Raw genomic sequence first — 182,963 nt, 5'->3', positions numbered from 1 at the left:
AATAATATCATGACCCGAATAGTTCAAAAAATAGCGCGGGGTGGAGCAGCCCGGTAGCTCGTCAGGCTCATAACCTGAAGGCCGCAGGTTCAAATCCTGCCCCCGCAACCACTGATAACGACAAACCCGTAGCATCCGCTGCGGGTTTTGTTGTTTAAGGGCCCTGTACAACCAAAATGCAAGCTCTAAACAGTCAAGATCTGCGCGCAGTTCATCCGGTTTAATTCAGAGATTCAGTCATTTATTCATTGTGCAACGATTTTCGTTTTGACGAACACATCATAGCGCGTGCTTTTGCCTAAGATCTGATGCGATGGTTTGCGTAGGCCCGGCATCGGTTCGGCTCTTAAAGGCCATTTCAGAACGACGCGATTCTCTGCCACTTCCAATGCGATTTGCATCAGCTTTTCTGAATCAGGGTCCGTGCCGACGATCTCCCGGATTTGTCGCATTTCTTTTTTGACCAATGCCGAATTGCCGCGTGGGGGATGCATCGGGTCGACCAGCACCACTTTCGGCTTCAATTCGGGTAAGAGCAGGCAAGAATCGCCATGCAATAATGTCATCCGCGCGATTGTCTGCGCATATCTGCCGCCCTCGGAATACGCACGGGCGAGAGCATCACTCAGCAAATCATACATTTTTTTTGAGCGCTCAATCAGCGTTACAGTCGCGCCAAGGGATGCAAGCAGAAAGGCATCACGGCCAAGGCCAGCTGTCGCGTCCACAATATCGGGCGTGACGCCGCGCGAGAAGCCTACCGCTTTTGCAAGCGCCTGATCGCGTCCTTCGCCGGACCGGAACCTATGGCCGACTGCGCCGCCTACAAAATCAACGATGAGCTCTGATGGTTCCGCCTTTTGCGTCATGCTTGATCTCAGAATGGGCAGGGGATGGAAAATTTTACGTTATGCCCATCCGGATGCCGGAAGGCCAGTTGCTCAGCATGAAGCATTAAACGTGCGGATGCGCTCAATGCGGCGCCCTCAGCATAAAACGCATCGCCAAGGATGACGTGTCCTATCGCCTTCATGTGAACACGCAGCTGGTGCGTTCGACCCGTTAACGGAGACAATTGTAGCCGCGTTGTGTGTTTGCCGCGCTCTAAAACTTGCCAGCGCGTCTGTGCGGGTTTGCCGTTCTCATGGTCTACGCGATGACGCGGCTTGTTCTCATGGTCGATTGCCAGAGGCAAGTCGATCAGGCCGCTATCGCCTTCCACGTGCCCCCATACTTCTGCGATATAAGATTTCTGGGTTGTGCGGGTTTCAAACTGCGCTGCAACAGCTGCATGTGCTTTGCGATTGAGCGACATCAAAACCAGTCCCGACGTATCTTTGTCCAGACGGTTGATCATGAGAGCATTCGGAAATTGCTTTTGCACACGTGTGGCAAGACTGTCCGACAAGGCCGGATGTCGCCCGGCTACGGATAACAGCCCGCTTGGTTTATCAAGCACCAGAATGTCCTCATCACGGTGAATGATGGATATATAAGGCTCTAATGGCGGGTTATAAATAGGATCGTCGGACGATGGAACACGCATAAGACCATCTAGAGCATTTCTGGATGGAGTTGAATCATTAAAATCGCAACAGCCGATGTTTGTTCGGTTCGATGTTCAAATAAATGGTACACTATCCGGTTATTCGATATTTAACCAATTGCTAAAATATCTTATGTCTTTGGGCTTGATCTATATTCTTTGGCTCAAAAAATGGGATGACGGATGTCCTCGAAGACCACTCTGAACGCGAAACACCTTCAGGCGCTTGGTGTGGAGCGTCTGGCTGCACTTCTGATAGAGATCAGCACTGGCAATGCCAATCACAAGCGCCGGCTTCGGATGGAACTGGCGGGTCATTCAAGCGGCGTCGAGCTTGCCCGGGAGGTTCGAAAGCGGCTGGGCAGCATTGCGCGCGCAAAGAGCTGGATAGATTGGAAGAAGGTTAAGCCCTTTTGTGCGGACCTTGAAAATCAACGCAGGACTATCGTTGAAAAAATTGCCCCGCATGATCCTGAAGAGGGGTTTGAACTTATATGGCAGTTCCTTTCGCTCGCAGATTCGATTTTCGAGCGCTCGGGTGATGGCAGCGGCACGCTCATCGAGCGTTTTCATGCTGCAAGCGATGATGCCGGTCATATAGCGATGCTCGCCGGTATTCCTAAGGATCGTCTGGTTGAGAAAGTTTTCAATGCGCTTCAGGATAACGGCTATGGTCAGTTTGATCGGCTGATTGATTCCATGCGTCCTGCGCTTGGTGATATGGGCTTAAGACAGCTGCAGACGGCCGTTGAGGCATGGGCTGCTGAGCCGGAGCCTATACGATCTGTGCACTATAAGCAGATCATTGGATGGAGCAGCACTGGTCCGATTTACGAAGATCGGCTTCATGCGGACGACAAGTCGATGACCGCTCAGTTTGTACTCCAGCAAATTGCAGATGCGCTCGGTGATGTGGATCTTTTTATTGCGCAATATCCTGCGCACACGCATATTGTTCCGCGCATTTCGACTGAAATCGCTCAAAGACTGCTTGCGGCAGGGCGCGCTGAAGAAGCCCTGAGGGCGCTTGATAAGGCGGAGTTCGACGGACGCAGGGACGTCTTGCCAGAGTGGCAGGCGACGCGTGCCGATGTTCTGGAAGCGCTTGGACACAGCGAAGGCGCGCAGCAATTTCGCTGGCAATGCTTTGAACAGACGCTCAACGATGTGCTGTTACGTGAATTTTTGCGACGTCTGCCTGATTTCGATGATATGGAAGCGGAAGACAAGGCGTTTGCTTTTATTGCAGATTACCCTGATGCCAATCGTGCGCTGCTTTTCTTTCTTCAATATCCCGCTTTGAGCGAAGCAGACAGGCTTGTTGTAAAGCGTGCTTCCGAGCTGGATGGCAATAATTATGAACTCTTGTCGCAAGCGGCAGAAAAGCTGGCGGATAGATATCCGCTTGCTGCGACGCTTGTACTTCGTGCAATGATTGATTTTACACTCACATATGCCCGCTCCAGCCGCTACAAACATGCAGCGCGACATGTGATGGAGTGCGGTGCTATGGATCGCAATATTGCGGACTACGGCTCTGTCGTTCAGCATAGTGTTTATCTCGACAATCTCCGCAAGCAACACGGCAAGAAGCAGAGATTCTGGGATTTGATAAGTTGAGCGTTGTTGTTGCTGAAACGGTGGATATTTTAGTGTCAACCAAGGATGAAACCGTGCTGAGCCAGTTGCAAGAAGAGCTGCAGCGCCTGCGGCTTGAATTGGAAATCAAAGATCAGTTCATCAATGCGCAGGCACAGACGCTTGCGCATTTCAAAAAAATTTACGGACAGTCTTCCATTGTCGCTCAGATCGGTATCTGGGAATGCACTTTGCCGGATGAAGAATTGACCTGGTCCGACTATGCCTATGACATTTTCGAGTTGCCTCGCGGTGCAGTGCTTTCACGCGCTGATACGCTGGCGTGTTATACGGAAGCGTCAAGGGCGGAGCTGCAAAAGCGCCGATCCGACGCAATCGCGCAGCGTAGCGGTTTTACATTCGAAGCTGAGATAACCACTTTTCGCGGTAACAAACGCTGGATACGCATCACTGCGTCGATTGAATGCCAGGGAGATGTGCCCGTTCGAATTTTCGGGATGAAACAAGATATCACAGATCAGAAGGCGTTGTTTGATCGGATTATATATCTTGCCGAGTATGATCAAATGTCTGGTCTGGCCAATAAAAGCCAGTTTCATGTAAAGCTGTCTTCGACGCTGGATGCTGCCAGCAATGACAAGATACCCGGTTTTCTTATGTTGATCGACCTTGACGGGTTTAAAAACATAAATGACAGGTTTGGCCATCTTGCAGGCGATGAATGTATAAGAGAAATGGGCAATCGCCTTCGGGATTTGAATGATCCCGGCAGTCGTATTTTCAGGATCGGTGGAGATGAGTTTGCCATTATCACATCGGGTTCTTATGATCAGCAAGCAACAGAGACTTTTGCTCAAGCCATTATTGATCGTCTGTGTGAACCCGTCGATTTCAATGGCCGCTCGTTAGTGCTTGGTGCATCCGTTGGGATTGCGCCGATATCGGGTTATTCTGCATCGGATGTTTTCAGCAATGCAGATGCGGCGCTTTACGCTGCGAAGAATGGCGGAAAGGCGACTTTTCGCAGCTTTCAGTCGCGCATGGATAAGCAGGAAAGCTGAGACGAGTTCCGGATCGGTTTGTTGTTATGTATTGCTCTACGCAAAGATGCTTTGCATTTTTTATCAATGCTCAAGTCAGAATTTCAGGTGATGGTGTTAGCAAAAAGGCCGGGAAATCCCGGCCTCTTTTTTTACTTCTTGTTCTGGCGGTTTTCGATCAGATCGTTCACCACACCCGGATCGGCAAGGGTCGATGTATCCCCCAGTGCACTGAATTCGTCCTCGGCGATTTTGCGCAGAATGCGGCGCATGATCTTGCCTGAACGGGTCTTTGGCAGGCCGGGAGAGAACTGAATCTTGTCCGGCGTGGCAATCGGACCGATTTCCTTGCGCACATGCAGCGTCAGCTCTTTGCGCAGAGCATCGGCATCTTGTGTTTCTGCACCACTCATCAGTGTGACATAGCAATAAATGCCCTGTCCTTTGATTGGATGCGGGTAGCCGACAACGGCAGCTTCCGAAACCGAGTGATGCGAAACGAGGGCCGATTCGATTTCCGCCGTGCCAAGGCGATGGCCGGAAATGTTGAGCACGTCATCGACGCGGCCTGTGATCCAGTAATAGCCGTCATCGTCGCGGCGGCAGCCATCACCCGTGAAATACTTGCCCTTATAAGTGGAGAAGTAAGCCTCGATGAAGCGCTTGTGGTCACCATAAAGCGTGCGCATCTGGCCCGGCCAGCTATCGATGATGCAGAGATTGCCATCGGTTGCGCCTTCAATCACAGCGCCTTCATTGTCCACAAGCTGCGGCTTGACGCCAAAGAATGGACGGGTTGCCGAACCGGGCTTGAGATCGGTTGCCCCAGGAAGAGGGGTGATGAGGATGCCGCCCGTTTCCGTCTGCCACCATGTGTCAACGATTGGTGATTGCTGGTCACCCACGACGTTATAATACCATTCCCAGGCTTCGGGATTGATCGGCTCGCCCACTGAGCCGAGAAGGCGCAGTGTTGAACGTGATGAACGGGTGACGAATTCGTCGCCAGCGCCCATCAGCGCACGGATCGCGGTTGGTGCGGTGTAGAAAATGTTGACGTGATGCTTGTCGATGACTTCCCAGAAACGTCCCTGATCGGGGAAGTTTGGCACACCTTCAAACATCAGCGTGGTTGCGCCATTCGCAAGCGGCCCATAAACGATATAGGAATGGCCTGTGACCCAGCCCACATCCGCTGTGCACCAGTAGATATCGCCATCATGATAGTCGAAGACATATTGATGGGTCATCGAAGCGTAGACGAGATAGCCGCCGGTGGTGTGCAAGACACCCTTTGGCTTGCCGGTGGAGCCGGACGTATAGAGGATGAACAGCGGATCTTCCGCATTCATAGGTTCTGGATCGCAGGTCGGTTCGACGCTTGCGACTTCCTGATGATACCACAGATCGCGGCCTGGTCCCCAGCTGACCTTGCCGCCGGTACGACGCACAGTCAGAACCTTGTTGACCATGACATATTGCTTGGCGGCAATGTCGATGGCGGTGTCGGTGTTTTCCTTGAGTGGAACCGGCTTGCCGCCGCGCACGCCTTCATCTGCCGTGATGATGAACGTGGATTCACAATCGACGATACGTCCGGCGAGCGCCTCCGGTGAGAAACCGGCAAAGACGACGGAATGCACCGCACCAATACGGGCGCAGGCGAGCATCGCATAGGTCGCTTCCGGGATCATCGGCAGATAGATGGTGACACGGTCACCTTTTTTCACGCCATGCTTTTTGAGCACATTGGCGAGACGGCAGACATTTTCGTAGAGTTCAAGATAGGTGATTTTCTTGTCGATATACGGATTGTCACCTTCCCAGATGATCGCAACCTTATCGCCACGGCTTTTGAGGTGGCGGTCTATACAGTTGTAGGAAACGTTGGTGACGCCATCTTCATACCACTTGATCGATACGTCGCCGTTGAAATCCGTATTCTTGACTTTGGTGAAGGGCTTGAACCAGTCAATCCGTCGGCCGTGCTTGGCCCAGAAACCATCCGGGTCGGTCACGCTCTCATTGTACCATTCGAGATATTTCTCGTTGTCGATGAGCGTATTCTTCTTTGCCCCCGGCAGTACAGGGTAAAGCTTTTCCGACATATCTTCCTCCTTGAGCGCCTCCCGTTGATGACAAACTATGGAAGCGCTATATTTTTGCTTTACGCATTTCCGGACGCAAAACCGGTTCCCACTTTTGCTGGAAATGCTTTAACTGTCCAGCGATCCTCCCGCCGAAATCAATAGCCCGCATGAGGGCGAAGCTATTGCCAGACTCATCTACAATCTGTCTGGCTCAACGTAAATTAGACATTGGGATCGACTATGGTCCACAGTGACGCAGCACAAAAAATTGAAAACATGGCAGCACTCACCTTGATGTGTTGCTAACATATTGTTTTTACTATTTAAAAACTATATTTTGCTATTCTAAATATTGCCGGAGCCACGGGATATTTATAATCGGCTCCCTAAAAAAGGGGAAATCGCCATGACGACAACCGCTTTTACTTCAAAGTCTGCCTTTGAATTGCAGCTTGCCGGTTACGGTCTGACGACGGCAAAAATCTTTTATCATATGCCGGATCATCCGCATCTTTTGCAGCTCTATGTCTGGCAAGACTATGATCTGGCGCCAGACTTTCCAGTGCTTCACGGCTTTATTGAATTCTGGAAGGAAAAGATCGACGGACCGTTGCATTCGGTCGTTTACGCGCATAACCGTTTGCTTGGTCCGTCGGATTGGCATCCTTTAAAAGGCGAGATGCTGCTTCATTGAAAAAACAATCAGGCGGTCGGGGAATAGCTGCGTCCGCCAAAGATTGCCGACCCCACACGCACTGAAGTCGCACCGAAGCCGATGGCGGTTTCATAATCGCCTGACATGCCCATGGAGAGCTTTTTGACCTGAGCTTCACGCGCAAGCTTTTCCAAAAGCGCAAAATGCGGCCCCGGATTTTCATCTGCAGGCGGGATACACATCAGGCCTTCGATTGAAAGGCCATGTTCCTTGCGGCAGCGTTCAACAAAAGCGACAGCCTCTTTTGGCGGGATACCAGCCTTCTGCTCTTCAAGGCCGGTATTGACCTGCACGTAAAGCTTTGGACTCTTGCCTTGTTTTTTAATCTCACTGGCAAGGGCTGCCGCAATCTTTTCGCGGTCGACGGTTTCAATCACATCGAACAGCTTGACTGCATCGGCTGCTTTGTTGGATTGCAGTGGTCCGATCAGATGCAGCTCAATGCCGGAATAGGCTTCGCGAAGCGCTGGCCATTTGCCTTGCGCTTCCTGAACGCGGTTTTCACCGAAGACCCGCTGACCGAGATCAAGCGCCGGACGTATTTCAGCTGCATCGAATGTTTTCGACACAGCCACGAGCGTCACTGACCCTTTATCACGACGGGCTTCCTCCTCGGCGCGCGCAATGGATGCCTTGACGTTGTTCAGGTTTGCACCAATATCTGACATGAAACTCTCGCTTTCAGGCTTTTCGTCCGCAAAAACTTGACGCTTTCGCCAATACGTGGTGAAGGTCGCCATTAATGACGACTCTCCTTATTGCATCATCTTCGTACGAGTAAATACGCTCATGGCAGCCGAACGTTATAATCCGCGCGTGGCGGAAGCTCATTGGCAGAAAATCTGGGAAGAAAACCAGACTTTCGAAACCGACAATAGCGATCCCCGCGAGAAGTACTACGTGCTCGAAATGTTCCCTTATCCATCGGGGCGCATTCATATGGGCCATGTGCGCAACTATGCGATGGGTGACGTGGTCGCGCGTTATAAGCGCGCCAAGGGGTTCAACGTGCTTCACCCAATGGGCTGGGACGCGTTTGGCATGCCTGCGGAAAATGCGGCGATGCAGAACAAGGTGCATCCGAAGGAATGGACCTATCAGAATATCGCAACCATGAAGCGTCAGCTCAAATCCATGGGACTGTCGCTCGACTGGACCCGTGAATTTGCGACCTGTGATGTCGAATATTACCATCGTCAGCAGATGCTGTTCATCGACCTGTTTGAAAAAGGTTTGGTGACGCGCAAGACGTCCAAGGTCAACTGGGATCCGGTTGACAACACCGTGCTTGCCAATGAGCAGGTTGTGGATGGTCGTGGCTGGCGTTCCGGTGCGCTGGTAGAACAGCGCGAGCTGACGCAGTGGTTCTTCAAGATCACCGATTTCAGCGAAGATCTGCTGGCTGGTCTTGATACGCTTGACCAGTGGCCGGAAAAAGTCCGCGTCATGCAGAAGAACTGGATCGGCAAGTCGGAAGGCCTGCAGGTTCGCTTCGCGCTGGATAGCAAGACTGCGCCGTCCGGTTTCTCGGAAGTGGAAGTTTACACCACCCGCCCGGATACGCTGTTTGGTGCATCCTTTGTGGCGATTGCTGCCGATCATCCGCTGGCCAAAAAGCTCGCGGAAACCAATGCCAATCTGGCTGAGTTTGCAGATGAATGCCGACGCACGGGCACCTCTGTTGCAGCGCTTGAAACCGCTGAAAAGAAGGGCTTCGACACCGGCATCAAGGTTAAGCATCCGTTTGACGAGAATTGGGAACTGCCGGTTTACGTCGCAAACTTCGTGCTGATGGACTATGGAACGGGTGCGATTTTCGGCTGTCCCGGCCATGATCAGCGCGATCTGGATTTCGCCAACAAATATGGTTTGAAGGTGACGCCTGTCGTTCTGCCAAAGGGCGAAGATGCGGCGAGTTTTGTTATCGGCGACACGGCTTATACCGATGATGGCGTGATGGTGAATTCACGCTTCCTCGACGGTATGACGCCGGAAGCAGCGTTTAACGAAGTGGCAAACCGTCTGGAAAAGACCGAGTTCGATGGCCGTCCGCAGGCTGCGCGTAAAGTTCAGTTCCGTCTGCGCGATTGGGGTATTTCGCGCCAGCGTTACTGGGGTTGCCCGATCCCGATGATCCATTGCGAAAGCTGTGGCGTTAATCCGGTGCCGCGTGCTGATCTGCCGGTCAAGCTGCCGGATGATGTCGAGTTCGACCGTCCGGGCAATCCGCTCGACCGTCATGCAACATGGCGTCATGTGAAGTGCCCGAAATGCGGTGGCGAAGCCCGTCGTGAGACCGACACGATGGATACGTTTGTTGATTCGTCCTGGTATTACACGCGCTTTACAGCCCCTTGGGAAAATGAGCCGACCGACCGCGCAATTGCCGATCACTGGTTGCCGGTTGATCAGTATATTGGCGGTGTTGAGCATGCGATTTTGCATCTGCTTTATTCGCGCTTTTTCACCCGCGCCATGAAAGTGGCGGGTCATGTTGGCATTGAAGAGCCATTCAAGGGTCTCTTCACGCAGGGCATGGTTGTGCATGAAACCTACAAGGCCAATGGCCAGTGGGTTGCACCGGCCGATATTCGTATTGAAGAATCAGAGGGTAAACGCACGGCCACCATGCTCGACAGCGGTGCTCCGGTTGAAATCGGTTCGATCGAAAAAATGTCGAAGTCGAAGAAGAATGTGGTCGATCCCGACGACATTATCTCGTCTTATGGTGCCGATACTGCGCGGTGGTTCATGCTGTCCGACAGTCCGCCGGAACGCGACGTTATCTGGACGGAAGCGGGTGCCGAAGGCGCGCATCGTTTTGTGCAGCGCGTCTGGCGTCTGGTTTCGGAAGCCGCTGTCGGTTTGAAGAATGTGGCACCCAAGGCTGGCACGCAGGGTGATGCAATTGCCGTATCCAAGGCTGCTCACAAGGCCGTTCAGGCCGTCGGTGACGACATTGAAAAACTCGCCTTCAACCGCGCTGTTGCCCGTCTTTATGAATTGGTCAATGCGCTTGCAGCACCATTGCAGCAGGTTGCAGCCGGTAAAGCGGACGATGAGCTGAAGGCGGCAGTGCGTGAAGCAACTGAAATGCTGATCATGATGCTCGCCCCAATGATGCCGCATCTGGCCGAACAGTGCGCCATAGAGCTTGGTGGCAAGATTGCTGGTCGGGAAACGCTGGTTGCCCGTGCACCTTGGCCGCAGTTCGATGCCGCTTTGATCGTGGAAAACGAGATCGTTATGCCGGTTCAGATCAACGGTAAGAAGCGTGGGGATTTGACAATCGCGCGCGACGCTGATCAAGCTACAATCCAGCAGGCGGTGCTCGAACTTGATTTTGTCAAGGCCGCGCTCGAAGGGGGCTCGCCGAAGAAGATCATCGTGGTGCCACAAAGGATCGTCAATGTCGTTGCCTGATCGCTTGATTTCCGCTTTTCAGAATCTCCGTGTGGCGATTGTGGCCATCGGAGCCGTAGTTCTTCTTGCTGGCTGTACGGTGCAGCCGCTCTATTCGGGCGGTGGCAGTGCAGGCAGTACGATTGGCGGCAGTGTGACGCCGGATATGCGCGCGAAGCTCGCATCGATTTCGGTCGATCCTGAAAACAGCATTTACGGTGTTCAGGTTCGTAATCGGCTGATCTTCTTGCTTTCCGGCGGTGCTGGTGAGCCTGCCAATCCGAACTACAAGCTGCGTCTGGGCTTAAGCAAATCGGTTACATCTTTCGTGAGTGTCGATGTTGGTGACCGAACGGACCGCACGGGCCGTCCTTCGGCTGGTACGGTCAATGCGACTTCGAATTTCGTTTTGTTCGATAAGGATGGCAAACCGCTGAAATCCGGCACGCGCACGGTCGGCGCCTCGTTTGACCGTCCGCGTCAGGAATTCGCCAATCTGCGTGCTGAACGCGATGCGACCAAGCGTGCGGCGGAAGAACTGGCCGAGCAGATTTATCTGGCGATCGCCATGCAGATGTCGAAGCTCTGAGGTGTTCAGCTTGATCGAGTTTGAAAAGGCGGCGCATTCTGTGCCGCTTTTTTGTTGAGACAAACAAAAACGGCGGATCAATGATCCGCCGTTTTTACATTCTAGTCAGCGTGCTGATTAAGCGATTTTCTGGCCGGTCTTCGCCCAGTCGGCGAGGAAAGCTTCAAGGCCCTTGTCGGTCAGTGGGTGCTTGACGAGTGCCTTGAGCGTTGCCGGAGGCGCGGTAACGACGTCGGCGCCGATAAGGGCTGCTTCCTTGACGTGGTTTACGGTGCGAACCGAAGCAGCGAGAATTTCAGTGCGGAAATCGTAGTTGTCGAAGATGGTACGGATTTCAGCAATCAGTTCCATGCCGTTGATGCCGGTGTCGTCAAGACGACCGATGAATGGCGATACGAAGGTCGCGCCAGCTTTTGCTGCGAGCAGAGCCTGATTGGCCGAGAAGCAGAGCGTTACGTTGGTCTTGTGACCATCGGATGTCAGTGCCTTACAAGCCTTGAGGCCGTCGAGCGTCAATGGCAGCTTGATGCAGATATTGTCTGCAATTTTGGCAATGACGGCAGCTTCCTTCATGATCTGCTCATATTCGGTCGCAGCAACTTCAGCCGAAACCGGACCCTTGACGAAAGAGCAGATTTCCTTGGTGACTTCGATGATGTCGCGGCCGGATTTGAGGATCAGCGAAGGATTGGTGGTCACACCATCAACCAGACCAAGGTCATTGAGTTCGCGGATTTCCTTGACGTCCGCAGTGTCGACGAAAAACTTCATAACAGAATTCCTCCATAATGGGCGCGGGTTAGGGGATTTAAATTGATTTAAATCCAGCAAGGTGGCTTTTCTTTAGCGCAAAGCCGCGCCAAGGTCACGCAATCATGTCGAAAGATTCGCACGATATTTTAAACCTTTTTGCACAGCCCACCCGAAGCGTGGTGCCTGTACTCGTACCTATGCCCGCTGAGCGTCCATATTCTTATATGGTGCCGGAAGGAATGCAGGTCCAGCCCGGCTCCATCGTGCGTGTGCCTTTGGGGCCGCGTGAGGTTGCGGGCATTGTTTGTGATGGCGCGACCGATGCGGTTGATGCCAAAAAGCTGCGTGCAATTTCGGAAGTTTTCGATTGCCCACCCGTGGATGCGCATATGTTGCGCTTCATGCGCTGGGCTGCGGATTATACGCTTTCGCCGCCCGGAATGGTGGCGCGTATGGTGCTTCGTGCGCCCGCAGCCTTTGATCCAGAGCCCAAAGTGCCGGGCCTTCGCTACTGTGGTCATGCGCCGGAACGCATGACGGATGCCCGTGCCCGGGTGATGGAACTGGCACGCGACGGCTTGGCATGGACGCGCTCCGGGCTGGCCCATGCAGCCGGTGTTTCGCTGAGCGTTGTGGACGGTTTGAAAATGCAGGGCGTGTTTGAGGACGTGATGCTTCCGCCGCCTGCGGTCGTTGCGACACCTGATCCTGATTATGCGCGGGCCACTCTGTCAGAGGATCAACAGGCTGCTGCAGAAATGCTGGCGGAATCGGTTGAAGAAAACGCTTTTTCGGTCTCACTGCTCGATGGTGTGACCGGTTCGGGCAAGACGGAAGTCTATTTCGAAGCCGTGGCAAAAGCGTTGGAGATGGGCAGGCAGGTGCTGATTCTGCTGCCGGAAATCGCGCTGACACAGCAGTTTCTCGACCGGTTCCATGATCGGTTTGGTTCAAAGCCTGCCGAATGGCATTCCGATCTGGCACCACGCACACGGGAACGCGTCTGGCGGCAGGTTGCTGAAGGGACGGTGCGTGTGGTTGCGGGTGCGCGCTCGGCTTTGTTTTTGCCGTTCAAAGAGCTTGGGCTGATTGTGGTCGATGAAGAGCACGATCCGGCTTACAAGCAGGAAGATCGCGTTTTCTATAATGCACGCGATATGGCTGTCGTGCGTGGCCATATTGGCGGCTTTCCGGTGATATTGGCATCGGCGACACCTTCTATCGAAAGTCAGGTGAATGCCGATCAGGGGCGCTATAAGCGAATCAAGCTCTATGGCCGCTATGCGGAAGCGGCACTTCCGACACTCAAGACCATTGATATGCGGCGCTCTCCGCCGCCGCCGGGACGGTTTTTGTCGCCAGCCTTGACTGAGGCTGTGGGGAAAACGGTGGAGCGCGGCGAGCAGGCGCTGCTGTTTCTCAACAGGCGCGGCTATGCACCGCTGACGCTTTGCCGGGTGTGCGGTCATCGCTTTCAGTGTCCGCAATGTTCAAGCTGGCTGGTTGAGCACCGCTTTCGCGGCCAGTTGATGTGCCATCAATGCGGCTATCATGAGCCGGTTCCGGAAGCCTGCCCGGAATGCGGCACGCTGGATCATCTGGTGGCCTGTGGTCCGGGCGTTGAACGCATTGCCGAGGAAGTGGCGGCAACCTTCCCGGATGCGCGAATCATTGTTCTTTCGTCGGATATGGCAGGCGGTGTGAAGCGTCTTCGGCTTGAACTGGATGCAATTGCCAAGGGCGAGGCGGATATCGTCATCGGCACGCAGCTTGTGGCCAAGGGGCATAATTTCCCCAATATGACGCTGGTGGGCGTTGTGGATGCCGATCTTGGCCTTGCCAATGGCGATCCGCGCGCAGCCGAACGCACTTTTCAGCTGCTCAATCAGGTGACAGGTCGCGCAGGGCGGACAGGGCGCAAGAGCCTTGGACTGCTCCAGACCTACCAGCCGGATCATCCGGTGATGCGGGCTATTGTGAGCGGTGATTCGGAGGCGTTTTATGCGCGGGAAATCGAAGAGCGCGAACGCAGTGCCCTGCCACCCTTTGGGAGACTTGCGGCGCTGATTATCTCTGCCGATAACCGGCCTGATGCCGAAAATCATGCGCGCGCGCTTCGTCGTGCAGCACCGCATTCTCAAGAGGTTTCGGTGCTTGGACCGGCGGAAGCGCCGCTTGCACTGGTGCGCGGCAGACATCGGTTCCGCATCCTTGTTCACGGGACAAAAAGGGCGGATATTCAAGGGTTTATTCGGGCATTGCTGGCCGCAGCTCCCAAAGAACGCGGGTCTGTCCGCGTGCAGGTGGATATTGATCCGCAAAGCTTTTTGTAAAAACCGGGGCTATGGAAACCCGTTGGGTTTTTCGCTATAGGGCTGGAAACGAAGAGGTTGAAACGCAATGGAATTCTATCTTCCCGCGACAACGGGCGAATGGCTCGCATGGAGTGCTGCGGTCGTCACGGCTTTGGCAGGCATTGTTATGCTGTTTGCGCCGGGCATCACGATGAAGCTGCTCAGGCTTCAGCCGATCAATGCGCGCCCGGAAGCCTATAGCTCCATTCGTGCGGTTCTGGCGGGCCCCTATCTGGGAATAGGGCTTGGTTGTCTTATTTTTGCACAGCCATTTTTATGGGTTGTGCTGGGGGCCGTGTGGGGATTTGCGCTGTTCGGCCGCTTCATTTCGATGATGTCGGATAAAGGCGGCAGTTTCTATAATATCATTGCCGCTGTCATCGAATTTGCGCTGGCTGCTGGGGCCTTGCTCTATGCTTTCGGCCTTGTGAGATGAAGTCGGATTGCTGCGCTAAAGTGCTCTGCGCTGTATGAGCGGGCATGCCTCGTGCTTTTCTGAGCTAAAACTGCGGCAAAACTTACACAAAACTGCGGGATTCGCGTGTTGCGAGTCCGGTTCGTCTATGCTAGACGGCAATCACATTTCGGTGTTGTCGCGCTCGCGCGTCAGGGGTTCCCCGGAAACATTCAATAAAATCATCTGCTTGGGCCAATCGGTCCTGCTGAACTCCCAAAAAGATGGTTTCAACGTAGAGAGCAGGTTGTTCGTGGCAGAAACGTCTTCGCTCATTTCAGGTGTCGCACAGCGCTACGCCGGATCGTTATTTGAGCTCGCGCTTGATGCGAATTCCGTTGCTGCTGTGGAAAAAGATCTTGGCCGTTTCGAGGCGCTTCTGAGCGGAAGCGAAGACCTGAAGCGTCTGATTTCCAGCCCGGTCTTCAATGCTGAAGACCAGCTTCACGCCATCGGCGCGATTGCTGACAAGGCTGGCATCAAGGGTCTGGTCGGCAATTTCCTGCGCGTCGTGGCGTCCAATCGTCGCCTGTTTACGCTGCCGGGCATCATCGCCGCTTTCCGTGAGATTGCAGCCGAACATCGCGGTGAAGTTTCCGCAGATGTTATTTCTGCACATGAGCTGACCACAGCTCAGCAGAACGAATTGAAGGCAACGCTGAAGGGCGTGGCCGGCAAGGACGTGACGATCAATGTCACCGTCGATCCGTCGATCCTCGGCGGTCTTATCGTCAAAATGGGTTCGCGTCAGATCGACACGTCCCTTCGCACTAAACTTTCTTCTCTCAAGCTTGCACTGAAAGAGGTCGGCTGATGGACATCCGCGCCGCGGAAATTTCCGCTATCCTGAAAGAGCAAATCAAGAACTTCGGCAAGGAGGCTGAGGTCTCCGAAGTCGGTCAGGTTCTGTCCGTCGGCGACGGTATCGCCCGCGTTTACGGTCTGGACAATGTTCAGGCTGGCGAAATGGTCGAATTCCCCGGTGGTATTCGCGGCATGGCGCTTAACCTTGAAACCGACAATGTCGGTGTGGTTATTTTCGGTGCCGACCGTGACATCAAGGAAGGCGACGTCGTCAAGCGTACCGGCGCGATCGTTGACGTTCCAGTCGGTCCGGGCCTGCTCGGCCGCGTTGTCGATGCTCTCGGCAATCCAATCGACGGCAAGGGCCCAATTGTTGCTACTGAGCGTCGCCGCGTCGACGTCAAGGCACCGGGCATCATCCCGCGCAAGTCGGTTCATGAGCCAATGTCGACCGGTCTCAAGGCTGTTGATGCTCTGATCCCTGTTGGTCGTGGTCAGCGCGAGCTGGTCATTGGTGACCGTCAGACCGGCAAGACCGCAATCATTCTTGATACCTTCCTGAACCAGAAGCCAATCCACGACAACGGCCCTGACAAAGAAAAGCTTTATTGCGTCTATGTCGCTATCGGCCAGAAGCGTTCGACTGTTGCTCAGTTCGTTAAGGTTCTCGAAGAACGCGGCGCTCTTGAATATTCAGTCGTGATCGCGGCTACCGCTTCCGATCCGGCTCCGATGCAGTACCTTGCACCATTCGCAGGCTGCGCGATCGGTGAATATTTCCGTGACAATGGCCAGCATGCTCTGATCGGCTATGACGATCTGTCCAAGCAGGCCGTTGCTTATCGTCAGATGTCGCTTCTGCTTCGTCGTCCTCCGGGCCGTGAAGCTTACCCAGGCGACGTTTTCTATCTGCATTCGCGTCTTCTTGAACGCGCTGCAAAGCTCAACGACGAAAACGGCGCTGGTTCGCTGACGGCTCTGCCAGTTATCGAAACGCAGGGTAACGACGTTTCCGCGTTCATTCCGACCAATGTGATCTCGATCACTGACGGCCAGATCTTCCTCGAAACCAACCTCTTCTATCAGGGTATCCGTCCGGCTGTTAACGTCGGTCTGTCGGTTTCGCGCGTTGGTTCGTCCGCTCAGATCAAGGCCATGAAGCAGGTTGCCGGTTCGATTAAGGGTGAACTCGCCCAGTATCGTGAAATGGCAGCGTTTGCTCAGTTCGGTTCGGATCTTGATGCTTCGACACAGCGTTTGCTTAACCGCGGTGCACGCCTGACAGAACTTCTCAAGCAGCCACAGTTCTCCCCGCTCAAGACGGAAGAACAGGTTGCCGTGATTTACGCTGGTGTGAATGGCTATCTCGATAAGATTGCCGTTGACCAGGTTGGCAAGTTTGAAGCAGGTCTTCTTTCTTCGCTGCGCACCGAGCACAAAGATGTTCTCGATGCGATCCGCGACGAAAAGGCACTCACCGACAACATCAAAGCAAATCTCAAGGCAGCGGTTGACGCGTTCGCCAAGTCTTTTGCTTGAATTTTGTGACGGGATGAACGGATGCCTTCACTAAAGGATCTGAGAAACCGTATCGCCTCGGTCAAGGCGACGCAGAAAATCACCAAGGCGATGCAGATGGTCGCCGCGGCGAAGCTGCGCCGTGCCCAGGAAGCTGCGGAGGCCGCACGGCCTTACTCGCAGCGCATGGGTGCCGTCCTCGCTAATATCGCGCAGAACGTGAGCGGCGAAGACGCACCGGCACTGATGGCGGGTACGGGTAAGGACGACGTGCATCTGCTCGTCGTCGCGACTGCAGAACGCGGCCTTTGCGGCGGTTTCAACTCGCAGATCGCACGTCTGGCGCGCGATCATGCTCGTAAGCTCCTCGCTGAAGGCAAGACGGTTAAGATCATCACTGTTGGTAAAAAGGGCGCAGATATTCTGCGTCGTGAATTCGCCTCGCTGATCATCGACCATGTCAATTTGCGCGAAGTCAAGCAACTCGCTTTCGTTCACGCCGATCAGATCGGCCAGAAAGTGATCGAGCTGTTTGAAAAGGGCGAGTTTGACGTCTGCACGCTGTTCTATTCCGAGTTCAAGTCGGTGATCGCACAGATTCCGACCGCGCAGCAGATTATTCCGGCTTCGGCTGGAAGTGCTGAGCAGGCGGATACGGCTGGCGGTGCGGTTTATGAGTACGAACCTGATCCTGCGGCGATCCTGAGCACGCTGATCCCACGCAATATTTCGGTCCAGATTTTCCGCGCTCTGCTGGAAAATGTGGCGGGCGAAATGGGCGCGAAGATGAGCGCAATGGATAATGCGACGCGCAATGCCGGTGACATGATCAACAAGTTGTCGATCACGTATAACCGTCAGCGTCAGGCTCAGATCACCAAGGAACTGATCGAAATCATTTCGGGCGCGGAAGCGCTTTAGAGTTAAGGTTCATCGCATGATATTCCCCGAAAAGTCTGCAACTTTTCGGGATCATGCTAACGGAAGGTAAAGGATCGATGGCAAAAGCAGCGACCCCGAAAACTACCGCCGCGGCCGAAGCGAAGCCAGCAGCGGCAAAAGCTCCAGCCAAGAAGGCTCCGGCAAAGACAGCCGCTGCCAAGTCTGAAGCAGCTCCAAAGGCTGCAAAGGCCGGCGCAGTAGGCAAGATCACTCAGGTTATCGGCGCTGTTGTCGACGTACAGTTCGAAGACGGTCAGCTCCCGCTGATTCTTAACGCTCTGGAAACCGACAACCTCGGCAGCCGTCTGGTTCTTGAAGTTGCACAGCATCTGGGCGAAAACACTGTTCGCACCATCGCTATGGACTCGACCGAAGGACTGGTTCGCGGTCATGAAGTGCGCGACACGGGCAACCCGATCATGGTTCCGGTTGGCGAAGAAACGCTCGGCCGCATCATGAACGTTATCGGTGAGCCAGTTGACGAAGCCGGTCCGATCAAGACCACTGCGCGTCGTGCGATCCACCAGGAAGCGCCAGCATATATCGAACAGTCGACCGAAGCTGAAATCCTCGTAACGGGCATCAAGGTTGTTGACCTTCTCGCACCTTACGCAAAGGGTGGTAAGATTGGTCTGTTCGGCGGTGCGGGCGTTGGCAAGACCGTTCTCATCATGGAACTGATCAACAACGTTGCTAAGGCGCACGGCGGTTACTCGGTATTCGCAGGCGTTGGTGAACGTACCCGTGAAGGTAACGACCTTTACCACGAAATGATCGAATCGGGCGTGAACAAGCTCGGTGGCGGTGAAGGCTCCAAGGCCGCACTCGTTTACGGTCAGATGAACGAGCCTCCGGGTGCGCGTGCACGCGTTGCTCTGTCGGGGCTGACGGTTGCTGAAAACTTCCGTGACAAGGGCCAGGACGTTCTGTTCTTCGTGGACAACATCTTCCGCTTCACGCAGGCTGGTTCGGAACTTTCGGCACTTCTGGGCCGTATTCCATCTGCTGTGGGTTATCAGCCAACGCTGGCAACCGACATGGGCCAGATGCAGGAACGCATCACCACGACGACCAAGGGTTCGATTACCTCGGTTCAGGCTATTTATGTTCCTGCCGACGACTTGACCGACCCTGCACCAGCAACCTCGTTCGCCCACTTGGACGCAACCACAACACTGAACCGTTCGATCGCTGAAAAGGGTATTTACCCGGCTGTGGATCCTCTGGAATCAACGTCGCGTATGCTCGATCCAATGATCGTTGGTGAAGAGCATTATGCAGTTGCCCGTCAGGTTCAGGCAATCCTGCAGCGTTACAAGGCTCTTCAGGACATCATTGCCATCCTCGGCATGGACGAACTGTCGGAAGAAGACAAGCTGACCGTTGCGCGCGCTCGTAAGATCGAACGCTTCCTGTCGCAGCCGTTCTTCGTTGCTGAAGTGTTCACTGGTTCGCCAGGTAAGCTCGTTGCGCTCGAAGACACCATCAAGGGCTTTAAGGGTCTTTGCGCCGGTGAATACGACCATCTTCCAGAACCAGCCTTCTACATGGTTGGCTCGATTGAAGAAGCGATCGAAAAGGCAAAGAAGCTGGCTGCTGAAGCCGCTTAATGAATTGAGTTTTCGGCGGGCTTGTTGGTCCGCCGAAAATGCCTGTTCATTTGTTTGAGTGTGATCATTGACCGAAACGGATTTTTTCGGGATCAAGCTCCAGAAATTTAAGTGAGAACCATGGCTCAAGCTTTCCAATTCGAACTCGTGTCGCCAGAACGCCTCCTGCTTTCGGCTGAGGTGACGGAAGTCGTCATTCCGGGCAGCGAAGGCTACCTGACGGCTCTTGCAGGACATTCGCCGCTGATGACGACGATCATGCCGGGTGTCGTTTCGGTGAAGCAGAGCGACGGCAAATCTGATTCTTATGTGGTTTTTGGCGGCTTTGCCGACATTACGCCGCAGGGCTGCACAGTTCTGGCCGAATCGGCAATCCATGTTGATGACATCGATTCTGCTGATATTCAGAAGCGCATTGACCTTGCGCGCAAGCATATCGAAGATGCCGCGACGAACGAACATCGCACGAAGGCAGAAGTTTTTCTGCATCAGCTGATGACGCTTCAGGGGCAGGTGCTTCCGGCCTGAAAAGGTCAGGCTACGGCTTCCCATGAAGACAGAATTTGAAAGAGCGGGTTTTGGCCCGCTTTTTTTTATTTGAAACATACTTTTACCGACCCATACATGGGGCTGGCTGGACCATGTTTTATGTCCATCACGCTTGCGTGAGAATCAAAAGACCGCTTGAAAATATTGAGTTGCCAATTTATCCCATCAATAATTGTTAGCTCGCTAATATAAGGTAGTCGTTATGAACAGAGCGGATCTCAGTGCAGACATGATTGATGCGATGACCAAGGTTAATCGCAGACTTCGTACTGTGTTTGATGCTCGCGTAAAGGAACGCGGCCTTACACTGGCACGCGCACGCACGTTGTTGACGCTGATAGAACAGGAAGGTCTCTATCAGAAGGAACTGGCAGAGGTTCTTGAGATTGAAAACGCAACCATGGTTCGTCTGATTGATGGGCTGGAGCGGCAGGCCTTTGTTGAACGGCGGGCCGTTGATGGTGATCGTCGGGCGAAGCGGATTGTGATGACGGAACAAGGCAAGCGTCTTGCCGAAGAGGTGGTCAAGCTTGCTGGTGACGTGCGCGCCGATTTGCTCGAAGGCGTCAGCGATGAAGAGTTGAGCACAGCGCTCAACGTGATGCGCAAGATGTCGGATTCGATGAACAAGGCGCATTAGAGCACGTGTCGATCTGATTGGACCAGATCAACGCTCTCATGCTTTGCTTTAACCAGCATTTTTGTCCGAAAACCGTTTCACACTTTTCGGGATGCGCGAGCACGATTGCACGACGCTCAAGGCGCAAGTGTGCGCAAATATTCCATCAGTTTGCTGGCCGTATCGCTTGCCCGTTCAGGTTCGCGGGAAATAATCGCTTCGATCAGTTCCGCATGGGCCTTGGCAGAGCCGGTTATCCCGGTTGAAGGCCGCAGTCTGAACCAGAATCTACGGCTATGGGTTTGCAGCGGCGCTGCAACACGCGCAGCATAATGATTGCCGGCGGCGCTGCCCAGCACGATATCAAATGCCTTGTCAGCATCCAGAAACAGCGACACGTCTTCTGATGGTACGGCCTGACGCATCGCATCGGCGGCAGCTTTCAGCCGCTCATAATCGCGTGCGCTGCCAAAGCGTGCAGCATCACGTGCCAGCACCCGCTCGACGCCTTCGCGCGCATCCAGAACTTTACCGAAATCTTTCGGATCAATCTGTGCAATCGCGATGCCGGAGCGTGGCCGAACTTCAACCAGTCCCTCCCATGCCAGCCGCTGGATGGCTTCTCGGATCGGAGTGCGCCCCATATTCGTCATTTCAATCAGCGTGCGCTCGTTAACGATCGAGCCGGGCTCCAGTTCCAGTGTAACGATCAGGCGTTCCAGCACGCGATAAGCCTGTTCAGCAAGGCTTTCGTTACCCCAGCTGTCGATCAGAGCTGTGCTGCTTTTCATGTTTTTCTCGCTGACACTTGCATGTTTCATGCAGATCTAAGCCTTGTACCGATGGGAATTGACACAAATTAATCCTATAGATATATCTCTGATATATCAACAATTGACGCTGTGACATTGCACACTAAGCAGAACGCCACGCTTGCACGATGATCATCGATAGCGAGCTTTTGACATGGAGTCATTCCAAAAAATGGTTAGACGATCCATGTGAGCGCTATGAAAATGCATCACAGGTGTCAGCTTAGATGAATACTGGTTGGGAGCCGTGCATTTATGAACTCTGATTCGAAGCGGCGGTATGATATTGTCATCATCGGTGGCGGCATTGTTGGCGTGGCAACGGCTGCCCTGCTGGCCGAGGCTGGTCGCGATGTTCTGGTGATTGACCGAAGCGGCATTTGCGAGGAAACGAGTTCCGGCAATGCGGCTGCGCTGGCCTTTTCTGATATTCTGCCGATGGCCTCCAAAGGCGTTATGGGCAAGGTTCCGGGTTGGTTGATGGACCCGCTTGGACCATTCACGATCCGCGCGTCTTATTTTCCAAAAATGATCCCATGGCTTTATCGCTTCTGGCGGGCGAGCAGCGCGCAGGCGCTCGAAAAGACGACCGTTGCGCAGGGCAATATGATGCAACTTGCGCAAAGCGAGATGCTGGGATTGATTGATAGGGCAGGCTTGCGGGACCGTTTGCAGGAAGCTGGCAATCTGGAGCTTTATGAAAGCGAAGGCGAGCTTGCTGCGTCCCAGGCGGGCTGGGATGCAAAGGCAAAGGCCGGGATTGCCTATGAGCATGTGCGCGGCGAGCGCTTGAAAGCGTTGCAGCCGGGGCTTGATCCGCGCTTTGTCGCAGGCACCTTTGTGCCGGGCTGGAAGAATGTCAGTGATCCCAAGCTTTTCGGTCAGGCGATCTGGGCCTATGCCGAAACAAAGGGTGCGCGTTTTCTCAAAGCTTCTGTGGCAAGCGCGCAGGCTGAAAATGGGGGCGCGGTTGTGCGCCTCGACAATGCGATGCAGATTGATGCCACGCATCTCGTTCTGATGGCCGGTGCATGGTCGAAAGACCTCGCAAAAGGTTTTGGCGATCTGGTGCCGCTCGATACGGAGCGCGGCTATAATACGACATTGCCGGTTGGTAGCTTCGATGTGAAGCGGCAACTGACCTTCCCTGGACATGGTTTTGTTATCAGCCCGATGGCAACGGGGCTACGGGTCGGTGGGGCCGTCGAGTTCGGTGGCCTTGATCTGCCGCCCAATTACGCGCGCTCTGCCGCCATGCTCAAAAAAGCTGCGATGTTTTTGCCGGGTTTGAAGACCGAAGGCGGGCGGCAATGGATGGGCTATCGTCCGTCCATGCCCGATTCCATGCCGGTTATCGGCCGCGCATCAGCAGGCGGGAATATTTACTATGGCTTTGGCCACGGACATTTGGGACTCACACAATCGGCGGCGACAGGACGTATCATATGTGATTTGATCACCGGCACTGCGCCAGCAATCGATATAGAACCTTTCAAGCCACAACGTTTTCGGAACTGACCATCATGGCAAGACATTCTTTTTTCTGCGTCGACGGACATACATGCGGCAATCCAGTGCGTCTGGTTGCGGGCGGCGGCCCCAACCTCGTTGGTGCCAACATGATGGAAAAGCGCGCACATTTCTTGCGCGAGTATGATTGGATCCGCACGGGCCTCATGTTTGAGCCGCGCGGCCACGACATGATGTCCGGCTCAATCCTTTACCCGCCAACACGCGCCGATTGCGATGTCGCGGTGCTCTTCATTGAAACATCGGGCTGCCTGCCGATGTGTGGTCATGGCACGATCGGCACCGTTACTATGGCGATTGAGCAGGGGCTGGTGACGCCAAAGACGCCGGGTAAGCTCAATCTTGAAACACCGGCAGGTCTGGTTGCAATCGAATATGAGCAAAACGGACAATATGTCGACCGTGTGCGTCTGACCAATGTTCCGGCTTTCCTTTATGCAGAAGGTCTTGAAGTGGAATGCCCGGACCTTGGGCCGATCAAGGTCGATGTTGCCTATGGTGGAAATTTCTATGCGATTGTCGAGGCGCAAGAAAATTATACCGACATGAAAGATTATTCCGCGTTGCAGCTTATTGCGTGGAGCCCGGTGCTGCGTGAACGCCTGAATGAGAAATATAAGTTCCAGCACCCTGAATTGCCCGACATCAATCGTCTGACCCATATTTTGTGGACAGGCAAGCCGACTCAGCCGGAAGCCCATGCCCGCAATGCCGTTTTCTACGGGGAGAAGGCTATTGACCGTTCCCCTTGCGGTACAGGCACTTCCGCGCGCATGGCACAGCTTGCGGCCAAGGGAAAGCTGAAGCCGGGCGACGATTTCGTGCACGAATCCATTATCGGATCGCTGTTTCATGGGCGTGTTGAGCGTGCTGTGGAGGTGGCTGGAAAGCAGGGAATCATCCCTTCAATCGCCGGTTGGGCACGCATGACAGGCTATAATACGATCTTCATTGATGATCGTGATCCCTTCGCACACGGATTCACGGTTGCGTAAAACCGGTACGGCAGGCAAAAATAGGGAGAAACTCCCTATTTTTTGTCTGAGACGTCTCGGGAAAAATGTGGAATACTGGCCTCTTAATAGGAGAAAAATATATATACAGGGTACTTCATAGGGGACATAACTAGTTTGTGGAGGAAGTAAGTCATTAGTCTTTTGTCTGAGACAAAAGGGGCTTGCAATCCTTAATACAGCCGTTAGGTGTAATTATCCGGGAATAAAACGAAGCCGCACGAAATAATGATGCGGCAATAATACCGGGTAGAGTTAAATGGGTGGCTTCTCGATGGAATATTTCTTCCAGCAAGTGATCAACGGGCTTGCGCTCGGATCGATTTATGGCCTGATCGCCATCGGTTACACGATGGTCTACGGCATTATCGGCATGATCAACTTTGCTCACGGCGATGTGTTTATGCTCGGCGCTTTCATGGCGCTGATTGTTTTTCTGATCATCACAACGTTCATAGGTGCGCTGCCAATAGCGCTCATGTTGCTTTTGATGATGGTCGTTGCAATGGTTCTGACAGGGCTCTGGAGCTGGACGATTGAGCGGGCGGCTTACCGGCCTCTGCGTGGGTCGTTTCGACTGGCGCCGCTGATCACAGCGATCGGTATGTCAATTGCATTGTCCAACTTTGTTCAGGTGACACAAGGGCCGCGCAACAAGCCGGTGCCGCAGTTGCTGAACGGCTCATACAGCCTCTTTGGAACCGATGTGACGGTCTCGCTCAAGCAGATCGTGGTTATCGTGGTGACCGCGGTGTTGTTGACGATTTTCTGGTATATCGTCAATCGGACCTCTCTGGGGCGTGCGCAGCGTGCGTGTGAGCAGGACCGCAAGATGGCGGCGTTGCTTGGCATCAATGTTGACCGGGTGATCTCACTGACCTTTGTGATGGGTGCCATGCTGGCGGCTGTTGCGGGTACGCTTTATCTCTCCTTCTACGGCGTTATTTCCTTTGCTGACGGGTTTATCCCCGGCGTCAAGGCTTTCACCGCGGCGGTTCTGGGCGGGATTGGGTCGTTGCCGGGTGCGGTGGTTGGCGGTCTGCTGATCGGTCTCATTGAAGCGCTTTGGTCCGCATATTTCTCGATCGATTACAAGGATGTTGCCGCGTTTTCGATCCTTGCCATCGTGCTCATCTTCATGCCGTCCGGCATTCTTGGCCGACCTGAAGTCGAAAAGGTGTAATCATGGCCGTACAAACAGGTTCACGCCCGGATTCCCTTTTTGTCCGGGCCATTCGTGAAGGGTTCATTGCCGGTATTCTGGCGTTTGGGCTTTTCGTTCTCATTGTCGGTTTCAAAACCGACCAGAACATCAGCAATGAGCTGGTACTGGCGGAGCGCTGGGGCGCACTTGCAACGCTTGTTGCAATCGCGGCTGTGGGACGTTTTGCCTTTATCGCATTCCTGCAGCCCTGGCTTCAGGCACGCAAGTTTGAAAAGGCCAGCCGCGCTTCGGTTGCAGCGGAAGCGGAAGCGCCATCTTTCTTCCGCAGGCACTTTTCGCATTTTGGTGTTGCATTCCTCTTTGCCTATCCGATCCTGATCGTTGCTCTTGTGGGCTGGCAGGGGTCGCTGAAATGGGTCGATAATTTCGGTGTGCAGATCCTCATTTATGTGATGCTTGCGTGGGGGCTTAACATCGTTGTTGGTCTCGCAGGTCTGCTTGATCTCGGCTATGTCGCTTTCTACGCAGTTGGCGCTTACTCATACGCCATTTTGTCTGCCTATTTTGGTTGGTCGTTCTGGGTTCTTCTGCCAATCGCGGGACTGTTGGCTGCGACCTGGGGTGTTATCCTGGGCTTCCCGGTTTTGCGCCTGCGCGGCGATTATCTGGCCATTGTGACGCTGGCATTTGGTGAAATCATCCGACTTGTGCTGATAAACTGGACGGACCTTACCAAAGGGACCTTCGGTATTTCGGGCATTGCCAAGGCGACGTTCTTCGGTCTGCAGTTCAATGCGGGCAAGGACGGCTTTGCCGCCTATTATGGCCTGACCTTCTCGGCAGCTCATTACAAATTCTTCCTTTACTATATCATTCTCATTTTGGCGCTCATCACGGCACTGGTGACGATCCGTCTGCGCCGCATGCCGGTTGGTCGTGCATGGGAAGCGCTGCGTGAGGATGAAATCGCCTGCCGCTCGCTCGGCATCAACACCACCACGACCAAGCTTACCGCCTTTGCGACAGGGGCTATGTTTGGTGGTTTTGCCGGTTCGTTCTTTGCGGCGCGTCAGGGTTTTGTAAGTCCTGAATCCTTTGTGTTCCTCGAATCGGCCGTTATTCTGGCTATCGTGGTTCTGGGGGGCATGGGATCGCTTGTCGGGATTGCCATTGCGGCGATTGCGATGATTGGTGGTACAGAAATCCTGCGCGAAATGGGCTTCCTGAAAGCCATTTTCGGTCCAAACTTCACCCCTGAACTCTATCGTATGCTGATCTTCGGTCTTGCCATGGTGGTTGTCATGGTCTGGAAGCCGCGCGGATTTGTTGGAAGCCGCGAACCAAGTGCATTCCTGAACGAGAAGAAGATGGTGTCGGGTGCCTTTACCAAGGAAGGGCACGGCTGATGGCGGAGACAAAAATTATGGCTGGCAATGGTTCGAAAGATACCATTCTTACAGTTGAGCATCTGTCGATGCGCTTTGGTGGTCTCGTCGCGATCAATGATCTGAGCTTTAATGTAAAGCGCGGCGACATCACGGCGATCATCGGCCCCAATGGTGCTGGCAAGACCACGGTCTTTAACTGCATTACCGGGTTTTACAAGCCGACCGGCGGTATGCTCACAATGAACCGGAATACCGGCGAGAAATTCCTTCTGGAGCGCTTGCCTGATTTCAAGATCACGCAGGATGCGCGTGTCGCGCGTACCTTCCAGAATATTCGTCTGTTTTCGGGCTTGACGGTTCTCGAAAACCTGCTTGTTGCACAGCACAACACGCTGATGCGCTCGTCGGGCTATACGATCCTTGGTCTGCTTGGTTTTCCGACCTACAGGAAGGCTGCGAAGGAAGCGATTGAGAAAGCGCGCTACTGGCTTGAGAAGATCAGCCTCATTGATCGTGCGGATGATCCGGCTGGTGATCTGCCTTATGGCGATCAGCGCCGTCTGGAAATTGCGCGTGCCATGTGCACCGAGCCGGAAATTCTTTGCCTTGATGAGCCTGCGGCTGGTCTTAATCCGCGTGAATCGGCAGAGCTGAACAAGCTGCTGCTTGATATTCGCAAGGAAACGGGCACGTCGATCTTGCTGATTGAGCATGACATGTCGGTGGTGATGGAAATTTCCGACCATGTTATTGTGCTTGAATATGGCACCAAGATCTCTGACGGTTCGCCGGAACACGTCAAGAATGATCCGCGCGTTATTGCCGCCTATCTCGGTGTGGACGATGATGAAATTGCTGATCTGATCGAAGTGGCCGACAAGCCGGGCACTGGCGATCCGGCTGATTTCATTGCAACGCAACTTGCCGAAGAGGCAATTGAGGAAGAAAAGATCGAGGAGGCCGTGCGTTTTGCAGGCGGACTGGCTGCTGCTCGCGATGGTCGGCCCGATAATCTCACGTTCATCAAGGGTATTGGTGAAGTCAATGAGAAGAAACTGAACGAGCACGGTATCTATCATTTTGATCAGATTGCCGCGTGGACTGAAAGTCACATCGTTGAAGTTGAAACCTATCTCGAATTTGATGGGCGCATTGCGCGTGAGGACTGGGTTGGACAGGCGGCCCAGCTTGCCGCAGGCAAAGCAACCGAGTTTTCAAAGCGTGTTGAAGCTGGCGATGTTCCCACAAGTCACAAGAGCGCACCCGTAAAAGCTGCCAAAGCGCCTCAAGCTCCGGCGAAGCCTAAGAAGGGAAGCGAATAATGACGGCTGAAACCATGCAGACCAAACAACCGCTTCTCGCTGTTGAGAAGGTTGAGACCTATTACGGCAATATCTGTGCTCTCAAGGGTATTGATCTGACGGTCAATGAGGGGGAGATCGTTGCACTCATCGGTGCGAATGGTGCTGGCAAGTCCACGCTGATGATGACGATTTTCGGCTCCCCACGGGCGCGGACGGGCCGTATTCTCTTTGGGGGCAAGGACATCACGTCTTTGCCGCCGCATGAGATTGCAAAGCTGCGTATTGCACAGTCGCCGGAAGGTCGTCGCATTTTCCCGCGTATGACGGTTCTTGAAAACCTGCAGATGGGGGCAAGTCTCGATAATCAGCAATATTTCGAAGAAGATGTTGCGCTGATGTTTGATTTGTTCCCGCGTCTCAAGGAACGCATCACGCAGCGTGGCGGCACCCTTTCAGGCGGCGAGCAGCAGATGCTGGCAATTGCGCGTGCGCTGATGGCGCGTCCGAAACTTCTGCTTCTCGATGAGCCTTCCCTTGGCCTTGCACCATTGATCGTCAAGCAGATTTTTGAAGCGATCAAGGAACTCAACCGCACGCAGGGGCTGACGGTCTTTCTCGTCGAGCAGAATGCTTTTGGTGCGCTGAAACTTGCTGATCGCGGTTATGTGATGGTCAATGGATCAATCACCATGAGCGGCGCTGGTCGCGAACTCTTGGCTGACCCGGAAGTGCGTGCAGCCTATCTTGAAGGCGGAAGGCATTAAGGAGGAAAACATGCAGGGAATTCTCTACGAAGAACCGTCGTTCTGGCTGTTTTTTCTCATCACGTGCCTTTTGGGCGGTTGGGCTGCCTGGATGACGGGACGGGCCTGTGCGCAGACGTGGCGGACTTATCCGCATCTTCTGCTCTATCTTATCCCATTGGCGGCAGCGGTTCGCTTCATTCACTATGCCTTGTTTGAGGGCACGCTGCTTTCGCTGCATTATTATCTGGTTGACCTGATCGTGCTGATGATCATTGGGACGATCGGATTCCGGTTTACCCGAACCAAGCAGATGGTGCGCCAATATAACTGGCTCTACGAAAAAGCTTCGCCTTTGAGCTGGAAGGCAAAATAATTCGAAGCTTCGCTGCAAATCTATGTCTTCCAAACGTGGGAACCGATTTTGGGAGACGTGTTTAAAACAAGGCGCTTGCAGCGGAGCTTCCCTAAAAGATCACGTTGAACGGATAGAATTCAGCGTAGATATTGCTGGGTGATCAGCAAGACAATAATGCGATGTAAAAACATCGTTTAGGGGTAACTATAATCGGGAGTTCAAGTAATGAAGAAATCGCTTTTTTCAGGCGTTGCTCTTGCAGCGGTGATGGCTTTTAGTGGCTCGGCTTGGGCAGATGTGCTGTTGGGCATTGGCGCACCGCTGACCGGTCCGAATGCTGTTTATGGCGCGCAGATTCAAAAAGGTGCCGAGGCTGCAATCAAAGAAATCAATGATGCCGGTGGCCTCAATGGCGAAAAGATCACGATCACGCTTGGCGACGATGTGTCGGATCCCAAGCAGGGTATTTCGGTTGCCAACAAGTTTGCTGCTGACGGTGTGAAATATGTCATCGGTCACTTCAACTCGGGCGTTTCGATCCCGGCTTCTGATGTTTATGCTGAAAACGGCATTCTCGAAATTTCGCCAGCTGCAACCAACCCGGTCTATACGGAGCGCGGTCTGTGGAACACGTTCCGTACATGCGGTCGTGATGATCAGCAGGGCATTGTTGCCGGGCAGTATATCTTCGACAACTTCAAGGATGGCAAGATTGCTATCATTCACGACAAGACCCCTTATGGTCAGGGCCTTGCCGATGAAACCAAGAAGAAGCTGAACGAACTGGGCGTCAAAGAAACCGTCTATGAAGGCGTGAATGTGGGTGAGAAAGATTTCTCAGCGCTGATCGCCAAGCTTAAGCAGCAGGGTGTCACCGTTCTTTATTGGGGTGGTCTGCATGCCGAAGCCGGTCTCATCATCCGTCAGCTTGCCGATCAGGGGCTGAAGGTCCAGTTCATTTCGGGCGATGGTATCGTCTCCAACGAGCTCGCTTCGATTGCAGGCGATGCCGTCGCAGGCACGCTGAACACGTTCGGCCCAGATCCGCGCAATGCCCCGGCAAATGCTGAACTCGTTAAGAAGTTCCGCGATGCAGGCTTTGAGCCAGAAGCCTATACCCTCTACTCCTATGCGGCGGTGCAGTCGCTTGCGGGGGCAGCAAAGGCTGCCGGCAGCAATGACCCACAGGAAGTTGCCAAGGCTCTGAAGGAAAAAGGCCCGTTCCCAACAGTGCTTGGTGATCTGTCTTATGACGAGAAGGGTGATCCGAAGCTTCCAGGTTACGTTATGTATAAGTGGGAAAAGGGTGCTGACGGGAAATATACTTACGTTCAGCAGTAAATTTTTACAGTAATATTGCGCAAAGCCAAAGAATGCCCGGCCATGTGTCGGGCATTTTTATTTTATGGAATCTGTAACTGCATTAAGTCATGCGAAAAAAACATCATATTTAGATAATATAATGGGTAGACAAGACTGTCTTAAGTCATTTTACCTAACCTGACGATATTGTTTGGCGTAAAACACGGTGGGCAGTTCGAGCCATGGAGGAGGGGCGATGGGTGTCGCCCCGCTTGAATAATCTCTTCTGGTGGAGTTGGCGTTTCCGCAATTTTGTTCGGAGAACGTTTGAAATGGGAGTAGTTGAAATGAAGAAGTCGTTATTCTGCGGCGTATGCCTTTCTGCACTGATGGCAATGGGGGGCGCATCTTTTGCCGATGTGCTGCTGGGGGTCGGAGCACCGTTAACCGGTGGTCAGGCAGCCTATGGCGATCAGATCAAGCGCGGCGTTGAAGCTGCTGTTGCGGAAGCCAATGCCAAGGGTGGCATGAATGGCGAGCAGATCACGATTGTTTACGGCGATGATGCAGCCGATCCGCGTCAAGGGATTTCGGTCGCCAATAAATTCGTTGGTGACGGTGTGCAGTTTGTGATCGGCCATTTCAATTCCGGCGTCAGCATTCCGACATCGGACATTTATGCCGAAAATGGCGTGCTGATGATCGCGCCAGGAACGACGAACCCAACCTTCACCGAGCGCTACTTGTGGAACACATTCCGCACCTGCCGCCGGGATGATCAGCAGGGCATCGTTGCTGGCAAATACATTGCTGACAATTACAAAGACGGCAAAGTCGCCATTCTGCACGACAAGACGCCTTATGGTCAGGGTCTGGCTGATGAAACCAAGAAGTCGCTCAATGCCAATGGCAAGGAAGAAACGCTTTATGAAGGCGTCAATCAGGGCGACAAGGATTTCTCGGCCCTGATTTCCAAGATGAAAGCTGCTGGAATCACTGCCGTCTATTGGGGTGGTATGCACCCGGAAGCGGCACTCATCATCCGCCAGATGGCTGATCAGGACTTGAAGGCTCAGTTTATTTCGGGTGACGGCATCGTCTCCAACGAATTGGCGTCCATTGCAGGCGATGCGGTTGCGGGTGTTCTGAACACTTTTGGCCCAGATCCGCGTGATGATGCAGCCAATGCCGATCTCATCAAGGCGTTCCGTGACAAGGGCTTTGAGCCTGAGGCTTACACCTTCTACGCTTACGCAGGTGTTCAGTCGCTGGTTGATGCTGCCAATGCCGCTGGAAACAATGATCCGCAGGAAGTGGCTGCCGCATTGAAGGGTAAAGGTCCTTTCAAGACGGTGCTTGGTGATTTGTCTTATGATGACAAGGGTGATCCGAACTTGTCGCCTTATGTCATGTTCGAATGGCGCAAGGGTGATGATGGCAAGTATAATTACTTCCAGAAGTAAGTCTGCCTCATATATTAGCATAAATTGACTGAAATTTCATCACAATGCCCGGCTTTTAGCCGGGCATTTTGTTTTTCTATTCATGTTGCACAGTTTGTTTGCGCTTGCTTACATTGCAGGCTAATCAAAGCCATATCGATCATTGCAGTGTGGGAGTTCTGCCTTGTCCATCCGTAAAATTCTGGTTGCCAACCGTTCAGAAATCGCTATCCGCGTGTTCCGTGCAGCCAATGAGCTTGGCATTCAAACGGTGGCCATATGGGCAGAGGAAGACAAACTCTCGCTGCATCGTTTTAAAGCAGACGAAAGTTATCAGGTCGGTCGCGGACCGCATCTGGCGCGTGATCTTGGACCGATTGAAAGCTATCTTTCGATTGATGAAGTCATTCGTGTGGCCAAGCTTTCGGGTGCCGATGCCATCCATCCGGGCTATGGTCTTTTGTCGGAAAGCCCCGAATTTGCCGATGCTTGTGCGCAGAATGGCATCATCTTCATTGGCCCGAAGCCGGAGACCATGCGCCGTCTTGGCAACAAGGTTGCTGCGCGTAATCTCGCAATCGAGATTGGTGTGCCGGTTGTGCCTGCAACCGATCCGCTGCCGGACGATATTGAAGAAGTCAAGAAGCTTGCAGCCAAGATCGGCTATCCGCTGATGCTCAAAGCGTCATGGGGTGGCGGCGGTCGCGGTATGCGGGCAATCCGTGCTGAGGAAGACCTTGATCGCGAAGTGACGGAAGCCAAGCGCGAAGCCAAGGCTGCATTCGGCAAGGATGAAGTCTATCTCGAAAAACTTGTTGAGCGTGCGCGCCACGTCGAAGTGCAGATTCTGGGTGATACGCATGGCAATGCGGTCCATCTTTATGAGCGCGATTGCTCGATCCAGCGCCGCAATCAGAAAGTGGTTGAGCGGGCACCTGCACCCTACCTCAATGACGCGCAGCGTCAGGAACTGGCGGGTTATGGTCTCAAAATCGCCCATGCCACCGATTATATCGGTGCAGGCACGGTCGAATTCCTGATGGATGCCGATACCGGCGCGTTTTACTTCATCGAAGTGAACCCGCGTATTCAGGTTGAGCACACGGTCACGGAAGAAGTGACGGGTATCGACATCGTCAAGGCACAGATTCATATTCTGGAAGGTTACGCGATCGGAACGCCTCAATCCGGCGTTCCCGAACAGAAGGATATTCGCCTCAACGGTCATGCGCTTCAGTGCCGCATTACCACCGAAGATCCCGAGCACAACTTCGTTCCCGATTATGGACGCATTCAGGCCTATCGCTCGGCATCGGGTTTCGGCATTCGATTGGATGGCGGTACGGCCTATTCGGGCGCGGTGATCACGCGTTATTATGATCCGCTACTGGTTAAGGTGACGGCATCAGGCGCAACCCCGATTGAAGCGATCCGCCGTATGGACCGTGCTTTGCGCGAATTCCGTATTCGTGGTGTTGCAACGAACCTCACCTTCGTTGAAGCGATCATCAATCATCCGAAATTCCAATCGAATGATTATACGACGCGCTTTATTGATACGACGCCGGAACTCTTTACCCATATGAAGCGTCAGGATCGTGCGACCAAGCTTCTGACCTATGTGGCGGATGTGACCGTTAACGGGCATCCGGAAACCAAGGGCCGTGCGGAGCCTCAGCGTGATGCTGCAAAGCCTATAGTGCCATGGTTTGGTGATCGTCCGGTCGCGGATGGCACCAAGCAGTTGCTCGACAAGCTTGGGCCTCAGAAGTTTGCTGAATGGATGCGCAATGAAAAGCGTGTTCTGATGACGGACACGACCATGCGTGATGGCCATCAGTCACTGCTGGCAACGCGCGTGCGTACCTATGATATTGCGCGTGTGGCCAATGCCTATGCGCAGGCGCTACCGAACCTGTTCTCGCTTGAATGCTGGGGCGGTGCGACTTTTGATGTGTCGATGCGCTTCCTCACGGAAGATCCGTGGGAACGTCTGGCAATGGTGCGCGAAGGCGCGCCGAACATTCTGCTGCAAATGTTGCTGCGCGGTGCAAATGGTGTTGGCTACAAGTCCTACCCGGACAATGTGGTGAAGTATTTCGTGCGTGAAGCAGCGCGTGGCGGTATGGATCTGTTCCGCGTGTTCGACAGCCTCAACTGGGTTGAGAACATGCGCGTATCGATGGATGCGGTGCTGGAAGAAAACAAGCTCTGCGAAGCGGCCATCTGCTATACGGGCGATATTCTCAATCCGGAACGCGCCAAATACGACCTTAAATATTATGTCGATCTCGCCAAACAGGTTGAAAAGGCTGGCGCACATATCATTGCTCTCAAGGATATGGCGGGTCTGTTGAAGCCTGCGGCAGCACGCGTGTTGTTCAAGGCGCTGCGTGAGGAAACCGATCTGCCGATCCATTTCCACACACATGATACGTCGGGTATTTCGGCAGCAACGGTACTTGCAGCGGTCGATGCCGGTGTCGATGCGGTGGATGCGGCCATGGATGCCTTCTCCGGCAATACATCGCAGCCATGTCTTGGCTCGATTGTCGAAGCGCTGCATGGTTCGGAACGCGATCCGGGCCTTGATACGGAAACGATCCGCCGCATTTCGTTTTATTGGGAAGCCGTGCGCAATCAGTACGCGGCCTTTGAAAGCGACCTTAAGGGTCCGGCTTCGGAAGTCTATCTTCACGAAATGCCGGGCGGCCAGTTCACCAACCTCAAAGAACAGGCGCGTTCGCTGGGTTTAGAGACCCGCTGGCATGAAGTGGCACAGGCCTATGCCGATGTAAACCGGATGTTTGGTGATATTGTCAAAGTGACGCCATCCTCCAAGGTCGTAGGCGACATGGCGCTGATGATGGTCTCTCAGGACCTGACTGTCGCTGATGTCGAAAACCCGGATAAGGATATTGCCTTCCCGGATTCCGTCGTTTCGATGATGCGTGGCGATCTTGGTCAGCCGCCATCGGGCTGGCCAGAATCACTTCAGAAGAAAGTTCTGAAAGACGAAAAGCCGTTCACTGTGCGTCCGGGTTCTCTGCTTCCAGCCGCTGACCTTGATGCCGAACGCAAGTCGATTGAGGAAACGATTGGTCGCGAGATCACGGATCAGGAATTTGCTTCCTACCTGATGTATCCAAAGGTCTTCACCGACTATGCGGCGGCGCAGGAAAACTATGGTCCGACAAGTGTTCTGCCAACGCCGGTTTATTTCTACGGCTTGAAGCCGGAAGAAGAAGTCTTCGTTGATCTCGAACGGGGTAAGACCCTTGTAATCGTCAATCAGGCCATGTCTGAGACCGACGAGAAGGGCATGGTCACTGTGTTTTTCGAGCTTAACGGCCAACCGCGCCGCGTCAAGGTGCCAAACCGTGCCAAGGGTGCATCGGGTGGTGTGAAGCGCAAGGCGGAACTCGGCAATGACAAGCATGTTGGCGCGCCGATGCCCGGTGTAGTGTCAACGGTTGCGGTCTCTCAGGGCCAGAACGTGAAGGCAGGTGATGTGCTGCTTTCCATTGAAGCCATGAAGATGGAAACGGCTTTGCGCGCTGAGCGCGACGGTTCGATTGCCGAAGTGCTTGTACGCCCCGGCGAGCAGATCGATGCGAAGGATTTGCTGATCGTCTTCGCAGAATAATTCTGCTTCATTTCCGTAAATGTTGAGATGCCGCGCTCTGTAAGGGGTGCGGCATTTTCTTTTGCTTGCGCGGTCATAAAAATCTGTTATGCACGTTTTTACCGATTTATGCATGTTTGTGCGGGGTGATAGGAACAAGCGATGACAGAGCTATTACTCGACGAAAGACAGGCGCAAATTCGCGCACTGCTTGATCAGTCCGGGCGCGTATTGGCGAGTGAGCTTGCGGAGTCTTTTGGGGTTTCGGAAGACACGATCCGCCGTGACCTTCGCGAAATGGCGGCAGCGGGTCTTTGCAAGCGTGTTTATGGTGGTGCGCTGAAGGCGGCGCCGTCTTATGCACCGCTTGCGGAGCGCGATACAGAAAGACCGGAAGCCAAGACGGCCCTTGCTGCCACGCTGGCCGCTCTGATCGAGCCGAACATGACGGTGTTTCTGGATTCCTCGTCAACCAATTTGGCACTTGCGCGTCTGCTCGCTGATCGGGGTGATGTGATTACGGTTGTCACCAACACGCCGTCCATTGCTGCCATCGTCCTCAAGTCAGACAAGATCGACGTGGTGATGATTGGCGGTCCGATTGATCGCCGTGTGAGTGCGGCGGTCGGTGTGCGCGCTTTGCGTGATGCGGAACTGGTGCGGCCTGATCTTTGTGTGCTTGGTGCCTGCGGTATAGCGGCAGAGATCGGTATCACAGCGCTGCATCTGGAAGATGCGGAATTCAAGCGGGTTATTGCCGGACGTAGCCGCAAGGTGGTGCTGGCAATCACCAGTGACAAGCTTGGCACTGTTGCTGCGCACGATGTCATATCCATTGAGGCGGTCAATGTTATGGCTGTCGAACAAGATGCAAATGAAGACGTGCTTGCGCCTTATCGGGCTGCGGGCATGACGGTTATACACGCTGTAGAAGGGCGTGACTGAGGACATCATGGAACAGGCTGCCGGACGAAACGATGCGTTGAATGAGCGTGCGCCAATCGTGACCAGAGAGCGCATCGCAGTGGCGCTGCTCTTTCTGATGAATGGGTATATTTTTGGTGGCTGGGCACCGAAAATTCCCGAATTTGCGGCTCGTCTTGGGCTTGATACCAGTGGCATGGGCCTGATGATCCTTGTCTTTGGCATTGGCTCTCTTTCGATGATGCCGGTGGCTGGCGCATTGTCGGCGCATCGCGGATCGGGCGCTGTGGTGAAGCTGTTTGCGATTGGCGTCATTCCAACACTGCTGATCATCGCGCTTGTGCCCAATGTCGTGACCGCTGTGATTGCCATGCTTTACTTTGGCGGCACAATCGGCGCGATGGATGTTGTGATGAATGCCAATGCGGTCGCGGTTGAGAAGAAAATGCGCCGCGCCATCATGTCGTCCTGCCATGCTTTCTGGAGCCTTGGCGGTTTGATCGGTGCTGCAACCGGCGGCTTTCTTATCGCCCATGTCGGTTCAACGGTCCATGCGCTGATTGCAACCCTTGTGGCGGCGGGATTGCTTGTCTTCGCATGGCCTTCGATTGTTGCGGATAAATTTCATCACCCAAGCGGCGAAAAGCAAAAGCTGGTGCTGCCACGCAATGCGCTGCCATGGCTGGTCGGCATTATCGCTTTGTTCTCGATGATCCCGGAAGGTGCAATTCTGGATTGGGGGGCATATTATCTGCGTGATGAACTGGGGGCGTCAGTCACGGTCGCCGGTTTTGGTTTTGCGGCTTTCTCCATGACCATGGCGATCATGCGTTTTGCAGGCGATATTGTCCGTGACCGTTTCGGTGCGATCAATACGCTGCGTTTCTGCACGTCGATTGCGATTGTCGGCATGGTCATTGTCGGCCTGTCGAGCCACCCTTATGCGGTGATCTTTGGTTTTGCCATTTGCGGTATCGGCATTTCCAACATGGTACCGATTGCCTTCTCCATTGGCGGTAACATACCGGGTGTTAATCCAAGTGTGGGCCTGTCGATTGCCACGACCCTTGGCTATTCCGGTATGCTGGTTGCACCTTCGCTGATCGGCTTTGTCGCCAAGCATAGCGGTTTCAGCGTGGTGTTCCTGTCGCTGCCTGTGCTGTTGCTGGTGGTTCTCGCCTTCTCAGGGCTGGCAAAATATGCGGACAGTTCGCACTGATTTCATTCAGCGGTCCAGCCGCCTTCGACTGGCAGGGCGGCGCCGTTAATCTGTGCTGCGGCGTCCGTTGTAAGGAAGGCCGCAAGCGCGCCGATCTGAGCGGTGGTGACGAACTCCTTCGTCGGCTGTTTATCGAGCATCACTTCGCGGATGACCGTTTCCCGATCCATATTATGGGCTTTCATCTGATCGGGTATCTGCGCTTCGACAAGCGGGGTCAGCACATAGCCGGGGCAGATGGAATTGGCAGTGATCTTGGCAGTCGCAAGTTCAAGTGCCAGCGTTTTTGTGAAGCCGACAATGCCGTGTTTGGCTGCGACATAGGCTGATTTGAATGGCGATGCGACAAGTCCATGCGCCGAAGCGATATTGATGATGCGGCCCCAGCCGAACTTTTTCATATGGGGAATTGCTGCTGCTGATGTGTGGAATGCCGAGGTCAGGTTGATCGCAATGATGCGGTCCCATTGCTCTGTCGGGAACTCTTCGACGGGGGCCACATGCTGGATGCCGGCATTGTTGACGAGGATGTCGGCACTCCCGAAGGCCTCCACGCTCTTTTCAATCAGTGTCCGGCAATCACCCGCCTTTGACATATCGGCGCTCATATAGATCACGTTTACGCCATGTTCTTTGGCGATTGTTGCAGCCAGATCGTGGTCTTCCTGGCGATCTGTGAAGGAATTGATCACAACATTGTGCCCGGCACCTGCCAATGCGTGAGTAATGCCAAGCCCGATGCCGGAATTGGAGCCGGTGATGATAGCGGTTTTGCGGGCATTTTTATTTGGCATGTGTCGTTTCCTCCTGACGCGCGGTGCTATAATTATAAAGGGACAAGGCGTCTGCAAGTGATTATATAACAACAAAGCAAGGTGGTCAGGCGTTGACAATTGCGCCGTGCTACGCCACCTGAAAGCAGGCCCGTACTAAAAAGCAGTCCTTGCAATGGCTGCAGGATAAAAGAACAGAGCACAATGTCTTCCGAGACCGTCAGCTATTTTTCGCATCCATTTCCCCGTCGCCAGTCCGTTGGTGTCAGCGTTGGCGGTGTTATCGTTGGCGGCAGCGAACCTGTTGTCGTGCAGTCGATGACCAATACCGATACGGCGGATATTGATGGCACTGTTGCGCAGGTTGCAGCTTTGCATCGCGCAGGGTCGGAGATTGTGCGCATAACGGTTGATCGTGACGAATCGGCTGCTGCTGTTCCAAAAATTCGTGAGCGCCTTGAACGCCTTGGCATGAATGTGCCGCTGGTCGGTGACTTCCATTATATCGGCCACAAGCTGCTTGCCGATCATCCGGCCTGTGCGGAAGCACTCGCAAAATATCGCATTAATCCGGGCAATGTCGGTTTCAAGGACAAGAAAGACAAGCAGTTCGCCGATATCGTCGAAATGGCGATCCGTTATGACAAGCCAGTGCGTATCGGTGTGAACTGGGGTTCACTCGATCAGGAATTGCTGACCACGCTGATGGACCGCAATCAGGCGGAAGGTGCACCATTGAGCGCGCAGGAAGTTATGCGCGAAGCCATTGTTCAGTCGGCGCTGATTTCGGCAAATCTTGCAGAAGAGATCGGTTTGAGCCGCGACAAGATCATTCTGTCGGCAAAGGTCAGTCAGGTGCAGGATCTGATCGCCGTTTACACGATGCTTGCGCAGCGCTCCGATCATGCACTGCATCTGGGCCTCACTGAAGCTGGCATGGGCACCAAGGGGGTTGTCGCTTCTTCGGCTGCCATGGGTATTCTGCTTCAACAGGGTATTGGCGATACGATCCGCATTTCGCTGACGCCAGAGCCGGGCGGTGACCGCACGCGTGAAGTGCAGGTGGCACAGGAACTCTTGCAGACGATGGGCTTTCGTCAGTTCATTCCGATTGTTGCGGCATGTCCAGGTTGCGGTCGCACGACCTCAACCGTGTTTCAGGAACTGGCACAGAATATTCAGGACGATATTCGTCGTTCGATGCCCGTCTGGCGCGAGAAATATCCGGGTGTGGAAGCACTCTCGGTTGCAGTCATGGGCTGCATCGTCAATGGCCCGGGCGAATCGAAACATGCCGACATTGGCATTTCGCTTCCCGGCACGGGCGAAACGCCGTCCGCACCGGTCTTTGTCGATGGCAAGAAGGTTACGACGTTGCGCGGACCTGAGATTGCTGCTGATTTCCAGAAGATGGTTGCCGACTATATTGAAAACCGCTTCGGGCTGGCCAATAGAAAAGCGAGCTGATCAGCTCTGCCGTTCTGCGATGAAGCGTGCGGCCTGTTTGAGAATGAGGGCATCGTCACCAAATGGTTCAAGCAGGCTTTCCGCCTGAGCAACCAGACCGGAGAGTTGCTTGCGTGTCCAGTCGATGCCATGGAGCGCAACAAGTGTGGCTTTGCCTGCCGCCGCATCTTTGCCGGTTGCCTTGCCCATGGAGGCTGCGTCTGCGGTCACGTCGAGAAGATCGTCTGCAAGCTGGAAGGCGAGGCCGATGGCTGAGCCAAATTCGGCCATGCGTTCACGGTCCTCGCGCGATGCACCTGCAATAATCGCACCGGCTTCACAGGCAAAACGAATGAGCGCGCCGGTTTTCATGGCCTGTAATGTGATAATGCCTGCCTCATCCGGCTTGTTATTTTCTGCCATCAGATCAAGCGCCTGACCACCCGCCATGCCGCCAATGCCTGACGCGCGCGCTAACGCTGCGACCAGTTCGATGCGTATCCCGGCCGGCAGGTTGGTTTCGTCGGAAGCGACGATATCAAAAGCATAGGTCAGCAGGCTGTCACCTGCGAGAATCGCTGCGGCCTCATCAAAAGCCTTGTGCACGGTCGGCTGGCCGCGCCGCATATCGTCATTGTCCATTGCCGGAAGATCGTCGTGGACGAGCGAATAACAATGAATGCACTCTAGCGCGGATGCCACGCGCAGAACCGCATCGCCATGCTGGCCGAACAGGGATGCACTTTCGATAACCAGGAAGGGGCGCAGGCGTTTGCCGCCATTCAGCACGCCATGGCGCATGGCGGCCAACAATCGTTCAGGGCGAGCCACTTCGCCACTGCGCAAACGAAGATCCAGAAGCCCGACCAGCATTGTCTCGACTTCGAGCGCGCGCAGGTTCAGGGATTGAGCAAAATCGACAGACACGTTTTCCATGCCTAAAGGGGATGGACGAAAGCGCTGATTTGGTCAACTGGGCACAGTGATCAGCACAGGCTTTTTCATCAAGCGGTCATCAAAGGGAGGATTAAGAGCCGCAAAACGATTAATCCGACCTTCGAAATGCTGCGATCGATTATGGAATCAGGTTCATTATTGTTAAGGAATAGTTTATGTCGCTTAAATCGGAATGAACGGGCGGTGGAAGTGGCAAAAATCATTCTCAAGAGCAAAGATGGTCGCAATTACTTGGCTGATCCTGTTTGGGGTGGCAGAATTGCCCTTATGCTCAAGATTTTGATTGCGCTTGCGATCCTGCCGCTTTTTCTGATCCTCGTCTATTCGGTTCCTTTCGTGCGGCCTGTTTCCACCTTGATGGTGAAGGATTACATTCTGTTTGAGGACGTGGATCGGCAATGGGTCAGTATCGAAGATGTGGCACCCGTTTTGATAAATTCCGTGATGATGGCCGAAGACGGGCAATTTTGCAGCCATGGTGGCGTGGACTGGCACCAGCTCAGTCTCGTTCTGGATGACGCCACTGATGGCGGGCCAAGCCGTGGCGCATCGACCATCACCATGCAGACTGTGAAGAATTTGTTCCTGTGGAATGGTCGATCTTATATTCGCAAAGGACTAGAGTTTCCCTTGGCGCTGGTCGCAGATAGCGTGCTGTCAAAACGGCGGATTATGGAGATTTATCTCAATATTGCCGAGTGGGGTCCAGGCATCTATGGAATTGAGGCCGCCGCACAGCACTATTTCAAGCGCCCGGCATCACGTTTGACGGCGCAACAATCTGCTTTGCTGGCTGTAACGCTGCCCAATCCTGCTTTGCGCAATCCAGCGAAACCCACGCGCAACATGCAGCGTATTGCACGCATTATTGCCGGGCGCGCATCCAGAGCAGGGCCTTACGTCACTTGCGTACAATAAGTGCGCCGCTTGGAAAAAAGATAAGACTCTGGCTGGTCAAATGCCACAAGAGCGTGTATAGGCACGTGACTTTCCGGAATTTTGTCCGATGTGACAGGCTCCTCGGGGCTGTGCCGGACGTTTATTGATCGATCAGTGGAGCTGAATCCATGGCAGTACCTAAACGCAAAACGTCTCCGTCGAAGCGCGGCATGCGCCGCTCGGCAGACGCACTCAAGGCCCCGACTTACGTCGAGGACAAGAACTCGGGCGAACTTCGTCGTCCACATCATATCGATCTGAAGAGCGGTATGTATCGTGGCCGTCAGGTCCTCGAAGCTAAGGAATAGTCTTTAAGCTGCATTGCAGCTGAAGATGGATTTTAAAAACGCCGTTTCCGGTTGCCGGAAGCGGCGTTTTCTTTTGGGGATTTTCGGACAATTGAGCCGAAGATCACTTACTTTGCTTGAGAGCCGATGAAGGATGGGATCTCAAGCAAGGAACTTAGCCTGCATCCGCCGCAAAACCTGCGCCCGTGATGCCTGCCACGGCAGCAGCTTCATCATTGTCAGATGTGTCGCCTGAAATGCCGACAGCGCCAACAATTTCATTCTGCGCATCTTTGATAAGAACGCCGCCGGGAACGGCTATGATTTTCCCGCCTGACACGCCTGACAGCCCCTCAAGGAAATGTGGGCGGTCTTTCGCCTGATTGTGGAGCCAGCGTGACCCCGCCCCCACCGACAGGGCACCAAAGGCTTTGCCCGAAGCGATTTCGAAGCGGAGAATCGAAGTGCCATCCTGACGCTGAAAGGCCTTGAGATGTCCGCCTGCATCAAGAACGGAGACGACGATGGGCTTTAAATGCAATTCGGCTGCCTTGGCAAAGGCGGCGGCAATGATTGCGTTGGCCTTATCGAGAGTCAGCTGGGACATAGATATCTCCTTTATTTTTTGTGGGTCTAATTTAACGACTGTCGAATGGCGTGTAAGAAAAACTTTCATGTGTTCTGGAGAAACTGCTGATCGTTTTGAGCAAAGATGTGAAACGAACAGAAAGGGTGGAGCTTGCAAAAGAAGCCGTTTTGGTTTTTCTCTGTGGTCAATTTTTAAAGGAGGAAAGAATGACCGCATCGCATAGCCAAAAAGTCGTTATTATTGCCAGTGCCGCCCGTACTGCGGTGGGGGCCTTCAATGGAGCCTTTGCTAACGTGGCCGCACACGAACTGGGTGCGAGCGCGATCAAGGCGGCGCTTGAGCGCGCAGGCGTGGTGGCTGCGGATGTGGATGAGGTCATTCTTGGACAGGTGTTAACGGCAGGCGAGGGGCAGAACCCCGCACGACAGGCGGCGATGGCAGCCGGATGCCCGAAAGAGACAACTGCCTTCTCGATCAACCAGCTTTGTGGTTCGGGTCTGCGTTCGGTTGCGCTTGGTATGCAGCAAATTCTGGCGGGCGATGCGAAGATTATCGTTGCTGGCGGGCAGGAATCCATGTCCATGGCACCCCATTGCGCGCATTTGCGTTCTGGCGTGAAAATGGGCGATTTCAAAATGGTGGACACCATGATGAAAGATGGCCTGACGGATGCCTTCCATGGCTATCCCATGGGAATCACCGCTGAAAACATCGCGAAGCAGTGGCAGCTTAGCCGCGACGATCAGGACCAGTTCGCGCTTTCATCCCAGCATAAGGCCGAAGCTGCGCAGACGGCCGGCCGTTTCGATGATGAGATCGTGCCCTTTGCCGTGAAGAGCCGCAAAGGCGAGACCATTGTGTCGGCGGATGAATATATCCGTCGCGGTACAACGATTGAGGCGCTGAGCAAGCTCAAGCCTGCCTTTGACAAGGAAGGCACTGTCACGGCTGGCAATGCATCGGGCATCAATGACGGCGCGGCGGCACTTGTTCTAATGGATGCGGATGAAGCCGAAAAACGGGGTGTCGAGCCGCTTGCGCGCATCGTTTCCTGGGCAACAGCCGGGGTCGATCCGTCGATCATGGGAACCGGCCCTATACCAGCAACCCGCAAAGCGCTTGAAAAGGCAGGCTGGACGGTTGCCGATCTGGAACTGGTTGAAGCCAATGAAGCGTTTGCTGCGCAATCCTGCGCTGTGGTGCGTGATCTGGGGCTGAACCCGGAGATCGTCAACGTCAATGGCGGGGCGATTGCTATCGGTCATCCCATCGGGGCATCGGGTGCACGAGTGCTGACAACGCTGCTTTACGAGATGAAGCGCCGCGATGCGAAACGTGGTCTTGCAACGCTGTGTATTGGTGGCGGTATGGGCGTCGCCATGTGTGTTGAGCGGCCATAAAAGGCGCAAAAATTAACGTTTACACGCGTTCGGCTTAAGATAGAGCGGCAAAACGGTGCCGCTCTATGGGTATTTTTGCCCGAATCCCCCTATATATGGTGAGAACAAATAGGGAAAGTTTGTGAATCAACGATTCGTCGCCGATTCGTTCCGGCTTTGAGCCGAAGGTTAATGAAAATGGCCTTTTGCGCGGTAAAAATTTAACCAACGATCAGGAATAATTGATAATTCATGAATCTGCGGCTTTTCAGTCTTTCCTTATGGGACGGCTCGAAGGACAAAGGTTAATAAGATTGGCCGTTTGTTCCCACACCGGCGCAAATCTTAATGCCGGTGATTCATCATCTGGGTTCTTTCGATAGATAGTCCACTAGATGTTGTCGTGAACAAAAGGTGAAGGGGCTCCTGTGATCGATTCGTCGCCGATTCGTTCCAGAGTCGTTCTATTTGTTAAAATGAGTATTTATTAACGACTACAGAGCCGAAAACACAGATTGAAACTTAACAGGAGCGCTTTCGGCTCAAGTGATATAGTGCTATCGCATGTCCAACGTATGGCCTTTGTTCCGGGAATTCTATTATTGGCATGAATCAACTCCCTGCCCATGATCTGCCGCTGAGTGTGAGTGGCCGCGATGTCACTGCAGTGCTGGGGCCGACCAATACCGGCAAGACGCATCTGGCGATCGAACGGATGTTGTCGCATGGTCGTGGTATGATTGGTCTTCCGCTGCGATTGCTGGCGCGCGAGGTTTACAATCGCGTGGCTGAGCGCGTGGGCGTTGCCAATGTCTCGCTGATCACCGGCGAGGAAAAAATCACGCCGCCCGGCTCGCGCTATTCCGTGTGCACCGTTGAAGCCATGCCGCGCCGCACGGATATGCCCTTTGTGGCGATTGATGAAGTGCAGCTTGCCGGTGATCTTGAGCGCGGACATATTTTTACGGACCGCATTCTGCATCTGCGTGGGCGGCAGGAAACGCTGCTTTTGGGCGCCGGGACCATGCGCGCCATTCTGGAAAAGCTTCTGCCGGGCATCACTGTTGTGACGCGTCCGCGTTTGTCTCAGCTTTCTTATGCGGGTTCCAAGAAGATTATCCGACTGCCGAACCGCTCAGCAATTGTCGCCTTTTCGGCGGATGAGGTTTACGCCATTGCCGAGCTGATCCGTCGCCAGCGTGGTGGTGCAGCGGTAGTAATGGGCGCGCTGAGCCCACGCACGCGCAACGCACAGGTCGAGCTTTATCAGTCAGGTGATGTGGATTTTCTGGTGGCAACGGATGCCATCGGCATGGGACTCAATCTTGATGTCGATCATGTGGCTTTCGCACAGAACCGTAAATTTGACGGTTATCAGTTTCGTGATCTGACGCCTGCGGAGGTTGGCCAGATCGCCGGTCGTGCGGGTCGCCATTTGCGCGATGGTACATTTGGCGTCACCGGGCAGGTTCAGCCCCTGGACGATGAACTGGTGGAGCGGGTTGAAGCCCATGCATTCGATCCGGTGAAAGTGTTGCAATGGCGAACAAGCCGCTTTGATTTTTCGTCGCTGAACGCTTTACGCCATTCTCTGGAAACGCCAACGCCGATTGAAGGTCTTACCAAGGCACTGCCTGCTGTTGATCAGCAGGCGCTTGAAAATTTGTCGAAAGATGAAGACATTGTGCGGCTTGCAACGATGCCTGCGCGGATCGAACTTTTGTGGGATACCTGTGCGCTTCCCGATTATCGTAAGATTGCGCCGGCACAACATGCCGATATCATAGCAACCATTTATCAGGATCTGGTCCGCCGAGGGAGCGTTGATGAAGATTATATGAGCGAACAGGTGCGCCGCGCCGACAATACAGAGGGGGAAATCGACACTCTGTCTCATCGCGTGGCGCAAATCCGTACCTGGACTTTTGTGTCGCACAGGCCGGGATGGCTTGCCGATCCGACACACTGGCAGGAAAAGACGCGCGAAATTGAGGACAGACTGTCCGATGCGCTGCATGAAAGGTTGACGAAACGCTTTGTAGACCGCAGGACAAGCGTGCTTATGAGGCGCCTGAGAGAGAATGCCATGCTAGAAGCAGAAATCAGCCCGGCCGGTGACGTAATTGTCGAGGGCCACAATGTTGGGCAACTAGAAGGATTCCGGTTCACTGCCGACGTTCAGGCCGAGGGGCCGGACGCGAAGGCTGTGAGAACGGCTGCACAAAAGGCGCTTGCCGCCGAGTTCGAACGCCGTGCCGAGCGGTTTTCCGCAGCGCCGAATGGCGACTTTGCGCTCGGTTCGGATGGCGTGTTGCGCTGGATCGGTGCACCGGTCGCAACGCTGGTTGCAGCCGATCATGTGTTGAAACCGCGCACGATAATTTTTGCCGACGAACAATTGACCGGGCCGGCACGCGACAAGGTTGCGGCCCGTATTGAGCGTTTTGTTGCGCATCACATCGAAACGGTTCTCAAGCCGTTGACCGATCTTAACGCTGCCGATGCCCTGACCGGTATGACACGCGGTCTGGCTTTCCAGATCGTTGAAGGCCTTGGCAGTCTTCAGCGCCGCGATGTTGCTGAGGAAGTCCGCGGACTTGATCAGGATTCGCGTGCAGCACTGCGTCGTCTGGGCGTGCGCTTCGGTGCTTATCATGTTTTCATGCCCATGCTGTTAAAGCCTGCTCCGGCTGGCCTGATCACGCTGCTTTGGGCATTGAAGAATGATGGCCGCGAGCGCGCCGGTTATGGCGATGTGGTCAATGTGCTGGCCGCAGGCCGCACATCGGTGGTTGTCGATCCGGCTTTCGATCCAATGTTCTATCGTCTGGGTGGGTATCGCGTGCTCGGTCGTCGTGCCGTGCGCATTGATATTCTGGAACGCCTTGCCGATCTCATTCGTCCGGCACTGGCCTGGCGTCCGGGTTCGGGCACACGTCCCGATGGCGCTTATGATGGCGGACGCTTCATTGTTACCCCTGCCATGATGTCTATTCTGGGCGCCACGGTTGAGGATATGGAAGAGATCCTGAAAAGCCTTGGTTATCGCCATGAGGCTGTTGATGCGGCTGATGTGAGCGCAAAGCTTGCCGAGCTTGATGCCTTTGCTGCTAAGGCACAGGCACAGGCTGAGGCGGTTGTCGAAGATACTGTCTTTAAGCCAGCCGTACCTGCTGCCACCATAAGCGAAGCCAAGCCTGTTGTTCCGGCAGCCGAGCCGGTTCCTGCCCCAGTTGTCTCTGTTGAGGCCGCAGCGGAGGAAAAGCCCGCAACAGAAGCAACCGACGCGCCAGCAGAAGAGGCCAAGCCTGTTCTGCTCTGGCGTCAGGGGCGCTTTGAAGGACGTAATCGCACGCAGGATCAGAATCGTCAGCGCCAGAACCGCTCGCAGCAGGGTGGTGAAGCTGGTGAAGCCGCGGCTGCGCGTGAAAACCGTGGCGTTGGCAAGCGTTTTGACAAGAACCGTCGTAACAATGATGGTGAAAATCAGGATCGTGGCCAGAACAAACGCGAAAGCTTCAAGGGCAAACCGCGTGATGGTGGCAACCGCGATCAGCGTCAGCCTAAGCGGGACCATGCTACTCATCAGGGCAACAAGCGCGTTGAGCAAGAACGTCCGGTGCGTGTTGATCCTGATTCGCCTTTTGCCAAGCTTCTTGCTCTTAAGGAGCAATTGAAGAAGTAAGATGGCGACTGAGGCGATTGCAAGACAGCGTATTGACAAGTGGCTGTTCTTTGCACGCGTGGTTAAATCAAGATCGCTGGCGGCGAAACTCGCCGTCGGCGGCAAAGTCAGGGTCAATCGTGACAAGATTGATCAGGCAGCCTATCCGGTGAAGATCGGCGATGTTCTGACCATAACCCTTGATCGGCAAATTCTCGTCTATAAGGTGCTTGCACCCGGTCACAGGCGCGGGCCAGCCCCTGAAGCACAACTTCTATATCAGGACATGACGCCCAAACCTGCCCCGCAATCTGACAGCGTTGGAGCAATGCAGCCACATCGTGAGAGCGGTGCCGGGCGTCCAACAAAGAAAGAACGGCGCGAAACGGATCGTCTGCGCGGAAATTAAACCGGACGCGATGCCGCAGGATAGCCATCGGGTGCGACAGAAATTGCGCGTTAAAGCTTTACGTTAAAAGCTCTTTTCGACTTTTGCACCATAATTGGAATGTCATTTCCGATGTTCGTGACATATTGTTATTGCGTCGTTTCGGCCCTTGTCATGGACCGATAAAATCGTTACCTCACGCTTGGCAATCGCAAGCACATGAACTGGCATGCATGCCACACGCCAAAACACCCCGTGGGATAGTCTATGGAGTGAACGGAGCGGAACCATTCAGGTGCCCGATCTGAATGTTCAAACAGCCGGTTCTGAATAGATAAGCTTACTCTTCATCACGGGAGAGGCAACAGGAGTTGGACAATGACTTATGTCGTGACCGATAATTGCATTCGCTGCAAATATACGGACTGCGTCGAGGTTTGTCCGGTCGACTGTTTTTACGAAGGCGAGAATATGCTCGTCATCAATCCCGATGAGTGTATCGATTGCGGCGTTTGCGAGCCGGAATGTCCGGCGGAAGCCATCAGCCCGGATACCGAACCGGGCCTCGACAAATGGCTTGAGCTGAATGCCGAATATGCAGCGAAATGGCCAAACCTGACTGCGAAAAAAGATGAGCTTCCAGAAGCCAAGGAAATGGATGGCGTTTCAGGCAAGCTCGAACAGTTCTTTTCGCCTGAGCCGGGTTCCGGTGATTAGACCGGCTTTGTGTGCTCAATAGGGTGCACGGCGCTCTAAACAGGTTCGAAAGGCTTGACGCTTTTTTCGGATTGGTTGAGCGCAAGAGCAATCCGTCAGATTGGCACTTTTGCTGTCGTAGTTTCGTGTATTGCTGAGTTGTTGAAGCTGATTTTATGCATGTCGAAAATGGCCGGAATCCTCTTTTTTGGCCATTTGTTGATTCTTGCGTAAAATTGTGTTAACCTGTGCCAATAATTTCGGTGACTGGACGTCAAATCGTGGCGCAAATGCGTTAATCTCTGAAAGGGCTATATTTTTTTACTGGGCTTTATGGCACCGGGACGGATTATTGCGGTTTCAGCACACGTTCCCCACCAGAGCTTCCCGGTAAATCAATTTGTGCCTGGGAAGCGCTTTCAGTTCAAGACCGTAATGGCTTCCGCACCTCTCCCAAGGGGGTGTGGTCGAAATCATGTGTTAACCGGCGTGTAGTGCCGGGCACAACAGGGAGTATTAGAGCGTATGACATCCCAGCAGAAAAAAACTCCGGCCCGCCAGGGATTTAAGACCGGCGAGTCCATTGTTTACCCGGCTCATGGTGTTGGTCAGATCGTAGCGATCGAAGACCAGGAAGTTGCCGGCCATAAGCTTGAGCTTTTTGTTATCGACTTTGAAAAAGACAAGATGCGCCTCAAGGTGCCGGTCGCCAAGGCTGTCAGCATTGGTATGCGCAAGCTGTCGGAAACCGATTATGTCGAACGTGCCCTAAAAGTCGTACAGGGTCGTGCACGCGTAAAGCGCACCATGTGGTCGCGCCGCGCGCAGGAATATGATGCAAAGATCAATTCCGGCGATCTGATTATGATTTCTGAAGTTGTTCGTGATCTGCATCGTGCTGACAATCAGCCGGAGCAGTCCTATTCCGAGCGTCAGCTTTACGAAGCAGCGCTGGATCGCATGGCGCGCGAAATCGCTGCCGTGAACAAGCTTTCCGATACGGAAGCAGTTCGCCTTATCGAAGCAAATCTTGCCAAGAGCCCGAAACGCACCAAGGCTGATGCCGAAGGTGAAGTGGACGGTGATGAAGTCGAAGCAGCGTAATAACGCCTGCATTCTTTTCTAAAGAGCCCCGCTGATGTGGGGCTTTTTATTTTTCTGCATAGAGCACCGTGCGCCTCGCGTCTTCCAAAAATAATTCTTATTTTCGGACTGATGAGAGGGGGGTGGATACTTGCCCAAGCGGCTTGTCTCTCTATTTTCATAGAATGTCAGATATTTATAGCACTTCGGATGGAACCGGAGGGTTCTTCTTGCGTTATTATCAAACCAGCTCTGAGCGGGTTTGTTTTGTGGCGTAGCAATCTGGCCTCAGAGCAGGTCTGTAAAAGATGTTTTGAACGAACGAAAAATGTTTGCTTAATCCCTTTTTGGGGCTGGTATCGTTTCCGTTTCGGGTTTCAGACTTCTCTGGAACATCGCAGCCAGAACAGGAGAGCCAGATGAAGCAGTCATCCATGAGCAGTTCCTCCATCGTTCCGCCAACTCGTTTGCCGATTCCGGCGTGCGGTCTTCAAGCGCCTGCTGCGTCCTCGCAGTCGATGATCCGCAATGCGATGTCAGCGCCTTATCTTGAACGAGAAGAAGAACGCGACCTCGCCATCCGCTGGAAAGATAACAAGGATCAGGAAGCACTTCATCGCATCACGGCCTCGCATATGCGACTGGTGATTTCGATGGCCGGACGGTTTCGTAAGTTCAAGCTTCCGATGAGCGATCTGATTCAGGAGGGCTATGTTGGATTGCTCGAAGCGGCTGCGCGCTTTGATCCTGAGCGCGAAGTTCGTTTTTCCACCTATGCATCATGGTGGATAAGGGCGTCCATGCAGGATTATATCCTGCGCAACTGGTCTATCGTGCGCGGTGGGACGAGTTCGGCTCAGAAGTCGCTGTTCTTCAATCTGCGTCGCCTGCGTTCGAAGCTTGCACAGGAAGATGAGACCATGAGCAAGGCAGAAATTTACCGCCAGATCTCGACGCAGCTTGGCGTATCAGCGAGTGATGTCGAAGTCATGGACAGCAGACTTTCAGGGTCTGACAGTTCGCTTTCGGCGTCAATCGGTAATGATGAATCGGGCACCTCCACCCGTATGGATTTTCTTGTCGATGACCATCCCTTGCAGGATGAGGTCGTTGAAAGCACGATTGATATGGAACGCCGTGTGGGTTGGTTGCGCACCGCGCTTCATGCGCTTAACGAGCGTGAATTGCACATCATCCGACAACGGCGTCTGGGCGATGATGGCGTGACACTTGAAGCACTCGGCGAAAAATTGGGAATCTCAAAAGAGCGTGTTCGGCAGATTGAAAGCCGCGCCATGGAAAAGCTTAAGCTGGCGCTGCTTGATCAGCATGAAATGGCAGCCTATCAGGCATAGACTTTTTACAGATGTCTTTATCCCAAAACCGGGTCCCACTTTGGGGAGGCATACGCTAATCGCGGCTGCCTTCAAGGCGCGATGACCAGTCTTCGACCTTGCGGTTTTCCAGACGGCGGATGGCATAGCGCTTCCAGCCATCGGCAAGGTGCGCAAGGTTGGCCATCCGTGCAAGTTCGTCATAATTAAGCATATCGACGTAGAGAAGATGCCAAACCCGGTGCAGCGTCCATTCTGGGGAAAGGCGTTCGACACGCGTTATCGTGTCGTCAGCGCTGACAACACCTTCTTCCAAAACCCGATAATACCAGCCGGTGCGTCCGGTTTTTTGCACGCGGGTTGCCATGTCCGGTACATCGAAGCGCGCATTGAGTTTCCAGCAGGGCTGCCTGCCCTGTGACACCTCAACCAAAGCTGTTCCCAAGCGAAAACGGTCGCCGATAGCAACATTATGCTCGGTCAGTCCGGTGGTTGAGATGTTTTCTCCAAAAGCGCCGGGCGCATCAAAACAGGGATGGTCGCCAATATCCTCGCGCCAGAGAGCATAATGATCGCGCGGATAATGGTGAATGGCCTTTTCGGGACCGCCGTGGACTTTTCTGTCGCCTTGCTCGTCGCATTCGAGGCCTTCGCGCAGCAAGCGAACGGGCCCCGATATAGGCTTCTTATCGATCCCGCTCGGTGCGGCACGCGGTCCTAGTGGGGCGATCTGGCCTGCCAGCAATGATTCAAGCATGACTTCCATTGACTTACTCGCTTATGATTTTGACGCGATCGCCCACAGATACAGTTGCGCCCGCAGGCATGGCGTTGAGCAGGCGGAACAGTTCAAGCTTGCGGGTTGTTCCCTGCATGCGTGCTGAAAGGCTGGCCATTGTATCCCCCGGCTTCACAGTCACCACGCGAATGCGCAAAGGTTTGATGGCTTGTTGCTCGGCTGCCGAAAGCAGGCGGAAGGATTGTGTTACGCTTTGCGATGCAGGCATGAGTGCATTGCTGCCCTTTGGCGCTGCCGTCAGAAAGCGATAGACCTTGTTGTTGGCACCGATCACCACAATGTCGAATTGCCAGCGATCCGCACTCGCGCGCGCGGTTGCCGCAGGCAGGCCGTTGATCGTGATGGGGCGGATTGAGCTTTCATCAAGGCCCGTCACCCAGCCCGATTTGATATAATCGGTAAGGCTGGAGCCTGCAGGCAGCGATGCGCCGTCAAAGCGGATTGCCACTTCGCCCGGTCCACTGGCCATGACGGCATTGGCCGAATTGTCAATGGTGAAGCCGGCCGGCGCGGTAAAGGTTACGCCGAGCTTTGGATGGATGAAGGTCTGTTCGCGCACATAGCCTTCATTGGGCGAATCGCCATAGAGCAGGCCATCAATGCCGTTGAGGAAGGAATCGCGATCCGTTGTGCCAACGCCCGGCGCGCCAATGCGGCGCGCGTGTCCGAGCGCCAGCTGAATGCGTTGTGGCGTTGCAGGGTGGCTTGCGAGAAAGTCGAGGCTCGCATCGGTGGCACCAGAGACAGACCGGAAATCTGTGTAAGCTTCCATCGATTGCAGGAAGCGTGCGGAAGCGAACGGGTCATACCCCGCTTCACCGATCATTTTGATGCCGATGGCGTCGGCTTGCAGTTCCTGATTGCGCGAGAACTGCGCAAGGCGGAGTTTGCCGCGAATGGTTGCTTCACGACTTGCATTTTCATTGTGCAGAACTTCTGTGGCGACCCGCCCGGCAATTGCTGTTTCTGCCTCTTTCTCCTGACGAAGAATACCGTGATTGGCGACCACGTGGCCCATTTCATGGGCGATAACGGCTGCGACTTCAGATGAGTCGTTGGCAAGCGCCAGCAAACCGCGTGTTACGTAAAGAAACCCGCCCGGCAAAGCGAAGGCATTGATGTTGGGGCTGTCGAGGATTGTGATGCGATAGGTCTGATCCGGCTTGTCGGAAACCGTTGTGAGATTGCCGACGATCTTGGCGACCATGCGCTCCAGCTTCGGGTCTTTATACTCGCCGCCATAAGTGGCGAGGATGCGCGGATGCTGCTGCGCGCCGATTTGCGCCAGCCGGTCGTTGCGCGTGACGTTTTCAACGGTGACCGGATTGGACGATGGCTGAAGGCCGAGATCCTTGCTCGAATTGAACGACTGGCAGCCCGAAATCAAGGCAATCGCCAGCAAGCCAAGACCAATGGCTGGTTTCCGCCAATTGCGCTGTGTCCGTTCTGGCAGGGGGACTGGAAGGCACAGGGAGGCCCGGGCACGGGTCTGTTGACGGATCAGTATTTTATCCTCGCAATGAATGGGCGTCGATGTCGTGGCATAAATTTAGCCGCTCACTGAATTGCCTACAAGAAGCTGATCAGTGTTCAAAGCGTTCTTTAAGCCGATTGCGAACAAAATATGTCCACTGCCGTAACTCTATTTGAGCTTTGGCGTCTGTGCACCGATATAGTGCTTCAAAGCTTCGGGTCCAGATGGCGAGAGTAATTCATGGGCAGGCCCTTGTGCGGAAATCCGGCCATTGTCGAGAAACAGCAACAAAGCATTGAGATAGAGTGCGTCTTCCGGCGTATGTGTAACCATCAGCACCGTCATTTTGTTTTCTTCATGCAATGCACGCACAAGATCAAGCATCTGATGGCGTAGTGCGGGTCCAAGGGAAGCAAAGGCTTCGTCCAGCAACAATACCGGTCTTGCGCGCACGAGCGCGCGTGCGATCGCCACCCGCTGACGTTCGCCACCCGAAAGCGCTTCGGGTTTGCGGGTCTCTTTGCCTTTAAGTCCCACGCGTTCCAATGCAGTTGCGATTGCGTCCCGATCCTGTTGGTTCAGCTTCAGATTGGGAGAACGGCCAAGCCCGACATTCTGCTCGACGCTTAGATGTGCGAAAAGATTATTCTCCTGAAAGACCATTGAAACGGGCCGGGATGCAGGCGGCAGATCGGTAACATCAAGATCGCCGATCAAAATCTGCCCGATTTCTGGTTTTTCAAATCCTGCAATCAGATTGAGCAGTGTGGACTTTCCCGAGCCGCTGGGGCCGACAATGGCCGCAATTACGCCGCCCGGTATGGTCGCGTCGAAATGCATTTTGGTTTCGCCATAGCTGAAATATAGATCGCGAAGCCTGATGTCGGCTTTGACATTCATAGAAGCGGCGTTTCCTTTCGCGAGGCAGCACGATCTGCAATCATCATCAGGCCAAGACATAAGATTCCGAGGATCAATGCAAGGCCTGCTGCGTCGAATGTGCGGTAGCTGCCCATACGCTGGAACAGAAGATAAGGCAGCGTTAACAATGCATCGCTGCCGAAAAGTGCGATGGTGCCGAGATCGCCCAGCGAAAGCGCCATGGCAAAGGCAAAGGCCATTCCGAAGGGTTTTTGAATGGATGGCCAGTCGATCAGTTTCAGCCGGTTGAAGCCTGTGATGCCAAGCTGTGCACAGAGCCTGTTGTGGCGCGCAGCCGCTGTGTCCCATGAAGGTCGCAGCAGGCGCACGGCAAACGGCATGGCCATCGCGGCATTGACTGTTATCACCATCAACGGAGCCATCAGGAAGGGATCTGTGAAATGGCGCAGCAAAATGAACCAGCCCGCACCCAGAACGATGGGTGGCATGACCAGAATGAGGCTTGCGCCTGTGTCAAAAAGCCCGGCAAGGCGCACGCTCTTTGTGGCCCCGCGTGCGATGACCAGGGAGAGGGAGAGGATGACAGAGAGGAGGGCTGCTGAAAATCCAAGTGCCAGACTGGTGCTGATTGCTCGCCAGACGGTCTTCTCCCTCAAAAGCCCGACCAGATCGGCGGCAAGACCTGAAATGACGATGCCGATGACGGGAAGCGCGACATAGAGGAAGCCAATCGCAATGGCTGTGATATTGAAAAAGCGTTCTGGTACAGAGGGCTTCGCATAGCGTCTCGCGTTACGTGTAAGCGTAAAGCCTTCTTCCGATGGGCGTCCGGTCATGCGCAGGGCCAGCAAAATGAAAAGTGTCAGCGCAAGCTGTGCGAAGGTGAGAGCAACCGCGCGCGCCGGATCGAAATCGAAATGCAGGCTTTGGTAAATTGCAACTTCCAGCGTTGTGGCGCGTGGGCCGCCGCCAAGGGTGAGAACCGTTGTGAAGCTTGTGACGCAGAGCATGAAGATCAGACCGAACATGCCGGGCAGATTGCGCCGAATGACGGGCCATTCAATCAGGCGAAAGCGCGACGGGCTTCCCATGCCAAGTTGTGCTGAAAGCTTCCAGTAATCGGCGGGTATTGAGTCATAAGTCGCGAGAATGAGTCTGACAGCCAGCGGCATATTGAAAAACACATGCGCGATCAAAATGCCGGTGATGCCGTAAATATCGGGTGAGAGCGGATAGCTGCTTGCTTGCGAAAGCTGCGCAATAAAGCCGTTGCGCCCGTAAATGCTGGTGATGCCCAGCACCGTCACAAGGGCAGGTAAGGCGAGTGGCAGCGCGAAAAGGCGCAGGATCAGGCTTCGACCCGGAAAGTTTGATTCTGCATAAAGCGCCCGCGCTACCGGAATGGCAAACAGCACTGACAGCAGAGCCGATGCCGCAGCTTGCGTGAGTGTGAAACGGGCGACGCGCAGCAGATAATTGTCGAAATAGACATCCGTATCAAAGCCGCTGGCTTCTAATGCCAGCGCAAGAAGCGAACCACCGACCAGCACCGCAAGAAAGCCAAGCGCCAGCATGCCCGCGAGTTGTTTTATCGCAGGCATGGTGTGAGCAGCGCTGGTTCTGGTCGGTGCTTTGATCATTTGCTTGAAGCGTCAAGCCATTCATCGACCCATGCCTTGCGGTTCTTCGCAACCGCGTCGGCTGGGATCAGAAGGGTCTTTTCAGGCTTCGGCAATGTGTCGAAAGCCGGTGCAAGCGGCTGCGAAGTCTTGCCTGCCGGATACATCCAGTTGGTTTCGGGAATCACATCCTGAAAGCCGGGGCCGGTCATGAAAGCGAGAAATTTGTGTGCGAGCGGGTTTTGGGCGCCTGTTGTTGTCTGGGCAGCAAGTTCGATCTGAAGGTAATTGCCTTCAGGATATGCCAGTGCCTTATAGCGCTCGGTTTTCTCGGCAATCATGTGATAGGCAGGGGAGGTGGTGTAAGAGAGCACCATTGGTGCTTCACCTTTGGTGAACAGGCCATAGGCTTCCGACCAGCCCGGCGTCACCGTGAGAATGCGCTTCTGCAGCTTTTCCCATGCTTCGGCTGCCTGATCGCCATAGACCGATTTGATCCAGAGCAGAATGCCAAGGCCCGGTGTCGATGTGCGCGGGTCCTGAATGACGATTTTTTGCGACGGATCGCCTTCGACCAGCTCTTTGAGGCTTTTCGGCGGATTGGGCAGCTTCTCGGAATCATAGACAACGGCGAAATAGCCGTAGTCATAAGGCACGAAAATATCGTCCTTGAAATCGCCCGGCACTTTGACATTGGAAAGATCAATGCCGCTCGGCGCGAAATAGCCGGTGGCGCGCGCTTCGGTCGTCAGGTTCGTGTCGAGGCCAAGGACGATGTCTGCTTTGGTATTGCCGCCCTCAAGCTTGAGGCGATTGAGCAGGGCGACGCCATCAGCCGATGCAACCCATTCGAGCGTGCAATCGCATTCTTTCTCGAAGTTTTCCTTGACCTTTGGGCCTGGGCCCCACTCGGAAACAAAGCTGTCATAGGTGTAGATGGTCAGCTTGTCTTTGGCGTGGGCAACAGGCGCAAAGGCAAAAGCTGCGCTCAGCGACAGGGTAAGCAGAGATAAAAGCCGCATAACGGCATTCCTTTCTTTTATTCGAAAAGATTGAGCGCCGCTTGGGAAATCGGTCAGCATCTAATCCCTCCGCCGGTACAAACCGGATCAGGTTCAGCGGGTTAGCCGGTGTGCGGCTTCTCAGCCATTCTAAGAACGAATGGCACCCCGTTAGAGCACGGCAACAATAGATGTTTGCTTCAGGAAGGGCAAGGGTTCGCAATGCGGGCTTTCAGCTAGAATTTCCGCATGTTATGAGCGGTTTATGAGCACATTTGTCATTTTACTTGGCGGCGATCTCGTTGTCACGGATCGTCTGAAAAATCAGATTGCGGGAGCGCGCGTTCTTGCCGCCGACAGTGGCATACGCCATGCAGCGGAGCTGGGTGTTGAACCTGAGCTGTGGCTGGGGGACTTTGATTCCGCTTCTGAGGCGTTGAAAGAGCAGTATGCGCATATTCCGCAGAAGAGTTTTCCACGTGCCAAAGATATGACTGATGGCGAGCTTGCACTTTCGGAAGCTTTTGCGCGCGGCGCTGAGAAGGTCATTTTATGTGGGGCATTTGGTGGCCCGCGCACGGATCACACCTTGCTGCATCTTACGATGGCAACGGCGCAGGCCGCAGAGGGGCGGGATATTCTGCTTTCAAGCGGGGTCGAGGAAGCCTGGCCGGTTGTTAGGGGAGACTATGTTTATGATTTTCCCGATGGCACGTCTTTCAGCGTCGTGAATTTCTGCAAAGTCGAAGGACTTTCAATCACAAATGCAGAGTGGCCGTTAGACAACGTGACCCTTCCTTTTGGTTCTTCATGGACGGTTTCCAATATTGTGCGTGGAACTCTTTGCGTTTCCGTGCGTTCAGGACTTGCGATACTTGTAGCCAACTTGAATGAGGGGGCTGATCTTTACTATGGCTGCTAACCTTACCAATTGAAACCGCTTGACGCTGACGAGCGAAACGTATTGTAAATAGCCTCAGCGGGAATTGTCCGCCTTGCGCCGAAATTGGGGACGCAAAGTCGGTGTTGGTGTAACTCTATTAGGAGATTGTTTCATGAAGTCACGTCTTACCATGATTGCAATCGTCGGTGCGCTTGCGTTCTCAACGGCAGCATGCACGACGAATGAGCAGCGTACTGCCGGCTATGGTGTTGGTGGTGCAGCTCTTGGTGCACTTGCTGGCGGTGCTATCGGCGGCAATGGCCGTGGTGCTCTGGCTGGCGCAGCGATCGGTGGCGTTGCCGGTACGCTTCTTGGTGCAGCACAGACCCGTAATGGTGTTCAGTACTGCCGTTACCGCGACAATTACGGTCGTGTTTACGAAGCACCTTGTAACTAAGCTGACCGTTTAGCGGTTTCGAATTCAAAAGCAGGCCGGGTTAACCCGGCCTGTTTGCTTTTTTGGCCTTATCATTTGACAGAATGCGTTTTGTCCCCGACAAGCAGGGCAGAAATTTCAACGGCATTTTTCAAAGAGAACCATGGCACCTCCGCTTCTTCGCCTCGATCAGATCAAGCTTACCTTTGGCGGCACGCCGCTTTTGGAAGATGCAGCCCTTTCGGTGAGTGACGGTGACCGCATCGCGCTGGTCGGACGCAATGGTTCCGGCAAATCCACCCTGCTTAAAATTGCCGCTTCTATGGTCGAAGCAACCTCCGGCGAAATTTACAAGCATCCGGGTGCCACCATCCGCTATCTGCCGCAGGTGCCTGATCTTGAAGGCTTTGCCAATGTCCGCGCTTATGTGGAAGCAGGTCTTGGACCAACAGACGATCCGCACCGCGTGACCTATCTGCTGGAACATCTGGGCTTGACTGGCGAGGAAAAGCCCGATCATCTTTCTGGCGGGGAAGCGCGTCGCGCAGCCCTTGCCCGCGTGATTGCTCCGCAGCCGGATGTGCTGCTGCTTGACGAGCCGACCAACCATCTCGACCTGACGACCATTGAATGGCTCGAAGATGAGCTGCGCCAGATTCGCTCAGCCATTGTTCTGATTTCGCACGACCGCCGCTTTCTGGAAAATGTCAGCCGCTCGACAGTCTGGCTTGATCGCGGCATCACCCGCCGTATCGATCAGGGCTTTGGGCATTTTGAGGAATGGCGGGACAAGGTTCTTGAAGAAGAAGAGCGTGACCATCACAAGCTTGGGCGTCAGATTGCGCGCGAGGAACATTGGCTGCGCTATGGCGTGACCGCACGCCGCAAGCGCAATATGCGCCGCCTCGGTGAGCTGCATTCCATGCGCGCCGATTTCCGCGATCATCGCAAGGCGCAGGGTACAGCTGTTCTGACGGCCAGTGATTCCAAGGAATCGGGCAAGCTGGTGATTGAAGCGAAGAAGCTTAACAAGGCGTATGGCGAGCGTGTTCTCGTTCATGATTTCTCGATCCGTGTGCAGCGCGGTGATCGTATTGGTCTTGTCGGACCCAATGGGGCTGGCAAGACGACGCTTTTGTCGATGCTGACCGGCAAACTCGCACCCGATTCAGGCACGTTGCGTCTTGGCGTTAATCTGGAAATGGCTGAGCTTGATCAGAAGCGCGAAAGCCTGAACCTTGATGATACGCTCGCGCATTATCTCACTGATGGGCGTGGTGAAAACCTGGTGGTCAACGGCGAACAGCGTCATGTCGTTTCTTATATGAAAGACTTCCTGTTCCAGCCCGAACAGGCGCGGACGCCAATCCGCGAACTGTCCGGCGGTGAGCGGGCGCGCCTGATGCTGGCGCGCGTTCTGGCGCGGCCTGCCAATCTTTTGATCCTCGACGAGCCGACCAACGATCTCGACATGGAAACGCTTGATCTGTTGCAGGAACTGGTTTCCGGTTTTCCGGGGACCGTTATCCTTGTCAGCCACGACCGCGATTTCCTTGATCGCACGGTGACGTCGGTAATCGCACCGGAAGGCGATGGCAACTGGCTCGAATATGCCGGTGGCTATGCCGATATGATGGCGCAGCGTAAGGAACAAGCGCTGGCACGACGCAACGTCAAAACGGCGACCGCTGGCACTGATAACAAGGGTAGTGAAGCGCCGCAGGCCAAGCGTGATGAAAAGCGTAAGCTTTCCTATAAGCAGAAATTCGCGCTCGAAACCTTACCCGGCAAAATGGATGCGCTTGCGAAGGAAATCAGCGTGCTGGAAGGCAAGCTTGCCGATCCGCAGCTTTATGCCAAAGACCCGACACTGTTTGCGAAAACGGCCGATCTTCTTGAAAAGAAGCGCAACGAAAACGCAGCCATGGAAGAAGAATGGCTGGAGCTGGAGATGTTGCGCGAGGAAATCGAGGGATAATTATTATCCCTCGAAAACTCTCTAAGCGCTCGCTTTGTCGAGCAGGGCAATCGCATCAGCATCCAGCTTGATCTGTGCGGCATCGAGCAGCTCATTAAGCTGGGTGAGGCGCGTGGCGCTGGCAATCGGGGCTGTGACGGAGGGGCGTGCAATCAGCCAGGCAATGGCGATTTGTGCCGGTGTGGCGTCATTGGCACGGGCTACCTGATCAAGTGCTGCAATAATCCGCGACCCGCGATCTGTCAGGTATTTTTCAACCGTTTGACCGCGCGCACTTTGACCAAGATCATCTTTTGAGCGGTATTTGCCCGTCAGAAAGCCGGAAGCCAGCGAATAATAATTGATCACGCCCAGATCATTGTCGCGGCAGATCGCTTCAAGACCATCTTCAAAAACGGCTCGGTCATAGAGATTGTAAAGCGGCTGCAGGGTTTCATAACGCGGCAGGCCATGCTGCTTTGCAACATCAAGCGATTCTGTCAGGCGTTCCGATGTCAGGTTGGACGCACCGATTGCGCGCACTTTACCCGCCTTGATCAGCTCCTGATAGGTGCCAAGAACATCTTCAAACGGCGTTTCGGGGTCATCCCAATGCGATTGATAGAGATCGATATAGTCTGTTTGCAGTCGTTTGAGGGAGGCATCGACGGCTTTGCGAATATAGTTTGGTGAAAGGCCTTTTTCATTCGGCCCCATTTCGGAGCCGACTTTGGTGGCGATCACAACCTTGTGGCGCAGACCGCGGGATTTCAGCCAGTTGCCGATAATGGTTTCGGATTCACCACCGGCATTGCCCGGCGCCCATGCGGAATAGACATCCGCCGTGTCGATAAAATTAAATCCTGCATCGACAAAACGGTCGAGAAGCGAAAAGGATGTTCCTTCATCGACCGTCCAGCCAAATACATTGCCGCCAAAACAAAGCGGCGAAACCTCGAGTTCAGTACGTCCGAGTTTTCTAAACTCCATGGACCCTATCCCCTTCCTGTATGTACGAATTCCGAAGAATTCGCAGGGCTTCGATTTCAGGAAGAAGAGCGGGTCAGGCGCATTGCGCCCTCAGTGTCAGCCCATGCCAAGTGCATCCATATAAAGCTGGAGCATGGCTTCTTCTTCCTGACGTTCATGGTCTTCTTTTTTACGCAGACGAATAATGGTCCTTACGACCTTGCTGTCAAACCCCGAACCCTTCAATTCCGCGTAAACTTCCTTGATATCGTCGGCGATGGTCTTTTTTTCTTCTTCAAGGCGCTCAATGCGCTCGATGAAAGCGCGCAACTGGCCAACGGCAATCGTCTGGGCTTCGCTGGTAATATCGTCGCTCACGGGGGTCTCCAATTCAACTCGATGATCAATGAGGGGCAACAGTGTTTCGTTACAGCAACAAAACACATGCCGAAAGTCGGACATGGTTTTCCTGCGAGTCGCAGGCGAAATTAAGGGGCTGTGGGGCCATAAAACCCTGTTTTATTGCCTTCCGGCTGTGGATAACGGGCAAAGCCTCAATCAATCGGTCCAGATCGGGAGCCGAAATGCCGGATTTCATGGATTTCCGGCATTGTGTTGATTTTCGCCAGCATTGGCGAAAGCCGATCCGCCCATTCAATGGCTCCAGCTTTATCAGCGATCAAATCCTGCCGCACCTCAATGAGCACATGCGCATAGCCACGCGCCGTCGCATGGCGATACATGGCATCGTTCTTGAGTGCGCCGTCATAGGGTTCGTTGTCGCCGACGATGAGGCCCGGCTCATCACGCAGCATGGAAAGAAGCGGTATCACTGCCCGCGGGTCAGAATCCCATAAAAGTCCTATATGCCATGGGCGATCCTTTCCACGCCAGTTGGGCGTAAAAGAATGGATCGAAACGATGAAGGGCGCTTTGCTGCTCTCAGTCGCGACACGCGCACTCATGGATGCAACGGCATCGTGATAGGGACGATAGAAACGGTCAAGGCGGATTTTGCGTTCTTCGGGCGACATTGGGTAATTGCCGGAAATCACCGCGCCATCCGACAATTGCATGATGAGTGTGGGATCGTCTTCGCCGCGATTGGGATCGATCAGCAGACGCGAAAAGCCTCCCATCACCGCTGGTGCATCAAGCCTTGCAGCCAATTGACGTGTCAGCTCCTCAACGCCGATATCATAGGCAATGTGGCGTTCGAACTCGTTTTTTGCGAGGCCGAGACTACCATATTCAACAGGCAAGTCGCGGCGGGCGTGGTCGGCTGTCAGAAGAAGACCGAGGCTGAGATTGCCGTCAACTTGATGGAAGGGTGAGAAGGACGGATCACATGACATGGGAGAGGCTTCTTGAATGGGATTTCTGTCATACATCGCAAGTCGTTTCAGCTCTGTCATGAGAAAGTCGCGATTGCAACGATCATTCTTAATTGAAAAGCGAAGCAGTTTTCAGAATGCGGCAAAGCTACGAATCTAATCGTTTAAATCGTGCTGAAATCGCATGCAGTTTGATTGGAAATGCTGTAACTGGTTGGTTCTCTCCGGGATTGCGTTGACATCAAAGGCGAAACTGCCGAAAAGAGAGCGACCGAAAGAGGATATCCTTGCGTGAGACAAAAGCGATTGCGGGCTGAAGGAGTTCGGCGAATGCGACTTCCATTGTTTTTGGGTTTATTTTCCAGTGTGCTTGTTGGTGCTCTGGGTATGACTTCTCTGGAAGCGCGGGCCGATTTTCGAGTGTGTAACTCAACTCAAAACCTTGTTGGTGTTGCGATTGGCTATCGGGCCAAATCCGGCTGGGTGACTGAGGGCTGGTGGCATATTGACGGTTCAACCTGCAAGACGTTGCTCGAAGGGCCTTTGTCTTCACGCTATTATTATCTTTACGCTGAGGACTCTCAAAGCGGCGGTCGCTGGGAAGGCAAAGTGAATATGTGCGTTGCGGAAAAGGAATTCCGCATTACGGGCGTTCAGGATTGTTTTGCTCGCGGTTTTCAGCGCAACGGCTTCCAGGAATACGATACCGGGGAACAGTCGAGCTGGATGGTACAGCTCACGGATGAAACACCGTTAGAAAACTCTACAGTTACAGGAACGAATAACCCATGAAGCGCAACCGCAAGGTCAAGATTCTCGCCACACTCGGCCCGGCGTCTGGCGAAGAAGCCGTTATCCGTCAGCTTTTTGAAGCTGGTGCAGACGTCTTTCGTATCAATATGAGTCATGCCGATCATGACACGATGCGCACACTCGTAAAGCGTATTCGAAATGTCGAAAAAGAACTTGGCCGTCCTATCGGAATTCTGGCGGATCTGCAGGGGCCAAAGCTGCGCGTTGGCAAGTTCAAGAACACAAAGGTCACGCTTGTAGCAGGTCAGACCTTCACGCTCGATGACAATCAAGAGCCGGGTGATGAAACCCGTGTCTATCTCCCGCATCCGGAAATTCTGGAAGCGGTGGAGCCGGGCCATCGTCTTCTCATCGATGACGGCAAGCTGGAACTGATAGCCGAAGCCTGTGATGGCAAGTCTATTCGCTGTAAAGTGGTTGCCGGAACCAGCATTTCCGACCGTAAGGGCGTCAGCCTTCCAGACACCACGCTGGGTGTCGGCGCGCTGACCGAGAAGGATTACAAGGATTTTGAGGCCGTTCTCAAGGAAGAAATCGACTGGGTTGCCTTGTCGTTTATTCAGCGCCCTGAAGATTTGATCGAAGCCCGCAAATTCTCTGGCGGCAAAGTCAGTCTCATGTCGAAGATCGAAAAGCCGCAGGCTGTGACCCGTCTTGATGAGATTATTGAGCTTTCTGACGCGATCATGGTTGCCCGTGGCGATCTGGGCGTTGAAATGCCGCTGGAAAGTGTGCCGGGCATTCAGAAGCAGATGATCCGCAAAGCCCGCCGCGCCGGTAAGCCGGTTGTGGTTGCAACGCAGATGCTTGAATCGATGATCACCGCACCGGTGCCAACCCGTGCCGAAGTGTCAGACGTTGCAACGGCTGTGTTTGAAGGTGCGGATGCCGTCATGCTTTCGGCAGAATCAGCTTCCGGTCAGTATCCGGTTGAAGCTGTGGCGACGATGAACCGTATCGCGGAAAAAGTTGAGCGTGAGCCGACTTATCCGGGTATTCTGGACGCACAGCGTGCAATTCCAGAGCCAACGGGTGCAGATGCGATTTCGCTTGCTGCACGCCAGATTGCTGAAACGCTGAATCTATCGGCAATCGTCACCTATACGGCCTCCGGCACCACTGGTCTTCGTGCCGCGCGTGAGCGCCCACGTACCCCGATTATCGCGCTTTCGCCGGTGGTTGATACTGCGCGTCGTCTTTCGGTCGTCTGGGGTCTGCATTGCGTTGTGACCGAAGATGCGCATGATTTGGAAGATATGGTTGATCACGCGTGTCAGGTCGCTTTCAAGGAAGAGTTCGGCAAGGCTGGGGATCGTTTGATCATCACCGCAGGCGTGCCATTTGGAACGCCAGGCGCAACCAATCTCCTGCGCATTGCCTATATTGGCGCTGACGGTCAATCGACAGATTAAACCGGCGGCCTTCGGTTTCCGGTGGCCTGCAAATGGCGTGGTTTTTCGTTTCCGGTGCTCACGTACTTTAAGTACGCTGCGCGCCGGGTCTCAAACCTCACCATTTTCGCCGCACCATAATCCCGAATCCCACCCAGTTTTGGGTGAGCCTTATAGATACGAAAAAACGCGCTTCTTTCGGAGCGCGTTTTTGTTTGGTCGATTGTCAGAGAATCAGGTGCGGGTGTCGCTGAGTTCTTCTGTCAGATCGAGGAAATTCTTCTGCGCATCACGCATCATCGGATTAACCTCAAGCGCCTTCTCATAGGCCTTTAGAGCCTGCTCCTTGAGACCGCGAGCGCGCAGAATATCGGCCATGCCGGTCAAGGCGCCATAATGGCGTGGCTCAAGCTCCAGTGTGCGATTGATGTCATACATCGCATGCGCATAGTCATTGCGCAGATAATAGACCGTCGCACGACGGTTCCATGCTTCTGCATAGTCCGGGTTGATCGCGATGGCTTCATTCAGGAAATCAAGGGCTGATGTATAGCGCTTTTCGAGCATGGCGTTGCTCGCCCACTGCAGCAAAAGATCGACCGTTGCGCTGCCGGATTGCTGCCAGATCTGATTGATTTGAACAGTGAGGCGACGGGCTTTGGTCTCATCGGATGTGCGCTTGAGTTCGGCAAACAGCTTGTTGAGGCGCTCTTCCGGCGTTTGGTCGGCTTGATTTTGTTCTTTGGGAGCGGGCTTCTGGTCGCCGTCTGTGCCGATTTGCACCGGCGTTATCGGTGCTGTCGGTGAGGGATTTGTTTCGGCATAAGCCAAAGACGCACTTAACATTGCGGTAAGTGCGATTGCTATCGAGAGCGAAGATGTGTTCAGATATGCAAAAACGTTCCGCATGCGCATAACTTTCATTATACGCGGCGGAACGTCAAATGCAAAATCAGAAATAAGATTAGCCCTGACGTGCCTTAAAGCGCGGAGCAGTCTTATTGATGATGTAAACGCGGCCCTTGCGGCGAACGAGCTGGCAGTCGCGATGACGAGCCTTGAGCGCCTTGAGCGAATTCTTGATCTTCATGTCAATCACCGGTCTTGGTTGGCCCATCGACAGGACATGCCGCCGGGCTGCATAAAAACAGGCGCCCAAGGCGCCAATTGGTTACAGGCAGTATTCCTGCCCGAAGGGTTGGCCGAAATACACAATATTTCAGCCAAATGTCAACTGCTGCGCCGCAGATTCACGAAGCTGGACTCGGAAAATCTTGCCGCAGGGGCTGTTCATAGAGGAATCTGCCTGATTCCTCTGTGAAGTTTAGTTTACACGGGGCTTTATGCGGGTGACATGACCCATCTTGCGGCCCGGACGGGCTTCTTTTTTGCCGTAGAGGTGCAGCACGGCATTCGATTCTGTCAGAATCGCCGGAACCTTCTCAATATCATCGCCAATCAGATTCTCCATGACGCAATCCGAATGGCGCACCGTATCGCCAAGCGGCAGGCTTGCCACCGCACGAATGTGCTGCTCGAACTGCGAGATGGCACAAGCGGCTTCCGTCCAGTGGCCTGAATTGTGCACGCGTGGCGCAAATTCATTGGCAAGCAGCGTGCCGTCCGCGAGCACGAAGAATTCGAGACCAAGCACGCCGACATAATCAAGTGCATGCAGAAGCTTTGAAGCCGCCTGGCTTGCAGCATCGGCTGTCTCAGCTGAGATTGAAGCTGGAACGGTCGAGGTTGCGAGAATGCCGTCCTTATGAACGTTCTCGGCGATGTCAAAGATTGAAACATTGCCGGCGCGATCACGAGCTGCGATCACAGAAACCTCACGTTCAAAAGCGATGAAGCCTTCAAGAATTGCCGGCGCGTGTTTGATTGCCTCAAGGGCTGCACGCACTTCATTCTCATCAAGTGAAGTCAGACGAACCTGACCTTTGCCATCATAGCCAAGGCGGCGGGTTTTCAGAATACCGCGCTCACCCAGTGCACCAAGTGCGGCAATGAGTGATTCTTCATCGTCAACCAGACGCCAAGGCGCTGTCTGGATGCCGCTTTCATTGAGGAACTGCTTTTCGGTGAAGCGATCCTGTGAAATCTCAAGCGCTGCCGGAGGCGGGAAAACAAGCGCCGATTCTGCGAGCTTGTCGGCTGCGGATACAGGCACGTTTTCGAATTCATAGGTGATAACGTCAGAGGTTGCTGCAAGCTCAGCAAGAGCTGCCGGATCGTCATAGGCTGCAATGATCTGGCGGTTTGCCACCTGTGCCGCCGGGCAATCTGCCTGTGGCTCCAAAATGATTGTTTCATAGCCAAGGCGGGCTGCTGCCATGGCGAGCATACGGCCCAACTGGCCACCGCCGATAATGCCGATTGTTGATCCGGCTTTTAATGCGGAATGTGCCATATCAAACCTCGTTGGATGGGCGTTCAGCAACGCTTTCGGTTTGCGCTGCACGCCACTCATCAAGACGGGCCGCAAGTGCGTTGTTGTAAAGAGCCAGCACGGCTGCTGCGAGGAGCGCTGCATTGACGGCACCGGCGCGACCAATCGCCAAGGTGCCGACCGGAATACCGGCTGGCATCTGCACAATGGACAGGAGCGAATCCTGGCCGGAAAGCGCTTTTGATTGTACTGGAACGCCAAAAACCGGGAGAGGGGTCATGGCTGCGGCCATGCCAGGAAGGTGCGCCGCACCGCCTGCACCAGCGATCACGACCTTGAAGCCTTCAGCCTTTGCACCTTTGGCGAAAGCGACAAGGCGGTCCGGCGTGCGGTGTGCGGAAACGATGCGTGCGTCAAAAGAAATGCCCAGCGCCTCCAATGTGTCTGCTGCATGACGCATGGTTTCCCAATCGGATTGGCTGCCCATGATGATGGCGACGTCTGCATTCACACTCATTGATCTTTCCTGCTTCTATTGAAAAACAAAGCCGGGCAAATCCCGGCTATAAACTTTTTGTGATCAAAGGATCAGGCGATGATGTCAGGAATGACCTGATCTTCCATTTCCTGCAGCTTATCCTTGATGGCGAGTTTTTTCTTTTTCATGCGCTGAATGCGCAGCTGATCGCAACCCACCTGCATCATGGCATTTATGGCTGCATCGAAATCCGCGTGTTCCTGTTTCAGACGTGCGACGGCCAATCTGATTTCGGCCTGTTCCTGATCGGACATGCGGTTTGCCCCATATTGTTCCAGAATGATATTACGGGCCGCACCAGATTGGGGCAGACCCGTTTCAAGCAAAGCCTTTATCACATTTTTTGTGATTGGAAAATGCTACCAAAACAAATTCGACTTTAGACCAAACTCATGCCACAGTGTCACTGTTCTGTCATGAATAACGGTTGCTGTATGAACTGTTGAATGGCAGCCGGGACTGCGTAACTGGCCCGGATAGCAGGAGGTGTGCCGGGCGTTTGCGCAGGTGAGAGCGGATAGAGCCATTTGTTGGCAAAACGCGACATGGCTCTGTCCTTTGAGTAACCAATCAAAGGAGAAATGATGATGGCTATCGAGTCCCATCTTGCCACGCTCGAACAGAAGCACGGCGCTTTGGAAGAGGAAATCTCCGAGGCTTTAGCGTCACCGGCAACTGATGATCTGCATGTTACTTCTCTTAAGCGCAAAAAGCTGGCTCTCAAGGAGCAGATTGAAAAACTAAAAACGCAGGTAACCCGTCATTAATTTGGGTTTGTTTGAACGGCAGTAGGGACCGCAATTGGTGAGGATCAAAAGGGTTTATACTGCCAGACTTCTGGTCTAACGATGTTGGCGGCTGCGTGTCAGCCGCCGCGCATCGCCATTTAAGAAGATCTTTTTGACAAGGCAATCCTGTTCAAAAGCATCGTAAAAAGCAGCGAATATTCGCTGCTTTTTTATTGTCAGCCTTCCACTTCGGCACGCGGGTCCAAATTCATGGCTTCAGGGGTGGCGCTTTTGATCGAAGGCATGCTTTTGAACTGTTCTTTTTCGTCCTTGGGTACCGATGCCCGCTTGCGTGAGCGGAACAGCGCATAGGCCGTAATTGAAATATGCGAGAGCGCGGTGATGGCAAAAAGCCCGGACGGCCAGAAGATGTCCATCGCGGCAGCAGCCAGCAGAGGCCCGAGCATGGTGCCAAAGCCGTAAAGCAGCAACAAGCCACTTGATACTTTGACAAAGCTTTCCGAGCTCGCATGGTCATTTGCATGGGCAACCGCAACGGGATAGAGCGCGTAGGCCAGAGCGCCGTAGCAGCCGGTCATGATGATGATCACGGTGCCGTTGGATGGAGCGATGATGAATGCCAGCAGCCCGACAAGGGCAGCGAGGGATGCGACACCTGCCAGAACATAGCGTCGGTCGATGAGGTCTGAAATGCGCCCGACAGGAATTTGCATAAGCGCGCCGGCAGCAATGGTGACGCTGACCATGAGCGCGATTTCGGTTGTGGAAATGCCGGATTTTGCACCGAAAACTGCGCCAAGCGTGCCCCATGCGCCATTGGCAATGCCGATCAGGATACAGCCAACGAAAGCCGCGGGGGAGTTTCGGTAGAGCGCTTTGAGATCAAGCTGAACTTCCGTAAGCGGCTTTGGACTGACCGCCGTTGACATGGCGGTCGGGATCAGCGCGAGACAGAAGAGAATGCCGGTCACCATGAACAGATGATCGGAACGAATGTCGCCATTTGCCACCATCATCTGGCCACTCATCGTGGCACCATAGTTGACCATCATATAGAGGCCGAAAATCTTGCCGCGCGATTCATTGGTGGCACGCTCATTGAGCCAGCTTTCGATGACCATGAATGCGCCTGCCATCGAGAAACCGGTGAAGGTGCGCAGAATGATCCACGAAATTGCATCAATATAGATGCCGGATAAAAGTGCGATAATGGCCGCGGAGGCTGCAAAACATCCGAATGCACGAACATGGCCGACACGGCGCACGAGGCGCGGGGCGAAAAGGCAGCCTGCAACAAAGCCACCCGCCCATGTGGTGCCGAGCATACCAAGAGATGCAACGGAGAAGCCTTCAAGTCCGCCGCGCAGTGGCAGAAGCAGGCCATGCAGGCCCGAGGCCATTAAAAGAAAGGCTGTGCCGCAGAGCAGCGCCAGAACCTGAATGTAAATACGCAAGATCACGTTCCCGGGATTTTATGAAGCCGCATGAAAGCGGCCTCGTTTGATCGTTATGAGACGACATATCAGCGAAAAAGCGCCTCGGCGGCTGCCCGGCTGTCGCCCTTTTTCAGCCTTTCGACTTTCAGACGCTCAATTTCGGATTGCAGCAAAGCGATGTGCTGATCAATCTCTCTCAGAGATAACACAGACAGTTCCTCATCGCTCAGAACCACACTCTTGCGCGGTTGTCCTGCATCTTCATCGATACCGCTCATGGCCTTCCTCCGGAGTCTATGGCGTGTCTATAAAGACAAAAAAGATTTAACACCTTGAATCTTCGCATATATATTTTCAAAAATCGATGATGAATTATTCTCAAATGCGAAGCGTACTCTATGTGGAGTGCTCTTTGATGAGAAATTCGAACAGGGGTCAGACCATGACAACACAATTGCCTTCCCAGATGACTGCAATCGAAATTGCGCAACCGGGTGGAGCGCATGTGTTGCGCCCTACCGAACGGGCTGTGCCAAAGCCACAAGCGGGGGAAATTCTGGTTCGAATTCGTGCGGCTGGTGTCAACCGGCCCGATGTTTTGCAGCGCCAGGGCAGCTACGCTCCGCCACCCGGCGCATCGGATATACCGGGGCTTGAGATCGCCGGTGATGTCGTGGCTCTGGGTGAAGGCATTGAGCGCTATCGCATTGGTGATCAGGTTGTCGCGCTGCTTGCCGGTGGCGGTTATGCAGAATATGCAACGGTGCATGAAACCAACGCTCTAACGCTGCCTTCCGGCTATGGTTATCGCGAAGCTGCGGCAATCCCAGAAACCTTTTTCACAGTCTGGCATAATGTGTTTGAGCGCGGTGGATTGAAGAAAGGCGAGACCTTGCTCATCCATGGTGGATCATCCGGCATTGGAACGACGGCCATCCAGCTTGCAAAGGCCTTTGGTGCGCAGGTGATCGTTACGGCAGGCTCAAAAGATAAATGTGAAGCCTGCACAAAATTGGGTGCGGACCGGGCCATCAATTATCGTGAAGAGGATTTTGTGACGGTGGTTAAAGAGATAACGGGCGGCAAAGGTGCCGATGTTATTCTCGATATGGTGGGTGGCGATTATGTCGATCGCAACTACAAGGCTGCCGCCGAAGACGGGCGCATTGTGCAGATCGCATTTTTGAATGGTGCCAAGGCGACTGCCAATTTCGCGATTCTGATGACCAAGCGTCTGACCCATACCGGTTCGACATTGCGCTCGCGTTCTGTCGCGTTCAAAGCAGGTATTGCGCGTGAACTGGAAGCGAAAGTCTGGCCGCTGCTGGAAGATCGACGCGTTGTGCCTGTCATGGATATGGTTTTTCCGCTTAAAGAAGCGTGGCGGGCACATGAGCGTATGGAAGGCAGTCAGCATGTTGGTAAAATTGTGCTGGATGTCGCCTGATTTCTTTTCACAAGAAGAGAACATGGGATGGCTTAACAGCAGTTTCTTGCTCTATGACCAAAAAAAATATATATAGGCCATGATTTCCCGGAATTTGTGGTTTTTCCCACGTCCCGCGCCACCGGAGCGGACGAACAGAAGGATTATATCTAATGGCCACCCAGCTTCTTATGCCGAAGGCAACGGCCGTCTGGCTCGTCGATAATACGGCTTTGTCTTTTGACCAGATTGCTGCTTTCTGCAAGCTGCATCCGCTTGAGGTGAAGGCAATTGCGGACGGTGAAGCTTCGCAGGGCATCAAGGGGCTTGATCCCGTTATCACCGGCCAGATTTCTCGCGAAGAAATTGCCAAGGGTGAGAAGGACCCATACCATCGTCTGAAGCTTTCCGACCCTAAGGTGCGTGTGCCGGAAGCCAAGCGCAAGGGACCACGCTATACGCCGCTTTCAAAGCGTCAGGATCGTCCCAACGCGATTCTCTGGCTGGTGCGTAACCACCCGGAATTGAAAGATGCGCAGATTTCCCGCCTGATCGGCACAACCAAGTCGACCATCGAACAGATTCGCAACCGCAGTCACTGGAATTCTGCCAATCTGACGGCCATGGACCCTGTGACGCTCGGCCTTTGCTCGCAGATCGATCTCGACCTTGAAGTTGATCGCGCAGCGCGCAACCGTCCGGCTGCTGAAACTGACAGCACATTGCTGCCGGCATCGGCCACGGAAAACTTCGATTACCGTGATGAAGCGCCTGAAGAAGAAGAGCTGGATGCGGACAAGGTTTTCGCAAAGCTGTCTTCGCTGAAGGGCTCGAACACCGACGAAGACGAAGAATAACATTTCTTCGATTGAACAAAAAACCCGCCTGTCCGGCGGGTTTTTTTAATCCTTAAACGCGTTGTATTCACTCATTTCCATCAGTCGGTAAAAGTCAGCCAGTGTTTTTCCGCGTTCAGAGCGGAATGTGCGCCCGGCATTGCCCGCTGCAATGATGCGGTCTGTTCGAAATGTGCGGAAAGCATTGCGCAATTCGCACCAGCCAATCACCGTCCAGACCTTGCCCCAGAACCAAAGGCCAAGCGGACGAATGTCGCGCTCGCTTTCGCGCGCTTCAAGGTCGCGATAGCGGATATTGAGAACCTTCCCTTCATCGACAGCCCGTTCTACGGCATCAATGATGCGCCGTTCATCCACACTGATCGATGCAGACGGTGCATGGATTTGTGTGCTGGTAATGCGGGCGCGTTCTTCCTTGGGCAGTACGGCTTCAATCTTTACCAGCGCTTCCTCTGCGCCACGTGCCATCGAAACGCCGCCCCATGCACGGATCAGGCGTGCGCCTGCGACCAGTGCCACGATTTCGTCGCGCGTAAACATCAGCGGCGGCAGTTCAAAGCCCTGCCTGAGAATATAGCCGACACCGGCCTCACCATCGATGGGAACGCCTGTTGATTGCAGGTCGGCTATGTCGCGATAGATGGTGCGTTCGGAAACTTCCAGCCGTTCGGCAAGCTGGCGCGCGGTGACAAGTCTGCCACCACGCAAGTGCTGAACAATCTGGAAAAGGCGGTCTGCGCGGCGCATTCCTGGCTTATTCTCCGTTACATTGTTTTGCTTTGCGCTGTTCCAGATAACGGTCTGGCCAACCCATATCCTTGCGCAGGTCGCTTGGGAGATTGTCGAGCGCGCGCTGTGTTCGTATGAAGCGTCGACGTTCGTCCTGCTTGCGCCTGTATTCCTTGAGAATTGCGAGCAGTGGTGCGATTGCGAATGCCATGGTGATCCCTCATCTTTGAGAATGCATTATGGCACAGACCTCCTGACAACTGTCTGTCAGGAGCGATCTTCACTCCTGTCTTTCTGACATGCGCGATCAGCGATTATTTTATCACGCCTTGAAGGGCGGTGCTGCTTTATAGCTCAGCGGCAAGCGGCCTCCATCTGCATAGATTGTCTGGCCGGTCACAAAGCTTGAATCGCTCGACGCGAGAAATGAAGCAATGGCAGCAATTTCAGATGGTTGACCGATTCTTCCCAAAGGCGTGCGTTCCAGTATCGCGTTTCGCGCGCCTGTATCGCTGTTTACGGCAGACAGCATATCGGTTTCGATGGACCCGGGGCCGATTGCATTAACGCGAATGCCCCATTTTGCGAGCGCTATTGCCATCGTACGTGTCAGCTGGTTCACGCCACCTTTGGATACGGAATAAGCAAGCTGGTCGGGCAGGCCGAATATCGCGTTGATCGACGACATATTGATAATGCTGCCAGCCTCGCCACCCGCTTCCACGCGTGCAACCATACGCTTTGCAACCGCCTGAGAGCAGAGAAACGCCCCTTTGAGATTGACGCGCATAACGCGGTCGAAATCGTCTTCTTTCAGATCGAGAAAATCTGCCTGATGTACGATGCCAGCATTGTTGACGAGAATATCGATCTCCCCAAGATTGGCCGTGGCATAAGTCAGCAGATTATGGATATCAAGTTTATCGGCGACATCGCAGGCAATCGAAAGAATGCGGCCATATTGTTCCAAGTCTTTGACGGCTTTCGTTGCCGCCGCGCCGTCAATATCTGACAAAACGACGCTTGCACCGTCCATAAGGAAACGCTTGGCAATGGCATAGCCAATACCGCGGCCAGCACCGGTGACAATTGCCACTTTGCCTTCTAATTGCATGGATCATTCTCCGATTTTTGCCGGAGAGTGGACCGGCGATTTTCGCCGGTCAAGACCATGCGGTGCGATAACAAACGTCAGGCAAAGGCCAGACCAATATGCCGCTCACGCAACGTGGCACCGATTTCGTCGAGAATCGCCGGATCATCGATGGTCGCGGGCATTTTCCACTGTTCGCCATCGGCGATTTTCTGAATCGTGGAGCGCAAGATCTTTCCGGAACGGGTTTTGGGCAAACGTTTGACCGTCAGAGCAAGCCGGAAAGCCGCCACCGGACCAATGGCATCGCGAATCATGCTCACGCATTCCTTTTCGACCTCTCGCGGGTCGCGGTCGATATTGGATTTGAGAACGATAAAGCCGCAAGGCACCTGACCTTTTACGGCATCGGAAATGCCAAGCACTGCACATTCGGCAACATCTGGATGACTGGAGAGCACTTCCTCCATAGCACCCGTCGACAGACGGTGGCCGGCGACATTGATAATGTCGTCAGTGCGGCTCATGATGTAGAGATAGCCGTCTTCATCCATGTAACCCGCGTCGGCCGTTTTGTAATAGCCGGGAAACTCATGGAGATAGGCTTTGCGGAAGCGCTCATCGGCATTCCATAAAGTTGGAAGGCAGCCGGGCGGCAATGGCAATTTGATGAGGATATTGCCAAGCTGGCCACGTTCGACCTCATGGCCTGCATCATCGAGCACCTGAATATCATAGCCGGGCAGGCAGACTGCGGGTGAACCATATTTGGTTTCGAGCAACCCAAGACCGAGCGGATTGGCAACCATCGGCCAGCCGCTTTCCGTCTGCCACCAGTGGTCAATGACCGGACAACCCAGCAGGTTTTCCGCCCAATGGATCGTGTCTGGGTCGGCGCGTTCGCCAGCCAGATAAAGCGCACGTAATTTGGAAAGGTCGTATTGGCGTACAAAGTTGCCGTCTGCATCTTCCTTTTTGATCGCGCGCAAAGCAGTCGGTGCTGTGAACATCACCTCCACGCCATGCTCGGCAATAATGCGCCAATAGGTGCCTGCATCTGGCGTTCCAATGGGCTTGCCTTCAAAGAGAATGCTGGTGGCACCGGCAAGGAGCGGCGCATAGACGATATAGGAATGGCCGACCACCCAGCCGACATCGGAAGCGGCCCAGAATACCTGTCCCGGCTCAATGCCGAATACATTTTTCAGCGACCAGGCAAGGGCGACCATATGGCCGCCATTGTCGCGCACGACGCCTTTGGGCTCACCCGTGGTGCCGGAGGTGTAAAGTATATAAAGAGGATCGGTTGCCGCCACAGGCGTGCAGGGAACATGGCGACCGCGGGCAGCATCAATCGCTGTGCGGTAGTCAATGTCACGGCCTTCCAGCGGCGTGTGCCAATGCTGGTCGCGCTGCAGAATGATGCAGTGGCTGACCTTATGATGCGCTGTTTCCACCGCCTTATCGAGCATGTCTTGATAGGGAACGACGCGATTGGGCTCGATGCCGCATGAGCCCGCAATGATCATCACCGGCTTTGCATCATCAATGCGCGTGGCAAGCTCGTTTGCGGCAAAGCCGCCAAAGACAACGGAATGTATTGCGCCGATACGCGCACAGGCAAGCATTGCCGCCGCAGCCTCCGGGACCATTGGCATATAAATGAGCACGCGGTCGCCTTTGGTTACGCCGTTATCGATCATGACGGCAGAAAGGGCTTCGACTTCCTCAAGCAGTTCTCGGTATGTCAGCTTGCGCGCCGTACCGGTGATCGGGCTTTCATAAATCAGAGCGACCTGATCGTCGCGCCCATTGGCGACATGACGATCAAGCGCATTGTAACAGGTGTTGCACTCCGCACCCTTGAACCAGCGGCCATACACACCTTCATCGCTTGCGAGAACCTGATCCCATGGCTTGAACCAGTTTATAGCTCCGGCTGCTTCAGCCCAGAAGCCCTCAGGGTCATTCTGCCAACCGGCGTAGGTTTCTGCATATTTTGATGTCATGCTGTTCCTCCCAGAAGCACATGCTTTATCGGACCAGATGATCCATCAAAGCATCGCGATACCATGCGGGATGAAAGCGTTAGACAGACCACTCTGGTTCGATGCCATCTGGCTTTGTCTCCTCCAAACGCTTTTCATCTCCTTCGGCTATTAGTTTACGCCGAGGATTAAAGCTTCGTCCATGAAACTTAAGACGAATAAGTGTATCACGAATAGGCATAAATTGACGCGGCTTGCAGGATGCTGATCGCTTGCCACGAAAAGGAATGAAAGGTGTTTTTGTGAGCAAGGTCCTGCCTGTACTGCTTCTTGTCCTGATGGGGCTGCACATCATCAAGCCACTTGGCTTGCCGGGTCTGAAAAAGCGCAGCGATTTCTGGAAGATTGCAGCCTTTGCCCTGTTCGTTATGGCACTGGTGGTCGGTTTTCATTTTACTGAAAACTAAAATTTTGATCTGAAACGACTTTTTATTGGCAAAATGCCGCCGCCATGGTGATTTTAGCCATAATTGGGTTTTGACATAGCTCCCTATAATCCCATCTAAAGGATATGAAGTACAAGGAGGAGAGATGCGACGTGCCCTACTAAGCCTGCCATTTATTCTGGCCGCATCGATGATAGGCCTTCCAGTTCACACCGCGTTTGCAGAAAGCATCAATGCGGGAGACAGGGAAGCCACCACTGAGCTGCCGTTTAACGGTGCAGCCGTGGCGGAATTCGACACACCATGGGCGCTTGCATTTCTGCCGGGCGGCAAACTGATCCTTACCGAGAAGGGCGGCAAGATTTTTGTCGTGACCCAAAAGGGTGAGAAGACAGAAGTCTCAGGTGTTCCCGAGGTGCTTTTCAGTGGCCAGAATGGTTTGCTGGATGTGGTTCCTGCGCCTGACTTTACGAAAAGCAACGCGATCTATTTTACCTATGTTATGCCGGAAAATGGTGGCGGAAGCCTTGTGCTTGATCGCGCTGTTTTATCCGAGAGCAAAGGCAAAGCGGAACTCAAAGATCTTAAGACGATCTGGAAGCAATCGACGGTGGCAAAGGGTGGGCAGCCCGGCGGTAAAATCGCCTTTTCACCCGATAAAAAGCATCTGTTTCTGTCGGTTGGGGATCGTATGATCCCTGCTACTGCGCAGGATGAGAATGCGCCGATGGGCAAGATTTTGCGGATGAATCTGGATGGTTCAACGCCAAAGGATAATCCCAATGCATCAGATGATGGCATCAAGGCGCTGACCTGGACGACCGGTCATCGCAATCCCTATGGCCTTGCTTTCGCACCCGATGGCAAGCTGTGGGAACACGAGATGGGACCACGCGGCGGTGATGAATTCAACCTGATTAAACCGGGTCTGAACTATGGTTGGCCGATTGTTTCCAATGGCGACAATTACAGCGGCAGGCCGATTCCGCGCCACAGCACGCGCCCGGAATTTGAGGCGCCGATGTTGTACTGGACGCCGGTGATTTCGCCGGGTGGACTGGCGTTTTACAAGGGCAAGATGTTTGGTGACTGGAACGGCTCTGCGCTGATTGCGGGCCTGTCGTCCCAGGCACTTATTCGCGTGACTATCGACAGTGATGGTCAGCCGCATGAAGTCGATCGGTTCGCTATGGAAAATCGAATCCGTGATGTGGCGGTTGGGCCTGACGGCGCGATCTGGGTAATCGAAGATGCTCATCCGGGTCGGTTGTTGAAACTGACGCCCAAACCATAAAAATCAGGCCCCGGATTTCCGGGGCCTGATTTTTACTTCTTGAGAACATCAACGCCGGGAAGCGGCTTGCCTTCCATCCATTCAAGGAAAGCGCCGCCAGCGGTTGAGATATAGGTGAAGTCATCGGCAACGCCTGCTTGATTAAGGGCTGCAACTGTGTCGCCACCGCCGCCGACCGATACCAGCTTGCCAGCTTTGGTACGCTCCGCAACATGCTTGGCGGTCTTGACGGTTGCCGCATCGAACGGATGCAGTTCAAAGGCACCCAGCGGACCGTTCCAGACGAGCGTTGCCGCATCGTCAATGGCTGAGGCAATCAGATCCGTCGAAAGCGCGCCCGCGTCGAGAATCATGCCGTCGCTTGGGATCGCTTCCACGCCATAGGTTTGATTTGGCGTGTTGGTAGCAAAGTGCCAGCCCACAACGGCATCAACCGGCAGGATGATGGCGCATTTGGTCTTTTCAGCCTTGGCCATAATTTCGCGCGCAGTGTGGGCAAGATCATGTTCGCAAAGCGATTTGCCGACATCGTGGCCCTGTGCTGCGAGGAAGGTGTTGGCCATGCCGCCGCCGATCACCAAGGCATCGACCTTTTCAATCAGGTTTGAAAGCAGGTCGAGCTTGGTCGAAACCTTGGCACCGCCCACGATTGCCACAACTGGGCGCGCTGGCTGGCCGAGGCCTTTTTCAAGTGCTTCGAGCTCTGCCTGCATGGCGCGTCCAGCATAGGCCGGCAGCACATGTGCAAGACCTTCGGTCGAAGCGTGGGCGCGGTGTGCAGCCGAGAAGGCATCGTTGACATAGATGTCGCCATTGGCTGCGAGTGCGCTCACAAATTCCGGGTCGTTCTTTTCTTCGCCCTTATGGAAGCGGGTATTTTCGAGAAGCAGGACATCGCCGTCTTTCAGCGCGTCAACCGCAGCCTTGGCCTTGTCACCAATGCAGTCTTCAGCAAAATGCACGGCGTGCCCCAGCACTTTTGAGAGTGGCTTGACGACGTGGTTGAGCGAGTTCTCGTCAGAAGCAACGCCTTTGGGGCGGCCGAAATGGGCGAGCAGGATAACCTTCGCACCTTTCTTTGACAGTTCCGTAATGGTTGGAACAATACGTTCAATACGGGTGAGGTCAGTGACCTCGCCGTCCGCCATCGGAACATTAAGATCTACACGGACCAGAACGCGTTTGGATTTGACGTCGGCATCATCGAGGGTGCGAAAGGACATTTTTCTTCTCTCGGTTTTGAAAATGTAAGTGAAAACGCCCCTTCATGATTGAAGGGGCGTTTTCAGTCATTAGATCAGCTTGCCGAAGGCGACTGCGGTGTCGCTCATGCGGCTTGAGAAGCCCCATTCATTGTCATACCACGACAGGACGCGCACCATGGTGCCGTCCATGACCTTGGTCTGGTCGGTGTGGAAAACCGACGAATGCGAATCATGGTTGAAGTCGTGCGAAACAAGCTTCTCATCGGTGTAGCCGAGAATGCCCTTGAGACGGCCATTGGCGGCTTCACGGATTGCATTGTTGACTTCTTCAACGGTTGTTTCGCGCTTGGCGATGAAGGTGAGATCGACAACCGAAACGTTGGGCGTTGGAACGCGGATTGCAACGCCATCGAGCTTGCCTTTAAGTTCCGGCAGAACCAGACCAACAGCCTTCGCAGCACCCGTTGAAGTCGGGATCATGGAAAGGGCCGCTGCGCGAGCGCGGTAGAGATCCTTGTGCATGGTGTCCAGCGTCGGCTGGTCGCCCGTATAGGAGTGGATCGTGGTCATGAAGCCCTTTTCGATGCCGATGACATCGTTGAGAACCTGAGCCACAGGTGCAAGGCAGTTGGTGGTGCACGAAGCGTTGGAAATGACCTGATGGTCCTTCGTCAGCTTGTCATGGTTGACACCGTAAACGACAGTCAGGTCAGCGCCGTCGGCAGGAGCCGAAACGATGACGCGCTTTGCGCCAGCTTCAAGGTGAAGGGCTGCCTTGTCGCGTGCGGTGAAGATACCGGTGCATTCCAGTGCGATATCGACGCCTTCTTCCTTCCACGGAAGTTCAGCTGGGTTGCGGACAGCGTGAACTTTGATCGGGCCGTAGCCGACGTCGATGGTGTCGCCAGCGACTTTCACGTCCTTTGGAAAACGACCATGAACGCTGTCATAGCGCAAAAGATGTGCATTTGTTTCTACTGGGCCGAGGTCATTGATTGCAACGACCTGAATGTCGGTGCGGCCCGACTCGACGATAGCGCGAAGGACATTGCGGCCGATGCGGCCAAAACCGTTGATTGCGACGCGAACTGCCATTTTCTCTATATCTCCCAAAAGGGTTCTGCCTATGCAGTGGCTTGATAAAACAGTTGAAGGTTTTTGCAAATGCTTCAGCTGGAAATGTAAACGCCGGCGTGTTTAACGCCGGCGTTTGATAATTATGCGGCGGCGTTGAGTTTCTTTTCCGCAGCTTCGGCAGCAGCTTCTGCTGTGATGCCGAAATGCTTGTAGAGATCGTTGATTTCGCCCGAAGCGCCGAAGCCCTTCATGCCGATAAACACGCCGTTTTCGCCGATGAAGCGTTCCCAGCCGAGCGCCAGACCTGCTTCGATTGCGACCTTGACCTGCGCATTGCCGAGTGTGGCCTGCTTGTAGGCATCGCTCTGTTCTTCGAACAGTTCAAAGCAAGGAACGGAAACAACGCGGGTTGCAATGCCTTTGCCTTCGAGAAGGTCGCGGGCTTTGAGGGCGATTTCCACTTCCGAACCGGTTGCGAAGATCGAAACCTTTGCATCGCCGTTTGCAGCAGCGAGTTCGTAGGCGCCGAATGCGGAGAGGTTTTCTTCGCGATGTTCAGTGCGCACGACCGGCAGGTTCTGACGGGTCAGAGCCAGTGTTGACGGTGTACCCTTCGAATGCAGTGCAATCTGCCAGCATTCGGCCACTTCCACAGCATCTGCCGGACGGAAGACATTGTGGTTTGGAATGGCGCGCAGAGCTGCGAGATGCTCGACGGGCTGATGCGTCGGGCCGTCTTCGCCAAGACCGATCGAATCATGGGTCATGACGTAAACAACGCGGATGCCCATCAGCGATGACAGACGCATTGCCGGACGGCAATAATCCGAGAAGCACATGAAGGTGCCCGAATAAGGGATCAGACCGCCATGCAGTGTGATGCCGTTCATGGCAGCAGCCATGCCGTGTTCACGAATGCCGTAATGGATGTAGCGGCCACCGTAGTTTTCCGGCGTCACAGCCTTGGTCTGACTGGTCTTGGTGTTGTTGGAACCGGTGAGGTCGGCAGAGCCGCCCAGCGTTTCAGGCACAACGCCGTTGATGACTTCAAGAGCCATTTCCGAAGATTTGCGAGTCGCAACCTTCGGCTTTTCAGCGGAAAGCTTCTTTTTGTATTCGTTGATCGCGTCATCGAAGTTTGCCGGCAGGTCGCCGCGCATACGACGTTCGAATTCTGCACGGGTTTCAGCATCGACATTTGCCAGACGCTTTTCCCATTCCTGACGCTTCTTGGCAGCGTTCAGACCGGCAACGCGCCATGCGTCGAGAACTTCTGCAGGTACGATGAATGGCTCTGCTGTCCAGCCGAGTGCCTTGCGGGTCGCAGCGATTTCTTCTGCGCCGAGTGGCGAGCCGTGGACCTTGTTGGTGCCAGCCTTGTTTGGCGAGCCAAAACCAATGGTGGTCTTGCAGGCGATGAAGGTTGGCTTTTCCGAAACCTTGGCCATTTCGATGGCTTTGGCAATCGCGTCCTGATCGTGGCCGTCAACAGCGAGCGTGTTCCAGCCGGAAGCGGCGAAGCGTGCAGGCTGGTCAGTGTTGTCAGAAAGCGAGATCGGGCCGTCGATGGAGATGTTGTTGTCATCCCAGAAGACGATGAGCTTGTTGAGCTGCAGATGGCCAGCAAGGGCAATGGCTTCCTGGCTGATGCCTTCCATGAGGCAGCCGTCGCCAGCAATCACATAGGTGTAGTGGTCAACAAGGCTGTCGCCAAACTGTGCATTGAGAATGCGTTCGGAGAGCGCCATGCCAACAGCATTGGCGATGCCCTGACCGAGCGGACCGGTCGTGGTTTCGATACCAGCGGCATGGCCATATTCAGGGTGGCCTGCGGTGCGCGCGCCGAGCTGGCGGAAATTCTTGATTTCATCGATGGTGATGTCTTCGTAGCCCGAAAGATAGAGCAGCGAATAAAGAAGCATCGAGCCGTGACCGGCTGAGAGCACGAAACGGTCGCGATCTGGCCAATGCGGGTTCTGCGGGTCGTGCGACAGGAAACGCGTATAAAGCGTCGTCGCGATGTCGGCTGCACCCATCGGGAGTCCGGGATGGCCGGAATTGGCTTTTTCAACCGCATCAATCGACAGGAAGCGGATTGCGTTGGCCAACTGGTTTTGTTTATCGGAATTCGTCATGGTCTCGGCCGTCTTTCCATAGTGGTTTTAACGGGGTTGCGGCGATGCCTCGGAACTGAAGCACGAACTCCTTATACTAAACGATTTAATCTCTTTAAACCGATTAAATGCTTGAGATGCTCGCGCTGCAGAAGGCTTTGGGACACATAGCAGCTGCATTTGTGGAGTCAACAAAACGATAGCTTTTCGACAATAAACAGTCTGCGATCATCGTGCTATACCAGCTAATTTATGGGGTGTTCATCACTGAAAAGCCTTTTTTGCGCGGATAACGGTGCATGAATGGCCTCTCGGCCCCCTCATTTGTTGCTTATCGGGCGGTCGATTATTACAGTCTTTTCAAAGATGCCCGTCCGGCAGGCGCGATTCGATGTCTGTGATCTGGCATTGGAAAGGAAATGGATGGCACCCGATACGACCCTCAGGCAGGTTCTTGAAAGGCTGGAAAAGGCACTCAACACGCTTGAACAAGCGGTGGACCTGCGGCTGGACAAGGAAGGCGATTTCGCCGAAGCTGAGGAAGAGGTGCAGCGTATGAACGCTGACCGTAGCCGTCTTGCACAGGAACTCGATCAGTCTGAGGCGCGCGCTGAACGGCTTGAAGCTGCGAACCGCGAAGTTTCGCGCCGTCTTGTGACAGCTATGGAAACCATTCGCGCCGTTCTGGATCGATAAAGGATACAAGCATGGCGACTGTAACCGTTACCATCGATGGCAAAGCGTATCGCATGGCCTGCGATGAAGGTCAGGAAGAGCATCTTTCCGGGCTGGCTGATCGTTTTGACCAATATGTCACGCATCTCAAATCATCGTTCGGTGAAATTGGCGATCTTCGCTTGACGGTCATGGCTGGCATTATGGTCATGGATGAGCTTGCAGAAACGCAAAAGCGCATCAAGGGCCTTGAAAGCGAGGTCGAGGCGTTAAGACGGTCGCGCGACGAGGCTCTGACCAATGCTGATCAGAACGATGCTGCCATCACTGGTGTGCTCGCAGATGTTGCCACACGGCTTGAGCAGGTGGCATCACGCATTGCGCCGCGCCCAGGGTCGGTGTGATTTAAAAAAGATTTCTGTATCTGGCGCTTGCGCCACTGGCGCTCCCGCCTGACTAAGCCTATATATGGCATTGGCGTACTGCGCTTCCCGACAGGTGTAACAGCATCCCCGGGGCCTTATTGATCTCTAAGGGAGCTGTCCCTGTGAAGGCCCGTGGGCTTTCGCATATGGCGCCCACCTACGTTGTAGGTTCCCGGGATCAAACACTACCATCGGTCGTCGTGGTCGCCACTTTCTTTCGCTTTTGTGCCGTTCGGGGCGAAGCGCTTTGTTATTGAAGACAAATATGTTTTAAAACGCCTTATCCTTCAAAGTTATGTGCGTTTTCTGATGACTTCTTCTTCGCCCGATTTGCCCCCTTTTTCTGAACGTATCAGCATCGCTGTTCCGATTGCTGCGGTGTATGGGCTGTTGCTTTATGTCCTGATCTGGCTGACGCCTGTTTCTGACATGATGCCTTTTATCGCCGGACTCATGCTGTTGCCGATGGGGATTGCCAGCCTTGCATCCAGCATCAGCGATCCACGGGCGCAAAAGACTCTTTGGCGCCATGTAAAAATGAGCTGGATGATTATTGGCGGCCTTGTCGTCATCAGCATGGTGTTCTTCCGGGAAGGTGGCATTTGCGTGATTATGGCGGCCCCATTTTTCGCCGTTTTTTCCGCAATTGGATCATGGTTGACGCTTTCGCTCATCCGCCGCTTTCGCACGCCACGCTCCACAATGCTGGTGATTGCATTGCCGTTGATGTTCTACCCATTTGAACCATTGCTACACTATGAGCCGCATGAGGGAGCGGTCACGACAATTATCGACATTGCAGCTTCGCCTGATGTCGTGTGGGCGCAGACCGCTGAAATCCGCCATGTCCGCCCGGATGAACTGTCATGGACATTCAGTCACGGCATTGTTGGTGTTCCGCAGCCTGTTGATGCGCGTTTGGAGGGGGAGGGTGTTGGTGCTATACGCCAGCTTGAATGGACTCGTGGCGTCCGATTTCAGGAGATTGTGACGCGTTGGGAAGAAAACCGCTTTCTGGCTTGGGATTTCAATTTTGGTCCGGAGTCGATACCGGCGGCTGTTGATGCCCATATCAATGTGGATAGTTCTTATCTCAAGCTTACCAATGGTGATTATCGCCTTGAAGCGCTGCCCAATGGTCATACACGGCTCACACTCACCACACGCTACCGGATTGCAACGCCGATTAATTTCTACTGCGACCTGTGGGGCCAGGTCTTTCTGAATGATTTCCATGGGGTTGTTGTGAAAGTCATTCGCGATCGCTCGGAGAGATTAGCAACAGCGGCTTGACGGATAAGCGCATTCCGGTTCCACTATCAGCAATTGGTGGAGGCGTTGGATGAGTGATCACGGACAGCCGCGATACGGCGATAAACAACAATTGAGGCGAGCGGTGCTTTCGCGTCGCGATGCGCTTGATCCGCGGTTTCGCTATGAGGCTTCTCTAACGGCAGCAAAAAAAGCAGAAACTGTAATTCCCGCACGCAAGGGCATCATCATTGCCGGCTATTGGCCGATCCGCTCCGAGATCGATCCGCGTCCGCTTTTATCTTTCATGCGTGATAAGGGGGCTCGCCTGTGTCTGCCGGTGGTTCTGGATAAGGAAACAATCGCCTTTCGTGAATTTTTGCCGGATGCAGAGCTGGTTCAAACCGGCTTTGGGACGATGGGACCCGATGAAAATGCGCCGCTGGTTGATCCTGCCATTATGCTTACGCCGCTTGCCGGTTTTGACAGACGCGGCCATAGGCTCGGCTATGGTGCCGGTCACTATGACCGCGCGCTGGCGCGTTTTGCGGAGCGTGGCCTGGAGCCGCTGTTGATCGGCATGGCTTTTGATTGTCAGCAAGTGCCACATGTGCCCAATGAGCCGCATGATATTGCTCTTCACCAGATACTGACAGAGACTGGCTTGCGCTCCTTCGATCAGGGCTGATAAAGACGAATTTATGAGATTACTTTTTCTTGGTGACATGGTGGGCCGGTCAGGGCGCACGGCGGTTTATGAAAAGCTGCCGGGCTTGATTTCTGATCTGAAGCTGGATTTCGTGATCGTCAACGGTGAGAACGCCGCTGGCGGCTTTGGTATTACCGAAGAGATTTTTCACGACACGATCCGCGCGGGCGCGGATGTGGTGACGACCGGCAATCACGTGTGGGATCAGCGTGAGGCGCTGGATTTCTCCAAGCGTGAAGACCGTTTCCTTCGCCCTGCGAATTTTCCGAAAGGAACGGCTGGCAAGGGCGAGGGGCTTTATATCGCCAAAAATGGTGCCCGCGTGCTGGTATCCAATGTGATGGGTCGCGTGTTCATGCACCCGGATCTGGATGATCCGTTTATCGCTGCCGAAAAAATCCTCGAAGCTTGCCCGCTTGGCGAGCAGGCGGATGCTGTGTTTTTTGATTTCCATGCAGAAGCCACCAGCGAAAAGCAGTGCTTTGGCCATTTTGTCGATGGTCGCGCCAGCGCGGTTGTGGGAACGCATACCCATGTGCCGACTGCCGATTGCCAGATTCTGTGCAACGGCACGGCCTATATGTCGGATGCCGGTATGTGTGGCGATTATGATTCGTCTCTTGGCATGGATAAGGAAGAGCCGCTCAACCGCTTCTTGTCGAAGGTGCCCAAGGGTCGTTTTGAAGCTGCCAGCGGCCCTGCCACTGTTTGCGGGGTCGGCATCGAGATTTCTGATCGCACCGGCCTTGCGGAAAAGGCTGCCCCTTTGCGCATTGGCGCAAGGCTCGAAGAAACGATCCCTGCCTTCTGGCGGTAGGTCTTTATAATTTTATCCGAACGCCCGCATAATCGTCGGTGACGGCGATGCGGGTGCAAAGCTCTGACCATTCGCAAGATGTACAGGCTTTGCGAATGCTGCCATCGGCGAAAGCCGCTCGCATCTGGCCAAGCTGTAGGGAATCAGGTGAGAGTTGTGCGCCAGCTAAGATCGTTCGGCCAAACAGCTCCGCTATGTCTTTTATAGCCAGCCTGTCCCGAACAGCCACGCTTGCTTGAAAACAGTGGCAATCACTCTCGCAGAGCAGTGGCTGGCAGATGTCGTCGGGGCCATCGATGATCTCAATGTCTTCCCCGTTCGACAAACGCCCGGCAATCGCGTCGTAATTTTCCACGAAAGCCGGGCTGTAGCCCTTGCCGATATAGGTCAGCATACAAAGAAGATGATGACCGCGCAGGCGTACTGTCATTGATCGTTTATCGTGCTGCTGCTTTGAGAATTGCAGCGCCGAGTGCCGACTTGATCAGCGCGCCAACGAGGAACGGCGTGACACCAAAGGCAACGGCTTTTTCAATGCCGATCACGCTCGAAAGCCACATGGCACCGAGTGCAAGGCCAAGCAGGTTGGCAGTGCCGAATGATACAAATGCCAGCATGACGTTTTTGCCGTTCCAGCCACGTTCCGCAAGATATCCGGTCAGGGCTGCCATAATCGGGAACGAGACCAGATAGCCAGCTGTCGGGCCTGCGAAATGTGCGATGCCGCCAGCACCACCAGCCAGAACCGGCAGGCCGATCATGGCTTCGCCGAGCCATGCAAGAACCGTGGCAAGGCCAAGACGCCAGCCATAGAGTGCGCCGATCAACGGCACGACCAGTGTCTGAAGTGTGACGGGAACCGGCACCATTGGAACTTCGATCTGCGATGAGATGGCGAGTACAAACGTGCCGAAAACAACGGCTGCAAGACGCAGGGCCGGTGAACGGGATTCAAGGTTAAGCGGGCTGAAGGAAGGGCGGGTTTGGGTGATGCTTGTCATAGCGTCCTCAAATTATAGATAAAATAGAGATTCGATCTATTTAAATTCCAGATAAGTGGCGTGCTTGGCAAGTAAGAAATTCATTGAATAGATAAAATGCTGTTTGCGCACACCAAACAATCCCAAGTTTGGTCGAACTTTGGGATGAAAAGCAGAAAACTGAAAACTGGTTGTGGGGGATTAGCCTACAATTGCAAAGGAATCACGCGTCTTGCCCGAGGCCGTTTTTACCGGGCGATGACCGATCCATTGAACATGACGCGCTAGGATGCCTGCGGCAGTATCGACATCGTTTTGACGCAGCGCGTCGAGTATCGCACGGTGATCATGATCTGTGCGGGTTTCCCATTCCGAACGCCATGTGGCGAACAGAAATCGTGCGCTGGCGGCATGAAGATCGTCGATGGCGGCGAGCAGCCGCGGCATGTTGCAGGGTTCAAGAATCAGGCGGTGAAAGCGTCGATTGGCTGCCTCCCAGCTTTTTACATCGCGCGATTTGTCGCCTTCAACGGTGGCCTGTTCGGCCGCATCCAGTGTGGCGCGTGTAATGTGGGGTGCAGCATGGTGGAGTGCGAGCACTTCAAGGGCTGCGCGCATTTCTGCAACTTCGCGGATTTCGCTGATACTGAAAGATGCAACGCGCACGCCCCGGCGTGGTTCTGAAACCGCAAGCCCCTGCGCCTCAAGCCGCCTGAAAGCCTCGCGCACCGGCACGTGGCTTGTTTCGAACTCCTCGGCGATATGGTCTTGCCGCAATTTGGTGCCGGGTTCGATTTCGCCCGCAATAATCCGGTCCGCAAGAATGCGGCTGATACGGGCGGCGATTGTTTCGCCGGGCGTGTCGCTGGTGTGCTGATTCATGGTTTTATAGATAATATTTTTTGATTATGCGCGTCGACCGATAAGTGAGCGATCAACATAGGATTTTGTAATTTGGCGCTTTTGCTGGACGAATGCGGCTCAATTCCTTATAACGCGGCCATTCAGCACGGAAAGCGCGGTGGCCGATATGCCTACGGCCAGACCCATTCTTATGTGACGCTTTCTCCGTGCGCATCATATGAACAGAACAGGGGTGCCATGGCTGGCCATTCACAGTTTAAGAATATCATGCACCGCAAAGGGCGTCAGGATGCCGTGCGGTCGAAAATGTTTTCCAAGCTCGGACGCGAAATTACCGTTGCGGCCAAGCAGGGTCTGCCTGACCCTTTGATGAACCCGCGCCTGCGTCTGGCAATCCAGAACGCCAAGGCGCAGTCGATGCCGAAAGATAACATCGAGCGTGCCATCAAGAAGGCTGCCGGCAATGACGGCGAAAACTATGATGAAGTGCGCTACGAGGGCCGTGGTCCGGGCGGCGTCATGGTTATCGTTGAAGCGCTGACCGACAACCGCAACCGCACCGCATCCAATGTGCGTGCGGCTTTCACCAAGTCGGGTGGTGCACTGGGCGAAACCGGCTCTGCCGCGTTCATGTTCGATCGTGTTGGTGAAATCATCTATAAGTCGTCAGCTGGTGATGCTGACACAATTATGGAAGCCGCGATCGAGGCGGGTGCTGATGATGTTCAGTCCGGCGAAGAAGAGCACGTGATCCTCTGCGCTTTTGAAGACATTGGTGAAGTGTCAAAGGCGCTGGAAGCAGCACTTGGCGAAGCCGAATCGATCAAAACGATTTGGAAGCCGCAGACCAATACTGAACTGGATGAGGAAAAGGCACGCTCGGTGCTCAAGCTTCTCAATGTGCTCGAAGATGATGATGACGTTCAGAACGTCTACAGCAACTTTGAAGTCAGCGACGAAGTGATGGAAAAGCTGAGCGCCTAAGTTCTGGTATCAGTTCCGAATATGAAAACTCCCGGCTTGTCCGGGAGTTTTTTGTTGGGCGTCATTCTTTGAAATGCGGACAACAAAAAACCTCGCCTAAGCGAGGTTTCTCGTCAGTTCATATTCGGCGGTATTAGATACCGAGATTGCCGAAACGATTCTTGAACTTGGTTACGCGGCCACCGCGATCAAGCAGGGTCTGCGAGCCACCGGTCCATGCTGGATGCGTGGATGGATCGATATCGAGGTTCATCGTATCGCCTTCCTTGCCCCAGGTAGAACGGGTCATGTATTCGGTGCCATCGGTCATCACGACCTTGATGGTGTGGTAGTCGGGATGGATATCAGCTTTCATCTTCTCAATCCTGAAAGTCTGGGAGCAAAAGCCCAGCTCTAATTTTTAAAACTGCGGCACTTTCGCCCAATGACAGATATGAAGACCCGTTACCAACAGCAACGGCTTCCAAAAGGGTTGGCGAGCCTATACATCAGGCGCACGGCAATAACAAGGGCGCAATCTCAAGAATGGCCAGCAGAGACAGTCAAATTCGCATGAATCCAGATTTAGACGCGCGGGGAGAACGTAAACGTCGTTCGCTGAAGCCGTTAAAGCGGATGATTCCCTTTCTTGTACGCTACAAGACTCTTGTGGTCGGCGCGCTTTTTTCGCTGGTCCTTGCAGCTGCCACAACGCTTGCCGTTCCCGTTGCCGTGCGTCGCATGATTGATCATGGCTTCACCGGTGCCAATGCGGTCTTCGTCAATAATTACTTCGGTATGCTGGTCGCGCTGGCGCTGGTTCTGGCGCTGGCATCGGGCCTGCGTTATTTCTTCGTCATATCGCTGGGCGAGCGCGTGGTTGCGGATTTGCGCAATGCCGTCTTCTCTCATGTAACCAGCCTTTCGCCGGAATTCTTTGATCGCTCGCAATCCGGCGAGATCGTCTCGCGCCTCTCTGTCGATACCACACAGATCAAATCTGTTGTGGGGGCTACGGCGTCTGTGGCGCTGCGCAATGTGATTCTGGGTGTCGGTGCGCTGATTATGATGGTTGTCACCAGCCCCAAGCTGTCCGCACTTGTGATTGCCGCGATTCCGCTGATCGTGATTCCACTGATTGCCTTTGGTCGTTCGGTGCGCCGTCGCTCACGCATGACGCAGGATATGCTGGCGCATGCCAATGCCTATGCCAGCGAACAGATCGGTGCCATGCGCACACTGCAAGCTTTTACCAACGAAAATATGGTGGTTCGGCATTTTGCAAATGCGGTCGAGAAGGCCTATCAGGCAGCGCGCTCTTCGATCAAGGCGCGGGCCATTCTCACAGGTTTTGCGATTTTTCTGATTTTCTCCAGTGTGGTTGCTGTGCTCTGGTTCGGTTCGCGTGATGTGCTGTCTGGCACAATGAGCGCGGGCACGCTGGGGCAGTTCGTCCTTTATGCGGTGTTTGCGGCCAGCGCCTTTGGTGCGCTTTCAGAAGTGGGGGGCGAGCTTGCGCAGGCCGCAGGTGCCACAGAACGTCTTGCAGAAATTCTTGATGAAAATCCCGGCATTTCTGCTCCTGCAAATCCCGTTGCTTTGCCTGAACCGCCGCGTGGCGAAATCAGCTTTGACAATGTGTCTTTTTCCTATCCGACACGGCCTCATACGCCTTCGCTTCATGGCTTAAGCTTCGCTGTAAAGCCGGGAGAGACAGTTGCGATTGTCGGCCCATCCGGGGCAGGTAAAAGCACGATCTTCTCGCTGGTGATGCGTTATTACGATCCGCAGAGCGGCTCGGTGATGATGGATGGTGTTGCTTTGCCTCAAGCTGATCCTGCGAAGGTGCGCGAACGCATTGCGGTGGTGCCACAGGATGTGGCGATCTTTGCCACCAGCATTCGCGAAAATATTGGTTTTGGTAAGCCCGGTGCGAGCGATGCGGACATTGAAGCCGCAGCCAAAGCAGCGCTTGCGCATGACTTCATTATGGCGCTGGACAAGGGTTATGATACGCAAGTCGGTGAACGCGGCGTGACACTTTCAGGCGGCCAGCGTCAGCGCATTGCGATTGCGCGTGCGATTCTGCGTGCCGCGCCTATTCTCTTGCTCGATGAAGCCACTTCGGCGCTGGATGCAGAAAGCGAAATGCTGGTGCAGAAGGCGCTCGACAGTCTCATGGACAACCGCACGACGCTTGTCGTGGCGCATCGTCTGGCAACAGTTCTCAAAGCCGACCGTATTCTTGTACTTGACAAGGGCCAGATCGTCGAAGAAGGCACGCATCAGACGCTGGTTGAGAAGGGTGGCATTTATGCCCGCCTCGCCAAGCTGCAATTTGAAGCAGGCGCAGGCGTCTTCGGTAAATGAATAAGGGGGGCTTCAAGCCCCTTTAACTCATTATCTCTCAGTAAGCTTAAGCTCGATGCGGCGGTTTCTCGCACGGGCATCGGCGGTATCGGAATTGTCGAGAGGCTGATATTCGCCAAAACCTGCTGCAACCAGGCGGTTGGCTGGCACGCCATTGGCGATCAGATATTTGACCACTGCCGTTGCGCGCGCGGAAGACAGTTCCCAATTGTCGCGGAAGCGGCCAGTGCCTGTCAGGGGTACATTATCGGTATGACCGTCCACGCGCAGAACCCAGTTGATGTCATCCGGGATTTCCTGATTGAGCGTGATGACGGCTGCCGCAAGCTTTTTCATCTCTTCTAGACCGGCAGGGTTGAGATCAGCCGAGCCCGTTGGGAAAAGCACCTCTGACTGGAACACGAAACGGTCGCCGACAATGCGGATGTTTTCCTTGTCTGACAGTATAGCACGCAGGCGGCCAAAGAAGTCGGAGCGGTAGCGGTTAAGTTCCTGTACGCGCTGCGCAAGCGCCACATTAAGACGGCGACCGAGATCGGCGATCTTGGCTGTCGATTCGCGATCACGCGATTCGGAAGCATTCAACGCATCTTCAAGCGCTGCGATCTGGCGGCGGAGTGCTGAAATCTGCTGGTTGAGCAATTCCACCTGAGAAAGTGCCTGTGCACTGACCTGTTTTTCCGCGTCGAGACTCTGGCTTAATTCACCTGCGCGCTTTTCTGCGGCAGCTCCTGCACCACTGCCTTCATTGAGCAGGGCTTGCAGGCGAGAGCGTTCGCTTTCCGCACCTGAGAGCGAGGCTTGCAGATTGGCAATCGTGTCTTGCAGGTCCTGCGAATTGCTTTTTTCAAGCGATAGGAGTTGCGTGAGTTCCTGTATCTGGCTGTTCAGGCGCGCCAAAGCGCTGTCTTTGCTATCAACATCGCGGCTGAGCAGAAATTGCCCGAGCACGAAGACCGTCAGCAGAAACATGATGGCCAGCAGCAATGTTGTGAGCGCATCAACAAAACCGGGCCAGTAATCAATATGGCGCTGCGGGCGACGGTTACGGGCAAGAGCCATGGTGCTTACTCCGAACGTTCGCTTGGGGTTTTGGCACTTATCGTCTTGTTAAGACGGTCAAGCGTTTCGCGGATGGCCTTTTGCTCTTCTGCCTGTTTTTCAACCCAGTCGCGCATCATCTGCTGTTCGCTGCGCATGCTCTTGACCAGACCCTGAATGCCTTCGGCAAGATTGGCAAGGGCTGCTGATGTGCGCTGGCTGGAAGCCTCGCCACCCTGCAAATTCTGCACGCGTTCGGCAAGATTGCGAATACCGCCGAGATGCTCATCGATGCCAAGATCAGAGCCAAGATCGGTCACGGATGACAGCCAGTTTTCAAGCTCGGTGTAAAAACGATTCTGGGCGCGGCCAGCCTGAAGATCAAGGAAGCCGAGAATCAGCGATCCCGAAAGACCAAACAGCGAGGATGAGAAGGCCGTTCCCATGCCCGAAAGTGGTGCCTGTAATCCGGCTTTGAGCGAATCAAGAACATCTGTGGTGCTGCCTGAGCTTGGATCAAGGGATTGGATAGTCTGGCCGATCGAGCCGACCGTCCCAAGCAGCCCCCAGAATGTACCGAGCAGGCCCAGAAAGACCAGAAGGCCGATGAGATAACGCGAAATATCGCGGCTTTCATCAAGGCGCGTGGCAATCGATTCGAGAATGGAGCGGGTGGAGTTGGTGGTGAGTGCCATTGATTGTCTGCGGCCAATCAATGCGCGCATCGGTGCAAGGAGAACCGGTGGGCGCGTGGCGCCGTCGCGATCCCCGTCGCGGAAGGAATTGACCCAGCGAATTTCAGGCAGCAATCGCAGAACCTGTCCGAAGGCGAGCAGGATGCCAACGAGCAGAACGCCGAAAATCAGGCCGTTAAGGACGGGATTGGTGATGAAGAATGTATGTATCTGTCGTATCAGCACAGCCGCCAGAAAGGCGACGATGATCAGAAAGATCACCATGGACAGAATGACAATTCTCGGACTGCTCAGGCGGTAGGGATCATAATCCCGCGTGTCGTCCAGTCGTTCCCGAGAAAGTCTCAAATCGCTCATGCGTTTCGCTCCGTGGATATCCGCAGGGATAATCTGTCGTGGGGGAGCCTACTGCATAATTTGGTGAAGCGGAATCGTCCGGCGTGAAAAAAATATGCGCAAAACAAAGCACCCCGGCAATCATGCCGGGGCGCTTTGTTGAAAGAAACGTATGATCAGATTGGTTTGTTGATCGTCTTGAGCAGGGCTTTCTGAATGCTTTCATTGCCTGCAACGATGGTCTTGGTGCCGAAAATGTTCTGACCACCCTTTTTATCGGATACAAAGCCACCAGCTTCACGGATCATCAGCATGCCAGCGCCGAGATCCCACGGGTGCATACCGTCTTCCCAGAAGCCGTCGAGACGGCCTGCGGCGACATAAGCGAGATCGAGAGCAACCGCACCCATACGGCGGATACCGGCGGTTTCACCCATGACGTTGCGCAGTTCGACCAGATAATGGCCGTGGCCGGGGCGACCCAGATGCGGGATGCCGGTGCCGATCACGCAATCGACCAGCTTTGTGCGCGCTGCAACGCGCAGACGGCGATCATTGAGGAACGCGCCACCGCCGCGTTCAGCGGTATAAAGCTCATCCATCGCTGGGTTGTAAATGACGCCAGCAACAATCTGTCCCTGACGCTCGAGAGCGATAGAGACTGCAAAAACCGGAATACCATGCAGGAAGTTGGTGGTTCCATCCAATGGATCGACCAGCCAGCGATGCTGTCCGTCCTTGGAAGGAACTTCGCCCGATTCTTCCATCAGGAAGCCAAAATCCGGGCGGGCGCGGCTCAGTTCGGTGTAGATGATTTTTTCCGCTTTGCGGTCCGCCTGACTGACATAGTCGCCGGGGCCCTTCAGTGAAACCTGAAGATTTTGCACTTCGCCGAAATCGCGCGCAAGGCCGCGACCGGCTTTCATGGCGGTTTGAACCATAACATTGAGGAGGGCTGAACGGGCCATCTGATCATCCTTTGAGAGCGCATAACGAAACCTGTGAGCCGGTTTTCGATACATATGCGCGTTAATAAACCTGTGAGTGTCGATCTGACGCGATCAGACCACTGACACTCAAAACTGAGCAAGCTGAGAAAGAACTGTCACATCCCCTTGAGAAGGGGGGGACTGCGGCGCCGGGCATGTTTCGGCGCCGCTCAATTTTGAAAAAAGACGTTATGCGCGGCTGATATAGGTCAGTTCGCTGGTGTCAACGATCACGCGTTCGCCCGATTCAATGAATGGCGGAACGAGGATGCGGATACCGTTTTCAAGCACTGCTGGCTTATAGGAAGAAGCAGCGGTCTGGCCTTTGACGACCGGGTCAGCTTCGACGATTGCCAAAGTTACCTGTTCCGGAAGACGAATGCCGATTGGCTTTTCTTCGTAAAGTTCAACCGTAACCATCATGCCGTCCTGAAGGAAGGCTGCGCGGTCGCCGACGAAATCCTTGAGGAGTTCGAGCTGCTCGTAGGATTCGGTATCCATGAAAATCAGCGCTTCGCCCTGTTCGTAGAGGAACGAGAAGTCCTTCTGTTCCAAACGAACCCGTTCAACGGTTTCTGCTGCACGGAAACGTTCGTTGAGCTTGGTGCCGGTGATGAGGTTTTTCAGTTCGACCTGATTGTATGCGCCGCCTTTGCCTGGCTTGACCGCATTGGTCTTGACCGCAACCCACAGGCCGCCATCATGCTCAATGACGTTGCCGGGGCGGATTTCGTTACCATTGATCTTCATGAGTTTAATCCGGGAATAAATGTGAAAACTGTTGCGGCCCGGCGCATCACGACAGAAAGGCAATCTCCCGCATCTTTTCGGGGATTGCGTCCATCTTTAACTCGAACCACGATAATCGGGCTCTCCAAGACCATAAATTGGCGCTTTGTGCAAGTCTGCGGCGCCAATGAGCGGATCAGACACCCAAAAAACTACCCTGAATTTACCGCACGCGCAGACTGTTTGCTGTTTGAACAGCCTCTTTAAGCTGTTCGTCGGCGAGTCCATCCATCATATCGTTGAGGTCGGGTGAGCGATAACCGGCCCGTTGCGCGACGATGTACCATGCCGCAGCCTTGACCAGATCGCCATCTGTGCCGATACCATCGCGATAGAGCCGGGCAAGCCATGCCTGCGCCATCACTGTGCCACGCTGGGCGGCAATCTGCATCCAGCCAAAGCCTTGTTCGTAATTGCGATCGCCGCCACGCCCTTCAATAAGCCAGCGCGCAAGATCATATTGCGCTGTGTCATAGCCTTTGCGCGCAGAAAGCAACAGATAGTCGCGAGCCTTCTTATCGTCATGAGCGATTTTGTCAGTGCCGTTGGCGTAGATCTGACTGAGCGCATACTCAGCATCCGGCAATTTTGCTGTTGCAGCTTTTTCAAACCACGGGAAAGCTTCATCCAATCCCTTTGGTCCGGGCGTCTTCATGATGACAAGCTGGCCGTAATTAAACTGTGCCATTGCATTGCCGCCTTCAGCCGCCTCATGCATCAGCTTGGTGGCCTTGGCCGTATCTTTGTGAATATATCTGCCCTGTAAAAGCAGGGCTGCATAGCGAAACTGTGCTTCGTTCACGCCTTTTTCGGCGGCTTTCGCATACCATTCTGCCGCCTTTGTCTGATCGGCTGGCACGCCAAGACCACGGGCATAGATTTCGGCAACCAGGGTTTGGGATGCTGGATCGCCTTCTTCAGCTTGTGGCAGGGCAAGATTGAAAGCCGTCAGATAGAGGCCGCGCTGATAGGCACCAAATGCTTCATCAACCGGCTTGTCCCCAAACCGGCGTGGATCGATGGCTGGCAAATGTGCTGTTGTTGCCGGTTGCGGCAACATTTTGGGCTTCTCAGCCGGTTTGTCGCCTTTGCTGTCGTGTTTTGCTTGCGCGCCTGCGGGTTTGTCTGCAGCGCTTGCAGCCATGACGGCTGGAGTGGATGCAGCAAAGATCAAAGCCGTGGCGAGAAGAATTCTGCTCTTCATGGGGCGTGCAAACCTTGAACGTTATTTATCGAAACGTGGAGCGTGTTCATCCAGAAGCCGGTTGGCATGTGCTACGGCCTCTGCCGGGTCTTCCGCTTCAAAGACAGCACGGCCAAGGGCAACAAAATCAGCGCCGGTTTTAGATGCGGGGATGACACTTTCAACCGTGTTGCCTGCCTGGGCGATGCTTGGGATTTCGACCATCTCCGACCACCATTCAGCCAATGACAGATTGCGGGGATGGGCATCGGGCTTGTTATCCGCACCAATTTTGCCAAAGAAAACATAATCGGGCTGCAACTCACCAATTTCCATGGCGCTATGGCGATCACGCAGATTGCCAGTGCCAATAATGAATTTAGGTGTGTGCTTCTCAATGGCTTCGGCAAGTTCCGCCGCCTTGCCTTCAATATGAATGCCGTCCGCACCCACACGGCCTGCGATGCGCGTATCATTGAGAATGATGGCTGCGGCAGCTTTGGCCTGAATCACAGGAACCGCTTTTGCAGCGGATGCCTGAAATGTTGCTTCATCAAGATCGCTGCCATCAAGGATCACACTTGCCACATCGCCGCCTGAAAGCGCTGCGGTCAGGAGTTTCGCCAGTGCATCCCCATTGGCCATGGGTGGTGCAACCAGCAAAAGGCGGCAGCGTTCATTGTTTTGTTTTGCAGTTGGCGCGTTCATAGACCAAACCTAGCGAAAAATGTTGATGGAATTCGGGCATAAAGTAAGAGGCGTTCGTTGAACAGCCCCTTTAGGCGGACTCAGCCTTGTCCGACATGCGCTGTCCGGGTGCTGGCATAATGTTATCCACTGGAACGAAAGTTGATTGGAACCAACCGGGTTCTGCCCGAATTAACAGCTATATAGGCGGCAATGAGTGTTGCGCTATTGCAGACAGAAAACAAACAGCAGGCAGACGAAATGACGAATGAAACGGCGAAAATAGTGCCAAAAGTCCGCGATACACGCATTGATGTGTTTCGCGCTCTGGCTCTGCTTACCATTTTCATCAATCATGTGCCGGGTACGATTTATGAGCACTTCACGCATAAGAATCTTGGCTTTTCTGATTCTGCTGAAGCTTTTGTTCTGATTTCAGGTATGGCCGTTGCATTGGCCTATGGTTCCAAGTTTGCACCGGGCAACCGTCTGGTTCTGACACTGAAAATGTGGCGCCGTGCCTGTGTTCTTTATACAGCGCATATTATGACCACGCTTGCGACAGTGGGTATTTTTGCTTCCGCTGCCATTTTCCTCAAGCATCGTGAGCTTCTCACACAGATCAATATCGCACCGCTGGTCAAACAGCCGGTCGAGGCGCTTCTTGGTCTTGTCACACTCGGCCATCAGCTTGGCTATAACAACATTTTGTCGATGTATGCGGTCGTGCTTCTGCTGACGCCGCTGCTGCTGCTGCTTGCGCGTATCAGCCTGTCGCTGATGCTTGGTGTGTCGGGCATGGTGTGGTTGCTGTCGGGTCTTTATCATGTCGCGCCAGTGAATTATCCAACGCCGGGTGTCTGGTTCCTCAATCCACTATCGTGGCAGTTTCTGTTTGCCATCGGTATTGCCGGCGTCATGTATGTGCGTCGCGGCGATAAAATTCCGGCACATCCTGCATTGATTGCAGCTGCTGTTGGCTATCTGGTGCTGTCGCTTGCATGGGTTCGTCTTCCGCTTTGGGGTATTGATGCCTCAATGGGCATGCCTGCGGTGCTGACCGGTTTCGACAAGACGTTCCTTTCGGCGCCCCGTCTTTTGCATGTGCTGGCGATGGCCTATCTGATCGCGGTTGTGCCGACGCTTAACAGCATTGCGCGTACGTCACCACAAAACCCGCTGGCCATTCTGGGCAAGCATTCGCTGCCTGTGTTTATTGCCGGGACTCTTTTGGCGATGGTTGCACAGGTAATGAAGCTCGTTAATCCGGGCGGCTTTCCATATGACACGTTGCTGATTGCAACCGGTGTCGTGATGCAGTTCGCTTTGGCTTATTATCTTGAATGGCTACCGACCATTGGCTGGGGCAAGAAGCCTGCACTTAAGCCGGTTTCTGCCGAGGGCGCAAAGGCTCCGGTTGTTTCAAGCCCCAAGCCCGCATTGCAGCAGGCTTAAAAATACGGATTTTAAAAGCCGCCTCCGGGCGGCTTTTATGTCTGTCGGCCCTGAAACACACGATGTTAACCATTCATTAATCTTAATACCGTTAAATAGTTCATATCCAGTTCGGCTGGATTCTTACCGAGTGGTTTAGCCACTCTGTTTGACGCCTCCCTGTTAAACTCCTGAGAGCCGCCTTTGCGGCTCTTTTTTTATGCCTTTTTGCCAGTTTGCAGCCGCAGCCATTTACCATTCCTGAAAATCCTCCCCAAATTTTTAACCTTTCGTTAAACATATTCTTGCGCGACGGTGCATGAAGGTGCAGTTTATCGTGGACTCATGAAAACTGCCTGTTCCGTCTTCGCTCTCCCCATGGTCGAACAGCAGTTCAAATAATTCATTTGCATACCTTGGCAGTATGCGAGCAACAAAATGGACGTGAACGCGTTCATGTAAGGTGGCAGAGCAGTGATTAGCGAACAGGGACAGATGCCGGGTAATATGATCAGCCTCGCCGAGCGCATGGTTTTCTCGGATTCCTTTAAGCCGATTTACGGTGAAGGCATGGATATGGTTGAGGAAGCCGCGAGCTATCTCGACGGGGAGGGCCGTGAAGAAGCGCGCAGTCTTTCGCGCGTTGCTGCAACCCTTTATGCAGCCGAATCGATGCGCCTGACCACACGGCTCATGCAGGTGGCTTCGTGGCTCTTGTTGCAGCGTGCCGCGCGCAATGGCGAAATGTCCCGCAAACAGGTCGAAGCCGAAAAGGCAAAGGTGCGTCTTGATACGCCGTCTGCCGGTGATATTGCGCCGGGCTGGAACGAATTGCCGTTCGCCTTCATTGAACTCATCGAACGCTCAATGCGCCTTCAGGCGCGTGTGCGCCGCATGGACCGCAATGTTTACGGTGAAGTTGTTTCATTGCAAAGCGCACCCCATGGCAATCCGGTATCGGATCAGATCGTTTTGCTGAAGACGGCTTTCGGCGCATCTTAGAGCGTGCCGCGCTTAATCGTACCCAATAGGCTCGCTCTATCTTCTTGTTCTCACGCATGTCGTTCTTGAATCGTAGCGGGAACCCGCCTTTCCGCGTCGTACTTGAGAGCGCCGAGACCGTGTTGGGCGCACAAAGGTCTCTCTAAATCTGGAAAATGACAGCGGCGCGATTGCGAAGGTTTGGATCGTCGCCGATTGGTTTTTCGTTATGCTCAACCCAGGCATGTGCGACGAACGGGAAACGCTGTATGCCAAGATACAATCGGGTATTTGCTATAGACCGCACCAGTGCATAGCATCGCACTGCGATTGCAAATTCAAGACATTCAAAGCGGAATGGCGAAAGTCGAGACGCCACCATTATGTCGTCGGAAAACGCGTTTATATCCAGAATAGGAAGCCATTTTCGGAACAACCACCTGTGGCGCGTGATAAAATTTACCGCTCCAACAATTCCGCGACGCTTTATCAGGATCTGGATCAAATAAACCCATAGAATCAAACGAGGTTTGGCGCGGCCCGAGACATAGGCGGTTGGGTTTTCTGGCAGGTAGCGCCATGAATAATCATTCATGCCTCTGGCTATCTGAGAGGCGACAGGCTCCCTTTCACCGGTCACTGACGGCGCAATCAGTGTTTCAAGTTTGGGTGACAATGCATCATTGAATTCAGGATTCAATAGCGCAGCCTGAATGATTGTCGTTTCCTCATCCGAGAGCAGTATATATTGGTCATTCTTACTGTCAAAAATGACACCGCCGTCTCTTGTGAAGCATGGATGGTAATAATCCCTGAATGTGATGCCCATTACATTTCGCTTTTCCAGCATTTGTAATAAAGTTCGAGCGACAAAAGCAGCAGCGTTGACGGCGAAATGAATTCGCCGCCCATTTGGCATCTGCGAATATCGTCAAGAACATTCGCTTTATTGATAAAGCCACATTTGGCTGCTTCGCCATTGAGTATCAACTCAACGATGTGTTCACTTTCCGCACGGATCATACGCTGGACAATACCGCTGATATCTCCTTTTCCCTTACGCATGAAACTCGTGGCGCCGAAACGACGATGGAAGCTTTCTCTTTGCGGTAATCTATTGAGTTCATAAGAAAAGGTTGAGCTGTCCGGCCTGTTTTCCGCCCAACGGATCAGCGTTTCATTAAGGTATGGATAGACAGTCTGATATCGGATGTCTGTTAGACGGTCTGCCGCGCCATGATGGACCGCTGCCATGAGTGATCGGCGATGCCGTATCCAATCACTCGATACGGATTGATTTTGGAAAATGCTGTTAACGCGTTTTTGCTCATTAAACGCAATTCTATACAGTTCGCTATTGAATATTGCTTTTTTATCTTGAGAGGAACCAATATTGGCCGCGCCGTAGATATGGAAATACAGCCGTGCCTGGCAGTCTGATAAGCTCTCACGAGCAAGCCGCAACCATGATTTTTGGTTCAAAACGGTAAGTTTGCGCGCCGTTTCAAAGGCTTTGGTAATATTGGGGTGTTTCTTCCAAAGATGATCAATGGCTGCACTCGCCACAGGATTCGCCAGAAATATGTGGTCGCCACCGTGCCCATTTAAAATCATGCAATCAGTCGGCAAAGACTGAGCATAATCGATCAGGTCTCGTTGCGAAGCCGAATGAAGCAGCCATAGAGATGGGCGCTTTGGTTTGTAAGCAGGTCCGGTGAAGAGATCGGTGAATATGCCGTCCGAACGGATTGGTATCAGGTGAAGATTAACGCCATGCTTGCCGCAAAGCGCCTGAGCGGCAACCACATCGGAAGAATTCGATATATTGGGGTCGTAATAGGTAACGGGATATAGTTGTTCAGCCGTTCGTGGCTGTGTCAGGGCAGCGTAGAAAACACCTGAAGAATCAAGACCTCCTGACAGTTCCAGAATGAACGGTCTGTTTGGCCCGCCAGCGCTGTTGATGTGCTCAATGAGAGTTTCAGGGATTTCACTGCTATCAAGTTGAGACGTCTCACCACAGATGAGTTTATACGTTATTTGCCCGTTTGAATGAAGAATGGCTGTGGTTCCGGGCATAACACAGCCTATTCCGGTAAAGGGCGTTTGATCTGTGGCAAACTCAGTTGATGATAGATAGTTCGCGATGAAGCCAGGATTCGATTTGAGCTTGGCCTGCATAGCTGACATCGCGGTCATATCATCCGAGATTAGCCACTGATTTTTATTATAGAAAAAGAATATATCATGCGCGCACCAGAGTGGTCTCTCGACAGTAACTTCTCCTCCGGCTGGCTTGATGTGGAATTCTCCGCGGTGCCCATAAAGAACCATTTCATTTAATATGGGTGAGAAAGAATAAAGGAATGGATTTTCTTCACAAGAGGATGAAGAATATTTATGATTTAAATATTTAAAAAATCCAGACGATACGAATGCACCGTCGTTTGAAATAGAGAGCACCGCATCACCAGATTTATCTTGAAAATTCGACAGACATGAATTCTCACTCATGCCTGCCTAATCATTCATTCACTGACTCAATCCATCATCCCAAAGCTGAAGTGATTCAGACCTAAATCCACCGCCGCCTTTTGTTGCTTTTTTTGCATCTATATAATCAACAGAGTCTTGATGTTGTTTTGCCGATATAAATCTAAAAAATTTAGAGAAAGTCATAATTATTCTCCTAATATTTATTAGCTTCAAAGATAAGTTGCATAAGTACTTTATAATATTAATCTAAATTTGTAATGCCCAATAAATTGGTCAAAATATAGTGTGTCCATTTTTTTGGATATGAGAAGTGGCCTGTTGGCTTGCGTATGTTTCTCTTTTGTTCACTTTTGTGCTGTCAAGTGAACCTGTCTGAGGATAGGGTTCACGTATGAAAGAAACGATTCGCATCATTGGTATTGATCCGGGGCTTCGTCGTACCGGCTGGGGCGTTGTCGAATCGCTTGGCAATTCCCTGCATTTTATCGGCTCCGGCACCGTGACGTCGAATGCCGAGCTGGATCTCGCTTCACGGCTTTGTCAGCTTCATGAAGGGCTGTCCAAAGTCCTGCATGACTTTGTCCCGCATGAAGCGGCGGTTGAGCACACATTCGTCAATAAGGATGCAACTGCCACGCTTAAGCTCGGGCAGGCACGCGGTATTGCACTTCTGGCCCCTGCGCAGGCGGGACTGCCGGTGGCAGAATATGCGCCCAATGCCGTCAAGAAGGCGGTCATTGGCGTTGGCCATGGCGAAAAGCAGCAAATCCATATGATGGTGAAAGTTCTGATGCCGCGCGCAACGTTCGATACGAGTGACGCTGCCGATGCGCTTGCCATTGCCATTTGCCATGCGCATCATCGTCAGAGCATTGTCAGCGCTCGCAGAATGCAGGCGCTTTTGAGTTAACGCGCATCTTATTGCGAAGACCGTTCTACATTTTTCGCGATGCGCTTATAGCGGGGTAGGTATTCAATGATCGGCAAGCTCAAGGGTGTGATCGATGAAATTGCAGATGATCATGCGGTTATCGACGTGCATGGCGTTGGCTATGTCGCTTTTTGTTCGGCGCGCACGCTTGGTAATCTTGGCGGGGTAGGGGAAGCTGCGGTTCTCTTGATCGAGACTTATGTACGTGAGGACATGATCCGCCTTTATGGTTTCGGGTCGCAGCTTGAGCGCGAATGGTTCCGTCTGTTGCAGAATGTGCAGGGCGTGGGTGCGAAGGTGGCGCTTGCTGTGCTTGGAACACTGACCCCTTCCGAACTTGCCAATGCGATTGCTTTGAGAGACATTGCCATGGTTTCGCGTGCGCCGGGCGTTGGCAAAAAAGTAGCCGAGCGGATTGTCACCGAGCTGAAGAACAAAGCACCGGCCTTTGCAGGGGAAGCCAGCGGAACAATCGGTCTCAAACAGGAACTTGGCTCAGGTGTTGCCTCGGCGCCGGTCAGCGATGCTGTCTCGGCGCTATCCAATCTCGGTTATTCCCGTGATCAGGCGGCCAATGCTGTGGCTGCGGCGCTAAAAGAAGCCGGTCAGGATGCCGATTCGGCCAAACTTATTCGCCTCGGTCTGAAGGAGTTGTCGCGGTGAGCTACTTGTGTGCGCTGAATGTTCATGCGAGAGGGATGGCATGAGCGACCGCAATCCCCTTATCGATGCTGATCTGCGCGGCGAAGATGCCGATACAACTTTGCGCCCGCAAACGCTGGATGATTTTGTGGGGCAGGCGCAAGCGCGCGCCAATCTCAAAGTCTTTATTGAAGCCGCCAAAGTGCGCGGCGAAGCACTCGATCACGTGCTTTTCGTCGGTCCTCCGGGACTGGGAAAAACCACGCTCGCGCAGATTATGGCCAAAGAACTGGGCGTCAATTTCCGCTCGACCTCTGGTCCGGTGATTGCCAAGGCTGGTGATCTCGCAGCGCTTCTGACCAATCTCGAAGATCGTGATGTGCTGTTTATCGACGAAATTCACCGTCTCAGCCCGGCTGTTGAAGAAATTCTCTATCCGGCAATGGAAGATTTTCAGCTTGATCTCATTATTGGTGAAGGTCCGGCAGCGCGTTCGGTGAAGATCGATCTTGCGAAATTCACGCTGGTTGCAGCGACAACGCGTCTGGGGCTTTTGACGACGCCTTTGCGCGATCGCTTTGGTATTCCTGTCAGGCTGAATTTCTATACGGTTGAAGAACTCGAATATATTGTGCGGCGCGGTGCGCGCATCATGCAGATGGGTATTTCGCCCGATGGCGCGCTGGAAGTGGCACGCCGTTCGCGCGGCACACCGCGTATTGCGGGCCGTTTGTTGCGGCGTGTTCGTGATTTCGCGCTGGTTGCCGGTGCCGATGTCATTGATCGCAAGATCGCCGATGAAGCGCTTTCGCGGCTTGAGGTCGATAATCGCGGGTTTGATCAGCTGGATCGGCGCTATCTTGATATGATCGCGCGAAATTTTGGCGGCGGACCAGTCGGGATCGAAACCATTGCGGCCGGACTATCCGAACCGCGCGATGCCATTGAAGATATTATCGAACCCTATATGATTCAGCAGGGCTTTTTGCAGCGCACGCCGCGCGGGCGTGTTCTCACGGCGCTTGCCTGGCAGCATATGGGACTTGCTGCCCCTGCGGAAGTGGCACAGCAGTCGCAGTTTGGCCTTTTCATGGAAGACGAATGACGCACACAATCGATCAGGCAGCAGCACAATCAGTTTCAGGCGCATTAAAGGATGGGGTGCATCATCTCTATGCGCGTATCTATTATGCGGATACGGATTTTTCCGGCTTTGTGTATCATGGCCGCTATCTCGAATTTTACGAGCGCGGCCGCACTGATTTTCTGCGTCTTCAGGATGTGCATCACATCGAACTTGCTGAAGGCGCCTTGGGTGAAGAAATGGTCTGGGTCGTTCGTCGCATGGAGATCGATTACAAATCGCCTGCAAAGATGGACGATCTCATTCTGATTGAAACCCGTGTGCATGAAATCCGCGGCGCGCGTGTGATCATGGCGCAGAAGATTACCTGTGGCGACCGTCTGCTTTCGGAAGCAAAAGTTGAAGCGGTGATGATTACCAAGCAGGGTCATCCGCGTCGCATACCGGATGAATGGCGTGAGGCTTTCACAAAAGCGGGCTGATATTTTCAGCCGATCTGCAATAATTAACGGGCCTATATCGCCTCTTATTAAATGCTAACTGATCTTTAACCATAATGGCCGATTAATCATGATGACGGAATCGGTTGAGAGGTTGGATCGTATGTAACGCCTTCCTTTCACCAAAATTAACCATGACAAGCGCTGTGAGGATTTTAATTTGAAGTCCGTTTATGGTGGTTGGGGCGTTCGGTAGCGGGCGTTTTAAGAAGAATTTGTGATGCCGCCCGGTTCTGACGCCGGGCGTTTGGATTCGAGGACGGTAGATCGATGGAAAATATTGCGCTTGCGGCCCCAGCCGCCGATATTACCCTCTGGGGCCTGTTTATGCATGCGGGCTGGGTGGTCAAGCTGGTTATGCTTGGTCTCATTCTCGCTTCGGTCTGGACGTGGGCGATCATCGTGGACAAGATCGTGTCCTATGGCCGCGCACGTCGCGCCATCGATCGCTTTGAACAGGCTTTCTGGTCGGGGCAATCGCTTGAGGAGCTTTATCGCACTCTTAATGAGCGCCGCACCACGGGAATGGCGTCGATCTTTATTGCTGCCATGCGCGAATGGAAGAAATCGTTCGAAAAAGGCGCGCGCTCGCCGATAGCGCTTCAAATGCGTATCGACAAGGCAATGGATGTGGCGCTTGCCCGCGAAGGTGAAAAACTTGAATCGCGTCTCGGCTTTCTGGCTACGACCGGTTCAGCCGCGCCGTTTGTGGGGCTGTTCGGTACTGTTGTCGGTATTATGACGTCGTTTCAGGCGATTGCGGCCTCGAAAAATACCAGCCTCGCGGTTGTTGCTCCCGGTATTGCGGAAGCGCTGCTTGCAACGGCCATTGGTTTGCTCGCAGCTATCCCTGCGGTTATTGCCTATAACAAGCTCTCGGGTGATGCAGGCAAAATCAACGGACGCCTTGAAGGTTTTGCAGACGAGTTCTCCGCCATACTGTCGCGCCAAATTGATGAGAAGCTGACGCCACGCAACTAAGCGTGTTCCAGCATCAAAGCTAAATCGAGCCTTCGGGAATATTGAAATGGGCATGTCAGTTGGAAATCAGGGAATGCAATCGGGTGGTCGCCGCAGGCGTGGCCGCAAGAAGGCATTAATGAGCGAGATCAACGTTACGCCATTCGTGGACGTGATGCTGGTGCTGCTTATCATTTTCATGGTCTCCGCACCGCTTCTGACGGTTGGTGTGCCGATTGATCTGCCCGATACGCAGGCCAAGGCCATGAATGCCGATACGCAGCCAATCACTGTTTCGGTCAACAACGAAGGTCGGATCTTTATTCAGGAAACTGAAATTCCGATTGATGAAGTGGTTCCCAAGCTTCAGGCGATTGCCAAAACCGGGTATGAAGAGCGCATTTTTGTGCGCGGTGACAAGGCTGCCGATTATGGCACTGTCATGAAGGTTATGGCTCGTATCTCCGCCGCCGGTTTCAAGAATATCGGCCTTGTGACACTCCAGGAGCAGGATAGCTGACGGCATCATGAAGGCTGGCCTGATATCTTCTGTTGCACTCCATGCCGTTGCGCTTGCGCTGGTTGTGGTTTCGTTTTCCTCGCCGAAGCCTTTCGACGTGCAGGATTCGGAATCATTTCCGGTCGACATCGTGCCGATCGAATCGATCACGCAAATCCAGCAGGGCGATAAAACTGCGCCCATGAAGGAAAAGTCGGCGCCCGTTCCGACCAAAAAGCCGAACATCGTACCGGATGCCCAGAATGTCGGTGACAATGAAGTCGATCTTCAGACGCCGCCGAAACCAGACAACAAGGCCAAGCCAATTGAAGCGGCTGAGGAACCAAAGGCACAGCCGGAGCCGGTGAAAAAGCCGGAGCCGAAGCCTGATCCCAAGCCCGAACCAACGCCGCAGGAAAAGCCGACACCGGTTCCCGCAACGGAAGTGCAAACCAAGCCTGAAGCAAAACAGGACGTGAAGCCTGATCCGGTCGCAGAAGCGATCGAAAAACAGGCGGAAGCTCCTGACCAGACGGCACCGAAATTGCCGGATAATGTGCCGGCGCCACAGGCAAAGCCAAAACCGCCGCAGGCGCAGACGGCAAAAACGCCGGATCGCAAGCCCGTGGAAGAAAAGAAGCCGACGCAGTCGGCCTCGCAGACGTCGCAATCGAAAAATGATGCGATTGCTGATGAAGTGGCAGCGCTTCTCAACAAGCAGAAGACATCAGGCGGCGGTGCAAAGCGTTCGACCGATCAGGCATCGCTTGGCGGCAAGAAGAATACGGGTGGCTCAAAATTGAGCCAGAATGAAATGGATGCGCTTCGTGGTGCCATTTCCAAGTGCTGGAATGTGCCTGCCGGTGTGGCAGACGCGCCAGGACTGATTGTCACGGTGAAGATGCATCTCAATCAGGATGGTTCTATTCAGGGTGTTCCTGAAGTGACATCTGGTGGTGGCGCTGACGGTGTTGGTCGTGCAGCAGCGGAAAGTGCGAAACGCGCTGTGGCCCGTTGTGCACCTTATAACCTGCCAGCAGACAAATATGATTCATGGTCGGAAGTGATCGTCAACTTCGACCCGAGTGAAATGTTCTGATCAGCCTTGCTGGTCACTCCTATCGATTGCCTTAACGAGGCCAAAGGACAAAAGAGGTCCCTAAAGACATGAAAATCGGCATCATGAACAAAAAGATCCGGATCGTTTTTTCGGCTTTCGCCTGTATGATTGCTGCGAGCCTGGTGGCCACCATGCCTGCGCGTGCGGTGGTGGAAATCAACATCAACAAGGGTGTGGTTGAGCCATTGCCAATTGCGGTCACCGATTTTCTTTCGGGTGATCAACTGGGTGCGAATATCACGTCGGTCATTGCAGCCGATCTTGAACGTTCGGGCCTTTTTGCGCCGATCAACAAGGGGGCTTTCATTGAAAAGATATCCAACCCTGATGCATCGCCGCGTTTTGAAGACTGGAAAGTGATCAATGCGCAGGCACTGGTGACAGGTCGTATCACCAAGCAGCCCGATGGACGGCTCAAGGCTGAATTCCGCCTTTGGGATACGTTTGGCGGTCAGCAGCTGATCGGTCAGCAGTTCTTCACAACGCCCGATAACTGGCGTCGTGTTGCGCATATTATTGCAGATGCGATTTATGAGCGCCTGACGGGTGAAAAGGGTTATTTCGATACACGCATTGTTTTTGTGGATGAATCGGGCCCTGCGCAGAAGCGCGTGAAGCGTCTGGCGATTATGGATCAGGACGGCGCGAATGTGCGCTATCTCTCTGACGGTCGTGACATGGCGCTGACGCCACGCTTCTCGCCGAACCGTCAGGAAGTGACATATATGTCGTTTGCCGGTGGTCAGCCGCGCGTTTATCTGTTGCAGCTGGAAACCGGTCAGCGCGAACTGGTTGGCAACTTCCCCGGCATGTCGATTGCACCACGCTTTTCGCCGGACGGACAGAAGGTTGTCATGAGCCTTTTGCAGGACGATGGCAGCGCCAATATTTATACGATGGATCTGCGTAACCGCACGACAACACGTCTGACCAGCAGTCAGGCAATTGATACGAGTGCTTCTTATTCGCCCGATGGTTCGCAGATCGTGTTTTCGTCGGACCGTGGCGGTCGTCCGCAGCTCTATGTCATGGGTGCTGACGGTTCCAATCCACGCCGCATTTCGGCAGGGGATGGCAGCTATTCGACGCCTGTCTGGTCTCCGCGCGGTGATCTGATCGCTTTCACGAAGCAGTCGCAGGGTCAGTTCTCCATTGGTGTCATGAAAACCGACGGTACGGGTGAGCGCCTTCTGACTTCCGGCTTCCATAATGAGGGCCCGACCTGGGCTCCCAATGGCCGCGTGCTGATGTTCTTCCGCAAGGCCGCTGGTGCTGGTGGTCCCAAGCTTTTCACGATTGATCTGACAGGCCGTAATGAACGTCAGATCCAGACTCCGAACTTCGGTTCAGATCCAGCCTGGTCGCCATTGCTTGAGTAATTGCCTTCATGGTGAGCCTAAGGGCGTGAAACGTTGAGCATTTCCAGTTTTGATTGAAAGATTGGAAATGCTCTATCTGTTTGTTTCATGCTTTTTTCGGTAAAATGCCATAATTCAGGCCGTTGGGTCGTGTTTCTGCCGCATTTAGCCATCATGGCCTAAAAAGAGAATTGCAACTGAAAAGCCGTTCTGCATTTGGCCATAAGGAATTGTTAACCATACTTCTTGAGCCTGCCTTAACCTAAATATGATTATTGGTTGGTCACGCAGGAACATCAAATCTTAAGGAGCTCCGGCCCATGCGCCGTTTCCAGTCGATCGCACGTAGCCCTATCGCTATTGCCCTTTTCATGTCGCTCGCCGTTGTCGGTTGTGCGTCCAAGAAGAACCTTCCGAACAATGCCGGAGATCTTGGTCTTGCTGGTGGTGCAGCAGCGCCTGGCTCTTCTCAGGATTTCACTGTGAACGTCGGTGACCGCATTCTTTTTGACCTCGACTCGTCGCTGATCCGTGCAGACGCACAGCAGACTCTGTCGAAGCAGGCTCAGTGGTTGCAGCGTTATCCGCAGTATTCGGTCACGATTGAAGGCCATGCGGACGAGCGCGGCACACGCGAATACAATCTTGCACTCGGCCAGCGCCGTGCTGCTGCAACCCGCGATTTCCTTGCGGCTCGTGGCGTTCCAACCAGCCGTATGCGTACCGTTTCCTACGGCAACGAACGTCCCGTGGCTGTTTGCGACAACAACTCTTGCTGGTCGCAGAACCGCCGTGCGGTTACCGTTCTCAACGGTGCCGGTAGCTAAGTTTCAGAAAATCGCCTGAACCTAATCCAGAAAAAGCGGCCTTTGGGCTGCTTTTTTTGTTTCAGGGACCGACTTATTGGCATCTTCGACAAATTTTGGCCGAACTCACCTGTGTGATAGGGAAAGCATCTTTGCTTTTTATGGATTTTCTCTAAAAGCGAAAGAGAGCCGCGCGAAGTTGGGTGTTCAGTTGATATTCAGGCATCAAATATCACGATGAGCATGAACATGATGACCGCGGTCGAAAGGTTTTAGGGTACATGAGCAATAGGGGCGAAAGGGAATGAGGAAACCAATGAGAAAAGTGACACTGGCATTTGCCATGCTGCCGCTTTTGGCGGGTGCTCCAGTTCTGGCTGCATCTGTTTCTTCTGAGCAGGGAACCATCCAGATTGCGCAGGCGGGCGATCTCGGCGGTGGCCAGTTTTCGCAGCAGATATGCAATCTTGCGCATCAGAATGCGCAGTCATACGCCCGCATCCTGCAACTTCGCGATAAGATGCTTCAGGTTCAGCGTGATAATGAAACCCGTTTCCGGGCACTTGAAAAAGGCAAGGGCGGCGCACAGAATCATGTTGTCATTGGTTCGACAGCCATTCTCGATGACGCCATGCGTGATAGCGGTGGCACAGGCGGGCAGGGTGGCTACCAGAGCCCCGGCTTGCAGCAGGAACTCATTCGCAACCTGACCGGCAAGGTTGAGGATGTGGATGCGCAGATTCGTTTTACCGACGAGTTGCTGCAAAAAACGCAGGACGACAATCTCTTCCGATTTGAAGAGTTGGAAAAGAAAAATGGTGGCACAGCTTCCACCCAGTCAAGTGCTGGTCAGAGTGCACCATTGGCAGCACCACCTCCGGGCGGGGATCTTTGTTCGCAGGGCATGGGTAATCCGGTTGATATTGCGGATAAGCTTGGTAACCGCGCGGAAGCCATGAATTTTCAGGTTCTGGAATTTCAGGACCAGATGCAGAAAATGCAGGAAGAAAATGAACGCCGGTTCCAGAAGCTCGAAGGTGGGCGCGCTGATGCAGGCAAGGAGGCAGGTGAAACGTCACTTGCCGACGCAACAGCCACCGGAACCCCTGATAACGGGGGTTCGGGAACCACAATGCAGGGCGGGAATCTCGGTTCTTCTTCACAGACGGCGGCCAATAATGCATCGGGCGCCGATTCCATGGCTATTGGTTCAGGCGCTGCCTCACAAGGCGGGCCGCAACGTGGGGAGCCGCCAAAAACGCTTGGCTCCATCGAGTTTGATAACAATGGCAATGTAATCGGCGAAACGATCAATGTTCAGCCGCGTCCGGCGGAACAGGGTGCAGCCGTGCCGGGAGGCGATGCGGTGGCGTCTCTGCCGACGGATGATAATCCGAATTCGCTTTATCAGGCTGCCTATCAATATCTTATGTCGGGCGATTACAAAGCGGCTGAAGCAGGTTTTCGCGAACATATTAAACGCTATCCAGCCGATCCGGCCACTGCCGAAGCGCGTTACTGGTTGGGTGAATCGCTTTACGGCCAATCACGTTACCCTGAAGCTGCGACTGTTTTCATCGATACGCAACGCGATTATCCAGAGTCCAAACGTGCCCCGGAAAACATGTTCAAGCTTGGTATGACGCTTGAAAAGATGGACAATAACGATGTCGCCTGCGCGACATTCAAGCAAATTCCCGAGCGTTATCCGAGCGCCGCACCTGCCATTTTGAAGCGGGTTACGGATGAACGTAAACGGATTAAATGCTGATTTTGGAGATCATTCGTGGGGCTTTCCCCGGTCGATATTTTAAAACCTTTCGAATTAGAGCATGCAAAAGGAATTGTCGCTGCTGTTTCAGGTGGCAGTGATTCACTGGCATTGCTGTTTTTGCTGAAAGACTATCTCGTGACGCTCAAGTCCCCGCCGTCGATCACTGTTGTCACCATTGATCATGGTTTGCGGGCCGAATCGGCCAAAGAAGCGGCTGATGTCGGGAAGCTTTGCAAAGCGCATGGGCTTTCTCATCGCACGCTGACATGGGACGACGCCAAGCCGAAGACAGGCATTGCCGCAGCCGCACGTTCTGCCCGATATCGCCTGCTGGTTCAGGCAGCACATGAGGCTGGTGCAGATGTTATTGCCACTGGCCACACAAGCGACGATCAGATCGAAACATTTCTGATGCGCAAAGAGCGCAGCTCGCATTCAGAAGCGCGTGGACTTGCGGCCATGGCATCGCGTTCGAGGCTCGAAAATTCGGTTGAGCTTATCCGGCCATTGCTTCATCTGTCGCGTGCTGTCTTACGCGATATGCTTTGTCAGCGGGGTGTTGTCTGGATTGATGATCCAAGCAATGTCAATACGCGTTATGAACGTCCGCGGGTGCGCGCAACCACAGCAGCATTGGCTGACCCGGCCATGGTTCTCGAAAAAATCGCTGTGGCGCGCGCTGCGCGTCAGCGTGACAACGCAATTCTGATTGCTGCTCTGGCAAATGCGCATTGTCTTCAAATGGACCCGTTTGGCACGATTGGGGTCGATGCGGATGTCTATGCTGCATTGCCAGAAAATATCCGGCGGCTTTTATCGGGGCTGCTTGCTTCGCTTGCCGGAGGGCGCCGCTTTTTGCCCGGTGATGCCGAGCGCTCGCGCATTGAAAAGCTTCTGTCAGGTCATGAGAAAGTGGACCGCTTGACAATTTTTGGCGCGCTTATCGAACTTGGCAAAAACGGCCAGCCGCACTGCTTTCGACGTGAGCGGCGCAATCTTCCCGTTATGCGTCTTGATCCGGGGCAGCAGATCATCTGGGATGGTCGGTTCCGTTTCCACAATGATGGAACAGCTTCCTTGAAGGTGGCGGCACCGGATCGGCAGGAGCTTGGCGATTTCGTCAAAGGTGCGGGATTGGAAGTTGATTCTGCGCTGCGCGAAGCCTTGCTTGTTTTGCCTGCGATTTATGAAGACGGCAAACTTTCGCAGCTTCCAATACTCGACGGGCAGAAATTGCCTGCGGGAATCAGCATCGAAAAGCACTTCGCGCTCTTTGATCACGTTCTTCCTGGCTATGATTTTGCGCTGGCAAAAGCCTTTGAGCAGCGTTTTGGACGACAATGTCCTAATTTTTATAAACCAGTTTGATAAGAATCGAAGACTGTGCGGCTCTCGCGCCTTGGCAAGGCCTTCCTTCGATCCTATGTTAGAACGAAACATCATCCCGTTCTCGCGGGGTGGCCGTGGTATCGATTGGACCCGTTATGAATCCGAACTATCGCAACTTCGCCCTTTGGGCGATCATTGCTCTGCTCTTGATCGCGCTGTTCAACCTGTTCCAGAGTCCTGGCCAGCGCACGAATTCCCGTGAAGTTTCCTATTCCCAGTTTATCGATGACGTTTCCAATGGGCGCGTGAAGTCGGTTACGATCACTGGTGAGCGGATTAGCGGTACGTTTGCTGATAATGGCTCGACCTTTCAGACCTATTCACCCGGCGATACTGGGCTGGTTTCGCGCCTTGAAGATAAAGGCGTGACGATTACTGCTCGCCCTGAAAGCGATGGTTCCAGCTCGCTTTTAGGCATTTTGCTTTCCTGGTTGCCGATGATTCTTATTCTTGGCGTGTGGATTTTCTTCATGCGTCAGATGCAGGGTGGTTCGCGCGGTGCGATGGGCTTTGGCAAGTCCAAGGCCAAGCTTTTGACCGAAGCGCATGGTCGCGTGACGTTTCAGGACGTTGCGGGCGTTGAAGAAGCCAAGCAGGATCTGGAAGAAATTGTTGAATTCCTGCGCGATCCGCAGAAATTTCAGCGTCTGGGTGGTAAGATTCCACGTGGTGTTCTGCTCGTTGGTCCTCCCGGAACCGGTAAGACTTTGCTCGCGCGCTCTGTTGCAGGCGAAGCCAATGTGCCGTTCTTCACGATTTCCGGTTCTGACTTCGTTGAAATGTTCGTCGGTGTTGGTGCAAGCCGCGTCCGTGACATGTTCGAACAGGCCAAGAAGAATGCGCCTTGCATTATCTTCATCGACGAAATCGATGCTGTCGGTCGTCATCGTGGCGCCGGTCTTGGTGGCGGTAACGACGAACGCGAACAGACACTTAACCAGCTTCTGGTTGAGATGGATGGTTTTGAAGCCAATGAATCGATCATTCTGATTGCTGCAACCAACCGTCCTGACGTTCTTGACCCAGCATTGTTGCGTCCGGGCCGTTTTGACCGTCAGGTCGTCGTTCCGAACCCTGATATTGTGGGCCGCGAGCAGATTCTCAAAGTGCATGTGCGCAATGTTCCGCTTGCACCCAATGTTGATCTCAAGGTTATCGCACGCGGTACGCCGGGCTTTTCCGGTGCTGATCTTGCCAATCTCGTCAACGAATCTGCCCTGATGGCCGCACGCCGTAACAAGCGCCTTGTGACCATGCAGGAATTCGAAGACGCCAAGGACAAGATCATGATGGGTGCGGAACGCCGCTCCGCCATGACGCAGGAAGAAAAGGCCAATACGGCCTATCATGAAGCAGGGCATGCGATCGTTGCGCTCAATGTTCCGAGTTCGGATCCTGTTCACAAGGCAACCATTATTCCGCGCGGGCGTGCGCTGGGTATGGTGATGCAGCTTCCTGAAGGTGATCGTTATTCAGCGACCTATACATGGATGATCTCGCGTCTGGCGATCATGATGGGTGGGCGTGTGGCGGAAGAGCTGAAATTCGGCAAGGAAAACATTACGTCTGGTGCTTCTTCCGATATTCAGCAGGCGACGAAACTTGCTCGTTCGATGGTCACGCAGTGGGGTTATTCCGACAAGCTTGGCCGTGTGGCTTATGGTGACAATCAGGAAGAGGTTTTCCTCGGCCATTCGGTTTCGCGCACGCAGAATATTTCGGAAGAAACCGCGCAGATCATCGACGCCGAAGTGCGCCGCCTGATTGATGAGGCCTATGCCGATGCCACCCGCATCCTGACGGAAAAGCGTGCGGACTGGATTGCACTGGCGGAAGGTCTTCTGGAATATGAAACGCTCAGCGGCGATGAAATCAGGGAACTGATCGCAGGCAACAAGCCATCGCGTGATCAGGGCAATGATACGCCGTCGCGCGGTTCAGGTGTTCCGAAAGCGGGAAGCAAGCGTAAGCGCAAGGGTGATGAACCGGGCAGTGAGCCTGGCATGGAACCGAACCCGCAGCCGCAATAAGCATCTGTAATGATTATGAATAGCCGGGCAGTCTGCCCGGCTTTTCTGCTTTCACAGCCAGTTTTGTCGGAAAGGCTCGGTTAAGGATTTCGGCGCATCATAGGACAGATTTGGAAATTGATGCTTTAAAGTGGTCTGTTTCCCCGAAAGGTGAAATTGCAATGACGGGTGGTTTTGCGCTAATAACGCAGACAATCGATTGCCGGGCTCAGGAAAGTTCGGATGCCATTGCTGCCTTAGGAATTAACAGCGACTGATATTTGTTTGCTTCGAGACAGCTCTATGGCGCAACGCAAGGCTAAGAATATGACACGCAAGTATTTTGGAACCGACGGCATTCGCGGCAAGGCCAACAGCTTTCCGATGACGCCTGATATTGCCATGAAAGTTGGTATGGCTGTCGGTCATATCTTCCGTCGCAAGGGACAGGCCTCACGCGTTGTGATTGGCAAGGATACGCGGCGTTCCGGCTATATGCTGGAAAACGCACTGGTTGCGGGCTTCACCGCAGCCGGCATGGATGTTTTCCTGCTTGGTCCAATTCCAACGCCGGCCGTTGCTATGCTTTGCCGTTCTTTGCGTGCTGATATTGGTGTGATGATTTCGGCTTCGCATAATCCTTTCTATGATAATGGCATCAAGCTTTTCGGTCCTGATGGTTTCAAGCTGTCCGATGAAATCGAGCTGAAGATCGAAAGCCTGATCGACAGTGATTTGTCTGCGCATCTTGCGACCCATGGAGATGTGGGCAAGGCCAAGCGCGTTGATGGTGATATCTATCGCTATATCGAATTTGCGAAACGCACGCTGCCACGCAATATTTCGCTCAATGGTCTGCGGGTTGTGGTCGATTGTGCCAATGGCGCGGGCTATAAGGTTGCACCTGCAGCGCTATGGGAGCTTGGCGCGGAGGTCATTACCATCAATGACGAGCCAAACGGCATCAACATCAATGAGGATTGTGGCTCGACCCATCCGATTGGGTTGATGAAGAAAGTGCATGAAGTGCGCGCCGATGTTGGTATTGCACTGGATGGCGACGCTGATCGTGTTCTGCTTGTCGATGAAAACGGCACGGTGATTGATGGCGATCAGCTTTTGGCTGTGATTGCCGAATCATGGGCTCGGTCTGACCGTTTGCAAGGCGGCGGTATCGTTGCGACAATTATGTCGAATCTCGGCCTCGAACGCTTTTTGCATGATCATAACATGACGCTCGCCCGCACCAAGGTCGGTGATCGTTACGTGGTTGAGCATATGCGTGAGCATGGCTTTAATGTGGGTGGCGAACAGTCAGGGCATATTGTTCTGTCAGATTTTGCGACCACGGGTGATGGCTTGGTTTCTGCATTGCAGATCCTAGCCGTTGCACAGGAAGAGAATAAGCCGCTGAGCGAATTGTGCCGCAAGTTTGAGCCGGTTCCACAGCTTCTCAAGAATGTGCGTACCGCTGGCGGAAAGCCACTTGAGAACAAGAAGGTCAAGAGCGCGATTAATGAGGCGCAGGACCGTCTTGGTACGCAAGGCCGTCTGGTTATTCGCCCTTCGGGAACCGAGCCGCTTATCCGTGTTATGGCGGAAGGCGATGATCGTGTTCTCGTTGAGAAGGTCGTCAACGATATTATCAGCGTCATTTCTTCGGAAAGTGCCGCTGCCTGATCGGCATGCGAGATAAAGCATCAGAAAGCGCGGACATTCCGCGCTTTTTTATTGGCGGTAGCGGGCGGGGTTGTAATTTAGCAGGCTAATTAAATATGGTTAAGAAATAAGGTTAAGTTGTATTTAACTTTTCATCTTTAGTCTCGCTCTTGAAATTCAGTTGCGACGCGTTTGCGGCGTAACAGCTTGATGGGACGCATAGATGAACGGCTTTATTAAAATTTTCTGCGCAAGCCTTGCTGTGTCGTTGTCCATAATGGCCTTCGCTCCGGCAGCTGTTGCGGCAGATTTTACTGAAGAGGTTCCGGAAGTAATTGTTACCCCACCTGCGGTTGGTGGCTGGTATCTGCGCGGCGATATCGGGTATTCGTGGAACCGCTTTAAGCACGCCGATTACGCCACGTCCCCTTGCACCAGCAATTGTGGCAGTTCCGTATTTGAGAACAACACCATTTTGGGCGACCTCAAAGGCTCGTTCCTTATTGGTGGCGGTGTTGGCTATCAGGTGACGGATTATTTCCGCACGGATCTAACCCTCGACTATATGGCACGCTCTAAGTTTGCTGGCGAGCGTGACGAAAGCCACATGTCCGGCTTGTCGCTTCTGGCAAATGCCTATGTTGATCTGGGAAATTTTGCAGGCGTGACCCCTTATCTGGGCGCTGGCATCGGCGGCACGCGCGTGAAATGGGCGGATGTGGTCGATACGCAGAACAATGATGTCTATTCTGGTGATGCGAACTGGCGTTTCACCTATGCGCTGATGGCCGGCGCTTCGGTTGATCTCACACACAATCTCAAGCTTGATGCCGGATATCGATATCGTCATATCAACGGCGGAAAGATGTTTGAGGGCAACCCGACTATCGGCAACGGCTACGACAAGGGCATGAATGTGCACGATATACGCGTTGGCCTTCGCTATATGTTTGGCGGCTGATCATACAGAGCGCATTGATTGAACCAAAGACTCGGCAAGCCGGGTCTTTTTCTTTTTATGTCCTAAATTCCCATCCAAACCATACATAAGTTAGCAACTTAGCTATTTTTCGTTTTTAAAATTTCAAATTGCGCATAAAAGGCCGCATGAAATTCATGTTGTCTCAAAAATAAAAATTAGACTGTGCGCAGTCTGAAGGGAGAGAAATGAAAGCCCTCGTCGCTTTGTCAGATTTCGTCGGACGCTCCTTTGCTGTCTGGATACTCGTCTTTGCCGTGCTTGGCTTCCTGCTGCCATCGACGTTCAGCGTGTTTGCGCCATGGATCGTTGTGTTGCTTGGCATCATCATGTTTGGCATGGGTCTTACAATTTCGACCAAGGATTTTGCGGAAGTTGCAAAGCGGCCGTTTGAAGTGCTCATTGGTGTTGGGGCTCAATTCCTGATTATGCCGCTCCTTGCGGTTTTGTTGACCCGGATTATTCCGATGGGACCTGAGGTTGCTGCCGGTGTCATTCTTGTCGGCTGCTGTCCGGGTGGCACAGCCAGCAATGTTATGACCTATCTCAGCAAAGGAGATGTTGCGCTCAGTGTTGCCTGCACCAGTGTTACGACTTTGCTTGCTCCCCTCGTTACACCGTTTCTCGTGTGGTTCTTTGCCAGTCAGTATCTTCCGGTCGATGCGATGAGTATGTTTATCAGCATCCTCAAGGTTATTCTCGTACCGCTCGCGCTGGGCTTCATTCTGCAAAAGCTGATGCCTGGTCTTGTGAAGGCTGCGGTGCCGATGCTGCCACTGGTGTCGGTTATCGGTATCGTTTTGATTGTTGCAGCTGTGGTTGCCGTCAACAAAGCCGCAATCGCCCAGTCAGGTGCAATGATTTTCGCAGTTGTCGTGCTGCATAATGGTTTCGGTTTGCTGCTGGGATATTTCGCGGCCCGCGCAGCCGGTCTTTCGCTTGCCAAACGCAAGGCCATCAGTATTGAGGTTGGTATGCAGAACAGCGGTCTGGGTGCGGCGCTTGCGAATGCGCATTTCTCGCCTTTGGCGGCTGTTCCGAGTGCTGTTTTCAGTGTGTGGCACAATGTTTCCGGTGCGCTCGTTGCAAGTATTTATAGGCGCATGCAAGATAAGCCATCCAGCAAATAACTTTTGAACAGTTGAACCCGCTGCGGCTGCCGTGGCGGGTTTTGTAAAAATAACTGCCACACCATATTGTGAAAATTTTGCTTTCCGGTATTTTCATCAGCGGGCCACGCCTCCCCAACGAGGCGCGTGCTATCTGAGAGGATAGGAAACAAAATGACGACGATTGCGAAGCCGGCAGTTCGCCCGGCTAACCCTAATTTTTCTTCAGGTCCCTGTGCAAAACGTCCCGGCTGGTCGCTTCAAGCGCTTGCCGATGCGCCGCTTGGCCGCTCGCACCGCGCGAAAATCGGCAAGAACAAGCTCAAAGAAGCCATCGACCTTACCCGTGAAATTCTTGGCGTTCCAGCTGATTACCGCATAGGCATTGTTCCTGCATCGGATACAGGTGCGATGGAAATGGTGCTGTGGTCGATGCTTGGTGAGCGCGGCGTTGATATGGTCGCATGGGAAAGCTTCGGCGCTGGCTGGGTTACAGACGTGGTCAAGCAGCTCAAGCTTGAAGACACCCGCACCTTTGTTGCACCCTATGGTGAGATTGTCGATTTTGCTGAAGTCGATTTCGACCGCGACGTGGTTTTCACATGGAATGGCACCACTTCGGGTGTGCGTGTGCCGAATGCCGATTTCATTCCGGCCAACCGCAAGGGTCTGAGCATTTGCGATGCGACCTCGGCTGCTTTTGCGCAGCGCCTTGATTTTGCAAAGCTTGATGTGGTGACATTCTCCTGGCAGAAAGTGCTGGGCGGTGAAGGCGCGCATGGTATGCTCATTCTTTCCCCACGCGCTGTTGAGCGTCTGGAGAGCTATAAGCCAGCATGGCCGTTGCCAAAGATCTTCCGCATGACGTCCGGCGGTAAGCTGATCGAAGGCATTTTCGTTGGCGAAACCATCAACACCCCTTCGATGCTCTGCGTTGAAGATTATCTCGATGCACTGAGCTGGGCGCGGTCCATCGGTGGACTTGATGGTGTTGTCGAACGTGCGGATGCAAATTTTGCCGTGCTCAATGCCTTCGTTGAGAGAACGCCCTGGATTGCCAATCTGGCCAAAAAGCCAGAAACGCGCTCCAACACATCGATATGTCTGACAATTGTTGATCCGGAAGTAAGCGCACTTTCGGCGGATGCACAGGCAGCTTTTGCCAAGGGCATCGTCTCGTCTCTCGAAAAGGAAGGCGTTGCTTTCGATATCGGTTCTTATCGCGATGCGCCTTCTGGCCTTCGCATCTGGACGGGTGCGACGGTCGAGGCTTCTGATCTGGAAGCGCTGACGGCCTGGCTTGATTGGGCTTTTGCCACGCAGAAAGCTGTATTGAAAGCCGCTGCATAATCGCAAGCGATGCAGAGAGCTGTGGCCGGAGTTGGGACGGCCATAGCCCGCATCTTATTATCGTGCACATCCGAAATCCGAAGGAGGCCCTTATGGCACCTCGCGTACTCGTATCCGATAAATTGTCGCCGACTGCCGTTCAGATTTTCAAGGATCGCGGCGTTGAAGTTGATTACCTGCCAGAGCTTGGCAAAGACAAAGAAAAGCTGCTTGAAGTTATTGGTCAGTATGACGGCCTTGCCATTCGCTCTGCCACCAAGGCAACCGAAAAGCTGATTGCAGCAGCAAGCAAGCTCAAGGTCATTGGTCGCGCCGGTATTGGCGTGGACAATGTTGATATTCCAGCGGCCTCGCGCCGCGGTATTATTGTGATGAACACGCCTTTTGGCAATTCCATCACCACCGCCGAACATGCCATTGCATTGATGTTTGCAGTTGCGCGGCAGTTGCCAGAGGCAGACGTTTCCACCCGCGCTGGCAAGTGGGAAAAGAACCGCTTCATGGGCGTGGAAATTACTGGCAAAACGCTTGGTGTTGTGGGTTGCGGCAATATTGGCGCGGTTGTTGCTGCGCGCGCTATTGGTCTCAAGATGCATGTCGTTGCGTTCGATCCGTTTCTGTCGGAAGCACGGGCGCAGGAGCTTGGCGTCGAAAAGCTTGAGCTGGATGAACTTTTGGCACGCGCTGATTTCATCACGCTGCACACACCACTGACCGATAAAACGCGCGGCATCATCAATGCTGAGGCACTTGCGAAAACAAAGCCGGGCGTGCGCATTGTCAATTGTGCACGCGGCGGTCTGATCGTTGAAAAAGACTTAGTCGCAGCGCTGAAATCCGGTCATGTTGCCGGTGCCGGGATTGATGTCTTCGAAACCGAACCCGCCACAGAGAACGAATTGTTCAATCTGCCCAATGTGGTCTGCACACCGCATCTTGGTGCTTCCACGTCCGAAGCGCAGGAAAATGTGGCGATCCAGGTGGCCGAGCAGATGTCGGACTATCTGGTTAAAGGGGCAGTTTCCAACGCGATCAACATGCCTTCGATCACCGCAGAAGAAGCGCCGCGTCTTAGACCATTCATCAAGCTTGCAGAAGTTCTGGGGGCTTTTGTCGGTCAGGTGACGGACGAGCCTATTCAGGAAGTGGAAGTGCTTTTTGATGGCGCGACAGCCGCCATGAACACCCGTGCTCTGGTCAGTGCTGCTCTTGCTGGTCTGATCCGTCCGCAAGTGGCCGATGTGAATATGGTTTCGGCACCGATCATGGTGAAGGAACGCGGAATCATCGTTTCCGAGATCAAGCGCGACAAGTCCGGTATTTTTGACGGCTATATCAAGCTGACCGTGAAAACCACGGAACGTGAACGCTCGATTGCCGGCACCTGCTTTTCGGATGGCAAGGCCCGTTTCATCCAGATCAAGGGAATCAACCTTGATGCGGAAGTCGGTCCGCACATGCTTTATGTCACCAATGTCGACATTCCAGGCATGATCGGTCTGCTGGGAACGATCTGCGGCAAGCATAAAATCAACATCGCAAACTTCGCGCTCGGACGTGATCATCCAGGCGGCGATGCCATTGCGATGCTCTATGTCGATGACAAGATTCCACAGGCGGCACTTGACGAACTGATCGCTCAAGAGGCAATCAAGGCGGCAAGACCTTTGGAATTCAACATCGAGGAAGCTTGAGCGATATGGCAGACGGGATTGAACAGGCAGAATGGCGACGGATGCAGGCGCTGGATATTGCGGGTGTTACGTCTGTCGCCAACATTGTTCATCCCGATTTTTTCGAGGACGAGGCGGTCTTCCGGGACCGCTTCAAAATCTATCCGGCGGGTTGCTTTGTGCTGGTGCGTGGCGCTGAAATCCTCGGTTATGGCATCAGCCATCCATGGCAACTCGATTCGGTGCCTGCGCTGAATTCTGTTCTGGGCGAACTGCCCAAGGAAACCAGCACCTATTATATTCACGATATCGCCCTTTTGCCGGAGGTTCGCTCTGGTGGGCAGGCATCGCGTGTGGTCGACCTGATGGCCGCTCAGGCAGAGCGCGATGGTTTTGTTACCATGGCCTTAGTTGCAGTGAATGGTTCGCAGGGGTTCTGGGAGAAAAAAGGCTTTGTTACCCGCGACGTGCCAGCACTCGAAGAAAAGCTGAAAGGCTATTCGGATGAAGCGCTGTATATGGTCCGTGCAGGTTAGAGATCACAAATATACCCGCTCGGCTGGGTTGAGGACGCCTTTCGCACCAATATTTTCAATTTTTCCTTAGTTTCTTGCATGAAAGAGTCGCGCAAGCGGTATTCAGTCTGTATAGAGACGAGGGATCAGCACCTCGCGTTGCATATGTGAGGCTGCTTGCGATCCTTGGGTTTTTTTAAACGGCTGTATGCCGGACCGAGGAGTTTTCTCAATGGCGAATGTAGTTGTCGTCGGGTCGCAATGGGGCGACGAGGGCAAGGGAAAGATCGTGGACTGGTTGTCCGAACGCGCCGATGTCATCGTGCGCTATCAGGGTGGTCATAACGCGGGTCATACACTTGTTATCGATGGCGTCAGCTACAAGCTTTCGCTTCTTCCATCCGGCCTTGTGCGTGGCAAACTGAGCGTGATCGGTAATGGTGTTGTGGTTGACCCGCATCATTTCGTCATGGAAGTTGAAAAGCTGCGTGCGCAGGGGATCGAAATCACCCCTGACGTTCTGCGTATTGCAGAAAATGCACCGCTGATTCTGTCGGTTCACCGCGAACTCGACGCGATGCGCGAAGGGGCAACCGAAGGCCTTAAGATCGGCACCACCAAGCGTGGCATCGGCCCTGCATATGAAGACAAGGTTGGCCGTCGCGCGATCCGCGTAATCGATCTGACCGAGTTGGACACGTTAGAGCCAAAGGTTGAGCGTCTGCTTGCGCATCACAATCTGCTGCGCCGCGGCATGGGCCTTGAAGAAATTCCTGTTGCGACCATTCTTGAAGAGCTGACCTCGGTTGCGGACAAGATCCTTCCCTATATTGATCAGGTCTGGCGTGTTCTCGACGAACGCCGCAAGGCTGGCGACCGCATCCTTTTTGAAGGTGCGCAGGGCGCGCTGCTTGATAACGACCACGGCACCTATCCGTTCGTGACCTCTTCGAACACCGTTGCCGGTCAGGCCGCTGCTGGTTCGGGCCTTGGTCCAACAGCAATCGGTTATGTACTTGGCATCACCAAAGCTTACACGACCCGCGTTGGAGAAGGCCCGTTTCCGACCGAACTCAACGATGAAATCGGCGAATTCCTTGGCACCAAGGGCCATGAATTTGGCGTGGTGACGGGTCGTAAGCGTCGTTGCGGCTGGTTCGATGCGGTGATCGTTCGTCAGACGGTTCGCACTTCGGGCATTACCGGTATTGCATTGACCAAGCTCGACGTTCTCGACGGTCTTGAAGAAATCAAGATTTGCGTGGCTTACGAGCTTGATGGCAAGCGCATCGACTATCTGCCATCCTCGATGGGTGCGCAGGCGCGCGTCAAGCCGATCTATGAAACGCTGCCGGGCTGGTCGGAAACGACGGCAGGCGCACGTTCGTGGAACGATCTTCCGGCGCAGGCAGTCAAATATGTTCGTCACATTGAAGAACTGATCGGTGCTCCGGTTGCAATGCTTTCGACAAGCCCAGAACGCGAAGATACTATTCTTGTCACGGACCCGTTTCAGGACTAACTTATTTTCGTAGCAACATTATTCTGAAAAAATCCCCGGTTTGTCATCATGGCTGACCGGGGAATTTTTTAAGGTTTTTTTGCGATCATTTTGCAAGGCCTTGCTTAATCGTGCCGTAGGCCTTTGCTTTCTATCGATTATTGTGATTATTGAGATATTTATTGCATTTCGTACTCGCGGAAACTGGGTAAGACGGCATGGCTGATTTTGTAGCGGTTCTGAAAAAGACAATCGATGCGCAGGCGGACAAATCGCCGGAGCTGCGCCAGCGCGTCTATGCAAAGGCACGTGCAACGATTGAACAGAAGCTTGTGACGGCTAATGCCTCGCAGTCCGTGGCTGTTCGCCAACGCAAAATTCTTGAAGATGCGATTGAAGAAGTCGAAGCTTTCTACGCACCGCCTGCTTCGGTGCCTGCGCCCGAAGAGCCGCAGAGTGATGCACTCGAAGAGTTTCTGCACGAATCAACCCTTTCTGCTGCAACCTCTTCCTATGATGATGAGGTTCCGTTTTCGGCAGATCGCCGTGCCTCCGATAGTAATGGCGATGATGACGGTGATGCAGCGCCCGTATATGCGCGCCGTCCGGATGAATGGATTGTGGAACGTGATCGGGATGGTGAGGATGAGCCAGCCTCTTCGCGCCGCAGAGAATATGCCGATGCTGATGGTTCCGGGACAAAGCGTTCCTACACTGGTTTGATGATTGGGCTTGTCGCCCTTTTGGTGGTTGGTGCAGGCGGTTATGCGCTCTGGAGCAACAAGGACACGTTGCAGGAAATGGCCTCCAGCCTTGGCCGCAGCGATGCGCCTGCAAGCAGCGATACGACGACAGCGCCGTCAGATGCGAACACATCACCGGCAGCCACCGAGCCGCAGCAGAATGCACAACAACCATCGTCTGAAAACCAGAAGATGACGCAGCGTCTGATGCCCGATGGCAGTGAAGTGGATAATGGCCCTTCGGGTGGTGATGCTGGCATTGGTGAGGGCAAGTCCACCGCCGCTTCAACGCCTGGTAATGAGCAGACAAACACGCAGAATCAGCCGCAGTCTCAGCAAGCCGTCGCTGTTGGCCAGCAGGCGCTTCTTTACGAAGAGCGCGGCGGAACAGAAACCGGTTCGGTCGAACGCGGAAATGTGGTCTGGTCTGAGATTGAAGAAAGCCCAAGCGAAGGCGAACCGGCAGCGCCTGCCATTCGCGCAACGGTGACGATGCCTGAAAGCAACGTCGAGCTGAAAATGACGATTCGCAAGAACACCGATCAATCCATTCCAGCCAGTCATCTGATTGAGATGGTGTTCACAGTGCCCGAGAATTTTGTTGGCGGTGCGATTGATAATGTTCAACGCATTACTTTTAAGGATACTGAGCAGGCCGCCGGCAATCCCCTGATCGCCGTACCGTCGAAGATTGCCGATAACTTCTTCATTATCTGGCTCAACGATGCAAAGACCGCGCAGGATACCAACCTTTCGCTGATGCGCCGTCTGCAATGGATCGACATTCCGATTTCTTATCGCAATGGTCGCCGCGCCTTGATCAGCCTGGAAAAAGGCGTTCCGGGCGAGAAGGTCTTCAATGACGTTCTGGGTGCCGGCTAAGACTTAAACCGGAATCAGAAAAGGCCGCTTGAAGCGGCCTTTTCTTTTACCCGATATTTCGTCCGGTTACTTCTTTTCAGAAAAAGCCTTAATCGCTTGAGCGACTTCGTTTGCAGCGGTTTCAGCATTGTCAAAACCGTTCAACTCAACGAGCTTTCGGCCTTCTGGCAGCTGCTTATAAACGCGGAAGAAGGCTTCAAGGCGCTGCTGCTCAATCTTAGGAAGGTCTGAAATTTCTTTGATGGTGTCATAGGTCGGGTCGATTTTTGAGGTCGGGACGGCCACAATCTTGTCGTCCTTTTCGCCGCCATCAATCATCTTGAGAACGCCAATTGGGCGAACCTTGATGATGGCGCCCGGAACGATCGGCTCACGGGTATAGATAAGGGCGTCGAGTGGATCGCCATCGCCTGCCAGCGTGCTGGTGATCGAACCGTAATTGGCTGGGTAGACGACTGGCATCGACTGATAGCGATCAACCACGATGTGGCCGGTCTTGTCATCGATCTCATATTTGGTGAAGCTACCCTGAGGGATTTCAATGGCAGTGTAGAATTCTTTTCCGTCCTGCTCTTTCTGAGGATAATCAAGATAAGAGACATATTCAGAAGCAGATACAGCAGTGGCAGCGCTCAGAGCAAACGTTGCAGCAAGCAGGAGCTTTTTCATTGGGAGACCTTCAGGCTTCGGTGAAATATGTACCGTTGCCTAAAGACATTCCATTACAGTTATTTGACAGATTCTTATTGATTGGATGACAGAAACGAAACTGCCGCAAAATGGAAAGATCCATTTGCGGCAGTAACAATCCGAATTTGTCAGGTTCAGGCGTGTGCATCCTCAACATGATTGAGTGCCTTTTGCTGTTTGAAAGCTGCAGCCTTGACTGCAGCCTGGACTTTTTCAAAAGCGCGCACTTCGATCTGACGCACGCGTTCGCGGCTGATTCCGAACTGGCCGGAAAGATCTTCCAGCGTCATTGGATCTTCCGAAAGGCGGCGTGCCTTAAAAATAAGCCGTTCGCGTTCGTTCAGTGTATCCATTGCCTGTTCAAGCAGCGAGCGGCGGCTGTCCAGCTCGTCCTGTTCGATCAGAACCTGCTCCTGGCTGCTGCTATCATCGACAAGCCAGTCCTGCCATTCACCCGATTCACCTTCGGCTGCGCGCAAAGGAGCGTTGAGCGAAGCATCGCCCGACAGACGGCGGTTCATCGAGACCACTTCGTCTTCACTGACCTGCAGCTTGGTTGCGATCTGCTTGACCTGATCCGGGTTGAGATCACCATCATCGAGCGCCTGAATCTTACTCTTCATCTTGCGCAGATTGAAAAACAGGCGCTTCTGATTGGCCGTCGTGCCCATCTTCACAAGACTCCACGAGCGCAGGATATATTCCTGGATCGAAGCCTTGATCCACCACATTGCATACGTGGCAAGACGGAAACCCCGTTCGGGTTCAAAACGCTTGACTGCCTGCATCAGGCCGACATTGCCTTCGGAAATAACTTCGCCGATTGGCAGGCCATAGCCGCGATAGCCCATGGCGATTTTTGCCACAAGACGCAGATGGCTTGTCACAAGCTTATGCGCAGCCTTGGGGTCAGCATGTTCATGATAACGCTTCGCCAGCATATATTCTTCCTGTGGCTGAAGCATGGGAAAGCGGCGAATTTCTTCCAGATAACGGGTAAGCCCGCCGTCACCGGATGTAATACTTGGAAGACTAACCTGGGCCATAAAGCACCCTCCTTTATAATTTCAGGTTCCCGTCTGGCGAACCTGTCACGCTGGCTGCCTCCTGCACTTCCTGCGTGAACTTACATATATAGGTATGATTTTGGCGAAAACACGATCTTTAAACCCATGAAACAATGTGTCACTAGAATGTGAACGCCAGCCGAAATTCGCATGACGGCTGGCTGTTTCCGAGCCGGAATGATTGACAGGGCCCTATATAGAGTGCTGGCGGAAATTTTCCAGAAGCTGCTGCATATCTTCGGGCATGTCCGCTTCAAAACGCATCAGTTCTTCTGTTGTGGGGTGGGTGAAGGCAAGAAGCCTTGCGTGCAATGCCTGGCGTTGGAAGCCATTTACGGCATTTTTAAGCGGCTCTGGCAGCTTGTTGGCCTTGGTTTTGTAAGCGCCGCCATAATCCATATCGCCAACCAGTGGATGACCAATATGGGCCATGTGCACGCGGATCTGGTGTGTTCGGCCTGTTTCAAGACGGCATTCCACCAGCGAGGCAAGTGAGGTTGCATCCTCTTGCGGCGCAAATTTTTCAATTGTCGCATAATGGGTGACGGCATGACGGGCATCTTCACGCTCTTCATTGACGACAGCCTGCTTGGTGCGATCGCGATGCGAGCGTCCAAGATAGGCGTCGATATAGCCCTGGGGACGCTCGGTCATGCCCCAGACAAGCGCGAGATACGCGCGTTCCAGATCGCCAGTGCGGCCATGGTCGGCAAATTGCTCACTTAAATGCCGGTGGGCGTGATCGTTCTTGGCAACAACCATCACGCCGCTGGTGTCCTTATCCAGACGATGCACAATGCCCGGGCGGCGAACACCGCCGATGCCGGACAAGCTATCGCCACAATGGTATATCAAGGCATTGACCATTGTTCCCGTCCAGTTGCCATTGCCTGGGTGCACGACAAGCCCCGCGGGCTTATTGATGACAATGAGATCATCGTCCTCAAAGAGAATATCGAGTGGGATGTTCTCGCCTTGCGGATCGGCCGGTTCAGGCTCGGGCAGCACGACGGTAATCTTCATACCTTCGCGCAGCTTCTGCTTTGCGCTGCTGGCAGGAACACCATCGAGGGTCACATGGCCCTCAGCAATCAGGGACTGGACGCGACTGCGGGAGAGTTCCGGCCCCAATGCTGCGGCCAACCACTGGTCTAATCTCTTGCCCGTAGCATCCGTGTCGGCAATTAGTTCTTTCAATTGTCTCTTCCCTTCGTTATCACGCGCCACGCGGGTGCATGAACCGGAGTCATTTAATGCAGGATCCACACTATCCCAGATATCAGAATCAGCAGGATTCAGGATATCAGGACTATCAGCAGGGCTATTATCCGGACCAACAGCAACCGGAACCCCCGCTTGATCCGGCGATGGAGAAGGTCCGTCGCAAGATGATCCGTCTGCTTGCGGTTTCCATAGGTGTTATGTTGATTGGTCTTATGGCTGTGCTTGTCGCAGTTGTCTACAAGATCAATCGCGCACCGGAAACTCCGCCTGCGGCTGAGGCGCGTTCTGACATCCCTGGACAGGTTGCGGAACCTCTTAAGCCGGAGCCTCCAAAGCTGATTGAATCGCAGATTGAGCTTGCGCCGGGCACACGCTTGTTGTCGCAAAGCCTTTCCGGCGAGATGCTTTCCCTGGAAACGCTTCTGCCGGATGGCGGTACTGAACTCATTATTTATGACTATCGCGAATCACGAATTGTGGGGCGCGTTAAGCTTGGCAATGTAGAGTGAACGGGATTTCCGGGCGGCGGTTTTGCCGCCCATATTATTTCTAGATGCTGGTCTAGATACTGGCATTGCGCTTTTTCGCGGTCGAGGCTATATCAGCAACGACGATCCAAACTCCGCGCCCATCGTCTAGCGGTTAGGACGGCGCCCTCTCACGGCGCAAACAGGGGTTCGATTCCCCTTGGGCGTACCAATAAAATCAAACACTTAAGTTAATGATAGAGAAAGTCGTCTAATAACCGTCAAATAAGCGGTTTCTGAAAATGCTTTCGGACTTATCTTTCCGACATACTTTGAATGTCGGAGTGTGGCAATCTGTCGTTGTCTGGCCGACCACTCGAATGTCGTGTCTAATAGCGCCAACACGCCAGCCTAAGCGCCCTCTCCAATGCGCAGCGATGTGTCCATTCACCAAAACGCAGTATTTTGGTGATGAACTTGAACTCGGCTTGATTTGGACAAAAGGGGCACTACCAATGGAATGGATTTTTATTCACACACTGACATTCACCTTCATGTCGGTATTTTCAATGGTTAATCCTATTGGCATGGCTCCTGTGTTTCTGGCTCAAACCAGTCGCCAGCCCAAAGAGGAACGTCACAAGCTTGCCTATAGGGTGGCCTGTTACGGAGCTATCCTGCTCATCATAACGTTGTTCATCGGTCCAAGCGTCCTCCAGTTCTTTGGTGTCGCTCTTGCCGATATACAGGTGGCAGGAGGGATTTTCGTATTCTTCACTGCTTGGCAAATGCTAGTTGCGGACCCGGCACCACCAGCGGGTGTAGCAGAAGCGCCTACTGGTCGTGATAAATCAGCAGATATAGCATTCTTCCCATTGACGATGCCCATCACAGCCGGGGCCGGTACGATTGCTATCATCCTCACATTATCGAGTAAAATGGAAGGTAGCCTACAGAACGAAGTGGCATCTTACGCCGGTGCGGTTGTCGGAATCGTCTTGGTCTTTATCTGCGTTGCAATTTGCTACAGGTACTCAGACGCAATCTTTAAGAAAATCGGTCCAGCGGGAACGGCGGTATTGACGAGGCTAACCGCATTCTTGCTCTTGGCTATCGGCGTCTCCGTGACATGGGGCGGCTTGAGCAGCTTGATACTATCCTTGAAATAAAAGCAAGGCCACAAAACCATCCGCAACGGGGTGTCTCCAGATTTGGAGAGAGCGGTCACTTTTTCTGCTCGCGTTATGATGTCACTTAAATCGGTGTTTCTCTCGCGTAGTGATGTCAGATTAATCGGTGACGCCTCGCGCGCGTGCGCGTATTGGTCCCGAAAGTCGTTTTTCGGATAGTTCCGAGAAAGGGTGTCGATTGAACTGATACCCCCGGTAAATTCTTACCGAACGGCCTGCACGGGCACTACACCCTTGCAGATAGCGCTCCACGGTGGGGCACGTCACCCGTACAAAATTCGTATGCTTGGTTTTTCTGCTTATAACGAATGAAGGTCTGCTCAATTTTGAGCATACCCCCTCCTTAAAATTCAGGAGACCTTAAAAGGCGCTGGCACCGATAAGAGGTCGCTACAGATTTCATACCAATCTCAGATGCGACGGATTTCGTCGGATGACTTAAAACGATGGACGTTATACCTGCACCCGCCTTAAGGTATGCGCAGAGGCTTGAGCTTTCCGGTCTATTTGGTTTCTTCTAAAAGCTTGATGAGGCGTTCGTGAGTTTTTTTCATATCGTATAGGTGCTCAACAACCAAACCAAGGCAGATCAAAACCACACCTGATAAACATAGGCTTATGCCGCAAGACAATAGAACAAGCCTATCGTTACCTGTCTCTCCAACGCCGAAAACAGCAATCGTCAATCCGGGGATTAATGCGAGTATGCCAATAATTTTTATGAAAAGGCCCATTTAATCCCATGCTCTCCCGCAAATTAGCATCTGTGGTTTAGTTGCCCACTGCCAAAGCGGCCAGTTCGTTAATTCTCCGGTCAAGAAGCGTTTGATCTAAATCACGTCGGCGCTCGTACTCTTCAACCTCCTCGGCGTGTATATCCGCATTAGGATTTTGAAGTCGCTCAATGAGGTCAAGGTGTTGGTGGTGGCGCTCGATATTTGCTCTCAATGCCTCAATACGGCTTTCAAGAAATTCGCGAATGTTTGACATGAAACCACTCCCACTGTTTACCGCAAGCTGGCAGAGGTGCTCTTGGTGGTCAAGGGGGCAATAAAAAACCCCACCGAAGCGGGGTTTGACTTGCAAATTTACTTCTTAGGCGGACCTACGCGGTCGAGAAGTTTGTAAACAACCTCGGCGCACTCAATCGTCGACTGGTCTTCTGCACACTTTACGTCGACCTTATACCCCTTATCTTCCACGCGGATATGTGTGGACTTATCAGGGGCGCGGTGCGGTCCACCGTGTGGAGGAGGTGGTGGCGGTGTTCCCGGTGCACCAGCTTCGGGAGGTGCAGGCGGCTTAGGTGGCTCCTGCGCAAGTGCCGAGCCGGAAATCATTGCAAATGCAGCGGCAGCAATAAGAACGTTCTTCATTGCATTACTCCTATAGGTGTTTGCGCATAATAAACATCCACGCCACATATATGTTCCGAGACAATATGATGACATTTCTGTCACGCTAACAATATTTGCTCCAACCATAGCAATTGCTCAAAAGCGAGATGTAGCCTAAATCCGTCTCATGATTACGATTTCTTGGTGGTTTGCCATCATTTTTTACATGTCGATCTATTGGCCTGTCACAATCTTGGTGGCTGGTTCAATCGTAGCAACCGCGTTCATGGCAACGAACAGCGTTGGCTGGCGTGTAGTTTGGTCCACAGTCGCTGTTCTGCTCATTACGCCAGTCATCTGGTTTTTTTCCGTTGCATAAAAAAGCCCCGGCATGTCTCCCAATGTCACGGGGCTCCTTGCCTAAGAGCCAAAGGGTTTTAAAGACCCCAATTCATTTTCGTCTGGCGGGGTGCGTCCAAGTTGGGCAGACCTTCAAATTGTTCCGGCTAAGCTAGTAGATTGATAAGATTGAGCAGATAAACAATTGCTTGAGCCATTGCCGCCGCTGCCGCCGCTGATGCTGCCGCCTTGTTGTAGCGCGTAGATTTTAGCCATTGCTTGCGATGCGATTTCAAATTAGCCGAAAACTGCTCAACCCATTCATCTGAAAGGCTGCCTTCTTTGTTCTTGTGATGTTTCGTGGGTGCGATATCCGGAATATCAATATCGGCTGAGCGAAACCACAAGATGGCGGCGGCAATACCTGCAAAGACGGAAACTATGTGTAGCGAGATAATAAGAGCGTGCGTCATCATTGCGATTATTCCGGTATTTCGTGCGATTTAGTTAGATGAGTAAGAAAGCTCATTGGCTATGCAAATCGCTGCCATGACGGATCAATAAGGCCTTTTCAAGCTAACTCATGAAACCGCGTCGCATTCCACCTTGGGAAAGTCTGCCGACCTGACTTGTAAGCAATTGCCCACAAGTGGCAACGAGCAATTTTACCTCTCTCCCCACAGCGGGGCGCTGGCATCCTGCCATGCAAACAGTTTCACAGCTTCCCCGTAAATTAGCTTATTTAGGCTCTGACCAATGAAGCGACCTGCCTTACCTTGTAAGCTTTTCGGCAATGTTCCTCGCAGTATGGCTGTCCAATTTGGACTGCCTCACCACAGAAAAAGTGAAGCTCTCCAGCGTGCGCCCGATTGACCGGCCACTTACATTGATGGCGCGAAAGGTCAACGAGTGGGAAACCTTCATGCAGGCTGGTCAGCTTATCGAGCATGGGAAGCACCTCCGAAAGCTGGCTGCTTCTCCAGTGCTTCGATGCGCGCTCTGACGAACGCCGGTGTGAGCAATCCATTCATCAGGCGTTTGCGGCAACCATCCAGCACGCGCTCATGCATCTGGTTCAAATCTGAGCCAAACACGGTCGCTAAAAATTTATCGGCCTCTTGCTGTGATGATGGAGCCGAAAATGGTGTGCTTTCATCCTCACCGTTTGCAGCGAGTGCGTACCCGTTTTTTTTCTTTGCCGGGAAGTCGGGGGAGCTTGCTACAGCGCTTTTGATTTGCGCGCTTCGCTCCCCCTCAACGTCACCCATAACTGGAGAACCGTCGCTCACTTCATAGCCGTTTATTACAGGTAATCCTGTAAGGTATTCCTTAAAGGTAATTGGTGGCATTTTCTGCCCACCTTGGTCGGCACTTTCTGCCATCCTTGGTGGGCATTTATTGCCGTCCTTGTCATTTTCAGGGTGGGCAACTTCTGCCACCCTTGCAGCCTCAAGGTGGGCATTATTTGCCATGCTGGATTGCGGCTTATTGCGTACATTCTGATCGGCTTTAATCTCGCGCTGGCGTTCTTCCAATTCCTGAACATACATCTGAACTCGCTCATGATGCGGGTTGTCGATGCGATAAACCGTGATGCCATTTCTCCGGCCAACGGGTATGAGATAGCTGTGTTGCTCAAGCAGTCGGCGGGCCTTAACTGCCGTATGATGCGAACGTAGACCAGCGCGGATAAAGACACGGCTGTTCGATGCATAGGCCGTTGTCGCCTGCAATGTCTTCTTGTCGATGGTGACAAGGGACGCATAGACGATAATCAGATTGAGGCATTGACCAGCGCGCAATAGCGGATCGGCTGCGACGGTCTCAAAGAGCGAGAACTTGAACGAGGCCAGTTCCTGCTTTGCCTGTTCGAACGCATTAGGGAACTGACGGCGTGGGAAGGCGTGAACCTCGGCTGATGAATTGGCGAACTGGCTCATGCGCCTATACCTCCCGGCACTTTGCCGAAATTCTCGCGCTCATCAACGAAGTCCTCGTCGGTGTCTTCAAGGTCGGCATCCCCGTCAATCTGATCAAGAAGCGCGATAGCTTCCTCAATCCATTGCTCCAGAAAAAGGCGGCGCAGTCGGTTAATGGCTGGGCTAGTCATTTCGTGCCTCCATTCTTCGGGAATAAGGCGAAAGCAACGCGCCGCGCGGCTTTGAGAATGAGAAGCGCCAGAACAACCCGGATGAGTTTCATGGTTAAAACTCCCCCACTTTGCGCACGAGCGCTGCATCAAGTGCCGCTTCATACCGATAAACAATTTCGCCGCCTGAAAAGGGTATGCGGGGATCGAAACGAAAGCATCGCCCGTCATTTTTGCAGTCATACGGACTAAAGCGAACGACGCTTAAAATCTGAACCTTCCCCGCATCCAGCACCTCATAATATCCATCGCCCTGCCATTTTTCGGGGGGGTGGGAAGGCACCGGCTCTAGGGTGGCTCCTTTCGCAACAGCAGGCAGCGCAACAGCGGCGCTTGCGGCAGGAAACAGTTTGAGGAAAAATCGCCGGTTCATGCTGTCACCTCAAACAACTTATCCATCTGGAGGCAGGTTTCTGTTGCCCTGTCGCGAGTGACGACGGCTAACGTGGTTGCGAGCCTCACCCTGTCCTTGGCGTTTTCAGGCAAATGTGAAGGGCTTACTTCCAAAAGGTTCTCGGCAATCGCTTCGAGCAAGTCTCGAAGAAAAGTCACCTCACAATGCAAATTGTTTAAAAGCAGGGAGCGTTCGGCCTCTGAACTAGGATCAATCATGATGACGCTCCCTTGTTCGACCAGCAGACCAGCACATAACCAGCCTCATGATTAATGTCTGTTCGGTAAGATCCGCCGTGAAGCTGCTGCATCAGAAAAGCCAAATCGTCGGAGGCTTCCTGAATGGTGCGCGCAATGGCCTGTCCATCTTGGACAGATTGACCGAAAGTGTCTGCCACTATCTTGTTATTGATCGAAGTCATTGAACGACCTCCAACGCCTTGAGCATATCCGCATGGGCTGCAAAGGCTCGGCGGCATGTATCCGATGTAGCGAAAAGAATTTCGTCGCGAAGGCCAGCAGATAGGCAGAAGACATACTGACCATGCTCATTCTTGCTGGCGAGCGACAATGACAGCCATTTCTCAACCGCTCCCTCCATGATGGAAGCCATGTTCTTTAACTCCCAAAGAGCGCCGTTCAGGTCTTCTAGGCGAACACATGCTTCATCTGACAAATGCTGCTCATTTTTAGACAAGCCTTCGGCGTTAGCCGGAATGGTGCGTTCCGTCATTGGACTTCTCCAGATTTTCAGAATTGGTTAGATCGGTCTTGCCCTTGTCGGGCATACCCTCTCAGAGGGGTTCCCAATAACCGTCACAGGCGTCACAACCGTCACAGTCATTGATTTTATTATGTTTTTTCGTGACGGTTAGAAATCCGTGACGATTGCAACCGTCACACTATGCCGCCAGAAGCCTTGAAATCTGCGCTTCCATATCGCGGCGGCGGCTCTGAATATCGACGCTCCAAGGCTTATAGGAAAGCATTTCAATCTGTTCGCGAAGGGCTTCCACCTTTGCCAGTACCGGATTGCTGATGCGCAGAGCGGCATCCTTTGCCCGCTTCCAAGATAGCATCAGGAGCCAGTTAAACGTGCCGCGATTGAAAACGCGCTTGCCGTACTGGCGGCGATAGCTGGCCCATGCTTCATTCATGATTACTGACAGGTTGAACATTTGTGGCTCCATAAACATTTTGTGTTTATATATAGACACTATTTGTTTACCATGGTCAACATTAAAAATTTACATATGAGCAAAAAATGTTTATCCATAATCAAAAATTGAGGAACAGCTATGGACGCCAAACAAATTCGCGCAGCCCGCGCTCTATTAAACTGGTCACAAGGTGCGCTCGTTGAAGCCAGCGGCCTTTCGCTAACAACAATCCGACGCATGGAAGATGATGCTATAGGCCCACAAAGAAGCTCTGCCGGGAACGTCGAGACCGTAATAAAGGTGCTTGAAGCAGCAGGCGTCCAATTTCTCGAAGATGGACAGGTGGCAAGCGGGCCGGGAGTGGCGTTGAAGAAATGAACAAGGGGCAAAAGACACTCGATCGCAGGACCTTGTTTGAATTTAGATTTTTTGCTGATAGTGATTTGCGGTGTCGGGGCGGCACCGAGGGGGATTAATGAATTACGTAACGGCTCTTTTAATTGGCGCTGCTCTAGGCATCATCCAATTTGCGGTCTCTTCTCAGAAAAAAACCGACTAGGAATGGCCATCCCATTCAAGCATTGGTCGTTTTAGTTTCCATTGGTGGGTTAATCTACGGAACCATTATTTGGCTCATTGCCAAACTGTTCTAAACTCCGCGCCAGCCGAAAAGATTCTTTCTTTTGCGTTTTTCTCTTATTATGGGATGATCGGTAAGCGTAGGTGAGGTGTGACCATCGAGCTAGCGCGGCCCCAGTATGGACCCCCGTGCTGCTGGGGTTTTTATTTTAGCTTGCAGGGGACGGTGGTCATCAAGTGATAAAGAAAAACCCCGCCGAAGCGGCTCGTGTTAGGATGTAAGAGTCCCTCGGGATGCTGCTTCGTTTAAAAACCTCTCATTCGCTGTTACAACGTCAATAGAGCAGTCGATATAATCGAAGTCGTCCGTCACCAATACTATACCGCTCGTAGAGCATTGATTGCGGATTATGATATCCGAGAAATCAAGGCGGCCTTTAGCGGAGTCTTCCAAAATACCACTGATGTTTGTTTGGTGGTCACAGGCGGCATGGAATTGAGCTTCTTTTATAAAATGCAAGCAAGAGTCTCTAATCGTTTCCATGAATTCGATGAACTCTGGGGTAGTTCTTCTTTGCTTGTAAGGTATCGTTTGGTTTTCTTCCGCCGCGCAAATATTATGATGGTCTTTACAGCTTCTGTTAAAAAACTCCCCTAGTATGTAGTCATTTATCACGACCTCATTCTTTTTTTCTTTTAATACTTGGAAGTAATAATCGCTATAAGTCTTTGATTTGGGTCTGCCATCGTACCCATCGATAAAAATATAGACATTTGTATCAAATAAAATTTTACGACCAGTAAAACAGCAACCATCCCCCGCATTATAAACTGCCATTTTATTCGCCCCGAGTAATTTTTAATGCGTTTTCTACCAGTTCTGGATTCCTGAAGTATGTTTTTGCTCTATCCGTTACCAACTTTAGCCGCGTTAGGTGCCAAGGCTCAAAATCCGTTGGCGCATCCAGATGAGCTTTTATGAAGTCTTCGTCAAAGTCACCGTACATTTGCCCTATTGCAGCATTCAAAAAAGCTGTAGTCATGCGCGTAACGCCGTAAAATGATAAAGTCACTCGATGCCCAGTCGAAAGAGCATCGTAAATTCTATCATAGACCTTTTTACCATCGTCAGCAGCTACGCATATTCCGCCGTCGATAATCTTTGATATTTGAATTTTTTGTGTTTTCATTGGCTCTTACCAGATGTCATCTTTGGAAACTGGCGCTTTAAGGTCATATGATTTTTTGTCCGCTGAATTAATTTCTATAATAACACACGTGCCTGGGAACTCATAATCCAGCTTTTTCGTTACAACTTCTTTACCACTTTGGCACCAATATCCACTCTTTGATGAAATAATCAGTTTGCCTGAATTTTTCGATATAAACTCCTGAAGCACGGCAAGGCCCAAGCCGCCCGGAATATCACCCTGCCGTGAAGTATTATTCTTTTGCATCGCCCAACTTATGGCTTCAGAATGATTACGTATGGGAATTCCTGCTTTTTTCAATGAGCCTACGATACCGATGCCACCATCACTAATTGAAATCGTTAGCAAGTGCTTCCTCGGATAGATTTGCCCAGCGGCTATAATTTCCACCTTCGAATATGAGTGAAGTGAACAATTCGCAAAAATTTCATCTATACCTTCATGGAATTTTCGCTGAAGTTGCAACGTCATCTTTGGCATTTCTGGTCGCGATAAGTTTCTTTTCGCATATGCCGCAAAATCTTTGCTTTCATCAAGAGTAAATGACTTGACTGGCATTGTTGTTCCATAAACGTCATCAAGCTTTCTCTTAAGGAAGCCATTCTTACTCAATATGTCTCGAATGTCATTTTTGACTTTTGTCAGTTTATGTCGATTATTCCGCAGTTTGCTGAGGTTTACTATCGTTCTCAGAGGCCCTGACAGGTGTGCATCAAACCAAGATAGTTTTGAGCAATCTATTTCAATTTCTTCATTTTCGAATGAGGAAAGGTCCTTGTGGAGTTTTCCAAGACAACGAAATGTCTCTGCATTATTTCGCAATTCATATGATGATATACTAACTACTCTAGCCATACACACACCCCCGCCGACATGCACTTGTCAAACTCGTCCCAGAAAACAGCCTTTTTAAAATCAAATCTCTTTCACTGAATAATGCACGTCCCCTTCCAATCGCGGCATGAGCGATTAGCGCAGCCACTAACCGCTGATGCCAACAAGATTATGCAGATACCGGTGGTTATCGCTCTCATCGAGGTTGCGCTTTGATGACATGTCTCGCCGCGATTACTCCCCGCATCTTCATCATTTGCAGCCTTTGCTCTTTGCTGCACTTTCAATAGCATTCACCTTGCCTTTTGACACGGCAACTTGCCCCTCTTTATCGCCGCCAAAAGTGCTTGAAGCTGGAACGCCGATCAGGAACACGCCAACAGCATCTCCGGTTGCGGCCTCATTCTGCTGCTTCGATAGGCTCGCGAGAATGCTTCGCTCTTTTATCAATTCGCTTGCAAGAGCCTGACAGCTCAAATTGGTATAAGCGGCCATTGGAATATCGACCGGCACAATCGCGTCAGGACGCTTTGCGCACGCGGTGGAAAGTGCGCCGACAGCCAGCGTAGCAATAATAAGCTTTTTCATGAGGTTCCCCTTTGCCCTCGTTGATCTGTGACAAAGGTCGGATGAGTCGTCAATATCATGCTTTAGTAGTGAAAGCTGATCCATGCATGGACCAAGCCGCTATTCCCCGCTAAAAAGCGGTCCTTTATCCGCCGTTATAAAACGGAACCTGCGCATAATGATTACGGGTTATATCGGTGCTGCTGCTGTTAGCGTCGGCATTTACCTCATGTCGAGAAGCAAGCCACGGAAGACGCGGCTTGGTATCGCTGTCACCGTATTCTTGCTGCTTTGTGCGGTATTCACCGTCTGGTTTATCAATACTGGCGGCACTTACGGCATCATTGGCAAGAATGGCATAAAACCGGATTGGGCGAATGTATATTAATCGCTAATGATAACAAACAGGGGCACGTCCACCCGGTTTGCTGTATGCGCTATTACGTCCGCATAAACGTCCATTTCGCATTCTGTCGTATGGACAATCACACGTTCCGACATAAGCCGACCGAGTAGGCTGCCCTGATCGACGCGCTGGAGCGACGCGAGAGGCAACAGGCGGCGCAACTGCCCGAGCATTGTTAACTGCTTTCGGCGGCGCGATTGGCGGCTTTTCTGCAAGATACTGCTCTGACACCCAACCAGTACGATTGTCGTAAGACACACTGAGCCAGCCGGATCGGTAGTTCAAAACCGTCACGACTCTGCCTCGCTCGATTGAAGTGATGATTTTTGCCGAAACAGACGGTTCCTGCCTTATGTTTACGTTCGCGGTCGCATAGAGCGATTTGCCCACCAGCGGATGACGGTCACTTGATGGAGGCGGCTGATCTGTCTGCCGTGGCGAAGCCGCCTGCACGAAGCCCATCGGCTGCATCGCAGGTTCGGGAGATTTGTTAGCAGGTTGCGAAGCTACAGTGGGCGAGGATGGTACAGTTTGCGGTTCGTCTTTACCGAAAACCTTCACAAGTACGAATAACGCAGCTGCCCCTAGAATCCAGTTTTTCGCTTTCGCCAATTTTTACTCCCCCAATCCCCTTACGGATCAAAGCAAAGTTTTGGCAAGCTGTCGAGATAAGCGTTGTGCGGCGAAAGTTGAGATAGACTCTTTCCGCGTGCTGTGCTTCTGATTTCGTGGGGAAGCAGGGGGAAATTATGTCTGTTCATTATTTTCGGGCGTCAATGACGCTTGCCTTAGCGTTTGCATTGAGCGCTTGCACAACGTCGAAAGAAACGCTTCGTAACAATCCAAAGTCTGTCGGCAAAGCAGCATTGTGTAGATCGATGGTGACAACCAATGACGCTGAGTTTCGACAGGAACTTATCATCGAAGCGATAAAGCGGGGTATCACCGCTCAGCAATGCGTCGATATGGTGAGGCAACAAAACCAAGCAATCGCTGCTGGAGTGGCTATAGCTGCGGTCGGCACAGCCGTCGCAGTATGCGCAAACAATAACTGTGGTGGCGGGGGGTATCAAACCCAGAATTATGGCTACGCTTGGGATTTAATCCGCAATCAATATGGGCAACCCGTATATGTTTGCCGTAGTCGGAGCAATGGACAGTTCACGTATGATTATCATTGCTCTGGCATGGCAATGAACGATTATACGTGGCCGGGATATTAAGCTCAAAATTGCGTTGGTCCGCGACTTTTGCGACCTTGCTTTCCCTCAACCGTCGCAGTTTATTAATATCAACATTCACTGGAGGGCGGCTATGAAATATGGGGTGACTTCGGATCAGGAAGATTGGACAGACCGCGACATTATCGTGACGCTGTTCAGCGATGGAACTGCTTGCCCGCGCAACAAGGCTAAATATCTCAGCCACAAGCGGACGCCAGTGCATGAAGCTATCAAGAACGCCGAAACATGGCTGGCTCAGGAAGCGCATCAATATGAGCGTATCATCATTCATCTGATGGATGGTGCCGAGCTTCCAGAAGACTTGATATGAATTTGAAAGCGGCAGTTTTCCTTGCGGCTTTCTTTCCGTTGGCAGACTGCACTGATAAGCGACCAGCGAGCGCGGAAGAAACTGCGGAATGCATGAAATATATGTCGATGATGACGGCACCGCTGCCGCCAGACCAGCATGAGACGCTTCGCAAAGCCTGCATGGATAGCAGGAAGTAATCTCACTGTTTCTTCCCGTTAAAATGGGAGGATTCACCTTGCCGGGAAGCTGTGCTACGTTGCCCAACATTAAGGGGCAGGTGGCAGAAGTTCGATGAACGAGAATAACCCGTTTCAGTTTCTTGGGCATTTGATAGCGGCAGCGTTGTTGCTGCCGCTTGGTTGGTGGATCAAAGCCACCTATGCGCCTATCTGGGCAGAATATCTGCGAAACTTGTTTTAGTTCGCCATGAGTGTTCCGGCTCTCGCCGGGATTGTCAGAGCTGTTCCGAGATGTTCCAGTGCTTTCATGAATGCAGGACTTTGCGTGGCGCGCTGCGCTGCAATCTTCAAAGCGTTCCTGTCTTTACTGGTCAGAATCTTTGCAACCTGAATCATGGTTTTTGTGTCAGCGGATCGAACCGCAGCGCTGATTGCTTGCTTACCCCCGGCGAGTGCTAGGCCGCCTACTGCTCCAGCCGTAGCGCTTTGCAAGTTTCCGCCTTGATAATACCCGACACCTGCACCCCCCGTCATACCAAGCCCTAACTCCATCAACTGGCGAGTTGTTGTTGATCCCCCCAAGCTTCCGCGCAGCTTATCGGCCAAATCCTCGACGCGAACGTATGCCTCAATCTTTTTCATCTTCTCAGGACCGAAAACCATACTCATGCTTTCGCGTGCCGCGTCCGATTTGAAAATATTATTGATGACATTAACACGGTCGCTGGATGCTGAAATCCTATCGATCAATTCGGAACCGTAACCAGTCTGAAAAGCCTCCTTTTCATTCTCAGTCATAGCGGTAAAAGCGCGTCGGGCTTCCGGCACGGTGCGGGGGGAGTTAGCGAATTTTCTCCCAGCGTCCAGTGCATCCTCTGCGCCAAAAAATGCAGCAGCACCTCTACGGGCATTGTTAAATTCAGGCACCGCATGGTCGAGAACTTCATTCAAGCGACCGCGAAGCATTCTGACGGTTGCCCCGTCATAGTCTGCGCCACCCTTGAATGCTCTTTCCTGCATTTCACGCAGATTGCGCTGCACATGGTCCCAATACTCAAGATTAGGCGTAGTAACCGATCCGTCTGCACCTTTGCGAAGTCCGTAATTTCCAGCCGCATCAAGCTCGAAGGGATTCGGGATTGCCTTGCCGCCTGAAACAGCCGCTCTGTCTGCGCTCTTTGTTGGAACGTCTGCCATTGCCTTACGAAAGGTTGGCGACTGCATCAGGTCTTGCATTTCCGGGGTGAAAAGCGCCTGCGCGTTTGGGCTGTTATATGCTGCCTGATACGCGCCTTTGTTTGATGAGCGTGAAGCTTTCATAAGTGCTTCCTGCAATCCAATGTCGTCAGCGTTGCCTATGGTCAATTCGCGAATAAAGCGAGAAGCGCGGCCTCCTTGTGATGCAAACCGCTCCTCGGCAAGGTTCTGCAAAGCTGCTCGCGCTTCCGGGGCTTGGTTGGAGACTGATCGGGCAAGCGCTCGTGTTGTTTCCCCACCTCGATCCACGTTCGCAAGGGGAATGTTATTCGCCCTGGCTGTTACCTCGTCTCTGGCATTCATGAGTAAACGCGGATCAAGGTCCATGTCTCGACTGTAGGCGACACCTACTCGCCGTGCAGCTTCATCTGCTGGATTGAGCATGGCGTTAACGCTCGGAGCAAATCGGTTATAGACCGTGCCCGCTCCCCGGCTGATTGCCTCGCTTGCGAGAGGGATAGCGCCGCCTAATACTCCGGATATGCCGCCGTTCGTCAGAGCCTCCGCGCCATCCCCACCTCGGGCTAACGTGTCTGCTGATGAAATTGCAGCATTGGAAAGGGCGGAATTGATTGTGCGTGTTCCGAGGCTCCCCGTCATGCCGAGGCCTTCGGCTATAGCTGGAGAAGCTGCTGCTCCCGCTGCCATTGGAGCAATGTTTGCGGCCACTTCGCCGGAAACAGCAGACATAGGGTACTGGTTTTCGCGCACCTTTCGCCTAATCCCTACCTGCTGGCGAATGCGGGCAGGGTCTTCGCCTGTTAATGCTCCGTAAATGTTGCTTCCAATTAAATCAGATGCTTGTCCCAAAGCAGGTCCGACAACAGGAATTTTGCTTGCGCCCTCCAGCCATGTCTGACCAGCGCCCGCGACATTGTTGTCATAGGCTGGGCGCGAGAGGCGGGAAAGCTCTGACATGCCATCTGTCATCTGGTCGGCGCTCATGCTCTGGTTTTGCTGACCAGAGGCGGGCTGCTGTCCGAGATACGTCTGCAAGGCGTCAAACGCGCCTTGCTCATTGTCACCAGTGATATTGTAAACACTGCCGTCTGGTGCGGTAATGCGGAATTGTGGCATTAGTTCACCCTCTCAATCTTGTAACCGTTGATATTGCCGGATTGACGCGCGCCAGCACCGTTCGGCGTGAAAGCTGCTTCTTTGTCTGCGAATCTTGGATCTAGCTCGGCTGGATCGATGCCCATTTTCTGGAGTGCAGCGACAGAGCTTTTCGTCAGGAAGCCCGGAGCCTGATTGCCACCCATGCTTTGCTCATAACGCTGATTGTACGTTTCGGTACGAGCCGCCAACATATGCAGAGCTGACGTAACAGCGGCTTTGAGCTGGTCAGGCGAACTGCTGGAACTGATTGCAGCCTTCCATTCCTTCACGGCTTCGACAGGAACAGCGCCTGTACCGTGGAAGGCTTTGCCAAGTTCTTCCGCCACGCCCAACTTAAAGGTTTCAAAGCCCTGCTGTGCGGCTCCACCTGTCTGCCTGCTGAATGTGTTTGCCACACTGTTCCAAGCTGGATAATCGCCGTTATCCAACTTCGCATGTTCATCCACCATCCCAGCCATATGCTGAATTGCGAGGTTCGTTGATGATGCTAGCTTTGCCATTTCGCCGGTCGAGTAATCCTTGCGGGTCTGCGTCCGTGACGTGGATTGTGTGGCGTCAAAAGACGGATCATACATGCCGACAAGCTGGGCGAGCTGCTGGCGTTCCCCCGCACGTAGCGACGTGACACTGGTTATAGGCATTTCATAATTGGCGACCTTTTTTACCAATGTTGCCGTTCCGCGGGGAAGGCTTCGTAAGAACTCATTCTGAGCGATGGCGTCGGGTCTGCCGGTGTTTGGATCAGTCGAGACCATTGGAAGGCCCTCGAAATCAATCGTTGCCCCACCAATGGTTGCTCGCTTCGCTGCGCGTGTCTTCTCAGTCTGAAAATCCGTGAATGATCCAGTGTATCCGTTGTCCTTGGCGAACTTATAATTCTGAATGTCCGGCGTGTCTTTGCCACCGCCGTTTGGTGCCGTCATCCATTCCCCGGTTGATGAGTTATAGATGCTGCCGCCTCCCGTATTGATCAGATTACCGCTCTGGGCTTTCTGGCGTGCAGCATCGACTTCAAAGCCGAGCTTCTGCAATTCAAGATTGGTTTTCGGGTCCACTCCCTTGCGGATATTCTGGAGAACCTGAACGACCGCCTGCGGATTGCGAGAAATAATCTGCGCTTCGCCTTCGGAAATGCCCTGAGAGGTGAGATATTTGACTGTCTGGTTTTCCTGCTTGCGCTCTTGCACGGCGCCAAGGCCACCACCAATAGCTGACAGCACGCCATTGCCCCGGCCCAGCCCCTGTAGGAAGGCTGCAAAGTTTCCCACGTCCAAGCCGCCCGAAGTGTCAGAACTAGCCTGTGCGGGCTGCTGTGGCGCGTTCTGTGGCTGTAGGTGACGTAAGGACGCCTGATAGTCCTGCTGAGTGATAGGTGCCGCGTTTGCGTCAGGCTGTGGCGGAAAATAATTCAGGTCGTTCATGCCAACTGCAACGGGCGCGCTGATGTTTCCCTGCGGAGGCTGCGATGGAAAAATTCCGCCCTCTGGCACCGTTTCCTTAGAAGGCGTGGAGCCGGTCTGAGTCAAATCGACGGTCGGCTGTGCTGGCTCGCCCGTCAGCATGTTCATAGGAACCATGTTAGGCCGTGCTGTCAGCATGTTCTGGATATCTGGTATCCCCAGAAAACGCAGATCAAAATTGTTCATGGGTGTTCACCTTCACTGAACGCCTGTCGCGCCTGCGACAAAGCTGTCAAAAATACCGAGCGCTTGAATTTTCGCGATTTCATCAGGTGTGCCGCGAGACTGTGCGTCTGCGACTGCCAGTTCCTCAAAGGCTTGCAGAGCCAATAGAACTTCTTGATGAGTGGCGTCCTGATCGAAAGCCTTACGCTCATTGTCGTAATTCTGGAGCGATAGGTGCTTGATTAATCCGCTCACAAAGTCGGGATGCATGATATAAGAGCCGTCAGGGGCTTTGAACGGACGGATAAGAGGCCTGTTCATATTCAAGCCTCCGCCCGCTGTCCGGCTTCGGCCAAAGCCGAGGCGCGGATTAGCTCAGACAGTGAAGTGCCTTTCTTTCGGGCGACTTCCTTCAATGCTTGTTTTTCTTCCGTGAAAACGCGGACGAGGATATAGTCAGCCATTGCAATATTTGCGCGCATTACAGTCTCCTTTCGTTAATACGATTGTATCACGATGGGGCCTTGTAATCGACAAAAGCGCAATTAAATCATTATGTTAGTATAAATTCCGTAGTCGTTCGTGGGTGTTCGTGGCCGTCCAAACTAAAATGAAAAAGGCAGGGTGCGGCAATCTGTCATTCAAAAACTACTGCCCAGCTTGCAGATTGCGCATTCTTTTTTTGCGGTAAAGTCTCTCATCAGCTTGGCTGACAACGTCCTTAAATGTCTGCTTGGACTTGCAGGCTATTTTGCCCACCGAAATAGACAGCGCGGCTCCATCCATCTTTGTAGTATCCGTAAAGTTTGTTCCTGCTTGCTCACTAACATGGCTCAGAAGTGAGAGCATATCGTCTTGTGATACACCCGGAACGAAAGCGCAGAATTCATCACCACCGATTCGAGCAATTAAACTGTCTGCTGGCAAGACGGCTTCCAGCGCTCTCGCGGTCGAAATTACCGCTTCGTCCCCGGCGAGATGGCCGAAATTGTCATTGATCAGTTTCAGATAATCAATGTCCGCTATGATGAACCATCCGCGCACACCGATTTCCATTGCACTCTCAAACCGCTCAATGAAGCTACGCCGGTTCAGCAGACCTGTAAGAGGGTCTGAACTGGCTCTTCGCGCAAGCTCGTTCGCTTGTCTCACCAATGAACGGTAGGCAACTTCAAGGCGTTCAAGCTTATTGAACCATAACAACGCGATTGGAATAGCGATGATGAACGGAAGCACCAAACGAACAACAATAGTAATAGTGTCCGAATGAACACCCAAGAGAAAGCGGATGCCAGTTGAAATCGAGATAGAAACAATAGCTGCGATAATCGACACAGCGGCAGTTCGTCTCAATACTCTTCGCGAAGGCAAATGCACGATGCACCTATGCTAAATGTCCTATAATGGATCAAAAATTGCGATAGAATAGCTTGCCTTCTAATCGGAGTGATTCTGCATATTTACAACCTAATCCGATGATCTGGCCGTTGTTTGCAGAAGCATTTTAGAATCCATCTCAATTGTTACGTTATAGGCTTTCCTGCTACAAATGCTCACTAGAATTCGTCTAATGCATTCCGGCAGACTTTTATCAATTCGCGGTTTTCGTCCATCATAGCCTTAGTTTCTCGCGTATAAGCGCCGTGCCGGTAGTTGCTGTTTTCCTTGCCAGTTCGGTTGCCACCTCGCGCTCCATGCATCCGGCAGACTGTAAACCCTTTGACAGCGGGCGACCGACACGGCTTGCCGCTATGTTTTGCTGTCGCAGTGCACCTAGGGGCTAACTTCATGAGGCTGACTTTATCAACCATGATTGCCCCCTCTCTTGCCGCCTTGCGAGACGTTGCCGACGATTGCCTGTCCGCCTTCATAAACGTGTACATGCTCAACAGTCATTTTCTGCTGGCCGCCTGATCGATAGCGCGTCAATGCATCCACCTGTGCCGTGAATGTACGTGAAAGTTGGTTAAGCGACCGGGATGCGCTGTCATACTGAGGGATGGTGTCAGCCCGATTGATCCGAGCAGCTAGTTTCATGGTTGCATTGTGTATCGCTGCCATTTGAGCTGCCAGCATTGTTTCAACTTGATCGCGTGGCTTTACACCGGCGACCAGTGAGGCTGTGAATGCTGATGCATTATAGGATGTAACTTTCAGAGAATGGCCAGTTTCAATCATCTGAACAACTATGCCTTCAATGAAATGCGGGTCCGATGAACCCAAGGTTTCCTCTGCTAGTCGCTGATTAACCATCACCGCTCCGTTGCTATCCATACAAAAAAGCTCTGACGGTTCTGGCATGGTTTTGCTTACAGCCGCATCGGGGCTTTTCACGGGAGGTAAACCGCTGGAGACGGCAGTTTCATTTGCGGCAGTTGGTTTATCTGACATGTTAAGAATCCTTATCGCAACTTTGAGAACGGGCCGCGTTGATGACTTCGATGGCCTGCAATGCTGAGAGCTTGAACTGCTGTTTCAGGAAAGGGATTAGTGGTCTAGGCCTTGAACCATGAGGCACTGAGGCTAACCACTGAATGGCTGTTCGCATCTGCTCACTCATCTTGGTCGTTCATGAAGAATTGAATTTTGGGCATTGCTATCGCCCGGTTCGCTCACCTGCCTTTTGATTGGCTGTTCGCGACCGGGCTTGCTCCAGCCATTGCGCTGAAGGGTACGGATCAGGCTTGGAGTGGGGATTGGTTCAAGTCCGCTTTCGCTACCTGTATATGGTATATTAATAGTGCCCGCTCTCGGCGTGCAGGGAATGGTCGAAAATGGCGGTTCACTGTACGCTCTGGGCGTGCTGACAGCCCGCTCTAAGCGTGCGGTGGTGCCGTTTGCTGTACGCTCTAAGCGTGCTGCGTGTACGCTCTTGGCGTGCGGTGTTTTTTTCTTCGGCGTTTCAGGCTTGGGTTTCCACGACATGAATTCCTTCGATGGGATAAGCGAGCGCACTGGCTCATCCTGCGGCAATTCCGTCAAAACCCATGTGGTTGCAAATGGAGTGCCCTTGAAGCTGCCCCGGCGCTCCTGCTTAATGAAGCCGCGTTCAATCAAGTCACGGAAGGCCATCGGTATAGGTTTGTTACTGCACCCGACCAATTCCTCGGCCTCGCGATAACTCATCGAAATGGCACCATTGTTCTTGCCGTTATACCGGCGTTTGATTTCGATATAGAGGCACCGTGCATAGACACTCAGCGAGCGCCACGCATCGCAGTCAAGAAACCAGCGATGAAGCTGCAAATATGGCGATGAGTTGCTTCGGCCACGGTTGTCATGTTTTGCCATGAATACCTCCCCGAATGAAAAGGGAGGCACGAAGCCTCCCCATTATGTATAGGATGGCCATTATGCGGCTGCTCCCACTGAAGTTTCGCGCAACACCTTCAAGTTCGAGCGCAAAACGTATCGACCATGCGTGCCAGAGTAAGGGCCGCCATGCTCTTCATGAATCGTCTCGACAACAATGCCAGCTTGCCGAAGCTTGAAGATATAGTGCGACCAGCGCGGGGCAGGATTATGCAGTGGTGTGCAACCAGTTTCACCAGCTGCAATAAGCTGCTCTAATGCCCACGCATCACGACCAACAACGGTAACGAGGCCACCATCTGGCTTGATCATGACTGTCAGCGACAAAATCGATTTCCGCTTACTCATGCTGCGCCTCCAATTCCGGCGAGTTCACAAACAACGCGTGCCGTCGCAATCGGAAGGCGAAAGCGCTTTGCGATGATTGATGCTGTTAAAGTCGTTGCGGGGAGGGGCGGATTGCGGTAATCAGTAGGTAGCGACACCATTTTGATTGCCGATCCGCCGTTCTTGCTGCTGTCCAGCAAGTGCGGCGTTTCTGTTTTATCACTCATGCTACGCTGCCTTCACTGGAGGCAGGTTCTCGAGATAGCGTTTCAGGCTTTCAGCGAGGATGAGTGTGCGACGGCCTTCTTTGCGGGCGTCGATTTTGCCTTTACCGATCAGTTCATAAATCTTGGTTGGACCGAGGCCACAAGCTGCGGATGCGTCCTTAATTGTCAGCGCGAATGCTGGCATTTGTTTTCGCCTTTCTTCATCAGCGCTCGGTCATGAGCGCGGTTAACGTGATGAAGAATTGCTGAAGTGAGAAAAAATCGCTAATTATTCAAGCAAATCAGTTGGATAGCGTTGAACGTAGGTTGAACGGCGTTGTATGGACGTTGGATGGTGTTGAATAATGGTTGTATGGCGTTGAATGAACATTGGAACGTATCTTTTGGATTCCATGCCCATTCACCAACCCTTCGGAGCGCGAGGTATTTGCATCCATAGAGGGCGATTCGGCCACACCTCTTTTCTAAATTGTGTGGTTCCTGCTTCTGGAAATGCCTGCCGATAGGCGGCCTCTGCCGTTGCATGAGTTGGAGCTTTCATGCCCTCAAACTGAGAAAAGTATTTGTCTGCCCATTCCTGCAATTTTTTTGCGGGGACGTTCGCTTTTACTGTTCTGTTTACCTTATTCGGTTTCTCGGTTTCATCCGCACAGCCAGAACATGCAGAGACGAGGCGGTCTATATCTCGCTTTGAGAAGAAAATATAAGCATACCCATCCCCCCCTATTGCAGGTGAGTACGGGGCGAGCGGGTTCATCATGCCCCAAAAAAAGCGTTGCTTTATTCTTCCTTCTCGCCACTCGTCCGTTGAATGCATTGCCGTAAACTGTCCGTCTCTAGCCAGTGCCCATTCGAGCTTTTTCTGAGACACGGCTTCAGCAATGAATTCTATTACTTGGTCCATTCGGTCATGCAGTTTCGCAGTTTGTGCGTCAGAGACGGATGCTAAGAGCGCAGCAGAGCGAATTTGGTCGTCCGTAAGGTTGTAGTAATCATTCACGCTTGAAGGAAAAGGGAGGGCCAAATCGGGCCGTTTGCGGAATAGCAAACAATAAAGCTGCTTCATATCCAAATGCGTGAGGTTCGATTTGACGGTGATCAAAGTTTCGCCGCCCACATACATCTCTTCGTGGACTTTATATAGCGACGGGGCGTAAGGTTCCGTGCCAGACCATTCATCCTGAAAAAGCGCCGCTCCGATGCGAATAGTCGCCTCAAAAAGAGACACATACTGGCCGGATCGGTCTTTTGGCCAGTCTTTAGGGTTTTTCCAATGATTTAATGGATCAGTCATCGCTACACCTTTGCGAAAGCACCTCTAAAACCACAGGGAAACCGAGAGGTGCGTCCCGGCTTGTCGGATGGCCGTCCTATCCCCGTGGGTCTCGCTGTTATCCCCCGGCCTTAAGCTTTACGACTTTACCGCGCTCGGTATCGACTAGCGGCACCACAGCAAGCGCAGCCAGGTCATCCAAAGCGTTGACGATTGCCGATGCATAATGCCGTTCAATCATTTTGTCGGAAGTGTCATGAAGTTGGGCCACTAGTCGAACAGGCAGCGCGGCACGAAGCGCGCGAACAATCGATGAATGGCGCAAGGAATATGGCACTGTGTCAGATGGAAGTCCGGCGCGTGCGACAATCGCTGCCCATGGTCGCGCTAACTCGGCAGGCGAATTCCATGTGCCGCGCTTATCTTTTACCCAGACTGGTTTTGTTTCGGGATCTGGACGCTCTTGCTTATGTTTCCAGCGTTCAAGCAATGGATCGGCTGGGCGACGACCTGCCGTTGCGGGTCTAAGCGCCTCCAAAACATCGCCGCCAACTTTCACGCCTATGTGAGTGGTGCGCTTTTGGCCTCGCCCCTTGCGCGAAGTCGGTATCATGAGACGTGATTGCTCTGGCTGCACGTCGCCAACCTGAATCCGTCGGATCTGTGAAAAACGCATACCGGTTGCAGCCAACACCAACACCAATCTGAACAGGTCGCCTGACCAACCATCCTCATCATCGACAATTCTTGCTGCCTCAATGATGCGACGCACGTCAGCATCAGGGAGAGCAGCACCGTCGCGCGCTGCTGCGGGTTCTGCCTCACCGGCCTTCAATCCGATTTTTATCATAGTTAGATATGACGCAGGCAGTCGCTTAAGAATGCGGGGAGGGACGGCATTCAATGCCGCGCGAAGGTCATTGACGATTCGCTGGATGCTCGAAGTCGCTAAAGTCTCTGGCAGGTCCGCTCGCCAGTCCGCTAAGTCTTCATCTGAGAGCGCATCGAGGCGCTTGTCTGCCAGCGGCTTTCCGAGAACATGCAAATTGAGTCTGCCATATGCGTCGTTCGGGCGCGCGCCCTCTTGTTTCTCTGCCCGAGCCTGTCTTTTTGCTACATATGTTTCGATAGCATCCCGAACAGTGGGGATAGGCTCCTTGCCTGCATCGCGTTCACGTTGACGTTCTTGCTCCACATGCTCGGCAGCTCTATTTCGCGCTTGTTCGAAGTTTAACGTCTCAACGCCGTCCGCGCTTATACCGTCGTCTGCCGCTCCGATACTTTCCTGCTTGTACCGACCATCTGGTAAACGCCAGCGAACAAACCAGCGACCGGCGCGCTTACCTTTCCGATACCCAAGATGAACTTCGGCACTAACGCTTCGCCAATGGTTGCCAATCGGCAAACCCTTTCGAGCGTTCGGCGTTGTGAGTGAAGATTCTTGTAGCGTCTTCGACATGGGTTTCCAAAAGTCGTCTAATAACCGTCTAATAAGCAACCGCGCATAGTGACGGTCAACCACGACGTTAAGTTTTAGATATCCGGAACACAAGAAAAACAAAAAGGGTTCAAACAGGGTAGTGACGGTCAATGGCGAAATGTGGATTTTTCAGTTTTCGCCCTCTCACGGCGCAAACAGGGGTTCGATTCCCCTTGGGCGTACCAGTCATCCCAAGTAATTGGCAGACACCAAAGCTGTTTGGAATATAAGCACGCAGGCGTTCAACAACGGGCATACGATATGCCCAAAGCAGAAAATGCCAGATAACCGGGCTAATACAATCTCGCTGCCCTTTAACGATCGCTGCAATGCCAGCCACCCGTGGAGTCTGGGCAGCATTTGATCTGCTGCCCATCCCAATAATAATATTTACATTGTTCATCAGATGGTAAGTCAACTCCGATCTCTGCCAAGCTGATGTTACCTGCAATTATTAGAATGGAGAAGGCCAGTAAGAATGAAGCATAATTTCCCATGACAGACCCATTTATAAATTAATTTTTATATAAACTATATTATGGAATATATTTACTTTAATAAATATTAACTTAAGTAAACTTATTAAAAGCATATATTCCATATGGAAAAAACTGCAGTGCAATATACGGCACAATTCAAGGCATCGCGGCCATTCGCTATGCATAGCGCACTATTTTCAGGTTTTAATTGAGATAATGATTCAGCTTCCGCATATTCGGCTGATGTAATACAGATGCACCCAATTAATGCTGAAAGTATAACAAATTTACGCATTATAATTTCCTCCCATTTATTATTATTGTGCATCCATTTTCTTATTATAAATATATTATTTCAACGGCAATTTTTCATGAACAAAATATTGGGGTTGGGATAGCGGGATTATATGTCCAAGCGCAGATGCAAAGTGATTTGCTCTTGGTTCGATGTGAGATCAAACTTTATCATCGAAAAATGAGGATAGCTGGAGCAGAGCCATGAACGGACCGAAAAGGATTATCTCAGCAGTTTCGTTTGTCTTCATGGCGGCATTGCTGGCGGGTTGCATGGGCAGCCCGTACAATGATGGCTACCGGAATTACGAGCCGTCTTATGGCGGTTATTATGGTGGATCTACAGTGGTTTATCGGTCTGAGCCGAGATACAATTCAAGATATTATCGGGATGACCGGTACTATAAAGGGCGCCATTATCGTCGCGGCGACAATTATAACAGGCCGCGGCAGCGTCCAGATGATAAACCGGGTGAACGCCCTGTTGCGAGACCGACGCCGCCACAAAGCGAAACGAACGTACCACAGGAAGCTTTGCGCAGGCTTATGCGGTCGAAACAGGAATAAGTTTCGGCATTCTGGGCGTCGTCTTGCGAGGCTAAAGCATGTTGCGGAAAAGTGGGAACCACCTTCGCGTGAAAATCAGTCCACCGGACTGATTTCTATTCCCGCTAGGATTTGAGAACGCAGTGCATCTAAACAAGAAGATAGAGCGAGCGTATTGGGTGCGGTTATGCGCGACGCGCTCTAATCGCTTGCCAGTCCTGAAAATTTTGCTTTAGGTTGCAAGCTGCCATGCAGAGCGTTGACCTGATCCGTCGAATTGTTACACGCCCAGCTTCATTGGTGGTATGCTTAAAAAAGAGCACAATGACCTGAACGGATAACTGTGCAGGTCTGGAACATTCCGCTCTTAAGCAAGAAAGTTTCCATCATGGCAAAAGGCCAAGTACGCAGCAATCGTGAAGTGCGCAAACCGAAGAAAGACAAATCAGCTTCTGCTGAAAAGGCATCTGGCCCCGCAATCGGGCGCTTCGCAACCCAGATCAAGGAAGCTGAAAAGCAGAAGAAGTAGTTGACAGAGACTGCTTGCTACATCTGTCTTTCCTAGAGCATGTCGCGGAAAAATGAGAACCGCCTTTCCGGGAAAATCAGTCCGCCGGGCTGATTTCTATTCCCGCTACGATCCGAGAACGACATGCGTGAAAACAAGGTAGGCGTGGATGCGCCTGCCTATTTGTATAATCCCCATAACGGAGTTTGGTATGATTGCAGCCTATATCGGATCTGCTGCGGTGAGTGCCGGTGTGTATCTTTTGTTGAAACGCAAGGCGCGAAAGACGCGGCTTATCATCTCCTGGAGCGTGTTTCTGGTTCTGTGCGCACTGTTCACCATCTGGTTCATCAACACCGGAGGGGAGTACGGAATTATGGGTAAAAACGGTATTAATCCCGATTGGGCGAGACAATAACACGCCAGTTTATTTGCTTGGAGCCAGCCGGTTCGAATTGACCCTAATCAATGCATTTCTTCAGCAGATAATCGATTATAGCAGCATCGACAGGCAATTTTCTTGAGACGTTTTTACGAGGATGGACAAAAGTCGATAGTGCGTATCTATTTGTTGAAACTATACTGGAGGGGATTATGGGGACACGGCTTCAATTGGCATCGATCATAAGTTCGATTGCGTTTATCGTTTTGATCGGCATCGGCTTTATCGTAATCCTGACAGTGCCGGAGCTTTCACAGAATCCGGCCTATCCTATGATCTGGGCGGTGGTTATCAGTGCCATCATCACGCCCATCGTTGGCTGGATAATCGCGATTAAAATACTCAAGACGCGATAAGATCAATCTGCGTGGCGCTTTCCGATCCGCGTGAAATGCTGCGTCGGCAAACAGGGTTCACATCTGCACCATAACGTCTGGAACGTTGTAAAAATGGGCAGGGAACACAGTTTGTCGATTGATCTAACATGCGGATTACAAAATGGCTTGGGGAGATATTCTCTCTTCCAGTTGCAAAAATTTGCAACTGGCGCCTTGCGGGTGCATAATCAGGCCATGAGTGAATCGCACAAAAAACCCGATTATGAGCAGGAGCTGAGGCAGGCTGGTATCCGCATTACGCGGCCACGCCGCATCATCCTCAACATATTGACTGAAACGGAAGATCATCCGGATGCGCTGGAAATTTTCAGGCGCGCTGTTGAGGTTGATAATAGTATTTCATTATCAACCGTTTACAGAACTATGAAGCTGCTGGAGGAACTTGGGGCTATCCATCGCCATGCCTTCGCTGGCGGTCCATCGCGGTTTGAGCAGGCGAATGGGGCACATCATGACCACATCATCGATATGGATTCGGGGGAAGTGGTTGAGTTCAGCTCTGAAAAAATAGAAAAACTGCAGGAAGAAATCGCCCGGGCGCTCGGATATGAAATCGTGCATCACCGGCTCGAACTTTATTGTAAAAAAATCGAATCCTGACGGAACCAAACTTTTGGATATCCGTTCATGTTTTCGAGGACCACGATAAGCCCCGCAAGCGGTCCTCATTGGCCAACAACAATGTCCCCGTTTGAAGTTGGCTGTGAGAATGTCGCGCAGACGCCCCCCGTTATGTCGCCGACGTTCCGCACCTTTAAGGAAAGCCGTTGTGGTTCAAACCATGACGGCTTTTCTTTTATGAGTGGGGAAATGTGGGAAGGTCTTTCAGGCGTCGAATTGTTCTGCCGGAACGTGCAGGGAATAGACTGCACCTGAGCCATCAACGCGGTATTCTGCATGTCCGTTCACCGCTTGCGGCACAATGCGCTGCAGGACCGCACTGCCAAAGCGCGGGTCGTGCTGAAACACGTCCGGCATGGCCGGATTGGTTTCTTTCCAATAAAAGAGCAGTTCGTCTTCGCCTGCATCGGTCTGGAGAATTTTTGCAGAAATGATGACGCGGCCATAAGGAATCGATAATCCGCCAAAGGATGTTGCATTGACGATCAGCTCGTGCAGAGCAAGGCCGATATGCAGCGCTGCCCCCGGAAACAAATAAGGGTTGTCGCCTTCAATGCTCAGCCGTTCGTCATTGATATCGATATATTTTTCGATTTGGGACTGCACAAGATCGACAAATAAGGCACCGTGCCAGTTGGAATCGGTCACCAGATCCTGCGAATAGGACAGAGACTGAATGCGTCCGCGAAACTTGAGAAGAAAGTCATCGACAGAATCAGTGAAGCGCGCCGTTTGGCTGGCAATGCTCTGCACAATGGCGAGCAGATTTTTCGAACGGTGGCTCACTTCGCGCAACAGGGTTTTTAAAACTTGTTCGCGGCGTTTTAGTTCACTGATTTCCAGCGCCGTTGTAACAAGGCCAACAACGTTGCCATTTGCATCAAGATCACAATCAATGTGAAAGTCGATCCAGCGAAGCTTGTCGCCATCATTAATGGCCAGCTCAATATTTTGTGCCGTTCCGGTTTCGATTGCTGTGCGCTTTGCTTGTTCGAGCCTCGACATTGACGTCGAGAAAATAAAATCACAATCCCGTCCACCCGCTTTCCATTTCTCCTGCCAATAGCTGGGAATGTTCTCCCCCCAGGCATAAAGCATATCGGGCGTCTGATAGAGCACGCAGATATTGCTGTTTCGCACAGCGCCCAGCAATGCGCGCAATCGTGACGCATCAGACTTTGTTTCGTTGAGGGGGGATGGGGTTAACGCGGCCATGAATGCCTCAATTACCATGCGTTGTAGAGTGAAAAGGAATGGGTGAATAACAAAAGCTTGGTTGATAAAAACAAGAAGCAACAGGCAATAATTTCAATAATTTTGGATCAACACTGTGATTAATAACCGCGCCGTTGACGAAGGTCGTGCAACGGCGCAATTTTTGCTGGCTGCCTTGCAAGGCGGTGAGCCGCCTTGCAAGAGCCGACAGGATTAAGCCTTGCGGATAGCCGAGGCGATCAAAGATATGACCAGCAGGGCGAGGAATACGAAGAAAAGAATCTGCGCTATACCCGCTGATGCGCCGGCAATACCGCCAAAGCCCAAAGCGCCTGCGACCAGCGCGACGACGAGAAAGACAAGAGCATAATAAAGCATTGTGGGTCTCCTTTTCATTGATTGAAAGGGAAACGTCTGATCGTTGCTTTTGGTTCCTCGAAATAGACAATTTGAAGGTCCAGACTGCAAATAAATCGCGCTTTTTAGCACATAGTTGTCAGTTTAACGCTGACACCCCCGCAAGAAGTCATTCTTTGCAGGGGTGTCACTTTGCGTCACATTTCCAGTTCAGGCTGCAACCTGAGCGGCTTCTTCAAAGAACAAAGCCTGGCTGATAAGCGCCTTGACCATGTCAGGATTAAACGGCTTGGTCACAAGGAAGGTCGGTTCAGGGCGCTCGCCGGTCAAGAGCCGCTCAGGGAACGCGGTGATGAATATCACGGGGATTGTGCCATCCTGCAAAATCTCATTCACAGCATCAATGCCGGAACTACCATCAGCCAATTGAATATCTGCAAGCACCATTCTCGGCTTTTCGCGGCTATAGAGCGCAAGCGCTTCATCCTTGGTGCGTGCAATGCCGACGACTTCATGGCCAAGGCTCTCGACCATCTGTTCGATGTCCATCGCAATCAGCGGTTCATCTTCGATAATCATAATTCGCGTTGCCACTTGTTTCGAAATTTCTGTCGAAGCAGATGTCAAAATACGGCCGAATTCACGCTCATCGATTTCAAGAATTTCAGCGGCTTCCCGATCATTGAACCCTTCAACAGCGACGAGCAAAAAGGCCTGTCTCGGCAAAGGGGAAATATAAGAAAGATTTCGCGCTGCCTGCTTTTCCCATGCAAATTCAGAGGCAGGCTCCGGAATTTCGACAGAGGCCGTTTTATACAGATTGCAGAACAACCGATAAAGCGCGATCCGGTCTGCTGATGCAGGCGGGAAGATGCTGATGTCTGCGATCAATGCTTCCAATGTCGCAGCAACATAGGCATCGCCTGATGCCTGCGAGCCTGTCAGAGCACGCGAAAAACGGCGGAGATAGGGAAGATGCGGCGCAATACGCGTCGATAACGTCATGGTTTTTGGACTCCTCATTGCCGCACTTCTTGCTTTTTACACTCACCGACAGGGCGCGAAAGCTCTTCGGCAATGTTATAGAGCACGGCATAATGCTACACAAACGTTGCAGTTTGAGAAAAGTTCCTCGAGATTTTAAAAAAGTGAGGGAACTTTTTCAGAGTGGGCGCATTTAGCCTCCAGAGTAATGCATTTGTGATCGTGGAACAGGGCGAGATGCCTGGAATGAATAAGTGATGACAGAAAAGAAAAACCTTCAAGCGAACGGGGCCGGGATCCGGCTCAACGGGCGCGTCCGGAAGGACATTTTAGGACCGAACTGTGAAGTCGGTCTCAAACTCAAAGCGCTTTATACCTCAATACAGGAAGAGACAATTCCGGATCGTTTCCTCGACCTTTTGGAAAAACTCGATCAGGCTGAACAGGAGAGTACGCGTGGGCAAAGCACTGGTTCCGTCGGCTGAAGAGTTGGCGCAATTCAAGCGCGAACTCCTGGCCTCGCTGCCAAGTTTGCGTGCGTTTGCGGTATCATTGATCGGCCAGCATGATCGTGCTGACGATCTGGTTCAGGACACAATTATGAAAGCCTGGGCCAAGCAAGAATCCTTTGAGTTGGGAACCAACATCAAGGCGTGGCTGTTTACGATCCTGCGCAACGAGTTTTACAGCCAGATGCGTAAGCGTGGTCGTGAGGTGCAGGATACGGACGGTGTTTTCAGCGAACAACTGGCTGTGCATCCATCGCAATATGGCACGCTTGATTTGCAGGATTTCAAGGTAGCGCTCGATCAGCTGCCTGATGACCAGCGTGAGGCCATCATTCTGATTGGAGCGTCTGGCTTTGCCTATGAAGAGGCTGCTGAAATTTGTGGCTGTGCTGTTGGCACGATCAAAAGCCGTGTCAGCCGTGCGCGCACGCGCCTTCAGGAGATACTGCAAATTGAAGGCGATGCAGATTACGGGCCGGATGCCAATTCATCCCGCGCCACGCTGAGAAGCTTCGCCTGACGCCTGTGCTGATGCATGCAAATGCCGGAAACAGACCGGGAAAGCATTTCCTGTTTTGATTGAATTATTGGAAATGCTCTGCCGGTTTGTTTTCACGCAATAGGCTACGAATTTCGGTTTCGGCATACCAGGCCGTGTGGACAATTATATTCTGGTTCGTGGTATGGAGATACACGCCACGGCGGCCTTTTCTGCTGTTCAGAAACAAAACCCTCTCATGCCACGACTGAAAAATAATTGTCCACACGGCCTAGGCACTTGAAGAGTTCGCTTTACTAATATTTGCTTGTCAAACCATTATGGAAGATCCGTGCGGTCCTCCGCACTGGTTTGTAACTTTGAATTCTTGTGGATTTGCCGTTGTCATCAGCCTTTTCAAACCGCCTGTTCAAACCTTCGATGCGCCCGATTGCCTTTATCGTGTCGCTTAGTCTGGTTTTGTTATCGGCGTTGATAACCCTGTTTCTTTCCTATGGTGTGAACAAACAGGTTGTCGATATTTCAAGGAACTTTGAACTGCGCGAGCAGGTCAACAGGGTGACACGCATTGCCTATAATATTGAGATGAGCCGTCGCGGATATCTTCTGACGCTGGATGAAGATTATCTTGATCGCTACGAGCGTTCGATTGCCAATATTGACCAGACGCTGGATGATCTTGCCGTCATGACAGAAAATAATCCGCCGCAGCATGCGCGGGTTATAGAGATCAAGTCGCTGGTCAAGCAGGGTCAAAAAGATGTTCGTGAGACGATCATTCTTGCCAGGCAAGGCAAGATTGGCGAGGCCACTCAACAACTTCGCAGTAACGAGGGCAAAAATCTGCGCGATCAGCTTGCGCAAACAGTGTCGCAATTTGTCGCCACGGAGGGACAGGAACTTGCACAGCGCAATGCCTATATAGACAGGATGCGCTCCTTGCTGACGGCGACTTCGATCGTCGCGCTTACCTCAGCAGCCGTGCTGGGTTTTTTGCTTTTGTCACGTGTTCAGCGCGCGGCACGTCTGCTTTTTGAAGGGCAGTCGGCTTTGCTGTCTGAGAAAGAGCTTCTTGAGGAACGCGTGAAAGAGCGAACAGCGGAGCTCGAACGGGAGCGTGCTGTTGCTGAGCATGAGCGCAAACGGGTTGAAATCCTTTTGCAGGATTCAAACCACCGCATCGGCAATTCACTGGCCACTGTTTCTTCGTTGCTTGGCCTGCAATTGCGACAAACGCGCAGTGAAGAAGCCCGCGCGGCCCTCGTTGCGGCGCGCGATCGGGTGCAGACGGTTTCGACCGCGCATCGCAGGCTCCGGCTGGGCGAGGATATGGAATCGACGCGCATCGATGAGTTTCTGGAAACAGTTATCGAAGATATCCGCGAGGGAATTGCGGATGATCGCCAAATCACTTTCACAACGGATTTTGCGCCACTTGATCTCAAAGCGCGGGATGTTACGACAATCGGTATCATTCTGGGCGAGCTTATCACCAATGCGATCAAGCATGCTTTCAAGGGGCGGCAAGGCGGTCGAATTTCAGTCAGCTTCAAAAATGACGTTGAGAGTGGAAAGCCTGCTTTGATGGTCGAAGATGACGGTATCGGCTGGCAGGGTGGCGATACGGATAATGCGCGTGAACAGAATGGCCTTGGCACGCTGGTGGTCGAGCAACTCTGCATGCAGTTTGGCGAAAAGCCGGTTTATTCGACGTCCGAAGATGGTACGGGAACACGCGTGATCGTCCGGTTGTCCTCCCTTGTTCACGCGCAGCCAGATCAGGAGCACGAAGCTTCGTCATAAAAAACGGCCCCCAACGAAACATCGCGGGGAGCCGGTCTCATCTGTTTTGCTTATCGTAAAATCAGCGCTTCGTCTTATTTGAAAGCAAGCTCACCAGCGCTATGCCTGCCAAGGGCAGTGCGACAGCGAGAATTGGACGTTTCAGAATTGACGGCACGGTTGCAATTGCAGCCGTTGCCACGAGTGCTGATTTGTCTGCGGCGATACGCTCTTTGCGTTTCTTTTCTTCTGCCGCAGCCTGAACTTTGAGCACTGCAATGATAAGCAGGGCAATGATAATCGATAGCCCTGCGAGAATGAGTGCAGCAATCGGCCCGCCGTAATTTTGAGCCAGTGCAAGAAAAGCGGCGACGCAAAGAAACACAACCGCGATCAGTCCGAAGACAGCAATTGCTGCTCCAAAAATTGCAGCACGTTTAGCACGTCCGGTGAGAAGTTTTAGCTCATCACCGGCAAGCGTTGCCACGACTGGTGCCAGAAGCTTCAGCATGGCGCGGATCAGCGGCGCGAGAGAAGGGCGAGCAGATACCCGATACCAACAGCCGTCGCCAGCGATGCAATCGGTTTGGCCCGCACTGTTTCGGTCAACTGTGCTTCGACATCCTGCGCTTTGCTTTTCAGGTCATCGACAACGTCTTCACCCTGCACATATGCGCTTTTATACGTTTGCTTGGCGGTGCGTTTCGCATCGCGCACAGTCTGTGAACCCAGATTCGCCAGGGTTGCGGCGATGGCAGCAATATCTTCCTTCAGCTGCTCGACCTGAGACTGAAGGTCGTCAGTTGTCGAATCGGTCAGTGCCTCTTCGAGATTTTCCTCAATCTTACGCGTGTTGGTTGTTCCGCGCGCCATGTCAGGCCTCCTGTTTAATCACTGTTTGCAACATATGTTGTTCGACGAGTGGTCTAATTTCTAAAATTGCATCCCACGGTAACAGGCGTCGAGCCAATTTAGGCATCAAGAAGACGACAAGCAACCGTATCAATTCACCACAATAACGTTGTTACGGCGCAATGGTTGCATGTTCAGGCATAAGTCAGCAACTCAAACCATGACGATCTGCAAGTCATGGTAAATATCGCTGGGATCGTTTGCGCTGACGCGTCCTGTCTTACGCAAAAAACAGATAGGCTGCGCAAGCGACAGTGATGAAAGCCAGACCGCCGTAATAGGATGGCTTTAATGATCGCGCGCGAACAGGCAATGGATCATCGTTGCCTGCCATCGCCATACGAGCAGCGTTTTCAAGTGCCTGAATGTCTTTAAGCATCATGAGCCTCTCCTCCCGAATTCCGTTCAGTCCCAGGCAATGATTGGAAATGCCCAAACTATTCCCAAACTGTCCATTGCAGCATATCACGCCTGATTTGAAGCTTTTATGCAAGTGCTATCCCGATAAGGGGTTTAGTGTTCCTGGGGTCGGCAGGTTTGAGAAATTTATGTGTTCAATCCTAAAAATAGCAGCATTTTCAAAACATGACTTGCATCATCATATTAATGGGAGTTAAGAAAAGGCCTCAAGTGGCATGACAGGCGGCGGGGCAGTCTGCATGATTGATCTGTCATGTACGCTCGGACCTGAACAATCAAAAGGCGATGAAAATGACTGGTTTCTGGCGAAAAAGCTTCATGGCTGCGGCGATGGGCATGGGGCTGCTGGCATTTGCGGGTTCTGCACTTGCACAGGAGGCACAGCAGCCTGCCAACGATAGCCCCGCTGCGACCAGCCCAGCCCCCGTTCAAGCACCGGCAGCCCAGCCCGCCATTATACCATCCGCAACCCCAGCAAGTGAACCCAGTGCAGCAGAGCCAGTGACCGCAACCGAGGCGCCCCCTGCTTTTGTCCTGCCGCATGACCTTTCGCCATGGGGTATGTTCATGGCCGCCGACTGGGTTGTGAAAGGGGTGATGATCGGTCTTGCGGTTGCATCACTTTTAACCTGGACGATCTTGATCGCGAAATCGCTTGAACTGGCCGGTGCTCGCGGCCGCGCCAAACACGCATTGAAGATCATTGGTCATTCGGCGACACTTTCCGAAGCTGTTCGTACACTTGAAGGCGCGAAGGGACCGGCTTCCATTCTGGTCCGCGCTGCCGAAGATGAAGTTCGTCTTTCTGGCCCGGCATTGGCGCGTGCCGGAGGGGAAGGCCTTAAGGAGCGCGTTACCTCGCGCCTGTCGCGCATCGAAGCAAAAGCCGGACGCCGTCTTTCCAAGGGCACGGGCATTCTGGCAACCATCGGTTCGGTCGCGCCCTTTGTCGGTCTTTTTGGAACTGTCTGGGGCATCATGAATTCGTTTATCGGCATCAGTCAGGCACAGACGACCAATCTTGCTGTTGTTGCTCCGGGCATTGCGGAAGCGTTGCTCGCCACGGCCATCGGCCTTGTTGCGGCCATTCCTGCCGTTGTTATCTATAACGTTTTCGCCCGTTCAATCACTGGTTACCGCGCACTGCTTGCCGACGCTTCGGCGGGCGTTGAGCGTCTGGTAAGCCGGGATCTTGACTTCAGAACAGCTGGCGTGCGTGAAGGCGCGCTGCACGCAGCGGAGTAGTATCATGGCTGGCAAAGTTCGAGAAGGCGATGGCGACGATCTGGAACTGAACCACGAAATCAACGTGACACCGTTCATCGATGTTATGCTGGTTCTCCTGATCATCTTCATGGTTGCGGCCCCTCTTGCGACTGTGGACATCAACGTGGATCTGCCTGCGTCGACTGCAACACCTGCACCTCGCCCTGACAAGCCGATCTATGTGACGCTCAAGGAAGATTTATCCATCAGCGTTGGCAACGACACGGTTGCTCGCGAAGGACTGGGGCAAAAGCTTGACGGTGTGTCTGAGCGAAACAAGGATGCGCGGGTCTTTTTGCGGGCTGACAAAATGGTTGGTTACGGTGAATTGATGCGTGTGATGAACCTGCTGCGAGAAGCTGGCTATCTCAAGATTGCGCTGGTCGGCCTTGAAACTGTGGGGGCTGCCTCTGATGGTTCAGCACCAGCCTCTGCGCCGGTTGGTCAGGGAGCACAGTAAATGGACAGATTGCCGCCCGAACATCCCCCCCTTAAAAATGTGGCATCGACGGATAGCCATCATTATTCCTTTTGGCATGATGCAGGGCGTTGGATTGGTGCGGGGATTATCGTCTTAAGTGTACATGCTGCCGGCGCCTATGCGATCAGCATGAATCAGGATGAGGATCAGCCGGATGGCGCGCAGGTTGCTGCCATGGTGGTTGAGTTTGCACCTGAGCCGGAAGCTCCGATGGAAGAAGTGGTGTCCGAAGCACCTCAACAGGAAACGGCTGTAGAGCCTGTCGAAGAGGTTCAACCGGAGCCCGTCGTTGAGGAGATCAAGGAGCCGGAACCAGAGCCGGAGCCTGAAGTGATCAATGAACCGGAAGACGTAATTCCGGATATTGTTGAGGCCCCTAAGCCGGAAGTGGCTGTACCGGCTCCGGTCGAAAAGCCGAAGCCAAAGATTGAAAAGCCTAAGAAAGAGAAGCCTAAGGAAGAGAAGCCAAAGCCGGTCAAGAAAATCGAAAAGCCGAAGCCAAAGCAGGCGGAGAAGGCCAAGGAAACGCGCCAGGCAAGTGCGCCGCGCATGGACGTGGATTCGGGTGCCAAACCCGTTGCCAATCGCCGTGGCGACAACAACGCATCAGCCGGTGTCAGTTCCAATAAGTGGCAGTCGAAACTTTATTCGCACTTGTTGCGTCGCACGCGTTCATTGCAGCGTCAGGCTGGCAGAGGTGTGAAAGGGACGGCACAGGTTGCGTTTGTCGTTGATCCGTCTGGTAATATTCTCTCTGTGAAACTGGCGCGCTCATCGGGCAATCCAACTGTTGATGAACTGGCTGTTCAGGCCACGCGCAACTCATCGCCTGTGCCTGCGCCACCCGCCGCAATTGCAAAGCCGCGGATGCCAATCACGGTGCCAATTCAGTTCAAATAGGCAGCGAAGCGATGTCTTAATAAAAAGCCCACCTGTGAAAACAGGTCGGCTTTTTGATGTGCATGCGTTCGGCCTTATTTTTCTTACGCATTATCCTGCGCAAAAAGCTCACGCACTTTTGCTGGAAATGTTTTATTCAGATGAAAGCGCAACGGCAGGCAACAATCGTGAAGCTTTGCGGGCGGGCAGAAAGCCAAACACGAGGCCGGTGGCAAAGGCACAGGCAAAAGCCAGCAGAACCGGACCTGCGCTATAGCCGATCGTCAGCCCGGCCAGACCTGCAAGCGTTGCGGCGCCCAGGCCCACAAGGACGCCGATAGCGCCTCCGATAGCCGAGACGGTCAGAGCTTCGGTGATGAATTGCAAAAGAATATCGCGGCGGCGCGCGCCCGTTGCCATGCGCACACCAATTTCGCGCGTGCGTTCGGTCACGCTGACCAGCATGATGTTCATCACGCCAATGCCGCCAACCAGCAGTGAGATTGCTGCAACAGATCCGAGAAATATGGTCAGCGTCGACCCCATCGCCGCTGCATCATCACGAATAGAGGACATATTGGTGATCATGGTATCGCGCTGTTTGTGGCGCTGGTCCAGCAATTCCTGAATCTGGTCCTGTGTGGTGTTGATGAGGTCAGAATCTTTCACCTGAACCGTTATGGTGCGCACATATTTCTGGCCGAAAAGCCGTAGATTGCCCGTTGTCAGCGGTACAACCACGACGTCGTCCTGATCTGATCCACCAAAGCCCGCGCCTTTTGATTCCAGCGTGCCAATGACCTGAAACGGTATTTTCTGGATCAGAATATACTGGCCAATCGGGTTTGAACCATCCGGGAACAGCGTTTTCTCGACAGTCTTTCCAATCACAGCAACCGGCGCATAACTCTCCATGTCATGTTCAGTGATGAAGTCGCCGCTTTCGATTTTCCATGACTTTGCGGTCGAGAAAGCCGGAACAGTGCCGTTGGCCTGTGACTGATAATCAATATTTCCACGTCTCAATGTCACACTGCCGGTCACTTCCGGTACGGCCGTTTTCACATTGGGCAATTGCAGGATGGCGTCAGCGTCTTCGGGAACAAGCGTTGCGACCGAGCCGGAGCCGCGAAACCCCGGCATGGATGGCCGGATAAGCACCAGATCGGTCCCCATCGCATTGATGCGATCCAGGATAGAATTTTGTGCGCCTGTGCCGATTGCAAGCATTGTGACAACCGAACTCACCCCAATGATGATGCCAAGCAATGTGAGCACCGTGCGGAAGATGTTGGCGCGCAAGGCCCGCATCGCCATCTTGACCGCTTCTGAAATATCGGCCATGCCTGCGGCACTGTTTGCCGCTAATTGCTGCAGGTTCTGCGGTGCATCGCTGTCAGGCATTTCACGCATGAGCGTATCGGACAGGATTTGTCCATCACGAATCTCGATCAGCCGGTCTGCGCGCTCCGCCACTTCGCGGGCATGGGTGATGACGATGATCGTATGACCCTGTTCATGCATTGCGCGCAGCAGCGCCATCACATCTTCGCCGCTCTGGCTGTCGAGCGCACCTGTCGGTTCATCGGCAAGAATGATGCGTCCGCCATTCATCAGTGCGCGCGCAATCGAAACACGCTGCTGCTGACCGCCAGAGAGCTGATTCGGGCGATGGTCCAGTCGGTCGCCAAGCTTGAGTGAATTCAAAAGTTCGGCTGCACGCGCATGACGCTCTGCTGCAGGCATACCGGCATAAATGGCCGGAACCTCGACATTTTCCTGAGCCGTTGATGTGGCGATGAGATTGTAGCTTTGGAACACGAAGCCGAATGTGCGGCGGCGCAGCGCGGCCAACTCATCCGCATCAAGTGTCGAGACATCTTCACCTTCAAGCCAATATTCACCACCGCTGGGGCTGTCGAGACAGCCCAGAATGTTCATCAGTGTCGACTTGCCTGAACCGGAAGCGCCCTTGATGGCCACGAATTCACCGGCACGAATATCAAGCGTGATGCCATGCAGCACTTCAACGGCAAGGTCGCCATTGTGATAAGTTTTGCGAATATCCTGCAATCTGATGAGGGGCATGTCATTCATCGCTGATTCCATTAGAGCCGCTCCTGTTTTAACGGTCTCGTAGGATCCGCTCTATCTCTTTGTTTTTAAGCATTATCTCACGCAAAACCGCTTCGCACTTTTGCTGGAAATGCTCTAGAAGAACATACCGCCGGACCTGCGGCCACGTGCATTGGAGCCTGCGGTTGCAGATGCTGAGGTGACGATGACCTTGTCGCCTTCTTCAAGACCGTTCTTAATTTCAGCCTGCACGCGGTTGCGAACGCCGACTTCAACAGTGCGTTCTGCCACCGAACCATTTTGATCGACGACCTGAACACTCGTCTGCGGTTTACCTGCACCATCAGGCTTGGCGTGAAGCGCTGCGGTGGGAACAATGAGCACATTGTCTGCGTGATCGAGCACGAAATAGACCTGTGCACTCATATTGATCATGAGTTCGCCGGTTGGATTGGGAACGTCAAACAGCGCATAATAAAGAACGACATTATTGTCAGTCTGAGGCGTTGGTTTGATCTGGCGTAACGTGCCGGTAAAACGCTTGTCCGGCTGGCCGAGAAGTGTGAAATAGACTGGCATTCCGGGCTTTAGCCTGCTGATGTCAGCTTCGGAAACCTGAGCTTCCACGGTCATGACTTTGAGGTCTGCGACCGTTACCACGGTCGGTGCACTCTGCACGGCATTCAGCGTTTCGCCCTCTTTGGTGGTCTGATCAACGACGGTGCCGGTCATAGGGCTGTAAATTTTTGTATAGCCAAGATCGACCTTGTCGCTTGCAAGCTGTGCCTCCTGCTGGCGGATTTGCGCACTCAGGGCTTTGACATCGGCTTCGGCCATGGAAAGGTCGGCATCAGCCTGATCAATCGTCGACTGCGATGCGTTGCGGGTGGCGAGCAGCGAGCGCTGGCGGGCAGCATTGGCTTTCTTGAGCGTAAGCTGTGCCTGTTTGCTTAACAGCTGCGCTTTCAGATTATCGAGCTGGGCGCTGGAAATCTCTACTTTTTTCTCAAAAGGGGAGGGGTCGATTTCGGCAATCAAGTCACCTTGTTTGACTTCATCGCCAACTTCAACCTTCACGCTTTTTAACTGCCCCGAAACTTGCGCGCCGACATTGATGCTGCGCAAAGCGTTGAGTTTACCAACTGCTGTTATCGAATCTTCGATATTTCCACGTTGCACGGTTTCAGCCAGATAAGCGCTTTGCTGGCTGCCGGATTCCCGCCCACTCAGCACATACCAGCCACCACCCAGTACGATCACAGCAATCGGCAGCAGAAGCCAGAAGCGGCTTCGATTGCGCTTTACGCGCTTTTGCTTTGAACCTGTGGAAAGTGAATCGTTGGATTTGAGCACCCGGTAACCTCTGAAAATCAATATCAAACCAGTCTTTGCTGGTTATCTATGTCTACATATTGAGGAATTCATCTTAATTATTTGTCATGCGCCTAATAGCCCCAAAAATGGGTGGCTTGAATCATCATTTAACCCAAGGGTGAACAATAAAAGAAAAGCCGGGGATCCCCGGCTTATTCTCACTTTATATGCCCGATTTATCAGGCTGTGCCGGTTGAACCGAAACCGCCAGCACCGCGGGCTGTTTCGCTGACCTGTGAGCGCTCTTCAATTTTTGGCTGAATGACCGGCGCGAAGACTGCCTGCGCAATGCGCATGCCGCGTTCGATGCGGAAATCTTCGTCACCGAGATTAACAAGAAGCACCTTCACTTCGCCGCGATAGTCGGAATCAATGGTCCCCGGCGTGTTGAGGCAGGTGATGCCATGCTTGAAGGCGAGGCCAGAGCGAGGGCGGATCTGCACTTCATAGCCTTCCGGGATTTCAAAGATGAGGCCGGTTGGTACCAGGGTGCGGCGCCCCGGCAGAAGCACGATCTGGCGATCTTCTGCTACAGCGGCGCGGAGATCCATGCCAGCCGAGCCGGAGGTCTCATAAGCGGGGAGATCAAGGCTTTCCGCATGTTCAAGGCGAATGATGCCGAGCGTTGGTGCTGTCATGAGGGGGCCTTTCCTACGTGAAGTTAAATTGGCGACGCTCATACGTGAAAACACATCAAAGGTGTACCGCCTATTTTTAGTTTTGCAATGATAGTGCGGCACAGGATCATGCTTTTACACCATGAGCTGCCTTTCACGGGAGAATTAATCCCGTTCAAGCGGCACAGCCGTGGTTTCCTTGATCTCTTCCATGACGAAAGAAGCCGACACATCCGACAAAGGAACGCTTGCGATCAGCCGCTGATAGAGCCGGTCATAGGCCTTGACGTCTGAAACGCGCGCTTTGAGCACATAGTCGAGATCGCCGGTCATGCGATAGACGCCAACGATTTCCGGAAAACGGGCCGTGGCGCTGCGAAATTTCCCCAGCCACTCAGGGTCGTGGCTTGATGTGCGAACCAGAATGAAGACGGAAAGGCCGCAACCTGCCATTTCGGCATCGACCAAAGCGACACGCGCCTTGATGACGCCTTCATCTTCCATGCGTTTGACCCGCCGCCAGCAGGCATTGCGGGAAAGATGCACGCGCTCTGAGAGAGAATCAACGGATAGGGTTCCGTCAATTTGCAACTCATTCAAGATTTTTCGATCAATTTCATCCAGTGCGAGCTTCATATTGGGATGATTGTCTCATAAAATGTAAATTATCAAGGATAAATTGAGATTTCATCTCGTTTGCTTTTGCTAAAATGATTTTCCAGAAAGGCGCTTCTGCGCTGCATAAATGGGAACAAATTGCTCGTTGACGGGAGTATTTTCAATGACAACACGTATTACACGGCTTTTTACGGAGCATCCTGAATCCGTAGATGAAACCTATTTTGAGCATATGGCCTTTGCGGGTCGTTTTTCGTTCAAGCTTTTTTGTGCAGCTTTTGCTGCCCTCATTCATGCAATTTTGCCATTTTTGTTCGAGAAGACTGCGAGCACAATTGTTCGCCAGTTGTATGAGCGAACTCATAACCGGGGCCGGTAATCGCCGGATCGAAAATGTGTCGTTGGGCCGCTTATCTTGGACCTGAAACCTATCTGGAAGACATTATATCGTCTCCCTGTCATTCGCTCGTGGCGCAGAGCCACGACGCGCATGAAGCAAAAACACGAACCAATGGCGACGGTTTTGGTGTTGCCTGGTATGGCGAGCGCAGTGAGCCGGGGCTTTATCGGGATATTCTGCCCGCATGGTCCGATCAGAACTTACACAGTCTTGCGCGGCAGATCCGGTCGCGCCTTTTTCTTGCCCATGTCCGCGCATCAACCGGTGGATTGACAAGCCGCTCCAACTGTCATCCCTTCGTTTCAGATCGCTGGAGCTTTATGCATAATGGACAGATCGGCAATTTCGACCGTTTGCGGCGCAGGCTGGAAGGCCATCTGAGCGACGAGGTCTATGCGCAAAAACACGGCGCGACTGATTCGGAGCTGATCTTTCTTCTGATGCTGGAGTTTGGCCTTGATCGAGATCCTGTTCTGGCCATGAAGCGCATGGTTTCAACAATTGTTGAAGACGCCGTGCGCGCGGGTGTGCCGCCATTCCTGCGGCTGACGGCGGCTTTCTCCGATGGCAATCAGCTTTATGCAATCCGTTATGCCACCGATGCCTTTGCGCCGACGCTTTATACGGCCACGCTGGGCAGCGCGTCTGGTATATGCGTTGTATCGGAGCCACTTGATGGGGATGCTGCAAACTGGATGGCCGTGCCGGCAAACAGTTTTGTTACTGTTTCCCGGCAGGGGCGTATTGCGATTGATGCGTTTTTGGAACCCGCTTCGCGGTCTTGTGAGAAGGCCGAGGTCTAGGCACTGCCAATCAATATGCCGGCAGCCAGCACAAGCGCGCCACCGAACACCACCTGAAGGGCTGCGCGGAAGAATGGCGTTTCCATATAGCGGTTCTGGATGAATGCGATGGCCCAGAGTTCGAAGAACACAAGAATTGCTGCGATGCTTGTCGCGGTCCAGAAGTCTTTGATGAGATAGGGCAGGGTGTGGCCAAGGCCGCCGAGTGTCGTCATCACGCCGCAGGAAATGCCGCGCTTGATCGGTGACCCACGGCCTGACAGCTTGCCATCATCATGCACGGCTTCCGTAAAGCCCATCGAAATACCCGCACCCACCGAGGCCGAAAGGCCGACGAGAAATGTCTGCCATGTATCCTGCGTGGCGAAAGCTGCCGCAAAAATCGGCGCGAGAGTGGAGACCGAGCCATCCATCAACCCAGCCAGACCCGGCTGCACATAGGTCAGGATGAACTGTTTCCGCTCAAGTGCGCGTTCTTCGTCCTGCACGGTGTGCGGTGTGAGTTCATTCTCAAGCGATTCAGCTTTTGCTTCGTGCTTTTTTTCCTGCAGTGCAAGGTCGCCCAGCAGCTGGCGTGTCTGCGCGTCGGTGACACGTTTGGCAGCTTCAATATAAAAGCGGTAGGCTTGCTCTTCCATTTGCGCTGCGGCGTCACGCACCTTGTCGATCCCCAGGGGGCGGACAAGCCAGTCGGGTTTGCGCTCATAATAGCCGCTGACATGTTCACGGCGAATGAGCGGAATATTGTCCCCAAAACGGGCGCGGTGTCGCGCAATGAGCGCATCACGATGCTGATGCTCTTCATCAGCCATTTGTTCAAAGATTTTCGCTGACTGCGGAAATTCATCACGCAGGCCGTCAGCGTAGGCCAGATAGATGCGTGCGTCATCTTCCTCCGATGAAATGGCGAGGGCGAGGATCTCCTGTTCGGAGAGTGATTCAAAAGGGCGGCGGCCATTGCTGAAAAATCGACTAATCATTTCTCAAATCCATAGTTTAGAATGGTTCTAAGTAAGGGATTTTTGGGCTGAAAGTCAAGCCTTGCAGCGAAGGCACAATTGGCGCATTAAACCCCGGCCCAATAAAGAGGGCTTCACATCAGCAAACCCGTCAGAAGAGAACGAATTGATGGCATCGACAAACTCCCATACAAGCCCCAATCCCCGCCCGCTAAACCGGCAGGATTTCCGCACCCTTGGCCTTTCTGCATTGGGCGGTGCGCTGGAGTTTTATGATTTTATCATCTTCGTGTTTTTTGCGAGCGTCATTGGTCATTTGTTTTTCCCGCCCGATATGCCTGACTGGCTGGTGCTGATCCAGACTTTTGGCATCTTCGCTGCTGGTTATCTGGTGCGTCCGATTGGTGGCATCGTGCTGGCGCATTTCGGTGATAAATTTGGCCGCAAGCGCGTGTTTGCATTCTCGGTATTTCTGATGTCGATCTCGACCTTGGCGATGGCCTGCCTGCCAACCTATGCAACGCTTGGCGTTGGTGCGCCCATTCTGCTGATCATCTTCCGCATGTTGCAGGGCGCTGCCATCGGTGGCGAAGTGCCCGGCGCATGGACCTTTGTGGCGGAGCATGTCCCCGCCAATCGTGTTGGCATGGCGTGCGGCTTTCTCTGCTCGGGCCTGACACTCGGTATCATGATCGGCTCGCTGATCGCCACCGCCATCAACTGGATTTTCGCGCCGGAAGAACTTGCTGCTTACGCCTGGCGCATACCATTCTTCATCGGTGGTATTTTTGGCCTATTCGCCGTTTATCTGCGCCGCTGGTTGGCTGAAACCCCGATTTTCGCCGAGATGAAGAACAGTCATCTCCTCAAGGACAAGCTGCCGCTTGGCACCGTTCTGCGCAACCACATGCATGGGGTTATCATTTCTGTGCTGCTGACCTGGATTCTGTCGGCTGGCATTGTCGTCACCACGCTGATGACGGCAACTTTCTTGCAAAAACTTTATGGCTACACGCCTTTGCAGTCGCTTGCCGCCACGAGCTTCGGCACGTTGTTTCTGATGTTTGGAACAGTGAGTGCCGGCGCGATCGTTGATCGCATTGGCAGCGGTCGATTCTTTGCCGTTGCAGGCATTTTCTTCGGTATTGCGACTTTCGTGTTCTACACCTATGCGGCAGTTTCTCTGCCTGTTCTGTTTGCGCTTTATGCAGTGATGGGCCTTTCGGTGGGCATGGTTGGCGCGGCCCCTTATGTGATGGTGCGGGCATTTCCGGCGCCAGTGCGCTTCTCGGGCCTGTCGTTTTCCTACAATGTTTCCTATGCGGTTTTCGGTGGTCTGACGCCGGTGATCGTAACCTCGCTTCTGGCGGTCAACCCGATGGCGCATGCCTGGTATCTGGTGTTCATCGCCGCTCTGACCTCTGTGCTTGGCCTCTACCTGATTGCCCGCAGCGATCAGGTTGAAGGGGCTATTGGGCTTGATGATCTGCCTGCCGTTCCACAGGTGAACTGATAAAAAGGGCCGCGAAAGCGGCCCTTTTCTTTGTTTAGTGTACCGCCAGTTTCGCGGTGCCAATTTCCTTATCGTGGACGGCGAAGCGGTCGATCATGTCACTACTTGCTTCATTAAAGCCGATCACAGAAACATCCGTACCGCCAGCACGGTATTTCAAAACAACTTTATCAAGAGCGTCGACTGATGTGATATCCCACAGATGGGCATGACTGACATCAATCGTCACTTTCTTTGCAGGCGTGGAAAAATCGAAAGCCGCAATGAAGCTTTGCGCGGAGGCAAAGAAGATTTGGCCCTGAACGGTGTAGGTGCGCTCGTTTTCATCCTCATTGATGGTTTCGCTTACACGGAACATCTTTGCGACCTTGCCTGCGAAAAATACACCGGAAAGCAGCACGCCAACCAGAACGCCCTTGGCAAGATCATGAGTGGAAACCACTGTTACGACGGTTGCCAGCATGACAATGGAGGAGGATGGCGGGTTGCGGCGCAAATCGAGGATCGAACGCCATGAGAAGGTGCCAATTGACACCATGATCATCACCGCCACGAGGGCTGCCATCGGAATGATCCGCACCAGATCGTCGAGAACGAGAATAAGAAACAGCAGGAAAGAACCAGCAACAAAGGTTGAAAGCCTGCCGCGACCGCCGGATGTGACATTGATCACCGACTGTCCGATCATGGCGCAACCACCCATGCCACCAATCATCGCGGATGCGATATTGCTGGTGCCCTGACCAATGCATTCCTGGCTTTTGTTGCTGGTTGTATCCGTCATGTCATCGACAATCTGGGCGGTCAACAGCGATTCGAGCAGGCCAACGGCTGCAAGCGTGATCGAATAAGGCAGGATGATTTGCAGTGTTTCGAGGGTCAGCGGCACTTGTGGAAGCGCGAAGATCGGCAAAGCCGATGGCAATTCGCCAAGATCACCCACGGTGCGCAGATCCATGCCGGTTGTCCACGCAAGCGTGGTCAAAACCGCGATTGCCACCAGTGGCGATGGGATCACTCTGGTTATGCGCGGAAACAGATAGATGATGGCGAGGCCACCTGCGATCATCCAATATGTCTCGACGGGGACATGGATGAGTTCGGGCAATTGTGCCATGAAAATGAGGATTGCCAAGGCATTGACGAAGCCGGTGATGACGGATCGCGAAACGAAACGCATCAGCCGCCCGACTTTGAGAAAGCCTGCGATGATTTGAAAAAAGCCCATCAGGATCGTGGCTGCAAAAAGATATTGCAACCCATGTTCCTTGACGAGTGAGACCATCACCACAGCCGTTGCAGCGGTCGCAGCAGAGATCATGCCGGGGCGTCCGCCGGTGAAGGCGGAAACACAGGCAATGGCGAAAGAAGCGAAAAGGCCGACTTTGGGATCGACGCCGGCGATAACAGAAAAGCCGATAGCTTCCGGGATAAGAGCGAGTGCTACGACGATACCGGAAAGAATATCGCCGCGAATATTGGAGAACCACTCGCGGCGGTAGGCAGCAAGACGTGTCATTGAATTTTCCGCAAATAGAAAACGGACAGGGATGCCCGAATCAACATGGCCGATTGTAAAAATGGGGATGTTGTTGCGTTGTCTGGCGGATAGGCGGCCAGAAGAGCCACCCGGGCTTTCACCGGGTCCTTGCGAATATGCTTGTATAAACAAAAAAGGCGCAGCAGGGCAATAAGCGGCTGCGTCTTTATTGGATAGCCGTGTTTAGAGTATTTTCTGCATGAAAGTCAGGTCTAGCCAGCGTCCGAATTTCTGGCCGACCTGTTTCAGCGTACCACTATCTTCAAAGCCTTGCGATTTGTGCAGCGCGATTGATGCTGCATTGCCAGATTCGATGCCTGCTACAAGGACATGGACTTTGCGTTCGCGTGCTTCTTCTACAAGCTCTGCCAGAAGTGTGCGTCCAATACCGCCACCGCGTGCATCGCTTGCCACATAAACAGAGAGTTCGGATGAGTGGCGGAAACCTTCAAACAGACGGAATGGGCCATAACTTGCATAGCCAACGACCTGTCCCTCCCGTTCAGCCACCAGAACCGGAAAGCCGTCCCGGTTGCGATTTTCAAGCCATTCGCGGCGGTTTTCCAGATCGACGAGCGTTTCGTTCCAGATGGCAAGCGTGTTCTCGACTGCATCATTATAGATCGCAAGCAGAGCAGGCAGATCAGCTTCACTCGCAAAGCGGATGGTGAGGGACATGTCAGAGGCCTTAATGAATAAGAAAACGGCGGGATTTTTCCCGCCATTTTCGATCACTTTCAAGTGGATAAAAATCAGCCTTGCGCTTTTAACTCCAAACGGCGGCGATGCAGGACTGGCTCGGTGTAGCCATTCGGCTGTTCGCGGCCCTTGAAAACGAGATCACAAGCTGCCTGGAAAGCAATCGACTTATCGAAGTCTACGGCCATCGGACGATAAAGCGGATCGCCTTCATTCTGCTTGTCCACGACAGCTGCCATGCGTTTTAGGGTTTCCATGACTTGCGCTTCTGAAACCACGCCATGATAGAGCCAGTTGGCGATATGCTGTGCCGAAATACGCAGCGTGGCACGGTCTTCCATCAGGCCAACATTGTTAATGTCCGGCACTTTCGAGCAGCCTACGCCCTGATCAACCCAGCGCACGACATAACCGAGAATGCCTTGCGCATTGTTGTCGATCTCGTGCTGGATGTCTTCCGGCGTCCAGTTTGGACGGCTTGCGACCGGCACGGACAGAATGTCGTCGAGCTTGGCACGTGGGCGACTTTTCAGTTTCTCCTGAACTGCTGCCACATCAACCTGATGATAATGGGTTGCGTGGAGCGTTGCTGCGGTTGGCGATGGCACCCATGCGGTGTTCGCTCCAGCCTTCGGATGGGCGATTTTCTGTTCGAGCATGGCGGCCATCAGGTCCGGCATCGCCCACATGCCCTTGCCGATCTGCGCATGGCCAGAAAGGCCGCATTCAAGACCGATGTCGACATTCCACTGTTCATAAGCGCCGATCCAGGCGGCCTGCTTCATGTCGCCTTTGCGGATCATCGGGCCAGCTTCCATCGAGGTGTGGATTTCGTCGCCGGTGCGATCAAGGAAGCCGGTATTGATGAAAACGACGCGTTCTTTCGCGGCGCGGATTGCTTCCTTGAGGTTAACCGTGGTGCGGCGCTCTTCATCCATGATGCCGATTTTCAGTGTGTTCGGCTTCATGCCAAGCAGCTCTTCGGTGCGGGTGAAGATTTCATTGGCAAATGCCACTTCCTCCGGTCCGTGCATCTTTGGCTTGACGATATAGACCGAGCCTTCGCGCGAATTCAGATGGCGACCGTTCGGGCCAATGTCATGCAGTGCAATCAGGCTCGTGAAAGCGGCATCCATGATGCCTTCCGGCACTTCATGGCCGTCGGCATCAATGATCGCCGGATTGGTCATCAGGTGGCCGACATTGCGCACCAGCATCAGCGAACGGCCCTTGAGGGTAAGGTCGGAACCATCAGGCGTTTTATAGCTGCGGTCGCCATTGAGGCGGCGCGTCATCTGCTTGCCGTTCTTCTCGAACGTGTCTTCAAGCTTGCCATTCATCAGGCCGAGCCAGTTGCGATAAACCGCAACCTTGTCTTCCGCATCGACGGCCGCAATCGAATCTTCGCAATCCTGAATCGTGCTGATAGCCGACTCCAGAACCATGTCTGCGATATGTGCCGGGTCGGTCTTGCCGATCGGGCTGTCCGCATTGATGACGATATCGACATGCATGTTGTTCTTGGCCAAGAGCACATTGGTGGGTGCGCTTTCATCGCCATTATAGCCTTTGAACTGACTGCCGTCCTTCAAGGCGGTGGCTGAGCCATCGGCAAGCGTTACAGCGAGTTTGCCGTCCTTGACGGAAAGGCCGGTGACGTTGGCCCATTTGCCCGCATTGAGCGGTGCGCTTTCATCGAGAAAATTCTTGGCCCATGCGATGACTTTTTCGCCGCGCTTCGGGTTGTAGCCTTTGCCTTTTTCCGCGCCGTCCTCTTCGGAGATCGCATCGGTGCCGTAAAGCGCGTCATAGAGCGAACCCCAGCGTGCATTGGCGGCGTTGAGCGCATAGCGTGCATTCATGACCGGAACGACAAGCTGCGGCCCTGCAATATGCATGATTTCCGGGTCGACATTGGCAGTCGAAACCTTGAATTCTCCGCCTTCCGGCAGGAGGTAGCCGATATCTTTCAGGAATTTCTGGTAGTCGGCCTGCGAATAGCCTTTGTCGCGATTGTCCTTGTACCAGGCATCGATCTTGGCCTGCATGTCGTCGCGCTTTTTGAGGAGGGCGCGATTCTTCGGTGCGAGATCGCGGATGATGGCGGCGAAGCCCTTCCAGAAGGCGTCTGGTTCAACGCCTGTGCCGGGTGCGGCTTCGCTTTCCAGAAACTCCACCAGTTCAGGGGCAACGCGCAAGCCTTCTATCTCAACGTAATGACCGGCTTTCTGAGAAACCATGGCTCTGCCTCCTTCAAATAAAAAAACACTGCCAGTATCTTTCAACACCAGCCATTAAGATGTCTTTGAACCGCTTTAGCGCGCTTTCGTCAATCAGCGTGCGGGCACATCATTTGTGACGCTGCGGCGAAAATGAATTACAAGCTCAGGGTGCGTTTAATCTGATCAGGAGTCCAGCCCTGTTCGCGCAGGCTGCTGAGTGCCGTATCCTTGCGGCTTTTGGATAGTTTCAGACCATCATCGCCCAGCACAAGCTCGTGATGATGATAAAGCGGTTCCGGCAAGCCCAGAAGCTTCTGCAGAAGCCTGTGCACAGATGTTGCATGAAACAGGTCGCGCCCGCGGACAATATGCGTGATGCCTTGCAACGCATCATCCACCACGACGGAAAGATGATAGCTCGTAGGTGTGTCTTTACGGGCAATCACCACGTCGCCCCATTGTGCAGGATCGGCGATAAGGTGGCCGGTCTCACCGTCCGGGCCTTGGCCGCTTTCATTCCAGAACAGCGCTTCGCCAGCCATGTCGAGCGCTTTCTCCATATTGAGCCGCCACGCATAGGGCGCACCGGAAACGATGCGTTGCATCTGTTCCTTGTCGCTCATCTCCCGTTCGCCTTGCGGATAAAGCGGTGTGCCGTCCGGATCGGACGGCCAGTCCTGGCCCTTGGCATGCGCTTCGCCGATAATCGCGCGCACCTCGGTGCGGCTCAGAAAGGCGGGGTAGACGAGGCCCTTATCTGCAAGCTTGGTCAGCGCATTGCGATATTCGCTAAAATGCTCCGACTGGCGGCGCACTGGCTGTTCCCATTCAAGCCCGAGCCAGTGAAGATCATCATAGATGCCCTGTTCGAGCACTGGCGTGCAGCGGGCGGTGTCGATGTCTTCCATGCGAAGCAGAAAGCGTCCTTCGCTTATCCGTGCCATTTGTGCATTGAGAAGTGCAGAATAGGCGTGGCCAAGGTGTAACTGACCATTGGGGCTGGGAGCAAAGCGAAAAACAGGTTTTGTCATGTTGATGTCAGTTGATTGTCATTTGACGGTATTGGTACTTTGCGCGCGTGTGAAAAGAAAGGCCTGACAATGCGGCGGATCGATACATTGGACGATATTGAAGCCGGGCTTGAAGCGCTGGTGTTAGCCGACGCACGGCTAATCGATATCCGAGGCCGTTCTCATGCCGTGCCGCTGCGCAGGTCTCAGCCGGGCTTTGAAAGCCTCGCCTCGATCATCGTTGCACAACAGGTTTCAACAGCCAGTGCGAGTGCCATATGGGCGCGATTCAAGCAGGTGATCGATCCGATGACACCGGAAGCTTATATCGCAGGTGGGGAAGAGGCATGGCGTTTTGCTGGGCTTTCACGACCGAAACAGAGAACGCTGTTTGCCTTGAGCGAAGCCTTGGCAGAAGGGGCAATCGACCTGTATGGGCTGTGCGATCTGCCTGCCGAAGAAGCGATCAAGGCGTTGACCGCTATTAAGGGCATCGGCCCCTGGACGGCTGAAGTCTATCTGCTGTTTGCTGCTGGTCATCCTGATGTGTTTCCGGCGGGCGATGTGGCGCTGCAAACGGCTGTCGGTCACGCTTTCGCGCATGAAATGAGACCTGATGCGGCGGCTCTTCGTCTGCTTGCGGAAGACTGGGCGCCATGGCGCGGCGTGGCAGCGCGTTTGTTCTGGGCATATTACGCCGCAATCAAGGGACGCGAAGCTGCGCCTCTTCTGTAAATCTTGCGTGTTTCCGGGGTGATAAACGCGTTTCCGCTTCACAATCCTGTCACGTCGGGATTACATTATTCGCATCAGGTGAATGACGGTATTTCGATTCGCAGAAACTTGATCTCCTGCCTATCGCGCTGCCGCTTTCACAAAGCTGGAGCGTTGTAGGTTGCGCCCATAACGGGTGCGGGGCGCTTCGGTGAAGAGCGCAGTTCCGCATGGAAAGCCATTCGCACTTTTCCTTTCGGAGTTGCTCTGAAGGAGGTGTGCCCTTGAATGTAGCCGTCTCTCCCCGAACCGTTTCGAGCAGTGGTTTGCCTGCTCTGGTTCTCAATGCGGACTATCGGCCGCTCAGCTATTACCCTTTGTCGCTCTGGTCCTGGCAGGATGCGATCAAGGCAGTCTTTCTTGAACGCGTGCATATCGTGGCGGAATATGATCAGGTCGTATCTTCGCCATCGTTTTCCATGCGTTTGCCGAGTGTGATTTGCCTGAAAGAATATGTAAAGCCGCCGCGTCATCCGGCGTTTACGCGCTTCAATCTGTTTCTGCGTGATCGTTTTGAATGTCAGTATTGCGGCTCTCCGCATGATCTGACCTTTGATCACGTTACCCCGCGTTGCCATGGCGGCGAGACGACGTGGGAAAATGTTGTCGCCGCGTGCTCCCCTTGCAATCTGCGCAAAGGCGGGTTGATGCCAGCTCAAGCACATATGTGGCCGCGTCAGAAGCCGGTCATGCCGAGCGTGCAGGATCTGCACAAAAATGGCCGTCTTTTCCCACCCAACCATCTTCATGAAAGCTGGCTCGATTTTCTGTATTGGGATGTCGAACTGGAGCCTTAGTGTCTGCTCCAAAAGTCGCCATGCCGGTCTGCAAATGGCAATTTGTCTACGTTCCGATGCTCATGCACCCAAAATTATATTTCGCTTCGGCATTCGAGAACCACCATTTTCGCCATGGCCTGCCGCTTTTTGATTCGGATCCCAGAAAGAACAACTTCCTCAGAATTCCCTCTTACTTTCCACCTTTTGCAAAAGCGCCGTAGTAGCCAATCGCTGCAAAAAGCAGGCTTGCGACCACGTTCCATCCTGCAAATGACAGGCCGAGAAAGAAGCCCGGTGCGCTGTCACATGCAGGCGGGCGGGTCGCGTTGAGATCGCCGAGCAGATTGCCGGCATCCAGCGTGAGCTTCATGGTGGCTGCGCTGCAATCAGCCGGACCCGGCCAGTATTTGAGTTCGACACCGGTGTGATAGATGGCAAGCGCAAGGCCAAAGGTCATCAGCAGTGCGCCAATCAGGATCAGACCGCGCGTGAGAACCGGAGGCCATTTCAATCCATAAGAAACCCAGGCTGCGGCCAGAACCGGAACGCCGATATAATAAGGCGTGCGTTCTTCAAGGCAGAGTTTGCAGGGCATGAAACCAGCCAGATGCTCGAAGCCCAAAGCCGTTCCGACTGTTGCAGCCATTCCGACTGCCATGATGCCTGCGGTCCAAGACTGAATTTTGCCAACCGGCTTGTTAAGTGCAAATGTCATATGAAATTTCCTGCGCCATGCTGGCCTTATTTCTTTAGCCTAAAATACTGCTTCGCCTCCAAGCAATTAAATTTGACCGGCTTGAGGCAAAATCAGGCGTTCAGATATTTAATCCCGACGAAGAGCACGATCAGCAAAACAGCAACGAGACCAGCCAGCAGGCCGAGACGCTTTTCGATAAATTCGCGGATCGGTTCACCATAACGCTTCAACAGCCATGCGAGGAAGAAGAATCGTGCGCCGCGCGCAATGATCGCGGATGCAATGAACAACCAGATATTGATGCCTGCCGCGCCGGAGAGGATGGTGACAACCTTGATCGGCGGCAGATGCGCGAGGCCTGATGTGATGAGCATCAGCAGAATCATGTCGGCGCTGGTCGTTCCGCGCATTTGCTCGAAGGTGTCGAGCTTGCCATACATTTCAAGCACAGGCTTTGCGACCTGCTCATAGGCATGATAGCCCAAATACCAGCCTGCTATGCCGCCAAGAACGGAAAAGATGGTTGCGACGAGCGCGTAACGATAGGCCCGTTCCGGGCGCGCAAGCGCCATCGGAAGAAAGAGCACATCGGCGGGCACCAGAAATACCGAGCTTTCTATAAAGGCGATGAAGGCGAGCCAGTATTCGGCGGACTTTCGGGCAGCAAGCGAGATCGTCCAGTCATAGAGTCGGCGCAGCATGAAAATTTCCGGATTTTTTAAGGGGGCAAACACCCAGGGATTATTTGCACCGTCTATAATAAAAAAAGGCGGCGCGAACAATGCGCGCCACCCTTTTAAAGTCGTGTTTGCTGATTTTTATCGTTTGTAAGCGCTGCAAATATATTTGGTTTCGAGATATTCCTCGATGCCATATTTCGAGCCTTCGCGACCGAGCCCCGACTGTTTTACACCACCAAATGGTGCGACTTCGTTGGAGATAAGGCCGGTGTTGTGTCCAACCATGCCATACTCCAGGCCTTCGCTGACGCGGGTCGCGCGGCTGAAGTTCTCCGTATAGAAGTAAGCGGCCAGACCGAAGATCGTATCGTTGGCAGCCGCGATCACTTCTTCTTCCGTGTCGAAGGCAAAGAGCGGTGCAAGCGGGCCAAAGGTTTCTTCCTTGGCAACAAGCATATCCGAGGTAACGCCTGTCAGAATGCCCGGTTCAAAGAACAGTCCACCCAGTTCCTTGCCGCCTGCAATAAGCTTTGCACCTTTTGAAACCGCATCTTCAATATGCGCTTTGACCTTGGTGATGGCCTTTTCTTCGATCATCGGGCCGATGACGACGCCCGGCTCGGTGCCATTGCCGACTTTTAATTCTTTCACTTTAAGCGCCAGCTTTTCAGCAAACGTGTCGTAAACGCCGCGCTGAACATAGATGCGGTTGGCGCAAACACAGGTCTGCCCGGCATTGCGGTATTTGGAAAGCATCGCGCCGTCCACAGCCGCATCGATGTCGGCATCGTCGAACACGATGAAAGGTGCGTTGCCGCCAAGCTCAAGTGAGATGCGCTTGATGGTCGGTGCGCATTGCGCCATCAGCAGGCGACCAACTTCGGTCGAGCCGGTGAAGGAAAGCTTGCGGACAATGTCATTGCTGGTGAGTTCGGCGCCGATGTCGCGGGCCTTGCCGGTCACGATCTGCAGAACGCCTGCCGGGATTCCAGCCTTTTCCGCCAGAACGCCAAGCGCAAGCGCGGTGAGTGGGGTGAGATCGGCAGGCCGGACGATCATCGTGCAGCCAGCTGCCAGTGCGGGCGCTGCCTTTCGCGTAATCATTGCCGCCGGGAAGTTCCATGGCGTGATTGCCGCCGTCACACCGACCGGCTGACGGATCACGGTCAGGCGCTGGCCGGGCTGTGTGGCCGGAATGGTGTCGCCATAGACGCGCTTGGCTTCTTCTGCGAACCATTCAATGAAAGAGGCCGCATAAAGAACTTCACCACGCGCCTCAGCGAGCGGCTTGCCCTGTTCCGATGTCATGATAAGGGCAATGTCATCTGCATTGGCAATGATCAGGTCAAACCATTTGCGTAAGATTCCAGCGCGCTCTTTGGCGGTCTTTGCAGCCCAACCCGGCAGCGCCTTGTTCGAAGCGTTGATTGTCTCTTTAATAGTGTCGACAGAGAGGGAGGGAACGGTGCCAATGACGGAGCCATCGACCGGATTGGTGACGTCAATAGTTTTTCCGTCTGCTGCGTCTATCCAGTTTCCATCCACAAGACATTGCGATTTAAGCAGTGAGGGGTCTTTTAAAGCGAGCATATCTGATATTCCATCCCAGTCTTGAAGAACCAAGCTGTTCAGTATATTGAACAGCTTACGATATATTGAATTAAACAGGCCGTGACGGATAAAGTCAATCGGTCAGTCAGGTTAGCGGCTAAGCATATGGATAAAACGGTGAGCGACGACGAGAGTTCCCTGAAGCTGGTTCCGGCTGTGGTTCGGGCTTCGCAAATTCTGGATCAGATTGCGCAGGCAAATCAATCCGGCAGAGAAGGGCTGAAGCTCTCGGATATTGCGCGCCAGACCGGATTGCCCAAAAGCAGTGTGCATGGCCTGTGCCAGACAATGGTTCATCTTAAATTGCTGAAGCTTAATCGTGATGGCAGTTTTACCACGGGGCCGCATTCCGTTCGCTGGGCGAATAGCTTCCTTGCCGGAAGTGATATTGTGGATGCGTTTCATGAGGCCGTGGCAGAAGCAGAAGGGCTTGATCCTTATACATTGACGCTTTCGCACCTTGAAGGTCCGGAAGTCATTTATCTCTCTTGCCGTGACTCGTCTGCGCCGCTTGGCATTACGTTCCGCATTGGGATGCGTGTGCCAGCTGTGTTTACCGCGACCGGAAAGGCGATGCTGTCTTCGATGTCCCCACAGGAGTTGACGCGTCATCTTCCTTCTGAGTGGCCCAAGCCCATTACACCTTCAAGCGTTCAATCCTTGAGGGCGTTCGAAGCAGAGATGGCTGTGGTGAAGAAGAAGGGCTATTCGCTTGATGACGGTCAGTTGCGTGAAGGTATGTTTTGTATCGGTGCCGCGATCTGTGATCGTCCAAATCATCCTGTGGCCGGGATTGCTCTTTCTATGATGGCCGCAGAGGCGCGGCCGGAGATTATTGAGACGATGGGCGGGCGGGTGCGCGCATTGGCGGACTGCGTTGCTGAGCGTATGGGTTGGCTGCTCGCACCGTCGCGTTAAGTGCCATATTGATTTGGTATAGAGTTGGGATGTTTTAAATTGTTTCTGTTTGGTAAAAATGGATTGTTTTGCCTGTGGAAAGAAAAGTTATCATTTTTGCGGATTATGCGTTGACAGTT

190 protein-coding genes, 2 tRNA genes, 1 other RNA gene, 5 pseudogenes, 1 riboswitch and 1 other annotated feature are annotated in these 182,963 nt (G+C 53.2%); of the genes and pseudogenes, 102 read left to right on the top strand and 96 right to left on the bottom strand.

What is annotated here, in order from left to right; all coding sequences use genetic code 11:
• Nucleotides 1-34 precede the first annotated feature (34 nt).
• Nucleotides 35-111 (top strand) — tRNA-Met (locus tag ABE527_RS11630).
• A 134-nt stretch (nucleotides 112-245) separates the two neighbouring features.
• Here the strand turns inward: ABE527_RS11630 and ABE527_RS11625 are convergent.
• Nucleotides 246-869 carry a class I SAM-dependent methyltransferase gene (locus tag ABE527_RS11625; protein WP_499696998.1) on the bottom strand — a complete coding sequence of 208 codons (624 nt, stop codon included), beginning with the start codon at nucleotides 867-869 and terminating at the stop codon, nucleotides 246-248.
• A gap of 8 nt (nucleotides 870-877) precedes the next feature.
• Complete coding sequence (locus ABE527_RS11620; RefSeq protein WP_265984886.1) at nucleotides 878-1,546, bottom strand: pseudouridine synthase; 669 nt, start codon at nucleotides 1,544-1,546, stop codon at nucleotides 878-880.
• 183 nt (nucleotides 1,547-1,729) lie between these two features.
• Between ABE527_RS11620 and ABE527_RS11615 the strand changes: the two genes are divergently transcribed.
• Nucleotides 1,730-3,166 carry a DUF6880 family protein gene (locus ABE527_RS11615; RefSeq protein WP_499696997.1) on the top strand — a complete coding sequence of 479 codons (1,437 nt, stop codon included), beginning with the start codon at nucleotides 1,730-1,732 and terminating at the stop codon, nucleotides 3,164-3,166.
• Nucleotides 3,163-4,206 (top strand): diguanylate cyclase domain-containing protein, encoded by a 1,044-nt coding sequence (locus ABE527_RS11610; protein ID WP_499696996.1) that lies wholly within the window; start codon nucleotides 3,163-3,165, stop codon nucleotides 4,204-4,206. Before ABE527_RS11615 ends, ABE527_RS11610 begins: the two co-directional genes overlap by 4 nt.
• A gap of 131 nt (nucleotides 4,207-4,337) precedes the next feature.
• Here the strand turns inward: ABE527_RS11610 and acs are convergent, their stop codons facing one another.
• A complete protein-coding gene (gene acs / locus ABE527_RS11605; RefSeq protein ID WP_265984883.1) occupies nucleotides 4,338-6,293 on the bottom strand; it encodes an acetate--CoA ligase in 1,956 nt (651 codons plus the stop codon).
• A gap of 388 nt (nucleotides 6,294-6,681) precedes the next feature.
• Here acs and ABE527_RS11600 point away from each other — a divergent pair, with 388 nt between their 5' ends.
• Nucleotides 6,682-6,969, top strand: coding sequence for an usg protein (locus tag ABE527_RS11600; RefSeq protein WP_265984882.1), 288 nt, complete (start codon nucleotides 6,682-6,684; stop codon nucleotides 6,967-6,969).
• Nucleotides 6,970-6,977: 8 nt separating this feature from the next.
• On the opposite strand, the gene ABE527_RS11595 is transcribed toward ABE527_RS11600, so the two are convergent.
• Nucleotides 6,978-7,658 (bottom strand): YggS family pyridoxal phosphate-dependent enzyme, encoded by a 681-nt coding sequence (locus ABE527_RS11595; RefSeq protein ID WP_499697001.1) that lies wholly within the window; start codon nucleotides 7,656-7,658, stop codon nucleotides 6,978-6,980.
• 121 nt (nucleotides 7,659-7,779) lie between these two features.
• Between ABE527_RS11595 and leuS the strand changes: the two genes are divergently transcribed.
• Together leuS and lptE are read left to right on the top strand one after the other, a co-directional pair.
• Nucleotides 7,780-10,413 carry a leucine--tRNA ligase gene (leuS, locus tag ABE527_RS11590; protein ID WP_499696995.1) on the top strand — a complete coding sequence of 878 codons (2,634 nt, stop codon included), beginning with the start codon at nucleotides 7,780-7,782 and terminating at the stop codon, nucleotides 10,411-10,413.
• Nucleotides 10,400-10,981, top strand: coding sequence for an LPS assembly lipoprotein LptE (lptE, locus tag ABE527_RS11585; protein ID WP_265984880.1), 582 nt, complete (start codon nucleotides 10,400-10,402; stop codon nucleotides 10,979-10,981). The genes leuS and lptE overlap by 14 nt, the downstream gene beginning before the upstream one ends.
• A gap of 117 nt (nucleotides 10,982-11,098) precedes the next feature.
• Here the strand turns inward: lptE and fsa are convergent, their stop codons facing one another.
• Nucleotides 11,099-11,752, bottom strand: coding sequence for a fructose-6-phosphate aldolase (gene fsa, locus ABE527_RS11580; protein WP_265984879.1), 654 nt, complete (start codon nucleotides 11,750-11,752; stop codon nucleotides 11,099-11,101).
• Nucleotides 11,753-11,856: 104 nt separating this feature from the next.
• Between fsa and ABE527_RS11575 the strand changes: the two genes are divergently transcribed.
• The 8 genes from ABE527_RS11575 (at nucleotide 11,857) to ABE527_RS11540 (ending at nucleotide 20,605) form a co-directional block, all read left to right on the top strand.
• Nucleotides 11,857-14,067 carry a primosomal protein N' gene (locus ABE527_RS11575; protein WP_499696994.1) on the top strand — a complete coding sequence of 737 codons (2,211 nt, stop codon included), beginning with the start codon at nucleotides 11,857-11,859 and terminating at the stop codon, nucleotides 14,065-14,067.
• A gap of 67 nt (nucleotides 14,068-14,134) precedes the next feature.
• Complete coding sequence (locus tag ABE527_RS11570) at nucleotides 14,135-14,524, top strand: AGROH133_08824 family phage infection protein (RefSeq protein ID WP_265984877.1); 390 nt, start codon at nucleotides 14,135-14,137, stop codon at nucleotides 14,522-14,524.
• Between the two features lie 271 nt (nucleotides 14,525-14,795).
• Nucleotides 14,796-15,356, top strand: coding sequence for a F0F1 ATP synthase subunit delta (locus tag ABE527_RS11565; protein WP_265984876.1), 561 nt, complete (start codon nucleotides 14,796-14,798; stop codon nucleotides 15,354-15,356).
• A complete protein-coding gene (gene atpA, locus ABE527_RS11560; RefSeq protein WP_265984875.1) occupies nucleotides 15,356-16,885 on the top strand; it encodes a F0F1 ATP synthase subunit alpha in 1,530 nt (509 codons plus the stop codon). The genes ABE527_RS11565 and atpA overlap by 1 nt, the downstream gene beginning before the upstream one ends.
• Before the next feature lie 21 nt (nucleotides 16,886-16,906).
• Nucleotides 16,907-17,785 (top strand): F0F1 ATP synthase subunit gamma, encoded by an 879-nt coding sequence (locus ABE527_RS11555; RefSeq protein ID WP_265984874.1) that lies wholly within the window; start codon nucleotides 16,907-16,909, stop codon nucleotides 17,783-17,785.
• A gap of 77 nt (nucleotides 17,786-17,862) precedes the next feature.
• Nucleotides 17,863-19,416 carry a F0F1 ATP synthase subunit beta gene (atpD, locus tag ABE527_RS11550; RefSeq protein ID WP_265984873.1) on the top strand — a complete coding sequence of 518 codons (1,554 nt, stop codon included), beginning with the start codon at nucleotides 17,863-17,865 and terminating at the stop codon, nucleotides 19,414-19,416.
• A 120-nt stretch (nucleotides 19,417-19,536) separates the two neighbouring features.
• Nucleotides 19,537-19,944 (top strand): F0F1 ATP synthase subunit epsilon, encoded by a 408-nt coding sequence (locus tag ABE527_RS11545; protein ID WP_265984872.1) that lies wholly within the window; start codon nucleotides 19,537-19,539, stop codon nucleotides 19,942-19,944.
• A gap of 223 nt (nucleotides 19,945-20,167) precedes the next feature.
• Nucleotides 20,168-20,605: a MarR family winged helix-turn-helix transcriptional regulator gene (locus ABE527_RS11540; protein ID WP_499694559.1), complete on the top strand. Its 438-nt coding sequence runs from the start codon at nucleotides 20,168-20,170 to the stop codon at nucleotides 20,603-20,605.
• Between the two features lie 116 nt (nucleotides 20,606-20,721).
• On the opposite strand, the gene ABE527_RS11535 is transcribed toward ABE527_RS11540, so the two are convergent.
• Nucleotides 20,722-21,405 (bottom strand): GntR family transcriptional regulator, encoded by a 684-nt coding sequence (locus ABE527_RS11535; RefSeq protein ID WP_499696993.1) that lies wholly within the window; start codon nucleotides 21,403-21,405, stop codon nucleotides 20,722-20,724.
• A gap of 246 nt (nucleotides 21,406-21,651) precedes the next feature.
• Here ABE527_RS11535 and ABE527_RS11530 point away from each other — a divergent pair, with 246 nt between their 5' ends.
• From ABE527_RS11530 to ABE527_RS11475, 12 genes are all read left to right on the top strand, one after another.
• Nucleotides 21,652-22,914: an NAD(P)/FAD-dependent oxidoreductase gene (locus tag ABE527_RS11530; RefSeq protein WP_265984869.1), complete on the top strand. Its 1,263-nt coding sequence runs from the start codon at nucleotides 21,652-21,654 to the stop codon at nucleotides 22,912-22,914.
• A gap of 5 nt (nucleotides 22,915-22,919) precedes the next feature.
• Nucleotides 22,920-23,921, top strand: coding sequence for a 4-hydroxyproline epimerase (locus ABE527_RS11525; protein WP_265984868.1), 1,002 nt, complete (start codon nucleotides 22,920-22,922; stop codon nucleotides 23,919-23,921).
• Nucleotides 23,922-24,213: 292 nt separating this feature from the next.
• A complete protein-coding gene (locus tag ABE527_RS11520; RefSeq protein ID WP_265984961.1) occupies nucleotides 24,214-25,122 on the top strand; it encodes a branched-chain amino acid ABC transporter permease in 909 nt (302 codons plus the stop codon).
• Between the two features lie 2 nt (nucleotides 25,123-25,124).
• A complete protein-coding gene (livM, locus tag ABE527_RS11515; RefSeq protein WP_499696992.1) occupies nucleotides 25,125-26,510 on the top strand; it encodes a high-affinity branched-chain amino acid ABC transporter permease LivM in 1,386 nt (461 codons plus the stop codon).
• 17 nt (nucleotides 26,511-26,527) lie between these two features.
• Nucleotides 26,528-27,814: an ATP-binding cassette domain-containing protein gene (locus tag ABE527_RS11510; RefSeq protein WP_499694588.1), complete on the top strand. Its 1,287-nt coding sequence runs from the start codon at nucleotides 26,528-26,530 to the stop codon at nucleotides 27,812-27,814.
• A complete protein-coding gene (locus ABE527_RS11505) occupies nucleotides 27,814-28,560 on the top strand; it encodes an ABC transporter ATP-binding protein (protein ID WP_265984866.1) in 747 nt (248 codons plus the stop codon). Before ABE527_RS11510 ends, ABE527_RS11505 begins: the two co-directional genes overlap by 1 nt.
• A gap of 10 nt (nucleotides 28,561-28,570) precedes the next feature.
• Nucleotides 28,571-28,915: a DUF6867 family protein gene (locus ABE527_RS11500; RefSeq protein ID WP_499696991.1), complete on the top strand. Its 345-nt coding sequence runs from the start codon at nucleotides 28,571-28,573 to the stop codon at nucleotides 28,913-28,915.
• 207 nt (nucleotides 28,916-29,122) lie between these two features.
• Nucleotides 29,123-30,238: a branched-chain amino acid ABC transporter substrate-binding protein gene (locus ABE527_RS11495; RefSeq protein WP_265984864.1), complete on the top strand. Its 1,116-nt coding sequence runs from the start codon at nucleotides 29,123-29,125 to the stop codon at nucleotides 30,236-30,238.
• Between the two features lie 308 nt (nucleotides 30,239-30,546).
• Nucleotides 30,547-31,662, top strand: coding sequence for a branched-chain amino acid ABC transporter substrate-binding protein (locus ABE527_RS11490; protein WP_499696990.1), 1,116 nt, complete (start codon nucleotides 30,547-30,549; stop codon nucleotides 31,660-31,662).
• A gap of 163 nt (nucleotides 31,663-31,825) precedes the next feature.
• Nucleotides 31,826-35,287, top strand: a complete 3,462-nt coding sequence (pyc, locus tag ABE527_RS11485; RefSeq protein WP_499696989.1) for a pyruvate carboxylase — start codon at nucleotides 31,826-31,828, stop codon at nucleotides 35,285-35,287.
• Between the two features lie 141 nt (nucleotides 35,288-35,428).
• The gene (locus ABE527_RS11480) at nucleotides 35,429-36,211 is read left to right on the top strand and encodes a DeoR/GlpR family DNA-binding transcription regulator (RefSeq protein ID WP_499696988.1); all 783 of its coding nucleotides are present in this window, start codon (nucleotides 35,429-35,431) and stop codon (nucleotides 36,209-36,211) included.
• A 7-nt stretch (nucleotides 36,212-36,218) separates the two neighbouring features.
• Nucleotides 36,219-37,409 (top strand): MFS transporter, encoded by a 1,191-nt coding sequence (locus ABE527_RS11475; protein WP_265984860.1) that lies wholly within the window; start codon nucleotides 36,219-36,221, stop codon nucleotides 37,407-37,409.
• 2 nt (nucleotides 37,410-37,411) lie between these two features.
• Here ABE527_RS11475 and ABE527_RS11470 read toward each other — a convergent pair whose 3' ends face one another.
• A complete protein-coding gene (locus ABE527_RS11470; protein WP_265984859.1) occupies nucleotides 37,412-38,203 on the bottom strand; it encodes a 3-hydroxybutyrate dehydrogenase in 792 nt (263 codons plus the stop codon).
• A 183-nt stretch (nucleotides 38,204-38,386) separates the two neighbouring features.
• On the opposite strand from ABE527_RS11470, the gene ispG reads away from it, so the two are divergent.
• Nucleotides 38,387-39,649: a flavodoxin-dependent (E)-4-hydroxy-3-methylbut-2-enyl-diphosphate synthase gene (gene ispG, locus ABE527_RS11465; protein ID WP_499694551.1), complete on the top strand. Its 1,263-nt coding sequence runs from the start codon at nucleotides 38,387-38,389 to the stop codon at nucleotides 39,647-39,649.
• Here ispG and ABE527_RS11460 read toward each other — a convergent pair whose 3' ends face one another.
• On the bottom strand, nucleotides 39,650-40,564 hold the full coding sequence (locus tag ABE527_RS11460) for a polyprenyl synthetase family protein (RefSeq protein WP_499696987.1): 915 nt from the start codon (nucleotides 40,562-40,564) through the stop codon (nucleotides 39,650-39,652).
• A gap of 210 nt (nucleotides 40,565-40,774) precedes the next feature.
• Here ABE527_RS11460 and mtgA point away from each other — a divergent pair, with 210 nt between their 5' ends.
• A complete protein-coding gene (mtgA, locus tag ABE527_RS11455; protein WP_499694549.1) occupies nucleotides 40,775-41,503 on the top strand; it encodes a monofunctional biosynthetic peptidoglycan transglycosylase in 729 nt (242 codons plus the stop codon).
• Between the two features lie 149 nt (nucleotides 41,504-41,652).
• Nucleotides 41,653-41,832: a 50S ribosomal protein L32 gene (gene rpmF / locus ABE527_RS11450; RefSeq protein ID WP_006467787.1), complete on the top strand. Its 180-nt coding sequence runs from the start codon at nucleotides 41,653-41,655 to the stop codon at nucleotides 41,830-41,832.
• A gap of 154 nt (nucleotides 41,833-41,986) precedes the next feature.
• On the opposite strand, the gene ABE527_RS11445 is transcribed toward rpmF, so the two are convergent.
• Nucleotides 41,987-42,418, bottom strand: coding sequence for a GlcG/HbpS family heme-binding protein (locus ABE527_RS11445; protein ID WP_265984855.1), 432 nt, complete (start codon nucleotides 42,416-42,418; stop codon nucleotides 41,987-41,989).
• Nucleotides 42,419-42,606: 188 nt separating this feature from the next.
• Between ABE527_RS11445 and ABE527_RS11440 the strand changes: the two genes are divergently transcribed.
• From ABE527_RS11440 to ABE527_RS11410, 7 genes and pseudogenes are all read left to right on the top strand, one after another.
• Entirely contained in the window at nucleotides 42,607-43,800 is a 1,194-nt protein-coding gene (locus ABE527_RS11440; RefSeq protein WP_499696986.1) for an acetyl-CoA C-acetyltransferase, read from the top strand.
• 586 nt (nucleotides 43,801-44,386) lie between these two features.
• Nucleotides 44,387-46,898: pseudogene (locus tag ABE527_RS11435) on the top strand (helicase-related protein); the annotation flags it as partial.
• 74 nt (nucleotides 46,899-46,972) lie between these two features.
• Nucleotides 46,973-47,464: pseudogene (locus ABE527_RS11430) on the top strand (helicase); the annotation flags it as partial.
• 1 nt (nucleotide 47,465) lies between these two features.
• Nucleotides 47,466-47,852 carry an RNA-binding S4 domain-containing protein gene (locus tag ABE527_RS11425; protein WP_499694546.1) on the top strand — a complete coding sequence of 129 codons (387 nt, stop codon included), beginning with the start codon at nucleotides 47,466-47,468 and terminating at the stop codon, nucleotides 47,850-47,852.
• Between the two features lie 357 nt (nucleotides 47,853-48,209).
• Nucleotides 48,210-48,548 carry a ferredoxin FdxA gene (gene fdxA / locus ABE527_RS11420; protein WP_265984851.1) on the top strand — a complete coding sequence of 113 codons (339 nt, stop codon included), beginning with the start codon at nucleotides 48,210-48,212 and terminating at the stop codon, nucleotides 48,546-48,548.
• Between the two features lie 504 nt (nucleotides 48,549-49,052).
• Nucleotides 49,053-49,631: a CarD family transcriptional regulator gene (locus ABE527_RS11415; protein ID WP_265984850.1), complete on the top strand. Its 579-nt coding sequence runs from the start codon at nucleotides 49,053-49,055 to the stop codon at nucleotides 49,629-49,631.
• Between the two features lie 398 nt (nucleotides 49,632-50,029).
• Nucleotides 50,030-50,965 carry an RNA polymerase factor sigma-32 gene (locus tag ABE527_RS11410; protein ID WP_265984849.1) on the top strand — a complete coding sequence of 312 codons (936 nt, stop codon included), beginning with the start codon at nucleotides 50,030-50,032 and terminating at the stop codon, nucleotides 50,963-50,965.
• Nucleotides 50,966-51,020: 55 nt separating this feature from the next.
• On the opposite strand, the gene ABE527_RS11405 is transcribed toward ABE527_RS11410, so the two are convergent.
• From ABE527_RS11405 to thiB, 5 genes are all read right to left on the bottom strand, one after another.
• Nucleotides 51,021-51,710, bottom strand: a complete 690-nt coding sequence (locus tag ABE527_RS11405) for an MOSC domain-containing protein (RefSeq protein ID WP_499696985.1) — start codon at nucleotides 51,708-51,710, stop codon at nucleotides 51,021-51,023.
• A gap of 4 nt (nucleotides 51,711-51,714) precedes the next feature.
• Entirely contained in the window at nucleotides 51,715-53,196 is a 1,482-nt protein-coding gene (gene cdlP / locus ABE527_RS11400) for a cell division protease CdlP (protein ID WP_396997450.1), read from the bottom strand.
• A gap of 189 nt (nucleotides 53,197-53,385) precedes the next feature.
• Nucleotides 53,386-54,117 (bottom strand): thiamine ABC transporter ATP-binding protein, encoded by a 732-nt coding sequence (thiQ, locus tag ABE527_RS11395; protein ID WP_499694545.1) that lies wholly within the window; start codon nucleotides 54,115-54,117, stop codon nucleotides 53,386-53,388.
• Complete coding sequence (gene thiP, locus ABE527_RS11390) at nucleotides 54,114-55,739, bottom strand: thiamine/thiamine pyrophosphate ABC transporter permease (RefSeq protein WP_499696984.1); 1,626 nt, start codon at nucleotides 55,737-55,739, stop codon at nucleotides 54,114-54,116. The genes thiQ and thiP overlap by 4 nt, the downstream gene beginning before the upstream one ends.
• A complete protein-coding gene (gene thiB / locus ABE527_RS11385) occupies nucleotides 55,736-56,740 on the bottom strand; it encodes a thiamine ABC transporter substrate binding subunit (protein ID WP_499696983.1) in 1,005 nt (334 codons plus the stop codon). Before thiB ends, thiP begins: the two co-directional genes overlap by 4 nt.
• 47 nt (nucleotides 56,741-56,787) lie before the next feature.
• Nucleotides 56,788-56,900, bottom strand: a riboswitch (TPP riboswitch).
• Nucleotides 56,901-56,984: 84 nt separating this feature from the next.
• Between thiB and ABE527_RS11380 the strand changes: the two genes are divergently transcribed.
• The 3 genes from ABE527_RS11380 (at nucleotide 56,985) to ABE527_RS11370 (ending at nucleotide 60,016) form a co-directional block, all read left to right on the top strand.
• Complete coding sequence (locus ABE527_RS11380; RefSeq protein ID WP_499694542.1) at nucleotides 56,985-57,641, top strand: thiamine diphosphokinase; 657 nt, start codon at nucleotides 56,985-56,987, stop codon at nucleotides 57,639-57,641.
• A 133-nt stretch (nucleotides 57,642-57,774) separates the two neighbouring features.
• Nucleotides 57,775-58,059, top strand: a complete 285-nt coding sequence (locus ABE527_RS11375; protein WP_265984843.1) for a YMGG-like glycine zipper-containing protein — start codon at nucleotides 57,775-57,777, stop codon at nucleotides 58,057-58,059.
• A gap of 142 nt (nucleotides 58,060-58,201) precedes the next feature.
• Nucleotides 58,202-60,016: an ABC-F family ATP-binding cassette domain-containing protein gene (locus ABE527_RS11370; protein ID WP_499694541.1), complete on the top strand. Its 1,815-nt coding sequence runs from the start codon at nucleotides 58,202-58,204 to the stop codon at nucleotides 60,014-60,016.
• Nucleotides 60,017-60,037: 21 nt separating this feature from the next.
• On the opposite strand, the gene ABE527_RS11365 is transcribed toward ABE527_RS11370, so the two are convergent.
• The 3 genes from ABE527_RS11365 to ABE527_RS11355 form a co-directional block, all read right to left on the bottom strand.
• Nucleotides 60,038-60,985, bottom strand: coding sequence for an aldo/keto reductase (locus ABE527_RS11365; RefSeq protein WP_499696982.1), 948 nt, complete (start codon nucleotides 60,983-60,985; stop codon nucleotides 60,038-60,040).
• Nucleotides 60,986-61,081: 96 nt separating this feature from the next.
• On the bottom strand, nucleotides 61,082-61,342 hold the full coding sequence (locus ABE527_RS11360) for a DUF2312 domain-containing protein (protein WP_061348000.1): 261 nt from the start codon (nucleotides 61,340-61,342) through the stop codon (nucleotides 61,082-61,084).
• A 176-nt stretch (nucleotides 61,343-61,518) separates the two neighbouring features.
• Nucleotides 61,519-62,319 carry an N-formylglutamate amidohydrolase gene (locus tag ABE527_RS11355; protein WP_499697000.1) on the bottom strand — a complete coding sequence of 267 codons (801 nt, stop codon included), beginning with the start codon at nucleotides 62,317-62,319 and terminating at the stop codon, nucleotides 61,519-61,521.
• Nucleotides 62,320-62,628: 309 nt separating this feature from the next.
• On the opposite strand from ABE527_RS11355, the gene ABE527_RS11350 reads away from it, so the two are divergent.
• Together ABE527_RS11350 and pyk are read left to right on the top strand one after the other, a co-directional pair.
• Nucleotides 62,629-63,090, top strand: a complete 462-nt coding sequence (locus ABE527_RS11350; protein ID WP_265984839.1) for a DUF1036 domain-containing protein — start codon at nucleotides 62,629-62,631, stop codon at nucleotides 63,088-63,090.
• Nucleotides 63,087-64,523 carry a pyruvate kinase gene (pyk, locus tag ABE527_RS11345; RefSeq protein ID WP_265984838.1) on the top strand — a complete coding sequence of 479 codons (1,437 nt, stop codon included), beginning with the start codon at nucleotides 63,087-63,089 and terminating at the stop codon, nucleotides 64,521-64,523. The genes ABE527_RS11350 and pyk overlap by 4 nt, the downstream gene beginning before the upstream one ends.
• Nucleotides 64,524-64,736: 213 nt before the next feature.
• Here the strand turns inward: pyk and ABE527_RS11340 are convergent, their stop codons facing one another.
• The 5 genes from ABE527_RS11340 to ABE527_RS11320 all read right to left on the bottom strand — a co-directional run bounded on the left by ABE527_RS11340 (nucleotide 64,737) and on the right by ABE527_RS11320 (nucleotide 67,686).
• Entirely contained in the window at nucleotides 64,737-65,429 is a 693-nt protein-coding gene (locus tag ABE527_RS11340) for a tetratricopeptide repeat protein (RefSeq protein WP_265984958.1), read from the bottom strand.
• A gap of 37 nt (nucleotides 65,430-65,466) precedes the next feature.
• Nucleotides 65,467-65,592, bottom strand: coding sequence for a type B 50S ribosomal protein L36 (gene ykgO, locus ABE527_RS11335; RefSeq protein ID WP_002967908.1), 126 nt, complete (start codon nucleotides 65,590-65,592; stop codon nucleotides 65,467-65,469).
• A gap of 234 nt (nucleotides 65,593-65,826) precedes the next feature.
• Complete coding sequence (locus ABE527_RS11330) at nucleotides 65,827-66,915, bottom strand: 5-(carboxyamino)imidazole ribonucleotide synthase (RefSeq protein ID WP_499696981.1); 1,089 nt, start codon at nucleotides 66,913-66,915, stop codon at nucleotides 65,827-65,829.
• A gap of 1 nt (nucleotide 66,916) precedes the next feature.
• Nucleotides 66,917-67,405, bottom strand: coding sequence for a 5-(carboxyamino)imidazole ribonucleotide mutase (gene purE / locus ABE527_RS11325; RefSeq protein ID WP_499694584.1), 489 nt, complete (start codon nucleotides 67,403-67,405; stop codon nucleotides 66,917-66,919).
• Between the two features lie 77 nt (nucleotides 67,406-67,482).
• Nucleotides 67,483-67,686, bottom strand: a complete 204-nt coding sequence (locus ABE527_RS11320) for a YdcH family protein (RefSeq protein WP_007876691.1) — start codon at nucleotides 67,684-67,686, stop codon at nucleotides 67,483-67,485.
• Nucleotides 67,687-68,016: 330 nt separating this feature from the next.
• Between ABE527_RS11320 and ABE527_RS11315 the strand changes: the two genes are divergently transcribed.
• Nucleotides 68,017-68,199 carry a YdcH family protein gene (locus ABE527_RS11315; protein ID WP_265984956.1) on the top strand — a complete coding sequence of 61 codons (183 nt, stop codon included), beginning with the start codon at nucleotides 68,017-68,019 and terminating at the stop codon, nucleotides 68,197-68,199.
• A gap of 197 nt (nucleotides 68,200-68,396) precedes the next feature.
• Here ABE527_RS11315 and ABE527_RS11310 read toward each other — a convergent pair whose 3' ends face one another.
• The gene (locus ABE527_RS11310) at nucleotides 68,397-69,635 is read right to left on the bottom strand and encodes an MFS transporter (protein ID WP_499696980.1); all 1,239 of its coding nucleotides are present in this window, start codon (nucleotides 69,633-69,635) and stop codon (nucleotides 68,397-68,399) included.
• 68 nt (nucleotides 69,636-69,703) lie between these two features.
• Entirely contained in the window at nucleotides 69,704-69,895 is a 192-nt protein-coding gene (locus ABE527_RS11305) for a DUF1192 domain-containing protein (protein ID WP_265984835.1), read from the bottom strand.
• A gap of 164 nt (nucleotides 69,896-70,059) precedes the next feature.
• Between ABE527_RS11305 and ABE527_RS11300 the strand changes: the two genes are divergently transcribed.
• Complete coding sequence (locus tag ABE527_RS11300; protein WP_499696979.1) at nucleotides 70,060-71,064, top strand: NAD(P)H-quinone oxidoreductase; 1,005 nt, start codon at nucleotides 70,060-70,062, stop codon at nucleotides 71,062-71,064.
• A 152-nt stretch (nucleotides 71,065-71,216) separates the two neighbouring features.
• Nucleotides 71,217-71,900, top strand: a complete 684-nt coding sequence (locus tag ABE527_RS11295) for a DUF1013 domain-containing protein (RefSeq protein WP_265984833.1) — start codon at nucleotides 71,217-71,219, stop codon at nucleotides 71,898-71,900.
• Between the two features lie 45 nt (nucleotides 71,901-71,945).
• Here ABE527_RS11295 and ABE527_RS11290 read toward each other — a convergent pair whose 3' ends face one another.
• From ABE527_RS11290 to ABE527_RS11275, 4 genes are all read right to left on the bottom strand, one after another.
• Nucleotides 71,946-72,647 (bottom strand): helix-turn-helix transcriptional regulator, encoded by a 702-nt coding sequence (locus tag ABE527_RS11290; protein WP_265984832.1) that lies wholly within the window; start codon nucleotides 72,645-72,647, stop codon nucleotides 71,946-71,948.
• Between the two features lie 7 nt (nucleotides 72,648-72,654).
• Complete coding sequence (locus ABE527_RS11285; RefSeq protein WP_265984831.1) at nucleotides 72,655-72,840, bottom strand: hypothetical protein; 186 nt, start codon at nucleotides 72,838-72,840, stop codon at nucleotides 72,655-72,657.
• A gap of 111 nt (nucleotides 72,841-72,951) precedes the next feature.
• The gene (locus ABE527_RS11280; RefSeq protein WP_265984830.1) at nucleotides 72,952-73,743 is read right to left on the bottom strand and encodes an SDR family NAD(P)-dependent oxidoreductase; all 792 of its coding nucleotides are present in this window, start codon (nucleotides 73,741-73,743) and stop codon (nucleotides 72,952-72,954) included.
• Between the two features lie 77 nt (nucleotides 73,744-73,820).
• Complete coding sequence (locus tag ABE527_RS11275) at nucleotides 73,821-75,731, bottom strand: propionyl-CoA synthetase (RefSeq protein WP_499696978.1); 1,911 nt, start codon at nucleotides 75,729-75,731, stop codon at nucleotides 73,821-73,823.
• A gap of 266 nt (nucleotides 75,732-75,997) precedes the next feature.
• On the opposite strand from ABE527_RS11275, the gene ABE527_RS11270 reads away from it, so the two are divergent.
• A complete protein-coding gene (locus ABE527_RS11270; RefSeq protein ID WP_265984828.1) occupies nucleotides 75,998-76,177 on the top strand; it encodes a hypothetical protein in 180 nt (59 codons plus the stop codon).
• Between the two features lie 124 nt (nucleotides 76,178-76,301).
• Nucleotides 76,302-77,450 (top strand): PQQ-dependent sugar dehydrogenase, encoded by a 1,149-nt coding sequence (locus tag ABE527_RS11265; RefSeq protein ID WP_499696977.1) that lies wholly within the window; start codon nucleotides 76,302-76,304, stop codon nucleotides 77,448-77,450.
• A gap of 32 nt (nucleotides 77,451-77,482) precedes the next feature.
• Here ABE527_RS11265 and ABE527_RS11260 read toward each other — a convergent pair whose 3' ends face one another.
• The 3 genes from ABE527_RS11260 to tkt form a co-directional block, all read right to left on the bottom strand.
• Nucleotides 77,483-78,673 (bottom strand): phosphoglycerate kinase, encoded by a 1,191-nt coding sequence (locus tag ABE527_RS11260; protein ID WP_499696976.1) that lies wholly within the window; start codon nucleotides 78,671-78,673, stop codon nucleotides 77,483-77,485.
• 69 nt (nucleotides 78,674-78,742) lie between these two features.
• The gene (gene gap / locus ABE527_RS11255) at nucleotides 78,743-79,750 is read right to left on the bottom strand and encodes a type I glyceraldehyde-3-phosphate dehydrogenase (protein ID WP_499696975.1); all 1,008 of its coding nucleotides are present in this window, start codon (nucleotides 79,748-79,750) and stop codon (nucleotides 78,743-78,745) included.
• Between the two features lie 122 nt (nucleotides 79,751-79,872).
• Entirely contained in the window at nucleotides 79,873-81,867 is a 1,995-nt protein-coding gene (gene tkt, locus ABE527_RS11250) for a transketolase (protein ID WP_499696974.1), read from the bottom strand.
• A gap of 402 nt (nucleotides 81,868-82,269) precedes the next feature.
• Here tkt and ABE527_RS11245 point away from each other — a divergent pair, with 402 nt between their 5' ends.
• The 6 genes from ABE527_RS11245 to ABE527_RS11220 all read left to right on the top strand — a co-directional run bounded on the left by ABE527_RS11245 (nucleotide 82,270) and on the right by ABE527_RS11220 (nucleotide 85,723).
• The gene (locus ABE527_RS11245) at nucleotides 82,270-82,542 is read left to right on the top strand and encodes a DUF4164 domain-containing protein (RefSeq protein ID WP_094540354.1); all 273 of its coding nucleotides are present in this window, start codon (nucleotides 82,270-82,272) and stop codon (nucleotides 82,540-82,542) included.
• A gap of 11 nt (nucleotides 82,543-82,553) precedes the next feature.
• A complete protein-coding gene (locus ABE527_RS11240; RefSeq protein ID WP_265984823.1) occupies nucleotides 82,554-82,925 on the top strand; it encodes a cell division protein ZapA in 372 nt (123 codons plus the stop codon).
• Nucleotides 82,926-82,997: 72 nt separating this feature from the next.
• A non-coding RNA gene (gene ssrS / locus ABE527_RS11235) (6S RNA) lies at nucleotides 82,998-83,156 on the top strand.
• A 99-nt stretch (nucleotides 83,157-83,255) separates the two neighbouring features.
• Entirely contained in the window at nucleotides 83,256-84,239 is a 984-nt protein-coding gene (locus tag ABE527_RS11230; protein WP_499696973.1) for an SRPBCC family protein, read from the top strand.
• 49 nt (nucleotides 84,240-84,288) lie between these two features.
• Nucleotides 84,289-84,885, top strand: coding sequence for a 5-formyltetrahydrofolate cyclo-ligase (locus ABE527_RS11225; protein ID WP_499696972.1), 597 nt, complete (start codon nucleotides 84,289-84,291; stop codon nucleotides 84,883-84,885).
• Between the two features lie 13 nt (nucleotides 84,886-84,898).
• Nucleotides 84,899-85,723: a TIGR00282 family metallophosphoesterase gene (locus ABE527_RS11220; protein ID WP_499696971.1), complete on the top strand. Its 825-nt coding sequence runs from the start codon at nucleotides 84,899-84,901 to the stop codon at nucleotides 85,721-85,723.
• Nucleotides 85,724-85,727: 4 nt separating this feature from the next.
• Here ABE527_RS11220 and ABE527_RS11215 read toward each other — a convergent pair whose 3' ends face one another.
• The 3 genes from ABE527_RS11215 to ABE527_RS11205 form a co-directional block, all read right to left on the bottom strand.
• Nucleotides 85,728-86,153 (bottom strand): DUF1284 domain-containing protein, encoded by a 426-nt coding sequence (locus ABE527_RS11215; RefSeq protein WP_265984819.1) that lies wholly within the window; start codon nucleotides 86,151-86,153, stop codon nucleotides 85,728-85,730.
• Between the two features lie 7 nt (nucleotides 86,154-86,160).
• On the bottom strand, nucleotides 86,161-86,724 hold the full coding sequence (locus tag ABE527_RS11210) for a biotin transporter BioY (RefSeq protein ID WP_265984818.1): 564 nt from the start codon (nucleotides 86,722-86,724) through the stop codon (nucleotides 86,161-86,163).
• A 180-nt stretch (nucleotides 86,725-86,904) separates the two neighbouring features.
• Nucleotides 86,905-87,585, bottom strand: a complete 681-nt coding sequence (locus ABE527_RS11205; protein ID WP_265984817.1) for a GntR family transcriptional regulator — start codon at nucleotides 87,583-87,585, stop codon at nucleotides 86,905-86,907.
• A 219-nt stretch (nucleotides 87,586-87,804) separates the two neighbouring features.
• Here ABE527_RS11205 and ABE527_RS11200 point away from each other — a divergent pair, with 219 nt between their 5' ends.
• On the top strand, nucleotides 87,805-88,551 hold the full coding sequence (locus ABE527_RS11200; protein WP_265984955.1) for a YebC/PmpR family DNA-binding transcriptional regulator: 747 nt from the start codon (nucleotides 87,805-87,807) through the stop codon (nucleotides 88,549-88,551).
• Nucleotides 88,552-88,684: 133 nt separating this feature from the next.
• Here ABE527_RS11200 and rpmE read toward each other — a convergent pair whose 3' ends face one another.
• The gene (gene rpmE / locus ABE527_RS11195) at nucleotides 88,685-88,906 is read right to left on the bottom strand and encodes a 50S ribosomal protein L31 (protein WP_265984816.1); all 222 of its coding nucleotides are present in this window, start codon (nucleotides 88,904-88,906) and stop codon (nucleotides 88,685-88,687) included.
• A gap of 170 nt (nucleotides 88,907-89,076) precedes the next feature.
• Here rpmE and ABE527_RS11190 point away from each other — a divergent pair, with 170 nt between their 5' ends.
• Nucleotides 89,077-90,900, top strand: a complete 1,824-nt coding sequence (locus ABE527_RS11190) for an ABC transporter transmembrane domain-containing protein (protein ID WP_499696970.1) — start codon at nucleotides 89,077-89,079, stop codon at nucleotides 90,898-90,900.
• 30 nt (nucleotides 90,901-90,930) lie between these two features.
• On the opposite strand, the gene ABE527_RS11185 is transcribed toward ABE527_RS11190, so the two are convergent.
• From ABE527_RS11185 to ABE527_RS11160, 6 genes are all read right to left on the bottom strand, one after another.
• Entirely contained in the window at nucleotides 90,931-91,962 is a 1,032-nt protein-coding gene (locus ABE527_RS11185; RefSeq protein ID WP_265984814.1) for a peptidoglycan -binding protein, read from the bottom strand.
• 5 nt (nucleotides 91,963-91,967) lie between these two features.
• Nucleotides 91,968-92,993: a flagellar motor protein MotA gene (locus tag ABE527_RS11180; RefSeq protein ID WP_499694527.1), complete on the bottom strand. Its 1,026-nt coding sequence runs from the start codon at nucleotides 92,991-92,993 to the stop codon at nucleotides 91,968-91,970.
• Nucleotides 92,994-93,148: 155 nt separating this feature from the next.
• Complete coding sequence (locus tag ABE527_RS11175; protein ID WP_499696969.1) at nucleotides 93,149-93,940, bottom strand: inositol monophosphatase family protein; 792 nt, start codon at nucleotides 93,938-93,940, stop codon at nucleotides 93,149-93,151.
• A gap of 210 nt (nucleotides 93,941-94,150) precedes the next feature.
• Entirely contained in the window at nucleotides 94,151-94,711 is a 561-nt protein-coding gene (gene efp / locus ABE527_RS11170) for an elongation factor P (protein WP_265984811.1), read from the bottom strand.
• 202 nt (nucleotides 94,712-94,913) lie between these two features.
• Nucleotides 94,914-95,954 (bottom strand): tetratricopeptide repeat protein, encoded by a 1,041-nt coding sequence (locus ABE527_RS11165; protein ID WP_499696968.1) that lies wholly within the window; start codon nucleotides 95,952-95,954, stop codon nucleotides 94,914-94,916.
• 21 nt (nucleotides 95,955-95,975) lie between these two features.
• On the bottom strand, nucleotides 95,976-96,641 hold the full coding sequence (locus ABE527_RS11160) for a thiamine phosphate synthase (RefSeq protein ID WP_499694525.1): 666 nt from the start codon (nucleotides 96,639-96,641) through the stop codon (nucleotides 95,976-95,978).
• 240 nt (nucleotides 96,642-96,881) lie between these two features.
• Between ABE527_RS11160 and ABE527_RS11155 the strand changes: the two genes are divergently transcribed.
• On the top strand, nucleotides 96,882-98,075 hold the full coding sequence (locus ABE527_RS11155) for an OpgC family protein (RefSeq protein ID WP_499696967.1): 1,194 nt from the start codon (nucleotides 96,882-96,884) through the stop codon (nucleotides 98,073-98,075).
• A gap of 474 nt (nucleotides 98,076-98,549) precedes the next feature.
• Nucleotides 98,550-99,056 (top strand): protease adaptor protein RcdA, encoded by a 507-nt coding sequence (gene rcdA / locus ABE527_RS11150; protein WP_499696999.1) that lies wholly within the window; start codon nucleotides 98,550-98,552, stop codon nucleotides 99,054-99,056.
• Between the two features lie 142 nt (nucleotides 99,057-99,198).
• Here rcdA and ABE527_RS11145 read toward each other — a convergent pair whose 3' ends face one another.
• The 3 genes from ABE527_RS11145 to ABE527_RS11135 are packed head-to-tail and all read right to left on the bottom strand — an operon-like array spanning nucleotide 99,199 to nucleotide 101,714.
• Complete coding sequence (locus tag ABE527_RS11145) at nucleotides 99,199-99,864, bottom strand: lasso peptide biosynthesis B2 protein (RefSeq protein WP_499696966.1); 666 nt, start codon at nucleotides 99,862-99,864, stop codon at nucleotides 99,199-99,201.
• On the bottom strand, nucleotides 99,864-101,549 hold the full coding sequence (locus tag ABE527_RS11140) for an asparagine synthase-related protein (protein ID WP_499696965.1): 1,686 nt from the start codon (nucleotides 101,547-101,549) through the stop codon (nucleotides 99,864-99,866). The genes ABE527_RS11145 and ABE527_RS11140 overlap by 1 nt, the downstream gene beginning before the upstream one ends.
• Nucleotides 101,550-101,567: 18 nt before the next feature.
• A complete protein-coding gene (locus ABE527_RS11135; RefSeq protein WP_499696964.1) occupies nucleotides 101,568-101,714 on the bottom strand; it encodes a hypothetical protein in 147 nt (48 codons plus the stop codon).
• A gap of 208 nt (nucleotides 101,715-101,922) precedes the next feature.
• Here ABE527_RS11135 and ruvC point away from each other — a divergent pair, with 208 nt between their 5' ends.
• The 20 genes from ruvC to ABE527_RS11035 all read left to right on the top strand — a co-directional run bounded on the left by ruvC (nucleotide 101,923) and on the right by ABE527_RS11035 (nucleotide 125,014).
• Nucleotides 101,923-102,441 (top strand): crossover junction endodeoxyribonuclease RuvC, encoded by a 519-nt coding sequence (gene ruvC, locus ABE527_RS11130; RefSeq protein WP_265984804.1) that lies wholly within the window; start codon nucleotides 101,923-101,925, stop codon nucleotides 102,439-102,441.
• 66 nt (nucleotides 102,442-102,507) lie between these two features.
• Nucleotides 102,508-103,125: a Holliday junction branch migration protein RuvA gene (gene ruvA, locus ABE527_RS11125; RefSeq protein WP_265984803.1), complete on the top strand. Its 618-nt coding sequence runs from the start codon at nucleotides 102,508-102,510 to the stop codon at nucleotides 103,123-103,125.
• 40 nt (nucleotides 103,126-103,165) lie between these two features.
• Complete coding sequence (ruvB, locus tag ABE527_RS11120) at nucleotides 103,166-104,209, top strand: Holliday junction branch migration DNA helicase RuvB (RefSeq protein ID WP_265984802.1); 1,044 nt, start codon at nucleotides 103,166-103,168, stop codon at nucleotides 104,207-104,209.
• Complete coding sequence (gene ybgC, locus ABE527_RS11115) at nucleotides 104,206-104,670, top strand: tol-pal system-associated acyl-CoA thioesterase (protein WP_265984801.1); 465 nt, start codon at nucleotides 104,206-104,208, stop codon at nucleotides 104,668-104,670. The genes ruvB and ybgC overlap by 4 nt, the downstream gene beginning before the upstream one ends.
• Before the next feature lie 288 nt (nucleotides 104,671-104,958).
• Nucleotides 104,959-105,669, top strand: a complete 711-nt coding sequence (tolQ, locus tag ABE527_RS11110; protein WP_265984800.1) for a protein TolQ — start codon at nucleotides 104,959-104,961, stop codon at nucleotides 105,667-105,669.
• Nucleotides 105,670-105,715: 46 nt separating this feature from the next.
• Entirely contained in the window at nucleotides 105,716-106,168 is a 453-nt protein-coding gene (gene tolR, locus ABE527_RS11105; protein WP_187544039.1) for a protein TolR, read from the top strand.
• 7 nt (nucleotides 106,169-106,175) lie between these two features.
• The gene (gene tolA, locus ABE527_RS11100; RefSeq protein ID WP_499696963.1) at nucleotides 106,176-107,246 is read left to right on the top strand and encodes a cell envelope integrity protein TolA; all 1,071 of its coding nucleotides are present in this window, start codon (nucleotides 106,176-106,178) and stop codon (nucleotides 107,244-107,246) included.
• Between the two features lie 68 nt (nucleotides 107,247-107,314).
• Nucleotides 107,315-108,646, top strand: coding sequence for a Tol-Pal system beta propeller repeat protein TolB (gene tolB / locus ABE527_RS11095; protein ID WP_265984798.1), 1,332 nt, complete (start codon nucleotides 107,315-107,317; stop codon nucleotides 108,644-108,646).
• A gap of 299 nt (nucleotides 108,647-108,945) precedes the next feature.
• Nucleotides 108,946-109,452 (top strand): peptidoglycan-associated lipoprotein Pal, encoded by a 507-nt coding sequence (gene pal, locus ABE527_RS11090; RefSeq protein WP_265984797.1) that lies wholly within the window; start codon nucleotides 108,946-108,948, stop codon nucleotides 109,450-109,452.
• Nucleotides 109,453-109,735: 283 nt separating this feature from the next.
• Nucleotides 109,736-111,202 (top strand): tol-pal system protein YbgF, encoded by a 1,467-nt coding sequence (gene ybgF / locus ABE527_RS11085; RefSeq protein ID WP_499696962.1) that lies wholly within the window; start codon nucleotides 109,736-109,738, stop codon nucleotides 111,200-111,202.
• 15 nt (nucleotides 111,203-111,217) lie between these two features.
• On the top strand, nucleotides 111,218-112,573 hold the full coding sequence (gene tilS / locus ABE527_RS11080) for a tRNA lysidine(34) synthetase TilS (RefSeq protein ID WP_499696961.1): 1,356 nt from the start codon (nucleotides 111,218-111,220) through the stop codon (nucleotides 112,571-112,573).
• A 116-nt stretch (nucleotides 112,574-112,689) separates the two neighbouring features.
• A complete protein-coding gene (gene ftsH / locus ABE527_RS11075; protein ID WP_265984794.1) occupies nucleotides 112,690-114,624 on the top strand; it encodes an ATP-dependent zinc metalloprotease FtsH in 1,935 nt (644 codons plus the stop codon).
• Nucleotides 114,625-114,930: 306 nt separating this feature from the next.
• Complete coding sequence (gene glmM / locus ABE527_RS11070; RefSeq protein ID WP_396998108.1) at nucleotides 114,931-116,283, top strand: phosphoglucosamine mutase; 1,353 nt, start codon at nucleotides 114,931-114,933, stop codon at nucleotides 116,281-116,283.
• Between the two features lie 202 nt (nucleotides 116,284-116,485).
• On the top strand, nucleotides 116,486-117,223 hold the full coding sequence (locus ABE527_RS11065) for an outer membrane protein (protein WP_499696960.1): 738 nt from the start codon (nucleotides 116,486-116,488) through the stop codon (nucleotides 117,221-117,223).
• A gap of 206 nt (nucleotides 117,224-117,429) precedes the next feature.
• A complete protein-coding gene (locus ABE527_RS11060) occupies nucleotides 117,430-118,371 on the top strand; it encodes a bile acid:sodium symporter family protein (protein WP_265984768.1) in 942 nt (313 codons plus the stop codon).
• Nucleotides 118,372-118,524: 153 nt separating this feature from the next.
• Entirely contained in the window at nucleotides 118,525-119,700 is a 1,176-nt protein-coding gene (locus tag ABE527_RS11055) for a phosphoserine transaminase (protein WP_499696959.1), read from the top strand.
• A 92-nt stretch (nucleotides 119,701-119,792) separates the two neighbouring features.
• On the top strand, nucleotides 119,793-121,394 hold the full coding sequence (serA, locus tag ABE527_RS11050) for a phosphoglycerate dehydrogenase (RefSeq protein WP_265984770.1): 1,602 nt from the start codon (nucleotides 119,793-119,795) through the stop codon (nucleotides 121,392-121,394).
• A gap of 5 nt (nucleotides 121,395-121,399) precedes the next feature.
• Nucleotides 121,400-121,909, top strand: coding sequence for a GNAT family N-acetyltransferase (locus tag ABE527_RS11045; protein ID WP_265984771.1), 510 nt, complete (start codon nucleotides 121,400-121,402; stop codon nucleotides 121,907-121,909).
• Nucleotides 121,910-122,120: 211 nt separating this feature from the next.
• Complete coding sequence (locus ABE527_RS11040; RefSeq protein ID WP_499694519.1) at nucleotides 122,121-123,410, top strand: adenylosuccinate synthase; 1,290 nt, start codon at nucleotides 122,121-122,123, stop codon at nucleotides 123,408-123,410.
• Between the two features lie 197 nt (nucleotides 123,411-123,607).
• The gene (locus ABE527_RS11035; RefSeq protein WP_499694518.1) at nucleotides 123,608-125,014 is read left to right on the top strand and encodes a transcriptional regulator; all 1,407 of its coding nucleotides are present in this window, start codon (nucleotides 123,608-123,610) and stop codon (nucleotides 125,012-125,014) included.
• A gap of 66 nt (nucleotides 125,015-125,080) precedes the next feature.
• Here the strand turns inward: ABE527_RS11035 and ABE527_RS11030 are convergent, their stop codons facing one another.
• The 3 genes from ABE527_RS11030 to ABE527_RS11020 form a co-directional block, all read right to left on the bottom strand.
• Entirely contained in the window at nucleotides 125,081-125,683 is a 603-nt protein-coding gene (locus ABE527_RS11030) for an inorganic diphosphatase (protein WP_265984774.1), read from the bottom strand.
• A gap of 155 nt (nucleotides 125,684-125,838) precedes the next feature.
• Nucleotides 125,839-126,750 carry an RNA polymerase sigma factor RpoH gene (gene rpoH, locus ABE527_RS11025; RefSeq protein ID WP_265984775.1) on the bottom strand — a complete coding sequence of 304 codons (912 nt, stop codon included), beginning with the start codon at nucleotides 126,748-126,750 and terminating at the stop codon, nucleotides 125,839-125,841.
• Between the two features lie 213 nt (nucleotides 126,751-126,963).
• Nucleotides 126,964-127,998 carry an RluA family pseudouridine synthase gene (locus tag ABE527_RS11020; RefSeq protein ID WP_499696958.1) on the bottom strand — a complete coding sequence of 345 codons (1,035 nt, stop codon included), beginning with the start codon at nucleotides 127,996-127,998 and terminating at the stop codon, nucleotides 126,964-126,966.
• Between the two features lie 26 nt (nucleotides 127,999-128,024).
• On the opposite strand from ABE527_RS11020, the gene ABE527_RS11015 reads away from it, so the two are divergent.
• From ABE527_RS11015 to ABE527_RS11005, 3 genes are all read left to right on the top strand, one after another.
• On the top strand, nucleotides 128,025-128,504 hold the full coding sequence (locus ABE527_RS11015) for a hypothetical protein (RefSeq protein WP_265984777.1): 480 nt from the start codon (nucleotides 128,025-128,027) through the stop codon (nucleotides 128,502-128,504).
• Nucleotides 128,505-128,619: 115 nt separating this feature from the next.
• Nucleotides 128,620-128,694, top strand: a tRNA-Glu gene (locus tag ABE527_RS11010).
• Nucleotides 128,695-128,899: 205 nt separating this feature from the next.
• On the top strand, nucleotides 128,900-129,631 hold the full coding sequence (locus ABE527_RS11005) for a MarC family protein (RefSeq protein ID WP_499696957.1): 732 nt from the start codon (nucleotides 128,900-128,902) through the stop codon (nucleotides 129,629-129,631).
• A 524-nt stretch (nucleotides 129,632-130,155) separates the two neighbouring features.
• Here the strand turns inward: ABE527_RS11005 and ABE527_RS11000 are convergent.
• From ABE527_RS11000 to ABE527_RS10940, 13 genes and pseudogenes are all read right to left on the bottom strand, one after another.
• Entirely contained in the window at nucleotides 130,156-130,386 is a 231-nt protein-coding gene (locus ABE527_RS11000) for a hypothetical protein (protein WP_499696956.1), read from the bottom strand.
• A 37-nt stretch (nucleotides 130,387-130,423) separates the two neighbouring features.
• A complete protein-coding gene (locus tag ABE527_RS10995) occupies nucleotides 130,424-130,642 on the bottom strand; it encodes a hypothetical protein (protein WP_499696955.1) in 219 nt (72 codons plus the stop codon).
• A gap of 98 nt (nucleotides 130,643-130,740) precedes the next feature.
• Nucleotides 130,741-131,028 carry a hypothetical protein gene (locus tag ABE527_RS10990; protein WP_499696954.1) on the bottom strand — a complete coding sequence of 96 codons (288 nt, stop codon included), beginning with the start codon at nucleotides 131,026-131,028 and terminating at the stop codon, nucleotides 130,741-130,743.
• 467 nt (nucleotides 131,029-131,495) lie between these two features.
• Nucleotides 131,496-131,804: a hypothetical protein gene (locus ABE527_RS10985; RefSeq protein ID WP_499696953.1), complete on the bottom strand. Its 309-nt coding sequence runs from the start codon at nucleotides 131,802-131,804 to the stop codon at nucleotides 131,496-131,498.
• A 266-nt stretch (nucleotides 131,805-132,070) separates the two neighbouring features.
• Nucleotides 132,071-132,277 carry a GcrA family cell cycle regulator gene (locus tag ABE527_RS10980; RefSeq protein ID WP_499696952.1) on the bottom strand — a complete coding sequence of 69 codons (207 nt, stop codon included), beginning with the start codon at nucleotides 132,275-132,277 and terminating at the stop codon, nucleotides 132,071-132,073.
• Nucleotides 132,267-132,677 (bottom strand): hypothetical protein, encoded by a 411-nt coding sequence (locus tag ABE527_RS10975; protein WP_499696951.1) that lies wholly within the window; start codon nucleotides 132,675-132,677, stop codon nucleotides 132,267-132,269. The genes ABE527_RS10980 and ABE527_RS10975 overlap by 11 nt, the downstream gene beginning before the upstream one ends.
• Nucleotides 132,632-133,268: pseudogene (locus ABE527_RS10970) on the bottom strand (hypothetical protein). Before ABE527_RS10970 ends, ABE527_RS10975 begins: the two are co-directional and overlap by 46 nt.
• A complete protein-coding gene (locus tag ABE527_RS10965) occupies nucleotides 133,265-133,438 on the bottom strand; it encodes a hypothetical protein (RefSeq protein WP_499696950.1) in 174 nt (57 codons plus the stop codon). Before ABE527_RS10965 ends, ABE527_RS10970 begins: the two are co-directional and overlap by 4 nt.
• A gap of 94 nt (nucleotides 133,439-133,532) precedes the next feature.
• Nucleotides 133,533-133,850: a hypothetical protein gene (locus ABE527_RS10960; RefSeq protein ID WP_499696949.1), complete on the bottom strand. Its 318-nt coding sequence runs from the start codon at nucleotides 133,848-133,850 to the stop codon at nucleotides 133,533-133,535.
• Nucleotides 133,847-134,089 (bottom strand): hypothetical protein, encoded by a 243-nt coding sequence (locus tag ABE527_RS10955; protein ID WP_499696948.1) that lies wholly within the window; start codon nucleotides 134,087-134,089, stop codon nucleotides 133,847-133,849. Before ABE527_RS10955 ends, ABE527_RS10960 begins: the two co-directional genes overlap by 4 nt.
• A complete protein-coding gene (locus tag ABE527_RS10950) occupies nucleotides 134,086-134,292 on the bottom strand; it encodes a hypothetical protein (RefSeq protein WP_499696947.1) in 207 nt (68 codons plus the stop codon). Before ABE527_RS10950 ends, ABE527_RS10955 begins: the two co-directional genes overlap by 4 nt.
• A complete protein-coding gene (locus ABE527_RS10945; protein WP_499696946.1) occupies nucleotides 134,289-134,603 on the bottom strand; it encodes a hypothetical protein in 315 nt (104 codons plus the stop codon). Before ABE527_RS10945 ends, ABE527_RS10950 begins: the two co-directional genes overlap by 4 nt.
• 169 nt (nucleotides 134,604-134,772) lie before the next feature.
• A complete protein-coding gene (locus tag ABE527_RS10940; RefSeq protein WP_499696945.1) occupies nucleotides 134,773-135,048 on the bottom strand; it encodes a hypothetical protein in 276 nt (91 codons plus the stop codon).
• 120 nt (nucleotides 135,049-135,168) lie between these two features.
• Between ABE527_RS10940 and ABE527_RS10935 the strand changes: the two genes are divergently transcribed.
• The gene (locus tag ABE527_RS10935) at nucleotides 135,169-135,408 is read left to right on the top strand and encodes a helix-turn-helix domain-containing protein (RefSeq protein WP_499696944.1); all 240 of its coding nucleotides are present in this window, start codon (nucleotides 135,169-135,171) and stop codon (nucleotides 135,406-135,408) included.
• 472 nt (nucleotides 135,409-135,880) lie between these two features.
• Here the strand turns inward: ABE527_RS10935 and ABE527_RS10930 are convergent, their stop codons facing one another.
• The 4 genes from ABE527_RS10930 to ABE527_RS10915 form a co-directional block, all read right to left on the bottom strand.
• The gene (locus ABE527_RS10930) at nucleotides 135,881-136,447 is read right to left on the bottom strand and encodes a hypothetical protein (protein ID WP_499696943.1); all 567 of its coding nucleotides are present in this window, start codon (nucleotides 136,445-136,447) and stop codon (nucleotides 135,881-135,883) included.
• Nucleotide 136,448: 1 nt separating this feature from the next.
• A complete protein-coding gene (locus ABE527_RS10925; protein ID WP_499696942.1) occupies nucleotides 136,449-136,799 on the bottom strand; it encodes an STAS-like domain-containing protein in 351 nt (116 codons plus the stop codon).
• Nucleotides 136,800-136,805: 6 nt separating this feature from the next.
• On the bottom strand, nucleotides 136,806-137,675 hold the full coding sequence (locus tag ABE527_RS10920) for an ATP-binding protein (protein ID WP_499696941.1): 870 nt from the start codon (nucleotides 137,673-137,675) through the stop codon (nucleotides 136,806-136,808).
• A gap of 231 nt (nucleotides 137,676-137,906) precedes the next feature.
• Nucleotides 137,907-138,242: a hypothetical protein gene (locus ABE527_RS10915; protein ID WP_499696940.1), complete on the bottom strand. Its 336-nt coding sequence runs from the start codon at nucleotides 138,240-138,242 to the stop codon at nucleotides 137,907-137,909.
• Nucleotides 138,243-138,399: 157 nt separating this feature from the next.
• Here ABE527_RS10915 and ABE527_RS10910 point away from each other — a divergent pair, with 157 nt between their 5' ends.
• A complete protein-coding gene (locus ABE527_RS10910) occupies nucleotides 138,400-138,609 on the top strand; it encodes a hypothetical protein (RefSeq protein WP_499696939.1) in 210 nt (69 codons plus the stop codon).
• Nucleotides 138,610-138,612: 3 nt separating this feature from the next.
• Here ABE527_RS10910 and ABE527_RS10905 read toward each other — a convergent pair whose 3' ends face one another.
• Entirely contained in the window at nucleotides 138,613-139,239 is a 627-nt protein-coding gene (locus tag ABE527_RS10905) for an SH3 domain-containing protein (protein WP_499696938.1), read from the bottom strand.
• Between the two features lie 137 nt (nucleotides 139,240-139,376).
• On the opposite strand from ABE527_RS10905, the gene ABE527_RS10900 reads away from it, so the two are divergent.
• The 3 genes from ABE527_RS10900 (at nucleotide 139,377) to ABE527_RS10890 (ending at nucleotide 140,583) form a co-directional block, all read left to right on the top strand.
• The gene (locus ABE527_RS10900; protein WP_499696937.1) at nucleotides 139,377-139,850 is read left to right on the top strand and encodes a hypothetical protein; all 474 of its coding nucleotides are present in this window, start codon (nucleotides 139,377-139,379) and stop codon (nucleotides 139,848-139,850) included.
• Between the two features lie 91 nt (nucleotides 139,851-139,941).
• The gene (locus tag ABE527_RS10895; protein WP_499694500.1) at nucleotides 139,942-140,181 is read left to right on the top strand and encodes a hypothetical protein; all 240 of its coding nucleotides are present in this window, start codon (nucleotides 139,942-139,944) and stop codon (nucleotides 140,179-140,181) included.
• 273 nt (nucleotides 140,182-140,454) lie between these two features.
• The gene (locus ABE527_RS10890; RefSeq protein ID WP_499696936.1) at nucleotides 140,455-140,583 is read left to right on the top strand and encodes a hypothetical protein; all 129 of its coding nucleotides are present in this window, start codon (nucleotides 140,455-140,457) and stop codon (nucleotides 140,581-140,583) included.
• Here the strand turns inward: ABE527_RS10890 and ABE527_RS10885 are convergent.
• The 13 genes from ABE527_RS10885 to ABE527_RS10825 form a co-directional block, all read right to left on the bottom strand.
• Nucleotides 140,580-142,676 (bottom strand): hypothetical protein, encoded by a 2,097-nt coding sequence (locus tag ABE527_RS10885; RefSeq protein WP_499696935.1) that lies wholly within the window; start codon nucleotides 142,674-142,676, stop codon nucleotides 140,580-140,582. The two genes, ABE527_RS10890 and ABE527_RS10885, sit on opposite strands and share 4 nt — an antisense overlap.
• On the bottom strand, nucleotides 142,676-144,364 hold the full coding sequence (locus ABE527_RS10880) for a hypothetical protein (protein WP_499696934.1): 1,689 nt from the start codon (nucleotides 144,362-144,364) through the stop codon (nucleotides 142,676-142,678). The genes ABE527_RS10885 and ABE527_RS10880 overlap by 1 nt, the downstream gene beginning before the upstream one ends.
• A 12-nt stretch (nucleotides 144,365-144,376) precedes the next feature.
• Nucleotides 144,377-144,664, bottom strand: coding sequence for a hypothetical protein (locus tag ABE527_RS10875; RefSeq protein WP_499696933.1), 288 nt, complete (start codon nucleotides 144,662-144,664; stop codon nucleotides 144,377-144,379).
• A gap of 2 nt (nucleotides 144,665-144,666) precedes the next feature.
• Nucleotides 144,667-144,825 carry a plasmid mobilization protein gene (locus ABE527_RS10870; protein WP_499696932.1) on the bottom strand — a complete coding sequence of 53 codons (159 nt, stop codon included), beginning with the start codon at nucleotides 144,823-144,825 and terminating at the stop codon, nucleotides 144,667-144,669.
• Nucleotides 144,826-144,991: 166 nt separating this feature from the next.
• A complete protein-coding gene (locus tag ABE527_RS10865; RefSeq protein ID WP_499696931.1) occupies nucleotides 144,992-145,720 on the bottom strand; it encodes a GGDEF domain-containing protein in 729 nt (242 codons plus the stop codon).
• Nucleotides 145,721-146,146: 426 nt separating this feature from the next.
• Nucleotides 146,147-146,734, bottom strand: a complete 588-nt coding sequence (locus ABE527_RS10860; protein WP_499696930.1) for a hypothetical protein — start codon at nucleotides 146,732-146,734, stop codon at nucleotides 146,147-146,149.
• Nucleotides 146,735-146,899: 165 nt separating this feature from the next.
• A complete protein-coding gene (locus tag ABE527_RS10855; RefSeq protein WP_499696929.1) occupies nucleotides 146,900-147,634 on the bottom strand; it encodes a hypothetical protein in 735 nt (244 codons plus the stop codon).
• A 60-nt stretch (nucleotides 147,635-147,694) separates the two neighbouring features.
• On the bottom strand, nucleotides 147,695-148,003 hold the full coding sequence (locus ABE527_RS10850) for a winged helix domain-containing protein (protein WP_499696928.1): 309 nt from the start codon (nucleotides 148,001-148,003) through the stop codon (nucleotides 147,695-147,697).
• Nucleotides 148,000-148,209, bottom strand: a complete 210-nt coding sequence (locus ABE527_RS10845) for a hypothetical protein (RefSeq protein WP_499696927.1) — start codon at nucleotides 148,207-148,209, stop codon at nucleotides 148,000-148,002. The genes ABE527_RS10850 and ABE527_RS10845 overlap by 4 nt, the downstream gene beginning before the upstream one ends.
• A 1-nt stretch (nucleotide 148,210) precedes the next feature.
• Entirely contained in the window at nucleotides 148,211-148,393 is a 183-nt protein-coding gene (locus ABE527_RS10840) for a helix-turn-helix domain-containing protein (RefSeq protein ID WP_499694488.1), read from the bottom strand.
• Nucleotides 148,394-148,609: 216 nt separating this feature from the next.
• The gene (locus ABE527_RS10835) at nucleotides 148,610-149,503 is read right to left on the bottom strand and encodes a hypothetical protein (RefSeq protein ID WP_499696926.1); all 894 of its coding nucleotides are present in this window, start codon (nucleotides 149,501-149,503) and stop codon (nucleotides 148,610-148,612) included.
• A 97-nt stretch (nucleotides 149,504-149,600) separates the two neighbouring features.
• Complete coding sequence (locus ABE527_RS10830) at nucleotides 149,601-150,941, bottom strand: tyrosine-type recombinase/integrase (RefSeq protein WP_499696925.1); 1,341 nt, start codon at nucleotides 150,939-150,941, stop codon at nucleotides 149,601-149,603.
• Between the two features lie 109 nt (nucleotides 150,942-151,050).
• On the bottom strand, nucleotides 151,051-151,380 hold the full coding sequence (locus tag ABE527_RS10825; protein WP_499696924.1) for a hypothetical protein: 330 nt from the start codon (nucleotides 151,378-151,380) through the stop codon (nucleotides 151,051-151,053).
• 559 nt (nucleotides 151,381-151,939) lie between these two features.
• Here ABE527_RS10825 and ABE527_RS10820 point away from each other — a divergent pair.
• The 5 genes from ABE527_RS10820 to ABE527_RS10800 all read left to right on the top strand — a co-directional run bounded on the left by ABE527_RS10820 (nucleotide 151,940) and on the right by ABE527_RS10800 (nucleotide 154,229).
• Nucleotides 151,940-152,302: a hypothetical protein gene (locus ABE527_RS10820; protein WP_499696923.1), complete on the top strand. Its 363-nt coding sequence runs from the start codon at nucleotides 151,940-151,942 to the stop codon at nucleotides 152,300-152,302.
• Between the two features lie 367 nt (nucleotides 152,303-152,669).
• Nucleotides 152,670-152,810 carry a hypothetical protein gene (locus tag ABE527_RS10815; protein ID WP_265984779.1) on the top strand — a complete coding sequence of 47 codons (141 nt, stop codon included), beginning with the start codon at nucleotides 152,670-152,672 and terminating at the stop codon, nucleotides 152,808-152,810.
• 190 nt (nucleotides 152,811-153,000) lie between these two features.
• Nucleotides 153,001-153,207, top strand: a complete 207-nt coding sequence (locus ABE527_RS10810; protein ID WP_265984780.1) for a hypothetical protein — start codon at nucleotides 153,001-153,003, stop codon at nucleotides 153,205-153,207.
• 176 nt (nucleotides 153,208-153,383) lie between these two features.
• Complete coding sequence (locus tag ABE527_RS10805) at nucleotides 153,384-153,587, top strand: hypothetical protein (RefSeq protein WP_265984781.1); 204 nt, start codon at nucleotides 153,384-153,386, stop codon at nucleotides 153,585-153,587.
• Nucleotides 153,588-153,803: 216 nt separating this feature from the next.
• Nucleotides 153,804-154,229: a ferric uptake regulation protein gene (locus tag ABE527_RS10800; protein WP_265984953.1), complete on the top strand. Its 426-nt coding sequence runs from the start codon at nucleotides 153,804-153,806 to the stop codon at nucleotides 154,227-154,229.
• Nucleotides 154,230-154,454: 225 nt separating this feature from the next.
• On the opposite strand, the gene ABE527_RS10795 is transcribed toward ABE527_RS10800, so the two are convergent.
• From ABE527_RS10795 to ABE527_RS10785, 3 genes are all read right to left on the bottom strand, one after another.
• Nucleotides 154,455-155,465, bottom strand: coding sequence for a sensor histidine kinase (locus ABE527_RS10795; protein ID WP_265984782.1), 1,011 nt, complete (start codon nucleotides 155,463-155,465; stop codon nucleotides 154,455-154,457).
• 213 nt (nucleotides 155,466-155,678) lie between these two features.
• Complete coding sequence (locus ABE527_RS10790; protein ID WP_006473348.1) at nucleotides 155,679-155,843, bottom strand: DUF1328 domain-containing protein; 165 nt, start codon at nucleotides 155,841-155,843, stop codon at nucleotides 155,679-155,681.
• Between the two features lie 189 nt (nucleotides 155,844-156,032).
• A complete protein-coding gene (locus ABE527_RS10785) occupies nucleotides 156,033-156,827 on the bottom strand; it encodes a response regulator (protein ID WP_265984783.1) in 795 nt (264 codons plus the stop codon).
• A gap of 236 nt (nucleotides 156,828-157,063) precedes the next feature.
• Here ABE527_RS10785 and ABE527_RS10780 point away from each other — a divergent pair, with 236 nt between their 5' ends.
• The 3 genes from ABE527_RS10780 to ABE527_RS10770 all read left to right on the top strand — a co-directional run bounded on the left by ABE527_RS10780 (nucleotide 157,064) and on the right by ABE527_RS10770 (nucleotide 159,617).
• Nucleotides 157,064-157,291: a NepR family anti-sigma factor gene (locus ABE527_RS10780; protein WP_265984784.1), complete on the top strand. Its 228-nt coding sequence runs from the start codon at nucleotides 157,064-157,066 to the stop codon at nucleotides 157,289-157,291.
• On the top strand, nucleotides 157,263-157,835 hold the full coding sequence (locus ABE527_RS10775; protein WP_265984785.1) for an RNA polymerase sigma factor: 573 nt from the start codon (nucleotides 157,263-157,265) through the stop codon (nucleotides 157,833-157,835). The genes ABE527_RS10780 and ABE527_RS10775 overlap by 29 nt, the downstream gene beginning before the upstream one ends.
• Nucleotides 157,836-158,195: 360 nt before the next feature.
• Nucleotides 158,196-159,617: a sensor histidine kinase gene (locus ABE527_RS10770; protein WP_499696922.1), complete on the top strand. Its 1,422-nt coding sequence runs from the start codon at nucleotides 158,196-158,198 to the stop codon at nucleotides 159,615-159,617.
• Between the two features lie 61 nt (nucleotides 159,618-159,678).
• On the opposite strand, the gene ABE527_RS10765 is transcribed toward ABE527_RS10770, so the two are convergent.
• From ABE527_RS10765 to ABE527_RS10755, 3 genes are all read right to left on the bottom strand, one after another.
• Complete coding sequence (locus ABE527_RS10765) at nucleotides 159,679-160,107, bottom strand: phage holin family protein (RefSeq protein ID WP_265984787.1); 429 nt, start codon at nucleotides 160,105-160,107, stop codon at nucleotides 159,679-159,681.
• Between the two features lie 8 nt (nucleotides 160,108-160,115).
• Complete coding sequence (locus ABE527_RS10760; protein WP_499696921.1) at nucleotides 160,116-160,469, bottom strand: ElaB/YgaM/YqjD family protein; 354 nt, start codon at nucleotides 160,467-160,469, stop codon at nucleotides 160,116-160,118.
• Between the two features lie 259 nt (nucleotides 160,470-160,728).
• Nucleotides 160,729-160,890 (bottom strand): hypothetical protein, encoded by a 162-nt coding sequence (locus ABE527_RS10755; RefSeq protein WP_265984789.1) that lies wholly within the window; start codon nucleotides 160,888-160,890, stop codon nucleotides 160,729-160,731.
• A gap of 323 nt (nucleotides 160,891-161,213) precedes the next feature.
• Here ABE527_RS10755 and ABE527_RS10750 point away from each other — a divergent pair.
• The 4 genes and pseudogenes from ABE527_RS10750 to ABE527_RS10735 all read left to right on the top strand — a co-directional run.
• Nucleotides 161,214-161,342 (top strand): annotated as a pseudogene (locus tag ABE527_RS10750) (tonB-system energizer ExbB); the annotation flags it as partial.
• Between the two features lie 117 nt (nucleotides 161,343-161,459).
• Nucleotides 161,460-162,173: pseudogene (gene exbB, locus ABE527_RS10745) on the top strand (tonB-system energizer ExbB); the annotation flags it as partial.
• Nucleotides 162,174-162,177: 4 nt separating this feature from the next.
• Nucleotides 162,178-162,654 (top strand): TonB system transport protein ExbD, encoded by a 477-nt coding sequence (gene exbD / locus ABE527_RS10740; RefSeq protein WP_265984791.1) that lies wholly within the window; start codon nucleotides 162,178-162,180, stop codon nucleotides 162,652-162,654.
• Nucleotides 162,655-163,575: an energy transducer TonB family protein gene (locus tag ABE527_RS10735; RefSeq protein ID WP_499696920.1), complete on the top strand. Its 921-nt coding sequence runs from the start codon at nucleotides 162,655-162,657 to the stop codon at nucleotides 163,573-163,575.
• A 132-nt stretch (nucleotides 163,576-163,707) separates the two neighbouring features.
• On the opposite strand, the gene ABE527_RS10730 is transcribed toward ABE527_RS10735, so the two are convergent.
• The 4 genes from ABE527_RS10730 to ABE527_RS10715 form a co-directional block, all read right to left on the bottom strand.
• Nucleotides 163,708-165,651 (bottom strand): MacB family efflux pump subunit, encoded by a 1,944-nt coding sequence (locus ABE527_RS10730; protein WP_499696919.1) that lies wholly within the window; start codon nucleotides 165,649-165,651, stop codon nucleotides 163,708-163,710.
• A 114-nt stretch (nucleotides 165,652-165,765) separates the two neighbouring features.
• Complete coding sequence (locus ABE527_RS10725; RefSeq protein ID WP_499696918.1) at nucleotides 165,766-166,983, bottom strand: efflux RND transporter periplasmic adaptor subunit; 1,218 nt, start codon at nucleotides 166,981-166,983, stop codon at nucleotides 165,766-165,768.
• 200 nt (nucleotides 166,984-167,183) lie between these two features.
• On the bottom strand, nucleotides 167,184-167,642 hold the full coding sequence (dut, locus tag ABE527_RS10720; RefSeq protein ID WP_499694478.1) for a dUTP diphosphatase: 459 nt from the start codon (nucleotides 167,640-167,642) through the stop codon (nucleotides 167,184-167,186).
• Between the two features lie 144 nt (nucleotides 167,643-167,786).
• Nucleotides 167,787-168,257: an Lrp/AsnC family transcriptional regulator gene (locus ABE527_RS10715; RefSeq protein WP_499696917.1), complete on the bottom strand. Its 471-nt coding sequence runs from the start codon at nucleotides 168,255-168,257 to the stop codon at nucleotides 167,787-167,789.
• Nucleotides 168,258-168,402: 145 nt separating this feature from the next.
• Between ABE527_RS10715 and ABE527_RS10710 the strand changes: the two genes are divergently transcribed.
• Nucleotides 168,403-168,618 carry a DUF6356 family protein gene (locus ABE527_RS10710; RefSeq protein ID WP_140021890.1) on the top strand — a complete coding sequence of 72 codons (216 nt, stop codon included), beginning with the start codon at nucleotides 168,403-168,405 and terminating at the stop codon, nucleotides 168,616-168,618.
• A 14-nt stretch (nucleotides 168,619-168,632) separates the two neighbouring features.
• Nucleotides 168,633-169,442, top strand: a complete 810-nt coding sequence (locus tag ABE527_RS10705; RefSeq protein WP_265984762.1) for a class II glutamine amidotransferase — start codon at nucleotides 168,633-168,635, stop codon at nucleotides 169,440-169,442.
• Here ABE527_RS10705 and mbfA read toward each other — a convergent pair.
• A complete protein-coding gene (mbfA, locus tag ABE527_RS10700; RefSeq protein ID WP_396998128.1) occupies nucleotides 169,439-170,422 on the bottom strand; it encodes an iron exporter MbfA in 984 nt (327 codons plus the stop codon). The two genes, ABE527_RS10705 and mbfA, sit on opposite strands and share 4 nt — an antisense overlap.
• Nucleotides 170,423-170,570: 148 nt before the next feature.
• On the opposite strand from mbfA, the gene ABE527_RS10695 reads away from it, so the two are divergent.
• Entirely contained in the window at nucleotides 170,571-171,914 is a 1,344-nt protein-coding gene (locus ABE527_RS10695) for an MFS transporter (protein ID WP_499696916.1), read from the top strand.
• A gap of 34 nt (nucleotides 171,915-171,948) precedes the next feature.
• Here the strand turns inward: ABE527_RS10695 and ABE527_RS10690 are convergent, their stop codons facing one another.
• From ABE527_RS10690 to gluQRS, 4 genes are all read right to left on the bottom strand, one after another.
• Entirely contained in the window at nucleotides 171,949-173,433 is a 1,485-nt protein-coding gene (locus ABE527_RS10690) for a SulP family inorganic anion transporter (RefSeq protein ID WP_499696915.1), read from the bottom strand.
• A 76-nt stretch (nucleotides 173,434-173,509) separates the two neighbouring features.
• Nucleotides 173,510-173,565: a sequence feature (sul1 is cis-regulatory element that is thought to sense ions involved in sulfur or methionine metabolism; They are found in Alphaproteobacteria), on the bottom strand.
• 72 nt (nucleotides 173,566-173,637) lie between these two features.
• Nucleotides 173,638-174,132, bottom strand: a complete 495-nt coding sequence (locus tag ABE527_RS10685) for a GNAT family N-acetyltransferase (protein WP_499696914.1) — start codon at nucleotides 174,130-174,132, stop codon at nucleotides 173,638-173,640.
• A gap of 74 nt (nucleotides 174,133-174,206) precedes the next feature.
• Nucleotides 174,207-176,393 (bottom strand): malate synthase G, encoded by a 2,187-nt coding sequence (locus ABE527_RS10680; RefSeq protein WP_499696913.1) that lies wholly within the window; start codon nucleotides 176,391-176,393, stop codon nucleotides 174,207-174,209.
• A 137-nt stretch (nucleotides 176,394-176,530) separates the two neighbouring features.
• Nucleotides 176,531-177,406, bottom strand: a complete 876-nt coding sequence (gene gluQRS, locus ABE527_RS10675) for a tRNA glutamyl-Q(34) synthetase GluQRS (RefSeq protein ID WP_499696912.1) — start codon at nucleotides 177,404-177,406, stop codon at nucleotides 176,531-176,533.
• Between the two features lie 69 nt (nucleotides 177,407-177,475).
• On the opposite strand from gluQRS, the gene ABE527_RS10670 reads away from it, so the two are divergent.
• Nucleotides 177,476-178,120: a DNA-3-methyladenine glycosylase family protein gene (locus tag ABE527_RS10670; RefSeq protein WP_499694581.1), complete on the top strand. Its 645-nt coding sequence runs from the start codon at nucleotides 177,476-177,478 to the stop codon at nucleotides 178,118-178,120.
• A gap of 263 nt (nucleotides 178,121-178,383) precedes the next feature.
• Nucleotides 178,384-178,956, top strand: coding sequence for an HNH endonuclease (locus ABE527_RS10665; protein ID WP_026070265.1), 573 nt, complete (start codon nucleotides 178,384-178,386; stop codon nucleotides 178,954-178,956).
• 172 nt (nucleotides 178,957-179,128) lie between these two features.
• On the opposite strand, the gene ABE527_RS10660 is transcribed toward ABE527_RS10665, so the two are convergent.
• From ABE527_RS10660 to ABE527_RS10650, 3 genes are all read right to left on the bottom strand, one after another.
• Nucleotides 179,129-179,653 carry a disulfide bond formation protein B gene (locus ABE527_RS10660; RefSeq protein ID WP_499696911.1) on the bottom strand — a complete coding sequence of 175 codons (525 nt, stop codon included), beginning with the start codon at nucleotides 179,651-179,653 and terminating at the stop codon, nucleotides 179,129-179,131.
• A 92-nt stretch (nucleotides 179,654-179,745) separates the two neighbouring features.
• Nucleotides 179,746-180,336: a YqaA family protein gene (locus ABE527_RS10655; RefSeq protein WP_019186284.1), complete on the bottom strand. Its 591-nt coding sequence runs from the start codon at nucleotides 180,334-180,336 to the stop codon at nucleotides 179,746-179,748.
• A 117-nt stretch (nucleotides 180,337-180,453) separates the two neighbouring features.
• On the bottom strand, nucleotides 180,454-181,905 hold the full coding sequence (locus tag ABE527_RS10650; protein WP_499696910.1) for an NAD-dependent succinate-semialdehyde dehydrogenase: 1,452 nt from the start codon (nucleotides 181,903-181,905) through the stop codon (nucleotides 180,454-180,456).
• Between the two features lie 126 nt (nucleotides 181,906-182,031).
• Between ABE527_RS10650 and ABE527_RS10645 the strand changes: the two genes are divergently transcribed.
• Complete coding sequence (locus tag ABE527_RS10645; protein WP_499694468.1) at nucleotides 182,032-182,844, top strand: IclR family transcriptional regulator; 813 nt, start codon at nucleotides 182,032-182,034, stop codon at nucleotides 182,842-182,844.
• Nucleotides 182,845-182,963 lie beyond the last annotated feature (119 nt).

Origin of the sequence: Brucella sp. TWI432 (genome assembly GCF_039674445.1) — a bacterium.
Classification (GTDB): Bacteria; Pseudomonadota; Alphaproteobacteria; order Rhizobiales; family Rhizobiaceae; genus Brucella; species Brucella chromiisoli.
Note: the sequence above shows the minus strand (reverse complement) of the source record. Positions and strands in the feature narration are given on the sequence as shown.

Excerpts from the sequence above, each read along its gene's own strand:
- ABE527_RS11625 (WP_499696998.1), bottom strand. The coding sequence starts at position 869 with ATGACGCAAAAGGCGGAACCATCAGAGCTCATCGTTGATTTTGTAGGC.
- ABE527_RS11620 (WP_265984886.1), bottom strand. The coding sequence starts at position 1,546 with ATGCGTGTTCCATCGTCCGACGATCCTATTTATAACCCGCCATTAGAG.
- ABE527_RS11615 (WP_499696997.1), top strand. The coding sequence starts at position 1,730 with ATGTCCTCGAAGACCACTCTGAACGCGAAACACCTTCAGGCGCTTGGT.
- acs (WP_265984883.1), bottom strand. The coding sequence starts at position 6,293 with ATGTCGGAAAAGCTTTACCCTGTACTGCCGGGGGCAAAGAAGAATACG.
- ABE527_RS11600 (WP_265984882.1), top strand. The coding sequence starts at position 6,682 with ATGACGACAACCGCTTTTACTTCAAAGTCTGCCTTTGAATTGCAGCTT.
- ABE527_RS11595 (WP_499697001.1), bottom strand. The coding sequence starts at position 7,658 with ATGTCAGATATTGGTGCAAACCTGAACAACGTCAAGGCATCCATTGCG.
- leuS (WP_499696995.1), top strand. The coding sequence starts at position 7,780 with ATGGCAGCCGAACGTTATAATCCGCGCGTGGCGGAAGCTCATTGGCAG.
- lptE (WP_265984880.1), top strand. The coding sequence starts at position 10,400 with ATGTCGTTGCCTGATCGCTTGATTTCCGCTTTTCAGAATCTCCGTGTG.
- fsa (WP_265984879.1), bottom strand. The coding sequence starts at position 11,752 with ATGAAGTTTTTCGTCGACACTGCGGACGTCAAGGAAATCCGCGAACTC.
- ABE527_RS11575 (WP_499696994.1), top strand. The coding sequence starts at position 11,857 with ATGTCGAAAGATTCGCACGATATTTTAAACCTTTTTGCACAGCCCACC.
- ABE527_RS11570 (WP_265984877.1), top strand. The coding sequence starts at position 14,135 with ATGGAATTCTATCTTCCCGCGACAACGGGCGAATGGCTCGCATGGAGT.
- atpA (WP_265984875.1), top strand. The coding sequence starts at position 15,356 with ATGGACATCCGCGCCGCGGAAATTTCCGCTATCCTGAAAGAGCAAATC.
- ABE527_RS11555 (WP_265984874.1), top strand. The coding sequence starts at position 16,907 with ATGCCTTCACTAAAGGATCTGAGAAACCGTATCGCCTCGGTCAAGGCG.
- atpD (WP_265984873.1), top strand. The coding sequence starts at position 17,863 with ATGGCAAAAGCAGCGACCCCGAAAACTACCGCCGCGGCCGAAGCGAAG.
- ABE527_RS11545 (WP_265984872.1), top strand. The coding sequence starts at position 19,537 with ATGGCTCAAGCTTTCCAATTCGAACTCGTGTCGCCAGAACGCCTCCTG.
- ABE527_RS11540 (WP_499694559.1), top strand. The coding sequence starts at position 20,168 with ATGAACAGAGCGGATCTCAGTGCAGACATGATTGATGCGATGACCAAG.
- ABE527_RS11535 (WP_499696993.1), bottom strand. The coding sequence starts at position 21,405 with ATGAAACATGCAAGTGTCAGCGAGAAAAACATGAAAAGCAGCACAGCT.
- ABE527_RS11530 (WP_265984869.1), top strand. The coding sequence starts at position 21,652 with ATGAACTCTGATTCGAAGCGGCGGTATGATATTGTCATCATCGGTGGC.
- ABE527_RS11525 (WP_265984868.1), top strand. The coding sequence starts at position 22,920 with ATGGCAAGACATTCTTTTTTCTGCGTCGACGGACATACATGCGGCAAT.
- ABE527_RS11520 (WP_265984961.1), top strand. The coding sequence starts at position 24,214 with ATGGAATATTTCTTCCAGCAAGTGATCAACGGGCTTGCGCTCGGATCG.
- livM (WP_499696992.1), top strand. The coding sequence starts at position 25,125 with ATGGCCGTACAAACAGGTTCACGCCCGGATTCCCTTTTTGTCCGGGCC.
- ABE527_RS11510 (WP_499694588.1), top strand. The coding sequence starts at position 26,528 with ATGGCTGGCAATGGTTCGAAAGATACCATTCTTACAGTTGAGCATCTG.
- ABE527_RS11505 (WP_265984866.1), top strand. The coding sequence starts at position 27,814 with ATGACGGCTGAAACCATGCAGACCAAACAACCGCTTCTCGCTGTTGAG.
- ABE527_RS11500 (WP_499696991.1), top strand. The coding sequence starts at position 28,571 with ATGCAGGGAATTCTCTACGAAGAACCGTCGTTCTGGCTGTTTTTTCTC.
- ABE527_RS11495 (WP_265984864.1), top strand. The coding sequence starts at position 29,123 with ATGAAGAAATCGCTTTTTTCAGGCGTTGCTCTTGCAGCGGTGATGGCT.
- ABE527_RS11490 (WP_499696990.1), top strand. The coding sequence starts at position 30,547 with ATGAAGAAGTCGTTATTCTGCGGCGTATGCCTTTCTGCACTGATGGCA.
- ABE527_RS11480 (WP_499696988.1), top strand. The coding sequence starts at position 35,429 with ATGACAGAGCTATTACTCGACGAAAGACAGGCGCAAATTCGCGCACTG.
- ABE527_RS11475 (WP_265984860.1), top strand. The coding sequence starts at position 36,219 with ATGGAACAGGCTGCCGGACGAAACGATGCGTTGAATGAGCGTGCGCCA.
- ABE527_RS11470 (WP_265984859.1), bottom strand. The coding sequence starts at position 38,203 with ATGCCAAATAAAAATGCCCGCAAAACCGCTATCATCACCGGCTCCAAT.
- ispG (WP_499694551.1), top strand. The coding sequence starts at position 38,387 with ATGTCTTCCGAGACCGTCAGCTATTTTTCGCATCCATTTCCCCGTCGC.
- ABE527_RS11460 (WP_499696987.1), bottom strand. The coding sequence starts at position 40,564 with ATGGAAAACGTGTCTGTCGATTTTGCTCAATCCCTGAACCTGCGCGCG.
- rpmF (WP_006467787.1), top strand. The coding sequence starts at position 41,653 with ATGGCAGTACCTAAACGCAAAACGTCTCCGTCGAAGCGCGGCATGCGC.
- ABE527_RS11445 (WP_265984855.1), bottom strand. The coding sequence starts at position 42,418 with ATGTCCCAGCTGACTCTCGATAAGGCCAACGCAATCATTGCCGCCGCC.
- ABE527_RS11440 (WP_499696986.1), top strand. The coding sequence starts at position 42,607 with ATGACCGCATCGCATAGCCAAAAAGTCGTTATTATTGCCAGTGCCGCC.
- ABE527_RS11425 (WP_499694546.1), top strand. The coding sequence starts at position 47,466 with ATGGCGACTGAGGCGATTGCAAGACAGCGTATTGACAAGTGGCTGTTC.
- fdxA (WP_265984851.1), top strand. The coding sequence starts at position 48,210 with ATGACTTATGTCGTGACCGATAATTGCATTCGCTGCAAATATACGGAC.
- ABE527_RS11415 (WP_265984850.1), top strand. The coding sequence starts at position 49,053 with ATGACATCCCAGCAGAAAAAAACTCCGGCCCGCCAGGGATTTAAGACC.
- ABE527_RS11410 (WP_265984849.1), top strand. The coding sequence starts at position 50,030 with ATGAAGCAGTCATCCATGAGCAGTTCCTCCATCGTTCCGCCAACTCGT.
- ABE527_RS11405 (WP_499696985.1), bottom strand. The coding sequence starts at position 51,710 with ATGGAAGTCATGCTTGAATCATTGCTGGCAGGCCAGATCGCCCCACTA.
- thiQ (WP_499694545.1), bottom strand. The coding sequence starts at position 54,117 with ATGAATGTCAAAGCCGACATCAGGCTTCGCGATCTATATTTCAGCTAT.
- thiP (WP_499696984.1), bottom strand. The coding sequence starts at position 55,739 with ATGATCAAAGCACCGACCAGAACCAGCGCTGCTCACACCATGCCTGCG.
- thiB (WP_499696983.1), bottom strand. The coding sequence starts at position 56,740 with ATGCGGCTTTTATCTCTGCTTACCCTGTCGCTGAGCGCAGCTTTTGCC.
- ABE527_RS11380 (WP_499694542.1), top strand. The coding sequence starts at position 56,985 with ATGAGCACATTTGTCATTTTACTTGGCGGCGATCTCGTTGTCACGGAT.
- ABE527_RS11375 (WP_265984843.1), top strand. The coding sequence starts at position 57,775 with ATGAAGTCACGTCTTACCATGATTGCAATCGTCGGTGCGCTTGCGTTC.
- ABE527_RS11370 (WP_499694541.1), top strand. The coding sequence starts at position 58,202 with ATGGCACCTCCGCTTCTTCGCCTCGATCAGATCAAGCTTACCTTTGGC.
- ABE527_RS11365 (WP_499696982.1), bottom strand. The coding sequence starts at position 60,985 with ATGGAGTTTAGAAAACTCGGACGTACTGAACTCGAGGTTTCGCCGCTT.
- ABE527_RS11355 (WP_499697000.1), bottom strand. The coding sequence starts at position 62,319 with ATGTCATGTGATCCGTCCTTCTCACCCTTCCATCAAGTTGACGGCAAT.
- ABE527_RS11350 (WP_265984839.1), top strand. The coding sequence starts at position 62,629 with ATGCGACTTCCATTGTTTTTGGGTTTATTTTCCAGTGTGCTTGTTGGT.
- pyk (WP_265984838.1), top strand. The coding sequence starts at position 63,087 with ATGAAGCGCAACCGCAAGGTCAAGATTCTCGCCACACTCGGCCCGGCG.
- ykgO (WP_002967908.1), bottom strand. The coding sequence starts at position 65,592 with ATGAAGATCAAGAATTCGCTCAAGGCGCTCAAGGCTCGTCATCGCGAC.
- ABE527_RS11330 (WP_499696981.1), bottom strand. The coding sequence starts at position 66,915 with ATGGCACATTCCGCATTAAAAGCCGGATCAACAATCGGCATTATCGGC.
- ABE527_RS11320 (WP_007876691.1), bottom strand. The coding sequence starts at position 67,686 with ATGTCCGATCAGGAACAGGCCGAAATCAGATTGGCCGTCGCACGTCTG.
- ABE527_RS11315 (WP_265984956.1), top strand. The coding sequence starts at position 68,017 with ATGATGGCTATCGAGTCCCATCTTGCCACGCTCGAACAGAAGCACGGC.
- ABE527_RS11305 (WP_265984835.1), bottom strand. The coding sequence starts at position 69,895 with ATGAGCGGTATCGATGAAGATGCAGGACAACCGCGCAAGAGTGTGGTT.
- ABE527_RS11300 (WP_499696979.1), top strand. The coding sequence starts at position 70,060 with ATGACAACACAATTGCCTTCCCAGATGACTGCAATCGAAATTGCGCAA.
- ABE527_RS11295 (WP_265984833.1), top strand. The coding sequence starts at position 71,217 with ATGGCCACCCAGCTTCTTATGCCGAAGGCAACGGCCGTCTGGCTCGTC.
- ABE527_RS11290 (WP_265984832.1), bottom strand. The coding sequence starts at position 72,647 with ATGCGCCGCGCAGACCGCCTTTTCCAGATTGTTCAGCACTTGCGTGGT.
- ABE527_RS11285 (WP_265984831.1), bottom strand. The coding sequence starts at position 72,840 with ATGGCATTCGCAATCGCACCACTGCTCGCAATTCTCAAGGAATACAGG.
- ABE527_RS11280 (WP_265984830.1), bottom strand. The coding sequence starts at position 73,743 with ATGCAATTAGAAGGCAAAGTGGCAATTGTCACCGGTGCTGGCCGCGGT.
- ABE527_RS11275 (WP_499696978.1), bottom strand. The coding sequence starts at position 75,731 with ATGACATCAAAATATGCAGAAACCTACGCCGGTTGGCAGAATGACCCT.
- ABE527_RS11270 (WP_265984828.1), top strand. The coding sequence starts at position 75,998 with ATGAAAGGTGTTTTTGTGAGCAAGGTCCTGCCTGTACTGCTTCTTGTC.
- ABE527_RS11265 (WP_499696977.1), top strand. The coding sequence starts at position 76,302 with ATGCGACGTGCCCTACTAAGCCTGCCATTTATTCTGGCCGCATCGATG.
- ABE527_RS11260 (WP_499696976.1), bottom strand. The coding sequence starts at position 78,673 with ATGTCCTTTCGCACCCTCGATGATGCCGACGTCAAATCCAAACGCGTT.
- gap (WP_499696975.1), bottom strand. The coding sequence starts at position 79,750 with ATGGCAGTTCGCGTCGCAATCAACGGTTTTGGCCGCATCGGCCGCAAT.
- tkt (WP_499696974.1), bottom strand. The coding sequence starts at position 81,867 with ATGACGAATTCCGATAAACAAAACCAGTTGGCCAACGCAATCCGCTTC.
- ABE527_RS11245 (WP_094540354.1), top strand. The coding sequence starts at position 82,270 with ATGGCACCCGATACGACCCTCAGGCAGGTTCTTGAAAGGCTGGAAAAG.
- ABE527_RS11240 (WP_265984823.1), top strand. The coding sequence starts at position 82,554 with ATGGCGACTGTAACCGTTACCATCGATGGCAAAGCGTATCGCATGGCC.
- ABE527_RS11230 (WP_499696973.1), top strand. The coding sequence starts at position 83,256 with ATGACTTCTTCTTCGCCCGATTTGCCCCCTTTTTCTGAACGTATCAGC.
- ABE527_RS11225 (WP_499696972.1), top strand. The coding sequence starts at position 84,289 with ATGAGTGATCACGGACAGCCGCGATACGGCGATAAACAACAATTGAGG.
- ABE527_RS11220 (WP_499696971.1), top strand. The coding sequence starts at position 84,899 with ATGAGATTACTTTTTCTTGGTGACATGGTGGGCCGGTCAGGGCGCACG.
- ABE527_RS11215 (WP_265984819.1), bottom strand. The coding sequence starts at position 86,153 with ATGACAGTACGCCTGCGCGGTCATCATCTTCTTTGTATGCTGACCTAT.
- ABE527_RS11210 (WP_265984818.1), bottom strand. The coding sequence starts at position 86,724 with ATGACAAGCATCACCCAAACCCGCCCTTCCTTCAGCCCGCTTAACCTT.
- ABE527_RS11205 (WP_265984817.1), bottom strand. The coding sequence starts at position 87,585 with ATGAATCAGCACACCAGCGACACGCCCGGCGAAACAATCGCCGCCCGT.
- ABE527_RS11200 (WP_265984955.1), top strand. The coding sequence starts at position 87,805 with ATGGCTGGCCATTCACAGTTTAAGAATATCATGCACCGCAAAGGGCGT.
- rpmE (WP_265984816.1), bottom strand. The coding sequence starts at position 88,906 with ATGAAAGCTGATATCCATCCCGACTACCACACCATCAAGGTCGTGATG.
- ABE527_RS11190 (WP_499696970.1), top strand. The coding sequence starts at position 89,077 with ATGGCCAGCAGAGACAGTCAAATTCGCATGAATCCAGATTTAGACGCG.
- ABE527_RS11185 (WP_265984814.1), bottom strand. The coding sequence starts at position 91,962 with ATGGCTCTTGCCCGTAACCGTCGCCCGCAGCGCCATATTGATTACTGG.
- ABE527_RS11180 (WP_499694527.1), bottom strand. The coding sequence starts at position 92,993 with ATGAGCGATTTGAGACTTTCTCGGGAACGACTGGACGACACGCGGGAT.
- ABE527_RS11175 (WP_499696969.1), bottom strand. The coding sequence starts at position 93,940 with ATGGCCCGTTCAGCCCTCCTCAATGTTATGGTTCAAACCGCCATGAAA.
- efp (WP_265984811.1), bottom strand. The coding sequence starts at position 94,711 with ATGAAGATCAATGGTAACGAAATCCGCCCCGGCAACGTCATTGAGCAT.
- ABE527_RS11165 (WP_499696968.1), bottom strand. The coding sequence starts at position 95,954 with ATGAAGAGCAGAATTCTTCTCGCCACGGCTTTGATCTTTGCTGCATCC.
- ABE527_RS11160 (WP_499694525.1), bottom strand. The coding sequence starts at position 96,641 with ATGAACGCGCCAACTGCAAAACAAAACAATGAACGCTGCCGCCTTTTG.
- ABE527_RS11155 (WP_499696967.1), top strand. The coding sequence starts at position 96,882 with ATGACGAATGAAACGGCGAAAATAGTGCCAAAAGTCCGCGATACACGC.
- rcdA (WP_499696999.1), top strand. The coding sequence starts at position 98,550 with ATGCCGGGTAATATGATCAGCCTCGCCGAGCGCATGGTTTTCTCGGAT.
- ABE527_RS11145 (WP_499696966.1), bottom strand. The coding sequence starts at position 99,864 with ATGGGCATCACATTCAGGGATTATTACCATCCATGCTTCACAAGAGAC.
- ABE527_RS11140 (WP_499696965.1), bottom strand. The coding sequence starts at position 101,549 with ATGAGTGAGAATTCATGTCTGTCGAATTTTCAAGATAAATCTGGTGAT.
- ABE527_RS11135 (WP_499696964.1), bottom strand. The coding sequence starts at position 101,714 with ATGACTTTCTCTAAATTTTTTAGATTTATATCGGCAAAACAACATCAA.
- ruvC (WP_265984804.1), top strand. The coding sequence starts at position 101,923 with ATGAAAGAAACGATTCGCATCATTGGTATTGATCCGGGGCTTCGTCGT.
- ruvA (WP_265984803.1), top strand. The coding sequence starts at position 102,508 with ATGATCGGCAAGCTCAAGGGTGTGATCGATGAAATTGCAGATGATCAT.
- ruvB (WP_265984802.1), top strand. The coding sequence starts at position 103,166 with ATGAGCGACCGCAATCCCCTTATCGATGCTGATCTGCGCGGCGAAGAT.
- ybgC (WP_265984801.1), top strand. The coding sequence starts at position 104,206 with ATGACGCACACAATCGATCAGGCAGCAGCACAATCAGTTTCAGGCGCA.
- tolQ (WP_265984800.1), top strand. The coding sequence starts at position 104,959 with ATGGAAAATATTGCGCTTGCGGCCCCAGCCGCCGATATTACCCTCTGG.
- tolR (WP_187544039.1), top strand. The coding sequence starts at position 105,716 with ATGGGCATGTCAGTTGGAAATCAGGGAATGCAATCGGGTGGTCGCCGC.
- tolA (WP_499696963.1), top strand. The coding sequence starts at position 106,176 with ATGAAGGCTGGCCTGATATCTTCTGTTGCACTCCATGCCGTTGCGCTT.
- tolB (WP_265984798.1), top strand. The coding sequence starts at position 107,315 with ATGAAAATCGGCATCATGAACAAAAAGATCCGGATCGTTTTTTCGGCT.
- pal (WP_265984797.1), top strand. The coding sequence starts at position 108,946 with ATGCGCCGTTTCCAGTCGATCGCACGTAGCCCTATCGCTATTGCCCTT.
- ybgF (WP_499696962.1), top strand. The coding sequence starts at position 109,736 with ATGAGGAAACCAATGAGAAAAGTGACACTGGCATTTGCCATGCTGCCG.
- ftsH (WP_265984794.1), top strand. The coding sequence starts at position 112,690 with ATGAATCCGAACTATCGCAACTTCGCCCTTTGGGCGATCATTGCTCTG.
- glmM (WP_396998108.1), top strand. The coding sequence starts at position 114,931 with ATGACACGCAAGTATTTTGGAACCGACGGCATTCGCGGCAAGGCCAAC.
- ABE527_RS11065 (WP_499696960.1), top strand. The coding sequence starts at position 116,486 with ATGAACGGCTTTATTAAAATTTTCTGCGCAAGCCTTGCTGTGTCGTTG.
- ABE527_RS11060 (WP_265984768.1), top strand. The coding sequence starts at position 117,430 with ATGAAAGCCCTCGTCGCTTTGTCAGATTTCGTCGGACGCTCCTTTGCT.
- ABE527_RS11055 (WP_499696959.1), top strand. The coding sequence starts at position 118,525 with ATGACGACGATTGCGAAGCCGGCAGTTCGCCCGGCTAACCCTAATTTT.
- serA (WP_265984770.1), top strand. The coding sequence starts at position 119,793 with ATGGCACCTCGCGTACTCGTATCCGATAAATTGTCGCCGACTGCCGTT.
- ABE527_RS11045 (WP_265984771.1), top strand. The coding sequence starts at position 121,400 with ATGGCAGACGGGATTGAACAGGCAGAATGGCGACGGATGCAGGCGCTG.
- ABE527_RS11040 (WP_499694519.1), top strand. The coding sequence starts at position 122,121 with ATGGCGAATGTAGTTGTCGTCGGGTCGCAATGGGGCGACGAGGGCAAG.
- ABE527_RS11035 (WP_499694518.1), top strand. The coding sequence starts at position 123,608 with ATGGCTGATTTTGTAGCGGTTCTGAAAAAGACAATCGATGCGCAGGCG.
- ABE527_RS11030 (WP_265984774.1), bottom strand. The coding sequence starts at position 125,683 with ATGAAAAAGCTCCTGCTTGCTGCAACGTTTGCTCTGAGCGCTGCCACT.
- rpoH (WP_265984775.1), bottom strand. The coding sequence starts at position 126,750 with ATGGCCCAGGTTAGTCTTCCAAGTATTACATCCGGTGACGGCGGGCTT.
- ABE527_RS11015 (WP_265984777.1), top strand. The coding sequence starts at position 128,025 with ATGCAGGATCCACACTATCCCAGATATCAGAATCAGCAGGATTCAGGA.
- ABE527_RS11005 (WP_499696957.1), top strand. The coding sequence starts at position 128,900 with ATGTGTCCATTCACCAAAACGCAGTATTTTGGTGATGAACTTGAACTC.
- ABE527_RS11000 (WP_499696956.1), bottom strand. The coding sequence starts at position 130,386 with ATGGGCCTTTTCATAAAAATTATTGGCATACTCGCATTAATCCCCGGA.
- ABE527_RS10995 (WP_499696955.1), bottom strand. The coding sequence starts at position 130,642 with ATGTCAAACATTCGCGAATTTCTTGAAAGCCGTATTGAGGCATTGAGA.
- ABE527_RS10990 (WP_499696954.1), bottom strand. The coding sequence starts at position 131,028 with ATGAAGAACGTTCTTATTGCTGCCGCTGCATTTGCAATGATTTCCGGC.
- ABE527_RS10985 (WP_499696953.1), bottom strand. The coding sequence starts at position 131,804 with ATGATGACGCACGCTCTTATTATCTCGCTACACATAGTTTCCGTCTTT.
- ABE527_RS10980 (WP_499696952.1), bottom strand. The coding sequence starts at position 132,277 with ATGCTCGATAAGCTGACCAGCCTGCATGAAGGTTTCCCACTCGTTGAC.
- ABE527_RS10975 (WP_499696951.1), bottom strand. The coding sequence starts at position 132,677 with ATGCCACCAATTACCTTTAAGGAATACCTTACAGGATTACCTGTAATA.
- ABE527_RS10965 (WP_499696950.1), bottom strand. The coding sequence starts at position 133,438 with ATGACTAGCCCAGCCATTAACCGACTGCGCCGCCTTTTTCTGGAGCAA.
- ABE527_RS10960 (WP_499696949.1), bottom strand. The coding sequence starts at position 133,850 with ATGAACCGGCGATTTTTCCTCAAACTGTTTCCTGCCGCAAGCGCCGCT.
- ABE527_RS10955 (WP_499696948.1), bottom strand. The coding sequence starts at position 134,089 with ATGATTGATCCTAGTTCAGAGGCCGAACGCTCCCTGCTTTTAAACAAT.
- ABE527_RS10950 (WP_499696947.1), bottom strand. The coding sequence starts at position 134,292 with ATGACTTCGATCAATAACAAGATAGTGGCAGACACTTTCGGTCAATCT.
- ABE527_RS10945 (WP_499696946.1), bottom strand. The coding sequence starts at position 134,603 with ATGACGGAACGCACCATTCCGGCTAACGCCGAAGGCTTGTCTAAAAAT.
- ABE527_RS10940 (WP_499696945.1), bottom strand. The coding sequence starts at position 135,048 with ATGTTCAACCTGTCAGTAATCATGAATGAAGCATGGGCCAGCTATCGC.
- ABE527_RS10935 (WP_499696944.1), top strand. The coding sequence starts at position 135,169 with ATGGACGCCAAACAAATTCGCGCAGCCCGCGCTCTATTAAACTGGTCA.
- ABE527_RS10930 (WP_499696943.1), bottom strand. The coding sequence starts at position 136,447 with ATGGCAGTTTATAATGCGGGGGATGGTTGCTGTTTTACTGGTCGTAAA.
- ABE527_RS10925 (WP_499696942.1), bottom strand. The coding sequence starts at position 136,799 with ATGAAAACACAAAAAATTCAAATATCAAAGATTATCGACGGCGGAATA.
- ABE527_RS10920 (WP_499696941.1), bottom strand. The coding sequence starts at position 137,675 with ATGGCTAGAGTAGTTAGTATATCATCATATGAATTGCGAAATAATGCA.
- ABE527_RS10915 (WP_499696940.1), bottom strand. The coding sequence starts at position 138,242 with ATGAAAAAGCTTATTATTGCTACGCTGGCTGTCGGCGCACTTTCCACC.
- ABE527_RS10910 (WP_499696939.1), top strand. The coding sequence starts at position 138,400 with ATGATTACGGGTTATATCGGTGCTGCTGCTGTTAGCGTCGGCATTTAC.
- ABE527_RS10900 (WP_499696937.1), top strand. The coding sequence starts at position 139,377 with ATGTCTGTTCATTATTTTCGGGCGTCAATGACGCTTGCCTTAGCGTTT.
- ABE527_RS10895 (WP_499694500.1), top strand. The coding sequence starts at position 139,942 with ATGAAATATGGGGTGACTTCGGATCAGGAAGATTGGACAGACCGCGAC.
- ABE527_RS10890 (WP_499696936.1), top strand. The coding sequence starts at position 140,455 with ATGAACGAGAATAACCCGTTTCAGTTTCTTGGGCATTTGATAGCGGCA.
- ABE527_RS10885 (WP_499696935.1), bottom strand. The coding sequence starts at position 142,676 with ATGCCACAATTCCGCATTACCGCACCAGACGGCAGTGTTTACAATATC.
- ABE527_RS10880 (WP_499696934.1), bottom strand. The coding sequence starts at position 144,364 with ATGAACAATTTTGATCTGCGTTTTCTGGGGATACCAGATATCCAGAAC.
- ABE527_RS10875 (WP_499696933.1), bottom strand. The coding sequence starts at position 144,664 with ATGAACAGGCCTCTTATCCGTCCGTTCAAAGCCCCTGACGGCTCTTAT.
- ABE527_RS10870 (WP_499696932.1), bottom strand. The coding sequence starts at position 144,825 with ATGCGCGCAAATATTGCAATGGCTGACTATATCCTCGTCCGCGTTTTC.
- ABE527_RS10860 (WP_499696930.1), bottom strand. The coding sequence starts at position 146,734 with ATGTCAGATAAACCAACTGCCGCAAATGAAACTGCCGTCTCCAGCGGT.
- ABE527_RS10855 (WP_499696929.1), bottom strand. The coding sequence starts at position 147,634 with ATGGCAAAACATGACAACCGTGGCCGAAGCAACTCATCGCCATATTTG.
- ABE527_RS10850 (WP_499696928.1), bottom strand. The coding sequence starts at position 148,003 with ATGAGTAAGCGGAAATCGATTTTGTCGCTGACAGTCATGATCAAGCCA.
- ABE527_RS10845 (WP_499696927.1), bottom strand. The coding sequence starts at position 148,209 with ATGAGTGATAAAACAGAAACGCCGCACTTGCTGGACAGCAGCAAGAAC.
- ABE527_RS10840 (WP_499694488.1), bottom strand. The coding sequence starts at position 148,393 with ATGCCAGCATTCGCGCTGACAATTAAGGACGCATCCGCAGCTTGTGGC.
- ABE527_RS10835 (WP_499696926.1), bottom strand. The coding sequence starts at position 149,503 with ATGACTGATCCATTAAATCATTGGAAAAACCCTAAAGACTGGCCAAAA.
- ABE527_RS10830 (WP_499696925.1), bottom strand. The coding sequence starts at position 150,941 with ATGTCGAAGACGCTACAAGAATCTTCACTCACAACGCCGAACGCTCGA.
- ABE527_RS10820 (WP_499696923.1), top strand. The coding sequence starts at position 151,940 with ATGAACGGACCGAAAAGGATTATCTCAGCAGTTTCGTTTGTCTTCATG.
- ABE527_RS10815 (WP_265984779.1), top strand. The coding sequence starts at position 152,670 with ATGGCAAAAGGCCAAGTACGCAGCAATCGTGAAGTGCGCAAACCGAAG.
- ABE527_RS10810 (WP_265984780.1), top strand. The coding sequence starts at position 153,001 with ATGATTGCAGCCTATATCGGATCTGCTGCGGTGAGTGCCGGTGTGTAT.
- ABE527_RS10805 (WP_265984781.1), top strand. The coding sequence starts at position 153,384 with ATGGGGACACGGCTTCAATTGGCATCGATCATAAGTTCGATTGCGTTT.
- ABE527_RS10800 (WP_265984953.1), top strand. The coding sequence starts at position 153,804 with ATGAGTGAATCGCACAAAAAACCCGATTATGAGCAGGAGCTGAGGCAG.
- ABE527_RS10795 (WP_265984782.1), bottom strand. The coding sequence starts at position 155,465 with ATGGCCGCGTTAACCCCATCCCCCCTCAACGAAACAAAGTCTGATGCG.
- ABE527_RS10790 (WP_006473348.1), bottom strand. The coding sequence starts at position 155,843 with ATGCTTTATTATGCTCTTGTCTTTCTCGTCGTCGCGCTGGTCGCAGGC.
- ABE527_RS10785 (WP_265984783.1), bottom strand. The coding sequence starts at position 156,827 with ATGACGTTATCGACGCGTATTGCGCCGCATCTTCCCTATCTCCGCCGT.
- ABE527_RS10780 (WP_265984784.1), top strand. The coding sequence starts at position 157,064 with ATGACAGAAAAGAAAAACCTTCAAGCGAACGGGGCCGGGATCCGGCTC.
- ABE527_RS10765 (WP_265984787.1), bottom strand. The coding sequence starts at position 160,107 with ATGCTGAAGCTTCTGGCACCAGTCGTGGCAACGCTTGCCGGTGATGAG.
- ABE527_RS10760 (WP_499696921.1), bottom strand. The coding sequence starts at position 160,469 with ATGGCGCGCGGAACAACCAACACGCGTAAGATTGAGGAAAATCTCGAA.
- ABE527_RS10755 (WP_265984789.1), bottom strand. The coding sequence starts at position 160,890 with ATGATGCTTAAAGACATTCAGGCACTTGAAAACGCTGCTCGTATGGCG.
- exbD (WP_265984791.1), top strand. The coding sequence starts at position 162,178 with ATGGCTGGCAAAGTTCGAGAAGGCGATGGCGACGATCTGGAACTGAAC.
- ABE527_RS10735 (WP_499696920.1), top strand. The coding sequence starts at position 162,655 with ATGGACAGATTGCCGCCCGAACATCCCCCCCTTAAAAATGTGGCATCG.
- ABE527_RS10730 (WP_499696919.1), bottom strand. The coding sequence starts at position 165,651 with ATGAATGACATGCCCCTCATCAGATTGCAGGATATTCGCAAAACTTAT.
- dut (WP_499694478.1), bottom strand. The coding sequence starts at position 167,642 with ATGACAGCACCAACGCTCGGCATCATTCGCCTTGAACATGCGGAAAGC.
- ABE527_RS10715 (WP_499696917.1), bottom strand. The coding sequence starts at position 168,257 with ATGAAGCTCGCACTGGATGAAATTGATCGAAAAATCTTGAATGAGTTG.
- ABE527_RS10710 (WP_140021890.1), top strand. The coding sequence starts at position 168,403 with ATGACAACACGTATTACACGGCTTTTTACGGAGCATCCTGAATCCGTA.
- ABE527_RS10705 (WP_265984762.1), top strand. The coding sequence starts at position 168,633 with ATGTGTCGTTGGGCCGCTTATCTTGGACCTGAAACCTATCTGGAAGAC.
- mbfA (WP_396998128.1), bottom strand. The coding sequence starts at position 170,422 with ATGATTAGTCGATTTTTCAGCAATGGCCGCCGCCCTTTTGAATCACTC.
- ABE527_RS10695 (WP_499696916.1), top strand. The coding sequence starts at position 170,571 with ATGGCATCGACAAACTCCCATACAAGCCCCAATCCCCGCCCGCTAAAC.
- ABE527_RS10690 (WP_499696915.1), bottom strand. The coding sequence starts at position 173,433 with ATGACACGTCTTGCTGCCTACCGCCGCGAGTGGTTCTCCAATATTCGC.
- ABE527_RS10685 (WP_499696914.1), bottom strand. The coding sequence starts at position 174,132 with ATGTCCCTCACCATCCGCTTTGCGAGTGAAGCTGATCTGCCTGCTCTG.
- ABE527_RS10680 (WP_499696913.1), bottom strand. The coding sequence starts at position 176,393 with ATGGTTTCTCAGAAAGCCGGTCATTACGTTGAGATAGAAGGCTTGCGC.
- gluQRS (WP_499696912.1), bottom strand. The coding sequence starts at position 177,406 with ATGACAAAACCTGTTTTTCGCTTTGCTCCCAGCCCCAATGGTCAGTTA.
- ABE527_RS10670 (WP_499694581.1), top strand. The coding sequence starts at position 177,476 with ATGCGGCGGATCGATACATTGGACGATATTGAAGCCGGGCTTGAAGCG.
- ABE527_RS10660 (WP_499696911.1), bottom strand. The coding sequence starts at position 179,653 with ATGACATTTGCACTTAACAAGCCGGTTGGCAAAATTCAGTCTTGGACC.
- ABE527_RS10655 (WP_019186284.1), bottom strand. The coding sequence starts at position 180,336 with ATGCTGCGCCGACTCTATGACTGGACGATCTCGCTTGCTGCCCGAAAG.
- ABE527_RS10650 (WP_499696910.1), bottom strand. The coding sequence starts at position 181,905 with ATGCTCGCTTTAAAAGACCCCTCACTGCTTAAATCGCAATGTCTTGTG.
- ABE527_RS10645 (WP_499694468.1), top strand. The coding sequence starts at position 182,032 with ATGGATAAAACGGTGAGCGACGACGAGAGTTCCCTGAAGCTGGTTCCG.